We start from the raw sequence: 226711 nt of genomic DNA on the forward strand, positions 1-226711 counted from the left end.
GCATGACGGCGGCCGAAGCAGGTGCCTACGTTGGTATGAGCGGTGCCCACCTCGGACATGTCGAATCAGGGCGCACTCCCATCCCAGAGGACAAGCTCCGGACACTCCTGGCCACCTATGGGTGTGAATCAAAAACCTTCACCGAGGCTCTGGTCGCCTGGAGCGAGGCGCCTCGCGGCTGGTGGTACCAACACAAGCGTGACACCACGGCCTACGCACGAGATTTGGCCGAGATGGAGTCGATGGCCACTCACCTCAGCGAGTTCCAGCCCGTCCACCTGCCTGGCTTGCTTCAAACGCCCGAGTACGTGAAGGCCCTAATCCAGGCCACCTACCCCGACAGCTCCACGGCGTTCACGGAACGCGGCCTTGAGTTTCGGCTGAAGCGGCAGGAGCTTCTGACGCGGCACTCCGCTCCGACCTACCATGCGATTATCCATGAAGCCGCATTCCAGATGCACTTCGTCGACACGGCGATCATGCGTCGCCAAATCGTGCACATCATTGAGGTAGCTCGGCTCCCCCACATCACACTCCAGATCGTGCCTTTCCGTTCCGGCACACTCCCAGCAGTTGGAACCCCGTTCGCCATCTTCTGTGGTAGCGACCCCGCGCTCAGCACGATCTACCTGGAGCACGACGTTGGCTCAGTCTTCCTACACGACCATGAGCACATCACGCGATACGGCGAGATCTTCAACCGCCTCGCTACGTTGGCACTGCCTCCGGTGATCCCTGAGTCCGAACGGGTCTCCTACTCAACGCGGGATTCCTTTAGCCTCTTGCAGCATCTGCTGTACGTACTGTGAGAGGACCCCATGGATGAGCTCGGCTGGCAGAAGTCGTCCTTCAGTAGCGGTGACCCGAACACTAGCTGTGTGGAGGTTGCCACTGACCGAACCGCCGCCCTCCACTTGCGTGAGAGCGACTGTCCGGACGAGATACTTACCGCCACCCACCCGGCAATACGATCCCTCCTAGCCTGTATAAAAGCCGGAGACCTTGACCACCTTGCCCCGTAAGCGACCGCCTCCGCATCGGTGCGGATGCGGATCGCATGACATGTTGCCGACCTGCGAAGCCGTCGGTCGTTCCGGGTAGTACGAGCTGCCCCCGCTGAAAGTCCTAGGCCGTTTGGTTTGGATCATCTGCTCGTTGGTCTGGTGTGTCGTTGACCGATGTGCACTGGTGGCGAATTGAGCCGTTACTCCCGGATCGGACGCCGCGGCGGGGTGGCCGGTGGCGTGACCACCGCGAGGTGATCGACGCGATCGCCTACAAGTTCCAGACCGGAACGCAGTGGGTGCACCTGCCCGAGAAGTACGGGAACTGGCGAGGCGTCTGCAACCGGTTGCGGATGTGGGCCGTCGACGGGACCTGGGAGTGGGTGTTCACCGCGCTGATGGCCCAGGCCGATGCCGAGGAGGACCTGGACTGGGCCGTCTCGGTGGACTCCACGATCGTGCGGGCTCACCAGCACGCGGCCGGGGCCCGCAAAAGGGGCCCCGGCCGGAGAACCGCATGACCACGCGATCGGCCGGTCCCGTGGCTGAAACGCTGCCGCCCAGGTAAGACGCCCCGCCAGGCGCTCGAAGGCGAAGTGAACGGGTTCGCGGGTTCCTGACCTCAAGCGCCGGGGAAGTTGCGCATTGGACGCCCGTTTCGGGAGGTTCGAGGACGAGGTGAGTGGCTTGCGGCTTGTGGTCGGGTGCGGACTGGGAGGATGCCTACGGGCTGGATGCGGGTGGGCCCGGTCGCCGGGTTGTGGGGCGAGAGCTGGGCGGCCGGGCCCGTGTTCCAGCGCTCGGGCCCGGAGCCCACGGTGGCTGTAGCACGCCGAGTGGGAAGTTTGAAGACTTCGAAAATCACGGTTTGGGCTCAGAGTGGTGGGTTAGAAGAGGAACCACGTGCTTGGGAGGTACAGGCACATCCGCGGGAGAGCCGTATCGGCTGACCTGGGTGTGGGCCTGTGCCGCCCTCCTGCGGCTGTCCGCACAGCCAGAGCAATACGGGAGGAGCGAGAACCCTCATGAGCACCACAGTTGGCCGCACCGAACGCGCACGCCGCCGCCATGACGACGCCCCTGACACCACCGCCGACTTCGGGCGTCTGGCCGGCCTGCCCGCCGGCCCGGAGCGGGAGACCCTGCTCGAGAGCGTGGTGGAGGCGTGGCTGCCGATGGCTCACCGCCTGGCCCGCCGTTTCCGCAACCGCGGCGAGACGCTGGAGGACTTGGAGCAGGTCGCCGCGATGGGCCTGTTGAAGGCCGTGGGCCACTACGACCCGGAGCGCGGCGTCCCGTTCGAGCCGTACGCCATCCCCACCATCGTCGGGGAGATCAAGCGGCACTTCCGTGACCACACCTGGGACATCCACGTCCCCCGCCGTGTGCAGGAACTGCGGAACAAGGTGCGCACCGCCATCCGCGAATTGGCCGTCGCCGATCTCGACCGGTACCCCACCATCGGGGAGATCGCCGAGCACGCGCAGATGAGCAACGAGGATGTGCTGACCGGCATGGAGGCCATCGACAGCTTCCGCGCTCTGTCGCTGGACGCCCAGCTGGGCCGCCCCGGGCAGGACGACGACTACTCGCTGGCCGACATCCTCGGCCAGTCCGAGGGACGGTACGACGCCGTCATCGCCCGTGAATCGGTCAAGCCGGCCCTGGCCGGGCTGCCGGAGCGGGAGAAGCGCATCCTTCATCTGAGGTTCTTCCAGGACATGACCCAGTCCCGCATCGGCGAGGAACTCGGCATCTCCCAGATGCACGTCTCCCGCCTGGCCTCCCACGCCTGCAAGAAGGTGCGCGAGCAGGTCGAGGCCGAGGCCACTGAAGCCGCTGACGCTCCGGTGCCGGCCGCGGCCTGACCTGGGCGAGAGCCCGTCGCCGCGCACCGCCATCTGCTTGCCCGCTTGTGAAAGGAAACTCCTGCCATGCTCATGGCCCATCCCGCCGTTCTGTCCGATCTGATCGCCCAGTACGAGACGCTGAGCGCCCTGCACGCCGAAGAGGGCTCCGCCGAGGCGCGGCAGCGGCTGAACGATGTCTCCTACACGCTGTGCGTGGCCACCGGCACCTGCGACGTCGACGCGGCGCTGATCGCCGCCCGGCACCAGCTGCCCGGTGCCCGTACCGAGGACGACTCCCTCCTGGCCGCCTGAGCCCCAGGCCGGCACCGAAGGGCCCCGGCCTGACCGACCCCCTGGCACGCCGGGGCCCAGGCACGATCTGAGAAAGTGAGCAGTATCACCGTGATGACCACCACACCTGAGAGACCCGGCAACGCGCCGATCTTTGAGGTCCTCATACAGGAACACGGCGACGTCCTCGCCGAAGCACGCGAGGCCGCCCAGGCCACCGAAAGCGAAGCGGCTCGGGCGCTGGACTGGAGTGACCTGCACCCCGCCGCCGAAGACGAGGACGAGTGACCTCACTGTGGGGGCCGCAGACCCGGCGGGCTGCGGCCCCCACAGTGAGCACCGGCACTCTCGTGCCGCACCGCTCCCATCCGCGGTTTTAATGGGAGGACGCGACCAGTGGCGAGAGGGGAAGGACGTGACGGTGAGCAAGTTGGCGACGGTGTCCTCGGGGGCCTCCGAGGAGGCGCGACTGGCGGCGGTGCGGCGCTACGAAATCCTCGACACCCCGCCCGACGGGGCCTTCGACCGAGTGGCGGCGCTGGCGGCACGGTTCGTCGACACGCCGATGGCGACGGTGACGATCGTGGATGAGGACCGTATCTGGTTCAAAGCCGCCCATGGCCTCAGCGGCGCGAGCGAGATCGGCCGCGACCCGGGCCTGTGCGCGTCGGCGGTCCTGCAGGACGAGCCGTACCTGCTCCCGGACACTCTGAAGGACCCCGAGGCAGCGGCCAATCCGCTCGTGACTGGCGAACTGGGTCTGCGGTTCTACGCCGCCGCCCCGATCGTCACCGCCGACGGCTACCGGCTGGGCACCGTCAACGTTCTGGGCACCGAACCGCGCCCGATCGCCCCGCGTGAGGCGGACACGCTGCGCGACCTTGCCTCGGTCGTCACCGACGAACTGGAGCTGCGGCTGGCCAGTATGCACGCCGTCCAGCTGGAGCGGGAGCTGCGGGCCAGCCAGGAAGCCGAGATGCGCACCGCGATGGAGTCCCACGCTGCCATCGACCAGGCCATGGGCATCTTGATGAAGGCCCAGCGCTGCGACGCCGCCGCCGCATGGGACATCCTCAAGCGCATCTCTCAGAACACCAATACCAAAATCCGCGTGCTCGCCGAGGCCACCACCGGCCTGGCCACCGGCGTCAGCACCGTCCCTGTGGAGAGCACGGTGGAGGCCCCGCTGCGCCGCGCACTCAGGCCCCTGCCGCGAGGCCGCTCCTGATCATCTGGCCCACATCCCACGCCCGCTCGCGGGCATGCGGCTGGGAGCGGCACCGGGGGCTGCATTCCGAACCCTCCGGCGCCTACGCCCGCAACGTGCGCGCTGCGCTGCCTGGGCGCACCACCCAGAGTTACCGGCGGGAGGGGAGGCGAAACCGGGGGTCCGGCGAGAAACGGGAATGGCCGCTACGTGTTCGGCTGGGCTGCGAGGGCGTCGGCGGCGGTGGGGTAGGCGGGCATCAGCCGGTCGAGGCTCCGGCACCGGGACGGCTCAGCGCCCAGTCGGCGTCAACGCGGCAGCGCGATCCCGAACGCGTCCCCGTGGCTTCCGGTCGCGAGCCCGAAGTCGGCCTCGGCGTAGGCCGTCGCGGATTCCAGCGTCCCCGGACTGACCTTGAGCACGGTCACCGTCCCGGCCGCGTTGCCGGGCGCCCCGATCAGCGGCTCCACCCGGCCGTCCCCGTCGGTGTCCAGCGCGCCGACGGTCCAGCCGAAGTGGTCGTGCTTGGCGACGACGCCGGGCACGCCTTCGACGTCCTGGTCCACCCAGACCCGGCCCGTGGTGGAGATGCCGCCGGTGGCGTTGCCGAACAGCACCAGGGCGGCACCGGAGCCGGTGGCGGTGCCGATCGCCTCGCTGCGCATGCCGACGATGAGGTCGTCCACCCCGTCCCCGTCGAAGTCCCCGGCGGCCAGCGAACTCGCGAAGTAGTCCTCCGGCTCGGGACCGCCGGGGACGCCCGGCGTGCCCTGATCGAAGAGCTCCACGTTGTCGTGGGAGACGCCGTCTGCGCTGCCGTAGACGATGGCGAGGCGCCCGGCGGCACCGTCCTCGCCGACCTTCTGGTCGGCGACCCCGATGGCGATGTCGAGGTAGGGGTCCTCGTTGAACCGGCCCACCGCCAGGGCGCTGCCGGAGAACTCAGTGACGCCGTCGAGGTACTTCGAGGCGATGTAATCCCCGCTCGCCGGAGCGTCGTTGACGGGCCCGTACATCACCACGGTCGAACCGCGGTCCGAGCTGCCGGTGATCTGCTCGCCCAGGGTGGCCGCGACCAGATCGTCGGTGCCGTCACCGTTGATGTCCCCGATGGTGAGCTGCTCCCCGAAACGGTCGTCCGTCTCCGGGCCGCCGGGGACATTCGGGGTGCCTTGGTCGATCCAGATCGCGGAGGTGGCGGTGAGCCCGTCGGCGGAGCCGAACAGCAGGCGGAGTGAGCCCGCGTTGGGCTTGCCGTCGACCGCGTCCATCGGCTGGCCGATCGCCAGGTCGTCGTGGCCGTCCCCGTTGAGGTCACCGGCGGCCAGCGCGTAGGCGAAGAACTCGTCCTTGACCACGGTTCCGGGAATGCCGGTGGTGTCCTCGTGGAAGCTGTCGATGCGGGTGCTGGAGAGGCCGCTCGAGGTGCCGTAATGCACGGTCAGAAAGCCCGCACCCTCGGTGGTGCCGATGGCCTCCACCGGGGCACCCACGGCGAGATCGGCGTAGCCGTCGCCGTCGAAATCACCGCTGGCGAGTACCTGCCCGAAGGCGTCCTTCTCCTCGGCGGCTCCCGGTACTCCGGTGGAATCCTGGTTGAGCAGCGAGGCGCTGCTCGCCGGACCGGTAAGTGTGCCATCGGCTATCAGTACGGAACCCGCCTCAGCGCTCCCGCCGACGGTGTCGCCGGGAATGCCGACTGTGAAGTCCGGAATGCTGTCGCCGTTGAAGTCGTATGCCGCGGTCTGTGCCGCGCCTCCCGTGAGGGCGAGAAGAGCCACCGTCCCGGCACCGGCGAGCAGCCCGGCAGCCGCGAGCCACTTGCGGGAGCGGAGCAGGCTCGTTTTCTTCTCGGTCATGGCAGCCCTTCTTGACCATGCGGGAGCAATCGACGGCGCAGCGTACCCATACGCAGGTCTCGGCTTGATCACAGCGACTGGTTGTTCTAGCCGTCTCGAGCTTTGTCGGGGCGTCAGAAGTCGCCTCACGGACTGCGCGAACACTGCTGACTGCGTGCTGACGATGTGTCAGTGATCACAAATTGATACCGAAACCGGTTATTTATTTGTTGTTTGGTCATCTCGGAATCGCGTCTTCCGATCGTTTAATGTGTTCGCCGTTTGCTCATGCCGATCTCCGGGTCGGTGAACGTGCGCTCTGCACGCCATGGCCGACCGTCCTGCCGGGTGGTCGGCCTCGTTGTAAGGGAGAGTTGTGTCCATACCGCGCCATCGCGTGCTTCCGGGATTCCTTCGGCGGCGACCCGGGCGCGGACCGCGCGGAATGGGCCTGATGTCCGGCAGTGTGCTGCTGGCGCTGGGGGCCGGGCTGTTGTCCGTGCCCGCCTGGGCCGCCGCCCCGCAGACCGTCGTTGCCGCGACAACGGAGGATTCGCCGAAGCAGCGGACGGGAACGGCAGCCGGGCGCGACCACGAGGTGTCCGCCGAACGCACCGACGCCACCGGCAAGAACTCCAAGAAGCCCACGGAACTCCCCGCATCCGACGACGCGCTCCCCCTGCACAAGCCGGGGCCGGGCTTCGCTCCGGTGGAGCCGCAGCCGAAGACGGTGTCCCTGGGGAAGACGTCCCAGAAGCCTGGCTCCGACGTCACCGGCTACGACCCAAAGGGCAGCGAGGAGCTGCCGGGCAAGCGGACGGCCGGATCCAAGGAGTTCCGCAATCCGGACGGAACCCACACGACGCGGGTCTACGCCAAGCCCGTCCACTTCAAGAACAGTTCGGGTGACTGGCGGGACATCGACACCTCACTGGTTGCGGCCGAGCAGGCCACTGACGGCACGACCTCCCGGTACGCACCGGCAGCCGATGACAGCGGCCTGACCGTGGCCGCCGAGGGCGACGACCCCGCTCTGGCCGCCCTTGAGGTCGGCGCCTCCGATCACCGCGTGGCCTTCGGGCTCGACGGCGCCGCCGACGTCACCGCGCAGGTGAACGGCGACGTCGCCCGCTACACCGGCATCCGTCAGGACGCCGAGCTGACCCTGCGGGCGGGCCACGGGTCGATCAAGGAAACGATCGTCCTCAACGCCCCCACCGCACCCCGCACGTGGACCTTCCCGCTCACGCTGGACGGGCTCACCCCGGAGCTCGACACGAACGGTGCGGTGCTGCTGAAGGACGCCGCCGGGGACGTCCAGGCCGTGATCCCGACCGGCTGGATGGAGGACTCCGCCACCGACCCCGAGTCCGGCGGCCCCGCCGTTTCCGGAGGCGTGACCTACCAGCTGGCGCAGCGGGACGGTCAGTGGCTGCTGAAGGTGGTCCTCGACGACGCCTGGCTGGACGCACCGGAGCGTGAGTATCCGGTCCTGGTCGACCCCAGCGTGGACAACATCGAGACCTACGGCGACGCCTTCGTCCAGGACGACTGGCCGGACTCCAACTTCGGCGGGGACGACGAGCTGAAGGTCGGCAGCTACGACGGCGGCGGCAGCCGCGCCATCAGCTTCCTGCGCTTCGACAACGTCACCAGCCAGCTGAAGAATCGTTACATCCTCAACGCCGACCTGGGCCTGTTCAACCACTGGTCCTCCTCCTGCACGGCCCACGAGGTCCGCGTCCACCAGGTGAAGCAGGCATGGCAGGCCGGCACGGTCACCTGGAACAACCGGCCGTCCATCGACTCCACCCCGGTGGCCACCGACTCCTTCGCTCATGGGGAGAACTGCAGCGGGGCCAAGTGGGAGGTCATCGACCTTGGCCAGAAGGGCGTGGAGCTGACCCAGGGCTGGGTCGACGGCTCCACCGCCAACTACGGCCTCAGCCTGCGCGCTTCCTTCACCGACAGTGGTGCCTGGAAGCGCTTCGGGAGCAAGAACTCCGCCAACGAGCCCTACATGGCGATCACCCACAGCTCCTGGGGCGCCGAGTACACCGTCGGCTCCCAGACCGCCCCGCTCACCGGCCACCAGGGCGGCGAGGTCACGGTGACGGTCAAGAACCTCGGTGACCTCACCTGGGAAGCGTCCGGCTGGAACGAGTTCCGGCTCGGCACCCGGGTGCGGGACAATGACACCGGCGAACTGCTCGACGCCGTCGCCCTCAACCGACTCAACGAGCGGGTCACCCCAGGCGACTCGGCCACCGTGAGCGCCCGGGTACCCGCGCTGCCGCCGGGCGACTACACGATCAATTTTGATATGCAGCGGCTGAAGGACCAGCGCTGGTTCTCCAGTGAAGGTGTCCCGGCGGTCGCCTTCACGATCACCTCCCAGGACGTCGGTCCCAAGGTCACCGATGTCTACCCGCACCCCGGCGGCCGGGTCGGCAGCCTGACCCCGACCCTCTTTGCGGACGCCGTGTCCCTGGACAACTGGCCCGTCGGAGCGGACATCGACTACTGGTTCGAGATCTGCGAAGGCACGGCCGACGCCCCGGTCAACTGCGTCAACTCCACCTGGGTCGAGAACCGCACTTGGACCGTCCCGGCGAACACCCTGAACTGGGGAGAGCAGTACATCTGGCGGCTCAAGACCCGGGAGGCCACCACCGAGGGGCCGATGAGCCCCTACTACACCCTCACCACGGCGGTCGAGCAGCCCGCCATCACCTCCCACCTGGGCGGGCAGGGCGTCAGTGGTGCCGGACGCGAGGTCGATCCGCAGATCGGCAACTACACCACCACGGACACCGACGCCAAGGTGGCCACGGCAGGCCCCGCGCTCACGGTCAACCGCACCTACAACAGCCGTGACCCCCGCACCGACAACGCCTTCGGCGCCGGCTGGTCCACCCGGTACGACATGCGCGTCGAGCCGGACACCGACGGCACCGGAAATGTCGTCGTCACCTACCCCAGCGGCCGTCAGGTGCGGTTCGGCCAGAACCCCGACGGCAGCTACGCACCGCCGTTCGGCAGCTTCGCCACCCTCACCGCCCCCACCGGCGGCGGCTGGCAGCTGACCGACAAGAACCAGACCAGCTACGTCTTCGACGACCAGGGCCGGATCACCGAGGTCACCGACTTCCGCGGCCGTCAGCAGACGATGGCGTACAACGCAGCGGGCGAGCTCACCACCGTCACCGGTGTCGGCGGCCGCGCCCTGCAGCTGACCTGGTCCGGCAGCCATGTCGCCACCGTCACCACGGAAGCGCCCGACGCCAACACCGCCCCGCTCACCTGGAACTACACCTACTCCGGTGACCAGCTCACCGAGGTCTGCGGTCCCGAGGACGCGGCGGGCGCCTGCACCGCGTACACCTACGGCAACGGCTCGCACCACCGCACCGTCGTCCGGGACGCCGGACCGTTCTCCTACTGGCGGCTGGGCGAGCAGGCCGGCGCCGAGCAGGCGCACAGCGACCTGCTGCTGGACGGCGACGACCGCGCGGGCACCTACCGGGACGTCCAGCTCGGCACCGCGGGTGCCCTCGCGGGCAGCCCGGACACCGCGGCCACCTTCAACGGCACCTCGTCCTACGTCCAGCTGCCGGACCAGATGGTCACCGACACCCCCTACCTCACGGCGGAGCTGTGGTTCCGCACCACCGGCAGCGGTGTCCTCCTCAGCTACCAGGACCACACCCTCGAAGAGGCCACCACCGGCGCCTTCACCCCCGCCCTGTACGTCGGCACGGACGGCAAGCTGCGCGGGGAGTTCTGGAACGGCACCGTCGCGCCCATCACCTCCACCCAGACGGTGAACGACGGTGCCTGGCACCACGCGGCCCTCAGCGCCGCGGGCAACACCCAGACCCTCTACCTGGACGGCACCAAGGTCGGCTCTGCCAGCGGGGAGATCGTCCAGAACAACCAGCGCTACGTCTACCTGGGCGCCGGCTACTGGGACGGCTGGCCCGGCACCACCGGCACCATCGGCCACTTCGCCGGGGACATCGACGAGGCCGCGGTCTACACCCGCCCGCTGGGCACCCAGACCATCGCCGAGCACCACGCCTCCGGCACCACCGCCCAGCAGCTCACCAAGGTGACCCTGCCCAGCGGCCGGGTGCACGCCCAGGTCAGCTATGACGCGGTGCGCGACCGGGTGTCCTCCTACACCGACGCACACGGCGGCACCTACAAGCTGTCGGCCCACCAGCTCACCGGCACCGAAGGCCAGCCCGCCGGTGACGACGAGGCAGCGGTGCAGGAAGACCCCACGATCACCGTCACCATCACCGACCCCGACGAGCGCAAGTCCAGCTACACCTACGACCCGCTCCAGGGCAACCGGGCGATCTCCCAGACCGATGTGGCGGGCCACACCGCGACGTTCGACTACGACCAGGGCGGCTTCCTGGCCTCCACGACGGCCGCCGACGGCACCGTCACCCGGCTGGGCCACGACAGCCGCGGCAACAAGGTCTCGCAGACCACGTGCCGGAAGACCGACGACCCGGCCACCTGCCACACCACCTACTACGAATACTTCCTCAACGCGGACGACCCGCTGGACCCGCGTAACGACCAGCTCATCGCCGAGCGCGACGCCCGCTCCGCGGACGAGACCGACACCACCTACCGGACCTCGTACGGCTACAACACCTTCGGCGACCGCACCTCCACCACCACCCCGGCCACCCCGGACTTCCCCAACGGCCGGACCGTCACCCACACCTTCACCGACGGCACCGAAACCGCGGTCGGCGGCGGGAGCGTCCCGGCCGGCCTCCTGGCCGCCACCACCGACACCCGGGGCGGCGTCACCACCCGCGAGTACTACGCCACAGGCGACCTGGCCAAGGTGACCGACCCGGCTGGCCTGGTCACCGAATACCTCTACGACGCCCTGGGCCGGGAAACCACCCGCACCGTCATCTCCGACGCACACCCGGCAGGCGTCACCACCTCGACCAGCTACGACGGCGAGTCCCGCGTGGCGACGTCCACCGGCCCGCCGACCACCAACCAGATCACCGAAACGCAGCACCAGGCCGAAACCACCTACACCTACGACGCCGACGGCAACGTCCTCTCCGAATCCGTGGCCGACCTGGTGGGCGGTGACACCACCCGCACCACCACCCGGACCTACGAAGCCCACGGCCGCCTGGCCAGCCTCACCGACGCCGAGCAGCGCAAGGAGACCTACACCTACGACGTCTACGGCCACCAGACCAGCCGCACCCTGCCCGGCGGCCAGACCTTCCGCTACGCCTACACCCCGCGCGGCAACCTCGCCGAGGTGACGCTGGCGGACTACACCGGTGACCCGAACAACCCCAGCCTGGCCTCCGACGTCGTGCTCGACTCCTACGCGTACGACCCGCAGGGCCGTCTGGGCGAGCACACCGACGCGATGGGCCGCATCACCGAGTACACCTACTTCGATGACGGCCTGCTGGCGAAGGAGACCCTGCGCAACTACCAGGACCCGGACGGCACCACCCGCCCCCTGGACCTGACCAGCCGCTCGTACGACCCGGCCGGAAACCTGGTCAAGGAGGTCACCGGCAATGGCGAGGTGACCACCACCTACGAGGCGGACGCCGCCGACCGCACCACCGCCACCGTCCTCGACCCGGCCGGGCTTGCCCGCCGCACCGAGTACACCTACGACGCGGGCGGCGCCGTGCTCACCGAGACCCGCACCGGAGCGGGCGGAACGCGCACCGAGAAGATCACATACGAGCGGAACATCGTCGGCGAGATGACCCGCCGGACGGTGGAGAACGGCACCGAGGACCTGGTCACCACCCGCGTCCTCGACGATCGCGGTCTCGTCCTCTCCGAGACCGCCCCGCGCGGCAACGTCACCGGAGCCGACCCGGCCGCGTACACCACCGACTTCACCTACGACGCCCTCGGCCGTCTCACCCAGGCGCAGGCGCCGCCGGTGACCGTCGAGGTCCACCAGGTGACCCCGGCCGCCGAACGCCCCACCACCCGGCAGGGCTACAACACCTTTGGCGACCTGACCTCGACCGAAGACCCCAACGGCCAGGTCACCCGTTCCACGTACGACCGCCTCAGCCGCCCCGTCAAGACCACGCTGCCCGACTACACCCCGCCCGGCGGCACGACCCCGCTCACCCCCACCGTCACCCGCACCTACGACGCGGCGGGCAACCTGGCGAGCGAGACGGACCCCCTCGACAACACCACGTCCTACGAGTACGACCAGCTCGACAACCTCGCCAAGGTCACCGCGCCCGCACCCACAACAGGCGCGACCGCCCCGGTGTCCACCTTCACCTACGACCTGCTCGGCGAGCAGCTGTCGGCCACCGACCCGACCGGAGCCCGCACCGAGGCCACCTACGACGAGCTCGGCCGGCCCATCACCAGCACCGTGATCGAACGCCACCCCACCTCAGGGGCGTTCACCACCACCCTCGCCTACAACGACAGCGGCGACCTCACCTCCACCACCAGCCCCACCGGGCTGGAGACCGCCAAGGCGTACAACGCCGCAGGCCAGCCGACCTCGGTGACCAACCCGGCCGGGCAGTCCACCACCCTGGACTACGGCCCCACCGGTCTGCCCGCGTCTGTCACCGACCCGCTGGGCACCACCGCCCGGACCAGCTACGACCTGGCGGGCCGGGCCATCGAGGTGGCCGAGGAGGACTCCGCCGGCGCCGTGCTGCGCACCCGTAGCACCGCGTACGACGTCGACGGCAACCCGGTGTCCGCCACCAACCCGCTCGGCCACACCGTCCAGCGGACCTTCGACGCCCTGGGCCGCCTGACGGAGCTCACCGAACCGGTCGACGCGGAGTCGTCCATCACCACCACCTTCGGCTACGACGCCGCGGGCCACCGGACCCGCCTCACCGACGGCCGGTCCAACACCACCTGGTACACCTTCACCAGCCACGGCCTGCCCGAATCCACCGTCGAACCGGCCACCACCGCTCACCCGGACGCGGCGGACCGCACCTGGACCACCGTCTACGACGCCGCGGGCCAGCCGGTGAAGGAGCGGCTGCCCGGGGGCGTCACCCAGGAGCGCACCCACGACGCCCTGGGCCGCGTCACCGAGGCCACCGGCTCCGGTGCCGAGGCGACGACGACCCCCGACACCTTCGGCTACGACCTGGCCGGGCGCCTGACCTCGGTCAGCGCCCCGGGCGGCACCAACAGCTACACCTACGACGACCGCGGCAACCTGCTCAGCGCCGACGGCCCCTCGGGCACCGCCACATTCGCGTACAACGCGGACGGTCGCCTCACCCAGCGCACCGACGCCGCCGGCACGGCCACCTTCGGCTACGACGCGGCGGGCCGTCCCGCCTCAGCGGCCGACCCGCTGACCGGGACGACCCAGACCTACGGGTACGACGGTGCCTCCCGCCTCACCTCGGTCGGCTACGGCACGAGTGCGGCCACCCGCACCTTCGCTTACGACGACCTGAGCCGCCTCAGCTCCGACAAGCTGGCCGCCCCGGACGGCACCACCACCGCCTCCGTCGGCTACACCTACGACACCGCGGACCGCCTGACCGGCAAGTCCACGACCGGCACGGCAGGCTCCGGCGATCACACCTACACCTACGACCACGCCGACCGGCTCACGAGCTGGACGGCCACGGACGGCACGATCACCGACTACACCTGGGACGCGGCGGGCAACCGCACCGGCGTCGGCACGGACACCGCCACCTATGACGAAAGGAACCGCCTCCTCACCGCAGGCGCCAAGACCTACACCTGGACCGCCCGCGGCACCCTTACCTCCGTCACCGACGGCACCACCACCCAGTCCACGGCCTACGATGCCCTGGAACGCCTGATCACCAGCGACGGCACCACCTACGCCTACGACGGCCTGGGCCGCCTGGTGAAGCGGGGCACCGCCACCGTCCAGTACGCGGACCAGTCCAACAACCTGGTTTCCGGCGGCGGCCAGCTCGTCTTCCGCAGCCCGGTGGGCGAGCCCCTGGCCACGGCTGCCTCCGACGGCACGGGCGCCACCGCTGTCCTGTCCGACCAGCACGACGACGTCACCGGCAACTTCGACCCGGCCACCGGCACCCTGTCCGGCTCCTCGGCCTACTCCCCGTTCGGCAAGTCCACGGCGCAGCAGGGCTCTTCGGGCACGCTGGGCTACCAGGGCGAGTACACCGACCCGGACACGGGCCGGGTGAACATGCACTCCCGCTGGTACGACCCGGAGTCCGGTGGCTTCTCCTCCCGCGACACCTGGACCCTGACCCCCACCCCCTCCATCCAGGCCAACCGCTACACCTACGCAGGCGCCAGCCCCCTGCTGAACACAGACCCGAGCGGACACTGCTTCGGCCTGTGCGTTGCCGCGGGAGTGGGCGCTGCGGCCGCTGCGGAAGCTTTCGGCTGGTCCGTCTTCGGGGCGGTGGTGGTGCTGGGAACGGGTGCGGTCGTCACAGAGGGACTGAACTCCTCGGGCAGCTCCAGCAGCTCGTACACCTCCAGTTGGAGCAGTACTCATTCAGCGACTGAGGCAGCGGTCCGCGCGCAGGCGGAGGCCATGGAGATTGCTGCCATGCGTGCCGCGCTGAGGGCAGCCCAAGCAGCCGCTGCGGCCGCTGCCGCAGCGGCAGCCGCCAAGGCCGCCCAGAAAGCCCGAAACAACGGAGGCGGCGGAGGAGGCGGAGGAGGCGGAGGAGGCGCCGGGGGAGCTGGCGCAGCCACTGTAGGCGGAGGGCTGGGGACACTCGTAGCCCCGATCGTGCCCCGTACACCTCCGCCCCCACCCCCACCGAACTGGCCCAAGATCCTGAAGGATCTGCTCAAGAAGCGGACGCCCCGCCCACCTTCTGACGCCACGACCGACCCTGAACACGAGCAGTTCGTCGAAGACTCCGCTACCACCGTACGCGGAAGGTTCGAACCCACCGAAGAGGAACTGCGCGGCTACCTCCGACTGTTCCCAGATCTCGGGGAGAACGAAGACCTCAGGAACGAACTCGGCCTGGGCCCTATGCCCGAGGGCGCACCGGACAACGGCAACGACAGCGACTCGGACGACGATCCGTGCTCGCGCCCGCGGAGCGAGCGGTTCCACTATCAGCCCCTCGTCAACGGACGTCCGACAGGGGCCAGTGCACTGCTGTGCCCGCATGACCTGAAGAAGCCGAACCAGGGTCGTGATGACAACGGGACGCCCTATGTCGCAGGCTTCCCGGAGGAGAATCCTAAGGATGGACGTACCTATCGCTTCAACCGGACGCATATCATTGCGGACCGCTTCGGCGGTGAGTGGCGATCGGAGAACTTGTTCACCGGGTACAGAAAGATGAACAAGAGTGGCATGTTCCGATGCGAGAACAGGATCGCCGCTGAGCTGAATGCAGGAAATCCGGTACTCTACTCCGGGCAGCTAAGTTATTCGGATAAATCGACGCAAATGCCAGATGCCATCCATATGACGGCTATAACGAAGAGTGGAGTACTCGTCAACACCCCGGTAGCGAACCTGCAGAGGAATGGTCATTCATGTTGAGCACGGTCGACGAATTGGAGCGAGCCCTGCCGGGACTGCGCGCCCTGCGCGCCGCTCGGAGCCGGAAGATCAACTGGCCGGAGGTCGTACGTGCGCTGGGCACGGACCTGCCCAGTGACTACAAGGAGCTGTGCGAGGCGTACCCGAGCTTCTCCATCGGGGACTTCCTGCTCGTGGCGACTCCTCAGGGGAGTGAGTCCGAGTTCGCTGTGGAAATGATGGAAGCCCTGGATGTGCTGGAGGACCTGGCCGAGGCCGACATGTCTGGTGGATACGCTCCCTACCCCCGGCCCGGAGGGCTCCTGCACTGCGCCGAATCGAGCTCGGGTGACACCTTCTACTGGCGTACGGGCGGAGACGATCCGGATGCCTGGCCTGTGGTGGTGAGCACGCGGAATGATGATTGGTGGGAGTATGACGAGGGATTCGTCTCGCTCCTGGCGGGGCTGATCTCCGGGGAGGTAACGCCCTGGGGACTTCCGGAGCCGTTCCTTGGCAGTGATGCCGAGGTGAAGCTGGCGTAAGGAGTCGAGCCGCGGGGCGTGTGCCGCTGAGGTCAAGGTGCCGGGGTGGTGACGTCGTCGTTGCGGATGTCGGTCAGCTCATGCGGCTCCAGGGTGCCGTCCGCTGGTTCGGTGAGGAACATCCCCGAAGATCAGGTGACCTGTTGATGTTGCATCAGTTGGAGCAAGCGCTGCCAGCGCTGCTTGTTCATCGGAAGGGCGAGTCCCGGTCGATCAATTGGGAGATTATTTCTCGGGAAGTGGGAACAGGGTTCCCGTCTGACTTCGTAGAGTTCTCCAATTGGTACTCGTGTCTGACTCTTGACGACTTCCTTTCAATTCATATCCCGAGGCCAGGAGAGGAGAAATACTTCGTTTCGGGTATTCGTGGGGATATGCGAATCCTGGGTTCGCTGCGAGACTCCGAAATGTCGCACGGGTATGCACCGTTTCCGGAGCCTGGTGGTCTAATTCTCTGGGGTGATTCATGTGATGGTGATAGATTTTACTGGCGTACGACAGAGGAAGGTCCTGATAGTTGGACCATGGTCGTAAGTGGTCGTAACGATGACTGGTGTGAATTCCAGGGAAATCTGACCGAGTATTTGGTTGGACTGGTGACGGGGACGGTCCTTCCGGATGGTTTGCCTCCAGACTTTCCCGGTCGAACACCTAGTGTTGAGTCTGACTGATTGGAGTCAGAAGCGCAGACCCCTTACGGATACGCGATGACACGATCAACAGTTCCGCTGCCCAGGGGGCGGCGAGCACGTGTACCGGCTGGTGACAGTCGGCTCGTGGTCCGTTCCGAATGACCCCATCGCTATCTACAGCGACGCTGGCCCGGTGCCGGAGCCTTAGAGCGTGCAGATCAACAAGTTGAGTCCTTGAGCACTTGACACCACAGCTCAGGCAGGGCGTTCGAAGGCAAGTTGAATCTCTGCAGGCCCTAAGCGACGGTCTCAAAGGCACCGAGGCCCATCCGCGGCCGATCTTCGATGGTGGCGCTCACCGTGCCCTCCTCGTCCTCTGTCTCCGAGTGTGCCCAGGCCTATCGTACGAGGGGCCGGCGTGGGAGTGAGGTACCCCAGCCTCGGGGCACGGTCCCCGCCCGGCAAAGGAACCCGGCGATCTTGCCCTGCCGATTGGTAACCACATTCGTCAGGCATGAATCGGCGGCAGTCGGCTATGCCCGACCTACGCAAGTGCGCCGGTCCGAGCTGCCGCTCTGCGCAATAACTGGGAACGTGGCGCGCTCGGCGCGGCTCGGTTGCTGCTTCCGGTGGACAGCGACTGGGTCGGGGAGTCGTCATGGATGGCGGCTGCCACGGTCGTTGCCCCAGCGGCCGAGGCCAGTAAGGGTGGTGGCCGCGACGCATCGTGAGGCCGTCGACGCTGTCGCCCGGCTGACGCTCACCCCGGATGGTGTGCTGCTGGTTTGAACGGGCTGGCCTGGCACACCAAAACAAGAGTGAGCGACCGCCTCCGCACCGCATCGGTGCGGAGGCGATTGGAGGCCACGTTGCGAGGAGGCGGCGAAGCCGTCGACTACGCCAGGACGTTAGGCCAACCCCACATCGTCGGACCGACGTTGCTGTCAGCGGGTGTAGTTCTTGAGCACGTCCGTGTCCAGCGTGATGCCGAGGCCGGGGAGGTCGACAGTGTGGCCGTAGGCGAGGCTGACGACGCTCGCGTACCTTCCGTTGTCGGGCTCGCTGTGGATGGTGACGGCTCCGGCGTCGCGGTCGATCAGGAGGTACACGGGGATGCCCGTCTCCGCGTAGGCTCGGGGTTTTTCCACGCGGTCACGCCGGTCGGTGTCGTGATCGTAGGAGGTAACCTCGACGACGCCTAGGACGCCAGAGGCGTCGGCCCACTCCCCTTGCCCGGCGAAGTATTCGGCGGGAGCCAGTGAGCCGTCCGGCCGTGCGTCGCCGTTGCAGTACGTCTGGACCTTCAGTCCCTGCTCGGGGAACAGCCACAGGTCCGGCCGCTGCTGCATGCAGATCCGCTGAAGCCAGGCAATGATCTGTCCGTGGTCGCCGTCGGGCACCGGCTTGACTCCGATCTTTCCACTAATGAATTCGAGTCGGACGTCTTCGCGTGCGGCGGCCTCAGCGATGGCCTCGAAGGCGCCGAGGTCCATCTGCGGCCGATCTTCGGTGGTGGCGCTCACCGTGCCCTCCTCGTCCTCTGTCTCCGAGTGTGCCCAGGCCTATCGTACGAGGGGCCGACGTGGGAGTGAGGTATCCCAGCCTCGGGGCACGGTCCCCGCCCGGCGGCGGTCTTGCCCTGCCGACTGGTAACCACATTCGTCAGGGGACTGACCACCAAGCTCGGCTGTCAAGGTCGCAGGCCTCCTGTCCGTGCCGCTGCACGCGGCAGGCGGTGAGCGAATCGGGAGCTCGGGTGCGGGGCGGGTGGGTGAGGAACGGTCGGGCAGCGGCCCCTGCTGGCTGCTGCGCCAGGTCCCATCCTGCGGTGTGGCAGAACCCGGTCAGCGACCTGATAAGTGGAAGGCAACAAGAGGGTTCCGTCCTGACGCTACGCGCGTATACCTTGTCCGGACCTCAAGCTCCCTACAGGGGCAACACCCTTTCATGACAGGACAATTCATGGAACGACGGCATTTCCTGGCCGGAAGCACCGCCGTGGCGGCGGGAGCGGTCCTCGGCGGCCCCTTCCTCGGGGTCGCCAGCGCCTCGGCCAAGGGCGGTCCCAGGCCCGGCAGCGGCTACGGTGAACTACTGCCGGTGCCGGACCAGCGTGACGGTACGGTACGGCTGCATCTGCCCGAGGGGTTCTCGTACCGCTCCTTCAGCCCGGCGGGCGAGTCGCTCAGCGACGGTTCTCTCATACCCGGCAACCATGACGGCATGGCCGCCTTCCGGGGCAGCCGGGGCAGCCGGGGCACCACCGTGCTCGTCCGTAACCACGAACTGGGCGGGCCCGGCGAAGCCTTCGGCACGGAGAAGACCGTCTACGACCCAGCAGCCCGGGGCGGCACCACCACGCTGGTAGTGACCGGACAAGGCCGGGTTCTGCACAGCGCGGCCAGCCTCAGCGGCACCCAGATGAACTGCTCCGGTGGCCCCATGCCATGGGGCTCGTGGGTGAGCTGCGAGGAGACCGTCAACGGCCCGGATGTCGGCAATGACTTCACGGGCGGCGACAACAGCCTCCTGTACGAGAAGCACGGCTATCTCTTCGAGGTGCCCACCGACAAGGCAGCCTCCGCCCGGCCGGTACGGGCCGCCGGGCGCTTCCCGCATGAGTCCGTGGCCTTCGACCCGCACACGGGTGCGCTCTACGAGTGCGAGGACAACTTCAACTTCCCCTCCGGCTTCTACCGCTACCTGCCGCCGCGCGATCCGAGGACCACGGGCGCGCTCCTGGACGGCGGCAGGCTCCAGATGCTGGCGGTGCGTGGCGAGGAGAACGCCGACCTCTCGCTCGGCCAACGGCAGGGCGCCACCTACCAGGTGAGCTGGGTGGACATCGACGACCCCGACCCGCATTTCGCTCCCGGCACCAGTAATGACGCCGCGCTCCAGGCGGTTGGCGCACAGGGCCGGGCCAAGGGTGCGGCGATATTCTCCCGGCTGGAGGGCTGCATATACCACCAGGGCACGGTGTACTTCGTCTCCACTCAGGGCGGTGCGACCGCCGAGGGCGACGAGCCGCCCAGCGGCTTCGGCGACGGCCGTGGTCAGGTGTGGGCGTACGAGCCCCGCACGAGCATGCTCCGGCTGATGTACGAGTCGCCGGACTCGATGACGCTCGACCTGCCGGACAATGTCACGGCCAGTCCGCGCGGCACCCTCGTGCTGTGTGAGGACGGCGACGGCGACAACTATCTGCGCGGTCTCACCGCCAGCGGATCGATCTTTGACTTCGCACGGATGGAGCCCATCGCAGGAGACACGGGAGCCGAGTTCGCGGGCTCGGCCTTCGCCCCCGACGGGCGCACCCTCTTTGTGAACATCCAGTCGAAGGCCGGTGTGAGCATCGCCATCTGGGGCCCCTGGCACCGCGGCGGCTTCTGAGCGGCTACGCGCGGAAGGGGAAGCCACCCACCGAAAAGGCCGCGCCGCCGAAACCGCTCCTTTCGGCGGCGCGTTCTCCACCGGATGCCGTGGCGAGCTCGCCCAGGCCACCGCCTCAGCACCGCATGAGTACGGGGCGATTGCAAGCCCAGCGTCCCACCTCGTCGGGCGAGACGTCCCCTCCCATCCCCTCCCATCCCCTTCCGTGCCGCACTCAACGAGCAGCTCGATCACCGGTCCCATCACTGCGGCTGCAGTATTAACGGCAAAATTTCTGTGCGGGAAACACGAGGCCCCTCACGCCTGATTATTTCCGGCCAGCAGGACATGGGGCCAGACGGGTCGATGGTGCGTCTGGGGATGGCCGAACGGTCGGCATCATCACGGCCTTCCTGGAATGATCAGCCGGGCGAGGAGGGAGCAGTGGACCACACCCCGCGTGGCGGACTGGACCCGGATCAGTGGGTCCTTCAGTTCCAGCGAGCTGCGGAACCCGGCCTGCACAGGGAGCTTGCCTCGGAAGAGGATCGGGGCACCTTGCAGGAAATGACCCTCGATCACCGCGAGGATGGTGTCTGGGCGGCCGCTTCCTTCTCCATGGCCAGCCATCCTGGGGTCACCTTCGTGTGGAACCAGAAGATCATGCCGGATTTGAGCGCGGAGTGGGATCCGGACTTCGCTGCCATGCTCTTCAGCACCCATCTCATCGAATGGTTCCACACGGAGGCGAAGAGAAGGTCCCCTGACGCCGACGGCATCATCCAGAATTGACTGGGGATCCTGCGGAGCGAAGTCCAGGGCGCTCGAAAGGTGCCCTGGCGTGCCGCCCACTGCCGAAGCCTGCAGCCGCTGTGAGCCAAGCAGCGTCAGATCGACGGAGACGAAATAGGCGTTCTGCCATGTCCGTTCGGAGAAGCCAGCGTCACAAGGGTCCTCCTTGGCAGAATCAAGGCGGGTGCCTTCGACCGCTTCAGCCATGCTTGAGGTGTTGCATGTGATCACGTTCGGTTGGCAGGAGTCGTCCTTCATTAGCGGTGACGGCAATACCAACTGTGTCGAGCTTGCCACTGGCGTTGTGCGCGCCCTCCACCTGCGCGAGAGCTACCGTCCGGACGAGATACTTATCGCCACCCGCCCGGCAACGCGATCCCTCCTGCCCGCACAAAAGCCGGAGACCTTGACTACCTCGCCCGGTGAGTGACTGCCTCCGCACCGCACCGGTGCGGAGGCCATTGCATGACGTGTTGCGGGTCTGCGAAGCCGTCGGTCGTTCCGGATCGGCCCACCCTCCCCGCCGCGACGGTCTGCCAAGGGTCCTCGCTACCGTGGCGCCCTCGACGACTCTCCTCCCTCAAGGGAGGGAGATTCTCGCGGCTCGCGCCGTGATCTTTCCTGGTATCCACGGAGGTATTCGATGACTGACAACGACTTCTGGGACTGCCCGCCGGAGCAGGGCATCGCGCAGTACGGGGAGTTCAGGCTCACCCTCATCGAGCGGCCCTTCCCCGTCGGCGGAAGTGTTCTGCCCGCTCATGACCCGGCACGGGCACGGGAATTCGCCGCTGCTTTCGGCACCATCGACACGGTGGTGGAGGAGGTTGACCGGATCGAGGCGACCGAGCGGCCTCCCTTCGCCACCCGCGCGGACCTCGACCTGGTCAGTGTCGGATGCTGGGGAACGGTGACCGAGGTCAACGATCCCGCTCTGGTGTTCACCGGGGGAACGTTCCCCCTTGCGGAGCAGGCGGACGAGCTGGCGGAGCGTTTCCCCGGAGCGGTCATCATCGGCTCGGCGACGATCGACTACAGCGTGACCTACGGCACCCACGTGATCTACCACCCGGACGGGGCACGTCTGTTCGCCGCAGGGTGGAGCGGAGAGAGGGACTGGGACCGCGAGGGCACCCCGCAGGAGGTCATCAACGCCTTCGGTATCGGCCCCGATGCCCTGGAACGGGCAGACATCGACCTCGACGCCCACCCCGGGGCCTTCCCCTGGGAAGGCCTTACGCGGCTCGCCCTCCAGCGCGTCACCCCGCTGCTCCGCAAGGGCCGCACGCTGTCCGTGTTCCGTGTCCGGCACACCGAAGAGGCGACCGGTGACCTGGAAGACACCTGGATCGGCGAGTTCGACGAGTTCTGACCATAACGATCCGAAAACACAAGCGAGTTGGCGCGGGCATGCCGCCTTAATACCGTGAACCCCAACCGGCTCACTCCATAGAGTGGGCAACAGTCGGCGCAACAAGACCAATTGACCTCGGAGCCCACGGCGCCGCGTACCTCTCCTACCACCAAACGGGGTTCCCAGGGGGAGAAGCCAGTGAGCATTCAGATACACCAACCTGCGCGCCACCGGCGCGTGTGGGCGCGCATCGTGATCGCCCTCACCGCCGCGGCAGCCGTGACCCTGACCGGCCTGCCCGCCTTCGACGAGGCGGAGGCCGCGAAGGGGCCCAACGTCAAACCAGTGCGGTGCGACGAGAAGTTCCTGGGGAAGAAGTTTCCCTCCACCCCGGCCAACTCCGGGCCGCCGGACAGTCTTCCGTACGACGCGTGGCCGAACGACGAGAACTACACCTACGACAACCCCGCGAAGGCGTATGACGGGGTGCTGCCGCCGACCGACGCCCAGCGTAAGGCCGCGGGAACGAACTACCGCAAGTGGCAGCGCAAGTACAACAGGACGAAGAACCCGGCGGACAAGGTCATGGAGATCTACGCCCGCTACAACAAGCAGTACAACAGCCCGAAGGGCTACCAGGACTTCAAGCGCTTCCTCGACGTGCGCTACATCGGCGCCCACGGCAACCCGCTCCGGGGTGACGCGTTCGAGGCCCGCATGGTCAAGAAGTACAACATGATCGGCCCCGACTGGTGGTGCCAGGACCCGATCGAATACACCGACCCTGAGACCGGCGAGAAGCGCACCCGCGTCGTGGACGCACACAACCGGCGCACCGAGCGCAAGGTTGAGATGAAGTCCAACGGCAGGATCGACAGCGACCAGCTCAAGGCCGACCGGCAGATCGCCAAGGAGAAGCCGAAGTCGACGTTCCGGTACCTGACCGGCGCCAAGACCGAGGATTCGACGAAGAACAAGATCAAGCAGTTCGACGACGACCTCAAGCGGGACCGGAGCACCAACCGCACCCAGGCCGGGGTCAACGAACGCCGATCGAACGCCATCGAGCGCACCCAGAAGCCGAACGTCTACACCAACTACGACAAGCGGTTCAACGCCGACCCGCTCAAGGGCGGCCGGGGACCGATCATCGACCAGGCCCTGCGGTCCGGGAAGACGGCCGAGGAAGCGCGCCGACTTCAGGCGATGTACAACCAGAACAACCGCGGCGGCTACTTCGGCCGCGGGCCGGGCGGCATCGACTTCTCCACCCTGGAGATCAACTACGTCGGCACCCCCGTCAAGGGCAAGGGCCTCGATTATTCGATGAAGGCCGACTACGTCAAGAACCCGGACGAGAACCCCGGCTACGGCGGTGACGCCAAGCTCCAGCTCGCCTCGGACGCCTTCTTCACCTGGCTGGCCCTGACCCCGGACAAGTTCTGGGTCAACCTCAACCCGGTCCGCCCCGACGTCATCATGGACAAGGAGTTCGCCAAGACCGACGCCGGGCGCATCCTGCTGGAGGCCGACCTGACCCTCAAGCACGACTACGCGGATGCGATGAACCCCGACAAGTACGAGCGCGGGGAACGCTTCTGGCGCGCAGCCCCCCGCACACCGGAGGGCATGCCGTGCCTGCCCATCATCCGCCAGTGGATCACCCCGAAGCCTGCGAAGATCCGAGAGCAGGACGGCGGCATCTACATCCTGGACGCGCCGCTGAAGGTCAACATCGAGGTCCCCACCGGACCCGACGTACCGCCCAACACCTGCAAGCTCACCGAGGCGCAGACCAAGCAGGCCGAGACCCTGATCCGCACGATGATCCAGCCGGAGCTTGAGCGTCGCGTCAACGACGACAAGTCCTACGCCGACCTGCGCCGCGTCTACTCCTCGCGGGTGGCCGCCGAGTACATCCGCCGCCAGGACGCGGGCAGCCCCACCGACTTCCGCAAGATCATCAATAGCAACGACGTCAAGCGGTGGCCGCTCAGGGGCGAGAACAAGGACTGGGACAAGAAGACCGTCTACGACAAGTACGTCCACTCGTTCAAGAACGGCGACTACAAGTTCAAGCGCACCTACGACGGCAAGGTGTGGATCCTGTCCATGGGCGGGGTCGACTTCTCCAAGGCGCCGAAGCGGAACATCAGCCGCACCCAGTTCAACACGCAGCACCGGGGCTTGGACAAGACCACCAAGACATCCGTCCAGGCCGAGGTGACCTACCAGGACAGTGAGACCGTCTACCTTGGCGGGACCACCTCCGACCAGCCCACCAGCCCGGAGGACCCGACGCCGACGCCGACGCCGCCTCCGACCGGTCCGGACGACCCGAAGCCGACCGAAACCCCGTCGACCCCGGCACCCGACCCGTCCACGCCCGGCGGTGACAAGACGACTCCGTCGGCGAAGGACCCGGACGGTGACCTCGCCGACACCGGCAACAGCACCCCCGTCGGCCTGATCGCCGCTGTGGCTGCGGCGCTCGCCGTCGCAGGCGGCGCGCTGACGTGGTGGATGCGACGCCGCAGGGCCGCAGGCAGCTAGCCCGTCTGACGGCGTCCTCGCACGCAGGCGGTCCCCCGCACCCGTTGCCCAGGGTGCGGGGGACCGCCTTTTCCGCGCTCTGGCAGCACCTCGATCGCTCGGGCTGCGGCCTCAGCGATGGCCTCAAAGGTACCGAGGCCCATCTGCGCCGGGTTTCGATGGTGGCGCTCACCTTGCCGGTCTTCGTCCTCTTTCTCCGAGCGCACCCAGGAGACTTGCATAGTGCATGCACTGCCGCCATTATGCAAGCATGACTTCGATGACCATTCGGAACATCCCTGACGACATCCTCCAGTCCCTGAAGGTGCGTGCCACCCAGTCGGGAAAGTCGCTCCAGGCCTACGCGATCGAGCTCTTCGCCCGCGAGGTCTCCAAGCCGACACTCGCCGACATGGCCGCCCGTATGGAGCGCGAGGCCAGTGCCGAACTCAGCACCGAGGACGTGCTGAAGGCCATTGAGGACGGACGGGAACGCAGGTGATCGTCATTGACTGCTCATCTCTGGTGCACTTCCTCCTCGGCCGCAGTCCCGTCGCCACCAAGATCCGGGAACGGATTGCCCAGGAAGACATCCTGGCCGCTCCCGGTTTGATCGACTACGAGATCACCTCGGCCGTCTTCGGCCTCGCTCGCGGCAGGAACCCGAAGATCACTGCTCGGGAGGCGGTCAAGGCCATCGGGGACTTCAACAGCCTCGCGATCGACCGTCACGCCACCCTCGTCCTGTGGGAACGGGTACGGAAGCTCTCCGACAACCTCTCCACCTACGACGCTCACTACGTCGCCCTGGCCGAAACCCTCGGTGCCCCTCTGATCACCAGCGACGACAAGATCCGCAAGGCAGGAGCGGCACGCTGCGAGATCGAGGTGTTCGCGTCCGGTTCGTGACCGGTGGAAGCGTTGTCCCCGAAGTCTGTCAGCTCAGGTGTTGAGTGTGTGCCCGGTCGTTGCGTCCACGTGGTCGGGGATCTCGTCGTGGCGATCGCCCACGGTTGGCGTCCCGGCGGGTTCGAACATCAGAATGGCCGCGCCGGATGGAGCGTACGGCTTGTGTTCGGTGCCTCGGGGGACGGTGAAGACCGCACCCTGTGGGAGCAGGACCGTGCGCTCCCCGGCGGGCTCGCGCAAGGAGATGTGCAGTTCTCCGTCGAGGACGAGGAAGAACTCGTCGGTGTCGTCGTGGACGTGCCAGATGTGTTCGCCCTCGACCTTGGCGATGCGGACGTCATAGTCGTTGACGCGCGTGACGATGCGGGGGCTCCACAGGGCGTCGAAGGAGGACAGAGCCTGGCTGAGGGGGATGGGTTGGTTACTCATGGACTCATCCTTGGCCGTTTCATATGGCCAGCGTGAGTGCTAGGAATTGCACATGGCGAAAGAATCCTCGCACGCAGTTCACGCGGCAGGTGTACACCGGGTCGTCGTGATCGTGGACGAGAACTCAAACCCCTTCGAGCTTGGCTGCGCGACCGAGGTTTTCGGTCTGCGCAGGCCCGAGATCGGCCGTGATCTCTACGATTTCAGGCTCTGCTCTCCCCAGCCCCACACCCTGATGCGGGACGGATTCTTCACGCTCACGGGAGTCGCCGATTTGGAAGCGGCTGACACGGCGAATACCTTGATCGTCCCCAACCGCCCCGACGTTGAGGTGCCCCGCCGCCCGGCCGTGCTCGATGCCGTCCGACGGGCGCACGCGCGCGGTGCGCGCCTGGTGGGCTTCTGCAGCGGCGCGTTCACACTGGCCGAGGCCGGAGTCCTCGACGGGCGCCGGGCCACCGCACACTGGCAGTGGGCGGATTCCTTCCGGGCCCGCTTCCCTTCTGTACGGCTCGAATCGGACGTGCTGTTCGTCGACGACGGTGACATCCTCACCGCCGCGGGGAGCGCGGCTGCGCTCGACCTTGGACTGCATGTGGTCCGCCGCGACTACGGAGCGGAGACCGCCAACTGCGTGAGCCGACGACTTGTCTTCGCGGCGCACCGGGACGGTGGGCAGCGGCAGTTCGTGGAGCGCCCCATGCCCGCCCTGCCGGACGAGTCCCTGTCGCCTGTCCTGGCCTGGGCCCAGGAACGGTTGGAAGCACCGCTCACGGTGTCCGACCTTGCGACGCGTGCGGCGGTCAGTCCGGCAACGCTGCATCGCCGCTTCCAGGCGCAATTGGGCACGACGCCGCTGACGTGGCTCACAGGAGAACGGCTTGCCCTGGCATGCCGGTTGATCGAGCGGGGCGAGTCCCGCTTGGCGGTGGTCGCGCGGCGCAGTGGGCTTGGCACGACTGCCAATTTGCGCATGCTGATGCGTCGCGAAACGGGCATCACCCCGTCGGCGTACAAGCGTCGGTTCGGTCCTTGCGGTGCGTGACGAACAGCGCCCGCGCAGCACGAAGTCCTTGCGCATTTGGCCCCGGCGGCGGGCCCCTGAGGCTGGCCCTGTGAGTAGCCCCAACAAGCAGAAATGTGGAATTCCACGGCAGATGAGCAAGGTCGTGTAAGCCGTACATCGCTGGAGGCCAGCGTTCTTTCCGCCGGGCCGGGGTCAGTCGTCGGCGGATGGGGGGTGGCTGTGCAGGATGATGTGTTCCGCGTCGTGTGCTGCCTGCCATTCGCGGACCCTCGCTATGTCCGCCCGGGCTTCCCGGACATCCTGGACCAGCAGCTCGACTTCTCTGCTCAGCGTGGTCACCGCCTCCTCGGTCGGGACGGATCCTTTGCGATCAGGGCGGCGGAGCACGATCCAGGCAGGTCCAGCTGAGATGAGGGCGGCCATAAGGATCGCCCCGGCGGTAATCCATGCGGGCGATGACATGCTCCCCCTATCCGTCGGTCAGGCCGGACCGCCTTCCCCACAGGATATGGCGCGAAAGCAGTACGACGAGATTACAGAACTGGCGCCGCTCGACAGCATGAAAGTGCAGGTGCTTCCGCGGACGGTATGGGGTACCTGACCTGCACGATTTCAGCATCTGAACCTCGGCGACGCACTGCCGTCGACGTCCAGCGGGCAACGCGAGGGGTGTTTCGCCAGTCTCCGGCATGCCCTACGGGCCCGCAATGTTTTTCTGGGCGTTCAACGCGCGGGTGATGTTGTCTCTACTGCCGGAGGGCGCCTCGAAGTTTCTGCAACAATTATCGCGAAATCACCGAATTACCTCACGCTCACACCATTATGGCCTGTGGTATCAGCACGGCAATAACGGCGTGGAAAATACTGGCCTGACCTGCGTCGCACACAGCGAGATCAAGTCCTGCGGCGCCAAGGACCCCAATGCGCCAAACTGTTGGGCAGCACTGGGCGGTTGGGCGTCCGTTCACCGCCGAACAGAGAAAGGCGGGGGGAATACCCCGCCTCTCAAGGGTGTTCGGCTAGCCGTCGGGTGGGTCCAACTCACATGGCTGGCTGGCTTGCCGCCTGTCGACCATGTCACCGCTCATACGATGAAGCCCTCGCCTCCGGCTGTCGAAACCACCCAACAGTAGGTAAAGCACTCGGTGTTAGCCGTGCGGTAGATGGCCTCGGCCTCGTCTGGTCAGGCTAGTTGGGGCTGTTGGAGTCCCGTCTGGTCTCCGGTGTGCACCGGGTGGCGGTGCCCGGAAGACCGGACTGTGGCGCCAGCCGGGGGTGGTGCACGGCCCGGCAAGGGCCTGCTGCGGGGCGGCTTTCCTCGCCGTCCCCGGTGTCTCGCCTTCGCTGATGTCGTCGCACACGCCCCGGTGCGTCAGCCCGCGCGTCAGCCCGCGCCGCTCCCCTGTCGCCCCGGCCTGGCCCGCCGCCATGAGTGACCCGGTCGCGCCCGCGACCCCGATGGCCGCCGCCCTGGCCAAGAACTGCGCCCGGTTGATCCCCTTGCTGTGCACCGTGCCTCCCCGTGTGTCCGTCCAGTGGCCGCCCCGCAACGTTCTGTGACGCGGTCACCAGTGTGCTGAGCGGTGGCACGCCCGGTCATCAGCCGGTGGTCTACGGCACCGTTGACGGGCGTATGACCTCTCCGCCCCGTGGGGCGACTTGGGTCGTACGCGCGCCCGTAGTCCGGCCGGCTAGTCGGGGAGGCTGTCGCGCAGGAAGGCGTCGATGGCGTCGAGGAACTCGGTTCCGGAGAACAGCGCGCTGTCGTTGTGGTGGGCGCCCGCGATCTCGCGGTAGGTGTCGGCGTGTTTCTCCGCCAGCCGTCGGGACAGGCGCGTCGGGATGATCTCGTCGCGCTCTCCGGCGATTACCAGGGTGGGCCCGTCATAGCGCGCCAGGTGCTCCTCGGTGCGGAACCGGTCGTGCAGCAGCGGCCGTACCGGCAGGAACCAGTAGTGGGCCTGCCCGACATCGGCCAGCTCCGGGAAGGGGGAGCGCAGCACCAGGGCCGCCGGGGGACGCTCGGCCGCCAGGGCGGCGACGACCGCGGAGCCCAGCGACTCGCCGAAGTACACCAGCCGCTCCGGGTCCACTCCGTCCCGGCCGGCGGCGTACGAGGCGGCGGCGCGCAGATCGGCGAGGAGCCCGCGCTCGGTGGGGCGGCCGGGGTTGCCCCCGTACCCGCGGTAGTCGCTGAGCAGCACCGAGTAGCCCCGGGCGGCGAGCCCCTTGGCCAGTGGCAGCCGGTCGCCGCGGTTCCCGGCGTTGCCGTTGCTCACCACCACGGTGGCGTACGGCCGCGCCGCCTCCCCGGCGGCGGGCAGGAACCAGCCGGTGAGCTCATGACCGTCCGCCGTGGTGTAGCGGACCTCCGTCACGCCGGACCCTGGGGGCAGCGGCGGGTCGGAGCGGTCGGGCAGATAGATCAGCTGCCGCTGGAAGTACCAGGCGGCCAGCACGAGCAGCAGCCACAGCACGGCCAGCACGGCGAGCAGCCGCCAGGCCGCGGTGAGAAACTGCATGGCCATGCGGAGACCATAGTGGTCACTCCGGACGAAAGGGGATCAACGCAAGGCCGGTACCGCTGCCTGGTGACCGGCCGGGCCCCGCCTCCCGGAGGCAGGGCCTAGACTCCCGTGCGTACAGATCGCCGAACATTGAACGTGGACGCACACGGACGCACAGCACAGCAAGGGACAAGGGAAGGGTGGACGTGCCGGACTACTTCCACGGCTACTCGGTCGTCGGGCTGGTCGCGGTTGTCGGGGTGCTCTTCGTCGCCGTGGCCTTCGCGGCCGGGCGGCTGCTGCGGCCTGTGGTGCCGACGCGGGAGAAGATGCTGACGTATGAGTGCGGCGTCGACCCGGTGGGCGAGGACTGGGCGCACACCCAGGTCCGCTACTACATCTACGCCTTCCTCTACGTGATCTTCGCCGTCGACTCGATCTTCCTTTTCCCATGGGCGACGGTCTTCGCGGAGACTGGATATGGCATGACGACGCTGGTGGAGATGTTTATCTTCCTCGGCTTCCTCGCCGTAGGCCTGCTCTACGCATGGAAGAAGGGCGTCCTCACATGGACGTAACACCTGTTGAGCTTCCCGAGCCGCGTCGGCTGGGGGCGCTGGCACGGCTGGCACCCGAGCCGATGAAGGTCGTGCTGAACTGGGGGCGCCGCTACAGTCTGTGGGTCTTCAACTTCGGGCTCGCCTGCTGCGCGATTGAGTTCATCGCGGCGTCCATGGCCCGGCATGACTTCATCCGTCTCGGCGTGATCCCGTTCGCACCCGGCCCGCGCCAGGCCGACCTGATGGTCGTCTCCGGCACGGTCACCGACAAGATGGCACCGGCGGTGAAGCGGCTCTACGAGCAGATGCCCGAGCCGAAATACGTCATCTCCTTCGGCGCCTGCTCCAACTGCGGCGGGCCCTACTGGGACTCGTACTCCGTCACCAAGGGCGTCGACCAGATCATCCCGGTCGATGTCTATGTGCCGGGCTGCCCGCCCCGCCCGGAGGCGCTGCTTCAGGGCGTACTCAAGCTGCAGGAGAAGATCGCTGCGGAGTCGCTGGATGATCGTTACGCCTCGCGTCCGTCCGCTGCGGCCCTGACCAGCGGCCTGGTGAAGCCGCCAGCGGCTGGGGAGGGGGAGCGATGACCGGTTGGCTGCCCCGGGAGGCCGAAGAGCTCTTCGGCGAGGGCGCGAGCGCGGCGGAGGCGTACGAGCTGCTGACCGTCGATGTCCCGGCCGAACGCTGGATTCCCGCACTGACCGCTGCCCGCGACGAGCTGGGCTGCACATTCTTCGACTGGCTGAGCGCGGTCGACGAGCCCGGCACCGGCTTCCGTATCTGCGCGCACCTGGTCGCCCTGCCGAGCGCGGCCAGCGCGGCCAGCGCGGCCAGCGGCGTACGGCGGCTGGTCGTACGCACCACCGTGCCGCATGACGCCCCCGAGCTGCCGACCGCCACCGGCGTATACGCCGGGGCCGCTTGGCATGAGCGGGAGACGTTCGAGATGTTCGGTGTCACCTTCACCGGCCATCCGCACCTGGAGCCGCTGCTCCTCCCCGAGGGGTTTGAGGGGCACCCGCTCCGCAAGGACTTCGTCCTCGCCGCCCGTGTCGCCAAGGCCTGGCCGGGCGCGAAGGAGCCGGGCGAGTCCGAGCATGGCGGTCCCAAGCGCCGCCAGATGCTGCCGCCGGGCGTCCCCGACCCCAACGAATGGGGCCCCCTCAAGGGCCAGCTCCCGCCAGCTCCTTCCCGCCCGGCCCGCGCCCGGGGAGCCGCCGCCGACCGCCCGCCCCGCCGCACTCGGAGCGCGGCAGCGGGCTCGGCGAGCCAGGAGCCCGCAGCGGAGCCGGCGGAGGCAGCGGAGGCGGCTGAGCCCGCCGCCGAGCGCCCGCCCCGCCGCGCACGTACCGCGAGCGAGGGCTCGGCGAGCCAGCAGCCCACCACCGACGCGGAGCAGCCCGATGCGGCCACCACCCCGCGCCCGGCGCGGGAACGCGGCACGGACGCCCCCTGGCACAGCCCACGCCCGGCCTTCGGCGAGGACGCTGCGTCCTCCAATGGCTCCAATGGCTCCGATGACTCCGGTGACTCCGGTGAGAAGGAGACGGGGGGCGAGAGCTGATGGACTTCGTTGATGTCGCATGGCGGCTGCTCGCCGTGCTGGTCGCCTTCCTTACGCTGCCGCTGCTCGTCGGCCAGGCCGAACACAAGGTGATGGCCCATATGCAGGGCCGCGTCGGCCCCATGTACGCGGGCGGCTTCCACGGCTGGGCCCAGCTTGTCGCGGACGGCGTGAAGTTCGCGCAGAAGGAAGACGTCGTACCGGCCAACGCCGACCGGCGGATCTTCCAGTTCGCGCCCGCCATCGCGCTCATCCCGTATCTGCTGGTCCTGATCGCGATCCCTCTCGCCCCGAACGGCGTCGTCGGACAGGTCATCGATGCCGGGATCTTCTTCGTGCTCGCCGTCCTCGGCGTCGGCGTGCTCGGCCAGGTCATGGGCGGCTGGGCGTCGGCCAACAAGTACTCGCTGCTCGGCGGCCTGCGTACCGCCGCGCAGCTGCTGGCGTATGAGCTGCCGCTGCTGCTCTCCGCGGCCTCGGTCGCCATGGCCGCCAGTACGCTCTCGCTCCCCGGCATCCTCGATGCCTGGGAGTGGTGGTGGCTGCCCTGGCAGATCATCGGCGCGTTCGTCTTCTTCGTCGCCGGGGTCGCCGAGCTGCACCGGCCACCGTTCGACGCCCCGCTCGCGCCCGAGGAGATCATCTTCGGGCCGCTCACCGAGTACGGCGGCCTCCGCTTCGCGCTGTTCATGCTCTCCGAGTACGCGGGCATCGTGATCATCTCCGCACTGACCGCCGTACTCTTCCTCGGCGGCTGGCACGGCCCGTTCGCGGACCAGTTCGGCTGGCTGTGGATGCTGCTCAAGACCGCCGCACTCAGCTTCCTGGTGATCTGGATGCGGGTCGCCTGGCCCCGGATGCGGGCGGACCAGATCCAGAAGTTCGCCTGGACCTGCCTGGTCCCGCTCGCGCTGTTCCAGATCGCGCTCACCGGCGTCGTGAAGGTGGTGTTCTAAGTCATGGGCCTCCCCGGCTCCGGCCTGGCCAAGGGCCTGGCCGTCACCCTCCGGACGATGACCCGGCGTTCGCACACCGCGCACTACCCGGACGTCCAGCCCGAGCTGCCCGCCCGCAGCCGGGGCGTGATCGGGCTGTTCGAGGAGAACTGCACGGTCTGCATGCTCTGTGCCCGGGAGTGCCCGGACTGGTGCATCTACATCGACTCCCACAAGGAGACGGTGCCGCCCGCCGCCCCCGGCGGCCGGGAACGCAGCCGCAATGTGCTGGATCGGTTCGCCATCGACTTCTCGCTCTGCATGTACTGCGGTATCTGCATCGAGGTGTGCCCCTTCGACGCGCTGTTCTGGTCCCCGGAGTTCGAGTACGCCGAGACCGACATCCGCGATCTCACTCATGAGCGGGACACGCTCCGGGAATGGATGTGGACCGTGCCGGAGCCGCCGCCGCTCGACCCCGCCGCGGAAGAGCCCAAGGAGATCGGCGCGGCCCAGAAGGCCGCCGCCAAACTCGCCGCCCAGCAGGAAGCCGCCCCGGAGCAGCAGGAGCAGCAGGACCAGCAGGAGGGGGACGCGTGATCGCGCTTGCCGCCGAAGGCAACGGCTTCCTGTCGCCCACCGGGATCGAGATCGCCTTCCTGCTCGTCGGCCTGGTCACCCTCGGCGCGGCCGTCATCACCGTCACCAGCAGACAGCTGGTGCATGCCGCGCTCTGGCTGGTGGTGGCGCTCGGCGGAATCGCCGTCGAATACCTCCTGCTCACCGCGGAGCTCATCGCCTGGGTGCAGGTCCTCATCTACGTCGGCTCCGTCGTCGTCCTGCTCCTGTTCGGGCTGATGCTCACCAAGGCCCCCATCGGCCGCTCACCGGACGCCGACTCCGGCAACCGCACGGTGGCGCTCGCGGTGGCCCTCGCCGCCGCGGCCACCCTGGTCACGGTCGTCGTGGACGCCTTCCGCGCCGCCTGGATCAACCTCGACGAGCCGCAGGGCGACGCGACGACCATCGGCGCGGCCCTGTTCCGGCACTGGGTGCTGCCCTTCGAAGCGCTCTCCGTGCTGCTGCTCGCCGCACTCGTCGGCGCCATCGTGATTTCCCGGCGGAAGAAGGAGAAGGAAGCGCGCTGATGCACCTCGCCTATCCCGCCGTACTCGCGGTGCTCCTCTTCTGCGTCGGTCTTTACGGAGTACTCGCCCGCCGTAACGCGGTCCTCGTGCTGATCTCCATTGAGCTGATGCTCAACGCCGTCAACCTCAACCTCGTCGCCTTCGACGTCTGGCTCCGCGACACCCTGCACGCGGGCCAGTCGCTCACCCTCTTCACCATCGCCATCGCCGCCGCCGAGATCGGTATCGGCCTCGCGATCGTCCTGCTCGTCTACCGCAACCGGGGCAGCTCCAACATCGACCAGCTCCGCGACCTCGTCGAAGAGAGCGCCGAAGAGAGCGCCGATGACAGCCCCGAGGGCAAAACCACCCCGTCAGAGGAGAAGGCGGAGGCCACCGCGTGACCACCACGACCCTCGCCGTCCTCGTCCCCCTCCTGCCCTTCCTCGGCGCACTCGCCGGGTTTCTGCTGGGCCGCCGCGCCCCCGCCTTCGTCCGGCCACTGGCCGTACTGCCCACCCTCGCCGCCACCGCGCTCGCCATCATCATCGCCCTCCGGCAGGGCGGCGGGACCGGCGAGAACGCGCTGACCGCCGTCACCGGGCTCACCCCGACCGGCAACGCCGCCCTCCCGGTCGAACTCGCCTTCCACCTGGACGGCTTCGCCGTCCTCGTCGCGGTGCTCGTCGGCGTCGTAGCCTCCTGCGTTCAGCTCTACTCCACCGGCTACCTCCGCGACGACCCGCGCTACGCCTCCTACGCCGCCCTGGTCTCCCTCTTCACCGCCGCGATGCTGCTTGTCGTCTACAGCGATGACCTCATCGTGTTGCTGGTCGGCTGGGAGATCATGGGCATCTGCTCCTACTTCCTGGTCGGCCACTACTGGGAGACCACCGCGGCCCGCGCCGCCTCCCTCAAGGCCTTCCTCGTCACCAAGCTCGGCGACGTCCCTTTCCTGATCGGCATCCTGGCCCTGGCCTCCGAGGCCGGGACCTTCCGCATCAGCACCATCGTCACCCGGCTCACCTCCACGCTCTCCGACTTCCAGCTCAGCCACCCCACCCTGATCGCGCTGCTGCTGCTGGCCGGAGTCGCGGGCAAGTCCGCCCAGTTCCCGCTGCACACCTGGCTGCCCGACGCGATGGCGGGCCCCACCCCGGTCTCCGCACTGATCCACGCCGCCACCATGGTCGCCGCCGGTGTCTACTTCATCGCCCGGCTGCTGCCCGTCTTCACCGCCTCCACCGCCGCACTGCTGGTGCTCGCCGCCATGGCCGCCATCACCATGGTCGGCTCGGCGCTCGCCGCCCTCGCTCAGGACGACATCAAACGCGTCCTCGCCTACTCGACCGTCGGCCAGCTCGGCTATATGACCGGAGCCCTGGCCGTCGGCAACCGGGGCGCCGCCACCTTCCATCTCCTCTCCCACGGCGCGTTCAAGGCCCTGCTCTTCCTCGCCGCAGGCGTGATCATCCACGCGGCCGGTACCAACTCGCTGGCCGCCATGTCCCGGATGCGCGGGATCGCCAAGCGCGTACCGGACGCCTACTGGACCATGACGGTCGCGCTCCTCGCGCTCGCCGCCATCCCGCCCTTCGCGGGCTTCTTCTCCAAGGAAGCCGTCCTCGGCGCCGCCGAACACGCCGCGACCGACCCCGCCGCCGGTATCCCCGCCACCGCGGGCTGGATCGTCCTGGCCGCCGGACTGGCCACCGCCCTCCTCACCGCGGGCTACGCCGCCCGGCTGTGGCTGCTCGCCTTCCACGGCCAAGGCGCCGAGGCACCCGCCCACGGCCGCGAGCCGATCGCCATGAACGCCGTGCTCTGGGTGCTGGCCATCCCCTCCCTCGCGTTCGGCCTGCTCTACGGCCGCCTCCCCGGCTGGTTCGACGGCGGCAGCCTCGCCCCGACGCTGACCACCTCCGTGCTGGCCACCGGCGCCGCCCTCGTCGGCGGTCTGCTCACCTACGCCGCCTGGCGGCACAGCCTGGCGCTCGCCGCCCGAGCCCCGATGGGCGCTGTCGCCGCGCACCCCGAAGCCGAACCCGCCGTCTCCGAGGCCGAGGCCATCGCCAGCCATGAGCCCGCCTACGGCAGCATCGCCGCCGCGCCCGACCCCGCCGACCCCAGCCGACTGCTCCTCGGCCCACTGCACCGGCACGCCGCGGAGGGCTTCCGGCTGGACGCCGTCTACGACCGGCTGTTCGTCGCCCCCGTACGCGCCAGCGCCCAGCTCGTACGCTTCCTCGACCGCGAGGTCGTCGACGCCTACGTCAGCGGCGCGGGCACCACCGCCGGGTGGCTCGGCACCGCCGTACGCCGCGCCCAGACCGGCAATGTGCAGACGTATCTGAGCGCCCTGCTCGCCGGCTCCATCGTGCTGGCCATCACCGTCCTTGTCACCGGAGCGTGAGCCGTGCCTACCTTCGATGCCGCCCTGAACGAGACCGTGATGCAGCTCCTCCTCGTCGCCATCGTCGCGCTGCCCCTGCTCGGCGCCGCGGCCGCGCTGCTCCCCGCCCCGCCCGGGCTCAAGGGCAGCAGCCCGGAACAGGCCGTGCTCCGCCACGGTGTCACCGTCACCGGCGTCGTACTCCTGGCCGCGATCGTGCTCGCCGCCGGCTTCGATCACGACCGCTCGGGCACCATGCAGGCCGAGTCGAATATCAGCTGGATCCCGGCCCTGGGCATCCGGCTGCACTTCGGTATCGACGGCATCTCGCTCCCCCTCCTCGTACTGACCGCGCTGCTGACCTTCCTCTGCGCGCTTTACAGCTACGTCAAGCGCCCGGGCGGCGACGGCTCCGCAGGCGCCGCCGCGTCCCCCAGGGCCTTCATCGCCTTCCTCCTCGTCCTCGAGTCCGGCACCCTCGCCACCTTTGCCGTACTCGACCTGATGCTCTTCTTCCTGGCCTTCGAGATGGTCCTCATCCCGATGTACTTCCTCATCGCCCGCTGGGGCGGCGAGGGCCGTGAGAAGGCCGCCTGGAAGTTCATCCTCTTTACGCTGCTCGGCTCCGTCGTCATGCTGCTCGGCCTGCTCCTCGTCGGCCTGCAGGGCGGCACCTTCGACATGGTGGCACTCGCCACTGACAACGGAGCCGGACTGACCCGTACCACCCAGCTCATCGCCGTCCTCGCCATCGGTATCGGACTCGCCGTCAAGACCCCGATGTGGCCCCTGCACAGCTGGCTCCCCGACGCCCACACCGCCGCCCCCACCGTCGGCTCGGTGCTGCTGGCGGGCGTCCTGCTGAAGATGGGCACCTACGGGCTGGTCCGTATCGTGCTGCCCATCGCCCCCGAGGGCGCCCAGTACTTCGCGCCCTACCTCGCCGCGTTCGCGGCCGTCGGCATCATCTACGGCTCCCTCGCCTGCCTCGCCCTCGTACGGCAGGGCGGAGGCAGCGACCTCAAGCGGCTGATCGCCTACTCCTCGGTCGGCCATATGGGGTTCGTCCTCCTGGGCATCGCCACCCTCACCCACACCGGAGTCAATGGCGCCCTGTTCGCCAACATCGCCCACGGCCTCATCACCGGCCTGCTCTTCTTCCTGGTCGGCGCGCTCAAGGAGCGCACCGGCTCCACCGACCTCGACCAGCTCGCCGCCCACACCGACGGCGGCGCGGCCCTCTACGGCAGGGCGCCCCGGTTCGGCGGACTGCTGGCCTTCGGCGCCGTCGCCTCCCTCGGGCTGCCCGGCCTCGCGGGCTTCTGGGGCGAAATGCTCGCCCTGCTCGGCGCCTTCCACCCGGCCGACGGGCTGAGCCGTCCCGCGTATCTCACCTTTATGGCGATCGGCGGCCTGGGCACCCTGCTCACCGCCGCCTACCTGCTGCTCGTCGTACGCCGCGTCTGCATGGGCGACCGGCCCAAGGAGCCCATGGCGGCCACGGAGCAGGCCGCCGTGAGCCTCACCGACGTACGCCCGTACGAGTTCGCCGCCTGGACCCCGCTCGTTGTCCTCACCGTCCTCGCCGGACTCTGGCCCGCGCTCCTCCTCGGGCTCACCAACCCGGCCGTGCAGAACCTCCTGCCAGGAGTCAGCCGATGAGCCCTCTGATCCAGTCCGTCGACTGGCTCGCGATCGCCCCGCCCGTCATCACCGCCATGGCCGGGCTGCTCCTGCTGGTCGCCGATCTGTTCCTGGACGACCGCCGCAAGCCGCTGCTCGGCTGGTTCGCCATCGCGGGCCTGACCCTGGCCGGGCTGACCCTGCTGCCGCTGGCTGTTGGCGACGCGCGGTCGACCTTCTGCCTCACCACCAACCCCACCGTGTGCAGCTATACGGCCGACACCTTCGCGCTCGTCATCCAGCTCCTGGTCCTCGGCGGCGCCCTGCTGACCGCCCTGCTGTCCATCACCTCTGTCGAGGACGACCGGCTACCACCGGGCGAGTTCTGGTTTCTGCTGCTCGCCTCCGCCGCCGGTGCCACGCTGCTGCCCGCCGCCCGCGATCTGGCCACCCTCGTCGTCGCCCTGGAGGTCGCCTCGCTCCCGGCCTTCGCCCTGGTCGCGCTGCGCCGTGGCGACCGTAAGGGCTCCGAGGCAGCGCTGAAGTTCTTCCTCTCCTCGGTCGCCGCCACCGCCGTCACCCTGATGGGCGTCAGCTTCGTCTACGCGACCACCGGCAGCCTGCACCTCAGCCAGGTGGCCGGGGGGCTGCGCCAGGTCGACCCGGCCCTGTCCACGCTCGCCACCCTGGGCGTCACCCTCACCCTCGTCGGCTTCGCCTTCAAAACCGCCGTGGTGCCCTTCCACTTCTGGGTGCCCGACACCTACGTCGGCGCTCCGGTCCCCGTTGCCGCCTACCTCTCCGTCATCGGCAAGGCGGTCGGCTTCACCGGCCTCATCCTCGTCACCGTCTTCGCCTTCCCCTCCTACGCGTCCACCTGGGGCCCGGCCCTGGCCGTGCTGGCCGCGCTCACCATGACCGTCGGCAATGTCGCCGCCCTGCGGCAGCGCGCGGACGCCGAGCGCAGCGCCATCCGGCTGCTGGCCTGGTCCTCGGTCGGCCAGGCGGGATTCCTGATCGTCCCGATCGCGGCGGCGGCCTACACGGACGTCATGCTGAACGCCATCGGCGCGACGGTCGCCTACGCGCTGATGTACGCCGTGGTGAACCTCGGTGCCTTCGCCGTCGCCCTGCATGTCGGACGTACGGCGGCCGCCAACCGGATCACCGACTACCGCGGCTTCTACGCCACCCAGCCGCTGGCCGCCCTCGCCATGGGCTTCTTCCTGCTCTGCCTGGCGGGCCTGCCGCCGGGCATCATCGGCCTCTTCGCCAAGGTCACGGTCTTCTCCGCGGCCGTCAACGCGGGTCTGGGCTGGCTGGCCGTCGTCATGGCCGTCAATGTGGTGATCGCGCTCGTCTACTACCTCCAGTGGACGGCGGTCCTCTTCCGCGCCGCCCCCGCCCCGGCGGTCGCGGCGGCACCCGCCACCACGCTGACCCTCACCCTCACCCGCACCCGTATCTCCGCCCCCCTCGCCACGGCCATCGCCCTGACCGCCGCCGCGGCCATCGCCCTCTCCGCCGCCCCCCAAACAATCCTCCGCCTAGCCGCCGGCACCCTTTCTTAACGACGCCGGGGGCTTTCCCCTAACCCACCCCTTCCCGAAACTGTGGGCTGCCGCCCCCAGACCCCCACCCGTGTTGTGGGCACTCTCCCCCAGCTAACGCTGGGAGGTGCCCCCAGCCCCACGAGGGGCTGTGGGTGGGCACAACCCCCGGCCACCGGCCCGCACCGGGCCACCCCCGGGGCCCCGGGGCGAAGCCCCGGTTTCCGGGAAGGGGCGGGAATTGGGGAACCCCACCCACGGCACCCCCGCAGCCGGGCGCAAGCCCCGCCACGCGGCGGGGCCGCACACCGGCACAGCCGGGAAGGGGCGCCCCCGGGCGAAGCCCGCTAGGAGACGCAGAGGGGGAACCCACACCCGGCACCCGGGAGCCCCCCGCCCGGCGCACCGTGGGGAACCCGCACCACCCACGTCGCGTTGACCAAAGTGGGGGAGGGTTCCCCCGCTGCACCACCTGGAGGGCGCACCGTGCACCGCCGACACAACGGACTGAGGACAGCCCTGCTCCTGGGCACCATGTCGGCCCTCATCCTGATCGTCGGCAGCTTCTTCGGCCGTACGGGCCTGATCCTCGCCCTCTTCATCGCGGTCGGCACCAACGCCTACGCCTACTGGAACAGCGACAAGCTCGCCCTCCGCGCCATGCGCGCCCGCCCGGTCAGCGAATTCGAAGCACCCCAGCTCTACCGTCTCGTCCGCGAGCTCTCCACCGCCGCCCGCCAGCCCATGCCCCGCCTCTACATCTCCCCGACGCTGGCCCCCAACGCCTTCGCCACCGGACGCAACCCGCGCAATGCCGCCGTCTGCTGCACCGACGGCATCCTCCGCATCCTCAGCGAACGCGAGCTGCGCGGCGTCATCGGCCATGAGCTGAGCCATGTCTACAACCGCGACATCCTCATCGCCTCCATCGCGGGTGCCCTGGCGTCCGTGGTGATGTTCCTGGTCAACTTCGCCTGGCTGATTCCGTTCGGCCGGTCCGACGACGAGGAGGGGCCGGGCCTGCTCGGCATGCTGCTGATCCTGATCCTCGGCCCGCTGGCCGCCTCGCTGATCCAGCTCGCCGTCAGCCGTTCCCGCGAATACGAAGCCGATGCCTCCGGAGCCCAGCTCACCGGTGATCCGCTCGCACTGGCCTCCGCCCTGCGCAAGCTGGAAGCCGGTACGAACCAGCTTCCGCTGCCGCCCGAACCCCGGCTGGAGACGGCGAGCCATATGATGATCGCGAACCCGTTCGGCCGAGGGGAGGGCATGTCCAAGCTCTTCTCGACCCACCCGCCCATGGCGGAACGCATCGCCCGGCTGGAACACATGGCAGGCTGGCGACCGTGAAGACCATCCTTAACATCATCTGGCTTGTACTGAGCGGCCTCTGGCTGTTCCTCGGCTATCTGCTGGCCGGAGTGCTCCTGTGCATCACCATCATCGGTATCCCGTTCGGTCTGGCAGCGTTCCGCATCGGCGTATACGCCCTATGGCCCTTTGGCTATACGACCGTTGAGCGCCGGGACGCGGGCGCGCCATCCTGCGTCGGCAACGTCCTCTGGCTGGTGCTCGCCGGATGGTGGCTGGCGCTCAGTCACATCGTCACCGGCATCGCGCTCTGCGTGACGATCATCGGCATCCCCCTCGGTATCGCCAACTTCAAGATGATCCCGGTCTCCCTGATGCCCCTCGGCCGGGAGATCGTCCCGACCAGTTCCCCCGACGCGTACCGCTGGTAGCGCCCCGTCTTCACGAACGGAATCAACGTCACTGCACCGGATGGCCGGACAACCGTCCGCTGTTGGCCGACGAGATCCGGCCGTAAGGACCCCCAGGCGTTTACGGTGGCGAAAGCAAGGTAGCGTCCCCGCTGCACTTGATAATACGTATCGCCGGGCTGGCAGCGACGCCATCCGGATACCGTGGGAAAGGGCCGAGATGTCCCCGGACTCCATTGGCTTCGCGTTGCTCCTCCTGGGAGTGCTGCTGCTGGTGGCCAAGATCATCCGAGTGAAGTGGCGGCTGGCACAGAAGCTCTTCATCCCCAGCTCGATCATCGGTGGCGGCGTAGCGCTGCTGCTGGGCCCCGACATCCTCGGCCGGATCACCTCCGCCCTGGGCAGCGACCGGTTCGCCGAGGCCGGGCTCTTCAGCCCGGAGCTCCTTGACGTCTGGCGCACCCTGCCAGGCCTGCTGATCTCCATGGTCTTCGCCGGACTCTTCCTCGGCCACCGGCTCCCCAGCCTCCGGGAAGCGGGCCGGGTCGCCGGGCCGCAGCTCGCCTTCGGCATGACCCTGGCCAGCGGCCAGTACGTGGTCGGCATCCTGCTGGCGCTGCTGATCCTCGCCCCCGTCTTCGGGCTGCCGGTCTTCAGCGGCGCACTGATCGAGATCGGCTTTGAGGGCGGTCACGGCACCGCCGCCGGTATGGGCGACACCTTCGAGAAGTTCGGCTTCCCCGAAGGACAGGACCTCGCACTCGGCCTGGCCACCGTGGGCATCCTCTCCGGCATCATCGTCGGAATCGTCCTCATCAACTGGGGCGTACGCACCGGCAAGACCGCCGAGCTCAAGAAGAACGCCACCCCTTCCGTCTCGGAACAGGCGGGCTTGGTGGAGAAGGAACGCCGCCGCTCCGCCGGCACCCTCACCGTCCACCCCTCCTCCATCGAACCGCTGACGCTCCACTTCGGACTGCTCGCGGTCGCCGTCATCATCGGCTGGCTCATCCTGAGCTTCTTCAAGTGGCTCGAATCCGCCCTGTGGGCCGACAGCTTCGAACTCTTCGCCCATGTGCCGCTGTTCCCCATCGCCATGATCGGCGGCATCCTGGTGCAGTTCGCCATCCAGGCCTTCGACCGGCACGAGATCGTCGACCAGCAGATGATCGAACGCCTCCAGGGCTTCTCTCTCGACATCCTGATCATCGCCGCGCTCGGCACCCTGTCCCTGCAGGCCATCGCGGACAACCTCGGCCCGTTCCTGCTTCTCGCCATCACCGGCCTGCTCTGGTCCATCGGCGCCTTTGTCTTCCTGGCCCGCCGGATGATGCCCGACTACTGGTTCGAGCGCGGCATCGGTGACATGGGCCAGTCCATGGGCGTCACCGCCACCGGCCTCATCCTGCTCCGCATCGCCGACCCCGAACTACGCACCCCCGCGTACCCGGCCTTCGGCTACAAACAGCTCGCCCTGGAGCCCTTCTTCGGCGGCGGCCTCGTCACCGCCGCGGCCATACCCGTCATGGCCAACTTCGGCGCGGGCTGGCTGCTCGCCGGAATGCTCACCCTCCTCATCGGCTCCCTGGCCGTAGGCCTGCTCCACTTCGGCCGCAAACCCGGCCCCAAGGAACCCACCACCGCCCCAGTCCCAGCCGACTAACCCCACGGGCGGGGCCAGGCTCTTCCCCAGACCCCTGCCCCTGTGTTGTGGGCACTCTCCCCCAGCTAACGCTGGGAGGTGCCCCCAGCCCCGCGAGGGGCTGTGGGTGGGCACAACCCGGCCACCGGCCCGCACCGGGCCAACCCCGGGGCCCCGGGGCGCGAGCCCCGGTTTCCGGGAAGGGGCGGGATACGGGGAAGCCCACCCACGGCACCCCGCAGCCGGGGCGAAGCCCCGCCGCGCGGCGGAGCCGCATATCGGTACAGCGGGGAAGGTGGGGGCACCTCCTGGGGGCACCTCCCAGCGGTAGCTGGGGGAGGAAGGGGGCCGCCCGGCGGCCGAGGGACGGAGACATCGAGGGCGGCGGCCGGGGTCTCCCGGCCGCCGCCCTCGCTATCCCTGCCGGCGCAAGCCCAGCGCTTCCGTCAGCGGTAGTTCACAAACTGCAGGGCGAAGTCGAAGTCCTTCCCCTTCAGCAGTGCGATGACCTCCTGCAGGGCATCCCGGCTCTTGGCGCTGACCCGCAGTTCGTCGCCCTGCACCTGGGCCTTGACGCCCTTGGGGCCCTCATCGCGGATGATCTTTGCCACCTTCTTGGCGTCTTCCTGGGAGATGCCCTCCTTCAGCGAGGAGATGATCTTGTATTCCTTGCCGGAGGCCTGCGGCTCGCCGGAGTCCAGCGCCTTCAGCGAGATCCCGCGCTTCACCAGCTTGGACTGGAAGATGTCGAGGACCGCCTTGGCCCGCTCCTCCGCGTTGGCGCGGATCTCGATCTTCTCGCCCGACCAGGCGATGGAGGCACCCACGCCCTTGAAGTCGTAGCGCTGTGAGACCTCCTTGGCGGCCTGGTTGAGGGCGTTGTCGACCTCCTGCCGCTCGACCTTCGAGACAATGTCGAAACTGGAGTCGGCCATCGTGAGTTGGCTCCTCGTGCGTAGATGTGTCTGGGAAGACGGTCCGCCGCCCCTGGCGGTCCGCGCACGTCAGCCTAGTCGCGCGGCCATGGATTCACCCCCGATGAACCGAGTGGCGAAGCACCCCCTGTCATCGGGTATGGTTTACACCGTTGCCCGGAGCGCGGCTCCGCGCAGCAAACCCAGGCGGTGTGTCCGAGCGGCCAAAGGAAGCAGACTGTAAATCTGCCGGCTCAGCCTTCCCAGGTTCGAATCCTGGCGCCGCCACATTAAAACGACCTCTGACCAGCATGTTTGGTCGGGGGTCGTTCTCGTTTGTCCCCCTTCTTCGCACGCTTGCGCCTACCGATTCTGCCGGGCGTTCCGCCCTGAGCCAGCCGAGTCGGCTCCCGAAGGAGGCCGGTCGCGCTACTGGTCCAGCCGGGGCCGGTCCCCGCCGAACGGTGTCCTCGTCCCCGGTAGGCCGGGCGAGGGATGGGGCCGACCGGGCGGCCAGCGCCCGGCCTGATGGGTGGCTACCTGAGCATGCCGAACAGCGCACTGCCCGGCGCGTCCGGGTCCTCGCTGGTGAGCTGGGTCAGCCAGGCATCCCAGTACTCCTCGAAGTCGATGCGGCCGTCGCCGTCCTGGTCGAGCCGGTCGAATCCGCGCTGAGCCTCCTCGCGCGATGCTCCGAGCTGCTGGACCGTCTGCACCAGCTCGTCCCGGGTGATGGAGCCGTCCCCGTCCGCGTCGACAGCCGAGAACTCGGCCTGGATGGCCGGGCGGAAGGTACGCTCGATCAGCCGGTCGTCCTGGGCCCGGCTTTCCATGGCCCGGTGGAACTCCTCGCGGCTGATGCGCCCGTCACGGTCGGTGTCGACCTCGTCCGCCAGGGCGTCCCAGACCTTCCGGTACTCCCATTCGACGACGTCGGTGTCCCGCGCCGCCGCGGTGACGATGTTGCGGGCGAGTCTTTCCAGGTCGTTCCTTTCGATGACGCCATTGCCATCGGCATCGATAGTGTCGAACATCCTGTCGTATCTGCGCCCAAGGAGGCCAGAGGCCATAGCGGTGACCTTTCTCGTTGTAACGGGGATCGAGTCCCAGGCTTCCGCCCGGAACAGAAATACCAACAGGCTGAGGGCGTATTGCCGGACCAGGAGTGGAATCACCCGTCTGCCGCTGCCATTAACCTGCGGTCGGCATGCACAGGTCGGCGTGCCGTTCGGTCCAGCCCATGCCGTCCCGGGGCGACTACCGGGCGCGCACCCGCGTTCCAGGACCCGTGGCCCTGCGGAGGGCCGACCAGCTCCCTTCCGTACCCGCACGTGACCGCGAGGCCCGCCCCGAATAACCGCACCGTAGACGGAGTGGCCGTTGACCCTGGCGCGGCGTAGTCGCGGGTGGCGAAGCCTGGCGGTTGGGCTCACTCTCGGTGTGGTCTTCGTCACAGCATTCGAGAGGTTGCCTGTTCGAGGGCCTGTGATGGAGGGAGCGGTGCGTTCCTTTCGTAACTAAACGGCTACCTCTTAACTCCAGAGGGTGTTCGCTGCGGTGATACGGGTGGGACCGAGAGTTCCGCCCTCGTCCGCGACGGTGCGGTTGAGGTAAGAGATCACCCCCGAAAGGAGGGCCCGTGGGGCACTCATGGCCCTGGTACGCGCTGGCAATGGTCGGTGCGTACCAGCTGACCGCGGCTGTGCTCGGCGCTGTCGTACGGTGCGCCGTACGCGGCGCCGCACAGGCCGGAGCGGTATGTCGTTGCCGTTCCGCCGCCCGCACCAGCGCGGTTCTTGTCATGTATCACCCGCAGCCCGAAGCGGCTCCCAACGGCCCGTCCGGATCGAGGGAGATCCGGTGACCGAGCCGTCCGAACCAGAGCTGAGCAGGCCGGCTGAACTGCCTGCTGATTTCAGCGCGTTCTTTGAGCAGAAGCAGAAGACGTTTCTGGCCCAGGCCTGTTCACGGCTGCGCTCGTACCACGATGCGGAGGAGGCGGTACTGGAGGCCGGGCTCCGCATCTACTCCAAGTGGGAGCGCATCCTCGCCGCTGAGAACCCGGAGGCCTTGATGCAGAAGATTCTGCACGGAGTCATCGTCGACCACTGGCGGCGGATGGCGAAGCGCCGCATGCGGGAGTGTCCGCTCGACGGTGTGACGGGCAGCGTGCAGCTTCTGGAGCTGCGCAGTCACGACAAGCTGGACCGGGCACTGGAAGCGCTGGAAGTGGTGGCGCCCATGCAGGCCCAGTGCGTACGGCTGCACCACATAGTCGACCTTCCCTATGAGGAGGTCGCCAGGCGCTTGAACATAAGCCTCAGCGCCGCCAAGACCAATGCGCACTTGGGGCGACAGCGTCTGAAGGAAATCATGAGCCCGGCTGATGGGGGAGAGGGAGCGTGATGGTGGAAGACCTCTTGAAGGCGGAAGCCGCTGCGGTGCAACGGCAATTGGCCGACCACGACCCCGCCGCGTTTATGCGGAAGCTCGCGCGGCGCATCGCTGAGGCATCCGAGGCCTCTGACGCGTCTGACGCGTCTGGGGCATCCGAGAGGGCCGAGTCCGGTACGGGGGCGGGGGCCCCGGCCGCCGACCGGGCAGTACGTGGCAGCCGGGCGCCAGCTCCCGTACGTCCGCTGGCCCGGCGGCATACCCACCGGCGCAGGCCGGTCCCCATTGTGCGGGCCGATCCCTCCTGTGCCCCGGATGCCCTGACAGCCGAGCTCCGCCAGCTGTGTGACACCGTGCTGCGCTCCAACGAGATCCACACGCTGGCCGATTTCGCAGCTGACTACGACGCCGCGGGGGCTCGTACCTTCGGCTGTCTGCTGTACTCCCTCGGCAGGGACGAAAGCGCCCTGTACTGGTGGAGGTTCGCGGCCGGTGCCGAGGACGAACTGGCAGCGCACCTCTTGGCGGTGCACCATGCCGCGGTCGGCTTCCAGCCCGACGCCCGGCTGTGGCGCACGGTGGCGCGGATGCTGGGCTTCTCCGTTGACCGGCACCTGCCCCAGCCCGTCCGCAGCGCGGCGGAGTTGGCGCAGGGGTTCGCCCGTACGGTGACGCATGGATCGACGCTGGAGCGCTTCCTCAAGCTGCCCCATCTGCCGGGCGAGCTCGTCGCCGGGTGAGGAGAGGCGTTTTCAGGCGTCAGCCGATGGCTGATGCGACCGCTGCCGGGATGGGGTCGTCGCCGTTCACCAGCTCCAGGGTGCGATCCGCTGTGCGGGGCTCGTCGAGGAGGGCCACCAGGACCGCGGCGACATCGTCGCGGGTGACCTCGTGGTGGCCCGTCGACTCGCCGAGGCGGACCCGCCCGGTGCCGGGGGAGTCGGTCAGCCGTCCGGGGCGCAGGATCGTCCAGTCCAGGTCGGTACGGGCCCGAATGGCGGCGTCCGCGGCGCCCTTGGCGCGTAGATAGGCGGCGAAGACCGCGTCCATATCGGTGGGCGGCTCATCGTCGACGCGCATCGCGGAGACCACGATCAGCCGTCGTACCCCCGCCCGTGCGGTGGCTTCGGCGAAGAGCTCGGCCGCCGCGCGGTCCACGGTGTCCTTACGGGCCGCGCCGCTGCCCGGCCCCGCGCCCGCCGCGAAGACCGTCGCGTCCGCGCCCGTCAGCCGCTCCGCGACCTCCTCCACGGAGGCCGACTCCAGATCGCAGACGACCGGTTCGGCTCCCGTGGCGCGTACCTCAGCCGCCTTCTCCGGGCGTCGGATCAGCCCCGTGACCTCATCCCCGCGCCCGGCGAGCAACCGCTCCAGCCGCAGCGCGATCTTGCCGTTTCCACCAGCGATAACTGTGCGCATGGGCACGACCGTAACGAAGTACCTCCTACCCCTGCGCCTGCCGGGGCAGCCCCGGCCCCGTCACGCTCGAAGCATCCCTGCCGTCCCTCCCGTCCATGCCGCCCCCGCCCTCCCCACCCTCCCCGGTGTCGCAGAACTCCCGTACCGCGCTCGTCCGTGCCACCACCCGGCCACGGTGCAGCACCACCCGGCTGTACCCCAGCGACAGCACCCCCGGCACCGTCTGCCCGCGTACCGCCAGCAGCTCCGCCGGGAAACCGGCCTCCACCCGTACCTCCGGCAGCCCCATCGCCGCCCGGGCCCGGGTGCTCACCGCCTCATAGGCGGCCTGCGGAGCCGCCTCACCCAGCGACGCCAGCAGATACGCGGCCTCCAGCGGATCGCCCCGCCCGACCGGGTTCGCCACGTCCCGCAGCGCACCGCTGCCCGCCGCGACCTGCACACCCGCCGCACGCAGCAGCCGCACCGGTACCGTCCGTACGGGCACCCGTCGGCCCCCCAGGGAGCAGCCGCCCTGCGGCAGGGCGACCACGGTGACCCCGGCGGCCGCGAGCTGGTCCGCGGCCTGGGCGGCCGCCTCCCGGGGCAGCCGCCCCAGGCCGCCGCACGGTCCGATGGTGAGGCCGGGCCGCAGGCCGCGTGCCATGGCGGTGAGCCGGGCCAGCCGGGCCGGGTCGCCCCCGTCCGTATGCAGATCGACGGCGCAGCCGTGCTCCGCGGCGACCTCCAGGACGGCTTCCGTATAGGCGACCGGGTCGGGGTCCAGATCGGGGCAGCCGCCAACGGCGTTCGCGCCCATCTTCACCGCGTCGCGCAGCATCGCCAGCCCTTCGGCGCCGGCCGCGCCGGTCAGCAGCCGGGGTACCGCGACGGTGGTCAGCTCGATCAGGCCGCGCAGCGCGCGCCGCGCCTGGAGTACGGCCTCCAGGGACCGCAGTCCACTGGTACCGCCGATCCGGACGTGGCTGCGGGACGCGGTGGCGCCATGGCCGAGCTGGAGCAGGGCGGCCTCGGTGGTGCGCCGCTGGACATCGAGCTGCCCGCCCGGGGGCGCGCCCCCGGCGTCGCCGATCTCGTCGCCGGTCTCGTCGGTGAGCGCGGTGTCGTGGTGCCCGTGCGGCTCGGCGGGGGCGGGGAGCAGCAGATAGCCGGTCAGGTCGACGCGTGTGCCGTCGGGCCGTGGGGTGGTGGGGGCCAGGCTGCCCGCGGTGCCGACCGCCTCGATCCGGCCGTCCACGACCCGTACGTCCACGGTGCGGCCGTCCATGAGCCGGGCGCCGCACAGGATGAGCGTGCTGCCCCCGGCGGCCGCGGCCCCCGGCTGGTCCTGCTGGTCCGGGTGGTCCTGCTGGTCCGGGTGGTTCGGCTCCTGCGGTTGGCTGTCCGGCATCGGGCTCCCACGGTCCAGTGAATGGTCAAGATCACGGAGTGTGGGTCGAGCGTAGGACGCGGGCGTCCCGCCGTGGCGGAGGCGGGAAATAGTCGTACTGGTGTGGTGTGCGAGAGACGTGGGAAGGACGTCGGAAGGAGGTGAGATACGGATTTCACCTTCGGCGGTCGAGCGTGTAATGTCTTCATCGCTCGCCCCAATAGCTCAGTCGGCAGAGCGTCTCCATGGTAAGGAGAAGGTCAACGGTTCGATTCCGTTTTGGGGCTCTGGTGTGTGAGGTCGTCCACCCGGTGGGTGGAGGGCCGCTCACATCGTGGCGGCGTAGCTCAGTCGGTAGAGCAAACGGCTCATAATCGTTGTGTCACCGGTTCAAGTCCGGTCGCCGCTACTCACTTTCAGTAGCCGATTGTGGGGTCGGTCCTCCGATCGGCTACTCTTTCTGCGTTAAACCCCGACCATCGTCCGTCAAGGAGCACTCACGTGGCTGCCACAGACGTCCGCCCAAAGATCACGCTGGCCTGCGTGGAGTGCAAGGAGCGGAACTACATCACCAAGAAGAACCGGCGTAACAACCCGGATCGGATTGAGATGAAGAAGCACTGCCCGCGCTGCAACGCGCACACAGCGCACCGCGAGACGCGATAACACCAGGCTCGTCCCAGAGGCCGTACCCCACCCGGGGGCGGCCTCTTGGCGTTCCACAGCCTTCCTTACTGGCTCTAGAGCAGGAGGTAGCGGGCCCCATGGCGCTCGATCAGTCCTTCGTCGGGCGGAGCTATCCGCCCACCGCACCGTATGAGGTCGGCCGGGAGAAGATCCGGGAGTTCGCCGAGGCGATCGGTGACGCCAACCCGGCCTATACGGACCCCGACGCGGCCAAGGCGCTCGGTCACCCCGATGTGATCGCCCCGCCGACCTTTGTCTTCGCGATCACCTTCAAGGCCGCCGGGCAGGTCGTGCGGGACCCGCAGCTCGGGCTGGACTACAGCCGTGTGGTACACGGCGACCAGAAGTTCGGCTACAGCCGCCCGGTGCGCGCCGGCGACCGGCTCACCGTCACCTCCACCATTGAGTCGGTCAAGTCCCTCGCCGGGAACGACATCCTGGACATCCGTGGCGAGGTGCACGATGAGACCGGCGAGCATGTGGTGACCGCGTACACCAAGCTGGTGGCCCGCGCGGCGGAGGAGAGCTGAGATGACCGCCAAGATCGCCTACGCCGATGTGGAGCCGGGCACTGAGCTGCCCGCGCAGACCTTCCCGGTGACCCGGGCCACCCTCGTCCAGTACGCGGGCGCCTCGGGCGACTTCAACCCGATCCACTGGAACGAGAAGTTCGCCAGGGAGGTCGGCCTCCCGGATGTCATCGCCCACGGCATGTTCACCATGGCGGAGGCCATCCGGGTGGTGACCGACTGGACCGGCGACCCGGCCGCGGTCGTCGAATACGGGGTCCGCTTCACCAAGCCCGTCGTGGTCCCCAACGATGACGCGGGCGCGACCATCGAGGTCTCCGCGAAGGTCGCCGCCAAGCTGGACGACGAGGCCCGTACGGTCCGGGTCGACCTCACCGCGATGAGCGCGGGCCAGAAGGTGCTGGGCATGTCCCGCGCCGTGGTCCGGCTCGCATAAGGCCGCCCGTACGCCGCCCCGTACGCTGGTGCCCGTGCAGGAACTTCACGATGCCCCCCTCGCCCCGCTGACCACCTTCCGGCTGGGCGGGGCGGCGACGCGCCTGATCACCGCGACCACCGATGACGAGGTGGTCGCGGTGGTCCGCGAGGCCGACGACAGCGGCACCCCACTGCTGATCATCGGCGGCGGCAGCAACCTCGTCATCAGCGACGCGGGCTTTACGGGCACCGCCCTGCGCATCGCCACGAGCGGCTTCGGCCTGGACGGCACCCGGCTGGAGCTGGCCGCGGGCGAGAACTGGTCGGAGGCCGTCGCACGCACCGTTGAGGCGGGCCTCGCGGGCATTGAGTGCCTGGCTGGAATCCCGGGCTCCGCCGGTGCGACGCCGATCCAGAACGTCGGCGCGTACGGCCAGGAGGTGGCGACCACCATCACCGAGGTCGTCGCCTACGACCGCCGCACCCGGGAGACGGTCACCATCCCGGCCGCCGACTGCGGGTTCTCCTACCGGCACAGCCGCTTCAAGGCCGATCCGGCCCGTTACGTGGTGCTGCGGGTCCGCTTCCGGCTCGAGGACGCCGACGGGCTCTCGGCCCCGGTCAAATACGCCGAGACCGCCCGCGCCCTCGGCGTCGAGCCCGGCGACCGGGTCCCGGCCGCGGTGGTCCGGGAGACCGTGCTGAAGCTGCGCTCCGGGAAGGGCATGGTCCTCGACCCGGAGGACCATGACACCTGGTCGGCGGGGTCCTTCTTCACCAACCCGATCCTCACCGCTGCCCAGCACACGGCCTTCCTCGCCCGCGTCGCCGAGCGCCTCGGCCCGGACGCGGCTCCACCGGCCTTTGCGGCGGGGGAGGGCCTGGTGAAGACCTCCGCCGCCTGGCTGATCGACAAGGCGGGCTTCACCAAGGGCTATGGCGATGGCCCGGTCCGTATCTCCACCAAGCACACGCTCGCCCTCACCAACCGGGGCGCGGCCACCACGGCTGACCTGCTGAGGCTCGCCCGCGAGGTCCGGGACGGGGTCCACACGGCCTTCGGCGTGACCCTGGTCAACGAACCAGTGACCATCGGCTGCACGCTGTAACGAGGCCCTGCCTCCCCCCTACTCCCTACGCGGCCAGCCAGGCGTCAATGTCCGTGAGCATCGCGTCCCGCACCTCCCGCGGCGCCCGCGTGGCCCGTACGGACTGCCGGGCCAGCTCGGCCAGTTCCGTATCGGTGAAGTCGTGGTGCTCGCGTGCGATCTCGTACTGCGCGGCCAGCCGGGAGCCGAAGAGCAGCGGGTCATCGGCGCCCAGCGCCATCGGCACCCCGGCGTCCCACAGCTTCCGCAGCGGCACATCCTCCGGCTTCTCATACACCCCCAGCGCCACATTCGACGCCGGACACACCTCGCACGTCACCCCGGAGTCCGCCAGCCGCGCCAGCAGCGCCGGATCCTCGGCCGCCCGTACGCCATGGCCGACCCGCCCGGCCCGCAGATCATCCAGGCAGTCCCGCACGCTCGCCGGACCGGACAGCTCACCGCCGTGCGGCGCGGCCAGCAGCCCGCCGTTCCGGGCGATGGTGAAGGCGCGGTCGAAGTCCCGGGCGAATCCGCGCCGCTCATCGTTGGAGAGCCCGAAGCCAACGATGCCCCGGTCCTGGTACCGCACCGCCAGCCGCGCGAGCGTACGGGCGTCCAGCGGGTGCTTCATCCGGTTCGCGGCGACCAGCACCCGGATCTCCAGCCCGGTGTCCCGCCGGGCCCGGTCCACCGCGTCCAGGATGACCTCCAGCGCCGGGATCAGCCCGCCCAGCCGGGGCGCGTACGAGGTCGGGTCAACCTGGATCTCCAGCCAGCGGGAGCCATCGCGGAGATCCTCCTCGGCGGTCTCCCGCACCAGCCGCTGGATGTCCTCCGGCTTCCGCAGACAGGAGCGGGCCATGTCGTAGAGCCGCTGAAAGCGGAACCAGCCGCGCTCATCCGTCGCCCGCAGCTTGGGCGGCTCACCGCTGCTCAGCGCCTCCGGCAGGTGGACGCCGTACTTGTCGGCGAGCTCCAGCAGCGTGCTGGAACGCATCGACCCGGTGAAGTGCAGATGCAGATGGGCTTTGGGCAGCAGACGAAGGTCCCGGACACTCTCCATCCCAGGATCCTGCCGCAAACCCCACCCACCCGGAACCGCCTGTCCCCAAAACGAGTGGAACCCCCGAGGTGTTGTGGGCAGTCGCTCTTCCCACCCCCCCCGTTGTGGGCACTCGCAGCCCCGCGAGGGGCGTGGGCTCACCCTGCTACGCAACCATCCACCCGCACCAGCCACGACGCTCCGGCCAACCCCGGGGCGGAGCTCGCGACGCTTGGTGGGCACAACCCCCGACCACCGGCCCGCACCCGGCCACCTCCGGGGCCCGGGGCGAAGCCCCGGTTTCCGGGAAGGGGCGGGAATTGGGGACACCCACCCCCGGCGCCCCGCACCCCGGGGGGCGGAGCCCCGCCGCGCGGCCGAGCCGCATATCGGCACAGCCGGGAAGGTGGGGGCACCTCCTGGGGGCACCTCCCAGACGGAGTCTGGGGGAGGTAGCTGGGGGAGGGATGCGGGGAAACCCACCCCCGGCACCCCCGCACCCAGGGGCGGAGCCCCGCTATGCGGAGGAGCCGCCGACGCCCCCGGGGAGCCCGCCTAAGCGCGCTCCGCGCGCCTCACCCCCGCGCCTCAGCCAGCAGCTTCTGGATCCGCGAGACCCCCTCGACCAGATCCTCATCCCCCAGCGCGTAGGACAACCGCAGATAGCCCGGCGTGCCGAACGCCTCCCCCGGCACGACCGCGACCTCGGCCTCCTCCAGAATCACCTCGGCCAGCTCCACCGAGCTGGCCGGCCGCTTACCCCGGATCTCCTTGCCGAGCAGGCCCTTGACCGACGGGTAGGCGTAAAACGCGCCCTCCGGCTCAGGACACTCGACGCCATCGATCTCGTTGAGCATCCGCACGATGGTCTTACGGCGCCGGTCGAAGGCCTCCCGCATCTTCGCGACGGCCTCCAGATCACCGGAGACGGCGGCCAGCGCGGCGGCCTGCGCGACGTTGCTGACATTCGACGTGGCGTGCGACTGAAGGTTCGTCGCGGCCTTGACGACGTCCTTGGGGCCGACGACCCAGCCCACCCGCCAGCCGGTCATGGCGTAGGTCTTGGCGACACCGTTGACGACGATGCACTTGTCGGCCAGCTCGGGCACGACCACCGGCAGCGAACTGAACTCGGCGTCGCCGTAGACCAGGTGCTCATAGATCTCGTCGGTCATCACCCACAGACCGTGCTCGGCGGCCCAGCGGCCGATCTTCTCGACCTGCTCGCGGGGGTAGACCGCACCGGTCGGGTTCGACGGCGAGACGAAGAGCACGACCTTGGTCCGGTCCGTACGCACGGACTCCAGCTGCTCAACGGAGACCAGGTAGCCGGTGGTCTCGTCGGCGACGACCGGGACCGGGATACCTCCCGCGAGGCGGATCGACTCCGGGTAGGTGGTCCAGTACGGGGCGGGCACGATGACCTCGTCGCCGGGGTCCAGGATGGCGGCGAAGGCCTCGTAGATGGCCTGCTTGCCGCCGTTGGTGACCAGGACGTTCGCGGCCTCGATCCGGTAGCCGGAGTCCCGCAGGGTCTTCGCGGCGATCGCGGCCTTGAGCTCGGGCAGCCCGCCCGCGGGGGTGTAGCGGTGGAACTTCGGATTGCGGCAGGCCTCCACGGCGGCCTCGACGATGTAGTCGGGCGTCGGGAAGTCGGGCTCGCCCGCGCCGAAGCCGATGACCGGGCGCCCGGCGGCCTTGAGGGCCTTCGCCTTGGCGTCCACGGCGAGCGTGGCGGACTCGGAGATCGAACCGATCCGGGCCGACACCCGGCGCTCGGTGGGAGCGGATGTCGGGGAGGAGGGAGACTGTCCGGAGGGAGTTACGGCACTCATACGGGCATCGTCGCAGACTCCGGCGCGGCCCGGCACAGCGGATTCCGGGGGCGGCTGAGTGCTGGCCGGGCGGTATGTGTTCGACGACCGGCCGCCGAGCACGTACACTCTTCCCTCGTTGGCCTTCATCGACCGTGGCCGGGCGCGCACTCCATGCAGCGGTACGGATGCGGTAGGTTGAGGGAAACACAAAGGGTCGTAGCTCAATTGGTAGAGCACTGGTCTCCAAAACCAGCGGTTGGGGGTTCAAGTCCCTCCGGCCCTGCTCACGCATCTTCACCATGGTGCGTGCACGCGTACGTACTGAAATGCACCGCCGTGCGGCAGGGACCGGACGCTGCACGGCCACGACCCCGGATCAGGTGAGGACGAGTGGCGGAGATCACTGACACTGCCGAGGTCCCCGAGCCCGGACGGTCGTCGGACAAGCCCCGACGCGGGGGCAAGCGCGCGAAAAAGGGCCCGCTGGGGCGCCTCGCACTCTTCTACCGGCAGATTGTCGCGGAGCTGCGCAAGGTCGTCTGGCCTACTCGCCATCAGCTCGCGACCTACACGACCGTGGTGATCATTTTCGTGGTCATCATGATTGGTCTGGTATTCGTGATTGACTATGGATTTGGTGAAGCCGTCACATTCATCTTCGGCTGACCCGCCCGCGGAGGGCGCCTCAGCGGTGCCTTTCCGTATGTTCGACCCCTTGAAGCCAGGAAGAAGCAGCCACCGTGTCTGACCCGAACCTGAACGACGCCGTCGACCCTGTCGAGGGCGACGACACCGCACTCGACAAGGTCGAGGCAGCGGACAGCGTCGACCAGGCTGAAGCTGCCGACGCCGCGGCGAGTGAGCCGACGGAGCCCTCTGAGGGTGACACGGCGCGCGAAGCCGAGACCGCTGACGAAGCCGGAACCGCCGCCGAAGCCGAAGCAGCGGAAGCCGAAGAGGCCGCCGCTGAGCCGGAGCCCGCTGAGCCGGAGCCCGCTGAACCGGAGCCCACCGACCCGGTCGCCGAGCTCCGTGCGGAGCTGCGCACGCTGCCCGGCGAGTGGTACGTGATCCACACCTACGCGGGCTACGAGAACCGCGTCAAGACCAACCTTGAGCAGCGCGCTGTCTCGCTGAACGTCGAGGACTACATCTTCCAGGCCGAGGTGCCGCAGGAAGAGGTCGTCCAGATCAAGAACGGCGACCGCCGCACCGTCCGCCAGAACAAGCTCCCCAGCTACGTCCTGGTGCGGATGGACCTGACCAACGAGTCCTGGGGCGTCGTCCGCAACACCCCGGGCGTCACCGGCTTCGTCGGTAACGCGTACGACCCGTATCCGCTGACTCTGGACGAGGTCGTCAAGATGCTCGCCCCGGAGGCCGAGGAGAAGGCCGCCCGGGAGGCCGCCGAGGCCGAGGGCAAGCCCGCCCCCGCCCGCAAGGTCGAGGTGCAGGTGCTGGACTTCGAGGTCGGCGACTCGGTCACGGTCACCGACGGCCCGTTCGCGACCCTGCAGGCGACGATCAACGAGATCAATGCCGACTCGAAGAAGGTCAAGGGCCTTGTCGAGATCTTCGGCCGGGAAACCCCGGTCGAGCTGAGCTTCGACCAGATCCAGAAGAACTGAGCGTTCTTCGGACCCACCGCCTTCCGAGCAGGTCAGACAGGCTCTCGCAGCCTGTCTGACCTGCTCGGTTTCAGGCCTCGCCGCGATACCCGCTATCGTGGTGCGGTATGCCTCCATCCGGATGATGGATGGCTGGCGAATTACTCTCACTCAAGACCCGGAGAGAGCATGCCTCCCAAGAAGAAGAAGGTCACGGGGCTGATCAAGCTCCAGATCCAGGCCGGTGCCGCGAATCCGGCTCCGCCGGTCGGCCCCGCGCTGGGTCAGCACGGCGTCAACATCATGGAGTTCTGCAAGGCCTACAACGCCGCGACCGAGTCGCAGCGCGGTTGGGTCATTCCGGTGGAGATCACGGTCTACGAGGACCGTTCCTTCACCTTCATCACCAAGACTCCGCCGGCCGCCAAGATGATCCTCAAGGCCGCGGGTGTGGAGAAGGGCTCTGGCGAGCCGCACATCAACAAGGTCGCGAAGATCACCCGCGACCAGGTGCGTGAGATCGCCACCACCAAGATGCCCGACCTGAACGCCAACAACCTGGACGCCGCCGAGAAGATCATCGCCGGCACCGCCCGTTCCATGGGCGTCACGGTCGAAGGCTGATCCTCCCCGCCTCATCGGCACCACCGTGGGAGGGCCAAGCGCTGGCCCGCACCACGACTCCGTAATCTGCAGAAACAACTGGAGCAGAAGTGAAGCGCAGCAAGAATTTCCGCAGCGCGGACGCCAAGGTCGACCGGACGAAGCTCTACGCTCCGCTCGCGGCCGTGCGTCTCGCCAAGGACACCTCCTCGAGCAAGTTCGACGCGACTGTCGAGGTCGCCATGCGGCTGGGCGTTGACCCGCGCAAGGCCGACCAGATGGTCCGTGGCACCGTGAACCTCCCGCACGGCACCGGTAAGACCGCCCGGGTCCTGGTCTTCGCGACCGGTGACCGTGCTGCGGCCGCGGAGGCCGCGGGCGCCGACATCGTCGGCTCCGACGAACTGATCGACGAGGTCGCCAAGGGCCGCCTGGACTTCGACGCCGTCGTCGCCACCCCGGACCTGATGGGCAAGGTCGGCCGTCTGGGCCGGGTGCTCGGTCCGCGTGGTCTGATGCCGAACCCGAAGACCGGCACCGTCACCCCGGATGTCACCAAGGCTGTCAACGACATCAAGGGCGGCAAGATCGAGTTCCGCGTCGACAAGCACGCCAACCTGCACTTCATCATTGGCAAGGCGTCATTCGACGACGAGAAGCTGGTGGAGAACTACGCTGCGGCGCTGGAGGAGATCCTCCGTCTGAAGCCGTCCGCAGCGAAGGGCCGGTACGTCAAGAAGGCCACCATCACCACCACGATGGGCCCCGGCATCCCGGTCGACGCCAACCGCACCCGTAACCTCCTGGTCGAGGACGAGGCTGCCTGAGCCGCCTGACCAAGCCAGGCCGTCGGGCCCTGTCCCCTGCGGGGAACAGGGCCCGACGTGTTGCGGGTGTTGTGGGCAGTCGTTCCGCAGGGCGGAACGGGTGGGTACAACACCCGGCCACCGGCCCGCACCGGGCCAACCCCGGGGCCCGGGGCGCAAGCCCCGGTTCCGGGAAGGGGCGGGATACGGGGAAACCCACCCCGGCCCCGGCGAGCCCGGAGGGATTTGCTTGTGCGTGGGGCATCCGCGTAAGCTGCTCCGGTAGCCAAAGACCGCTGGTCGTTGCTGTGTGCCATACCGGTACGCAGCGGCCGAAGGATCCGCTTCCGCGGACGGCCCGTGCAGGTGAATGAGGTAGCCACTCCCGCAGGGCGCGAGCCCGTGCGGTCGAGTCACGCCCCGTGCACCTGCACTGGGGCGTTTCGCTTTGTGCAGCTCCTTTCCTTGTGTGCCCGATACGGGCGGTCCGGCTTGAGAAGGACCATCACCCGGAAGGAGGCCGAGGCTCATGGCGACGCCCGACAAGGTCGCAGCCGTTGAGGAGATGACGGACAAGTTCCGTAACTCCAACGCCGCTGTGGTCACCGCGTACACCGGACTTTCCGTGGCGCAGCTCAAGGATCTGCGCCGCTCGCTCGGTGACAACGCTCAGTACCGTGTGGTGAAGAACACGCTGACCAAGATCGCGGCCAAGGAGGCCGGGGTCACCACGCTCGACGAGTTCCTTCAGGGCTCGACGGCCGTTGCCTTTGTGACCGGTGACCCGGTCGAGGCAGCGAAGGGTCTGCGTGACTTCGCCAAGACCAACCCGGCTCTCGTCATCAAGGGCGGTGTCCTTGACGGCAAGGCGCTGTCCGCCGACGAGATCAAGAAGCTTGCGGACCTCGAGTCCCGCGAGGTGCTGCTCGCCAAGCTGGCCGGTGGCATGAAGGCGTCCATGGCCAAGGCCGCGGCGACTTTCCAGGCCCCGCTCACGAAGTTCGTCCGCACCGCGGACGCCCTTCGGGACAAGGTCGAGCAGGGCGGTGCCGGTACGCCGGCTCCCGCCGAGGCTGCGGAGTAACCCACTCCCCGCAGCCGCAGCGGGCCCGTCTTACGCCCGCCGAAATGTACATCCGGCACCAGCCGATTTAGTGGAAGGACCGCCACCATGGCGAAGCTCAGCCAGGAAGACCTGCTCGCGCAGTTCGAGGAGATGACCCTCCTGGAGCTCTCCGAGTTCGTGAAGAAGTTCGAGGAGAAGTTCGACGTCGAGGCCGCTGCCCCGGCCGCCGTCGTCGCTGCCGGCGTCCCGGGCGCCCCGGCCGCCGAGGCCGTTGAGGAGCAGGACGAGTTCGACGTCGTCCTCACCGGTGCGGGCGACAAGAAGATCCAGGTCATCAAGGTCGTGCGTGAGCTGACCTCGCTGGGTCTGAAGGAGGCCAAGGACCTCGTCGACGGCACCCCGAAGCCGGTTCTCGAGAAGGTCAACAAGGAGGCCGCGGAGAAGGCCAAGGAGTCCCTCGAGGGCGCCGGCGCCTCCGTCGAGGTCAAGTGACCTCAAGAGTCAGCTGACTCCTCACGAAGGGCGATCACCCATCCGGGTGGTCGCCCTTCGGCGTTGCCGTGACGGGTTCCTTGCCTCCACGGCCATGGCAGGTATGGTGATCTTCGTTGTCCTGCCAGGCACTCCGTGACAATCGCAACGGAGTGGGGGGCCTTGACGAACGGCACGCGGCGCGCGATTCTCGGAACGCCCCGCACCTTGGGGTCACACCGATTCAAGGTCCGAGGCATGGATCGATGACGATGTGGGAAGTACTTGCCGCAGACGTCGAAGAACAACGAGGGGACACCCCCTCCCGGAGGGAGAGAGAGGCCCTGCGCCTATCTCCGGAATTCCGCTCTGGACATCAGTGGGCCAAGTGGCTACACTGACCCTTTGCGCTGCCTATTAGATGCTCCCTGCCCGTCACCAGGGGCACCGGTATGCGCGTAGTGAGTCCGAGCCCTCGGAAGGACCCCCTCTTGGCCGCCTCGCGCAACGCCTCGACCGTCAATTCGAACAATGGCGCCAGCACCGCCCCGCTGCGTATCTCCTTTGCGAAGATCAAGGAGCCCCTCGGGGTTCCGAACCTTCTTGCGCTGCAGACCGAGAGCTTTGACTGGCTGCTCGGTAACGACGCCTGGAAGGCTCGCGTCGAGGCCGCGCTGGATCGTGGTGAAGACGTGCCCACGAAGTCCGGTCTGGAAGAGATCTTTGAGGAGATCTCTCCGATCGAGGACTTCTCTGGGTCAATGTCGCTGACTTTCCGCGACCACCGCTTCGAGCCGCCTAAAAACTCCATCGACGAGTGCAAGGAGCGGGACTTCACGTACGCTGCGCCACTCTTCGTCACCGCGGAGTTCACCAACAATGAGACCGGTGAGATCAAATCTCAGACGGTCTTCATGGGCGATTTCCCGCTCATGACCGACAAGGGCACCTTCTGCATCAACGGCACCGAGCGTGTCGTCGTCTCGCAGCTTGTCCGCTCGCCGGGTGTCTACTTCGACAGCTCCATCGACAAGACGTCCGACAAGGACATCTTCTCGGCCAAGATGATCCCCTCCCGGGGCGCCTGGCTGGAGATGGAGATCGACAAGCGCGACATGGTCGGTGTCCGTATCGACCGTAAGCGTAAGCAGTCCGTCACCGTGCTGCTCAAGGCGCTCGGCTGGACAACCGAGCAGATCCTGGAGGAGTTCGGCCAGTACGAGTCCATGCGCGCCACCCTGGAGAAGGACCACACCCAGGGCCAGGACGACGCGCTGCTCGACATCTACCGCAAGCTGCGTCCGGGCGAGCCGCCGACCAAGGAGGCCGCGCAGACCCTCCTGGAGAACCTGTACTTCAACCCCAAGCGCTACGACCTCGCCAAGGTCGGCCGGTACAAGATCAATAAGAAGCTCGGCGGCGATGAGCCGCTGAACTCCGGCGTGCTCACCAACGCCGACATCATCGCCACGATCAAGTACCTGGTGAAGCTGCACGCCGGTGAGACGGAGACGGTCAGCTCCGAGGGGGAGACGATCGTCGTCGAGACCGACGACATCGACCACTTCGGCAACCGCCGTCTGCGTAACGTCGGCGAGCTCATCCAGAACCAGGTCCGCACGGGTCTGGCCCGGATGGAGCGGGTCGTCCGCGAGCGGATGACCACTCAGGACGTCGAGGCGATCACGCCGCAGACCCTGATCAACATCCGGCCGGTCGTCGCCTCCATCAAGGAGTTCTTCGGCACCAGCCAGCTGTCCCAGTTCATGGACCAGACCAACCCGCTGTCGGGTCTGACCCACAAGCGCCGTCTGTCGGCGCTTGGCCCGGGTGGTCTGAGCCGTGAGCGGGCGGGCTTCGAAGTCCGTGACGTGCACCCCTCGCACTACGGCCGGATGTGCCCGATTGAGACCCCTGAGGGTCCGAACATCGGTCTGATCGGTTCGCTCGCCTCGTACGGCCGGGTCAACGCCTTCGGCTTCGTCGAGACCCCGTACCGCAAGGTCGTCGACGGCATCGTCACCGATGAGGTGAACTACCTCACCGCTGACGAGGAAGACCGCTTCGTTATCGCGCAGGCCAACGCGCCGCTCACCGATGACATGCACTTCGCCGAGAACCGGGTACTGGTCCGCCGCCGTGGCGGCGAGATCGACTACATTCCCGGCTCCGAGGTCGACTACATGGACGTCTCGCCGCGCCAGATGGTGTCGGTCGCGACCGCCATGATTCCGTTCCTGGAGCACGACGACGCCAACCGCGCGCTCATGGGTTCCAACATGATGCGCCAGGCGGTGCCGCTGATCAAGGCGGAGTCCCCGCTGGTCGGTACCGGTATGGAGTACCGCTGCGCGGTCGACGCCGGTGATGTCATCAAGGCCGAGAAGGACGGTGTGGTCCAGGAGGTCTCCGCGGACTACATCACCGTCGCCAACGACGACGGCACCTACACGACCTACCGGGTTTCCAAGTTCTACCGCTCCAACCAGGGCACCTCCTTCAACCAGAAGGTGCTCGTGGACGAGGGCGCCCGGGTCATCGAAGGCCAGGTCCTCGCTGACGGTCCGTCCACCGAAGACGGTGAGATGGCCCTCGGTAAGAACCTGCTCGTGGCCTTTATGCCCTGGGAGGGCTACAACTACGAGGACGCGATCATCCTGTCGCAGCGCCTCGTACAGGACGACGTCCTCTCCTCGATCCACATCGAGGAGCACGAGGTCGACGCCCGGGACACCAAGCTCGGCCCGGAGGAGATCACTCGGGACATCCCGAATGTCTCCGAGGAGGTCCTGGCCGACCTCGACGAGCGCGGCATCATCCGCATCGGCGCCGAGGTCGAGGCCGGCGACATCCTGGTCGGCAAGGTCACCCCGAAGGGTGAGACCGAGCTGACCCCGGAGGAGCGTCTGCTCCGTGCGATCTTCGGCGAGAAGGCCCGTGAGGTCCGTGACACCTCGCTGAAGGTGCCGCACGGCGAGACCGGCAAGGTCATCGGCGTTCGCGTCTTCGACCGCGAGGAGGGCGACGAGCTGCCTCCGGGCGTGAACCAGCTGGTCCGCGTCTACGTCGCCCAGAAGCGCAAGATCACCGACGGTGACAAGCTCGCCGGCCGACACGGCAACAAGGGTGTCATCTCCAAGATCCTGCCGGTCGAGGACATGCCGTTCCTTGAGGACGGCACCCCGGTCGACATCATCCTCAACCCGCTCGGTGTGCCGTCCCGGATGAACCCGGGACAGGTGCTCGAGATCCACCTTGGCTGGCTCGCCTCCCAGGGCTGGAAGGTCGAGGGTGAGTCGGAGTGGATGGAGCGGCTCAAGGCGATCGGCGCTGACGAGGTCGCTCCGCGTACCAACGTCGCGACCCCGGTCTTCGACGGTGCCCGTGAGGACGAGCTGGCTGGCCTCTTCGAGCACACCGTGCCGAACCGCGACGGTGACCGGTTGGTGCTTCCGTCCGGCAAGGCGCGGCTCTACGACGGCCGCTCCGGTGAGCCGTTCCCGGACCCGATCTCCGTCGGGTACATGTACATCCTGAAGCTGCACCACCTGGTCGACGACAAGCTGCACGCCCGCTCGACCGGTCCGTACAGCATGATCACCCAGCAGCCGCTGGGTGGTAAGGCCCAGTTCGGTGGCCAGCGCTTCGGTGAGATGGAGGTGTGGGCGCTGGAGGCATACGGCGCCGCGTACGCCCTCCAGGAGCTGCTGACCATCAAGTCCGATGACGTCACCGGCCGCGTGAAGGTCTACGAGGCCATCGTCAAGGGCGAGAACATCCCCGAGCCCGGCATCCCCGAGTCCTTCAAGGTGCTCATCAAGGAGATGCAGTCGCTCTGCCTGAATGTGGAGGTGCTGTCCTCAGACGGTATGTCCATCGAAATGCGAGACACCGACGAGGACGTCTTCCGCGCCGCGGAAGAGCTCGGTATCGACCTGTCCCGGCGCGAGCCGAGCAGCGTCGAAGAGGTCTGACGGGCAAGCCGGGGAGTCCCTGCACAAGAGAACAAAGGGGCTCCCCGGCTCTCCCCGGACCCCGTTCAGACCACCGATTGACACGACCCTGAGAGGGATTGACGAGAGTGCTCGACGTCAACTTCTTCGACGAACTGCGGATTGGCCTCGCCACCGCTGACGACATCCGTCAGTGGTCCCATGGTGAGGTCAAGAAGCCGGAGACCATCAACTACCGCACGCTCAAGCCGGAAAAGGACGGGCTCTTCTGCGAGAAGATCTTCGGTCCTACCCGGGATTGGGAGTGCTACTGCGGCAAGTACAAGCGCGTCCGCTTCAAGGGCATCATCTGTGAGCGCTGCGGCGTCGAGGTGACCCGCGCCAAGGTGCGCCGTGAGCGGATGGGCCACATTGAGCTGGCCGCACCCGTCACCCACATCTGGTACTTCAAGGGCGTCCCATCGCGCCTGGGCTATCTGCTCGACCTGGCCCCGAAGGACCTTGAGAAGGTCATCTACTTCGCCGCATACATGATCACGTATGTGGACGAGGAGCGCCGTACGCGCGATCTGCCCTCGCTGGAGGCCCATGTCTCCGTGGAGCGTCAGCAGATCGAGCAGCGCCGCGACGCCGACCTTGAGGCCCGCGCCAAGAAGCAGGAGGCCGACCTGGCCGAGCTTGAGGCCGAGGGCGCCAAGGCCGATGTCCGCCGTAAGGTGCGCGAGGGCGCGGAGCGCGAGATGAAGCAGCTCCGGGACCGCGCGCAGCGCGAGATCGACCGCCTCGACGAGGTGTGGAACCGCTTCAAGAACCTCAAGGTGCAGGACCTGGAGGGCGACGAGCTGCTCTACCGCGAGCTGCGCGACCGCTTCGGGACCTACTTCGACGGCTCCATGGGCGCCGCCGCGCTGCAGAAGCGTCTGGAGACCTTCGACCTCGAAGAAGAAGCGGAGAAGCTCCGGGAGATCATCCGTACTGGCAAGGGGCAGAAGAAGACCCGTGCGCTCAAGCGCCTCAAGGTCGTCTCCGCCTTCCTGCAGACCAGCAACAGCCCCAAGGGCATGGTGCTGGACTGCGTGCCGGTGATCCCGCCGGACCTGCGTCCGATGGTGCAGCTGGACGGTGGCCGCTTCGCGACCTCCGACCTGAACGACCTGTACCGCCGCGTCATCAACCGCAACAACCGCCTCAAGCGTCTCCTTGACCTCGGTGCGCCCGAGATCATCGTGAACAACGAGAAGCGGATGCTGCAGGAGGCCGTCGACGCCCTGTTCGACAACGGCCGCCGCGGCCGTCCGGTCACCGGCCCGGGCAACCGCCCGCTGAAGTCGCTGTCCGACATGCTCAAGGGCAAGCAGGGCCGCTTCCGGCAGAACCTGCTGGGTAAGCGCGTCGACTACTCGGCCCGTTCCGTCATCGTCGTCGGCCCGCAGCTCAAGCTGCACCAGTGCGGTCTGCCGAAGGCCATGGCGCTGGAGCTGTTCAAGCCGTTCGTGATGAAGCGCCTGGTCGATCTGAACCACGCGCAGAACATCAAGTCGGCCAAGCGCATGGTCGAGCGTCAGCGCACCGTGGTGTACGACGTCCTCGAAGAGGTCATCGCCGAGCACCCGGTCCTGCTGAACCGTGCGCCGACCCTGCACCGTCTGGGTATCCAGGCCTTCGAGCCGCAGCTGGTCGAGGGCAAGGCCATTCAGATTCACCCGCTCGTCTGCACCGCGTTCAACGCGGACTTCGACGGTGACCAGATGGCCGTGCACCTGCCGCTCTCCGCGGAGGCGCAGGCCGAGGCCCGCATCCTGATGCTGTCCTCGAACAACATCCTCAAGCCGGCCGACGGCCGTCCGGTGACCATGCCGACCCAGGACATGGTGCTGGGCCTGTTCTTCCTCACCACGGATGAGGAGGAGCGGGAGACCAAGGGCGATGGCCGGTCCTTCTCCTCCACCGCCGAGGCGATCATGGCCTTCGACGCGGGCGAGCTCTCGCTCCAGTCGAAGATCGACATCCGCTTCCCGGTCGGTTCGCTCCCGCCGCTCGGCTGGACTCCGCCGACTCCGGAGGAGGGTGAGCCCGAGTATCAGCCGGGCGACAGCTTCCGGCTGAAGACGACCCTGGGCCGTGCGCTCTTCAATGAGCTGCTGCCCGAGGAGTACCCGTTTGTCGACTACACGGTCGGCAAGAAGCAGCTCTCCCAGATCGTCAACGATCTGGCCGAGCGGTACCCCAAGGTCGTCGTCGCGGCCGCGCTGGACAACCTCAAGGCGGCTGGTTACTACTGGGCCACCCGGTCCGGTGTCACCGTCGCCATCTCCGATGTCGTCGTGCCCGAGGCCAAGAAGGCCATCATTGAGGGCTACGAGGCGCAGGACGAGAAGGTCCAGAAGCAGTACGAGCGCGGTCTGATCACCAAGGACGAGCGCACTCAGGAACTGATCGCGATCTGGACCAAGGCGACCAATGAGGTCTCCGAGGCCATGAACGTGAACTTCCCGAAGACGAACCCGATCTTCATGATGGTCGACTCGGGTGCGCGCGGAAACATGATGCAGATGCGTCAGATCGCCGGTATGCGTGGTCTGGTGTCCAACGCGAAGAACGAGACCATCCCGCGGCCCATTAAGGCGTCGTTCCGTGAGGGTCTGTCCGTGCTGGAGTACTTCATCTCCACCCACGGTGCCCGTAAGGGCCTCGCGGACACCGCGCTGCGTACCGCTGACTCGGGTTACCTGACCCGTCGTCTGGTGGATGTCTCGCAGGACGTGATCATCCGCGAGGAGGACTGCGGCACCGAGCGCGGCCTCAAGCTGGACATCGCGACCACGGGCGCCGACGGTGTGCTGCGTAAGACGGAGGACGTCGAGACCAGCGTGTACGCGCGCTGCCTCGCCGAGGACATCGTCGTCGACGGCAAGGTGCTGGCCCCGGCCGGTACCGACCTGGGCGATGTGCTCATCGACGAGCTGGTCAGGCATGGTGTCGCCACCGTCAAGACCCGCTCGGTCCTCACCTGTGAGTCCGCCGTCGGCACCTGCGCCATGTGCTACGGCCGCTCGCTGGCCACCGGCAAGCTGGTGGACATCGGTGAGGCCGTCGGCATCATCGCGGCCCAGTCGATCGGTGAGCCCGGCACCCAGCTGACGATGCGTACCTTCCACACCGGTGGTGTGGCCGGTGACGACATCACGCAGGGTCTGCCGCGTGTGGTCGAGCTCTTCGAGGCCCGTACGCCCAAGGGCGTCGCCCCCATCTCGGAGGCGGCCGGCCGGGTCCGTATCGAGGAGACCGAGAAGACCAAGAAGGTCGTCGTCACCCCGGACGACGGCTCGGACGAGACCGCCTACGGCGTCTCCAAGCGAGCCCGTCTGATGGTGAGCGACGGCGACCATGTCACGGTCGGCCAGCCGCTCACCGTGGGTGCCACCAACCCGCACGATGTGCTGCGCATCCTTGGCCAGCGTGCGGTCCAGGTGCACCTGGTGGGCGAGGTCCAGAAGGTCTACAACTCGCAGGGTGTGTCGATCCACGACAAGCACATCGAGATCATCATCCGGCAGATGCTGCGCCGTGTGACGATCATCGAGTCCGGCGACGCGGAGCTGCTGCCGGGCGAGCTGGTGGAGCGTTCGAAGTTCGAGGGTGAGAACCGTCGTGTGGTGGCGGAAGGCGGCCACCCGGCCTCCGGCCGTCCGCAGCTGATGGGTATCACCAAGGCCTCGCTGGCCACCGAGTCGTGGCTGTCGGCGGCGTCCTTCCAGGAGACGACCCGGGTGCTCACCGACGCGGCGATCAACGCCAAGTCGGACTCCCTGATCGGCCTCAAGGAGAACGTCATCATCGGTAAGCTCATCCCGGCTGGTACGGGCCTGTCCCGCTACCGGAACATCCGGGTCGAGCCGACCGAGGAGGCCAAGGCCGCGATGTACTCGGCTGTCGGCTACGACGACATCGACTACTCGCCGTTCGGCACGGGCTCCGGCCAGGCGGTCCCGCTGGAGGACTACGACTACGGTCCGTACAACCAGTAAGCAGTAACCCACCCCACAGGGCGGCCCCCCACCAGGGAGGCCGCCCTGCGGCATTCCCCCACCGAAGCGGGCTCCCCGAAACCGAGTGCTGCCGCCCCCAGACCCCCACCCCGTTGTGGGCACTCTCCCCCAGCTAACGCTGGGAGGTGCCCCCAGCCCCGCGAGGGGCGTGGGTCCACCCTGCTACGCAACCACCCACCCACCCCAGCCACGACGCTCCGACCAACTCCGCAACGGAGTTCGCGACGCTTGGTGGGCACAACACCAGGCCACCGGCCCGCGCCGGGCCAACCCCGGGGCCCGGGGCGAAGCCCCGGTTACGGGAAGGGGCGGGAATTGGGGAACCCACCCACGGCACCCCCACAACCGGGCGAAGCCCCGCCACGCGGCCGGAGCCGCACATCGCACAGCCGGGAAGGGGCGGGATACGGGGACACCCACCCACGGCACCCCCGCAGCCGGGCGGAGCCCCGCCACGCGGCGGAGCCGCATATCCGCATAGTTGGCCCCCGGAAGGCGTCGCAGGGAACTCCCCGTGCGGGCACGGCGTCAGGGAGTATGGGGGAGGGGACGGGGCGGACAGATGGTGAGGTGTTGGGGATGTCACTCCAGTGGCACGGACAGAGCCCGATGATGCGCGCCTCGGACGCAGACCGAGAACGCGCCGCAGACGTGCTCAAGGCCGGATACGCCGAAGGCCGCCTCAGCAAGGGCGAATACGACCAGCGACTGACCCGCGTCCACCAGGCCAGCACCTACGGCGAGCTGCACACCCTGCTGGCCGACCTACCGCAGGGCCCGGTCCCCCTGGAACGCCAACCCCAGCTACCCCAGCCCCAGCTACCCCAACCCCACCTGCCCCCGCAGCCCGTCTGGGCCACCCCGCCACTGCCTCCTACGAACGGCGCCGCCAGCGGCGCCATGGTCTGCGGCGTGCTCACCCCGTTCACCGGCGGCCTCACCGCCATCCCGGCGGTGGTGCTGGGGCACAAGGCCCGCGCGGAGATCCGCAGCACGGGTGAGCGCGGCGACGGCATGGCGGTCGCCGGGCTGGTGATGGGCTACCTGGCAATGGGCTTCTGGTTTATGGTCATCTTCTTCAGCATGCTTCTGATCACGGTCTAGCGGGCCCCGCCCGCTCCCCCCGCCTGCTCGGGGAAACGCGTGATCGCTGCCCGCGTGGGGGCTTGTTTTGACCAGGGCCGACGCGCTAGGTAGGCTCTGACCTTGTGCCTGGGGTATCCCCTGCGCTCCTGTATGCGTTCTGACCGCTCGGGAGCCGGAATGGGGAGAACCGAAGTCTGCACGCTTCTCATCGAGAGGGGCCCTCGCCCTTCAGAGGAGTCTGCGGTCTCCGACACACCCGACCGCGTGGGTCGGCCAATGTGGCTCAGGTTAGCTTTACCGAGACGGCACACAGAAACCGGAGAAACGGTGCCTACGATCCAGCAGCTGGTCCGAAAGGGCCGGCAGGACAAGATCGAGAAGAACAAGACGCCGGCGCTTGAGGGCTCCCCCCAGCGCCGTGGCGTCTGCACGCGTGTTTTCACGACCACCCCGAAGAAGCCGAACTCGGCCCTGCGTAAGGTCGCGCGTGTGCGTCTGACCAGCGGGATCGAGGTCACTGCCTACATTCCGGGTGAGGGCCACAACCTGCAGGAGCACTCCATTGTGCTCGTGCGTGGTGGCCGTGTGAAGGACCTGCCGGGTGTTCGCTACAAGATCATCCGCGGCTCCCTCGACACGCAGGGCGTCAAGAACCGCAAGCAGGCTCGCAGCCGCTACGGCGCCAAGAAGGAGAAGTAAGAATGCCTCGTAAGGGCCCTGCCCCGAAGCGCCCGGTCCACATCGACCCGGTCTACGGCTCTCCTCTGGTGACGTCCCTCATCAACAAGGTGCTGATGAACGGCAAGCGCTCCACCGCCGAGCGCATTGTCTACGGCGCCATGGAGGGCCTGCGGGAGAAGTCCGGTAACGACCCGGTCATCACCCTGAAGCGCGCGCTGGAGAATGTGAAGCCGACCCTTGAGGTCCGCTCCCGCCGAGTCGGTGGCGCCACCTACCAGGTCCCGGTCGAGGTCCGCCCCGGCCGCTCCTCCACCCTCGCACTGCGCTGGCTCGTGGGCTACTCCCGCGCCCGCCGCGAGAAGACCATGACCGAGCGTCTGATGAACGAGCTGCTCGATGCCTCCAACGGCCTCGGCGCCTCCGTCAAGAAGCGCGAGGACACCCACAAGATGGCCGAGTCCAACAAGGCCTTCGCGCACTACCGCTGGTAGTCGCTACCCACATCGAGACCGAGAGAAGACTGAGCCAAATGGCCACCACTTCACTTGACCTGGCCAAGGTCCGCAACATTGGGATCATGGCCCACATCGACGCGGGCAAGACGACCACCACCGAGCGGATCCTGTTCTACACCGGTGTCAGCTACAAGATCGGTGAGGTCCACGATGGCGCTGCCACCATGGACTGGATGGCGCAGGAGCAGGAGCGCGGCATCACCATCACGTCGGCCGCGACGACCTGTCACTGGCCGCTGAACGATGTCGACCACACCATCAACATCATCGACACCCCGGGTCACGTCGACTTCACCGTCGAGGTGGAGCGTTCGCTGCGCGTGCTCGACGGCGCGGTGACGGTGTTCGACGGCGTGGCCGGTGTGGAGCCGCAGTCCGAGACGGTGTGGCGTCAGGCGGACCGCTACGGCGTTCCGCGTATCTGCTTCGTCAACAAGCTGGACCGGACGGGTGCCGAGTTCCACCGCTGCGTCGACATGATCGTCGACCGCCTCGGTGCGGTGCCGCTGGTCATGCAGCTCCCGATCGGCACCGAGGCCGACTTCAAGGGCGTGGTTGACCTCGTCCACATGAAGGCGCTGGTCTGGTCCGCCGAGGCCAAGATGGGCGAGATGTACGACACCGTCGACATCCCGGAAACCCACAAGGAGGCTGCCGAGGAATGGCGCGGCAAGCTCCTTGAGTCCGTCGCCGAGAACGACGAGGAGATGATGGAGCTGTACCTCGAGGGCGAGGAGCCCACCGAGGAGCAGCTCATGGCGGCCATCCGCCGCGTCACCCTCGCCTCCACCGGCGCTGAGGGCACCACCACGGTCACCCCGGTGTTCTGTGGCACCGCGTTCAAGAACAAGGGCGTGCAGCCCCTGCTTGACGCGGTGGTGCGCTACCTCCCGTCCCCGCTCGACGTCGAGGCCGTTGAGGGCCAGTCGGTGAAGGACCCAGAGGAGATCCTCAAGCGCAAGCCGTCCGAGGACGAGCCGATGTCGGCGCTCGCTTTCAAGATCGCGAGCGACCCGCACCTCGGCAAGCTCACCTTCATCCGGATCTACTCCGGGCGTCTGGTGGCCGGCACTCAGGTGCTGAACTCGGTGAAGGGCAAGAAGGAGCGCATCGGCAAGATCTACCGGATGCACGCGAACAAGCGTGAGGAGATCGACGCGGTGGGTGCCGGTGACATTGTCGCCGTCATGGGTCTGAAGCAGACCACCACCGGTGAGACCCTCTGCGACGCGTCGAACCCGGTGATCCTCGAGTCCATGGAGTTCCCGGCTCCGGTGATCCAGGTCGCCATTGAGCCGAAGTCCAAGGGCGACCAGGAGAAGCTGGGTGTCGCCATCCAGCGCCTCGCCGAGGAGGACCCGTCCTTCCAGGTCCACACCGACGACGAGACCGGCCAGACCATCATCGCGGGTATGGGCGAGCTGCACCTCGATGTGCTTGTCGACCGTATGAAGCGTGAATTCAAGGTCGAGGCCAATGTCGGTAAGCCGCAGGTGGCTTACCGCGAGACGCTGCGCAAGCGGGTCGAGAAGGTCGACTACACGCACAAGAAGCAGACTGGTGGTTCCGGCCAGTTCGCGAAGGTGCAGATCGACGTCGAGCCCCTCGAAGGCGACGGCTACGAGTTCGAGAACAAGGTCACCGGTGGCCGTATCCCGCGGGAGTACATCCCGTCCGTGGACGCGGGCTGCCAGGAGGCCATGGAGTTCGGCGTGCTGGCGGGCTACCCGCTCACCGGTGTCAAGGTGACGCTGCTCGACGGCGCTTACCACGACGTCGACTCCTCCGAGCTCGCGTTCAAGATCGCCGGATCGATGGCGTTCAAGGACGCCGCGCGCAAGGCGAGCCCGGCACTGCTCGAGCCGATGATGGCCGTTGAGGTCACCACGCCCGAGGAGTACATGGGCGATGTGATCGGTGACATCAACTCCCGCCGTGGCCAGGTACAGGCCATGGAGGAGCGGGGTGGCGCCAAGCTCGTCAAGGGCCTGGTTCCGCTCTCGGAGATGTTCGGTTACGTCGGTGACCTGCGCAGCAAGACCTCCGGTCGCGCAAGCTACTCGATGCAGTTCGACTCCTACGCCGAGGTTCCCAAGAACGTCGCTGAGGAGATCATCGCGAAGGTCCGAGGCGAGTAAAGGCGGTTCGCCGCTTTAATCTCAGCCCTTAGGCTGTAGCAAAAGGCATTCGGGGCACCGGTTATCGAACCCACAGTGTTCGATGGCCGGTCCCCGGTCGCCAGCCCTTAAGAACGAACAGGTCAAGGGCGTCCCCCTCGGGGTCCTGGCCGGTTCGGTACGACCACCTGAACCCCTCGCAGAGTGCGGGGGCGTACAGCACCAGTCCACAGGAGGACCCCAGTGGCGAAGGCGAAGTTCGAGCGGACTAAGCCGCACGTCAACATCGGCACCATCGGTCACATTGACCACGGTAAGACCACCCTTACGGCGGCCATTACCAAGGTGCTGCACGACGCGTTTCCGGACCTGAACGAGGCCTCGGCCTTCGAGAACATCGACAAGGCCCCGGAGGAGCGCCAGCGCGGTATCACCATCTCCATCGCGCATGTTGAGTACCAGACCGAGTCGCGTCACTACGCGCACGTTGACTGCCCCGGTCACGCGGACTACATCAAGAACATGATCACCGGTGCCGCCCAGATGGACGGCGCGATCCTCGTGGTCGCCGCGACCGATGGTCCGATGCCGCAGACCAAGGAGCATGTGCTCCTGGCCCGCCAGGTCGGCGTGCCGTACATCGTGGTCGCCCTGAACAAGGCCGACATGGTGGACGACGAGGAGATCCTGGAGCTCGTTGAGCTCGAGGTCCGTGAGCTCCTCTCCGAGTACGAGTTCCCGGGCGACGACGTCCCGGTCGTCAAGGTCTCGGCGCTCAAGGCGCTCGAGGGCGACGAGGAGTGGGGCAAGTCCGTCCTCGACCTGATGAAGGCTGTCGACGAGTCGATCCCGGAGCCGGCGCGTGACACCGACAAGCCGTTCCTGATGCCGATTGAGGACGTCTTCACCATCACCGGTCGCGGTACGGTCGTCACCGGCCGCATCGAGCGTGGTGTCCTCAAGGTCAACGAGAACGTCGACATCATCGGTATCAAGGAGGAGAAGACCTCCACCACCGTTACCGGTATCGAGATGTTCCGTAAGCTGCTCGACGAGGGCCAGGCCGGTGAGAACGTCGGTCTGCTGCTCCGCGGCATCAAGCGCGAGGACGTCGAGCGCGGCCAGGTCATCATCAAGCCGGGCTCGGTCACCCCGCACACGGAGTTCGAGGCGCAGGCGTACATCCTGTCGAAGGACGAGGGCGGCCGCCACACCCCGTTCTTCAACAACTACCGCCCGCAGTTCTACTTCCGTACCACCGACGTGACCGGCGTGGTGACCCTCCCCGAGGGCACCGAGATGGTCATGCCGGGCGACAACACTGAGATGAAGGTTGAGCTCATCCAGCCGGTCGCCATGGAGGAGGGCCTGAAGTTCGCCATCCGTGAGGGCGGCCGGACCGTGGGCGCCGGCCAGGTCACCAAGATCGTTAAGTGACCCGCCGCGCCTAGGGCGCAACCGTCGAAGGGCTCGCACGCTTACCCGTGCGAGCCCTTCCGCGTTGTACACGACCCCCGGGGCTGGTCGGTGGGTCGGTGCCGGGGCGGGATACCTCCTCGGCGCTCGCGCGTCATCCAGCTCCGTCCCTTGACCGGCTCTTGCGCTCGTCGCCTGCGGGGGCACCCCACCCCGTCCCCTCCGGTCGTCTCCGCCGCAGTCGCCGAACCGGCCGGAGGGGGTGGGCGCCGGGCGTGCCCCCGCAGCGGACGAGCGCTGCCGCCGGGTGCCGCTACGGAGCGGGATGCCGCGCGAGCCGCGAGGAGGTACCCCGGCACCCACCCCCGACCCACCCACCCACAGCGCGTCCGGCTGCGGGCGCCAACCGGGCATACTGCCCCGATTGGCGTGAGCTGATGGGGATGTGGCACACTAACCAGGTTGCTCGGTTGAGTGCCGATGCTGTGCGCCTCCCGCCGGGAGGACTGGAAGCGAGTCCTGAGGTATTCGTCGTCCCTTATCAGGGGCGGAAATACGGGAATCTTCCGGGAAGCGCAGGAGGGGCTTCCAGCCAGGCACCCGGTGGATTTCTTCCCCGGACCCCCTTCGGCAGGGAAAATCTCCGGTGGAGTTTTCTGAGAAGGGGTGCGACACGCCCGACCGCGTGGGTCGGAGCGAGTCGCCGGGTGAAGAACAAGATCCACGGGTTCCAGAGCGTTACGAGAGACAGGACTACGAAGTAGCCATGGCGGGACAGAAGATCCGCATCCGGCTCAAGGCCTACGACCACGAGGTCATCGACACCTCGGCGAAGAAGATCGTCGAGACGGTGACGCGCACTGGTGCGTCGGTCGCGGGCCCGGTGCCGCTGCCCACTGAGAAGAACGTGTACTGCGTCATCAAGTCGCCGCACAAGTACAAGGACTCGCGCGAGCACTTCGAGATGCGCACTCACAAGCGCCTGATCGACATCCTCGACCCGACTCCCAAGACCGTTGACTCGCTGATGCGCCTGGACCTTCCGGCCGGCGTTGACATCGAGATCAAGCTCTGAGAGGCGCGGTAGAGATGGCTAAGCAGATCAAGGGCGTCCTGGGCGAGAAGCTCGGCATGACCCAGGTCTGGGACGAGAACAACCGTGTCGTCCCGGTAACCGTTGTCAAGGCCGGCCCCTGCGTCGTGACCCAGGTGCGCACCGCAGACAAGGACGGCTACGAAGCCGTTCAGATCGCCTTCGGCGAGATCGACCCGCGCAAGGTGAACAAGCCCCTCAAGGGCCACTTCGCCAACGCCGATGTCACCCCCCGTCGCCACCTCGTGGAGCTCCGCACCGCGGACGCCAGCGAGTACACCCTGGGCCAGGAGATCACCGCTGAGGTGTTCGAGTCCGGTGTGAAGGTCGACGTGACCGGTAAGAGCAAGGGCAAGGGCACCGCCGGTGTCATGAAGCGTCATGGCTTCCACGGCGGCAAGGCCTCCCACGGCGCGCACCGTGTGCACCGCAAGCCGGGCTCCATCGGTGGCTGCGCCACCCCGGGCCGCGTGTTCAAGGGCATGCGGATGGCCGGTCGCATGGGCAACGAGCGGGTCACCACCCAGAACCTGACCGTCCATGCCGTTGACGCGGAGAAGGGACTGCTGCTCATCAAGGGCGCCGTCCCCGGTCCGAATGGCGGCCTCGTCCTGGTCCGTACCGCGGCCAAGGGGGCCTGAGGTAAGCGATGAGTACCCCTACAAGCATTGACATCCTTTCGCCGGCAGGCGACAAGGCCGGGACCGTCGAGCTCCCCGCGGAGATCTTCGACGCGCAGGTCAGCGTTCCGCTGATCCACCAGGTCGTTGTCGCACAGCTGGCCGCTGCCCGTCAGGGCACGCACAAGACCAAGACCCGTGGCGAGGTCCGCGGCGGTGGCCGTAAGCCGTACCGCCAGAAGGGCACCGGCCGCGCCCGTCAGGGTTCGACCCGAGCGCCGCAGTTCGCCGGTGGTGGCGTTGTGCACGGTCCCGTGCCGCGTGACTACTCGCAGCGGACCCCGAAGAAGATGAAGGCCGCCGCCCTGCGCGGTGCCCTCTCCGACCGGGCGCGCCACAACCGTGTCCACGTCGTCTCCGGCGTGGTCGAGGGCGAGGTCTCCACCAAGGCCGCCAAGACGCTGTTCGGCAAGCTCAGCGAGCGTAAGAACCTGCTCCTGGTCGCCGACCGGTCCGACGAGGCCGCGTGGCTGTCCGCCCGCAACCTGCCCCAGGTGCACATCCTGGAGCCGGGTCAGCTGAACACGTACGACGTGCTCGTCTCCGACGACGTGGTCTTCACGAAGGCCGCCTTTGAGTCCTTCGTCGCCGGGCCGGTTAAGGCCGGCAAGGCCGTCGCGACCGAGGCCGAGCTCGAAGGGAGCGACGCCTGATGAGCGAGGCACCTGTCACCACCGCAGCCGAGGTCACCAGCAAGACGTTCACGGACCCCCGTGACATCCTGCTCAAGCCGGTGGTCTCCGAGAAGAGCTACGCGCTGCTGGACGAGAACAAGTACACGTTCATCGTCGACCCGCGTGCCAACAAGACCCAGATCAAGCAGGCCGTCGAGGCGGTCTTCACGGTCAAGGTCACCAGCGTCAACACGATCAACCGGCAGGGCAAGCGCAAGCGCACCCGTACCGGTTACGGCAAGCGCGCCGACACCAAGCGCGCCATCGTGACCCTCGCCGAGGGCGACCGTATCGACATCTTCGGCGGCCCGGTCTCCTAGCGGAGGTCGAGCCGTCCGATATCGGACGAGGACTGAGAAATGGGTATCCGCAAGTACAAGCCGACGACTCCGGGCCGTCGTGGCTCCAGCGTCGCCGACTTCGTCGAGATCACGCGGTCCACGCCGGAGAAGTCGCTGGTCCGCCCGCTGCACAGCAAGGGCGGCCGTAACAACGCCGGTCGTGTGACCGTTCGCCACCAGGGCGGTGGCCACAAGCGCGCCTACCGAGTGATCGACTTCCGTCGTCACGACAAGGACGGCGTGCCGGCCAAGGTCGCGCACATCGAGTACGACCCGAACCGCACCGCACGCATCGCACTGCTGCACTACGCAGACGGCGAGAAGCGCTACATCCTCGCTCCGGCCGGCCTCAAGCAGGGCGACCGGATCGAGAACGGCGCCGGCGCCGACATCAAGCCGGGCAACAACCTCCCGCTGCGCAACATCCCGGTGGGTACGGTTCTGCACGCCATCGAGCTGCGGCCCGGCGGCGGCGCGAAGTTCGCCCGCTCCGCGGGTGCCTCCGTGCAGCTGCTGGCGCGGGAGGGCTCCATGGCCCACCTGCGTATGCCGTCCGGGGAGATCCGGCTGGTCGACGTCCGCTGCCGCGCCACTGTTGGCGAGGTCGGCAACGCCGAGCAGTCGAACATCAACTGGGGCAAGGCCGGCCGTATGCGCTGGAAGGGCGTTCGCCCGACCGTCCGCGGTGTGGTGATGAACCCGATCGACCACCCGCACGGTGGTGGTGAGGGTCGTACCTCCGGTGGTCGCCACCCGGTGTCCCCGTGGGGCAAGAAGGAAGGACGTACTCGCTCGCCGAAGAAGGCCAGCAACAAGTACATCGTCCGCCGCCGCAAGACGAACAAGAAGCGCTAGGAGCGGGTTTAGATGCCGCGCAGTCTCAAGAAGGGGCCCTTCGTCGACGACCACCTGATCAAGAAGGTGGACGTACAGAACGAATCCGGTTCCAAGAACGTCATCAAGACCTGGTCCCGCCGCTCGATGATCGTCCCGGCCATGCTCGGCCACACGATCGCGGTGCACGATGGCCGCAAGCACGTCCCGGTGTTCGTCACCGAGTCGATGGTCGGCCACAAGCTCGGCGAGTTTGCGCCGACCCGCACCTTCCGCGGCCACGTGAAGGACGACCGCAAGTCGCGGCGTCGCTGATCGGCTGGGTGCGAAGACTATGACTGACACCGAAGGGACAACCATGGAAGCCAGGGCCCAGGCGCGCTATGTGCGCGTCACGCCCATGAAGGCCCGCCGCGTGGTGGACCTCATCCGTGGCATGGATGCCACGGAGGCTCAGGCGGTCCTGCGTTTCGCCCCGCAGGCCGCGAGCGTGCCGGTAGGCAAGGTGCTCGACAGCGCCATTGCCAATGCCGCGCATAACTACGACCACACCGACGCCGACAGCCTCGTTATCTCCGAGGCCTATGTCGACGAGGGCCCGACCCTGAAGCGGTTCCGTCCGCGTGCTCAGGGCCGTGCCTACCGGATCCGTAAGCGGACCAGCCACATCACGGTGGTCGTCAGCAGCAAGGAAGGAACCCGGTAATGGGCCAGAAGGTTAACCCGCACGGGTTCCGGCTCGGCATCACCACGGACTTCAAGTCCCGGTGGTACGCCGACAAGCTGTACAAGGACTACGTCAAGGAAGATGTCGAGATCCGCCGCCTGCTGACGCAGGGCATGGAGCGGGCCGGTATCTCCAAGGTTGAGATCGAGCGCACTCGCGACCGCGTCCGCGTCGACGTTCACACCGCCCGTCCGGGCATCGTGATCGGCCGTCGTGGTGCCGAGGCCGAGCGGATCCGCGGTCAGCTGGAGAAGCTGACCGGCAAGCAGATCCAGTTCAACATCCTCGAGGTCAAGAACCCGGAGACAGACGCTCAGCTGGTGGCTCAGGCCGTCGCCGAGCAGCTGTCCTCCCGTGTCTCCTTCCGTCGCGCCATGCGTAAGAGCATGCAGTCGACCATGAAGGCCGGGGCCAAGGGCATCAAGATCCAGTGCGGTGGCCGTCTCGGCGGCGCCGAGATGTCCCGCTCGGAGTTCTACCGCGAGGGCCGGGTGCCGCTGCACACGCTCCGCGCGAATGTGGACTACGGCTTCTTCGAGGCCAAGACCACCTTCGGCCGGATCGGCGTGAAGGTGTGGATCTACAAAGGTGATGTCAAGAACATCGCCGAGGTCCGCGCCGAGAACGCCGCCGCTCGCGCGGGCAACCGCCCGTCGCGTGGTGGCGGCAGCGACCGCCCGCGTCGCGGTGGCGAGCGTGGCGGCCGTGGCCGTAAGCCGCAGCAGCAGCAGGCGCAGCCCGAGGCTCCCAAGGCCGAGGCGACCGCCGCTGCCGCTCCGGCTGCTGAAACCGGCTCTGCCGGAAGGGAGGCCTGACCAATGCTGATCCCTCGCAGGGTCAAGCACCGCAAGCAGCACCACCCGAAGCGCAAGGGTATGGCCAAGGGCGGTACTGAGCTGGCTTTCGGTGAGTTCGGTATCCAGGCCGTCACTCCCGCGTATGTGACGAACCGGCAGATCGAGGCAGCTCGTATCTCCATGACCCGTCACATCAAGCGTGGCGGCAAGGTCTGGATCAACATCTACCCGGACCGCCCGCTGACCAAGAAGCCCGCTGAGACCCGCATGGGTTCCGGTAAGGGTTCGCCGGAGTGGTGGGTCGCGAACGTCAAGCCCGGTCGGGTGATGTTCGAGCTGTCCTACCCGAACGAGAAGATTGCTCGTGAGGCGCTCATTCGCGCTGCTCACAAGCTTCCGATGAAGTGCCGGATCGTGCGGCGCGAGGCAGGTGAGTCGTGATGGCGGCTGGTACCAAGGCGACCGAGCTGCGCGAGCTGAGCAACGAGGAGCTCGTTGCGAAGCTGCGTGAGGCCAAGGAGGAGCTGTTCAAGCTCCGTTTCCAGGCGGCGACCGGACAGCTGGAGAACAACGGTCGGCTGAAGGCCGTCCGCAAGGACATCGCCCGGATCTACACCCTGATGCGTGAGCGCGAGCTCGGTATCGAGACGGTGGAGAGCGCCTAATGAGCGAGAACAATGTGACTGAGAAGCAGACCAGCGAGCGCGGTTTCCGCAAGACCCGTGAGGGTCTGGTCGTCAGCGACAAGATGGACAAGACCGTCGTCGTCGCCGTCGAGGACCGCGTCAAGCACGCCCTGTACGGCAAGGTCATCCGCCGTACCAACAAGCTCAAGGCGCACGACGAGCAGAACGCCGCGGGTACCGGCGACCGTGTCCTCCTGATGGAGACCCGGCCGCTGTCCGCGACCAAGCGCTGGCGCGTCGTCGAGATCCTCGAGAAGGCCAAGTAGGCAATTTCCGCAAGGAAATTCCCATCAATTGCAGCCTGAGTTCTCTCAGGACTAGTTCCGCCAGGCTCGGCAGGGGTCGAACCTCGCAAGGTCCAACCCCTGCCGGGAACCGGCAGACGATCAGGAGATAGACGTGATCCAGCAGGAGTCGCGACTGCGTGTCGCCGACAACACTGGTGCAAAGGAGATCCTTTGTATCCGTGTTCTCGGTGGCTCGGGTCGCCGCTACGCGGGTATTGGCGACGTCATCGTCGCCACCGTGAAGGATGCGATCCCCGGTGGCAACGTGAAGAAGGGCGACATCGTCAAGGCCGTCATCGTGCGCACCGTCAAGGAGCGCCGTCGGCCCGACGGTTCGTACATCCGCTTCGACGAGAACGCTGCCGTCATCCTTAAGAACGACGGTGACCCCCGCGGCACCCGTATTTTCGGCCCCGTGGGCCGTGAGCTGCGCGAGAAGAAGTTTATGAAGATCATCTCGCTCGCGCCGGAGGTGCTGTGAGCATGAAGATCAAGAAGGGCGACCTGGTTCAGGTCATCACCGGTAAGGACAAGGGCAAGCAGGGCAAGGTCATCGTGGCCTTCCCCCGCGAGAACCGCGTCCTCGTCGAGGGTGTCAACCGGGTCAAGAAGCACACCAAGGCCGGCCAGACCGCTCGTGGCTCAAAGACCGGCGGCATTGTGACGACCGAGGCCCCGATCCACGTGAGCAATGTTCAGCTCGTGGTGGAGAAGGACGGCAAGAAGGTCGTCACCCGCGTCGGGTACCGCTTCGACGAGGACGGCAACAAGATCCGCGTTGCCAAGCGGACCGGTGAGGACATCTGATGACTGCCACCTCAGACACTGCCAGGGCCAATCCGCGCCTCAAGCAGCGCTACCGCGACGAGATCCAGACCAAGCTGCGTGACGAGTTCAAGTACGAGAACGTCATGCAGATCCCCGGCCTCACCAAGATCGTGGTCAACATGGGTGTGGGCGACGCCGCCCGCGACTCCAAGCTGATCGAGGGCGCCATCCGCGACCTCGCCACGATCACCGGCCAGAAGCCGGCCGTGACCAAGGCCCGTAAGTCCATCGCGCAGTTCAAGCTGCGTGAGGGCCAGCCGATCGGTGCCCACGTGACCCTGCGTGGCGACCGGATGTGGGAGTTCCTGGACCGCCTGCTGTCGCTCGCGCTGCCGCGCATCCGCGACTTCCGCGGTCTGTCGCCGAAGCAGTTCGACGGCCGGGGCAACTACACCTTCGGTCTCACGGAGCAGGTCATGTTCCACGAGATCGACCAGGACAAGATCGACCGGGTCCGGGGCATGGACATCACCGTGGTCACCACGGCGACCAATGACGATGAGGGCCGCGCCCTGCTGCGTCACCTCGGCTTCCCGTTCAAGGAGAACTGATCATGGCGAAGAAGGCTCTGATCGCTAAGGCCGCTCGCAAGCCCAAGTTCGCTGTGCGTGCGTACACCCGCTGCCAGCGTTGTGGCCGGCCGCACTCCGTCTACCGTAAGTTCGGCCTGTGCCGCGTGTGCCTTCGTGAGATGGCTCACCGTGGCGAGCTGCCGGGCGTGACCAAGAGCTCCTGGTAGTCCAGCGCCAGCTGGATAAGCCAGGGCTCTCGGTAAGCATTCTGGACGACGGGAGCCCAGTCCCCATGCCGTAGGCTTGTGGGGTTGGGCGCCCGCCGCCCGTGACCGCACGCGGGCAGTCAAGAACACTGTCCGCCAAAAGTCGCTTACTACGCCGTAGGTCCCCGCACCGCACCCGTCCCGCCACTGAGTGGGGAGAGGGATGGCGCAGATAGGAAACCCCGGCGAGAGAGGCCGAAGGCCATCACATGACCATGACCGATCCGATCGCAGACATGTTGACGCGTCTGCGGAACGCGAACTCGGCGTACCACGACTCCGTCGAGATGCCGCACAGCAAGATCAAGTCGCACATCGCGGAGATCCTCCAGCAGGAGGGCTACATCACCGGCTGGAAGGTCGAGGACGCCCAGGTGGGCAAGAACCTCGTCCTGGAGCTGAAGTTCGGCCCCAACCGCGAGCGCTCGATCGCCGGCATCAAGCGGATTTCGAAGCCGGGCCTGCGGGTCTACGCAAAGTCCACCAACCTGCCGAAGGTGCTCGGCGGCCTGGGCGTGGCGATCATCTCCACCTCCCACGGGCTCCTCACCGACAAGCAGGCCAGCAAGAAGGGCGTGGGTGGGGAAGTCCTCGCCTACGTCTGGTAACGGAAGGGAACGGAGGAAAAGCCATGTCGCGAATCGGCAAGCTCCCCATCCAGGTTCCCGCCGGTGTGGACGTCACCATCGATGGCCGTACGGTCGCAGTGAAGGGCCCCAAGGGTTCTCTCTCGCACACCGTCGTCGCGCCCATCGAGGTCGCCAAGGGTGAGGACGGCGCCATTGTCGTCGCCCGCCCGAACGACGAGAGCAGGAACAAGGCCCTGCACGGCCTGTCCCGCACGCTGGTGGCGAACATGATCACTGGCGTGACCCAGGGATACAGCAAGAAGCTTGAGATCAGTGGTGTCGGTTACCGCGTCCAGGCGAAGGGCTCCAACCTGGAGTTCTCGCTGGGCTACAGCCACCCGATCCTGATCGAGGCCCCCGAGGGCATCTCCTTCAAGGTCGAGTCCCCGACCAAGCTGAGTGTCGAAGGCATCGACAAGCAGAAGGTCGGCGAGGTCGCCGCGAACATCCGCAAACTGCGGAAGCCCGACCCGTACAAGGCCAAGGGCGTCAAGTACGAGGGCGAAGTCATCCGCCGCAAGGTCGGAAAGGCTGGTAAGTAAGCCATGGCATACGGCGTGAAGATCGCCAAGGGCGATGCCTACAAGCGCGCTGCCGCCAAGCGCCGTCACGTTCGCATCCGCAAGAGGATCTCGGGTACGCCCGAGCGTCCGCGGCTGGTTGTGACGCGTTCCAACCGTCACATGGTGGCGCAGGTCATCGACGACATCGCGGGCCACACGCTGGCCTCCGCGTCGTCGCTGGACGCGTCCATCCGTGGCGGCGAGGGTGACAAGAGCGCCCAGGCCAAGCAGGTCGGCGCACTGGTCGCCGAGCGTGCGAAGGCCGCGGGTATCGAGGCCGTCGTGTTCGACCGCGGTGGCAACAAGTACGCAGGGCGGATTGCCGCTCTGGCTGACGCCGCCCGCGAGGCAGGGCTCAAGTTCTGAGCCGCCCGTCGCGGCAGCGACTGAATGTTGCTGTAGCTAGCGGACGTAAACGAGAGAGGTAATTCCAATGGCTGGACCCCAGCGCCGCGGTGGCGGCGCCGGTGGCGGCGAGCGGCGGGACCGTAAGGACCGGCGGGATGGTGGCGCTGCCGCCGAGAAAACCGCGTACGTCGAGCGGGTCGTCGCGATCAACCGCGTCGCCAAGGTTGTGAAGGGTGGTCGTCGCTTCAGCTTCACCGCGCTGGTCGTGGTGGGCGACGGTGACGGCACCGTGGGTGTCGGATACGGCAAGGCCAAGGAGGTGCCGGCCGCCATCGCCAAGGGTGTTGAGGAGGCCAAGAAGCACTTCTTCAAGGTCCCCCGGATCCAGGGCACCATCCCGCACCCGATTCAGGGCGAGAAGGCCGCAGGCGTCGTCCTGCTCAAGCCGGCTTCCCCCGGTACCGGTGTGATCGCCGGTGGCCCGGTGCGCGCCGTGCTGGAGTGTGCGGGCATCCATGACGTGCTCAGCAAGTCGCTTGGCTCGTCCAACCCGATCAACATCGTGCACGCCACGGTGACGGCTCTCCAGGGGCTGCAGCGCCCCGAGGAGATCGCCGCCCGCCGTGGTCTGCCGCTTGAGGACGTCGCTCCCGCCGCTCTGCTGCGGGCGCGGGCTGGGGTGAGCGCGTAATGGCTCAGCTCAAGATCACCCAGGCCAAGTCCGTGATCGGTACGAAGCAGAACCACCGTGACACGCTGCGGACCCTCGGTCTCAAGCGCGTCAGCGACGTGGTCGTCAAGGAGGACCGTCCCGAGGTCCGCGGCATGGTGCACGCCGTGCGGCACCTCGTCACGGTTGAGGAGGTCTGATCATGGCGGAAGACAAGCCGCTGAAGGTCCACAACCTCCGTCCGGCCCCGGGCGCCAAGACCGCCAAGACCCGTGTCGGTCGTGGTGAGGCGTCCAAGGGTAAGACGGCCGGTCGTGGCACCAAGGGCACCAAGGCCCGTTACCAGGTTCCGGAGCGCTTCGAGGGTGGGCAGATGCCGCTGCACATGCGGCTGCCCAAGCTCAAGGGCTTCAAGAACCCCGCCCACAAGCAGTTCCAGGTCGTGAACCTGGAGAAGCTGGCCGCGCTCTACCCGCAGGGTGGCGAGGTTACGGTGGCCGACCTGGTCGCCAAGGGCGCTGTGCGCAAGAACGAGCTCGTCAAGGTGCTCGGCGCCGGCGAGATCACCGTGGCGCTGCAGGTGTCGGTTGACGCCGTCTCCGGCTCCGCCAAGGAGAAGATCACCGCCGCCGGCGGTACCGTCACCGAACTCATCTGAGTCCCGGCTGGCTCTTACGGCCTGGGTTACTTTCTCCTCATGGGGGAGAGGAACCCAGGCCGTCGGCATTTCCGCGCTGATATATGGCTGCACTGCTGTATATCAGCGCAGCTATATACCGGCCGCGTTATATATCAGCGCTGCTATATAGACCAGCCGATATATAGCTGCCTTGATATGTGATGCGCTCCACCGCTCTTATGCGGGCATAAGAGCTTGACCGGTATCGATGGCGCTGAAAGGCTGGCACCTGCGTTCGGCCTTCCTGTTACGGGGGGAGGCGCTCGTTGAAAGACCTTCAATGGGAAAGGTTGCACGATGCGCAAGATGTCAAAGAAGGTCACCGGGGTGGCCGCGAGCACCGTGATGTGTCTGACCGCCATCGCTGGTGCGACAGGGGCGGCGGCAGCGCCCGGTGGGGGAAGTGAGCGGGCGGCTCAGGAGTCCCGCGTCGCCACACAGGCCAGCTCGGCCGTCGGGGCGAAGGCGCTCTGTACGCTCAAGCTCGGCAAGCCGTACAAGAAGAACTCCACGACCACGGCGAAGGTGTCGACCGTCAACAATTGCAGCGGCTACCAGCTGAAGGCCGGCCTTCAGTACCACCGCTGGTACGGCTGGTCGGGGCTGAACGGCAAGTGGGCTCACAAATCCTGGTCCGGCAACAAGTCGTTCTATCTCGGCTGGAACTGCAAGGGCGAGGGCAATCACAATTACCGTACCTACGGTATCGTCAAGCTGGGTAAGCAGATCGGCCGCGGAAACAGCCCGCACAAGCGGTTCACCTGTTAATTCCGGAAGCTGAGGCCTGAGCGACGCCTGCCTGCGTTTATTGCAGGCAGGCGATCGCGTTTTGTACGTCCGCGCCGTCCCCTGGATTCCCTGATGACCAGACGAGCATGGGTTATTTCGGCCATCGCAGCGGTTATCTCCCTCGCGGTGGCCTTCATCGTTGTGCAGCAGCGTGATGGGCGGCAGCGTGATCAGCCGCCGGGTGAGGTCGCGTTGATCAGTTTCACCGAGACCGTGCAGGCCGATGCCGCACCGGAACAGGACCGTCGTATTGACCGGAAGGTCAGCATTCATGTCTCACACCGCGATGGCCGGATAGCCGCCATGCGGTTCATCACCCGCAGCAACGGCGGGATCTCCGAGGAACGCCGCTGGGAAGCCACTGATCCCAGGACGGTCACGATTCGTACCTGGGACGACTGCCGACAGCTGGATGACGAGATGCCGCCGCCCGCGCCGGAGACCCTGGAAATCGTGCTGGCAGAGCTCTTCGGGCCGCGCGCCATTCCGGCCGATGCCCGCACCACGGGTGAGGGAAAATCCCACTGGAAGGTGGAGCAAGGGCTGGTGACCTCGGAGTTCACCGATGGTGGTGGCACCTACCCGGACCGGAAGGTCACCATTAGGGGTCCCGAGGGAGACGTCGGTAGCATCATCACCGGCGGTTCGGTAGAAGCAGCGACTGAACTGCCCGGCTGGGCCCCGGGGTGGGAGTCGTGTGCGGCGGGCCGGTGAGGTCAACGGTGGTGGGCACAACGGACTCAGGGGAAGTCCGCTGCACTGCTAGAGTTCCCAAGGGTCATTGTTAGAGTTCCTAGGATCAGCTGTGGCTATGCTGGCCCCGCTGTGTCCGCTGCCGTGCGTGGCGGGCCGCTGCTCAACGGCCAGAGCCGTGGCCCTGTATACGACGAGCCCTTCCACATAAGAAGTGGGAGGGGCAGGAGGTACCGTGCTCAGCGCGTTCACCCGGGCATTCCAAACGCCCGACCTGCGCAAGAAGCTGCTGTTCACGCTGGGCATCATCGTGCTCTTCCGGCTGGGAGCGCACATCCCGACCCCGGGCGTCAGTTACCAGAACGTCCAGATCTGCATGGAAGAGGCTTCGCGGGGACAGCAGCAGGGCCTGTTCGATCTGGCGAACATGTTCAGCGGTGGCGCGCTGATGCAGATCACCATTTTCGCGCTCGGGATCATGCCGTACATCACGGCGAGCATCATCCTGCAGCTGCTGGTGGTGGTGATTCCGCGGCTTGAAGCCCTGAAGAAGGAGGGGCAGTCGGGCCAGGCGAAGATCATGCAGTACACGCGCTATCTGACGGTGGCGCTCGCGGTGCTGCAGGCCACCGGTCTGGTGGCGACCGCGCGCACCGGCACCCTCTTCTCGGGCTGCTCCGTCGCGGGTGAGGTCGTCCCGGACGACTCCATCTTCGCCACCATCACCATGGTGATCACGATGACCGCGGGCACCGCGCTCATCATGTGGCTCGGTGAGCTCATCACCGAGCGCGGGATCGGCAACGGCATGTCGATGCTGATGTTCATCTCGATCGCCTCCGGGTTCCCGAGCGCTCTGTGGGCCATCCAGAAGCAGGGCACCCTGGCAGGCGGCTGGATCGAGTTCGGCACGGTCATTGTCGCCGGGCTGGGGATGGTCGCCCTGGTGGTCTTTGTCGAGCAGGCCCAGCGCCGTATTCCGGTGCAGTACGCGAAGCGCATGATCGGCCGTCGCTCCTACGGCGGCACGTCGACCTACATCCCGTTGAAGGTCAACCAGGCGGGTGTGATTCCGGTCATCTTCGCCTCGTCGCTGCTCTACATCCCGGCACTCATCGTTTCCTTCAGCGGCTCCCAGGCGGGCTGGGCTGACTGGATCTCGAGCAACTTCCAGAGCCAGGATGCCCCGATCTATGTCGTTACGTACTTCCTGCTGATTGTCTTCTTCGCCTTCTTCTATGTGGCCATCTCCTTCAACCCCGAAGAAGTCGCCGACAACATGAAGAAGTATGGTGGCTTCATCCCGGGTATCCGGGCGGGCCGTCCCACGGCGGAGTATCTGAGCTACGTGCTGAACCGCATCACGTGGCCCGGGTCGATCTACCTCGGTCTGATCGCCCTGGTACCCACCGTCGCGCTGATCGCGTTTAACGCACAGGGTGAGTTCCCGTTCGGCGGGACCAGCATCCTCATCATCGTGGGTGTGGGGCTGGAGACCGTGAAGCAGATCGAGAGCCAGCTTCAGCAGCGCAACTACGAAGGGTTCCTCCGCTGATGCGTATTGTCCTCGTTGGGCCGCCCGGCGCGGGCAAGGGCACGCAGGCCGCGTACCTTGCCGAGAACCTGTCGATCCCGCATATCTCCACCGGCGACCTGTTTCGCGCCAACATCAGCCAGGGCACGGAGCTCGGGCAGAAGGCGCAGGAGTACATGCGCTCCGGCCAGCTGGTGCCGGACGAGGTGACGATCGGGATGGCCAAGGACCGCATGGAGCAGCCGGACGCGGAGGTCGGCTTTCTGCTGGACGGCTTCCCGCGCAACCTCGCCCAGGCGGAGGCGCTGGACGCCATCCTCAAGGACGCCGGGCTGAAGCTGGACGCGGTGCTGGACCTGGAGGTCCCCGAGGACGAGGTAGTCAAGCGGATCGCCGGCCGCCGGATGTGTCGCAATGACAGCAGCCATATCTTCCATGTCGAGTACACCCCCTCCAAGGTTGAGGGCGTCTGTGATCTGTGCGGCGGCGAGCTGTACCAGCGCGAGGACGACAGCGAGGAAACGGTCCGCAAGCGGCTCGCTGTCTACCACAGCGAGACCGAGCCGATCATCGACTACTACCGGGCCCAGAGCCTGGTGACGACGATCTCAGCGCTCGGTCAGGTCAGCGAGGTAACCACCCGCGCGATGGCTGCGCTGGGAAGCGGCGAATAGCCGGATGGCGCTTTTATGTGGCCGCGGTGCCCTATGGGGCCACCGCGGCCGCTGCGCGTACGGGGCCGCCCCCTCCGGGGAGGATGGCCCAACGCGGCCTCGGATGCGGGGCCGCACAGGCCGTATCGTTGAGGTCGGGCGTGTCTGGATGACGCGGCCCGGCGGCGGTGCCGCGTAATCGTTGATGTAGTCGGATGTGGAAGGCGTCAGCCGCATGGTGGAGATCAAGACCCCCGAGCAGATCGCGAAGATGCGCGCAGCGGGGCTTGTCGTCGCCGCGATGCACAAGGCGTGCAGGGAAGCGGCAGTCCCCGGAGCCACGACCAAAGACCTCGATGAGGTGGCCGCCAAGGTGCTGGCCGACCACGGCGCCAAACCGAACTTCCTCGGGTACGGCGGCTTCCCCGGCAATATCTGCACATCGGTCAACGATGTTGTCGTCCATGGCATCCCGGACCGGGAGACCGTCCTGCGGTCCGGCGACATCATCTCCATCGACGCCGGGGCGATCATCGACGGCTGGCACGGCGACGCCGCTCTCACGGTCTTCGTGGGAGAAGGCCACTCCGCTGAGCTGATCGAGCTGAGCCGGGTCACCGAGGAGTCCCTGTGGGCCGGGATCGCGGCCATGCGGAAGGGCAACCGGCTCGTTGATATCTCCAAGGCGGTCGAGGGCTATATCCGCCGCCAGCCCCGTCCCGCTTCCGGTAAGTACGGGATCATCGAGGACTACGGCGGCCATGGCATCGGCAGCCAGATGCACATGGATCCGCACCTGCTGAACTACGTCGACCGCAAGCGCGGCCGCGGTCCCAAGCTGGTGCCCGGCATGTGTCTGGCGATCGAGCCGATGGTCAGCCTCGGCACCCCGAAGACGCATACCCTCGCCGACGAGTGGACCGTCAAGACGAATGACGGTACGTGGTCGAGTCACTGGGAGCACTCGGTGGCCCTGACCGAGCAGGGTCCTCTGGTGCTGACTGCCCCCGATGGGGGCAGGGCGAAGCTGGCCGAGTACGGCATCGAGGCCGCCCCGGATCCGCTGGGCTGAGCGTGGCGGGGCCGCTGCCCCGGATTCAGCGCGGGCTCACCGGCCTGCCCCGGTGCTGGGCGAGGCCCGCGCAATCACCCGTGCCGGGTGGAGGGGCTCCCCGATTCCCGCCCCTTCCCGTAACCGGGGCTTCGCCCCGGGCCCCGGGGTTTGCCGGGTGCGGCCGGTGGGCCGGTGTTGTGCCCACCCGTTCCGCCCCTGGCGGAACGACTGCCCACAACGCTTGGGGCGGGATAGGGGAAACCCACCCGGCGACCGGTGCCCGGTTTGGGGGTAAGGATCTTGGAATCCGGGGATGCTCCCTGGATTCGTCTTTCCCCGGAGCGTAACGTAGACTGGCTCGTCGGTCCTGGTATATCCCTATGCCTGCGACCGATCCAGGTAGCCGATCCCGGAAGGTGAAGCGCTCAAGCATGGCCAAAAAACAAGGGGCCATCGAGATCGAGGGCACCGTCGTCGAGTCTCTCCCGAACGCGATGTTCAAGGTGGAGCTCCAGAACGGGCACCAGGTCCTCGCGCACATCAGCGGCAAGATGCGGATGCACTACATCCGTATCCTTCCCGACGACCGTGTCGTGGTGGAGCTGTCTCCCTACGACCTGACGCGTGGACGGATCGTCTACCGCTACAAGTAGATCTTGCCTGCGCCCCGCTCCCGTGGGGTGACGGCACTGACCCGGAGAACCTCAATCCCATGAAGGTCAAGCCGAGCGTCAAGAAGATCTGTGACAAGTGCAAGGTGATCCGCCGCCACGGTCGGGTCATGGTCATCTGCGACAACCTGCGCCATAAGCAGCGCCAGGGCTGACGCACGACCTGCGCCTCGTACCTCGCAAATCTTCACGCGACGCAAGCGATAAGTACATACGCAGTCACCCGACCCCCCATGTCATGTGTGGGGACGACACCCCCGGTCGGAGGCCGGGGACCCGGCTCGTAATACTCAAGAGTCTTACGGGAACGGTGCTGCGGAAGACCTCCGAATAGCAATCAGGAGCCACATCCATGGCACGCCTCTCAGGCGTTGATCTCCCGCGTGAAAAGCGCGTTGAGGTCGCCCTCACCTACGTCTTCGGCATCGGTCGCACCCGTGCCCAGGAGACCCTGAAGAACACTGGTGTGAACCCGGACACCCGCGTCCGTGATCTGGGCGAAGAGGAACTGCTCAAGATCCGCGACTATGTCGAGGCCAACCTCAAGACCGAGGGCGACCTCCGTCGTGAGATCCAGGCCGACATCCGTCGCAAGGTCGAGATCGGTAACTACGAGGGTCTGCGTCACCGTCGCGGCCTCCCGGTCCGTGGTCAGCGCACCAAGACCAACGCTCGCACCCGCAAGGGCCCGCGTCGCGCGATCGCCGGCAAGAAGAAGCCGGGCAAGAAGTAGTCCACAACCGGACGCTCATAAGCGGTCCGAGTTGTAGGACCGATCACCTCCACGGGAGATAAAGAAGCTTATGCCTCCAAAGGGCCGTACGGCCGGCGCCAAGAAGGTGCGCCGCAAGGAGAAGAAGAACGTCGCCCACGGGCACGCTCACATCAAGAGCACGTTCAACAACACCATCGTTTCGATCACTGACCCCACCGGCAACGTGATCTCTTGGGCTTCGGCCGGTCACGTGGGCTTCAAGGGCTCGCGTAAGTCGACGCCGTTCGCTGCGCAGATGGCCGCCGAGTCGGCTGCCCGCCGCGCGCAGGAGCACGGCATGCGCAAGGTCGATGTGTTCGTCAAGGGTCCCGGCTCCGGCCGTGAGACCGCGATCCGCTCCCTCCAGGCCACCGGCCTTGAGGTCGGCTCGATCCAGGACGTCACCCCGACACCGCACAACGGCTGCCGCCCGCCGAAGCGCCGCCGCGTCTGACCAGCTGAAGTAGGAGAACTAAGACAATGGCGCGTTACACCGGGGCCGACTGCAAGCGTTGCCGTCGGGAGAAGCAGAAGCTCTTCCTCAAGGGGAGCAAGTGCGAGAGCGCAAAGTGCCCGATTGAGATCCGTCCTTACCCCCCGGGTGAGCACGGTCGCGGGCGCACCAAGGACAGCGAGTACCTGCTGCAGAAGCGTGAGAAGCAGAAGGCCGCTCGTATCTACGGTGTCCTTGAGAAGCAGTTCCGTGGGTACTTCAACGAGGCCAACAGGAAGTCCGGCAAGACCGGTGAGAACCTGCTGCGCATCCTGGAGACCCGGCTGGACAACGTGGTGTACCGGGCTGGCTTCGCCAAGTCCCGTGACCACGCCCGCCAGCTGGTCCGGCACGGCCACATCATGGTGAACGGTCGCAAGACCGACATCCCGTCGGCCCGTGTCGTTCCCAACGACATCATCGAGGTCCGCGAGTCCTCCCGTAACATGACCCCCTTCCAGGTGGCTCAGGCGGAGGCCGGCGAGAAGACCGTTCCGGCGTGGCTGGAGGCCATCCCGTCGCAGCTGCGGATCCTCGTGCACTCGCTGCCCGAGCGCCAGGTGATCGACACCCAGGTGCAGGAGCAGTTGATCGTTGAGCTCTACTCGAAGTAACGGGTAGCGCTTGGCCGCTTCGGCGTCCGGCCCGGGGTTCGCACCGTGTGTGCGGCTTGGGGTCTGGGGATTACTCCCCAGGGTGTTGCAGCATTGACACCTAGGTGCAGGAGCAGCTGATTGTTGAGCTCTACTCGAAGTAAGTAGAGATCGACTTGTACGGGCGGCCCGGCATTCCGCCGGACCGCCCGTATCCTTGCAGTATTGACCTCGGGCCGCCGCCCGGGGCTGTCGGCATCAAATAGCGGTTGCCGAAGACTGGAGGCAATTTCCCATGCTGATCGCTCAGCGTCCTTCCCTGACCGAAGAGGTCGTCGACGAGTTCCGCTCCCGGTTCGTGATCGAGCCGCTGGAGCCGGGTTTCGGCTACACCCTCGGTAACTCCCTGCGTCGTACGCTCCTCTCCTCGATCCCCGGCGCTGCTGTCACCAGCATCCGGATCGACGGTGTCCTGCACGAGTTCTCCACCGTGCCGGGCGTCAAGGAGGACGTCACCGACCTCATCCTCAACATCAAGAGCCTGGTCGTCTCCTCGGAGCACGACGAGCCGGTCGTGATGTACCTGCGTAAGCAGGGCCCCGGCCTGGTCACCGCCGCGGACATCGCCCCGCCGGCCGGTGTCGAGGTCCACAACCCCGACCTGGTCCTCGCCACCCTCAACGGCAAGGGCAAGCTGGAGATGGAGCTGACCGTCGAGCGCGGTCGCGGCTATGTCTCCGCGGTACAGAACAAGCAGGTGGGCCAGGAGATCGGCCGTATCCCGGTGGACTCCATCTACAGCCCGGTGCTCAAGGTCACCTACAAGGTCGAGGCGACCCGTGTCGAGCAGCGCACCGACTTCGACAAGCTGATCGTCGACGTCGAGACCAAGGAGGCCATGCGGCCGCGTGACGCCATGGCGTCCGCCGGTAAGACCCTGGTCGAGCTGTTCGGTCTGGCCCGCGAGCTCAACGTCGACGCCGAGGGCATCGACATGGGCCCGTCCCCGACCGACGCTGCGCTCGCCGCCGATCTGGCGCTGCCGATCGAGGAGCTGGAGCTCACCGTCCGCTCCTACAACTGCCTCAAGCGCGAGGGCATCCACTCCGTGGGTGAGCTCGTGGCGCGTTCCGAGGCCGACCTGCTCGACATCCGTAACTTCGGTGCGAAGTCGATCGACGAGGTCAAGGCGAAGCTGGCCGGCATGGGCCTGGCCCTCAAGGACAGCCCGCCCGGATTCGACCCGACCGCCGCCGCCGACGCCTTCGGCGCGGAGGACGACACGGACCAGGGCTTCGTGGAGACCGAGCAGTACTGAAGCCTGTACGGCTGATCGCCGTTGCGGCGGGGTCTCGGGGCTTTGCCCCGAGACCCCGGCGCTCAAGTTTCGGCTGGGCGACCGCTCAGCCGACCTGACACCGGTACCTGATACGGCCGGTGCAGAGCTCAAGGAGAAACAACATGCCGAAGCCCACCAAGGGTGCCCGTCTGGGCGGCAGCGCCGCGCACCAGAAGGCCATGCTGGCGAACCTCGCCACCAGCCTTTTCGAGTACGGCCGCATCACCACCACCGAGGCGAAGGCCCGCCGCCTGCGCCCGTACGCGGAGCGTCTGATCACCAAGGCGAAGAAGGGCGACCTTCACAACCGCCGCCAGGTGATGCAGAAGATCACGGACAAGAGCGTCGTGCACACGCTCTTCACCGAGATCGGCCCGCGGTACGAGAACCGTCCGGGTGGCTACACCCGCATCACCAAGATCGGTAACCGCCGTGGCGACAACGCGCCCATGGCTGTCATCGAGCTGGTGGAAGCCCTGACCGTGCAGCAGAAGGCTGTCGGTGAGGCCGAGGCCGCCACCAAGCGCTCCGCGAAGGACGCCGCTGGTGACGAGGTTCTGGCGGACCTGAATAAGGACGAGACCCCGGCTGAGGCCGAGGTCGAGGCTGAGACTGAGGCCAAGTCCGACGAGGTCGCCGACGAGGCTCCGGCCGAGGAGAAGAAGGACGCCTGAGCGTTCTTCTCCCCGAAGCGGCGACGGGCCCGCTCCCCTGGGGGAGCGGGCCCGCTCGTGTCTCAGGAACAGTTTGAGAGGATCGACGGCGTGAGTGATGCGGTGGAGCCCGGCTTCGTACGGGTACGGCTGGACCTGTCGTATGACGGGAAGGGCTTCTCGGGCTGGGCCGCGCAGCGTGGGCGGCGGACCGTGCAGGGTGAGCTGGAGGATGCTCTGCGGGTCGTGATGCGGCAGCCGGAGCCCTTCGAGCTGACGGTCGCGGGCCGTACGGACGCGGGCGTGCATGCCCGGGGGCAGGTCGCCCATTTTGATCTTCCCGGGGAGCTGTGGGCCCAGCACGGTGAGCAGCTGCTGCGCAGGCTCGCCGGGCGGCTGCCGATGGACATCCGGGTGTGGCGCGTCTCCGAGGCACCGGCGCACTTCAACGCCCGCTTCTCCGCGATCTGGCGGCGTTATGCCTACCGGGTGACCGACCACCCGGGCGGCGTGGACCCGCTGCTGCGCGGGCACGTCCTGTGGCACAACTGGCCGCTCGACCTCGACGCCATGAACGCCGCCGCCGCGAAGCTGGTGGGCGAGCATGACTTCGCCGCTTACTGCAAGAAGCGTGATGGCGCCACCACCATCCGCACGCTCCAGACGCTGCACTGGGTCCGGACCTCGGAAGGCATCCTGGAGGCCACGGTCAAGGCCGACGCCTTCTGCCACAACATGGTGCGTTCGCTGGTTGGCGCGATGCTGTTCGTCGGCGACGGTCACCGCCCGCCCGAGTGGCCCGCCAAGGTGCTCGCGGCGGGCGTACGGGACTCGGCCGTCCATGTCGTCCGGCCGCATGGCCTGACCCTGGAGGAGGTCGGCTACCCGGCCGACGAGCAGCTGGCGGCCCGTAACCACACAGCGCGCAACAAGCGGTCGCTACCGTCGCTACCGGGGGCTGGCTGCTGCTGAGGCCGCGGCCTCGGCGAGGGTGAGGTCGAAGCGTTCCTGGCGGATGCGCAGGTCCGTGTAGAGCAGCGTGGCCACCAGGTACGGGAATGGTGTGGTCAGGGCGGAGCTGACGGCCAGGGCGAACAGGATCACCAGCAGCAGGATGATGAACGTGGCTGGTTCCGGGGCTCCCCCGCTGAAGGTGGCCGCCGACACGCTGAAGCCGCCGATGAGCATCAGCACGGTCTGAATGATCTGGTTGACGACCCCGACGAGGATCACGACCAGCAGCATGATGCCCAGAACCCGCCACCATGAGCCCTGGACGAGCTGCCAGGACCGGCGCAGTGCGGCGACCGGCGGTTGCCCTTCCAGCGCGGCGGCGGTCGGCGCCATGCCGAAGCGGATGTAGAAGAACGCCGCGCAGGCGCCGCCGCCCAGGAACAGCAGGATGCCCAGCAGCGCGAGTGCCACGCCAGCGCCGGATCCGGCTGTGACGCCCGCAACAACGGCGCCGATCAGCAGGGCGTAGCCGAGGATGACCGGAACGCCGACGAGCAGACCGGTGAGCACTTGGACGCCGAGTACGGACAGCACCCGGGGGTGGGCCTGTCGCCAGAGTTCGCCGAGGGTCAGCGGCTTGCCGAGAACGGCGTGTGAGGTGGCCACGGCGTATCCGGCCTGGAGGGCGGCCATGCCGTACAGGCCGGTCAGGACGGCTACGAGGCCGACGGTGACGCCTGCGACGACCAGCTGGGCGACCTGGCCACCGGTCGGGCTGCTGTCGAAGGCGGCGTGCACGGCGGAGTGGACCAGCAGGTACGCCAGGCCGACGGCAATGCCGAGGGCGAGGAACGTGATCCCCAGGATCGCGAAGGTGAAGCCGTAGATCTGCCGCCCATAGCGGCCTATGACGCTGAAGGCACCGCTGAGGATGTCGCCGACGGCCAGTGGGCGCAAGGGTATTGCCCCGGGCTTGGGTGGCGGTGGCGGCGGTGCGTACCAGCCGCCGTAACCGTTGCCATATCCGCCGTCCCATCCCGCGTAACCGGACATGGCTCATCCCCCCGTTGTGCTCTGCCGTACAAGAGTGCGACGCGCACTCTATCCGTTGCCTATCCGTTGCGTGCCGGGTCGGTAGCCGCTGCCTGGGCCTGCGCCTCGCCGCGCTGGCGGATCTTGAGGAAGGCGTACTTGGCGACATCGAGGCCGGCGGTGCGGGCCTTGGTCTCCTCCTCGGTGACGTCCGTGCCGTTCAGATAGCCGGAAACGGTGAAGTAGGCATAGCGGCCAAGGGCGTTGGCGCTGGCCCGGCAGGCCGAGGCCCGGCAGAACTCCGGGGTGCCGCCACCGGGGAGCGGGGCAACATTGGGCTCGGCGTCGTCCCTGGCCTTCTTGGCCGCGGCCTCGGAGTCAAAGACCGCGATGCCGACGGTGATCGCGATGCCGTCGCGGGTGAAGGTCGCGCGGTGCATCTCACGGCACTTGTTCGCGGTGAGGATGGGGCCGAGCTTTCCCCGGGCGAGGGAGGCGCAGTTCTTGGTGGAGTCGGTGGCCGTCCGCGTGAAGGTGCGGCCGTTGACCTTGATCTTCTTGACCGGGAACAGCGTCTTCGTGCTGAGCGGGGCCGTGTCCTTCTTCGGGTCGGAGATGTAGTCGTGCGGGTTCGGCGGGGGCGGCGGCGCCTCGGTGTTGAAGGTCGGCTCGGGCTGCGCGGGGCTGGAAGGCAGATCCTCGGGGGTGGGCAGCGCGGAGGACGGTGTGTCGGAGGGGCTGCCGTTGCCCTCGGAGATGACCGCGACGGCGACGATCGCGGCGACGGCCACGGTGGCGAGCGCTCCGCCGCCGAGCAACAGCCAGCGCCGTTTGCGTGCGCGGGTCGCTTCCGCGTCCTCGGCGAGTGCGTTCCAGTCCGGGGTATTCGGTCCCCCGGGGCCCCAGCCGGGTCCCCCTTGCCCAAAGCTCATGGGGGAATCTTACGGAAAGTGGATGGGCGCCTAGCGCGGTGGACGGTCACAATCCGGCGTCGTGGAGTGGGGGTTGCTGTGCGGGGTGGGGTTCCCCGGTGGGTTCCCCAATCCCGCCCCTTCCCGAAACTGTGGGCTCCGCCCCCAGGCCCCCGCCGCTGTCGCCTACTCGTCGCCGGATTCCTCCGGTTTCCGTTCAGCCACGTACGTTCCGCGCTGCGGCACCACGAAGAGCCTGCCTTCCTGCACGAGCAGGGCGATGGCGCGGCGGACCGTAGGCCGGGAGAGACCGAACTCGTCGACCAGGCGAGCTTCTGAGGCGATCGGGCGGTTGACCTTCCAGTCACCTCGATCGATGCGCGCCTTCAGGATGCCCGCGAGCTGCCGGTACGGCGGTTCGGGAGCTTCGTGCTCGATCTCGTCATCAGGCCCGTAGTCCATAACAGATAACCCTGGCTAGCTGTATTGATCATGAGCGTTGTTGACACTCGTGGGTCTTGATCATGGCGAAGACCTCCGGTGTGGTGGAGCTGTCTAGGACTGCACCGCACGGAGGTCTTCGTGTCCCACCGTAATGCCCGACTGACTGTTCATGGCAGGCGGCTGCTGGTCGAACGTGTGTGTTCGGGCCGTCCGGTCGCGCATGTCGCGGCGGAGATGGGCGTCTCCCGCATGACAGCCCACAAGTGGGTGCGCCGCTGGCGGAACGAGGGGGAGCCAGGCCTGCATGACCGTTCCAGCCGCCCGCACACCACCCCGCACCGCACAGCACCAGCCATGGAAGCGCGGGTGCGTGAGCTGCGCACGACCCGCAAGCTCGGCCCGGCCCGCATCGGCCCGATCCTTGGCCTGCCCGCCTCCACCGTGCATCGCGTCCTCGCCCGCCACGGCCTGCACCGGCTGTCCTTCCTGGACCGGCCCACCGGGCAGGTCATCCGCCGCTACGAACGCGACCGGCCCGGCGAACTGATCCACGTGGACGTCAAGAAACTCGGCCGGATCCCCGACGGCGGCGGCTGGCGGATCCACGGCCGTAAAGACAGCCGACTGACCAAGACCGGCGCCGGCTACGACTACATCCACTCCGCCGTCGACGACCACACCCGCCTGGCCTACAGCGAGGTCCACACCGACGAGAAAGCCGCTACCTGCGCAGAGTTCCTCCGGCGAGCCGCCGCCCATTTCGCCGGGATGGGCATCCGCCGCATCGAACGGGTCCTTACCGACAACGCCTGGTCCTACCGCAAGAGCAGCCTGTGGAAGCAGGCCCTGACCGACCTCGGCGCAGTCGGCAAGCTCACCCGCGCCTACCGGCCACAGACCAACGGCAAGGTCGAACGCTTCAACCGCACCCTGCTCGACGAGTGGGCCTACCTACGGCCCTACACCAGCAACGCCGATCGAACAGCGAGCCTCGAAGGCTTCCTGCACACCTACAACTACCATCGCTGCCACACCGCACTGGCAGGCCAGCCACCCATCAGCCGCGTCAACAACCCTGCGGGTCAATACAGCTAGCGGCTAGATCTCGCTGGACTCTTCGGGCTCCTGCTTCACCACGAAGGTGCCCTTCGCGGGCACTGTGATGACGAGCCCCCGTTCGCGTGGTTCTGTGAGCGCGCGGCGGACCGTCAGCAGCGCCACCCCGTACTGCTCCGCCAGCTCCCGCTCACCTGAGAGCCGGGCTCCCATGGGGAGCCTGCCGGACGCGATCTGTCCGGCGATGTGGTCTGCCACCTGCACGTACACATACACGTGGCTCGCTGGGTCCGGTCGCCAACTCTGGTCATCCGCCATGTAGTGGACGCTATGTCTGGCTCCGGCGTCACGCACCTCATGGAAGCGTCATGCCGCGTTTATCTGACACGTGACGCTCTATATAGCAGTATGGTCTCGCGAGACCCCGGCGAGGTTGTGGGACCTCCCGGGGCATGGCCGATCTTTGAAGGAGACCAACAATGCAGAACACTATCCACTGGGCCCGTGAATGGGTGAGGACGGTCCTGGCCGCCCTGGCGACGACTACCGGCAGGCGGCGTGCCCAGTGCGCCGACCTGCCCGCCGTGGCCGTGGCGCTGCCCGGACCGCCTCCCCTGGTGTCCCTTGCGCCGCTGCCGCGCCATCGGTCGCCGTACGGGGTGCACGGGCTGCTGGATGGCGAGGACACCGTCCTCGTGCGGCCCTACGTTGCCGCGTATGAACACCGTGCCGCCTCATGAGCACCGGCCGACCCTGCGCCCGCTGCCAGCAGCTCACCGACCGGCCGGTGAGGGTGCGGGAGATCCACTCCGCCACTGGGCCCGGCTACAACCTGTGGGCCTGCCCAGGCTGTGCGCCGCACTATCCACCGGGGCCTGACGCGCTGGTCGATGTCCGGTGGAAGGAGTATCTGGACCACGTCGCGCTGTGCCGCCGCTGCCTCGGCAACGGTGACCACTGCCCGCGCGCGGTCGCCCGGCATGCGGCCTGGAAGGCCGCCCGCGTCGCGACGAGGGAAGGGAGCCGGTAGCGCCGGGGCGGCCCCGGGGTGCTCCCCCGACGGGGCAGCCCGGGGCCGCTTTGACCTGGGTGGGGGCGGGCCGGTATTCTGCCAGTTCGTTATGTGTATTGGCTTGCTCATTCTCACGTGAGGGGCCCTTACACCGGCCCACCGGCCGATGACCAGCGATCAGCACTCGGTTTGCGTCACCGACGTGTGGTCAAGGCTGTCGTATCTGCCTGGTGGCCTTGTCAGGACCAACTCACTGAAGAAGCGAAGGCTACGACCGTGCGTACGTACAGCCCCAAGCCCGGCGACGTCCAGCGCCAGTGGCACATCATCGACGCCGAGGACGTCGTCCTCGGGCGTCTGGCCACTCAGGCCGCCACCCTTCTCCGGGGCAAGCACAAGCCGGTGTACGCGCCGCACGTTGACGCTGGTGACTTCGTCATCATCATCAACGCTGACAAGGTGCACCTCTCCGGAAACAAGCGGACCCAGAAGCTGGCCTACCGCCACTCCGGGTACCCGGGTGGTCTGCGGTCCGTCCGCTACGACGAGCTCCTGGAGAAGAACCCGGAGAAAGCCGTTGAGAAGGCGATCAAGGGCATGCTCCCCAAGAACACCCTGGGCCGTCAGATGCTCTCGAAGCTGAAGGTCTACGCGGGCTCCGAGCACCCGCACGCTGCCCAGCAGCCGGTCCCGTTCGAGATCACCCAGGTCGCGCAGTAAGTCCGGCCACCACTGAGACGAAGAGAAGCTGAGGAGAACCGTGGCCGAGACCACCGCTGAGACCCCCGCCATCGACGAGGCCGTCGAGGAGTACACCACCGAGACCCCCGAGGGCGCGGAGGAGTACACCACCGAGTCGCTCGCGTCCCGTTTCGGCGAGCCGCAGCCGGCCGCCGGCACCGGCCGCCGTAAGAACGCCGTGGCCCGTGTCCGCATTGTGCCGGGCAGTGGCCAGTGGAAGATCAATGGTCGCTCCCTTGAGGGTTACTTCCCCAACAAGGTGCACCAGCAGGAAGTCAACGAGCCTTTCAAGGTACTTGAGCTGGATGACCGTTACGACGTTATCGCCCGTATCTCGGGCGGCGGCATCTCCGGTCAGGCCGGTGCGCTGCGCCTGGGCGTTGCCCGTGCGCTCAACGAGGCGGACGTGGACAACAACCGCGGCCCGCTGAAGAAGGCCGGCTTCCTGACCCGCGACGCTCGCGCCGTCGAGCGTAAGAAGGCCGGTCTGAAGAAGGCGCGTAAGGGTACGCAGTACAGCAAGCGCTAATCGCTGGCACTGCTCCAAACGAAAGCCCCGATGGCACGCTCAGTGTCATCGGGGCGTTCGCTTTATATCGTCTTATTCCCATGCCTGAATAGGCTCACAGGCTCGACTTCGGAGGACACCAGTGGGACGACTCTTCGGTACGGACGGCGTGCGCGGCGTCGCCAACGCTGATTTGACAGCCGAGATGGCGCTCGGTCTGTCAGTCGCGGCGGCGCATGTGCTGGCCGAGGCGGGTACGTTCGAGGGCCACCGCCCAGTGGCGGTCGTCGGACGGGATCCGCGCGCGTCCGGAGAGTTTCTCGAGGCCGCCGTGGTGGCCGGGCTGGCGAGCGCCGGTGTCGATGTGCTGCGGGTGGGCGTACTGCCCACACCCGCCGTCGCGTATCTCACCGGGTCGCTCGGCGCCGACCTCGGAGTGATGCTCTCCGCGAGCCACAACCCGATGCCGGACAACGGCATCAAGTTCTTCGTGCGGGGCGGCCACAAGCTCGCCGATGAACTGGAGGACCGGATCGAGACCCGCTACCGGGAGCATGCCTCCGGCGAGGCCTGGAACCGTCCGACGGGCGCGGGCGTCGGACGCGTGAAGACGTACGACGAGGGCTTCGACAACTATGTCGAGCACCTCACCAGCATCCTGCCGAACCGGCTCGACGGTCTCAAGGTCGTCATCGACGGCGCCCATGGCGCTGCCGCCCGGGTCTCCCCGGAGGCCTTCGCCCGAGCGGGCGCCGAGGTGGTGACGATCGGCGCCGCTCCGGATGGCCTGAACATCAACGACGACTGCGGCTCCACGCATCTGGCGGGGCTGCGCGCCGCCGTCGTGGAGCATGGCGCGGATCTCGGTATCGCGCACGACGGCGACGCCGACCGCTGTCTTGCCGTGGACGCGGCAGGAGAAGAGGTCGACGGGGACCAGATCCTGGCGGTGCTGGCCCTGGGGATGAAGGAGGCCGGGGAGCTGCGGCAGAACACCGTGGTGGCCACCGTGATGTCCAACCTCGGCTTCAAACTCGCCATGCGGCGCGAGGGCATCGAGCTGCTGCAGACCGCGGTCGGCGACCGCTATGTCCTTGAGGAGATGAAGCGCGGCGGCCACTCGCTGGGCGGTGAGCAGTCCGGTCATGTCATCGTGCTGGACCATGCGACGACCGGGGACGGCACGCTGACCGGGCTGCTGCTGGCCGCGCGGGTCGCCGCCACCCGTAAGCCGCTCGCTGACCTGGCCTCGGTGATGGAGCGGCTGCCGCAGGTGCTGATCAACGTCCCGGATGTGGACAAGTCCCGGGTGGCGACCTCCGCCGACCTCGCGACGGCGGTGGCTGACGCGGAGCGGGAGCTGGGGGAGACCGGCCGGGTGCTGCTGCGGCCGTCGGGTACGGAGCCGCTCGTACGGGTGATGGTTGAGGCTGCGGATATTGAGCAGGCGCGGGCGGTGGCTGAGCAGTTGGCTGACGCGGTGAAGAGCGCGCTGGGGTGACGCCGGGGGGTTCCCCGTATCCCACCCCTTCCCGGAACCGGGGCTTGCGCCCCGGGCCCCGGGGTTGGGCGGGTGCGGGGCGGTGGCCGTGTGTTGTGCCCACCCGTGCCGCCCCTCGGGCGGCCCGAGTGCCCACAACACACGGCGGCGCGAGTGCCCACAACTATTACAGCTTGCGTAGGGAGAGGCGTTGGACTTTGTGGTCGGGGCCCTTGCGCAGGACCAGGTTCGCGCGGCTTCGGGTTGTGGTGATGTTTTCCCGGAGATTGGGCTGATTGATGGTGCGCCAGGTGTTCCGGGCGTAGTCCAGCGCCTCTTCCTCCGAGACCTGGGTGTACTTCCGGAAGTATGAGAAAGGGTTCTGAAAAGCCGTCTCCCGCAGTTTGCGGAAGCGGTGCAGATACCAGCGTTCGATGTCCTCCATCCGGGCGTCGACATAGACGGAGAAATCGAAACAGTCGGCGACGCCCATCCGCGTACGCCCGTCCTTGCCCGGCTGCGCGGGCTGAAGCACATTCAGCCCTTCGACGATCAGAATGTCCGGCCGGTGCACCGTCAGCCGCTCGCCCGGCACGATGTCGTAGATGAGATGTGAGTAGACGGGCGCGGTGACCTCCTCCTTGCCCGCCTTGACGTCCGCCACAAAACGGGTCAGCGCCCGTCGGTCGTAGGACTCCGGGAAGCCTTTCCGGGACATCAGCCCGCGCCGGTGCAGCTCCGCGTTGGGGAGCAGGAAGCCATCCGTCGTCACCAGCTCCACCCGTGGGTGCTCCGGCCAGCGTGCCAGCAGTGCCTGCAGCAGCCGGGCCACCGTGGACTTGCCGACCGCGACGCTGCCCGCGACTCCGATGATGAACGGCGTGCCGGGCTGTGCGCCCTCGCCGAGGAACGTATTGAGCGCGCCGCGCAGCCCGTGCGTCGCCCCGACATAGAGATTGAGCAGCCGGGACAGCGGCAGATAGATGTCCCGCACCTCATCCAGGTCTATGACATCACCAAGCCCGCGCAGCCGCTCCACCTCCCCGGCGGTCAGCGGCAGCGGCGTCCGTTCCCGCAGCTCACTCCACTCGGCTCGGCTGAGGTCGACATACGGGGTCGCGGCAGCTATGCGGGGCACGCGCCCATTGTGCGGGTGCCCGCGCACCGGCTCACGCCCGGGTGGTCCTCGCGCGCCCCTGTACCTACCCGGCGGTTACCGCTAGCTTCCCCTCACCACTTCGCTGCCCCAGGGGGCCGTATGTCTTCCCAGCTCGACAGACTCATCGAGGACCTGCCCGACGAGGACATCGCCGCCGACCCGCAGGAAGCGCTCGACCTGTATGTGATGGGCAGCAAGCCGCGCTGCGAGGAGGCCGAGTATCTGGCCCTGCTCAACGATGCCGTGGACCGGATCGGCTGGGAGGCGTCGTAGGCTGCCCGCATGTGCGGGATCGTCGGATACGTAGGAGGGCAGTCCGCCCTCGATGTGGTCATCGCCGGGCTGCGGCGGCTGGAGTACCGGGGCTATGACTCGGCCGGAGTGGCGGTGCTCGCCGATGGCGGGCTGGCCGCGGCGAAGAAAGCGGGCAAGCTGTGCAATCTGAGCAAACTGCTCGATGAACGCCCACTGCCCGCCGGTACCAACGGTATCGGGCACACCCGCTGGGCCACCCATGGCGGGCCCACCGACGCCAACGCCCACCCCCATCTCGACAACGCGGGCCGGGTCGCGGTCGTGCACAACGGCATTATCGAGAACTTCGCCACGCTACGTACCGAGTTGACCGACCGTGGCCATGAACTGGCCTCCGAGACCGACACCGAGGTCGTCGCCCATCTCCTCGCCGAGTCCTTCTCCTCCTGCGGTGATCTCGCGGAGGCCATGCGCCAGGTGTGCCGCCAGCTGGAGGGTGCCTTCACGCTGGTGGCCGTGCACGCCGATGAGCCCGATACGGTCGTCGGGGCCCGGCGTAACTCGCCGCTGGTGGTCGGGGTCGGGGACGGGGAGTCCTTCCTCGCCTCGGATGTCGCCGCGTTCATCGAGTACACCCGGGAAGCGATTGAGCTCGGCCAGGACCAGGTTGTCGAGCTGACCCGGGACGGTGTGACGGTCACCGACTTCGACGGTGCACCGGCCGATGTCCGCCGCTACCACGTGGACTGGGACGCCTCGGCCGCCGAGAAGGGCGGCTACGACTACTTCATGCTCAAGGAGATCGCCGAGCAGCCGAAGGCGGTCGCCGACACACTGCTCGGCCGGATCGACGAGTCGGGCGCGATGCGGCTCGATGAGATCCGTATCCCTGACTCGGTGCTGCGCGAGGTCAGCAAGGTCGTAGTAGTGGCCTGCGGCACGGCCTTCCACGCCGGGATGATCGCCAAGTACGCGATTGAGCACTGGACCCGGATCCCGTGTGAGACGGAGCTGGCGAGTGAGTTCCGCTACCGGGACCCGATTCTGGATCCGCGGACACTGGTGATCGCCATCTCGCAGTCCGGCGAGACGATGGACACCCTGATGGCGGTACGGCACGCGCGCGAGCAGGGTGCGAAGGTGCTGGCGATCTGCAATACGAACGGCTCGACGATCCCGCGTGAGTCGGATGCGGTGCTCTATACGCACGCCGGGCCGGAGGTCGCCGTCGCCTCGACGAAGGCCTTCTTGACGCAGCTGGTGGCCTGCTATCTGGTCGCGCTCTATCTGGGTCAGGTGCGCGGCACTCAGTGGGGCGACGAGATCAACTCGGTGATCCGTGAGTTGGCGGAGATCGGCACCGGGGTCGATGAGGTGCTGGGCACGATGGAGCCGGTACGGGAGCTGGCGCGCACCCTCGCCGCCAAGAACACGGTGCTGTTCCTCGGCCGCCATGTCGGCTATCCGGTCGCGCTCGAGGGCGCCTTGAAGCTCAAGGAGCTCGCCTATATGCATGCGGAGGGTTTCGCGGCGGGTGAGCTGAAGCACGGGCCGATCGCACTGATCGAGGACGATGTGCCGGTCGTCGTGATCGTCCCCTCGCCGCGTGGCCGCTCGGTCCTGCACGACAAGATCGTCTCCAATATCCAGGAGATCCGGGCCCGTGGCGCCCGGACGATCGTCATCGCCGAGGACGGCGACGAGGCGGTTGTGCCGTACGCCGACCATCTGATCCGGATCCCGGTCACCCCCACCCTGCTGCAGCCGCTGGTGGCCACCGTCCCGCTGCAGGTCTTCGCCTGCGAGCTGGCGACGGCCCGGGGCAACGAGGTTGACCAGCCGCGCAACCTCGCCAAGTCGGTGACCGTCGAATGATCATCGGTGTCGGTATCGACGTCGCCGAGATCGATCGTTTCGCGCAGTCCATGGAACGTACGCCGGGCATGGCGGCCCGGCTCTTCCTGGACGCGGAGCTCTTCTTGCCGAGCGGCGACCGACGCGGCATCGCCTCCCTCGCCGCGCGCTTCGCGGCGAAGGAGGCCCTGGCGAAGTCGCTGGGGGCCCCGGGCGGGCTGCACTGGACGGACGCGGAGGTCTTGACGGCCGATACGGGGCAGCCGTGGCTCGTCGTCCGGGGGACCGTGGCGGCGCGGGCGGCGCAGTTGGGGGTGCGGCGGTGGCATGTTTCGCTCTCGCACGATGCGGGGGTTGCTTCGGCGGTGGTGATCGCTGAGGGGTAGCGGGGGTTCCCCCGCGGCGCCCCCGTGCTGGGGGTGGGCACCCCAATCCCCGCCCCTTCCCGGCTGTGCCGGTATGCGGCTCCGCCGCGTGGTGGGGCTTGCGCCCGGTTGTGGGGGTGCCGTGGGTGGGTTTCCCCGTATCCCGCCCCTTCCCGTAACCGGGGCTCGCGCCCCGGGGCCCGGGGGTGGCCGGTGCGGGCCGGTGACCGGGTGTTGTGCCCACCCGTGCCGCCCCTCTGGGGGTCCCCCCGGACGAAGTCTGGGGGAGGCCCGACTGCCCACAACACTGGTGTGGGCCGAGTGCCCACAACGGCGTGAGGGGGTGGGGAGGGGTGGGTTGTTCCGGACGCTTGCCCGTGATTTGTGGGCCGACAGGGGCTTAACGGGTCGGCCCAACGCTACCGGGTGTCGGGCCGTAAATCATGGGTCCGGAACGTTCCACCCCGGACCGCCCCCGACCCACCCACCGGCCTCGTCCGTCAAACTGGGGCGCATGAGGAACGCGTACAGCGTCGAGACCGTACGGAGCGCCGAACGGGAGCTCATGGGCCGCCTCCCCGAGGGCACGCTGATGCGGCGGGCCGCGGCCGGGCTGGCCGCTGCGGCCGCCGATCTGCTGGGCCGCACCTACGGCACCCGGATCGCCCTCCTCGTCGGCAGCGGCGACAACGGCGGGGATGCCCTCTACGCGGGCGCCCGCCTCGCCCGCCGCGGCGCCGCCGTGACCGCCGTACTGCTCAGCCCGGACCGGGCCCACCGCGCCGGGCTCGCCGCCCTGCGGGCCACCGGCAGCCGGGCCGTCGCTGCGGACCGGAGTCACGGGGCCCTCCAGCGAGCCGACCTCGTCATCGACGGGATCACCGGCATCGGCGGCAAGGGCGGCCTGCGCCCCGAGGCCGCCGAGCTGGTACGGGCCGCACAGGCACCCATCCTCGCCGTCGACCTCCCCAGCGGCGTCGACGCCGATACCGGCGAAGTGCGAGGGGAGGCCGTCCGCGCGCTCGCCACCGTGACCTTCGGCGCGTACAAGCCCGGCCTGCTCATCGACCCCGCCCGCACCCATGCCGGAGCCCTGCGCCTGGTCGATATCGGGCTCGGCCCGTATCTGCCGGCAGAGCCCGGTATCGAGGCGCCGCAGCACACCGACGTGGCCCGCCTGCTGCCGTGCCCCAACCCCGACACCGACAAGTACCGCCGTGGCGTCATCGGCGTCGCCGCGGGCTCGGCCCAGTACCCGGGCGCGGCCGTACTCGCCGTCGCGGGGGCGCTGCGCGGCGGCGCCGGGGCCGTCCGCTATGCCGGCGCCGCCGCCGACCAGGTCATCGCGCGTTACCCGGAGACGCTGGTCTCCACGGGCTCCCCCGCCAAGGCGGGCCGGGTGCAGGCGTGGGCCATCGGCCCCGGTCTGGGTGCCACCGCTGAGTCGGAGCGGGCCGTGCAGGAGGTGCTGGCTGCCGACGTTCCCGTGCTCATTGACGCCGATGGGCTACGGCTCCTCGCCCCGGCGCAGGTCCGGGCCCGCACCGCGCCCACCCTGCTCACCCCGCACGCCGGGGAGGCCGCCGTGCTGCTCGGCACCTCCCGTTCCGAGGTGGAGTCGGGGCGCCTCACCGCCGTACGCGCCCTCGCCGAGCGGTACGCGGCGACCGTACTGCTCAAGGGCTCGACCACGCTTGTCGCGGACAGCGGGGGAGGGCCCGTACGGGCCAACCCCACCGGCACCTCTCAGCTGGCCACCGCTGGGAGCGGCGATGTGCTCACCGGGCTCATCGGCTCGCTGCTCGCCGCCGGGCTTGCGGCCCGGGACGCCGCGTTTGTCGGTGCGTATCTGCATGGGATCGCGGGGCGTATCGCGGATGAGCCGGTCGCCGCCTCCGATGTGGCGGCGGCGCTGACCGCCGCCTGGCAGGAGGTGCGTGGCGCTTAACGCGCGCGCCCGGGTGTGCCGTGGGTGGGTTCCCCGTATCCCGCCCCTTCCCGGAACCGGGGCTCGCGCCCCGGGGCCCCGGGGTTTTCCGGGTGCGGGCCGGTGGCCGGTGTTGTGCCCACCCTCCGCCCATGGCGGAGACTGCCCACAACGCCTCGGGGGTCTGGGGGCGTCAGCCCACAGTTTCGGGAAGGTGGGGGCACCTCCCAGCGGTAGCTGGGGGAGGGTTAGGGGAACCCACCACCGACGGACGGAGCCCGGCGCAGGCGGCCCGAAGCCGGGAGGCCCCCAGGAGGTGCGGGGGCGGCGAAAAAATTGGGACACTGGGCCCGTGACGACCGCACCGGAGCCCAAGCCGCTACGCGCCCGCGCCGAGATCAACCTCGACGCGTTGCGCGCCAATGTGCGCGCGCTGCGCGCCCACGCACCCAGCGCGGAACTGATGGCCGTAGTGAAGTCCAACGCTTACGGACACGGCGCGCTGCCCTGCGCGAGGGCTGCCCGGCAGGCCGGTGCGGGGTGGCTGGGCACCGCCACCCCGGAGGAGGCGCTGGCCCTGCGCGCGGCGGGGGACCGGGGCCGCATTCTGTGCTGGCTGTGGACCCCCGGTGGCCCCTGGGCGCAGGCCATCGACGCCGACATCGACGTATCCGCGAGCGCCCTGTGGGCCCTGAACGAGATTATCGCGGCGGCCCGCACCACCGGCCGTACCGCCCGGGTGCACCTCAAGGCGGACACCGGCCTTGGCCGCAATGGCTGCCAGCCCGCCGACTGGCCCGAGCTGCTGGCCGCTGCCCGTGCCGCCGAGGCAGAGGGCACCGTCAAGGTCACCGGCATCTGGTCGCACTTCGCCTGCGCCGATGAGCCCGGCCACCCCTCGATAGCCGCCCAGCTCACCTGCTACCGGGAGGCCCTGGCCAGCGCCGAGCGGGCCGGGCTGAAGCCAGAGGTGCGGCATATGGCGAACTCGCCCGCGACCCTTACCCTCCCCGAGGCGCACTTCGACCTGGTACGCCCAGGGGTGTCGGTCTACGGTCTGTCGCCCTCGCCCGAGGTAGGCGTACCGGAAGACTTCGGGCTGCGCCCGGTGATGAGGCTCAGCGCGGACCTGGCCAACGTCAAGCGGGTGTCCGGTGGACATGGCGTCTCCTACGGCCACACCTATACGACGCCCGGTGAGACGACCCTCGCCCTCATTCCGGTCGGTTACGCGGACGGTATTCCCCGGCACGCCTCCGGCACCGGACCGGTGCTGGTCGCGGGCAAGTGGCGGACCGTCGCGGGCCGGGTGGCGATGGACCAGTTCGTGGTGGATCTCGGTGGCGACTGGGCCGAGCCCGGGGATGAGGCGGTGCTCTTCGGCCCCGGCGACCAGGGTGAGCCGACCGCGGAGGACTGGGCGCACGCGGTGGGCACCATCGGCTACGAGATCGTTACCCGGATCAGCCACCGGGTGCCGCGGGTGTATGTGGGGGAGCGGGGGAGCAAGGAGTGACGGAGTCCGGCTGGGCGCGCCGTGCGGGTATCGCGGGGGCCGCGATAGGCGTGGTGGCGGCCGGCGTGGCCGTGGAACGGCTGACCGTGCACCGTGGCGTCCGCAGGAAGGCCCGGCTGGCGCTGGACGCCACGGGACCGTACGGCACCCTGCGTGGCACCCCGGGCACAGCGGTCGCCGACGACGGCACGGAGCTGTACTACGAGATCGACGAACCGCAGGAGCCGCCACCCGGCCGGAACTCCAAGTTCAGGCTCTTCCGCCGCCCCGAGTCGCCGCTGACCGTGGTGTTCAGCCATGGCTACTGCCTGACCCAGGACTCCTGGCACTTCCAGCGCGCCGCCCTGCGCGAGCTGGGTACGGTCCGGGCCGTCTACTGGGATCAGCGCAGCCATGGCCGTTCCGAGCGTGGCCGGGCGCAGTCGGTGGGCTCGACAGGCGATGTCCCGGTGACCATCGAGCGGCTGGGCCGCGACCTCAAGGCCGTACTGGACACGGCCGCCCCGGCGGGGCCGGTGCTGCTGGTCGGTCACTCCATGGGCGGTATGACGATGATGGCGCTCGCCGCGCAGTACCCGGAGTGGGTGTCCGAGCGGGTAGTCGGCGCTGCCTTCGTCGGTACGTCGGCCGGGGGACTGGCCGAGGTCACCTATGGGCTGCCCGCCCGGGGCATCAAGGCGATCCGCCGGGTGGTGCCCGGCGTGCTGAAGGCACTGGCCTCGCAGACCGCGCTCGTGGAGCGCGGCCGGGCCGCCACCGCCGATCTGATGGCGGGTCTGATCAAGTACTACTCCTTCGGCGCGCCCCGGCAGGTTGATCCGGCCATCGGCCGGTTCGCCGAGCGGATGCTTGAGTCCACGCCGATCGATGTGGTCGCGGAGTTCTATCCGGCCTTTCACGGTCATGAGAAGACCGAGGCGCTGGCCGCCTTCGGTGGGTGCGCCGCGCTGGTTATCGCCGGTGACAGGGACCAGCTCACGCCGTATGGCCACAGCGAGGCCATTGCCGCTGTGCTGCCGGAGGCGAAGCTCGAAATTGTTCCGGAGACGGGGCATTTGCTGATGCTGGAGCGGCCGGGGGTGCTGAACGATCGCCTCCACGACCTGCTGACCCGAGCCACCACCCCCTCCGGGTGACCCCACCGGGGCTCCGCCCCCGGCGCCCCTACCTACGGTGCCCGGCTGCGGGGGTGCTGTGGGTGGGTTCCCCAATTCCCGCCCCTTCCCGTAACCGGGGCTTGCGCCCCGGGGCCCCGGGGTTGGGCGGGTGCGCGGGCCGGTGGCCGGTGTTGTGCCCACCCACAGCCCCTCGCGGGGCTGCGAGTGCCCACAACAGGGTGGGGGCGGAGCCCCCGGTTTCGGGAAGGGGTTGGGTTAGGGGATTCCCTCTTGGCGGTGGCGCTCAGTCGCTGCTGTGGGCCGGGAGGGGTCCCGGGGCCTTAGCATCGGAATCATGCAGACCCAGATTACGGTGAGTACGCCTGAGCAGATGCAGGAGCTGGGGCGCAGACTGGCCAAGCTGCTGCGCGCCGGAGACCTGGTGCTGCTCACCGGGGAGCTGGGCGCGGGCAAGACCACCCTGGCCCGGGGGCTGGGGGAGGGGCTGGGGGTGCGGGGCGCGGTGACCTCGCCGACCTTCGTGATCGCCCGGGTCCACCCCTCCCTCATCGACGGCCCCCCACTGGTGCACGTGGACGCCTACCGGCTGGGCGGCGGCCTGGACGAGATGGAGGACCTGGACCTCGATGTGTCGCTGCCCGAGTCGGTGGTGACCGTGGAGTGGGGCGAGGGGAAGGTCGAGGAGCTGTCCGAGGACCGGCTCCATGTGGTCATCGAGCGGGCGATGGGCGCAGGCCCGCGGCATGGGGATGAGCTGGCCGACGTACGGACCGTCACGGTCACCGGGGTAGGCGCCCGGTGGAGCGGTGCGGAGCTGTCCGCGCTCATCTGAATGCCGACATGCTGTCGGTAAAATGTTGCGTGGCGGGTCTACGCCGTGGTCCTATGGGGCCAGAGAGGCGGTTAGGTACGCCTAACTCGACGGCCTGAGGAGGGACCCATGCCGGACCAGGAGCCCGAGCAGCGCTCGTTCGGCGAGCTGCTGGCATCCTGCGCCGCCGCGGACGCCGTATCGCGGCCGCCCGAGCCGCCCTCCCTCCCGGCGCGGGGCGAGGGGTCCGCGGACCCCTCGGAAGAGGAGCCGGACGCGGCCTGAGGCCGAAGTCTCAGGGGACTACGACGACCTTGGTGTTGATCGTGGCGAACTGCCACAGCGCCTCGCCGTCCTCGCGGCTCTCCCGGATGCCACCGGTCTGCTTCGCCGGATCCAGCTTCGGCTTCTTGCCGTCCAGCGCCGCGCTGAAGCCGATGACCGTCTCACCGACCTGGGTGAACCGCACGACGTTCTCGACCGGCACCCCGTCCGATCCGGTGATGTGCGCGGAGCGTGAGGTCACCGTGTACGTGCCGGGCAGCGGGCTCACCGTGCTGGGCGTGACCTTGTACGTCCGGATCACCTTCGCCTTGCCGTTGACGTCGTCGACCAGCCACACCCGCTGCGCCGCCAGGGCGTAGACGACGCGCTGCCCGGTGCCCGAGCCGGCCGGGAGCGCGGTCGCTGACTTCGGGGGTTTGCCGGAAGCGCCCGGTGCGGGGGAGGAGGCGGGGGCGCTGGGCTTCTTCTTCGTCGTCGCCTCAGCGGCCCGGTCCTGAGCGGCCGACGCCTGGTAGGCCAGCACTCCGACCACGCCCAGTGCCACCGCGGTCAGTCCGGCCACGAATGCCCCAGCGCTGCTCCGTGCCACCGTGGGTCACCTCTCGTACTGCTGACGGTCGTATGAGCGACCGTAGCAGCCGGATACGGTCAGCGGCCGCACCGCTGGCCGCGCCGTAGGCTTGCCCCGTGCTGTTGCTCGCTCTAGACACCGCGACCCCCGCTGTCACCGTCGCCCTGCACGACGGTGACCGGGTGCTCGCCTCTTCCGATCAGTTCGACGCCCGCCGCCACGGCGAGCTGTTGCTCCCGGCCGTCGACCGCACTCTGGCCGAGGCCGGGTGCGCGCTGGGCGCCGTCACCGGCATCGTCGTCGGGGTCGGCCCCGGCCCGTACACCGGGCTGCGGGTCGGCCTGGCCACGGCGACCAGCTTTGGGGCCGCCCTGGAGATCCCCGTGCACGGGCTGTGCACCCTCGACGGCATCGCCTACGCGGCCGGGCTGGACGAGCCGTTCCTGGTCGCCACCGACGCCCGCCGTAAGGAGGTCTACTGGGCGCGGTACGCGGACGCCCGTACCCGTACGAGCGATCCCGCTGTCGACCGCCCAGCCGATATCGCCGAGCGGGTGGCGGGTGTGCCGGCCGTCGGCGCCGGGGCCGTGCTCTACGCCGACACCTTCACCGGCGTACGCACCGACCTCCCCGAGCACCAGTCGGCGGCGGCGCTGGCGGCGCTCGCCGCTGAGAAGCTGGCCGCAGCCGACGAAGAGGGTTTCCTGCCCCCGCTGCCGCTCTATCTCCGCCGCCCGGACGCCCAGGTGCCCGCCAACTACAAGGTGGTCACCCCCAAGTGACCCCGGTGACTCCAGTGACCCCTGTGACCCCAGTGACCGAAGCGGCCGCAGCGGCCGAAGTGAACCTGCGTGAGATGCGCTGGTGGGACATTGAGCCGGTGCTGGCCCTGGAACAGCAGCTCTTTCCGGAGGACGCCTGGTCGCCCGGGATGTTCTGGTCCGAGCTCGCACACGCCCGGGGTCCGCATGCCTCTCGCCGCTACCTTGTCGCCGTAGCGGAAAGTGGCCGTATTGTGGGATATGGAGGCCTCGCCGCCATTGACGGCACCGGCGATATCCAGACCATCGCCACCGCCCCCGACCACCAGGGCACCGGGCTCGGCGCTCGGCTCCTTACCGAGCTGCTCGGCGCGGCCACCGCGTTCGAGTGCAGCCAGGTGCTTCTCGAGGTCCGCGTTGACAATATGCGTGCCCAGCGTCTCTACGAGCGCTTCGGCTTTGAACCGATCGGCTTCCGCCGGGGCTATTACCAGCCCGGCAACGTCGACGCCCTGGTGATGCGCCGCGTACACACATCCTCATCAGAGACCGATCAAGGAACGACCATCCATGGCTGACGAGCCACTTGTCCTCGGTATCGAGACCTCCTGCGATGAGACGGGTGTCGGCATCGTCCGCGGCCATACGCTCCTCGCCGACGCGGTCGCCTCCAGCGTGGATGACCATGCGCGCTTCGGCGGCGTCGTCCCCGAGATCGCCAGCCGTGCCCATCTGGAGGCGATGGTCCCCACCATCCAGCGGGCCCTGAAGGAGGCCGGGATCACCGCCGCCGATCTGGACGGCATCGCGGTCACCGCCGGGCCCGGCCTCGCGGGCGCCCTGCTCGTCGGCGTCTCCGCCGCCAAGGCCTACGCCTACGCGCTCGGCAAGCCGCTCTACGGGGTCAACCACCTCGCCTCGCATATCTGCGTCGACCAGCTGGAACACGGCGCTCTCCCCGAGCCCACCATGGCCCTGCTGGTGAGCGGCGGCCACTCCTCCCTTCTCCTCGCGCCCGACATCACCGCCGATGTGCGTCCGCTCGGCGCCACCATCGACGACGCCGCGGGGGAGGCGTTCGACAAGGTCGCCCGCATCCTCCACCTCGGCTTCCCCGGCGGCCCGGTCATTGACCGCTACGCCCGTGACGGGGACCCCACGGCGATCAACTTCCCCCGTGGCCTCACCGGCCCGCGCGATGCCCCGTATGACTTCTCCTTCTCGGGTCTGAAGACCGCCGTCGCCCGCTGGATCGAGGCGAAGCGCAGTGCGGGCGAGGACGTCCCGGTAGCGGATGTCTCCGCCTCCTTCCAGGAAGCGGTCACCGATGTGCTCACCCGCAAGGCGATCCGTGCCTGCAAGGACGAGGGCGTCGACCATCTGATGATCGGCGGCGGTGTGGCCGCCAACTCCCGGCTGCGCGCCATGGCCGGGGAGCGCTGCGCCGACGCGGGTATCACGCTGCGCGTGCCGCGTCCCAAGCTGTGCACCGACAATGGCGCGATGGTCGCCGCGCTGGGCGCCGAGATGGTCGCCCGGGGGCGGGCGGCCTCCGCCTGGGACCTGCCCGCCGACTCCTCGCTGCCGGTGACGGACCCTCATGTGCCGGGCCCCGCACATGACCACGATCATGACCATGTACACGAACTCAGCCGAAAGAACCTCTACCCATGACCGCTGCCCTGATGTGGGAGGCCCGCGCCGTCGAGGGGCGCGGACATGAGCTGCTGGAGTGGACCAGGACGCAGCACCTCGTCCCGGCCCCGATCCGGCGTGAGACCTTCACCGGTCCCGATGACCGGGTACTGGTCGTCACGCTGTGGCATGCCTCCAACGATGCTGACCTCCCCGAAATCCCCGACCCGCCCCCCGACTTGCTGCACCGCCCGGTCCACCGCTGGCGCTTCGAGAAGGTTTAGCGAGTACGGCTGGCCGGACCCAGTCGACAACAGGGCCCGGCCAGTTCATCTCAAGGCGCGTAGCGGAGGACGTCAGTCCTCCAGCTTCCGCTGGATCTGCTCTTCGGTGACCCGCTCCTGCTTCTGGGTCCTGTCGTTCTCCACGACGTAGCGCATCTGCTGCCCGCTGCTTTGGGCCTCCTGGATCAGGCCCGCCTGCGTCTTGTTCTGCTTGTCCCGGTACTCCACGTGGTCACCTTCGCGGTGCGGCATGGATATCTCCCATCTGATGTAGGCCGATGAGGCCGATAAGGCCGGTAAGGCTGCCCCGGCTGTATGGAAATAGGGGCGCCCTCCGGTGCGTCCGCGACCGTCGCGGGCGCTAGATCCAGCAGACGGCCATTTCGGCATCGCGGCCACCGGCGTGGTCCGAACAGGGGATCGCCCTGGCTCGCTGGTGGGCCCGGCCCACTACGCGGGCCGCCCGATCAGCATGCTCGGCGCCCCGGCGACGCGGGTGAGGAAGACCGTGGCGGCGTTCGGCCCCCGCGGCTTGACCTTCCTGCGCAGCTCCTCCGGCTCAACCGCCGACCCGCGCTTCTTCACGGTCAGCACCCCGACCTCCCGCTCCCGCAGCAGCGCCTTGAGCCGCTTGAGGTTGAAGGGCAGCACATCGGTGATCTCGTACGCGCTCGCATACCGCGTCGGGCGCAGCTCATCGGCCGTCACATAGGCGATCGTCGGGTCGATCAGCCGCCCGCTGATCTGCCCGGCCACCTCGGCGACCAGATGCGCACGGATCACGGCCCCGTCTGGCTCGTACAGATAGCGCCCCACCGGCCCGGGCTCAGGGTCGGGGAGCCCGGTGCCGATCAGGGACGCGCAGCCGGGCAGCAGCGTGGCGCGCACCCCCGGCTGGCCGCCGAACCACAGCACGGCCTCCTTCACCTCCCCGCCGACCGAGATCCACTCCGCCTCGGCCTCCTCGGGGATCGCCTCGTGCGGCACCCCGGGAGCGATCTTCAGCGCGGCGTGCGACATCCGCCCGGCGACCTCGACGGCCCAGGACAGCGGCGGTGAGTACGCCTCCGGGTCGAAGATCCGGCCACGGCCGCCGCGCCGGGCCGGGTCGATGAAGACGGCGTCGTAGCCGGAGATATCGACGTCGCCGACCTCCGCGCAGCGCACCTCGATACGGTCCGCCAGCCCCAGCACCGCCGCGTTGGCCCGTACGACCGCGCAGGTGAGCGGATCACGGTCCACGGCCAGCACCGTCACCCCGGCCCGGGCCAGCGCGATCGCGTCGCCGCCGATGCCACAGCACAGGTCGGCCAGCCGCCGCACCCCCCGTGTGGTGAATCGCGCGGCACGGTACTCGGCCACACTCGTTCGGGTGGCTTGCTCAACACCGTTCGATGTGAAGTACATCCGCGCCGCGTCCTCGGCACCGAACTTCGCCACCGCCCGCTGCCGCAGCCGCGCTTGCCCAAGCGCGGCCGACACCAGTTGGGCCGGGTGCTCGCGGCGTAGCCGGGTGGCGATGGCCAGCTCCTGCGCGGGGTCGTAGTCCCGCAGCGCCTTCAGCAGCCGTTGCCCCTCCTCGGTCCGCAGGGCCTCGAAAGCGGCTACGGCATCGGCTGCGGTGCCGGTTGCGGTGTCGGTTGGTCGGTCAGCGGATTCAGGTTCAGCCACACGGGCCATTTTCCCCCTCCGGTGTCGCCCGGGCGCCGGAGGCCGCCTGCGTGGCAGGGGGCTGACTGGCAAGATCCGGCACTATGTCGCTCATCACACAAGTCGTACAAAAACATCAAATGGGGAGAAAGCGGTCTTATGCATGGCGCAATGTGCGGCGGACCGGCGGCGCTTCACTGGCCGCCCTGCTGGCCGTATCCTGCGCGGCCGGCAGCGGGCCGTCGCATCCCGGGGATCCGGACCTGTCCGGCCTCGACGAGCCGCTGTCGGCCTCCGGGCCGCCCTTCGCCGAACATGGCCGGCACCTGCTGGCCGGACCCGGTGGGCCAGCCGCGGGCCCGGACCTCGCCCTGGGCGCCCCACGCCGTATGCAGGCCCAGCTTGCGGCAGCGTCGCTCGGTGCGTACGCGGACCGGCTGCGTCGCGCTGAGGCGCGCCGGATCGCCGCCGTCAAGCGCTGGAAGGTGCGTAAGACCCCGCTGCGGCCGCCCGCGCCGCCGGAGCGGAAGCCCGAGCTCCGTAGCGACCCGGGGCATATCTCGGAACGGGGGCTGCCGCCCGTCATCACCCGGGTACCGACCGATGACAAGGTCGTCTTCCTCACCATCGACGACGGGCACGAGAAGGACCCCGAGTTGCTGCGGATGCTGCGTGAGCTGGATGTGCCGTACAGCGCCTTCCTCGCCGACTATGTGGCGAACGACAACTACGCGTACTTCCGTGAGATGAGTCGCGACGGCGTCGCGATCAACAATCACACCCTCCATCACCGGGAGATGAACAAGCTCTCCTATGAGCAGCAGCGGCGTGAGATCTGCGGGCAGCAGGAGGTCCTGGCCAAGGAGATCGGCAGGACCCCGGGGCTCTTCCGCCCGCCGTACGGCGTGTACAACCGCGACACCCTGCGCGCGGCGGCCTCCTGCGGTATCCGCGCTGTCCCGCTCTGGGCGGAAGAGGCCTGGGCCAAGCGCTTTGACTGGAGCCGCGCCGACCGCAGGCTTCACCCGGGCGACATCATCCTGACCCACTTCCGTGGGCCGGAGCACTGGGGCGGCACTATGACCGATATGGTCCGCCGCACGCTGCGCACGGTCACCGACCAGGGTTTCGCGCTCGCGCGACTGGAGGACTACATCTGAGCGTGCGGCGGCGCGGGTGCCCGGGGTGGGTCTCCCCAATACCCGCCCCTTCCCGAAACTGGGGGCTGCCGCCCCCAGACCCCCACCCGTGTTGTGGGCAGTCGTTCCTCCCCCAGCTAACTCCCCCAGACTTCGTCTGGGAGGTGCCCCCAGGGAGGTGCCCCCAGGGCGGAACGGGTGGGCACAACACCCGGCCACCCGGACCGCACCGGTAAACCCCGGGGCCCCGGGGCGAAGCCCCGGTTTCCGGGAAGGGGCGGGATTCGGGGAGCCCCACCCACGGCAGCCCCGCAGCCGGGCGAAGCCCCGCCACGCGGCGGAGCCGCATATCGGCACAGCCGGGAAGGGGCGGGATACGGGGAACACCCACCCACGGCAGCCCCGCCGCCGGGGGCGAAGCCCCGCCGCGCGGCGGAGCCGCACACCGGCACAGCCGGGCAGGTGGGGGCACCTCCTGGGGGAGGCCCGAGTGCCCACAACGCCTCGGGGGCCGGGGCTGCGCTCACCCCTCTACGCAACCCACCACCCACCCCAGCCCCGACGCTCCGGACCACCCCGCAGCAGGGCACCCCGCCGGTTTTGGCACTCGGCTTGACCGAGTGCTAAGCGCGGCATAGTCTCATGGCTAGCACTCTCCACCAGGGAGTGCCAGATATGCGACGGGCAGATCCGGCACCCGCGACGACGGATCTACCAGGTCGCCACCCCAGACATAAGACCCCGTGAGATCTCCGAAGGGGGAGGTCGGATCGTGACGACCGCCAGCTCCAAGGTTGCCATCAAGCCGCTCGAGGACCGCATTGTGGTCCAGCCGCTCGACGCTGAGCAGACCACGGCCTCAGGCCTGGTCATTCCGGACACTGCCAAGGAGAAGCCCCAGGAGGGGACTGTCCTTGCCGTTGGCCCGGGCCGCTTCGAGGACGGCAACCGTCTTCCGCTCGACGTCAAGGTCGGCGACATCGTGCTGTACAGCAAGTACGGCGGCACCGAGGTGAAGTACCACGGCGAGGAGTACCTCGTCCTCTCGGCTCGCGACGTGCTCGCCATCGTCGAGAAGTAAGTCACCGAAGTTTTCTGATCCGCGCCCTGGTTCCCGTGTCTAAGACAGCCGGGGCCAGGGCGCGGTTCATTTGAGAAGGAATAGGGATACGCACCCATGGCGAAGATCCTGAAGTTCGACGAGGACGCCCGTCGCGCCCTCGAGCGTGGCGTCAACAAGCTCGCCGACACCGTGAAGGTGACCATCGGCCCCAAGGGCCGCAACGTCGTCATCGACAAGAAGTTCGGCGCTCCGACCATCACCAACGACGGTGTCACCATCGCCCGCGAGGTCGAGGCCGAGGACCCGTACGAGAACCTTGGTACCCAGCTGGTGAAGGAGGTGGCCACCAAGACCAACGACATCGCTGGTGACGGCACCACCACCGCCACCGTGCTGGCCCAGGCGCTGGTCCGCGAGGGCCTGCGCAACGTCGCCGCCGGTGCCTCTCCGGCCGCTCTGAAGAAGGGCATCGACGCCGCGGTCAAGGCCGTCTCGGACGAGCTGCTGGCCACCGCCCGGCCGATCGACTCCAAGGAGGACATCGCCGCGGTCGCCGCGCTGTCCGCCCAGGACAAGCAGGTCGGCGAGCTGATCGCCGAGGCGATGGACAAGGTCGGCAAGGACGGTGTCATCACCGTCGAGGAGTCCCAGACCTTCGGTCTGGAGCTCGACTTCACCGAGGGCATGGCCTTCGACAAGGGCTACCTGTCGCCGTACATGGTGAGCGACCAGGAGCGTATGGAGGCCGTCCTCGACGACCCGTACATCCTGATCCACCAGGGCAAGATCAGCTCCATCCAGGACCTGCTGCCGCTGCTGGAGAAGATCATGCAGGCGGGCTCCTCCAAGCCGCTGCTGATCATCGCCGAGGATGTCGAGGGTGAGGCGCTGTCCACCCTGGTCGTCAACAAGATCCGCGGCACCTTCAACGCGGTCGCGGTGAAGGCCCCCGGCTTCGGCGACCGCCGCAAGGCAATGCTCGGCGACATGGCGACCCTGACCGGCGCCACCGTCATCGCCGAGGAGGTCGGCCTCAAGCTGGACCAGGCCGGTCTGGATGTGCTGGGCACCGCCCGCCGCGTCACCGTCACCAAGGACGACACCACCGTCGTCGACGGTGCTGGCAAGGCCGAGGATGTGCAGGGCCGCATCGCTCAGATCAAGGGCGAGATCGAGGCCACGGACTCCGACTGGGACCGCGAGAAGCTCCAGGAGCGCCTGGCCAAGCTGGCCGGTGGCGTGTGTGTCATCCGGGTCGGCGCCGCGACCGAGGTTGAGCTCAAGGAGAAGAAGCACCGTCTGGAGGACGCCATCTCCGCGACCCGCGCCGCGGTCGAGGAGGGCATCGTCTCCGGTGGTGGCTCCGCGCTCGTGCACGCCGCGAAGGTGCTTGAGGGCGGCCTCGGCAAGGCCGACGACGAGGCCACCGGTGTCGCCGTCGTCCGCCGTGCGGTCGTCGAGCCACTGCGCTGGATCGCCGAGAACGCCGGTCTCGAGGGCTACGTCATCACCTCGAAGGTCGCCGAGCTCGGCAACGGCGAGGGCTTCAACGCCGCCACCGGTGAGTACGGCGACCTGGTGAAGGCCGGCGTCATCGACCCGGTCAAGGTCACCCGCTCCGCACTGGAGAACGCCGCGTCCATCGCCTCGCTGCTCCTCACGACCGAGACGCTGGTCGTGGAGAAGCCCGCCGAGGAGGACGAGGCCGGTCACGGCCACGGTCACGCGCACTGACGCACGGCACCGCCGCACCACGGCACAAAGGCCCCGAACCCGCCATCCGGCGGGGCCGGGGCCTTTCGCCTGTCACGGCTCCACGGCCAACGGCCCGGCCCGGCCACGGCTTCCGCCGCGCTACTGCTCGAGGATGCCGAGCTGGGCGAACAGCCCGAACTGGTCCCAGTTGAGCCACGCCTCCACAATCTTGCTGTCCTGGAACCGGTGGGTGGTGTGGCCGGTGACCGTCACGGAGTTATCAGTGGGCTCTACGCCCAGGAACTCTCCGGTGTGCCGTCCGTGGACCGTCCACCGGGTGGTCACCAGGTCGCCATCGGCCACCTGGTCCTCAATGGTGAACTGGGGATGGAAGGCCTCGATATAGCCCCTGAGCTCGTCCTTGGACTCCTCCAGTCCGATGGGGTCCGTACGGCTGGCGGGGTCGTGCTTCTGGTAGTCGTCGGCGATCAGCTCGTGGAGCGCGTCCAGAGTGCCCAGGCTGATCAAACCGAAGACCCGGCGCGCCGTCTCCTTGTTCAGCTGTTCGTCCCGGACCACATCGAGATCGGTGAACGTCGGCAGCTCATCGCAGAGTGCCACCAGCTCCTGGAAGATCCGGTCGGTCTCCGGCAGCTGCGAGTTGTGCATCGCCTCCGCATAGGAGGGGAACTCCACGATCTCGACGACATGCGTGGAGTCGGAGCGGTCCCGGCCGACGATCGCATGAGTCGCCGTCCGCTTTCCCTGAGTCGCCTGAATCCACCGGTCCATGAGTCGGTTCATCTCGTCGACTCTGCTGGTCTTGCAGTCGATCATTTGCACGAATGTCATGGCGCCTCCCGCGTCCCCGAGGGTGCTATGCCCGATAAATCAAGCCTAGTGAAATATGCCCGATACGCAGATGTCGGGGAGCGGGTTCACGCGATGCGTGCGCCGGATTACTTCGGGCCGTACTTACGCCCCGAGCCGGACGACAGCTTCCCCAGCATCCCCCGCGGGATCAGCTTGCTTGCGCCCATCATCGCCTTGTAGCGCGGATCCGGAATGGACAGCGTCTTGCCCCGGGCCAGGTCCTTCAGCGCCGCGTCGACCAGTTTGTCCGCGTCCAGCCACATCCATCCCGGCACCTCGCTCACGCCCATCCCCGCGCGCTCGTGGAACTCGGTCCGTACGAAGCCCGGGCACAGCGCCATCAGCCGCACCCCCGAACCCGCGAGGTCCTGCGCGGCCCCCTGGGTGAACTGCACGACCCATGACTTGCTGGCGCCATACGTCCCACGCGGGACGAAGGCCGCCACCGAGGCGACGTTCACCACCCCGCCGCGGCCCCGCTCCCGCATCTGCTCCACCCCGGCCGAGGTCAGCCGCAGCACCGCCTCGCAGTGCACCTTCAGCATCATCAGCTCGTCCGCCATCGGCACTTCCAGATAGCGGCCCTTGAGCCCGAAACCGGCGTTGTTCACCAGCAGATCAACCGGGTGCTTACCATCTCCCAGCCGCTTCTCGACTGCTCCGATGCCCTCCTCCGTGGCGAGGTCGGCGGTCAGCACGGACGCCTCGACGCCATGCCGGTCGTGCAGCTCGGTGGCCTGGTCGCTCAGCCGTTTCGTGTCCCGGGCTACCAGCACCACATCGTGTCCGTCCCGGGCCAGTCGCCGCGCGAAGGCGGCGCCGATCCCGGCTGTCGCTCCCGTAATCAGTGCAGTCGTCATACAGGGAACGTTAGTCGCATCGGCCAGCTGCCGACTCAGCGACGGTCATGTCCAGCCCCGGGCGTGTTCCCAGCCCCTCGGCCCGGTTCAACGACCACGAACTGTCCTACGAGGCCTTGGTCTTCGGGGTAGAGCAGATAAGGAGCCATCCCCCATCGCCCACGCCTCCGGCGTAACCACGCAGCACGGTCGGCTCGCGCGGCAGCACCAACGTTCGGCGCGGCGCCAGCGGCGGTACGGCCAGCGCTCGTTGAAGTTCACCGCACCGACCGTGCTGCGGCGCGTCTACCCGATGCGCTTGAGCGCCTTCTGCCGCGCCTCCGGGTCCAGCGCGTCGCCAGCGGCCAGAATGCGCGGCAGCAGCTCCGGCTCGGTGGTGTACGCACGGAACAGGAAAGAAACGCTCACCTCGTGCTCGGGGCGGTACAGGAGCTCGATGGAGTCGCCAGCCCTCACCTCGCCCGGCTCGATCACCCGTAGATACGCCCCGGGCCTGCCCCACTGGGTGAAACGCTTCACCCAGCCACGCTCCCCGAGCCAGCCCGCGAAGGTCCGGCAGGGGATACGGGCCGAGGAGACCTCCAGCACCACATCCGCGCCGATCCGCCAACGCTCCCCGATCAGCGCGCTGTTGACATCCAGCCCGGAGGTAGTGAGGTTCTCGCCGAAGACCCCATGGGGCAGTTCACGCCCGAGCTCCTTCTCCCACTTGTCGAGATCCTCCCGGGCGAAGGCGTACACGGCCTGGTCATCGCCTCCGTGATGGCGCAGATCACCCACCACGTCCCCGGCCAGCCCGCTGCCGCCGGTGCCCCTCGGCCCGGGCGCGGTGATGGCCACCGGACCGTCGGCCGGTCGTTTGTCGATGCCGGTGACCCCGGCGTCGGCGGCCGTGTAGTCGGCGGAGTGCGGGATGCCAAGATTCACTGAAAGGAGACGCATAGCGGTAAGGCTAAAGCCTGGCCCTCAAAGCTTAGACCGGATACTTCGCGACCACCCCAAGCCTCGCTTATGGTTGCGACATGATCGAAGCCCGCCATCTGAGGGTGCTGCGCGCCGTGGCATCGACGGGATCCTTCTCCGCCGCCGCCCGGGAGCTGGGCTGCACCCAGCCCGCCGTCAGCCAGCAGATGAAGTCCCTGGAGCAGTCAGCAGGCACTCCGCTGCTCATCCGTGCGGGCCGGGAGACGCGGCTGACCGAGGCGGGTGAGGCGCTGATCCGGCACGCCGCCGGAATCCTGGCCGGGCTGACCGCCGCCGAGGAGGAGGTGGCGGCCATCGCGGGACTCCGTGCCGGCCGGGTGCGCCTGGTCTCCTTTCCCAGCGGCAGCTCCACCCTGGTGCCCGCCGCGGTCGCCGCCATGCGTGCCGAGCATCCCGGCACCCGGGTCTCCCTGGTGGAGGCCGAGCCACCGCGTTCGGTGGAGATGCTGCGCGCGGGCGACTGCGAAATCGCGCTCGCGTTCCGCTATCCGGGTGGGGGCCCCGCCGACCCCGAGTGGGACGACCTGGTCGTACGCCCGCTGCTCACCGACCGTCTCGTCGGGCTGGTTCCGGAGGGGCACCGTTTTGCCGCGGCCGAGCGCGTTGGCATCGGGGAGCTGGCCGAGGAGCCCTGGATCGCGGGGTGTCCGCGCTGCCGTCGCCATCTGGTCGAGGTGTGCGAGGCGGCTGGCTTCACACCCCGGATCGACTTCGCCACCGATGACTATCCGGCCGTGGTCGGTCTGGTCGGTGCGGGGCTGGGCGTGGCGGTGCTGCCTGAGCTGGCGGTGGAGTCCGTACGGGCCAAGGGGGCCCGTACGGTGCGGGTCGTGCCGGAGGTGCGGCGGGAGGTGGTCGCGCTGACGTTGCCGGATCTTGCGCGGGTTCCGGCGGTCGGCGCGATGCTGGGGCGGCTGGGGGCTGCGGGGGCGGGGCGGGGTACGTCTTCCTGAGGGCGCGCTTGCGTGTCCCCGGGTGCGGGGTGGGGTTTCCCCAATTCCCGCCCCTTCCCGGAAACCGGGGTTTCGCCCCGGGCCCCGGGGTTGGCCGGGTGCGGGCCGGTGGGCGGGTTGTGCCCACCCACAGCCCCTCGCGGGGCTGCGAGTGCCCACAACGGGGTGGGGGGCCTGGGAGGCGTTCGCCCGCAGTTTCGGGAAGGGGCTGGGCTAGGGGACTTCCACCGGTGGGCGGCTTGGGGTCGTTACCAGGCGGTTGCGGGCCCGGCCCATCAGCTCCTCGCGTTCGTCCTCGGTCAACCCGCCCCAGACGCCGTACGGTTCCCGCACGGCGAGGGCGTGGGCCGCGCACTCGGCACGGACCGGGCAGCGCATGCAGACCTCTTTCGCGGATGCCTCACGCGCGCTGCGAGCCGCCCCGCGCTCCCCCTCAGGGTGGAAGAAGAGCGAGCTGTCGACCCCACGGCAGGCGGCGAGGAGTTGCCAGTCCCATAGGTCGGCGTTGGGGCCCGGAAGGCGGGAGAAATCTGCCATTGCTCGTCCTCTCGGAGCGTTGCTGTGGCTGCTGAGCCGATCAGAGCGGATCAAGACATCTCCGACCGTACATCCATGTTGTTAGTAGATGTAAATATGACTCTTTGCGAATTTAGCCACGGACACCACAAAGCGGAAGCAAAAGCGACCAAATAGGGCACAGTGGGGGTGCGCGTGTTGAACCGACGGCAGGCGCCCTGATGCGTATCCACGCACTCACGTAGAGTGCTGAACGTGGGCGTCCGAGCCCGTAACTCTTTCGGGTGACCGTCGTTGAGAGTGCGGAAGCGGTTGGCGGAATGGTGCTCGGGCAGGCGTCCGAGTCCGTCAAGCGCACAGGTGACGATTCTTAAGCAGCCTGGAGGCTCAAGGTGATGCGCATCAGCAGCGGAGGGCGGCCATGACTTCCGTCCTCGTTTGCGACGACTCCCCGCTTGCCCGAGAGGCGCTGCGCCGTGCGGTAGCGACCGTGCCCGGCGTTGAGCGCGTGACGACGGCGGCCAACGGCGAGGAAGTCCTCCGCCGCTGGGGCGCCGACCGTTCAGACCTCATCCTGATGGATGTCCGGATGCCCGGTCTGGGCGGAGTGGAAACCGTGCGGCGGCTGCTGTCTGCGGACCCGGGCGCCCGTATCATCATGCTGACCGTGGCGGAGGACCTCGACGGGGTGGCGCTGGCCGTCGCCGCCGGTGCCCGCGGCTATCTGCACAAGGACGCCTCGCGCGCCGAGCTGCGGGCCACCGTGACCCAGGCGCTGGCCGACCCGACCTGGCGGCTCGCTCCCCGGCGGCTGCGCTCCGCCGAGATGGGCGCCGCCCCGACGCTGACCGCTCGTGAGATCCAGGTGCTGGAGGGCATGAGCCACGGTCGGTCGAACGCCGAGATCGGCCGGGAGCTCTTCCTGTCCGAGGACACGGTGAAGACACACGCCCGCCGGCTCTTCAAGAAGCTCGGCGCCTCGGACCGGGCACACGCCGTCGCGCTGGGATTCCGCTGGGGTCTGGTCCGCTAGAGCCCTGTCCGCGAGGGGCTCCCGCCCACCCCTGGGTGGGCGGGGCGGTGTGTTCGGGGTACGGCCAGGTGTCGCAATCTCGCGCGTGCCGCATGCTTGATGTATGGAGTTCCTCGGGGACCGGTCGGTCAGGCGTGAGGGGAGAGCGCAGGACATGACAGCCAGTGCGCCCACTCATAACGCTTCGGTGCACAACCAAGGCCACGGTGCGGCGGATCCTGCGGTGCCGGTGCACCATGGACCGATGCGCGAAGACGAGACCACTGCCATCTCGGCTATCGGCGCACTCGTCCACCGGGCGGTTGAAGGGGACGAGCAGGCCACCCACGATCTGCTCGCGCATGTGCACCCGCTCGCACTGCGGTACTGCCGTACGCGGCTGAGCCGACTGCCGGGTGATGCCCGTCACTTTGTGGACGACCTCGCGCAGGAGGTCTGTCTGGCGGTGCTGTGCGCACTGCCGCGCTACCGCGACACCGGCAAGCCCTTCGAGGCCTTCGTTGTCGCCATCGCCCAGCACAAGGTCGCCGATCTGCAGCGGGCCGCGATGCGGCATCCCGGCTCCACCGCGGTGCCCTCCGATGAGATGCCGGAGCAGCCCGACAACTCCCTCGGCCCGGAGGAGCGCGCGCTCCTCAGCAGCGATACGGAGTGGGCCAAGAAGCTGCTCGCCAATCTCCCGGAGCACCAGCGGGAGCTGATCCTGCTGCGGGTCGCCGTGGGCCTCACGGCCGAGGAGACCGGCCAGATGCTGGGCATGTCCCCAGGCGCGGTGCGGGTGGCACAGCACCGGGCGCTGAGCCGACTGCGGGCACTGGCCGAGCAGTAGTTTTCTACGAGTACGGGACACCCCGTTAGGCCGTTAGCATGGACGCACGTGCCGCGGCAAGACCATTGGGGAAGGTGTCATGACTGACTACGTCGACGGAGTGCCTGAGAAGTTCGCGATGCTCGGGCTGACCTACGACGACGTGCTGCTGCTGCCGGGTGAGTCGGATATGGCCCCGCAGTCCATCGACACCTCCTCGTATGTCTCACGCAACGTCAAGCTCAATATCCCGCTGCTCTCCGCGGCCATGGACAAGGTCACCGAGGCGCGGATGGCGATCGCCATGGCCCGTCAGGGCGGCGTCGGCGTGCTGCACCGCAATCTCTCCATCGAGGACCAGGCCGCCCAGGTCGACCGGGTCAAGCGCTCCGAGTCCGGCATGGTCACCGATCCCATCACGATCCGCCCCGACGCCACACTGCGCGAGGCCGACGAGCTGTGCGGCCGCTTCCGGATCAGCGGTGTCCCGGTCACCGACGCGACGGGCAAGCTGCTCGGCATCGTCACCAACCGCGATATGGCCTTTGAGACGGACCGCACCCGCCAGGTCCGCGAGATCATGACGCCGATGCCGCTGGTCACCGGGAAGGTCGGCATCGCTCGTAACGCCGCGATGGAGCTGCTGCGCCGCCACAAGATCGAGAAGCTGCCGCTCGTTGATGACGAGGGCCGCATCAAGGGCCTCATCACGGTCAAGGACTTCGTCAAGGCCGAGAAGTACCCGAACGCCGCCAAGGACTCCGAAGGCCGACTCCTGGTCGGTGCGGCGGTCGGTGTCGCCGGGGACGCCTACGAGCGGGCACAGGCGCTGATTGAGGCAGGCGTCGACTTCGTCGTCGTGGATACCGCGCATGGCCACTCGAAGCTGGTCGGCGACATGGTGGCGAAGATCAAGTCGAACTATCCCGTCGATGTCATCGGTGGCAATGTCGCCACCCGGGACGGCGCCAAGGCGCTGGTCGACGCGGGGGCGGACGCAATCAAGGTGGGCGTCGGCCCCGGCTCCATCTGCACCACCCGCGTGGTCGCCGGTATCGGAGTCCCACAGGTCACCGCGATCTACGAGGCATCGCTGGCCGCCAGGGAGGCCGGGGTCCCGGTCATCGGCGACGGCGGTCTGCAGTACAGCGGCGACATCGCCAAGGCGCTGGTCGCGGGCGCGGACACGGTGATGCTGGGCAGTCTGCTGGCGGGCTGCGAGGAGTCGCCGGGTGAGCTGCTGTTCATCAACGGCAAGCAGTTCAAGTCGTACCGCGGCATGGGCTCGCTCGGCGCGATGCAGTCCCGTGGGGAGAGCCGGTCGTTCTCCAAGGACCGCTACTTCCAGGAGGAGGTCAGCGGCGACGACAAGCTCATCCCCGAGGGCGTCGAGGGGCAGGTCGCCTACCGTGGCCCGCTCTCCGCGGTGGTGCACCAGCTGACCGGCGGTCTGCGCCAGTCGATGTTCTACGTGGGTGGCCGGACCGTCCCGGAGATGAAGGACCGTGGCCGGTTCGTCAGGATCACTTCGGCCGGGCTCAAGGAGAGCCACCCGCATGACATCCAGATGACGACCGAAGCGCCGAACTACTCGCGCCGCTGAACCCCGAGCCCCCGTTCCCGGGTTTACCCCGGGTGGGTGGCCCCCGGTATCCCTCCCAGCTACCTCCCCCAGCTACCGCTGGGGGTGCCCCCAGGAGGTGCCCCACGCCTCTCTGGGGGGATGCCCGAGTGCCCACAACACTGTGGGGGTCTGGGGGCGGAGCCCCCAGTTTCGGGAAGGGGCGGGGCTGGGGAATCGCTCCGGGGTGCTGGGGTCGGGGTGGGGCTTCCCCAATTCCCGCCCCTTCCCGGAAACCGGGGCTTCGCCCCGGGCCCCGGGGGTCGCCGGGTGCGGGACGGTGGCCGGGGGTTGTGCCCACCAAGCGTCGCGAGCTCCGCCCCGGGGTGGGCCGGAGCGTCGTGGCTGGTGCGGGTGGATGGTTGCGTAGCAGGGTGAGCCCATGCCCGTCGCGAGGCTGCGAGTGCCCACGACACCTCGGGTCTGGGGGCGGTAGCCCCCGGTTTTGGGGAGGGGTGGGGCAGGGGACAATCCTCCGGCGGCTCAAGAGGGATACTGGGGTACCGCAGACCGTATGGAAAGGCTCTAGTAGTGACTGAGATCGAGATCGGGCGCGGCAAGCGCGGGCGTCAGGCGTACGCCTTTGACGACATCGCCGTGGTGCCCAGTCGGCGCACCCGGGACCCGAAGGAGGTCTCGATCGCCTGGCAGATCGACGCCTACCGCTTTGAGCTGCCGTTCCTGGCCGCCCCCATGGACTCGGTCGTCTCACCGCGGACCGCGATCCGGATCGGCGAGCTGGGCGGCCTCGGCGTGCTGAACCTTGAGGGGCTGTGGACCCGGTACGAGGACCCGGAACCGCTGCTCGCCGAGATCGCCGGGCTGAGCGAGGAGGACGCCAACCGGCGGCTTCAGGAGATCTACGCGGAGCCGATCAAGGAAGAGCTGATCGGCCAGCGGATCAAGGAGGTGCGGGACTCCGGTGTGGTCACCGCCGCCGCGCTCTCCCCGCAGCGCACGGCGCAGTTCTCCAAGGCCGTGGTGGACGCGGGGGTGGACATCTTCGTCATCCGCGGGACCACGGTCTCGGCCGAGCATGTGTCGTCGGCCGCGGAACCGCTGAACCTCAAGCAGTTCATCTACGAGCTCGATGTCCCGGTCATTGTCGGCGGCTGCGCCACCTACACCGCCGCGCTGCATCTGATGCGTACCGGCGCGGCCGGTGTGCTGGTCGGCTTCGGCGGCGGCGCGGCCCACACCACCCGTAATGTGCTGGGGATCCAGGTCCCCATGGCCACCGCTGTCGCGGATGTCGCGGCGGCCCGCCGGGACTACCTCGATGAGTCCGGCGGCCGGTATGTCCATGTCATCGCCGACGGCGGTGTGGGCTGGTCCGGCGACCTGTCCAAGGCCATCGCCTGTGGCTCGGACGCGGTGATGATGGGCTCCCCACTGGCCCGCGCCACGGACGCGCCCGGGCGCGGTCACCACTGGGGTATGGAGGCCGTCCATGAGGATGTGCCGCGCGGCAAGAAGGTGAACCTGGGCAGCGTCGGCTCGACCGAGGAGATCCTCACCGGTCCCTCGCACACCCCCGATGGCTCCATGAACTTCTTCGGCGCACTGCGCCGGGCGATGGCGACGACGGGCTACTCGGACCTCAAGGAGTTCCAGCGCGTCGAGGTCACGGTGGCCCCCTCGCGCTGACCGTCATCAAGGGGCCGGGCCCGGTGAGTCCTTCGCCGGGCCCGGCGCCTTCGTGCTGCTCGCGGCCGGCCCCCCGCGTCCCCATGTTCCCAGGCGTCCCATGAAACCTGCGGCCCACGCTGCGTCCGAGCAGGTCAGAGGCGGGACGTCTCTGTCTAGAGCCGGTAGGCCGCGCCGGCGGGGCTCGCGCCGCGGGTGTCCAGCAGGAGCTGGGCCTTCGCGGCGAGGCCTTGCAGGTCATAGGTGCGGTGGTGCTGGAGCAGCAGCGTCAGATCCGCGGCCGCCGCGGCCTCGTACAGGGAGTCCGCGCGCGGTACCGGCTGACCGGCGACGCGCCACTGCGGCACATAGGGGTCGTGGTAGCTCAGCTGTGCTCCCAGCTCCATCAGCCGGGTCGCGATCTCGCGTGCCGGAGCGCCCTCCTGGTCGGGCAGGTCGGGCTTGTATGTCACCCCGAGCAGCAGCACCCGCGCGCCGCGCGCGGACTTGCCGTGCTCGTTCAGCAGGGTCGTGGCCCGCTGGGTGACATAGCGGGGCATACGGTCGTTCACCTCGCGGGCGAGTTCCACCAGGCGCAGCGGATGGCCCAGGGTCCGGCTGCGGTACGAGAGATAGTTGGGGTCGATCGGTACCCCATGTCCCCCCACCCCGGGGCCCGGGCGGAAGGCCTGGAAGCCAAACGGTTTGGTCTCCGCACAGCGGATGACGTCCCACAGGTCGACGCCGAGGTCATGGCAGAGGATCGCCATCTCATTGGCGAGGGCGATATTGACATGGCGGAAGTTGGTTTCCAGGAGCTTGCTGGTCTCGGCCTCCCGCACGCCCCGGGCGCGGACGACCTTGTCGGTGAGCCGGCCGTAGAACGCGGCGGCCGCCTCCGTACAAGCCGGGGTCAGACCGCCGATCACCCGGGGCGTATTCGGATAGCCGAAGGTCCGGCTGCCGGGGTCGAGCCGCCCTGGGGAGTAGGCCAGATGGAAGTCGCGGCCCGCCCGCAGGCCGGAGCCCTCTTCCAGGATCGGGCGGAGGAATTCCTCCGTACTGCCCGGGTACACCGCCGACTCCAGGACCACCGTCGTGCGCGGGCGCAGCCGTCCCGCCAGGGCGGTGGCCGCCTCCCGGACCGCGGACAGATCGAGCGCGCCATCACCGCCGAGCGGGGTGGGGGCGCAGATCAGGGCCGTACGGACCCGGCCGAGGACCGCGCTGTCGCTGGTCGCCCGGAAGCCAGCGGAGATCATCCGGCGCATGTCGGACGCGGCCAGCGCACCGTCCACCGGCGGGCGTCCGGCGGCCAGCTCCGCCACGGTGCGCTCGTCCGGATCGAAACCGATGGTGGCGATACCGGCGGCGGTGGCGGCCTGTACGGCGGGGAGACCGAGGTGACCGAGGCCGAGAACAGCGAGATCGGCGGGCATGGCAGCGGACATCCTTCCCGGACTGGGGGCACCCCCGGACGGAGGGGAGGGTGGCCTGCGACAGCTCAAAGGGGGCGCTGCGTCAGGTTAAGCGCATATATGGAAGATATGGTGGATTCTGCGAGCCGTGCCAGCCCCGGGTCAAAGCCCTGGATTTGGGGGACCATCGGCTAACGAGGGCCTGACGACGGTCGACCACTATGGGAGGCAGCGGTGAGGACAGCGACACTGGGACCGGCCGAGCGGACGGAAGCACTCGCCCGAATGGCCGAACGAGAGCTGGATGTACTGGTCGTCGGCGGGGGAGTGGTCGGCGCGGGCACGGTGCTGGACGCCGCGACCCGCGGTCTGTCAACCGGCATCGTGGAGGCGCGCGACTGGGCCTCGGGCACCTCCAGCCGCTCCAGCAAGCTGATCCACGGTGGGTTGCGCTACCTGGAGATGCTGGACTTCGCCCTCGTACGCGAGGCGCTCAAGGAACGCGGGCTGCTGTTGCAGCGGCTCGCGCCCCATCTGGTCAAACCGGTCCCCTTCCTCTACCCGTTGCAGCACAAGGGCTGGGAGCGCTGGTACGCGGGCTCGGGTGTGGCACTCTACGACGCCATGTCGATCTCCTCCGGGCATGGCCGGGGGCTGCCCGTACACCGGCATCTGTCCAGGCGCCGTGCGCTGCGTGTCGCCCCCGCGCTGAAGCGGGAGGCGCTGGTCGGTGCGTTGCAGTATTACGACGCGCGGGTGGATGACGCCCGCTATGTGGCCACCTTGGTGCGGACGGCGGCGGCGTACGGGGCGTATGCCGCCAACCGGGCCCGGGTTGTTGGCTTCCTCCGCGAGGGTGAGCGTGTCGTCGGTGCCCGGATCCAGGATCTGGAGCTGGGCGGCGAGTTCGAGGTCCGGGCGAAGCAGGTCGTCAACGCCACCGGAGTGTGGACGGATGACACCCAGTCACTGATCGCGGAGCGTGGGCAGTTCCATGTACGGGCGTCCAAGGGCATCCATCTGGTGGTGCCGAAGGACCGGATCAACTCCAGCAGCGGGCTGATTCTGCGGACTGAGAAGAGCGTGCTGTTCGTCATCCCCTGGGGGCGGCACTGGATCATCGGTACGACGGACACCGACTGGGATCTGGACAAGGCGCATCCAGCGGCGTCCAGCGCGGATATCGACTATCTGCTCGAACATGTCAACACCGTGCTGTCAACGCCGTTGACCAGGAATGATGTCCAGGGCGTCTACGCCGGGCTGCGGCCGCTGCTGGCCGGGGAGTCGGACGCCACAAGCAAGCTGTCCCGCGAGCACACCGTCGCCCACCCGGTACCGGGGCTGGTTGTGATCGCGGGCGGCAAGTACACGACGTACCGGGTGATGGCCAAGGACGCGGTGGACGAGGCGGTGCACGGCCTTGACCACCGGGTGGCGGAGTGCTGCACGGAGGAGGTGCCGCTGGCCGGGGCGGAGGGGTACCACGCGCTGTGGAACGCCCGGGCCCGGATCGCCACCCGTACGGGCCTGCATGTCGCCCGCGTCGAGCATCTGCTGAACCGTTATGGCTCGCTCACCGATGAGCTGCTGGAGCTGATCGGTGCGGATCCCTCGCTCGGTGAGCCGCTGCCGTGCGCCGATGACTATCTGCGGGCCGAGGTCGTCTACGCCTGCTCGCATGAGGGCGCGCGGCACCTGGACGATGTGCTCACCCGGCGTACCCGGATCTCCATCGAGACCTTCGACCGGGGGGCGCGCAGTGCGCGGGAGTGCGCGGAGTTGATGGCGACGGTGCTGGGGTGGGACGAGGATCAGATCAAGCGGGAGGTCGAGCATTACGAGAAGCGGGTTGAGGCGGAGCGGGAGTCGCAGCTTCAGCCCGATGACCAGACGGCTGATGCGGCGCGCCTGGGTGCGCCCGACATCGTCCCGCTCTAACGGGGCTGGCCAGCCCCGTTGCCCTGCGCGGGTTCGCGGGTCGCGGTCCGCGCAGCCTCCCCGCTACGGGGTGCCGTGGGTGGGGTTCCCCAATTCCCGCCCCTTCCCGGCTGTGCCGATGTGCGGCTCCGCCGCGCGGCGGGGCTCCACCCCGGCTGTGGGTGCCGTGGGTGGGTTTCCCCAATTCCCGCCCCTTCCCGGAAACCGGAGCTTCGCCCCGGGGCCCCCGGGGTGGCCGGTGCGGGCCGGTGGCCGGGGGTTGTGCCCACCAAGCGTCGCGAGCTCCGCCCCGGTGTTGGCCGGAGCATCGTGGCTGGTGTGGGTGGGTGGTTGCGTAGCAGGGCGGGCCCACGCCCCTCGCGGGGCTGCGAGTGCCCACAACCTGCGAGTGCCCACAACGCTTGCACTTGCCGCTCTACGCAATTCACCGGCCACATCGGCCACGACGCTTCGGTCAACCCCTTAGCGGGGCACCCCGCGTGGAGGGTTGTCCCATGGGGGACAATGGGGCATCTGCTGGGGCGGGCTTATCTCGAGGGGAAGCATGGGCGAGAACGCCGAAGGCGCTGCCGGGGGCAAGGAGACTGGGCGGCTGCTCAACGGGCGCTACCGGCTCGGAGACGTGCTCGGTCGTGGCGGCATGGGCACGGTGTGGCGGGCGCGGGATGAAGTCCTGGGCCGTACGGTCGCCGTGAAGGAGCTGCGTTTCCCCTCGGATATCGACGAGGAGGAGAAGCGACGGCTCGTCACACGGACGCTGCGTGAGGCCAAGGCGATCGCCCGGATCCGCAGCGGCAGTGCCATTACCGTCTTCGATGTGGTCGATGAGGATGGCCGCCCGTGGATCGTCATGGAGCTCGTCGAGGGCCGTTCACTCGCCGATGACATCCGCGAGGACGGCCCCCTGACACCGCGTCGGGCCGCCGAGGTGGGGCTTGCGATCCTCAACGTTCTGCGCGCCGCGCACCGCGAGGGGATCGTCCACCGCGATGTCAAGCCGTCCAATGTGCTGATAGAGGAGGAGACCGGCCGGGTCGTCCTCACCGACTTCGGCATCGCCAAGGTCGAGGGCGACCCCTCGGTCACCTCGACCGGAATGCTGGTGGGCGCGCCCTCGTACATCTCGCCGGAGCGGGCACGCGGTCAGCTCCCGGGCCCGCCCGCCGATATGTGGTCGCTGGGTGCCCTGCTCTACGCGTCCGTCGAGGGACATCCGCCGTACGACAAGGGGTCGGCGATCGCCACGCTGACCGCGGTGATGACCGATCCCCTGGAGCCGCCGACCCGCGCCGGTGCGCTGGAGGAGGCCATCTACGGGCTGCTGCTCAAGGACCCGGAGAAGCGGCTGGACGACGCCGGGGCGAGGGTGCTTCTGGAGTCCGTACTGGACGTCCCGGAGGAGTCGGAAAAGGTCGAGGTGCCCGCGGCGACCGCGACGGTTGTGCTGCCGGAGGAGTCCCCCGGGGGTGATGAGACCGGCGTCGCGGCGTCCTCGGGTAACGGCACCCGTCGGCCGCCGCTCGGGGTCATCATCGCGGCGGTCGTGGTCGTGCTGCTCGGAGTTCTCGGGGCGGTGCTCGCCTTCGCGATGGGCGACGGCGACAACGGTGGCTCGTCCGGCAAGGATGACAACGCGGCGGTTACCGACGGGAGTCGCGGGGACGGCGGGGGCGACGCCAAGGAGGAGAAGGGGGAGAAGGGGGCCAAGGAAGAGAAGGAGAAGAAGGAGGCAAAGGAGGGCGAGAGCGGGGGTGAGGGGGGTGACAAGGGCGCGGACTCCCGCGGTAAGGCTGGGCTGCCCGAGGGGTATCGGTCCCTCACCGATGACCAGTTCCGTTTCTCCATGGCCATGCCGGACGGCTGGAAACGCATTGGAACAGCGGGCTTGAACTCCGGCGGTAAGTACTCCGCCGGCAAGGGCTCACTGCCCCAGCTTCAGGTGGACTTCAGCGACAGTCCGAAGGATGACGCGCTGCGCGCCTGGCAGCTTCTCGAAAGTGCGGTCCGGGGCGCCAGCACCGACTACAAGCAACTCAGCATGAAGTCCGTTGAGTGGCGTGACTACCCGACCGTCGCTGACTGGCACTTCGAACGCAAGGAGCACGGCGAGCGGGTGCACGTCCTCAACCGTGGCTTCAAGGTGGACGACAAGCACGGCTACGCCATCGTCGTCACCTGCGAAGTGGACGAATGGGACGGTGAGCAGTGCCGCACCCTGCGGGAGACGGCCTTCGAAACGTTCCAGCCCGCCGACTGACGCGACCTGCCGCGCGGCGCTGAGTTGCCACGTATCGTGTGGGGAGACCCTGCTGTCGGGTGGGCCGGAGCGTTTCGCACGCTGTGGGGAGGCGTCGTGGACGATTACGCGGGTCGGCTGCTGGCCGAGCGATACCGCTTGCCGCGGCCTCCCTCCGAAGAGTACGAGCTGCGGGAGTCGCGCGCGTACGACACCGCCAGCGGGCAGGAAGTCCTCGTACGCCAGGTGCCGTTGCCCGAAATCGTGGACGCGGAGATGCCCGGCGAGCACCATGAGCCCGGTGCCGCGCGGCGGCCGCTCGGACGGGCGACCCGGCGGCCCGCCGATCCGGCCGTGCGGCGTGCGGTGGAGGCGGCGCTGGCCGCTTCCCGTATACCGGACCATCCACGGCTCGACCAGGTCTTCGATGTCTTCGTCGAGGACGACGGCCTGTGGATCGTCAGTGAGCTGGTCGCGGCCCGGCCGCTCGCCGCGGTCCTCGCCGAGCGGCCGCTGAGCCCGCACCGGGCCGCTGAGATCGCCGCCGATCTGCTGGCCGCGCTGAGCGCCGTGCACACCTTCGGCTGGACGCACCGCAACATCACCGCCCGCTCCGTGCTGATCTGCGACGACGGACGCGCCCTCCTCACCGGGCTGGCCTCCGGCGCCGCGGAGGAGGCGCTGTGCGGCTACGACCCGTTGCCCACCGAGGGCCCGATGGCCCCCGGCCCCCTCCCGCCGGAGGACCGGGAGGCCAGGGAGGCCAACGGCGAGCCCGTCCCGCACAGAGCCGCTTCGTCCCGGGCCACCATCGCCCACCGGGCCGCCCGCAGCGGGGCCATCGCCGCGTACCGGGCGGGCGCCGCGGCGGCCAGGGTGGCCGAGGAGGAGCGCGCCGTGCACGCGCCCTGGGGCGGTGACAAGCCGGGCCCGGCCACCACGGTCCCAGCGCAGCCCGAACGGGCCATACCGGACCCGCAGCCCCAGCAGACCCCCGCCGAGTGGGGCACCCCGGAGCCGGGTGAGGACGGCCGCTATCGGGGTCCCGCCACCGCGCTCGCCGCCGAGCGGGCCCGGCAGGCCCGGATGACCATGGTGGGCCCGGTCACCGAGCGGTGGGCGCCCGAGCAGGCCGGCCCGGTGTACGAGAACTGGCGGCTGGCGCCGCCGGTGGGACCGGCCGCCGATCTGTGGGCCGTGGGGGCGCTGCTCTTCCGGGCCGTACAGGGCCATGCGCCCTACCCCGAGGAGAGCGTCACCGATCTGGCCCAGCTTGTCTGTGCCGAGCCGCCCGCCTTCGCCGAGGAGTGCGGCCCGCTGCGCCCGGTCATCGAGTCGCTGCTACGCCAGGACCCCACCGAGCGCCCGGAGTTCGAGGAGCTGAGCGGCTGGCTGCGCTCGCTGGTCCGCTCCGCGCCCGAGCCGGAGGTGGGACGGCGCACCGTCACCGCGCAGCTTCCCCCGGAGTCCGGTGGGCGCGACTCCCGGCGGCTGCCGATCGTACGGCGGCGGGGCGAGCTCGTACGGCGGCGGCGTAACGAGAAGCGGCCGGTGCGGGTGGCGGGGAGCCGGCACCGGCGGGGCCGGGAGCGATCACGGCAACGGCCGCGGAGCCCGCGCAGGCTGGGGCGGCTGTTGGTCAGCCTGGTGCTGGTCGGTCTGGTGGCGGCGATCGTCTACGCGATGGTCTTTATGCCGAAAGCGGAGAGCAGCGACAGCGGCGCCAACCGGCGGGGCTCCGTGGGCGGCGGGCCGAGCGAAGGGGCGCCACCGCCCTCACCGCCTGCCGAGCCCTCCCCGCCGCAGGAGCCCGGCAGCCAGACGCCGCAGTCCACACGGCCCGCACCGGCGCCGCAGGGCTACACCCTGCAGAAGGACCCGGCGGGCTTCCAGATCGCCGTACCGAAGGGCTGGGCGCGCGGGCAGACCAGCGGCGGCCAAGTGCGCTACAGCAAGGGCGGCTTGCAGATGCTCGTGGTCCCGGGCCGGGACAGCACCGCCAAGTACGGCACGGATCCCCGTGAGTATCAGCTCTCCGATGAACCGGAGCTGTCCGAGTACCGCGACTCCAACGGCTGGAAGACCGTCAGCGGGGTGCGCAGCATCACCGTCGGCGAGACCGCGATGGCCGAGGGCGAGTTCTCCTGGAAGGGCAGCGGCGGCAAGACGCTGCTGCGCAACCGGGCGATGATCCTCGGCGGTAAGTACCACGTGGTGCTGGTCAGGGGACCGGAGAGCCAGCGGACGGCGATTGATGAGCACTTCTCCCAGGTCGTGGACACCTACCGGGCGACCGGCTAGCAATCCATGCCAGCGTCTGCTGGCGGATTACGTGAAAACTGGTTACCGACGGGTACCCATCGCTCGCCGTCCGGGCTTACGCTCCCCGTATGACGGACTCGAAGGACAGCAACCCGGTCGCTCCCACCCCCGCCGGTGCCCGTACGGCGGCCGATGTGGTCACCCCCGAGCTGGCCGCCCGGCTCAGTCGGGGCGTGGTCGGCAGTGGCAGTACCGCGTGCCATACGCCCTTCACCGGGGAGAAGCTGGCCGACCTCCCGGAGTCCACCCCCGAGGACGTCGCCACTGCCTTCGACCGCGCCCGTGCCGCACAGCGGGAGTGGGCCGACCGGTCCGTACGGCAGCGGGCGGCCGTCCTGCTGCGCTTCCACGATCTTGTACTCACCCGGCAGGCCGAGGTGCTGGACCTGATCCAGCTGGAGACCGGCAAGACCCGGCTGCACGCGCATGAGGAGGTGCAGGCGGTCGTCGTGGCCGCCCGGCACTACGGCCGCAAGGCGCCCGCGTATCTGCGCCCCAAGCGCCACCAGGGCGCCATCCCCACCCTCACCCAGGTGCGCGAACTGCGCCAGCCGCGCGGGGTGATCGGTCAGATCGCCCCCTGGAACTACCCCTTTGAGCTCTCCATCGGTGACGCCCTGCCCGCCTTCGCCGCGGGCAACGCGGTCGTGATGAAACCCGACACCGAGACCGCGCTGACCGCGCTGTGGGCGCGCGAGCTGCTGATCGAGGCCGGGCTGCCGGCGGACGTCTGGCAGATCGTCCTCGGCGAGGGGCCGGTCATCGGCCCCGAAGTCGTTCAGCGCGGTGACTACATCTCCTTCACCGGCTCCACCCGTACCGGCCGTGAGGTTGCCCAGAGCGCGGCGGCCCGCCTGGTCGGCTGTTCCCTTGAGCTCGGCGGCAAGAACGCCATGCTGGTCCTGGACGACGCCGACCTGGACAAGGCGGCAGCGGGCGCGGTCCGCGGCTGCTTCTCCTCCGCGGGCCAGCTCTGCATCTCCATTGAACGCCTCTATGTCCATGAAGCGGTCGCCGACGCCTTTCTGGACCGCTTTGTGGCCCGTACGAAGGCGATGCGGCTCGGCTCCGCGCTGGCCTATGGCGCCGATATGGGCTCCCTCGTCTCGGCGAACCAGCTGCAGAACGTCACCCGCCATGTCGACGAGGCCGTAGCCAAGGGCGCCACCGTCCTCGCGGGCGGAAAGGCCAGGCCCGATATCGGCCCGCTCTTCTATGAGCCCACCATCCTCGACGGCGTTGAGTCCCCGATGGCCATATGCGGCGAGGAGACCTTCGGCCCGGTCGTCTCCATCTACCGCTTCACCGACGCGGAGGATGCGGTCTCGCTGGCCAACGCCACGCCGTACGGCCTCAACTCCAGCGTCTGGTCCACCTCCGCCCGGCGCGCCCGCGCCGTCGCCACCCGGCTGCGCACCGGCACGGTCAACATCAACGAGGGGTACGCCTCCGCCTACGGCAGCGTCAAGGCACCAATGGGCGGTATGGGCGACTCGGGTGTGGGCCGCCGCCATGGCTCCGAGGGCATCCTGAAGTACACCGAGGCGCAGACGGTGGCGCACCAGCGTCTGCTGCCGATGGCTCCCTCGCTGGGTATGAGCCATGAGCAGTACGCGGCCTTTATGACGCGCTCCCTGAAGGCGCTCAAGACGCTCCGCTTCCGCTGATGCGCGTGCCCGGTACCGATACGCGGCCCCGCCGCGCGGCGGAGCTTCGCCCCGCGGGGCGGGGCGCCGTGGATGGGTTTCCCCTATGCCCGCCCCTTCCCGGAAACCGGGGCTTGCGCCCCGGGCCCCGGGGTTGGGCGGGTGCGGGCCGGTGTGCGGTGTTGTGCCCACCCGTTCCGCCCCAGCGGAACGACTGCCCCCAACTTGTTCGTACCTTTTCCCGGAGGTTCCCGTGTCACAGGACAAGTCGGCCTACGACTACGACGTGCTCGTCATCGGCTCCGGCTTCGGCGGGTCCGTGTCCGCCCTGCGGCTGACCGAGAAGGGCTACCGCGTCGGCGTCCTGGAGGCGGGCCGCCGTTTCACCGCGGAGACGCTGCCCAAGAACTCCTGGGATCTGAAGAACTATCTCTGGGCTCCTGCCCTCGGCCTCTATGGGCTCCAGCGCATCCATCTCCTCAACAATGTGATGATTCTGGCTGGTGCGGGGGTGGGCGGCGGCTCGCTCAACTACGCCAACACCCTGTATGTGCCCCCGAAGCCATTCTTCGAGGACCGCCAGTGGGGCCACATCACCGACTGGCAGGATGAGCTGAAGCCCTACTACGACCAGGCGCGGCGCATGCTCGGGGTCCGTCTCAATCCGACCATGACGCCCTCAGATGTCCATCTCAAGGCCGCCGCCGAGAAGATGGGCGTGGGTGACAGCTTCCACTTCGCGCCCGTAGGGGTCTTCTTCGGAGATGGCGAGGACGCCGACGGCACGGTGAAAGCGGCGCCCGGGGAAGAGGTCTCCGATCCTTACTTCGGTGGTGCCGGGCCGTCCCGTAAGGCCTGCACCGAGTGCGGCGAGTGCATGACGGGCTGCCGTCATGGCGCCAAGAACACCCTCAACGAGAACTATCTCTACCTCGCCGAGCAGGCAGGCGCGGAGGTACACGAACTGACCACGGTCACAGCGGTGACCGAAGACGCCGCAGACGCCGAAGGCGCCGGGGGCGGTTTCCGGGTGACAACGGTCCGTACGGACAAGCGCCGTAAGGGGAAGCCCCGCGTCTTCCGCGCCGCGAAGGTGATCATCGCCGCGGGTACCTATGGCACCCAGACCCTGCTCCACCGGATGCGTGACGAGGGCCAACTGCCGCGCATATCCTCGCGGCTCGGCGTCCTCACCCGCACCAACTCGGAGGCTCTGGTGGGAGCCCAGACCGTCGAACGGCGCTACCGCAAGAAGTACGGGCGGGACGCGGAGCTGGACTTCACCAAGGGCGTGGCGATCACCTCGTCCATTCACCCCGATGAGCACACCCATATCGAGCCCGTCCGCTACGGCAAGGGCTCCAATGCCATGGGCGCGCTGACGACCCTCCAGGTACGTCACAACACCCGGCTGCCGCGCGTACTGGCCCACATCGGGACCTGTGCCCGGCACCCGGTCCTCTTCCTGCGCTCGCTGTCCAACCGCAAGTGGTCCGAGCGGATCATCATCGGCCTGGTGATGCAGACCCTCGACAACTCCCTGACGACTTACCGGAAGCCAAAGGGACTCGGTAAGGGCCTGCTCACCGCCAAGCAGGGCCATGGCGCTCCCAATCCGCTGCATATCCCGGAGGGCGCGGCGGCGGCCCAGCATCTCGCCGAGGAGATCAACGGCTTCCCCGGCACCAATGTCGGCGAGGTGATGGGCACCCCGCTGACCGCGCACTTCCTGGGGGGCTGCCCGATCGGCGCGGACGCGGAACACGGTGTCATCGACCCGTATCACCGGCTCTACGGTCACCCCGGGATCTCGGTCGTCGACGGCGCCGCCGTCTCGGCGAATCTGGGGGTGAACCCGTCCCTCACCATTACGGCCCAGGCCGAACGCGCCATGTCCCTGTGGCCCAACAAGGGTGAGGAGGACCCCCGCCCGCCCCAGGGCTCGCCGTACGTCCGCCTCCCGGCGGTGGAGCCCCGCTCCCCGGCCGTCCCGGCGGACGCCTTCGCCGCCCTGCGCCTGCCCGTCCTCCCGGTTCCGGTGGTGCCGCCCAAGCAGGCTGACTGATCGGCCGCGAGCACCGAACAGGGCCCGGCCTCTGGAGGAGGCCGGGCCCTGCTGTATCAGGCTGGGAAGTCCTTACGCGGCGGCGGTGGCGTCCGAGTCGTCGCCAGCCTTGCGGCGGCGCACGATGAACATCGCACCGGCGCCGACGGCAATGGCAGCCGCACCGGCGAGCGCGAACATCGGCATGTTGGAGTCCGCACCGGTCGCGGCGAGCTGACCCTGGACCTTGTTCAGGCTTTCCTTCTTCGGCTTCTCGGCCGGGATGGGGGTCTTGCCACCGGTCTTCGGCTTGGTGCCCTCGGTCTTGGTGCCGGGCGCGACAATCTCGATGACGATGCCGGTGTGGCCGTCGCCGACACAGTCCTCGTCCTCGTCCAGGTAGGCACCGCCACCGATGGTCAGACCGGCGCCGATCGGGGCGTTCTTCTTGGCGTTCACACGCAGCTCGATGTCGCTGTACTCGTCGCCCTCGAGCTCAGTCCACCCGACAAAGCCGACGGAGTGGCCCTGCCCATCGGTGACGGACTCCCAGGTGCCGGTCTCGGGGTCCTTCACCTCCAGGACGACCTGCTTGGCGGAGAACGCCTCCTCGGCCTGCTCATCGGCCGGGCCGACACCGGCGAACAGGAAGATGTGGTTCAGGCGGCTCTCGGAGGGGTTGGTCACCCGGAGCTTGAAGTTGTGCCAGCCGCTGCCCGCGACGATCTTGCCGGGCAGGCCGATGATCTCCGGCTTCAGCTTGGACTCGTACGCCGCGTTCTGGTCCTCGCAGAAGGCCAGCTCGTCGTCGTCCTCGCCCTGGTCCTCGTCGTCGTCCTCGCCCTCGTCCTCACCGGGAGTCTCGTCCTCGCCCGGCTCGGAGGACTTGTCGTCCTCGTCCTTGTTGTCCTCGCCCTTGTCGCCTCCCTGGTCTTCCTCGTCTTCCTTGTTTCCCTTCTTCTCCTCGTCACCGTCATCGGACGACTCGCCGTTCTCGTCCGGTGTGGTGCTCCCCGCATCATCCGAGGCGGCCTTGTCCTCGTCCTGAGTCGCGGAGTCGTCGTCGCCCGACGCGTCCTTCTCCTCGGCACCCGGGGTGGTCTCGTCGGCCTTGCTGGCCTCGTCCTGCTCCGCGGGGGCGCTGGTGGATGATTCCTGGGACGGGTCGGTGGTGGTGGTTGCGTGCGCCGCCGAGGCAGCCATCAGGCTGGCGGGGGCGATAACGGCCGCAGCGGCGGCAGCCGCGACTGCACGGCGAAGCTTCATGGATATAGCCTCTTCAGGATCCGTAACGACAGGTATGTAGGTGAGCCGTTGCGGCGGTGGGGGCGCGGCTCGACAGGGTCGAACAGTAAGGCCGAAATAAACGCCCTGTCAGGGGTGTTGCAGTGCCCCTTGGTCCGGAAGTGGCGGGTGAGGAGCCGACTAATGCGGACAACTTTGGACAGTTGCCCGCACTGGAGTCGTTTCTTCTGTGTTGTATCTCACGTCAACAGGTGTCAGAAGCGTTGTCATTCCGTGACGGGCTTCCGTACAACCTTCAGTTGCCTAGCGCGTCAACGCCCGTGCCCTTCAGCGTGCTGGTGCCGGTGCCCACCAAGTCCGAGACGTTTCCGAGCAGTCGGCCGACGGGCAGCTGCGACTCACCGGCCTTGTCGACGATATCGAGCCCTGCCTTCCGTTCGCCGTACAGCGAGGGGGTGGTGACGGTGGCGTTGGGCACGGTGAGTTTGGGCATGCCGGACTCCTCGGTCCCCGGGTTGGTGATCGGAAGGTCGACCTCGACGGAGGGCGTGACGGCTCGCAGCGGAGTGCTGCGGTTCATCAGCTGGGCCGAGGCGGCGTTCGGGTTCTCATCCGTGGCCGGCAACGGGACTTCCACGAGAGCCGATGGGGCATCCAGGATCGTCCCGAACGACGGTACGAGCGGCACCGTCACGTTCTCATCGGTCATGACCTCCGGCACGGACGGCGGGGTCAGCGGCTGGGACGGCACGGTGGCGCTGATGGTGGGTGCGTCGACCGGCAGGTAGGGGGTCACCCCGTCCAGCGGTACATCCACCGGTACCTGGGTGCCCGAATCATCCGCCGCCGCAGCGGTGGGGGTCAGCGCGGCTGCCGCACAGATCGCCAGTGCCGTGAACTTGCCCTGCTTGGAGATGCTCATACCGGTCTCCGCCTCTCTCCGTTTGCCCTTTCACACCCCTGCGTGCTGCAAGAACGAGACTGTCCGGGCCGGGAGTGCGGTCTTCCACCCGGTCGGCGCAGTCGTGCGACGAACGTGGCGATGGACGTGACTATGGGCGCGGCGATGGACGCGGGCGTGCGAAGGGCCCTGGGGCGCCGGCGGGGGGTGGCGGCATCCCAGGGCCCTTGGCGGTTCAGCGCGGCGTCAGGGCAGCGCCAGCGCTGAAAAGCGGCGCCGGGGGATTGCGCCGCAGGATTGGTTCAACCAATGGCAGCTACCTGCCACGGCTCACCATATGGCGGTAGGCACGTGGAACTTGTCCATGCATCGTGGTGGATGCGCCGCTCCCTGCGCAACCGTTTCGACTGACTCGGACAGGAGCCGTCTGGAAGCGTCTGGAACGGACTGGAACCGTCTGCAACCGTGGAGCGGCCGGTCCCCGGGCGCCCCCGGGGACCGGCCGCATGTCCCCCCGCCAAGGGCAGGGGTGGGTCGTGACCGGGCTGCTGTCCCCTGCTGTCCGGTCACCGCACCGGAGCGAGGTCCCACGGACGCGCGGTCCTCACCTCATCGGGAGGGCAGACGTCTCATCGCTCTGGTGGTGCCGCCCCACTGCCGCCGGGCGCCCAGCGGACATCGGGGACATCAGGACCAACGAAGCCTGTGCGCGGCAGTCACGGGACCGTACGGGTGACTCAGATACGGCCCCGGGAGAGCTCCAGCAGCGTCATGGCCAGCGCCGTGCCGGGCGTGCCCAGCTCGGCTCGGAAGCGCGCGAGAATCTCCATTTCCCGGGAGAGATGCACCCGGCGGCCGCCCGTGCTGATCCGGGTCTGCTGGATCCGGGCTGAGACGGCCATCCGTTCCTGGACGAGTTCGATGATCCGGCGATCGAGATCATCGATCTGGGTACGGGCGTCGCTGATCAGTTCCTCGGGGGCAGTGGGGGCAGCGGGTCCAGTGGCGGTCACGGTGGTTTCTCCTCGGGGCGTATGGGCCCCGGGGCGGTCGCGGCCCGGGAGATACGACAGGCGCCCCGGGCCTTGATCGGCCCGGGGCGCCTGTGGAAGTGCTTGTCAGTGGCTCAAGCAGCACTACCCACCACATGGCAGCCGGACGGGCCGGTGCCATAGGTAAACCAGAAGGTCGTCTGGGTGGGCTGTGTGGGCTGCTTGAACACAGCGCCCAGTATGCCCGCCAGCACGGGCCGTGGCCACTTCCGGGGCCGTTAGAATCGAAACACCACCCTTCTCCACCGCCGAAAGGCAGCTTCGTGGCATCAGCGCCCAACGCCGCGCCCAATGCGACCCAAGGACCGGGCGACCACTCCCCGGACGTGGTCCTCGTAGTTGACTTCGGCGCGCAGTACGCCCAGCTCATCGCCCGCCGGGTCCGCGAGGCCCGGGTCTACAGCGAGATCGTGCCGTCCACCATGCCGGTGGCCGAGATCCTCGCCAAGAACCCGAAGGCGATCATCCTCTCCGGCGGTCCCTCGTCCGTATACGCCGAGGAAGCGCCGAGCCTGGACCGTGCGCTGTTCGAGGCCGGTATCCCGGTATTCGGCATGTGCTACGGCTTCCAGCTCATGGCCCAGCTCCTCGGCGGCACCGTCGACAACACCGGCGCCCGGGAGTACGGCCGTACACCGCTGACCGTGACCAAGCCCGGCTCGACCCTCTTCGAGGGCACCCCCGCCGAGCAGCCGGTGTGGATGTCGCACGGCGACGCCTGCTCGGCGGCTCCCAAGGGCTTCACCGTCACCGCCGCCACGGATGTGGTGCCGGTCGCGGCCTTCGAGAACGACGAGCTGAAGCTCTACGGTGTGCAGTACCACCCCGAGGTCATGCACTCCACATACGGCCAGCAGGTGCTGGAGCACTTCCTCTACCGTGGCGCGGGCCTCACCCCGAGCTGGACCACCGGCAATATCGTCGAGGAGCAGGTCGAGGCCATCCGTGCCCAGGTCGGCAGCAAGCGGGCGATCTGCGGGCTGTCCGGCGGCGTGGACTCGGCCGTCGCCGCCGCCCTGGTGCACAAGGCCATCGGTACTCAGCTGACCTGCGTGTATGTCGACCATGGGCTGATGCGCAAGGGCGAGACCGAGCAGGTCGAGAAGGACTTCGTGGCCGCCACCGGGGTCCAGCTCAAGGTCGTCGACGCGGAGAAGCGCTTCCTGGACGCGCTCGCGGGAGCCTCCGACCCCGAGCAGAAGCGGAAGATCATCGGCCGGGAGTTCATCCGGGTCTTCGAGCAGGCCCAGGCCGAGCTGGTCGCTGAGGCGGGCGCGGATGGCGAGGAGGTCGCCTTCCTGGTCCAGGGCACGCTCTACCCGGACGTCGTCGAGTCCGGCGGCGGAACGGGCACCGCGAACATCAAGTCCCACCACAATGTCGGTGGGCTGCCGGAGGATCTGGAGTTCGAGCTCGTCGAGCCGCTTCGCCAGCTCTTCAAGGATGAGGTCCGGATGGTCGGCCAGGAGCTGGGTCTCCCGGACGAGATCGTCCAGCGCCAGCCCTTCCCGGGGCCGGGGCTCGGTATCCGTATCGTCGGCGAGGTCACAAAGGACCGGCTCGACCTGCTCCGCGAGGCCGACGCCATCGCCCGCGAGGAGCTGACCGCGGCCGGGCTCGACCGTGAGATCTGGCAGTGCCCGGTGGTGCTCCTGGCGGACGTACGCTCGGTCGGCGTCCAGGGCGATGGCCGTACGTACGGCCATCCGGTCGTGCTGCGCCCGGTGTCGTCCGAGGACGCGATGACGGCGGACTGGTCGCGGCTGCCGTATGACGTGCTGTCGAAGATCTCCACTCGCATCACGAATGAGGTCGCGGGGGTCAACCGCGTCGTGCTCGACGTCACGAGCAAGCCCCCGGGCACCATTGAGTGGGAGTGACCTCCCTCCTGGTCAACGGCTGCGCCGCCGCTCATCAGTTTGAGCGGCGGTGTTGTTGTTGACCAGCGGCTTCACCCGGCGGTCGCCATGATCGCCGTATGGAGGACACCCCCTTCCCCGAGTGGCTGCGCCCGCCATACGAGGGCTTCAGCGTTGACGACCTGTTCCGGCTGAAGGATCTGCCACCGCATACGCAGCTGATCGACGGAAGCCTGATTCCCCGCGCCCGGCAGAGCTGCTTCCACACCAGGCTGCGGAAGTCCTGCCCGGACCGCTGGGTGGTGGCCCGCGAGATGGTCGTTGTCATCGACCGCCGACAGGTGCTTGAGCCGGATGTCTCCGTGATCCACAGGGAGGCACGCCGGGGACCCGACAGCGACCCGTTTCCAGGCTGAGGACGCGCTGCTGGTGATCGAGACCGCCATGCCCGACTCGGAGCTCCGAGACCGAGAGCGTAAGCCGCAGCTCTACGGCCGGGCGGGCATCCCGCACTTCTGGCTGGTGGAGATGGCTGGTGAGCAGGACACCCCCGTGGTGCACACCTATGTGCTGAACCCGGTCACGAAGGCGTACGACTCCACGGGCACTCATATCAAGCAGCTCACCGTCGATGTGCCCTACGCCATCGACATCGACCTCACCGAGGTCGACCGGCTGTAGGGGGTCTGTCCGGTGGCTTTCCCCTAACCCTCCCCTTCCCGAAACTGTGGGCTGACGCCCCCAGACCCCCACCCTGTTGTGGGCACTCGCAGCCCCGCGAGGGGCTGTGGGTGGGCACAACACCCGGCCACCGGCCCGCACCCGGAAAACCCCGGGGCCCCGGGGCGAAGCCCCGGTTACGGGAAGGTGGGGGCACCTCCCAGCGGTAGCTGGGGGAGGGATACGGGGAACCCCACCCACAGCACGCCCGCAACCGGGCGGGGCCCGTCAGGGGGTCGGGCCGCCGAGCTTGCGTTGTTCGAGGAGGCGGTTCAGGTCGTGGGCGGTGATGAACCCCACCAACCGCTCACCGTCCATGACGAGGATCCACGTCCCGGCCCCCGGCCGGGCATCTTCGAGGATGTCCAGCAGCAGATCGTCCGGCGCGGCGGTGGTGCACCGCGACAGCGGGGTCGCCACCTCCCGGACGCGTACGTTCTCCCGCTGCGGGTCCGGGACCCGAGCGAGCTGCGGTAGCTCGACGATGCCGCTGGGGCGGCCCTCGATGTCGAGCAGCGGCAGCGCCGAGTGGCGGGTTTGCGCAGCCACGCTGTCGATGAAGTGGTCCACGGTCAGCCAGTCCGGCCCGGTCGCCACCGGGCTGGACATCGCGTCGGCCACCCGTATACCCCGCAGGGCTGTCGAGAGCCTGGCGCGCTGCCACTCCGCACTGGCGACGACCACCATGAAGAGGCCGATGAGCGCCAGCCACAGGCCACTCAGTGCCCCGTTGAAGGCCCAGAACCAGCCGCCCGCGATCAGCAGCGCGCCCATGACCTGCCCGCTGCGTCCGGCCGCTCGCTCGCCCTGTTCCCGGTCCCCGGTCCGCCACCACGTCAGCGCCTGCACCACGCGCCCGCCGTCCAGCGGCGCGGCGGGCAGCAGATTGAACACCGCGAGCAGCAGATTGGCCCAGCCGACCCACACCACGACAGCCGCGGCCACCGCCCAGCCGGTAGCGGCGTACAGCCCGAAACCCGCGCCCATCGCCGCTGCGCCGACAGCCACGCTGGTCAGCGGCCCGTTGATGGCCACCAGCAGGGCCACTGCAGCGGTTTGCGGCTTCCCCATCCGGGTCATTCCGCCCAGCGCCCAGATGGTGACGTCCTCGACGGCGACGCCCTTGCGCAGGGCGGTGACGGCGTGGGCCGCCTCGTGGGCCAGCAGGCTCGCCATGAGCAGGACCGCTCCGGCCGCACCCCCGGCGGCGTATACGGCCGTGGGCTCCCCGGGGAACCAGAGGGGCAGCCCCTGGCTGCCCAGAACGTACCCGAGCAGGATGACCAGCAGGGGCGCGCTCCAGTGCATCCGCAGCGGCACCCCGAATACTCGTCCGATCTGCACCGAGCTGTTCATCACCGTCTCCTGCCGGTGGCGGGGCACCAGGGGTACCGCAGGCGCCCTCACCCACAGTGTCGCTCGCTCGGGCTGCCCGCTGCTGTTGGCCGGTTCGGGGAGCTGGATCCTTGATTCTGGATCCTTGATTCTGGGGTCTTGACTCTGGGCAAAAATGGTGGAAACTAGAACATAAGCCAGGTAACCAGAGGATTGCACCGTCAATGGAGACGTCCATTGGCAAGAGGTTCTCGTGGATCTGGTGAGGCCCCCGGCACGTCTGTCGATACCGGAACCTCAGCGACGACTGAGGCGCCGATGGATCGACGGGACTACCGGGGACTGTTTTGTGTTGGGGGTCTGTTGGGGGGTGTCCGGCTCAGACCAGGCGGCGGGCTGTTGCCCAGCGGGTCAGCTCATGGCGGTTGGAGAGCTGGAGCTTGCGGAGGACCGCGGAGACGTGGGATTCGACCGTCTTCACCGAGATGAAGAGCTGCTTGGCGATCTCCTTGTACGCATAGCCGCGGGCGATCAGGCGCAGCACCTCACGCTCCCGCTGCGTGAGGCGGTCCAGGTCCTCATCCACCGGCGGCGCGTCCGTGGAGGCGAAGGCGTCCAGGACGAAGCCCGCGAGGCGCGGGGAGAAGACCGCGTCGCCGTCCGCGACCCGGAAGACGGCGTTGACCAGGTCCGTACCCGTGATGGTCTTGGTGACATAGCCGCGGGCGCCGCCGCGGATGACGCCGATGACGTCCTCGGCCGCGTCCGAGACGGACAGCGCGAGAAAGCGGACCGGCTGTTCCGGGCCGGCCATGAGCGCCGCGCTGCGGCGCAGTACCTCCACTCCGCCGCCCCCCGGGAGATGGACGTCGAGGAGCACGACATCGGGGCGGGTGGCGGTGATGACCGTAACGGCCTGATCGACGTCCCCGGCCTCGCCGACCACCTCGATGCCCGTGGTCGCGGTCTGGCCGATCTCGGCCTGAACCCCCGCGCGGAACATCCGGTGGTCGTCGACCAGGACCACTCGGGCCCGGCGTTCCTGCTCGTCGCTCATGATTGCGCCCTCTCCATCTCCAGCACTACCTCTGTCCCCTCACCCGGCGCCGAGCGCACCTCCGCCTTGCCGCCGTTGCGCACCATCCGGCCGATGATGGACTCGCGGACACCCATCCGGTCGGCCGGTACGGACGCCGGGTCGAAGCCGGGGCCCCGGTCGCGTACGGAGACAAAGACCGTGAGCCCCTCAACCTCGGCAAAGACCTGGACCGCGCCGCCCTCGCCACCGTACTTGGCGGCGTTGACCATCGCCTCGCGTGCGGACTGGACCTGGGCTGTCGTTTTCTCGTCCAGTGGGCAGTCACCCACACAGACCACCTCGACCGGCACCCCGTGGTGGTCCTCCACCTCGGCGGCTGTCGCCTTCACCGCTTCGGCGAGAGTCTGCGGCGCCTCCTCCTCGTCCTTGCTGGTGCCCTTGGCCCCCTTGTAGAGCCACGCCCGCAGCTCGCGTTCCTGGGCGCGGGCGAGCCGGGCGACCTCACGGGGATTCTCGGAGCTCCGCTGGATCAGGGTCAGGGTGTGCAGCACCGAGTCATGGACATGAGCGGCGACTTCGGCCCGCTCCTGGGCCCGGATACGCATCAGCCGCTCCTCGGAGAGATCCTGAGTCATCCGTACCAGATACGGTCCCGCCAGCAGGCCGATGCCCACCAGGACGGCGAGGGAGGCCTGGAGGACCGAGCCGAGTTGCCGTCCTGATCCCTGGATGACCACAAAGCCGGTGACCCCGGCGCCGACCAGGATGGCTCCGGCGGCGCTGCGGGCGAGGGGGAGCAGCCTTTTACGGCGGCTGACCTCGGTCCAGTGGGCGCGGCGGGCGTTGTCGGCCTGCCGCCAGACGACGGCGACGCCGATGCCCATCAGCAGCAGCGGCCACACATAGGCGTTGGCGGAGCCGAACTGCAGATTCTCGCTGAGCGCCACGAGGGCGGCGATCACCACGACCACCGCGAAGATCTTCCCCTTGTCCGGCCTGCGGGACGTTTTGCCGGACTTCGCGGTCTTCGCTGCCCTGGGTGCGGAGTCGACGCCGCCCGCGCCGAGTGGCACCACGAACCAGAAGACGGCGTAGAGCAGCGCCCCCAGCCCGCTGGTGAAGAAGAGGACGAGGAAGACGAGCCGGACCCAGGAGACCGGGAGGCCGAGATGACCGGCGAGCCCGCGCGCCACTCCGCCGAGCCAGCGTCCCTCAGAGCTGCGGTACAACTTACGCAGAGGGCGGACCTCGGCAGACGAGGGCGCGGCGGCGGTGGTCATGCCCCGATCGTCACACGCCCCCGGGCCCAGGGCATCAGGGTTGTCCCCTGAGCCAACCCGGAATGGGAGAGTCAGGGACACTTCCGGGACCGACCCGGATGCCTGAGTGACGGTCGAGTCGACAGTATGGACGCATGACAGAGGATCAGCGGGTCGATGCCGCGGACGCCGACGGCGCCGCCGCCGACACCGCTGCCGACACCGCCGCTTCCGGCCCCGCGGAAGCCCCAGCGCGGCTGGAGCGCAGTCGGCAGCACAAGGTGATCGGTGGTGTGTGCGGCGGACTCGGCCGCCACTTCGATGTCGATCCGGTGATCTTCCGGGTGCCGCTGGCCATTCTCGCCGTCATCGGCGGGCTGGGGCTGGTCGCCTATGGGTTCGCCTGGCTGCTGATCCCGTTGGAGGGCGAGGAGGAGAACGAGGGCAGGCGGCTGCTCTCCGGCCGCGTCGAGGCCTCCTCGCTCGCCGCGCTGCTGTGTGCTCTGGCCGGCTCCGGTCTGGTCCTCGCCTCGCTCGGCAGCGGCCGCAGTATGACGTTCTCGCTGCTGGTGCTGGTGGCCGTCGGGGCCGCCGTGCACTGGTCGCGGCAGCGGCGTAAGGCGGCGGCGGAGGAGGAGATCACGGAGCCGCTGCCCGACGCGCCTCCGGAGGCACAGGCGCCACCGGTCCCGGCCACACCGTCCTGGTGGCAGGAGCCGCTGACCAAGCACACCGGCCATCCGGACACCGGCTATCTCTGGGGGCCGGACGACGGCCCGTACGGCGGTCCGTACGATCCGGAGCCGTGCAGCGGACCGGCCGTGCCCCATGAGTGGGCCACGATTGAGGTGCAGGAACGGGAGCAGGGGCGTTCCATCGGCGGGCTGGTCTTCCTGGGCGCGCTGTCCGCCGCCGTCATCGGCACCGCTGCCGCCTGGCCCACGCAGCCGCTCGGTATCGCGCTGGTGATCGGGCTGAGCTGTGCGCTGGCGGTCTTCGGGCTCGGTCTGGTGATCAGCGCCTTCGCCGGGCGGACGGGCGGCGGCACCATCACGGCGGTGGTGCTTACCGCGGTGCTGCTGGCGGGGGCGGCGGCGCTGCCCAGGAACATCACCACGTCCTGGGCGGACACCACCTGGTCACCGGCCGCGGTGGCCGATGTCCGCAGCAGCTATGAGCTGGGCAGCGGCCGGGGTGTGCTCGATCTGTCCGGCCTTGAGGTCGGGGACGACCAGACGGTCCGTACGGCCATGAACGTGGGTGCCGGCGAGCTGCGGGTGATCGTGCCGGAGAACGTGACCGTCCAGGTCGACCTCAAGATCGGGCTGGGCGGCTATCGGCTGCCCGGCGAGGTGAACGGCGGCGGCGCCGGGCTGGCCGACACCTACTCCGTCGCTCCGCGCGGTGGCGGCGATCCCCAGGGCACGGTGAAGCTGAAGCTTGAGGTGGGGATGGGCGAGGCGGTTGTCGAGCAGAGGGGGACTGCGCGGTGAACCGGCACCGTTTTGAGCCTGCGCGGCTTGTGCTGGGGCTGGCGTTGCTGATGATCGCGGCGGGGTTTCTGCTGCGGGCCGGGGGGCGGGTGGCGGTGTCGTATCACGTACTGGTGCTGCTGCTTCCTGTTGCGCTGCTGCTGGGTGGGGTGACGGCCGGTACGGCGTATCTTGTGCGGCGGCGCCGCGGGTTGCCCTAGGGGGTGGGTTTTCCCCTAACCCGCCCCTTCCCGTAACCGGGGCTTGCGCCCCGGGCCCCGGGGTTGGTCGGTGCGGCCCCGGTGGCCGGGTGTTGTGCCCACCCGTTCCGCCCTGCGGAACGACTGCCCACAACACAGGGTGGTGCGGTCAGCCGAAGATTTGTTGGCCTTTGCGGCGTTTGCGTTGGGATATCACCGCATCCAGCGAGTACACCGGGGCCCCGGCCATGATCAGCGGTACCCAGGCCATCAGATACGGCAGGTCCTGGCTGTAGTAGTACGCCTCCACATCCCAGCTGATGGTGAGCCAGAAGGAGAGCGAGATCAGCGCACCGCCGAACGCCGCGAGCCGCGCCCACAGCCCGAGGAGTGTGCCGAGCCCGACGGCTATCTCACCGAAGGCGATGGCGTAGCCGAAGCGCTCCGGGTTGGTCATTGCGAGGTCGAGCAGCCAGGGCGCGGCGGCGCCCGGAATGGACTCCAACAGGCCTGCCATGGAGGCGGGATAGTCGGCGTCGGTGAGCTTGTCGAGCCCGGCGTAGACGAAGGTGAAACCAAGGAAGAGGCGCAGTGGCAGCAGCGCATAGCGGGCAGCGGTGGCCCTGACCCCTCCACCACGACCGCCCGGATCAAGTTGTGGGCCACCCAGACGGTCCGTGGGTACCATGGCGCGTCCCTTCCGCAAGTGCGTTCGGCTTCCGGAAGGGATTCTTTCCTGTCACTCCCCCCACAGGGCAATACGTGTGCGAACGCGGTGCGTTCGGTGCGGAAATCAGTCCACTACGTCGATCGCGTACCGGTTTGTCTCCACTCCCGCAGCCGTGATCACCTGGACCTCGACCCGGCCCGGCTCCACATCCACCGGCACCGGGACGGTCAGCACCGAGTCGGTCGGATTGGTGAAGCCGCCGATGACCGGCACCAGCGGCACATGGACATGCACGGTGCCGATGCGGACCACCATCCGGGCCAGCCGGTCGGCCGGGCCGCCGCCCGGCGGTACGAAACCGGCGCCCCGGATCTCGATGTCGTCGCCGGTACGGATGGGGGCGTCCAAGTCGCCGATCTCCCGGGCCCGTACGACCGAGAGGACCACCGGACGGCCGCCCTCCGCGTACTTCCCCGCCAGATAGGTCACCGCCGAGACGGCCACCAGCAGCGTCAGTCCCCACGGCAGGTCCGGCAGCGCATCCGGCTGCCGGGCCAGCCGTACCGCCGCGAACACCACGGTGACCGCGCACACCAGCGCGTACTGCACATCCGCGAAGCTGCCCCGGCCCGCGTCATCGGTGAGCAGATCGGCGGCGCGCGGCTGGTCCGCGCGCACCTTCTGCAACCGCTGGCCCAGCACCCGTACCGCCACCGTGCGACGGACGAAGACGGCCACCGCGCAGGTCAGCGCGAGTACCGTCAGCAGCCCGGCGCCGCGCTCCAGCGCCAGCCCCGCCAGCAGCTCCCGGCGCCGCGCCGCGTCCGAGGCGGCGGCCAGTTGGGCGGCCAGCGTCAGTACCGCGTACAGCACCAGCAGCACCCAGGCGGCGGCGACCGTACGGGAGGTGGAGAGCCGGTTGTCCTCACCGATGACCGGGGCCAGCACCCCGCCGCGCGACCGGTGCTGGTGTGCGGCGAGGGTCAGCAGCGTGGCGGTGACCAGAGCCGCGAGCAGCGCGGCGGAGCGAGTGGTGGACCAGCCGGTGCCGATGGCGGTGAGCGCCTGCACGATCAGCAGCACACCGGCCGCGATCCAGACGGCGAGCGTGGTGTGCTGCCACAGCTGGGTCAGCCGGGCCTGGCCCTCCTCCCGGGCGCGGTCGGCGATCGCCCGGGCTGCCTCGGTCAACTCATCGGAGACCCACTGCCGGGACGCGCTGGGTGAGTGCGCGAGCGCGGCGGGCACACCACTGCCCCGCGCCAGCTCATCGCGCCGTTGCCGGAAGGAGGCTATGGCCCGGCGGTGCCCCTCGCGGGCACCATGCGGACAGTCGGGGCAGGCGCAGTACGTATGGTGCGCGCTGCCGCCAACATCTCTCGCGCTCTCCCGTGCCGTCTCCACGGCCACGTGGCACCGCCACCTCTCCCCGCCTCTCGGCGCGTGCAACTTCCCAGCAATGCGTGGGAATTCTGCCCTACAAAGCGGCGGGTCAGCTCAACAGGTCGGGCTCATCCCGGGTGATTTGTGCGTAGAGAGGTTGATAGTTGATCCATGCGACGAGATCGTTACCCAGCTGATCGCGGGTCGCGGTGGCGTTTTTGCGGTCGATCAGGAGGGGTCTGCCCGCCGCCTTCGCGGTGAGCTGTACCTCGCAGGCGCGCTCCATGGAGATGAACCACCAGGCCGCCGCGTCAACCGAGTCGCCCACCGTCAGCAGACCGCGATTACGCAGGATGACGGCCTTGTGGGGGCCGAGCGCAGCAGCCACCTGACGCCCCTCGTCCGGGTCCACGGCCACGCCCGTATAGGCGTCGAGGAGGGCGTGATCCTCGTAGAAGGCACATGCCTCCTGGGTGATCGGATCGAGCGGTTCGCCGAGTACGGAGAGTGCCCGGCCGTGCGGGGAGCGGCTGTGCGCGACGGCGATGACGCCGGGGCGGGCCCGGTGCACCTGAGAGTGAATGGCGAACGCGGCCTGGTTGACATGGTGGTGGCCCTCGACGACCTGGCCGTCCGGATTCACCAGGACGAGGTCACTGACCGTGATGTGCCGCAGCGGCGCGCCGAAGGGGTTTACCCAGCAGCAGTCGGTGTGTTCCGGATCGCGCGCGGTGATGTGCCCCGCGACCCCCTCCTCGAAGCCCAGCCGCCCGAAGATCCGCAGCGCCGCCGCCAGCCGCTCCTTGCGGTAGCGCCGCTGCTCGTCCACGGAGGTGTGTTCGGGCGGCAGGGCGAAGTGCAGTTGGTCGGGGGGTATCGGGGTCAGAGGCGGGCGGTGCTGCATGGGGCCTCTCCTCTTGCTGTTCCTGCTGCGGCATACGGGGGTCTACGGGGTCTACGGGCCGGAAGGTAACCCCAAAGGTCACAAGTGAACAGAGCTGATCAGCCAACGGTTCATCCAGGCCGGGTGGCCGTGTTGAAGGGCATCTCGTCGATCGAGGCCACCCGGACCGGGGCGCCGGGCCGCGGAGCGTGGATCATCTGGCCATTTCCTGTATAGAGGCCGACATGGCTCAGCCCGGAGTAGAAGAACACCAGGTCGCCGGGGGCCAGTTGGCTGCGGGGAATGCGCTGGCCGACGTTGACCTGGGTGTAGGTGGTGCGGGGGAGCGAGACGCCGGCGGACTTCCAGGCGGCCTGGGTCAGCCCGGAGCAGTCATAGCCGTTCGGGCCGGTCGCGCCCCAGACGTAGGGCTTGCCGAGAGCGGACCGCGCGTAGGCGATGGCCTGAGCGGCACGCTGACTGGTCGGCGCGGTGACCTTGGGGAGGTCAGCCCTTCGGGTGGTCCGGTCGCCGCGGTCGGCGCGAGCGTTCCCGTGGCCATGGCCGTCCTGGGCGAGCACCCGGCCGCGCTGGGCGGGGGTTAGCTCGGCCAGCAGCTTGCTGGCCCGCTTCAGCTTGGACTGGATGGTGCGCTTGTGCCGATGGGCGGCGCGCTGAGCGGACTCGAGGGTCCTGGCCTCGGCGGTGGCCTCCGTACGCAGCTGCTCCGTACCGCGGAGCTGGCTGCGGAGTCTGCCCAGGGCGCTGGACTGCCGGGCTCCCGCCCGGTCGGCGGTCGCTGCGCGCCGCAGGAACCGCTCGGGTGCGGCGGAGAGCGCGAGCTGGACGCTGGGGTCGATGGCGCCCTGCCGGTACTGCGCCGTGGCGTAGGAGCCGAGCGCGTTGCGTACGGCATTCATCTCGGCGGTCCTGCGGGACGCCTGGTCGCGGAGTGCCTCGAGCCGCCGCTCGGCCTTCTCGGCCCGCTCGGTGGCGCCGTTGTACCGCTCAGTCGCCTCCTCGGCCTCATGGTGCAGTTTGTCGACCTCCGTCTTGACCTGGGACAGTGTCGGCGACGGGTCGGCGTGTGCCCCGCCGCCGTAGACAGTGGCGGTCGCGGTGGCGGCGCCTGCGAAGACAAACGTCGCCCAAGTCGTGGAGCGGGACTTGGCTCTGGGGGGCTTTGGCTTTCGGTGCGCTGCCATGCACCGGGAGGCTAGAGCTGGACACCGCCAGCCGGGGGGCCGTTGACCGGCACTGGTCACTTTCGATCGTACGGAGCGTGGAAGGTCCCTCACCCGGAGAGACAGCACGCCGCGTTCCGTATATCCGTGACCGAAGTGCTGAATGAGGCATACCTGACCACAGGGGTGTGCTAGAGCCCCGGATACGCTCCGGCCCTATGGACGTACTCATCAACATCTTCGTCGCCCTGCACATCATCGGTATCGCCGCGCTGCTGGGCGGATTCTTCGCACAGATGAAGGTGATGGGCACGGGTCAGGCCCGGATAACTCCGGGAATGCTGCACGGTGCCTTCACCATGCTCGCCACCGGCCTGATCCTGGTCGGCCTGAACCAGGCCGCCGGCCATGAGGTGAACAACCTCAAAATCGCGATCAAGCTCGCGCTGCTGGTGGTGATCCTCGGGCTCGTCTATGTCAAACGCGACGAGGAGAAGGTGCCGGCGGCCGTCATGGGCAGCGTCGGCCTGCTGACGACCGCGAACATCTTCATCGCCACGGTCTGGACCTGAGCGGTTCGCCGGACGGGCCCCACGCGACCCGTCCGGCGATTGACTGTCCTAAGCGGGCCGCACCGCGCTGTGGAAGGGCATGTAGTCGATCGACTCGTACTTCACATCGTCGCCCGGCTTGGACGCGTGGATCATCTGCCCGCCGCCGACATAGATGCCGACATGGCTGATGTCGTCGTAGAAGAAGATCAAGTCGCCTGGTTTCATCTCGGACTTGGCCACCTTGGTGCCAACGTTCACCTGGTCATAGGTGACCCGCGGCAGCTCGACACCGGCGGCCCGCCAGGCGGCCTGGGTGAAGCCGGAGCAGTCGTAGGAGTTGGGGCCGGTGGCGCCCCAGACATACGGCTTGCCCAGCTCCCCCTTGGCGAAGCTGATGACCTTCTCGGCCTTGGCCGCGTATGAGTCGGTGGGCTGCTGATCACTCGGCGGGGCCGACGGCTCCTCGGTCTCCTTCGCCGCCTCCTCGCGCCGCTTCCGCTCAGCCTCCGCCTTCGCCTCAGCTTCAGCCTTCGCCTCGGCCTTGCGCTGCCGCTCCGCCTCGGCCGCCTTGCGTTGGGCCTCCTCCTGCTTCTTCTTCTCGATCGCCGCCAGCCGTGCCTTCTCCTCGGCGGTCAGCTCGGACAGCAACTGCCGCGCCTGAGTGAGCTTCGCCTGTACGGCCCGCTTGTCCTTGGCGAGCGTCTGCTGTGCCTCGGTGAGCTCAGCCAGGCTCGCGGCCGCTTCGGCCCGCTTCTCCCCAGCGGCGCGGTGCTGTTTCTGGTACTCGCCAACGGCCGCCTTCTGCCTGGCCGACAGCCGGTCCATCACATGCGTCTGGCGGAAGAAGCCCTGTGGATCGCTGGAGAGCAGCAGGGTCGCGGTCTCGGATATCCCGCCGGTGCGGTACTGCGCGGCGGCATAGCTGCCGAGTGTGCGGCGGGCGTCATTGAGCTGGTCGGTGCGCTTGGCGACATCGTCCAGCATCCGGTCGACCCGCTTGCGCTGTGTGTCGGTTTTCTCCTTGGCCGCGTTGTACTTCTGGGTGGCGGCACCCGCCTGCCGATACAGCTCGTCGACCTTCTTCTGGGTCTCCTCAAGCGTGGGCTTCCCATCCTCGGGCGCGGCGTTCGCGCTCTGCGAGAGCAGGGTGACGGATGCCAGGGCCGCCGCGGTGGCACCGACGGCACTACGGCGGGCGGTGGCGGACTGCAGCGTTCCGGTGCGCGGCTTGCGATGCGACGCCAAGACCGGCGACTCCTTCCGTGGACCGCCTACCGGGTTAGCTGTCGGGTTCGGGCGGGAAGGCTGCCCTACGGGTCGTATGCCGCCGTATGCGGTGCGTATGGCCCGATTCACCCCGGTGGTACGTAAGTTGGGTCCCCGGCTCCGGCGCAGGCCGGACTCGGCGGAGGCTGCCCGTGCCGGCACTTTCGCCGACGGGGGGCGGGCCGCCTTGACCGAGCACCGTAGTAAGTCTGTGGGGCTCTTGGGAAGGCCGATGTTCGATACGCCCGAAATCATTCCACTCCCCGACCTACCGCTGGGACTAAGCCCCGCTACTCCCAGCGGGAAGTAGCGGGGCCCAGAACGCATAAGCGGGTCAGGCCGCCTGTACGCGTACCGTCTTCCCCGGTGACGGCACCCCGGAGCTGTCCACTACCACCAGCAAATAGTCGCCCGGCGGCGCGGCCGCTGGATTGGCCGGTGGTGTCGCGACAATGCTCCAGCGGGCCTCAATCCGCTCACGCTTCGCCACCGCCAGCCATACATAGCGCTGGTCCATGTTGCTGCCGTGGGTGGTAGAGCCCAGGCGGATCAGCGCGACCCGGGCATTCTCGTCCAGACCGAGCCCCTCGGTGATGAAGGTGAACTTCTTGCCGTAGTGGAGAGTTGGCGTCGCGGGTCCCGGGATGTCGGGGGTGCAGGGCCGAGGTCCGCGCCAGAGATAAGGCGGGTAGTACCGTTCGGCGTCCGTGTGTACGGACATCCAGTCATGGCCCTTGAAGGTGTCGTAGCCACCGGTGCTGCCCGCCTTCAGGACGGTGCCATCAGGCTGAAGCAGAGCTGTCGCGTGGTAACGCCGGTCGGTAGCGGCGGTCGCGGCGGCGGTGAATGTCTCCCCGTCGGGGTCGAAGAGTTCGGCCTGGAGGACCGGGTCGTGGTTCTGGTTGCCCCAGCCGATCCCCGCACCGCCGCTGACCAGGACCTTCCCATCAGCGAGCAAGGTGGCGTCGGGCAGCACCCGGGCCTGGTGCATCGACTGCGCCTTCTGCCAGCCTGGCTGCGCTGTCAGGCTCTTGGCCGTGTCGACGTAAAGGATCTCCGCTGTGGCGGTGGAGGGCTGCCGGTCCGAGAAGTCGCGGTGGTCCTCGTGCTCTTCATGCTGGCCGCCCACGGCGAGGACCCGCATAAGGGAATTGCCCGGTTCGAGGGGGAGCAGGACCATCGAGCCGTACGTTGGGTAACTGCGTGAGCCGTGGGTGTGCATCGGATACAACCTGGGTGCCAGAAGCAGCGGCTGCTCCTCGCTGGGGTCATAGGTATACAGCCAGGCCCGGTTGGTTTCCGCGAGGGCGATGACCGTGCCGCTGGTGTCCGCTGTCGGCAGCACGAACACCGCCGGGTAAGTGGCCAGCCTGTCGACTTCCCGGGGCAGCATCTTGGTGTCGATTAGCCGCTCACCCCTCTTCACCACCTCCTCCTTTCCCGGATGGAAGATGTCGTAATTGTTATTGATGCTGTTCCAGTAGCCGGTCGGGGAATCATCCTGCTTCTTGTCGAGCACCGGGATGTCCCGACTCCCGCCGGTGATGAGCATCATGCCGTCCGGCAGCGCGGTCACCCCGGGATACCACCGGGCCGGTGCGGCGGTATCTTCTTTGAGCTGCCGCCAGCCCGACGAAGCGTTGGGGTCGTAAATGTGCATGTGCTTCGCTACATGCTGGTCCGGCTTTCCCCCAACCTTGTTGGAGATATGACCGCCTACGACGAGCAGCTTTCCATTCGGAAGATGGGCGCTTCCAGCACAGAAGATCTGCATTTTGTGGGGCTGCATCGGACGGTCATGCGTCCGAAGATGCGCGATGTCGAGCACCCGCGATTCGAGTTCCTCCAGGTTGTAGATGTCCCACACCCACTGCCCCGGTCGCGTCGGGTGCTTCATCGGAGTCCCGTCCGGATTGCGCTTCCGTGGCGGCGACCACATCACCACCTCCATGCCGTTGTCCTTGCGCATGAGGGCGGCATGGACGGCGACGATTTCGAGGTCGAGAGCGGACCCGTTGCGGCCGGCCGGACGCCATTGGCCCGCCACGGGCTCGATCCAGACATCCATCGTGGTGATCCCATGAGGCGTTGTCACTGTGAGCCGGTCCCCCGGCGTCAGCGGCGGACCGACCTGGCGGGGAACGACCCACACGGCGCCGGGCTCATCCTTGGCGACGCGGAGAGAGACCTTCCCCTGCTGGGCGGAGTCACGGGGGTCGGTGATGATTCCGGTGCGGCCGGTGGTGCTGGAAACGCTGATGTCGATCGTCTCGTCCCGCGACGTGCCGAGAGGAATCCGCACGGCCCGCGGCTTGCGGGTGGGATCGAGAGAGAGGTGCAGCCGGTGGCTTTTCGCGAGCACCTCCGCCTTCGAGATATCGAAATACTCGGGTGCCCGTGTCGAGCTGATGGGCGCATTGCCAAGAAGTGCGGCGCTCGCAGCGGTCATCGCCGCCGTTGTCAGTACGGTACGACGTGCGAGGGGTTTGCTTCGGGTACCCGCGTCCGGTGAACCGGCGGGCTGCCGTGCCTCGGCCATGTCAGTCATCAGCGTCTCCATGTGGTGATGGAAGGTGCGTATTTCTGCCATGCTTCGGCGCGGTAAGGCGAGAAAAAGTCCTCTCCGGTCGTATTTACGGACTGCGTCGAAGTTGGGTGGTCGCACACACCTCGAGAGAGTGACATGGCTCCGTTCGGGTTAATCCCTACGGGAAATCTAAACCACCTCTTCGGGTTAATGCGGAGTTAATGACGCCTCGTCAGTCCCTCCAGCCAGGGGATTTGGGCTCGTTGGTTCGGGGTATGCCCCAATGGGTAGGGTCAACCCGTGGGGGCGGGCTCTGGGTCGTAGAACGTGCCGTCGCGGAGTATCGCGAAGAGCATGTCGGCTCGGCATCTCACGAGGCAGGGGAGGCTTGGGTGGGGCGCTTGCCCTGGCTGATCTTCTTGTTGTAGTAGGCCCTGGAGACCGGGTCGGTCAGGGCCCGCGAACGCGGACAGGAAGAACGCCCGTTTAAGCTGCTTGTTTCTTTGGCGGGATGGCTGTTCGCCGCAGACCGAGGAGCCCGAGCTGCGGCTTGCCGGGGCGAGGCCCGCGCAGGCCGCGGGTGTGTTCCGTTGCGACACTGCGGGGCATTCAGGGTGCCCTAATGCGGCCCGGTGAAAACTCACGGAGGGACGCTGGTCGGCTTGCTCCTATGAGCTGGGTCCTGCCGGAACTCCGTTCAGTTCTCCTGGACCCGGATTACGGGTGTGTGGGTGATGGGGAAGTTCACCGAGCGGGCGATGAAGCACACTGCGGGTACGTCGCTGTGCAGCGAGCGGGCCTTCTCCACCATCGACGCGTCGGCGACTGTCACCTCGGGGCGCAGGACAACCCCGGTGATCTGGCCTCCTCCGCCGCTCTCGTCCATGGTCATGACTCCATGGGCGTGGTCCTCGTAGTCGGTGACGGTGACCCCGCCGACAGCGCAGAGGTGGAGGTACCAGAGCATGTGGCACTGAGCCACGGAGGCTACGAGCAACTCCTCGGGGTTCCAGCGCGCGGGATCGCCGCGGAACGCGGGATCTGACGAGGCGGCGATCCCGGCCTTGCCGTCCGCCAATACCTCATGATCTCGGCTGAAGGACCGGTAGCTGTCCGTGCCTGATCCGAGGTTGCCCGTCCACTCGACCGTGACGTCGTAGGTATGCGTGGTCGTCATGGGGTCAGAGCTTAGAAGGCGCTGGAGGCGGAGCTGTCGGGGCGGGGCTGGAGGCTCCGGACGGTAGCGGCGTCCCGGTCGGGAGCCGGTTGGAATGGGTGAACATGCGCTTCCTCCTTCGTTCGCTTGCGGATCCCTGCCGGGGCTCAGCATTGCGTGAACGAGCTCGGCCCCGGCAGGGCGCCTGTCAGCCGGGACGTCTGCGACGGGGACTGGTGCCCCGTTCCATGCCCCGATGGCGGTGGGCTGGCCGACGGGCCTGCGAGGAGATTGGGGCTCACCCGCACGCCCACCGGGGGCCGGGGGTGACACGTTGGCCGCAGTGGCACGCGCGGACCTGGGAGCCGTGCTCCTAAGGCGACCGCGCCAACCCCGAGAGCGTTTGCCGCGATAAGAGTCAGCCCGGTCAGCAGGCCGTCAGCAGTGGGGCGCGGTGACGGCCGCTCACCGGCCCTCACCTCCCAACGCGGCCAGAGGAGCCCCTAGGCCACCGTCCCGCCGCTTTCTCTTAGCTCCGTGATCGCTTTGTACCGGTACTCGTGATCCGGGCTGATCGCGTGCGGCCAGCGGACGATGACCACCTCCGCCAGTCCCTCGGTGGCCAGCTCCACGACTTCTCGCCATCCTGGCCGCCTCCTCGGGACTGATTCGCCGAAGAAGTCGGTCACTTCACGTACCAGTCGAAGCCGATGTTTTTCGGCGAAGGCCTGCCCTTCTTCGCGGGCCTTGGCCTCCGGGATGCCGGAGTCCCAGGCGCGGCGGCGGGCGCAGATGTAGAGCACAGCCGGTGTAGTGGGGTCCTTCTCTTGGATGGTGCTGGTCCTTGTCATCGTGAGCCTCGTGGTCGGGGGCGGCGCCTCATTCGCCCGCTTCGGCGGAAACGCGCAGACGAGGCCCTGACGCCGCCAGGTGGCCCGGTTGGGGATCGGGGTTCTGGGCGGCGTAGCCATTCGACCGCCACGGGTAGCTCCGGAGGACTCCAAGAGGTGACCTCAACTTGGAGTCATAGTTAGGCATTGGCCGTAGCATCGACAACGGACACCGCTCGGGGGAGGGCTATGACCACTAAGTCCCAAGATCCGCGCACTGTCATTGCTGCCTTACTCAATGACAACCGTCTGCGTCACGCATGTGCCCAGCGCGACATGGGCGCCCTGTTCCGAATGCTGAACGGCCGGGGTGTGAGCACGCGCCGGTTGGCCGCAGCCGTGGACATCACCCAAGGGCGGCTCTACGACTACATGAACGGCCGGACCCGCGTGGAAAAGCTCGCGATGTTCGAGCAGATCGCGGATGCCTTCCACATCCCGGGGCACATGCTTGGCCTGGCTCGCCGGTCCTGGGAACCGACCGCCAGCGCGGAGCCGCAGCACCAGCACGCAGACCATCCGCCGCCGGATGGTGACGACCTCGCGGCCATGGGTCACTTCCGCGCCGCCGACCGCGAGACCGGCGGAGGCCGCCTCTACGGCGCGGTCGTGCGGCACCTCGGCGATCAGGTGGCCCCCCGTCTGGTGGACGCAGGCAGCAGTCCGCAGGTGTTCGCGGCAGCGGCAGCGTTGACGGAGATGGCGGGGTGGATGGCCCATGACTCCGGCCACGATGAACGCGCCGCGCGGCACTTCGCCCGCGCGCTCCCTCTCGCGCGCATCTCCGGTGACCTACCGCTGGGCGCGCACATCGCCGCCAGCAGCAGTCACCTCGCTCTCCAGGCCGGAGACGCTGCCAGGGCAGCACGTTGGGCATGGACGGGGCTCGACCTCGCCGCAGAGGGCCCGCGGATTCGGCCTTGGCCGCGCGGCTGCACGCGATGCAGGCCGGCGCCCTGGCAGCAGGATCCCAGCATGTGCCAGCCGCTCGCGCCTTGGACCAGGCCCAACAGGGCCTCGACGCTTCGCTGAACGCCACGCACCCGTGGCTCAGTCCTTTCGACGCCGCAGCACTCGCGAGCGAGTCGGCACTGGCGATGCGCGACCTTGAACGGTTCGAGGAGGCACTGACGCACGCGGAGCGAGCGGTGACCCTCCGGCAGGCGGACCGTGCCCGATCCCTGGCCCTGGGTCGGATCACCCTGGTGGACATCCACCTACGCCGTGGCGACCTCGACGCCGCCGTGGGTATCGGTCACGACCTGCTCAGCACAAGCCCCACCCTGGGCTCCATCCGCGTTGTCCACCAGCTCGACGAGCTCCGCCGGGTGCTGGAACCCCATAAGACCTACGGGCCGGTGCGTGAGTACCTGGTGCGCTTCGACGACGCACGCCGAGCCAGGATGCTGCTCCTGGCCGACATCATCCCGTCAGGAGGCATCCCCGCATGAGGCCCACCACTCACACCCCCACGCCCGCTGATCCGGAAGCCTGGAACGCCTACCTCGCCGAAGGCAACGCCGCCCAGGCCCGCAAACGCGTAGCCGCCGATGTGCTGCTCCGCGACCCAGCCGGGCGCGTACTGCTGGTGAACCCGACATATAAGCCCGGATGGGACCTGCCTGGTGGTATGGCGGAGGAGAACGAGCCCCCGGAGAGGACGGTGGCCCGGGAGCTGGGCGAAGAACTCGCACTAGAGGTCACATTGCGGGGGCTGTTGGTGGTGGACTGGGTAGCCCCGCACGGGCCATGGGACGACCAGATCGCATTCATCTTCGACGGTGGCATGGTCACCAGTGCCCAAGCCGCAGAACTGCGGCCCCAAGACGCCGAGCTGTCCGAGATCGCGTTCGTCACCCAGAACGAGGCCCGCAATCGGCTCCGGCACCGCATCGGCCGCCGCTTCGATGCCGCTATGCGCGCTCTCGACAGCGGGCGCCCCCTGTATCTCCGAGACGGCGTGCCCCTGGTGTGACCGCCGACCGCACCCCCCATTGGCAGGGTCTTGATGAGCGGCACCCTCATAGCAACCGGATCACCGCTACCACGTGCGTAGAGCCGGTCGGACGAGGCTCGGCACGGTCATGAATATTGCCGTGCTGGCCGCTGTCGTACGGGAGTTGACCGGTTTTGACTGAGTCGCGCGGGATGCCGTTGATGTGGTTAGAGTGAGCGGGTCAGCACGCTTCGTATGCAGTGAAGCGGCCCTCAACGGCGCTAGCAACACCGAAGAGGGCCTTCACCGCCAAGGTCGACTAGAGGAGACCCTGGGATGCTTCGGCATGTTATCGCGCCTGCGCGCTTCTTTACTCAAGTTCCGAATGAGATCATCCGTCATCCGAGGCTGAACGGTACGGCTGTGCGGATGTTGCAGTGGGCGCTGTCGTTGCCGGAGGGGTCGCGGGAGACGTTCACGAGTATCGGGGAGCAGATGCCGGAGGGGCGGATCGCGATCCGTAAGGCCCGTCAGCAGCTGGTGGATGAGGGCTTCGTTCATACGCGGCAGTGGCAGTGTCCGGAGACCGGGCGGTGGGAGACCCGGGTGCTGGTCTCCAATGTGGCGCTGACGAGTGACGAGGAGATCGCCGCCGCTTTCGCAGGGCAGCCGGGTGGCAGGATCCTGCCTGCCGGTAAGCCAGTGGATCGGGCTGTCGGCGACTCACCCAAGGGTGTAAACACCCGGGAGAACACTCCCCACCCTCCCGAGGTCGGTCCTGAACTGGGGCGGGCCGCTCGCGTGTTGGCCAGCATTGGAGCAGTTGAGCCCCGGTTGCGGCTGGGGGCCGCCGAGGCCGTACGGCTGGCCCCGCTGGCTGAGGAGTGGTTCGCACGCGGTGCTGGGGAGGCCGAGATCCGGGATGCGCTGACGGTCGGGTTGCCCCGGCGCGTACACGCCCCCGGAGCGATTGCCGCCTACCGCTTGCGGGCCAAGCTGCCAGCGAAGCCCACGCCCCCGGCACCCCCGCCCGCCGAGTGCGGGGAATGCCGTGATCCGCTCCCACGGGGGCAGGAGTCGGGGATCTGCGCACGCTGCGCCGGGGTAGTGCCACCGGACCCGGAACCCGTTCCCGAGGCGCAGCCCGGTCCGGCCCTGGTACGGGCTGCCTTCCAGGCCGCACGCGGCCAGGCGCGGACTGTGTCTGCGTGAGGGGGTGGGGAGGGGTGGGTTGTTCCGGACGCTTGCCCGTCATTTGTGGCCCGACACAGACCTCACCGGCCCACTCAACGCCGCCGCGTGTCGGCCCGTAAATCATGGGTCCGGAACGTTCCACCCCGGACCGCCCCCGACCCCCCACCGCCGGACGGAGTCCGGCGCAGACGGCCGAAGCGTGTGAGGCCCCCCGGGCCGAACACTGCGAGGGCGGCCGAAAAAGGATTCAGCCCGCCCCCGACCCACAACGGACCGGCAGGGCGAAAGAGGTCAGCCCCGCTTGCGCGTCTCCCAGCGGTTGGGGTAGCGGATCTTTACGTCGCCCATCCCGGCGCGGCCGGTGATCTCCAGGGTGGGGGCGCCGGGGTGCGGCGGGTCGGTGGCCTTGTTGCGGACCTCGCCGATGGTCAGCCGTAGACCGTGGGGACGGACCGCCCAGCCGTGCGGGACGACGATGGTCACATCGCCCATCCCCGAGTTGATCTCCAGGGTCACCTCACGCTGGTGGCACTCGGCCTGCGAAAAGTCGATCTTGATGTTGCCCATCCGGCAGATCGCACTGATCCGCCGGGGCACCACCCAGTAGCCGTTCTGTGCGATGTCGCCCGCACCCGACTTCAGGACCAGCGGTTCCTCGGTACGGGGATCGATCACGTCGGCCCGCTCGGGCAGGTCCGCGGTGAGCGGCTCCAGCTCGCCATAGGTCTTGGCGGCGAAGGCCCGCTCCAGCCGTTCCTCCAGCTCTTCGAGGTCGATACGGCCGTCTCCCGCCGCCTCGCGCAGCCGCTCGGCCACTGCCTCCCGGTCCGCATGCGACGCCCGCAGCTCCGGGTTCCGGCGGGGGCGGGGTGCGGGCGCTCGGGAGGAGTCGGTCATACCGATAAGTTTAGGAGCCGTGATGGAAGTCGGTAGGGCCGCCTAGACTCGGGTAACGATGAGCAGCCTCTTCGACGACAGCTTCCTGGCAGATCTTGATCCTCCGAAGGCCGAGGACCCGCCGCCTCCGCCCGAGGCCGAGGCCGAGGCCGTTTCGGCCGTGCCCGAGGACGAGATCCCGGACGACCTCTTCGCGGGCACCTTCGCCGGTGACGGCGGCCGGGACGCGTACCGGGACGCGTACTACCGCGATGGCGCACCGCGCCCGGTGATCGATCCGGCTGCCCTGCTGGAGGGGCTGAATGAGCAGCAGCGGGCCGCGGTGGTGCACAGCGGTTCGCCGCTGCTGATCGTCGCGGGCGCCGGATCCGGTAAGACCCGGGTGCTGACCCATCGCATCGCGTATCTGCTGGGCACCCGGCGGGTGCATCCGGGGCAGGTCCTCGCCATCACCTTCACCAACAAGGCCGCGGGTGAGATGAAGGAGCGGGTGGCGGAGCTGGTCGGCCCGCGTGCTCAGTCGATGTGGGTGTCGACCTTCCACAGCGCGTGTGTGCGCATTCTGCGGCGGGAGAGCAAGAAGCTCGGCTTTACGTCATCGTTCTCGATTTACGATGCCGCCGATTCCAAGCGGCTGATGGCGCTGGTGTGCCGGGATCTCGATCTCGACCCGAAGCGTTTCCCGCCGAAGGCCTTCAGTGCAAAAGTCTCGAATCTGAAGAACGAGCTGGTGGATGAGGAGGACTTCTCAGCGCGGGCGGCTGGGGGCACCTCCCAGACGGAGTCTGGGGGAGGCTTCGAGAAGAGCCTCGCCGAGGCTTACACGATGTACCAGGCGCGGCTGCGCGAGGCCAACGCGCTGGACTTCGACGACATCATCATGACGACCGTGCATCTGCTGCAGGCGTTCCCGGATGTCGCCGAGCACTACCGCAGGCGTTTCCAGCATGTGCTCGTGGATGAGTATCAGGACACCAACCATGCGCAGTACAGCCTGGTCAGGGAGTTGGTCGGGGCGGGGGAGGAGCGCGCTGAGCTGTGTGTGGTGGGGGACGCGGACCAGAGTATCTATGCCTTCCGGGGCGCCACCATCCGTAACATCCTCCAGTTCGAGGAGGATTACCCGGACGCCACGACCATTCTGCTGGAGCAGAATTACCGCTCGACCCAGACCATTCTGAGTGCGGCCAACGCCGTCATTGAGCGCAATGAGAACCGGCGGCCGAAGAATCTGTGGACGCAGGCCGGTTCCGGGGCCCGTATCACCGGCTATGTGGCCGATACGGAGCATGACGAGGCACAGTTTGTCGCGGACGAGATCGACCGGCTGACGGACGCGGGCGAGGCGAAATCCGGGGATGTCGCGGTCTTTTACCGGACCAACGCGCAGTCCCGTGTCTTTGAAGAGGTTTTCATCCGGGTCGGGCTGCCGTACAAGGTCGTGGGCGGTGTGCGCTTCTATGAGCGCAAGGAGGTCCGGGACGTACTGGCGTATCTGCGGGTGCTCGCCAACCCCGAGGACGCGGTGCCGCTGCGGCGCATTCTCAATGTGCCCAAGCGTGGGATCGGCGACCGAGCGGAGGCGATGATCGAGGCGCTGGCACTGCGGGAGAAGACCACCTTCCCGCAGGCGCTGCGGCGGGTTGATGAGGCGTATGGGATGGCGGCCCGTTCGGTGAACGCCGTCAAGCGTTTCAATACGCTGATGGAGGAGCTGCGGACCGTCGTCGAGTCCGGCGCCGGGCCCGCGACCGTGCTGGAGGCGGTGCTGGAGCGTACGGGCTATCTGGCCGAACTGCAGGCCTCGACCGATCCGCAGGATGAGACCCGGGTGGAGAACCTGCAGGAACTCGCCGCGGTGGCACTTGAGTTCGAGCAGGAGCGCGGCGAGGACAATCCCGGGACGCTCGCGGAGTTTCTGGAGCAGGTGGCGCTGGTCGCGGACTCGGATCAGATCCCGGACGAGGGCGAGGGGGACGATGCCGGTGTCATCACCCTGATGACGCTGCACACGGCCAAGGGCCTGGAGTTCCCGGTCGTCTTTCTGACCGGTATGGAGGACGGCGTCTTTCCGCATATGCGGGCGCTGGGCCAGACCAAGGAGCTGGAGGAGGAGCGGCGGCTGGCGTATGTCGGTATCACCCGGGCGCGCGAGCGACTGTATGTCAGCCGGTCGACGATGCGCAGCGCGTGGGGGCAGCCCTCGTACAACCCGGCGTCGCGCTTCCTGGAGGAGATTCCGCCGGAGTATCTGGAGTGGAAGCGCACGGGTGGCGTCGTGGGCGGGGGCGCCGGGATGGTGCCGACTGCCGGAATCCCGGGAGTCGCTGCCTCGCTGTCGTCGACCGCGCGCCGGGGCGCGTCCGGCTTCGCGACCCGTAGGGCGAAGGACCGGCAGGTCGTAGCGCTGGCGGTGGGGGACCGGGTGACGCATGACAGCTTCGGGCTGGGGACCGTCGTCGGGGTGAAGGGCAGCGGGGACAACGCCGAGGCGACGGTCGACTTCGGGGACACCAAGCCGAAGCGGCTGCTGTTGCGGTACGCCCCGGTGGAGAAGCTGTAGCGGCTGCTGTAGCGGGGGCGCGCTTACGTCGGGTCGAGGCCCTTGGCGCGGAACCAGGCCAGCGGATCGATGGCGGAGCCACCGCCCGGCCGTACCTCGAAGTGAAGGTGCGGCCCGGTGGAGTTACCGGAGTTGCCGGAGTACGCGATGGTGTCCCCGGCCTTGACGTGGCCTGACCGGATCTTGGTGCTGCTGAGATGGCAGTACCACGTCTCGGTCCCGTCGGGGGCGGTCACTATCGCCATGTTGCCGTAGGACAGGTCCCACTTGGTGGTCACGGTGCCATCCGTGGCGGCCATCACCGGGGTGCCATAGCTGACCGGGAAGTCGATGCCGGTGTGCACCGACATCCAGTTGAGCCCGGCCTGGCCGTAGTAGGCGCTGAGCCCCTGCTGTGCCACCGGCAGGGCGAACTTGGGGCGCATGGCCTCTTTACGGGCGGCCTCGGCCTCTTTGCGTTTGCGTTCCGCCTCCTGCCGTTCCTTGAGGTCGATGCGCTCCTGGACACGGCTGGCGCGGCGGCCGAAGTCACCCGCTTCGGCGGAGAGCCCGGCGAGCTGGGTGTCCAGCTTGCTGTTGGCCACGGACGGCTTGACCTGCGTGGGGTCCGGGGATGCCTGGGCGGGTGTGTCGTCGCCGTCTCCGCCGACCCCGCCCACGGAGGCGGCGGCGATGCCGGCCACACCCATGACGGCGACGGATGGCACGGCTACGGTCAGCAGGGCGGACCGCTTCGGCTTCGCGGCGCGGCGCCGGCCGCGTCCATTGGCAGCCGGGGCAGCCGGGGGAGTGACGTCCGGCGGCGGGCCGGCCGGTGACTCGGCGATCGGCTCCGGCTCCCCCTCCGGCCCGGGCTCGGGGCGGAGTTCGGATTCATGGGGGTGCTCGGAGCCTGGCTCTGCTTCGGGTGCTGGCTGTTCCGGATGTTCCGGGAGGGTGGCGTAGGCGCCGGAGTCCCAGGTGGTGGTGTCGTAACCGCCCGTATTGCCCATACCGCCTGAGTCATAGCCGACGGTGGCGTACGTGCCAGTGCCAGTGCCCGTGCCCGTGCCGTATGACGTGGTGTGCCACTGGCCCGTGGAGTCGGCCACCCAGCCATAGTCGCCCTGTGCGGGGATATGCGCGCCGGTCTGGTATCCATCGCCCGACCACATCGCGCTGGTGTCATAGCCGCCAGCGTCATAGCCGCTGGTGTCGTAACCGCTGGTGTCGTAACCGCCGGAGTCGTAAGCGCCCGTGTCGTACGCGGCCGTGGCCATGCTGGCCGTCTGGCCCTGCTGGCCGGGCAGTGCGCCGAAGAGCGGGTCCTCGACGGGGTAGTCGGTGCCGGTGACGTAGCCGTACTGGACACCCTGCCCATATGACTGCTCGTAGCCCGCGTCATAGGCGGCGTAGGAGGAGTCGGAAGCGGTGCCGGTCGGAGCCGAGACTCCCGACGGGGGACGGTCGTTCACCACCAACTTCTCTTTCGCCTCGGAGACAGGGGCTGCCAGAGCAGTGCCGCGACTGTACCCGGCGGTATGCGATGGCGACAATCTTCAGCGGGTATTGAGTGTGCCAAGACGGGACAATCAGCCGCCTTTCGGCGGACTACGGACCGGTAATTGGCCCGGCGTTCGAGCCCTGTTCGGTCTGGGGAGATCGCTAGGCTGCTCCAGCCGAGGTCTCGCCCGCCGGTCGCGTCAGGCCCGATTCCGTCAACTCCTGCCGAATTCGGGCCGTAACGGCCCAGTGCACCGGCATGGCCAGATGTCCGACACCGTGCACCCGCACACTGCGGGTCAGGAGATCCGGGTGGTCGAGCCGGGCCGTCTCAGCTGGCGACATCAGCTCGTCAAGGTCGCTCCAGAAGCTCACGAACCGGGTCCGGCAGCCGGGCGCGGGTCCGGCGAGTTCCCTGACAACATCGGAGTCCGGCCTCATCTGCCGCACGATCGGATGCGCCGACATCGGGGGCACCACGCGGGTGCCGGAGTGGGGAGTGCCGAGCGTGATGAGCGTATGGACCCGGGTGCCGGTGCCGGTGCCCGTGCCGTCGTTCAGCCGCTGTGCGTAGTAGCGGGCGATCAGACCGCCCAGGCTGTGGCCGACGATATCCACCTGGCTGTGCCCGGTCCGCTCGCAGATCTCCTCGATCCGCTGGCCGAGCTGCTCGGCTGCGGCGCGGATGTCGCAGGTCAGCGGGGAGTAATTGAGCCCAATGAGCTGCTGCCAGCCGTGCCGGGCCAGGGAGCGGCGCAGCAGCGTGAAGACGGAGCGGTTGTCGACGAAGCCATGGATCAGCAGCACGGGCCGGGGCCCGCAAATGTCGGTGGGCGACTCCGGGCCGGTGAGGGGGCGCTCCTGGCGGAGCCCGGTGGGGTAGAGCAGCAGATGGCCGACGAGGACGGTGGCTTCGAGAGTGGTTGAGCGCAGGGCGCTGAGAAATGACGACAGCTGGTTCATGGCTGACCCCCGTGAACCGCACCACCGTGCCGCGCGGCTGACGGCACGGTGGTACGGAGACCTTGCTGCGACTCCGCGCACGGGCCGCCCGGATCACGCGTTCCGGGCGCGACGCCAGCGCGGCACGTGGTCAGTGTTAACGAGTTGTCCCATCGTGTGATTTCCCCCTCGCTTGGCGCCATCAAACGGCGAGGTGCGGGATGCTGGTAGAGATAACGTTCGTTCACACCGGCGCCCTCCGGCGGAGCCGGGCCGCGGTCAATGACGATGGAGGCAGTGATGGGTGTGTCGGGTCCGATCCGCGTAGTAGTCGCCAAACCTGGGCTGGACGGCCATGACCGCGGTGCCAAGGTGATCGCACGGGCACTGCGTGACGCCGGTATGGAGGTCATTTACACCGGGTTGCACCAAACCCCTGAGCAAATCGTGGACACCGCGATTCAGGAGGACGCCGACGCCATTGGGCTGTCGATCCTCTCCGGCGCGCACAACACGCTGTTCGCCAAGGTGCTGGAGCTGCTGCGTGAGCGTGACGCGGAGGACATCAAGGTCTTCGGCGGCGGGATCATCCCCGAGGACGACATCGCGCCCCTGAAGAATCTGGGTGTGGCCGAGATCTTCACCCCCGGTGCTCCGACCACCGCTGTCGTCGAGTGGGTGCGCACCCATGTCCGGTCCGTGGCGGCCTGACGGGCGGCTGGTCAGCCTCCTCCCGCAAGCTCGTCCAGCATCGCCGCACGCATCCGCAGCGTTGCAACAAGGCGCTGGAACGCCTCCGCCCAGTACTCACCCGCGCCCGGAGCGCCGCCTTCCGGCTCGTCGGGGAGCGTGGCCAGAGGGGTGAGGCGGTCCGCCTGGGCCGGATCCAGGCAGCGCTCGGCCAGGCCCATCACACCGCTGAAACTCCATGGATAGCTGCCCGCGTCGCGGGCGATCTCCAGCGCGTCGACCACCGCCCGGACCAGCGGCTCGGACCAGGGCACCGCACAGGTGCCGAGGATCCGGAAGGCCTCGGACAGGCCGTGCGCCGCGATGAACTCCGCTGCCCACGCCGCCCGGTCACCCGGACGGAGCACGGTCAGCAGCCGCGCCGGATCACCGGGCCCCTCCGCCATCGGTATGGACGGCTTGCCGATAAGGGCCCGCGCCCACTCCGCGTCCCGCTGTCGCACCGCCGCCCGCGCCCAGGCGGCGTGCAGATCCGCCTGCCAGTCGTCGGCCACCGGCAGCGCCACGATCTCAGCCGGGGAGCGACCACCCAGCTGCCGGGACCAGTCGGCCAGCGGCGCCGCCTCCACTACCTGGCTCAGCCACCAGGACCGCTCGCCGCGCCCCGAAGGCGGCTTCGGGACGACGCCGTCGCGCTGCATCCCGTTGTCGCACTCATAGGGTGCCTCCACTACGAGCTGGGGACCCGGGTGCGGGGTGTGCGGGCCCGTACGGTCCAGGCTGACGCACGCCCGGGCCCGTACGGACATCCGTGCGGCCAGTGCGGAGCCCGGCAGGGCGGACAGCAGCTCAGCGGCGGTGGCCCGCACCGTGCGGCTGCGGTCCGTCAGCGCCTGCTCCAGAAGGGGCTCATCCCCGGCCGAGAGCCCTTGGCGCAGTGAGTCGAGGAACATCAGCCGGTCCTCTGCCCGCTCCGAGGACCAGGTGCCGGACAGCAGCTCCCGGGCCTTGGCCGGGTCACGGCGGCGGATCGCCGTGAGCAGGGCTACCCGCTCGGCGAACAGCCCCTCGTCCCAGAGCCGCCGTACGGCATCGGCGTCCTGGGGCTCCGGACCGGGGTGACCTGCCGCGCCGCGCAGGGCGAACTTCCACTCCGGATTGAGCCGGGCCAGCCACAGCGCACGCGGCCCGGCGAAGGCCAGGGTCTCGGCCCGCAGGTCGGTACGGGAACGGGCCGCGTCAAGCAGCGCCGGAAGCTGCGCGGCCGGGGCGCGGTAACCGCGGGCGTTGGCGGCGGCGAGCCACTGGGGCAGCAGCTCGGCGAGGTCCGGTGCGCTGCCGCGCCGTCCGCCGCCGCCCTCGGCGCGGCCCGTGAGAAGCAGCGCGAGCCGTCGTGCCGCCGCCGCGGGCAGCGCCGGCCGGGTGTCCCGCGGCGCGGGCTCCGGCCGTGCCGCCGCGGCGGCCGGTCGCAGCCCGGCCCTGCGCCGCACGGCCGCTGTCGCGGCGAGGTCCAGCAGCGCGGCCGGTGAGCCGCCCGGCGGTGTCCGCCGCTCGGCCCCGAGGAGCGCGGCGGACACGAGATCGTTCCAGGTCGTTCCGGCTGTCACAGCGGTACCGCCTCTCCCTCGGACCAGACCGTATGCGGGGTGAAACCACGGTGTCCGCACTCGCCGAATACGGTCACCGGGCCACCGCCCGATATCGCGGCCAGCCGCCACCGGCTCGTACGGGCCCCGGGGACAAGCGGGAGCGCCGCGTCCCCCTCCTGGTCGGCGATCTGCCAGAACTCGCCGTCGGGAATGGGCGTTACCCCGCGGAGCACGGTCGGCCAGCCGTCCAGCCAGGGGTCGTCACACAGCGCGGCGCCGTATGCCGCCAGGGCCTCGCCCACCCGCACTCCTGCCGGGACCCCGCCGGGTACGGGCGGCGTATGCCGTTCGCCGAGCGTGGCGCGCAGCGGGCGGGCCGCCGGATAGTAGGCCAGCTCCGCGTCGAGCACGGAGCCGACCGGAAGCGTCAGCTCGGGGGCTCTTCCGGCCGCGCCGAAGGAGAGCAGCAGCGCCAGCCGGCCGCGCCGCTGGCCAAGCAGCCAGATGCGGCGCACGGCCAGCCGCCCCTCGTCCGTGTCCCGTTGCCCGAGGACCAGCCAGCCGTCCCGTATCCCCTCCCCGTCCAGCAGGGTCGCCGCATCGGTCGTGAGCCCCACATGGCTGCGGACGGTGGCGGCCAGCGGCCCGGGGAGCCGGTCGAGGCCCAGATAGCCCTGATTGAGCAGGTGCAGCAGCGCGCACTCCTCCAGCAGCCGGGCGGGCCAGCCCGCTCCGGTGCCGGGGATCGCCGACAACTCCCTGATGCGCGCGGCCAGTCCGGGGGCCTGCGCGTCCACCATCCGGGCGGCCATCTCATCCCACCTGGCATAGCCCGCCTGGTCGGCACTCGCGATGCCGCCGCGCAGCAGATCCGCCAGCCGCTGCTCCAGCTCCGTGGCACCGGCGGCGATCCGCTGTGCCCGCCGCTCGGCGCGGCGGCGCGCCGCCACCGGGTCGGCGGGCTGCTTACGCTCAGCACCGTCGCCACCCGGGCGCCGCCCTCGCGCCCGGCGCCCGGCCAGCCACTGCCCGGCCCACTCGGGCGGCTCCCGCGTCGCCGCGCCGACCGTGCCCTCGTCAGCCGCCCACAGCAGAAGCAGCCCGAGCGCGTGCTTGCACGGGAACTTCCGGCTGGGGCAACTGCACTGGTATCCCGGCCCCTCGATGTCCACGACCGTCTGATACGGCTTGCTGCCGCTGCCCTTGCACAGCCCCCAGAGCGCGCCATCGGCCGCGGCCGCCTCGGACCACGGCCCTGGTGCGGCGAGCTTGCCCCCCGCTTTGCGTGACGCGGCGTCAGGAGCCAGCGCCAACACCTGTTCCGCTGTCCAGCGGACAACCCCCTGTCCAGTCATGTCTCCGACCGTACGACCCACCACTGACAATCCCGCCCGGCCACTGCCCAGCCAACGCCCAGCCGCCGCGCAGTTCCCGTTCTGCGGTGCGTATGCGCAGGTCAGGGGCGATTGTCAGTGGTGGGATGCAAGGTAGTTGGCAGCTGGATCAGCCGGATCAGCCGGACAGTCCGACCACGAGGGGGAGTTGTGAGCGCCAGTCACACGGAGCCGGTCGCGCTGCGGCCACACGCGGAGGACGCCTTCGCGGCGGAGCTGAAAGCCCTCGCGGCGGCCGATGACCGGCCACGCCCGGAGCGATGGCGGCTGTCACCCTGGGCCGTCGCCACCTATCTGCTCGGCGGCGCACTGCCGGACGGCACCGTGATCTCGCCCAAGTACGTCGGGCCCCGGCGGATCGTCGAGGTCGCGGTGACGACGCTCGCCACCGACCGCGCGCTGCTGCTGCTCGGGGTGCCCGGCACTGCCAAGACCTGGGTCTCCGAGCATCTCGCCGCCGCCGTGAGCGGTGACTCCACGCTGCTGGTGCAGGGCACGGCGGGCACCCCGGAAGAGGCCATCCGCTACGGCTGGAACTACGCCCAGCTGCTGGCCAACGGGCCCAGCCGGGACGCCCTGGTGCCCAGCCCGGTGATGCGTGCGATGGCCGAGGGCATGACCGCCCGGGTGGAGGAGCTGACCCGCATTCCGGCGGACGTCCAGGACACGTTGATCACGGTCCTGTCCGAGAAGACCCTGCCCATCCCGGAGCTGGGGGAGGAGGTCCAGGCAGTCCGCGGCTTCAACCTGATCGCCACGGCCAATGACCGGGACAGGGGCGTCAACGAGCTCTCCAGCGCGCTGCGCAGACGCTTCAACACGGTGGTGCTGCCGCTGCCCGCGACCCCAGAGGCAGAGGTCGACATCGTCGCGCGCCGAGTGGACCAGCTCGGCCGCTCGCTCGACCTGCCGGCCGCCCCGGACGGCCTCGACGAGATCCGCCGGGTCGTGACCGTCTTCCGTGAGCTGCGCGACGGGGTGACGGCGGATGGCCGCACCAAGCTGAAGTCCCCTTCCGGAACGCTCTCGACGGCCGAGGCGATCTCCGTGGTCACCGGTGGTCTGGCACTGGCCACCCACTTCGGAGACGGCGTCCTGAGGGCGAGCGATGTCGCTGCGGGCATCCTCGGCGCGGTGGTCCGCGACCCGGCGGCGGACCGCGTGGTGTGGCAGGAGTATCTGGAGGCGGTCGTCCGTGAGCGTGACGGCTGGAAGGACTTCTACCGCGCCTGCCGCGAGGTGAGCGTATGACGGTGGAGCCACTGCTGCTGGGTGTGCGTCACCATGGGCCCGGCTCGGCCCGGGCTGTCCATGCGGCGCTGGTGGCCCATGAGCCGAAGGTCCTGCTCATTGAGGGCCCTCCGGAGGCGGACGCGGTCATCGGGCTCGCCGCGGACGAGGCGATGCGGCCACCGGTCGCGCTGCTGGCCCATGCCGTGGAGGAGCCCAGCAAGGCGGCGTTCTGGCCGCTGGCCGAGTTCTCCCCGGAGTGGGTCGCTGTTCGCTGGGCGCTCGGCCGGGATGTCCCGGTGCGCTTTATCGACCTGCCGGCGGCGCAGACGCTCGCGCTGAGCGGGGCCGGTGGCGACACGCCCCCCGGCGACGCCGTACGGATCGACCCACTGGCGGTCCTCGCCGAAACCGCCGGGTACGACGACCCGGAACGCTGGTGGGAAGACGTCATCGAACACCGGGGGGCTTCGCCGCGGGGGCCCGAGGGCGGGGGTGGGGCTGCCGCCCCGGGACCCCCGCCATGCTGGGGGGTCGCGGCACCCCCCGACCACCACGGGACGGTGGCGGGTGATCCGTACGCCACCTTCGCCGCGCTGGGGGAGGCCATGGCCGCCCTGCGGGAGGTGCACGGGGACGGGGGCCACCGGCGGGACAGCGTGCGGGAAGCGCATATGCGGCTGCGGTTGCGGGAGGCGCGGCGGGAGTTCGGGGACGGTGGGGTGGCCGTCGTATGCGGGGCCTGGCATGTGCCCGCGTTGCGGGAGAAGCGGACGGTGGCTGCGGACCGGCAGGCGCTCAGGGGGCTGCCCCGGGTGCGGGCCGAGGTCACCTGGGTGCCATGGACCCACCGTCGGCTTGGGCGGCACAGCGGCTATGGGGCCGGAATCGCCTCGCCGGGGTGGTACGGGCATCTGTTCTCCGCGCCCGACCGGCCCATTGAGCGCTGGATGACCAAGGTGGCCGGGCTGCTGCGGGAGGAGGACTATGGCGTTTCCTCCGCGCATGTCATCGAGGCGGTGCGGCTCGCCGGGACGCTGGCCGCGATGCGGGGGCGGCCACTGGCCGGGCTGGGCGAGACCGTGGACGCCGTACGGGCCGTGATGTGCGAGGGATCCGAGGTGCCGCTCGCGCTCATCCGGGACCGGCTGATCGTCGGGGATGTGCTCGGTGAGGTGCCCGCTGGCGCGCCCGCCGTGCCGTTGCAGCGCGATCTCGCCCGGGCACAGCGCTCGTTGCGGCTCAAGCCGGAGGCGCGGGAGCGCGATCTGGAGCTGGATCTGCGGACGGCGAACGACGCCGCCCGCAGCAGGCTGCTGCATCGGCTGCGGCTGCTCGGTATCGGCTGGGGCGAGCCCGTGCGGAGCCGGACCGGCAGCACCGGCACCTTCCGGGAGAGCTGGCGGCTGTGCTGGGAGCCGGAGCTGTCGGTGCGGGTGGCCGAGGCCGGGATCTGGGGGACCACCGTGCTGGGGGCCGCGACCGCCAAGGCTGGGTCGGCGGCGCGCGAGGCCACCACGCTGGCCGAGGTCACGGAGCTGGCCGAGCGCTGTCTGCTGGCCGGGCTCGCCGACGCGCTGCCGGGTGTGATGCGGGTTCTCGCGGACCGGGCCGCGCTGGACGCGGACGTCGGCCATCTTGCCCAGGCGCTCCCCGCACTGGTGCGCTCGGTGCGCTATGGCGATGTGCGCGGTACGGACGCGGAGGCGCTCCGCGAGGTCGCCGAAGGGCTCGCCGAGCGGGTCTGTGTGGGGATGCCGCCCGCCTGCGTAGGGCTGGACGGCGACGGGGCAGCCGAGATGCGGGGCCATATCGACGCGGCTCACCAGGCGATAGCGCTGCTGGACCGGGCGGGGACACAGGGACGCTGGCGCGCCCTGCTGCGCACGCTCACTGAGCGGGAGCGGATACCGGGGCTGCTCCGTGGGCGCTGTGGCCGACTGCTGCTGGACGACGGCGAGCTGGCGCAGGAGGAGGCCGAGCGGCTGATGGCGCTCGCGCTCTCCCCGGGCACCCCGCCCACCGACGCGGCGGCCTGGGTCGAGGGCTTCCTCGCCGGCGGCGGCATGCTGCTGGTGCACGACGAACGGCTGCTGGCCCTGGTCGACGGCTGGCTTTCGGGCGTCCCGCAGGAGGCGTTCACGGGCGTACTGCCGCTGCTGCGGCGGACGTTCGCCGCATACGAGCCGGGGGTGCGCCGCACCGTCGGCGAGTTGGTCCGCCGCGGTACGGGGGGCCGCGGCGTATCAGCGACAGGCGCTGAGGAGGCGCCCGCCGGCTTCGGCCCGGCCCTTGACCAAGGCCGGGCCGAAGCCGTGCTGCCGACGGTACGACTGCTGCTGGGGGTGGACTGATGGGTACGGCTTTGATGGGCACGGACCCGATGGGTACGGGCTTGGTGGGTACAGACTTGGCGGATGTCACGAGCGCGGAGGAGCGGCTGCGGCGCTGGCGGTTGGTGCTCGGGGGCGGTGATGGCGCCGAGGGCACCGGCTGTGCGCTGGGGGAGCGGGACGCCGCCATGGACCGGACGCTGGCAGCGGTGTACGGGCAGGAGCGGCAGGCCGGGCTGGGCGGCTCGGCGCCGCGCGTGGCCCGCTGGCTCGGGGACATCCGCGGCTACTTCCCCAGCTCCGTGGTGCGGGTGATGCAGCGGGACGCCATCGACCGACTCGGGCTCGCCACCATGCTGGCGGAGCCGGAGATGCTGGAGGCGGTCGAGGCGGATGTACATCTGGTCGGGACGCTGCTCTCGCTGGGCAAGGCGTTGCCCGAGACCAGCAGGGAGACCGCGCGCGCCGTCGTCCGGAAGGTCGTCCAGGAGCTGGAGAAGCGGCTCGCCGGCCGCACCCGCGCCACCCTGACCGGGGCACTGGACCGCTCGGCCAAGGTGCACCGCCCCCGGCACCGGGACATCGACTGGAACCGTACGATCCGCGCCAACCTCAAGAACTACCTGCCCGAGCAGCGGACGATCGTCCCCGAGCGGCTTATTGGGTATGGCCGCGCGGCACAGGCCGCGAAGAAGGATGTGATCCTCTGTATCGACCAGTCGGGGTCGATGGCGGCCTCTGTCGTCTACGCCTCGGTGTTCGGCGCGGTGCTCGCCTCCATGCGGTCGATCGACACCCGGCTTGTTGTCTTTGACACCTCTGTCGTGGATCTCACCGAACAGCTCGACGACCCGGTCGATGTCCTCTTCGGCACCCAGCTCGGCGGCGGCACCGATATCAACCGGGCGCTGGCCTACTGCCAGTCACAGATCACCCGGCCCGCCGAGACCGTCGTCGTGCTCATCAGTGATCTCTACGAAGGGGGCATCCGGGACGAGATGCTGAAGCGGGTCGCGGCGATGCAGAGCGCGGGCGTGCGGTTCGTCACGCTGCTCGCACTCTCCGATGAGGGAGCGCCCGCGTATGACCGGGAGCACGCGGCGGCGCTCGCCGCGCTCGGCGCGCCCGCCTTCGCCTGTACACCGGACCACTTCCCGGAGGTGATGGCGGCGGCAATTGAGAGACGGCCACTACCGATACCTGAAAACTGAGCGGCAGAGAGCGAACCATGTGGCCTGCCCGTCCCCGGCCCAGCGACGACGGGATGGGCGTCGCCGTATCCTGGCTCTGTGTGACCGGTCTCACCGCGCCGGTGTGACGTGGGATTTATGCAGCGCACACGGGCGGGGCTAATCTGCAAGGCGGACATGCCGCGTACACCGCAGACGCGGCCACGCGGCACGCCCACGCTGACAACGACCGCGATAACTGATGAGGGACGGACGCGCGTGGACCTGTTCGAGTACCAGGCGAGGGATCTCTTCGCCAAGCATGACGTACCGGTGCTGGCCGGTGAAGTCATCGACACGCCTGAAGCAGCCCGCGAGGTGGCTGAGCGACTCGGCGGTCGCGCGGTCGTCAAGGCACAGGTGAAAACCGGTGGCCGTGGCAAGGCCGGTGGCGTCAAGCTCGCCGCCGACCCGGCGGACGCTGTCGAGAAGGCCGGCCAGATCCTGGGCATGGACATCAAGGGCCACACGGTCCACAAGGTGATGCTGGCCCAGACCGCGGACATCAAGGAGGAGTACTACGTCTCCTTCCTGCTGGACCGCACCAACCGCACCTTCCTGGCCATGGCCTCCGTTGAGGGCGGTGTGGAGATCGAGGAGGTCGCGGCGACCAAGCCCGAGGCCCTTGCCAAGATCCCCGTCGACGCCCTTGAGGGTGTGACCGAGGCCAAGGCCCGCGAGATCGCCGAGGCCGCGAAGTTCCCGGCCGAGCTCGTTGACCAGGTGGTCAACACCCTGCAGAAGCTGTGGGACGTCTTCATCAAGGAGGACGCCCTCCTCGTTGAGATCAACCCCCTCGCCAAGGTCGGTGACGGCAAGGTCATCGCGCTGGACGGCAAGGTGTCCCTGGACGAGAACGCCGCGTTCCGCCAGCCGGAGCACGAGGCCCTTGAGGACAAGGCGGCGGCCAACCCGCTCGAGGCCGCAGCCAAGGCCAAGGGCCTTAACTATGTGAAGCTCGATGGCCAGGTCGGCATCATCGGCAACGGCGCGGGCCTTGTGATGAGCACCCTGGACGTTGTCGCCTACGCCGGCGAGAAGCACGCGGGCGTCAAGCCCGCCAACTTCCTCGACATCGGTGGCGGCGCCTCCGCCGAGATCATGGCGGACGGCCTGGAGATCATCCTCGGCGACCCGGACGTCAAGTCCGTCTTCGTCAATGTCTTCGGTGGCATCACCGCCTGTGACGCGGTCGCCAACGGCATTGTGCAGGCCCTGGAGCTGCTGAAGTCCAAGGGCGAGGACGTCACCAAGCCGCTGGTCGTCCGGCTGGACGGCAACAACGCCGAGCTGGGCCGCAAGATCCTGACCGACGCCAACCACCCGCTGGTCAAGCAGGTGGACACCATGGACGGTGCGGCTGACCGCGCCGCCGAGCTGGCCGCCAAGTAAGAGGGAAGAGGACACCTACAACCATGGCTATCTTCCTCACCAAGGAAAGCAAGGTCATCGTCCAGGGGATGACCGGCTCCGAGGGCCAGAAGCACACCAAGCGCATGCTGGCCTCCGGTACCAACATCGTCGGCGGCGTGAACCCCCGTAAGGCGGGCACCAAGGTCGACTTCGACGGGCAGGAGATCCCGGTCTTCGGCGGCGTCAAGGAGGCCATGGAGGCCACCGGCGCCGATGTCACCGTCATCTTCGTCCCGGAGAAGTTCACCAAGGACGCGGTCATCGAGGCGATCGACGCCGAGATCCCGCTCGCCGTGGTGATCACCGAGGGCATCGCAGTGCACGACACGGCCGCGTTCTGGGCGCACGCCGGTGCGAAGGGCAACAAGACCCGCATCATCGGCCCCAACTGCCCCGGTCTTATCACCCCGGGCCAGTCCAACGCGGGCATCATTCCGGCCGACATCACCAAGCCGGGCCGGATCGGTCTGGTGTCGAAGTCCGGCACGCTGACCTACCAGATGATGTACGAGCTCCGTGACATCGGCTTCAGCTCCTGCGTCGGCATCGGCGGTGACCCGATCATCGGCACCACCCACATCGACGCCCTGGCGGCCTTCGAGGCCGACCCGGACACCGACCTGATCGTGATGATCGGTGAGATCGGCGGTGACGCCGAGGAGCGTGCGGCCGACTTCGTCAAGGCCAACGTCACCAAGCCGGTCGTCGGCTATGTCGCGGGCTTCACCGCCCCCGAGGGCAAGACCATGGGCCACGCCGGTGCCATTGTCTCCGGCTCCTCCGGCACTGCCCAGGCGAAGCAGGAGGCCCTTGAGGCCGCCGGTGTGAAGGTCGGCAAGACGCCGTCCGAGACCGCGCGTCTTGCGCGCGAGATCCTCGGCGGCTGAGCCTGCGCCAAGCGCACGGTACGGTCCCGCCCCTGACAGCAGGGGCGGGACCGTCCTTGTTTGTGCGGGAGGTGCGGGAGGTGCGGGAGCGATGGGTGGGGTGTTTCTCGTGTTCTGACCGAAGTCGCTGGATTGTTATGCTTCTTCTACCGGTCAGTAGCGCTGTAATAGGGGTGGATCGGGCATATCCTTCTTGACCTGATGTACAAGAGCGCAAGAAGCTTTCCCAGCCTCCCCCCAGTTCCCTTCCATCTCTGAGAAGTTGGACTGCCTTCTATGCGCATCCCTAACCTTTCCGCGGCAGTAGCCGCCTCGGCGGCGACTTCGATGCTGCTCCTCGCGGGCGCCGCTCCCGCCTTCGCGACCAACGAGGCCACCTTTTCCGTGAAGCTGCGCCAGTCGCTGCCCCGTACCGCCACCGACGCCAAGGACGGAGTGCCGCAGAAGCCGCCCGCCCAGTGCCCCGGCATACCCGAGGATCAGGACGGCTGGCACTTTGTGCTGCCCACCAACAAGGCCGAGTTCGTCAAGCTCACCGTGACCTTCAAGGACGGCGGCACGGAGACCCTGACCGACTTCGGGCCGCCGTCCGCCAAGCACGCCTACGTGGGCTCCGCGCCCGGAGACACCCTCATCAAGGTCGAGGCCGAGGTGAAGCTCAACTCCCCCAAGGAGAAGCTCGACACCGGACTCCCGTTCGAGAAGTTCAACCTGTCCCACACCTGCCCCGCGGTTGAAGAGGCGGCTGACGACAACGCGGTCGACGGCGCCGTCGACGATGCCACGGGCAAGGTGCCGGAGGAGGTCGACGTCGACGTCGAGGTCTCCGTCGGCGGCGACAAGGGCGAGGAAGGCGCGACCGGCGCGCCGGAGGGCGACGAGAAGACGTCGGAGGACTCGGAGTCCGGGGCCAAGGCCCAGGATGACGCGGAGGCCAAGTCGGCCAAGGCGGCGGAGGGCGACCTTGCCGAGACCGGCAACAGCGCGCCGGTCGCGGCGCTGGGTGCGGCGGCTGCGGCGCTGGTTGGGGCCGGCGGGTATCTGGTGCTGCGGCGCCGTAAGGCGGCGGCTGTGGGGCAGCAGGACTGACGTTCTCTTCCCCTCCTGTGTGTGAGGGCGGTGCCGGGCCTCGGCGGGGGCCCGGCACCGCCCTTTTGGGTTCCCGGAGAGTTCCCCTTGCCGGGGCGGGGGCGCCGGGGGTGGGTGTCCCCGTATCCCGCCCCTTCCCGGAAACCGGGGCTTCGCCCCGGGGCCCCGGGGTTGAGCGGGTGCGGGACGGTGGCCGGTGTTGTGCCCACCCGTTCCGCCCTGCGGAACGACTGCCCACAACACCTGCGGTTATTTCGGCAGTTGCTGACAGTTATTCGTGGACGCAGCTTTCCAATTGCTTTAAGTGTGGGTATGTCCTTTCTTAATCAACTCCCGAGCAGGGTAGGAGGATTGACCAGGCGTCATGTGAAGAAGTTGTTACCGTTCGGTAGGCAGGGGTGCACATTGGTGCGAGTTGTGATGTCGAAGTGTTCACCGAACCATCAGATAGGCGCATTGCGTTGTAGTGGGTTGACGTGATTGGATCTTGCCGGTGCGGGAGTCGTCATCAGCGGTTGACCGATGAATCGGTCGTGTCCGCTTTGTCACCGACCCGGCCGTCCCCATTTCCGGATGCCCACACAGTTATTGAAGGGAATAGCAAGTCATGCGTAACGACTTCACCCAGGTTGAGACCCGCGAGATCGCCGACAGTGAGCTTGACAACATTTCCGGTGGCGTCGGCGTCACCGCCGCCGCCACCGCCGGTGACTACGGTGTCGCCACGGGCGTTGACGGTGCCGCGGTCGTCGGTGCTGCCGAGACCACCGTTGCCGCGGTGCCGGTTGACCAGATCACCCAGCTGGTCAATGTGCAGACCACCGGCATCTGACAGCAGAGTTCACGACGAAACTCACAGTCAGAAGCGTTACCCGACCTACCGGTATATCTGAATACCAGCAGGGTCAGCCAGGCCCCCGGAACTCCATTCCGGGGGCCTTAGGTGCCATTGCCCACCGGTGGTCATCTGCGCGGCTCGGTGTCTGTGTTACGGTCATGCACCGCTAAGCCTGACCGAGATAAACGCAGTTGAAGGAATAGTCCCGTGGAGTTCCGGCAAAAGGCGCTTTCCAAGCTGCAGTCGCCTGAGGAGCTCGACATACCGGTGCGCTTCGCCCGGCCGCAGGGCTGGCTCGTACTGGCTGTTACGGCAGGCGTCATGGCCGTCGCGGCCTTCTGGGCCGTGACCGGTGATGTGACGTCCAAGCTGAGCGCACCGGGAATCCTGACCCGTGCGGGGGGCAGTTACATCCTGCAGAGCCCCGTCTCGGGGCAAGTCACCGCGGCCCTCGCCGAAGAGGGCGACATGCTTCCCGAGGGCGCACCGGTGCTCAGTGTACGTACGGATGAGGGGGTCCAGGCCGTACGCACCGTGGCCGCGGGCCGGGTGACCTCGCTGGTGGCCAAGATAGGCACGGTGGTCACCACCGGAGCGGATGTGGCGACCGTGGAGCGCGTCGACAGCGCCGATGACCCACTGGTGGCGATGCTGTACATGCCGGGCGGCAGCGGATCGACGGTCCCGGTGGGCGCCCGGGTGGACCTGTCCATTCAGTCCGTGCCGACGCAGCAGTTCGGTGTGTTGAGAGGCCGCGTCAAGGCGGTCGGCCGGATTCCCCAGACGCGACAGCAGATCACCAGTTTCCTCGGCGACAGCCAGTTGGGCGAGCAGTTCTCGAAGCAGGGCCACCCGGTAGCGGTGATGGTCCAACTGGAACGGTCGACGGGCACCAAGTCCGGCTACAGATGGTCATCGACGGACGGACCACCCTATGCGATCGAGTCCATGACGATGGTCAGTGGCGCCATCCACCTGGCCGCGCAGCGTCCGGTCGATTGGCTGCTGCCATGAGCGCCCCCCAGGAGCCCGCAGCCGCACAGTCGCCACCGCGGGCGGAGCGCGGACGGCGCCGTGCGACCCCGAACAGCGGGCGACGCCGTCCACCCGCGAACGGCGGACGGCGCCGGTCCAACCAGGCGCCCAGGACAGGGCCCAAGCCGGCACCGAAGGGGAAGAAGGGGAAGAAGGGGAAGAAGCAGCGGACCGTCCGCAGTCCCACCGTGCTTCAGATGGAAGCCGTGGAGTGCGGTGCCGCGGCGCTGGCCATGGTGCTCAGCCACCACGGCAAGCATGTGCCGCTGGAAGAACTGCGGATCGCCTGCGGTGTGTCCCGTGACGGTTCCAGAGCCAGCAACCTGCTCAAGGCGGCACGCGGATACGGCCTCACGGCCAAGGGCATGCAGATGGAGCCGGCCGCTCTGGCGGAGGTGCGGGCGCCGGCCATCCTGTTCTGGGAGTTCAACCACTACGTCGTCTACGACGGGATGGGGCGGCGTTTCGGCCGACGGGGCGTGTACATCAACGATCCCAGCCGGGGCCGCCGTTTCATCCCGATGGAGGACTTCGACACCAGTTTCACCGGCGTCGTGCTGACCTTCGAACCCGGCAGCGGGTTTCGCCGGGGCGGCCGGAAGCCGGGGGTCATGAGCGCCATGCCGACCCGGCTGCGCCGTATGACGGGCACCATGCTGGCCGCTGTGCTCGCCAGCTTTCTGCTGGTCGTCGTCGGCGCGTCGGTGCCGGCCATGACCCGTACGTACATCGACATGTTCATGTTCGGTAATCAGACGTCGATACTGGGGGTGCTCTTCGCGTCGATGGCCACCGCGGTGGCGCTCATCGCCGTGCTGACCGCCGCGCAGCAGGCGAATCTGCTGCGCGGACGCATCATCTCCTCGACGCTGGGCAGCGCCCGCTTCCTGCGCCATCTGCTCAGGCTGCCGGTCACGTTCTTCGCCCAGCGCAGCCCGGCCGACCTCGTCCAGCGCCTGCAGTCCAACGACACGGTGGCCGAGACCCTGGCACGGGACCTCGCCGCCGCGGGGGTGGACGCGGTGGTGGTCATCCTCTACGCGGTGCTGCTGTGGACCTACGATCCGCAACTCACCGTCATCGGGGTCCTGATCGCACTGCTCAACATCGTGGCGATGCGGGTGGTCCTCCGTCTGAGGGCCACCGGTACCCAGAAGCTGCGCGCGGACAACGCCCGGCTGACCAACACCTCGTACAGCGGCCTCCAGCTGATCGAAACCATGAAGGCGACCGGCGGCGAGAACGGGTACTTCCGCCGCTGGGCCGGTCAGCACGCGACCACGCTGGACACCCAGCAGCGACTGGGCGTGCCGACCGCGGCGCTGGCCGTCGTCGCCCCCACGCTCGCGGCGCTCAACAGCGCGCTGATCCTTCTGATCGGCGGGCAACGGGCGGTGGAGGGTCATATCTCGATCGGTCTGCTCGTCGCCTTCCAGGCGCTGGTGACCAGCTTCACCGCGCCGATCACCCGGCTGAACGGGGTGGTCGGCCGGCTTCAGGACTTCGCGGCCGATGTGGCCCGGCTCAAGGATGTCGAGAGCTTCCCCGTGGACGCGCTGTACTCACGGCGCGAGCCGGCCGCGAGTACCCGCAGGCTCAAGGGGCATGTGACGCTGGATAACGTCACGTTCGGGTACAACCCGCTCGACAAACCCCTGCTCTCCGACTTCTCGCTGTCCGTCGGACCCGGACGGCAGGTCGCGCTCGTCGGCGGATCCGGCAGCGGTAAATCCACCGTGTCCCGGCTGATATCGGGTCTCTACGCTCCATGGGAGGGCGTGATCCGCATCGACGGGCAGCCGCTGGACGAGATTTCCCGTAGTGCGCTGTCCGCTTCGGTCTCATTCGTCGATCAGGATGTCTTCCTCTTCGAGGGCACCGTCCGCGACAACGTGGCGCTCTGGGATCCATCGATATCGGATGAGGCCGTCGTCGCCGCCCTCGAGGACGCCGCCGTTCATGATGTGGTCGCCCGGCGGCCCGGCGGGCTTCACAGCCGGGTGGAGCAGGACGGCCGCAACTTCTCCGGCGGTCAGCGGCAGCGGCTGGAGATCGCCCGCGCGCTGGTGCGACGGCCCAGCATTCTGGTCCTGGACGAGGTGACCAGTGCCCTGGACGCGGAGACCGAGCAGGTGATCATCGACAATCTGCGGCGGCGTGGCTGTGCCTGTGTGGTGATCGCGCACCGGTTGAGCACGGTGCGCGACAGCGACGAGATCGTCGTGCTGGACGGGGGAACGGTCGTGGAGCGCGGGCGGCACGAGCAACTGGTCGCCGCAGGTGGGCCGTACGCCGAGCTGGTCAGGGAGCACTGACGTGTCGTCCGCTCACTACCCTGTCAACCCCGTCAGCACCGCCACCGGTGGGGATACCGGCGATGTGGTGGTCCCCGCCCTCGGCGGCCTGGGCGTACCGGTCGACTGCACCGGCATGCGCAGCCTGTCGTTGGAGGGGCCGCATGTGCTGTGGCTGGTCGTGGCCGGAGCGATGGACCTGTTCGCCGTCGATGTCTCTCAGCAGGGGCACTGGCACTTCCTCGGCCGGCTCACCACGGGGACCCTGCTGCTCGGACCGGTCGAGGGCCCGCAGCACACGCTCGTCGGCAGGCCCCTGCAGGGGTGCGTACTGCGCCGGATCCAGCTCCGGGAGCTGTTCCGCCCCGAGTACGGGTACGACCAGGGCTACGGCCAGGGCTACGAGCAGGGCTACGCGCCGGGCTATGAACAGGGCTACGGGCAGGGGTACGAGCAGGGCTACGGCTACGCCCTCAGCCCGCTGGAGGACGCGTTCGCCCGTGGGGTGGGACGCAGCCTGCGCATCCTGTTCGAAGCCCCCATGAGCGGTGAGCCCGTGCAGGGCTCATCACAGGAGACCGCACCGGAAGCGGGGGACTGGGCCGCCGCAGGCTACGACACGACCGACGACAACATCCTGTGGATGCCGGTGGAGCCCGGCAGCGTGCAGTACGGCGCCGCGTACGGTCCCGAGATGCCCGTCGACCTGTTCATCGACGGCGCCCTGTGGCAGAACATGGTCAACCAGCAGTCCCGGCTCCTGTTCGCGCTGGATCGCTGGATCGAACAGCTGGAGCGTGCTCACGAGGACCGGACGGCGGCCGGTATCAAGGCCGGTGAAGCCGTTCGCGCGCAGGCGGATCAGGCGTTGCTGGCCTCCATCGGCAAGCCGGGGAAGTCCGCGGCCGGTACGGGCGGGGCCACCGACGACGCCACCCTCGCCGTCTGCCGCATGGTCGCCGACGCGGCCGGAATCCCGGTGACGGCGCCCGCGGAGGGCGGCTCGTGGAACGGCAGGCTGAATCCGGTCGAGCGCACCGCGCTGAGCTCGGGATTCCGTACCCGCGTGGTCAAGCTCGGCGGTCGCTGGTGGCGGGAGAACAGCGGTCCCCTGGTGGGCTACCGGGCCGGGACGGGAGCCCCGGTCGCGCTGCTGTGGCGGCGCGGCGGATACGAGGCGGTGGAGCCCGGCACGGGCAAGCGGACGCGGATCGGCACGGCCAACGCCGAGCGGTACGAGCCCCGCGCCGTCATGTTCTACCGGCCGCTGCCGGAGCAGCCGGTCAGCGTATGGGGGCTGCTGCGCTTCAGCATCGGCGGCACCCGGATGGACGTGCGCAACCTGGTCCTTGGCGGGCTGGTCGCGGCCGGTCTCGGTGCGCTCGTGCCGATCGCGACCGGACAGGTGCTCGGTGTCTACGTACCGCAGGCCGAGACCAGCCTCATTGTCCTGGCGTCCCTGGCGATCGTGGCCACCGCCCTCGTCTCCGCCGTCTTCATGCTGCTGCAGAACATCTCGATCCTGCGGATGGAAGGGCGCATCGAAGGGACGCTGCAGCCCGCCATCTGGGACCGGCTGCTGCGCCTGCCGACGAAGTTCTTCACCGAGCGCTCCACCGGAGAGCTGGCCAGCGCGGCCATGGGCATCAGCGCCATCCGGCGCGTGCTGTCCGGCATCAGCTCGGTTGCCGTACAGGCCGGCACGGTCAGCGTGGTGAACCTTCTTCTGCTGCTGTTCTACAGCGTCCCGCTGGCGCTGACGGCGATCGGCATGCTGACCGTCATCGCCTCGGTCTTCCTCGGCATGGGCCTGTGGCAGCTGCGCTGGCAGCGCGAGTTGATCGAGCTCAGCCACAAGCTCAACAACCAGGCCTTCCAGACCCTGCGCGGGCTGCCCAAACTGCGCGTCGCGGCGGCGGAGAGCTTCGCCTACGCGGCCTGGGCGCGCGAGTTCGCCCGCAGCCGCGAGCTGCAACAGCGGGTGGGCCGGATCAAGAACCTGACCACGGTCTTCAACGCGGTCTATCTGCCGCTCTCCATGCTCATCATGTTTATGCTGCTCGCCGGTCCGGCCCGCGGCAGCCTGTCGGCGAGCGGCTTCCTCACCTTCAGCACTGCCTTGACGATCCTGCTGACCTCGATGACGCAGCTCACCGGTGCGCTCATCTCGGCCGCCGCTGTCCTGCCGATGTTCGAGCGGATCAAGCCGGTGCTCGACGAGCTGCCGGAGGTGCGCGGAGGGACCACACAGCCCGGCACCCTGTCCGGCGAGATCGAGGTCAGGCAGCTGTCCTTCCGATACGCCGAGGACGGGCCGCTGGTGCTCGACCATGTGTCGTTCCAGGTGCTGCCGGGCGAGTTTGTCGCGATCGTCGGGGCCAGCGGCAGCGGCAAGTCGACCCTGCTCCGGCTGCTCATCGGCTTCGACAAACCGGCGTCGGGCAGCGTGCTCTACGACGGCCAGGACCTGGCCGCCCTCGACCAGGCAGCGGTGCGCCGTCAGTGCGGAGTCGTCCTCCAGAACGCACAGCCGTTCAACGGCTCGATTCTGGACTCCATCTGCGGCGCCGAGATGTTCTCGCTGGAAGAGGCGTGGGAGGCCGCCGAGATGGCAGGCGTGGCCGAGGACATCAAGCGCATGCCGATGGGCATGCACACCGTGCTCTCCGATGGTGGTGGCACCGTCTCCGGCGGGCAGCGGCAACGCCTCATGATCGCCCAGGCCCTCATCCGCCGCCCGCGCATCCTGTTCTTCGACGAAGCCACCAGCGCGCTGGACAACGAGACCCAGCGCGTCGTGATCGAGAGCACGCGCACCCTGCGCTCCACCCGCGTCGTGATCGCCCACCGGTTGTCCACCGTCATGGACGCCGACCGGGTGATTGTCATGGCGGACGGCCGTGTCGTTCAGCAGGGCCCGCCGGCCGAACTGCTGGCCGATACGGGTGGCCTCTTCCATGAGCTGGTCCACCGTCAGATCGGATGAACCGACCGCACAACGCCGTGCTGCCGTGCTGCCGTACCGCCGTGCTGCCGGTGGTCAGCGGGACAGCTGCTGGATCGTCGTGGGCACCTCCGGCAGCAGCGTGCCGCGCTCAGTCGTGGCGATGGTGAACGACACCGCCACCACCATCCCCACCGTCAGCCCCACCGCCGCCCGCGTCCAGCTCCGCGACAGCCGCTCACTTCCGGTCCGGACGACCCACGCCGGTGCGCTCCGTACGGGCTGGGCCGCCGCGACCCGGTTCAGCAGCGTGCCGATCACCTCGCCGCGCTCCTCCGGCGGTGTGTCCCGGACCTCGGACAGCAGCCCGGCCACCGCCTCACGGGCATGCATCAGCCGTCCGGCGGCTGCCGGGGTGCTTGCCTCCGTCTCCGCGGCGGTCTCCGCCAGACCGAGCCCTATACCGTCGTGCAGCACCAGGGTGCGGCGGTACGAGGGCGGCAGGCTCAGCACGGCGTCGAGGACCGCCTTGTCCTCGGGCGGCCCCGCGTGCGCCTCGGGCGTGTGACCGGGGCGCAGCCGGTTCCAGGGGGAGAGCGCGTACTCATACGCCACCGCCCGTACCCACCCGGCCGGATCCCGGTCTGTGGCGACCTCCGGCCAGCGCTCCCACGCGGTGTGGAAGGCCCGCTCCACCGCCGACTCGGCGGCCCCCCGGCTCCCGGTGAGCAGGAAGGTCTGCCGGGTCAGAAAGCGGACATGCTGGGTGTACAGCTGGTCGAAGGCGGCGGCGGCCGTATCAGCCACGGCGCCCTCGCTCTGACTGCCGTCCCGGCCGTCGTCCCGCCCGTCGTCCCGTCCGTCATCCCGAGCCTGGCTCTCGTTCCGGCTCTCGTCCCGGCTCTCGTCCCTGCCGTCGTCCGGGCCGTCGTCCCGAGCGTCGTCCCGAGCGTCGTCCCGAGCGTCGTTCGTGCCATCGGTCTGGGGCTCGCTCGCGGTTTCGCTTGTGGCCGCCGTGGCCACGCCGCTGGCGAACTCCTCGGCCGCCGGCTCACTGAGCGCCCACTTGGGACCCGTCGAGGTCGCCCGGTCGGTCGTGGCCTCCTGCGGCGGCCCGCCGCCAGCCTTGCGTTCCTTGGCTTTGCGCTTTCTGGCCTTGCGCTTCTTGGGCCGCTTCCGGGCGGGTTTGGTGAGCTCGGTCATGCCTGTCTCTCGGCACAGTTCGCCCAGTCCGTGCTGGTGCTCCGCGTGAAAAGGTACATAAGCATATGTTGGGCGACACAGCGAGCTTTCGCCTGCTACTAGGGCAAAACGGGTGTTGTTGGCAGCATGGCGCCGTGAGCCAATCGACGCATCGCAGCCACCGTCGCCGAATCCCCGTGGGGGACATCGCGAACTGGCTGGTGGAGGGCGCGCTCGCGGCGGTCCTTGGGCTGGCGGCGTTCGCCATGCTCGTCCTGCTGCTGTGGATCACTTCGCCCTACCCGGACAGTGGCCCCCGCGGCGCCCTGAGTATCGCCGCCGAGCTGTGGCTCCTCGCCCACGGCGCGGAGCTCGTACGCACCGACACGCTCAGCGGCGTACCCGCGCCGGTGGGAGTGACCCCGCTGCTGCTGACCGTCCTGCCGGTGTTCCTTCTCTACCGGGTCGGGCGGGCCTCCGAAGGGGCCGGCTGGCGGTCCATTGGCTGGCTGAACACGGGCTACCTCCTTATCGGGGCCCTGGTCGCCTGGTACTCGCTGGGCGGACCGATCCAGGTCTCCCCGCTCAGCGCCGCGCTCCAGCTGCCGCCGCTCACCGTGGGCATCACCGTCATCGGGGCCTGGGTGGCCCGGGGCCGGCCCGCGCTGCGGCGGTCCGCCGTGCCGCTGCCCAAGTCATTGCCGGTCTGGGGGCGCTGGCCACGGGCTATGACGGCGCTTCATGGCGCGGGGGTGGCGACCGGGGCGCTCCTCTGTGGTGGCGCACTGCTCGCGGCGGGTGCGCTCGTCTGGCATGTGAGCGTCGCCCAAGCGGCGTTTCCGCAGCTCACGACCGCCTGGTGGGGGCGGATCGCGGTGCTGCTGCTCTGCCTGGCGCTCATCCCCAACACCGCCGTCTGGGGCGCGGCATACGGGCTCGGTCCGGGCTTCAGTGTTGGTGGGGGCAGTTCGGTGGGGCCGCTCACGGCGGTCGGCGGCTATCCGCAGCTGCCGCACTTTCCCCTGCTCGCGGCGCTTCCCGCGGAGGGGGCCGGGGGTCCGCTGGTATGGGCCGTCGCCGGAGCGGTGCCGGTGGTGGCGGGGCTGGTCGGGGGGTGGCACATCGCCAAGGTGAGTGTGCCGGTGCGCGGCAGTACGCATGGGGCGGCGAGCTGGCGCGGCACGGTGGCGACGGTGGGCCTGGCGGCGATCGGCTGTGGCGCTGCGATGGCGGTGCTGGCGACCTTCGCGGGTGGCCCGCTGGGCAGCGATGCCCTCTCCCACATGGGGCCCAGCTGGTGGCTGACGGGGGCGGCGGCGCTGGGCTGGACGGCGACTGTCGGTACCCCGACGGCCCTGCTGGTGCGGCTCTGGCGGCTGCGGGAGCCGGATCTGATGCTGGCCGCCGGTATTCGGTGGCGCCGCTGCACGGCCTGGTTCGGCAGGCTGCGGGTCCGGCGTAGGCGGCCGGAGGAGGAGTGGCACGCGGCCAGGCGAAGCCGCTGGGCCGCGCTCAAGGAGTCCTCGGGTGGGCTGATGCCGGACCTCGAGTCCGGCCACCGCCGGGACCCAGAACCAGAACGCGAGCCCACACCCCGCTAGGGGGTGCTTCCCCTAACCCACCCCTCCCCGAAACTGGGGGCTGACGCCCCCAGACCCCCGAGGTGTTGTGGGCACCCGAGCGCCACCATGTTGTGGGCACTCGGGCTGCCCGAGGGGCGGCACGGGTAGGCACAACACCGGCCCACCGGCCTGCACCGGCCAACCCCGGGCCCGGGGCGCAGCCCCGGTTACGGGAAGGGGCGGGATACGGGGAACCCCACCCCAGCACCCCGGAGCCGCGCATCGGGGAAACCCCCGCTGGTCGTTCAGTCGCGGTCGCCCAGGATGGGCCGCAGACGCTCGGGGAGGTGCTGCTCGCAGGCCTGCCGGGAGGCCGTGGTCAGGGCGTCATCCACACAGTCGTAGTACTCCTTGTAAATGAGCTGGAAGGAGAAGGTCGTCGCGACGACCAGCAGCGCGAGGAAGCCGGTGACCAGGCCGCTCACCGCCGCCGTGGTCTGCGGCTTCCCCTGCCGCCCCTGACCCGGCGCCGGGGCCGGCGCGGGTGCCTCGCCGTCGACATCCGCCGCCGTAGCGTGAGCGGACTTCTCCGCGGCGCCCCCGCCCGCGCCCGGCGCGCCCCGCAACGAGCTGATCGCCCAGTAGATGGCGAGCGCGCCCAGCAGCAGGGCGATCGGCGGAATGTTGAAGAGCGCGAAGAAGAAGCCCCACATACCGGCGAGCAGCGCGTACCGCGCCTGCCGCTGTGCGGGGTCCCGGGGATCCCAGCGCAGACGGCCGTTCGGCTCGCCGTTCGGCCCGCCGGGGCCGTCCGGCTTGCCGCCGTTGCCGAAGCCACCGCTCTGCCGTCCCGGCTGGCGCTTGCTCCACTGGCTGCCCCACTTCCGGCGGGCGGACTGCTCGTTCTCGCCGTTGCCAGCGTCCCCCTTGCCGGAATCCCCGGAGCCGGAGTCCCCCGAGCCGGAATCGCCGGGGTCCGGGTCGGCGGGACGCCGGGGCTGCCACGGCTGGTCGGGGCGGTCCTCGGGCGGGGCTGCGAAGGGGTTGTCCTGCTGGCCGGACTGTCCAGAGGCGCGGCGTCGGTCCGTCATGTGGTCTGTGTCTTCCCCTTCTCATGCCCGTGATGCCGTACAGCGTACGGACGCTACGGATCCGTATCCCTGACGCTACCTTCCGGGCCTCCCCCCGTCCCGTGGGGGCCGTCTGGAGTGCCGGTATCGTTGCTGACGGTCGGCCGCTTCGTAGGGTCCCCCGGATTCACCCGCCTCCGTCGTTTGTCTGATCACACTAAGCCGTACATCACCCCGAGAAAGAGCCTCGTCGTGGCTGCTACCGCGTCTTCGCATCCCGCCCGGCTCGTCGTGCTCGTATCGGGCTCCGGTACGAATCTGCAGGCCCTCATCGATGCCATCGCCATGGCCGGTCCGGCCGCCTACGGTGCCCAGATCGTGGCCGTCGGCGCTGACCGGGACGGCATCACCGGGCTGGAGCGTGCTGCGCGCGCCGGGCTGCCGACCTTCGTATGCCGGGTGCGGGACCACCCCACCCGGGAGGCGTGGGACCGGGCGCTGGCCGAGGCCACGGCCGCGTATGAGCCGGACCTGGTGGTGTCGGCGGGCTTTATGAGGGTCGTGGGCAAGGAGTTCCTTGCCCGTTTCGGCGGCCGGTTCGTCAATACGCACCCGGCCCTGCTGCCCAGCTTTCCCGGCGCCCATGGAGTACGCGACGCGCTCGCGTACGGCGTGAAGGTGACCGGGTGCACCGTTCACTTCGTCGACGACGGCGTCGACACCGGTCCGATCATCGCCCAGGGCGTGGTCGAGGTCCGGGGTGAGGACGATGAATCCGCGCTGCATGAGCGGATCAAGGAAGTCGAGCGACGGCTGCTCGTCGATGTCGTGGGTCGCCTCGCCCGCGACGGCTACCGCATTGAGGGACGAAAGGTTCAGATCCTGTGACCGCCGAAGGTACGAAGCGGCCGATCCGCCGCGCGCTGGTCAGCGTCTACGACAAGACCGGCCTGGAGGAGCTGGCGCGGGGGCTGCACACGGCCGGTGTGCAGCTCGTCTCGACCGGCTCGACAGCGGCGAAGATCGCCGAGGCCGGTGTCCCGGTCACCAAGGTCGAGGAGCTGACCGGCTTCCCGGAGTGCCTGGACGGCCGGGTGAAGACCCTGCACCCGCGGGTGCACGCGGGCATCCTCGCTGATCAGCGGCTGGCGGACCACCGCTCGCAGCTGGCCGGGCTCGGGGTCGAGCCCTTCGAGCTCGTCATCGTGAACCTCTACCCGTTCCAGGAGACCGTCGCCTCCGGCGCGGGCCCTGACGACTGCGTTGAGAAGATCGACATCGGCGGTCCGTCGATGGTCCGTGCCGCCGCCAAGAATCACCCGTCCGTGGCGGTCGTCGTCAACCCGTCGCGTTACACGGACGTTCTGAAGGCCGTCGCTGACGGCGGCTTCGACCTCGACGCCCGTAAGCGGCTCGCCGCCGAGGCGTTCCAGCACACGGCCACTTACGACGTGGCGGTGGCGAGCTGGTTCGCCGCCGACTACGCCGCCGTGGACACCAGTGCCTTCCCGGACTTCCTGGGCGTCACATACCAGCGCAAGAACGTGCTGCGCTATGGCGAGAACCCACACCAGCCCGCCGCCCTCTACAGCGGCGGCTGCGGTGGTCTCGCCGAGGCCGAGCAGCTGCACGGCAAGGAGATGTCCTACAACAACTATGTGGACACCGAGGCCGCACGCCGGGCCGCGTACGACCACTCCGACCCCTGTGTCGCGATCATCAAGCACGCCAACCCGTGCGGCATCGCGATCGGCACGGATGTGGCCGAGGCGCACCGCAAGGCGCACGCCTGCGACTCGCTCTCCGCCTTCGGCGGCGTGATCGCCGTCAATCGCCCGGTGTCCAAGGAGATGGCCGAGCAGGTGGCCGAGATCTTCACCGAGGTCATCATCGCCCCGGAGTACGAGGACGGCGCGGTCGATGCCCTGGCCCGTAAGAAGAACATCCGCGTGCTGCGCTGTCCCGAAGCCCCCCAGCCCCCGGCGGAGTTCAAGCCGATCGACGGCGGTGGCCTGGCCCAGGTGAAGGATGTCTTCCAGGCCGAGGGTGACGACCCGGCCAACTGGACGCTGGCCACCGGGAAGGCGCTGACCGAGGGCGAACTCGCCGAGCTGGCCGTCGCCTGGCGCGCCTGCCGCGCGGTGAAGTCCAATGCGATCCTGCTCGCCAAGGAGGGCGCCACGGTCGGCGTCGGCATGGGCCAGGTCAACCGGGTCGACTCGGCCAAGCTCGCCGTCCAGCGCGCGGGCGAGGAGCGGGCGAAGGGCTCCTACGCCGCCTCTGACGCCTTCTTCCCCTTCCCCGATGGGCTGGAGGTGCTGACCGCGGCGGGCGTCAAGGCCGTGGTCCAGCCGGGCGGTTCGGTCCGCGACGAGCAGGTCATCGAGGCGGCGAAGGCCGCAGGCGTGACCATGTATCTCACGGGCACCCGGCACTTCTTCCACTGAGCAGAATGTACGAGGTCCGCGCCTCCCCTCATACGGAGGCGCGGACTTCGGCCGAAGGCGCCAACCCCCGGTTTCTGCGGGCCCGGCCTTCGCCGTGGTGGTGGATCATGCTCAACCCACCGAGGACGGCGGGTGGTTGAACCAGTGACCGGCGTCCTGCTTGGAGCAGAAAACGATCACAAGAATGCCACAGGTCACAAAGACCAGTCCGATCAGTGGGACACCGACGAGGAAGAGCAGTCCGAGCAGGATGACCAGCGCGCCGGTGATGATCGAGCTGATGCGCACCCCGCCCCGGCCGCGCCCGAAGAGCGCTGCGGTGATGATCTGCAGGGCCGCCAGGGCCCCGAGTATGACGGCCACGACGACGATCGCGACCCGCGCGGTAGCCAGGTCGTCCAGGCCATTCAAATCCTTGAGGTCTTCGGTGGTGATCGCGGCAGCGGTGATGAGCAGGAGAACGGCGAGCAGTGCGGAAATGCCGCCCAGGACGAACAGGAGCGTCCGTGCCGCTTTGAGCGTGCCCGGCATCTCCGGGGCTGTCCCGGGCGCCCCGGGATAACCGCCGTACTGTTCCTGCGGATAGGCGGGATAACCGCCTTGCGGCGGCTGCTGGCTTGTGTGCGGGGGACCGTAGGGGCTGTTATGCGGGTCCGGGCTGCTCATGGCGTCTCCAACGGTGCGACACGGATCTCTCAGGACAGAGTGCTCACTATCGGGGCCGGTTGAACCAGGTAGCGGCGGCGGGCTGCGGCACTGCTGGCGCCGTGACGCCGAAGGGCGGCCCTGCCGGTGTGGCAGGGCCGCCCTTCGGCGTCGCATCACAGCGCATCACTGGGTGCGTCACTGGGACTTGATGACGACCGACCCCACGATCTTGTCGGCGAAGGTCTGCTTCTTCGCGTCCCACGCGGGCCACAGAAAGCCGAGGTAACAGGGGAGGGCGTCCAGGAAGTGCGCGAGGTAGCGGACGAACGCCATACCGAAGCCCAGCACCTGGCCGTCGGCCTCCCGCACCATGCGGATGCCGACCATCTTCTGGCCGACGGACTGCCCGCGCGTGCCCTTCAGATAGAGCATGTACAGGCCGATGCCGAAGGACGCCACATAGCCGAGTATCACCAGGACAATCCCGAACCCACCGCCCTCCGGGCTGCACTGCCCGTACTGGTCACACTCGGTGCTGCCCGCCAGGATCGCGCTGCCGATGAGACCGAGGACGAGTGCGGGCACGAAGGCGATCAGCCCGTCCATGAACGCGGCCGCGAACCGTCCCCACCAGCCCGCGTAGGCGGGCTGGTGGCCGTACGGGGCGCCGGGGTAGCCCTGCTGCGGGGGCACGCCCTGCTGCGGGTACCCATAGCCCGGCTGCTGCTGGGGATACCCGTAACCGGGCGGCTGCTGGGGCGGCTGCTGCTGGGGGTACCCGTAACCCGGCTGCTGCTGGGGGGCGCCGCCGTAGGGCTGCTGCGGCGGCTGCTGGCCGTAGGGGTTGTTCGGGTTCGGGTAGCTCACTGTCTGTTTCCTCCGAGCGGTCTTTACGGGACTGCCGTGCCGTTCTGCCGGAGGAAGAAGGGAGGGAGAGTCAGTGCCGGTGTCCCCCCACAGCCGTCCCCGTCGGCCGCAGCACTGCCGGCCATCATCATCGCCTACCGTGAACGCTGTCCACTCGGGGCCCGTAACCGTGGCGAAGCTGCAATGCACTCGCCCCGGATCGGAGACCTGGATTGGAGACCTCGGCACCCGATCCGGGAGGATGGGACTATGAGCGCGCAGATTCTCGACGGCAAGGCCACCGCGGCCGCGATCAAATCCGAGCTCGTCACTCGGGTAGCGGCCCTCAAGGCCCGTGGCAGCACGCCTGGACTGGGCACCGTGCTGGTCGGTGAGGACGTCGGCAGCCAGAAGTACGTGGCGGGCAAGCACCGTGACTGTGCCCAGGTGGGCATCGCATCCATCCAGCGTGAGCTGCCGGAGACCGCTGCCCAGGAGGAGATCGAGGAGGTCGTACGGGAGCTGAACGCGAACCCGGAGTGCACCGGGTACATCGTGCAGCTGCCGCTGCCCCGGGGCATCGACACCAACCGGGTGCTGGAGCTGATGGACCCGGGCAAGGACGCCGACGGGCTGCACCCCATGAACCTGGGCCGTCTGGTGCTGGGTGAGGCGGCGCCGCTGCCCTGCACCCCGAACGGCATCATCGAGCTGCTGCGCCGCCACCAGGTGGAGATCAAGGGCGCGGATGTCGTGGTGGTCGGCCGTGGGGTGACCGTGGGCCGTTCGCTGCCGCTGCTGCTGACCCGCCGCTCGGAGAACGCCACCGTGACCCAGTGCCACACCGGGACCCGCGAGTTGTCCGCGCATCTGCGCCGGGCCGACATCGTGGTGGCCGCTGCCGGGGTGCCGCATCTGATCAAGCCGGAGGACATCAGGCCCGGTGCGGCCGTGCTGGATGTCGGTGTCAGCCGGGATGAGAGCGGCAAGATCGTCGGCGATGTGCACCCGGGCGTGGCGGACGTCGCGGGCTGGCTCTCGCCGAACCCGGGCGGCGTCGGCCCGATGACCCGGGCGATGCTGCTCGCCAATGTCGTCGAGGCCGCCGAACGGAACGCGGGCTGAGCCATGGGCACAGACTCCACGGGCGCCCCCCGGGGCCGTAAGTCCGGTGCGGCCGGTGTGAACGGTGCGAACGGCGTAAACGGTGTGAACGGCGCCGCAGCCCCGGACGCCTCGGCGCCGCGTAAGGGATCCCGCCGCTTCCCGTCGCTGACCCGGGACACCGCCCGGCCGGAGGGCGGGGAGCGGGCCGCGGCGGGGCACGCCCCGGCGCCGTACCGGCAGTGGCCGCTGCTCACGGTGCTGGCCGGGGCCGCGGCGGGCCTGCTGGTCACCCTCGTCGAGGCCCGGATCGGCGCGCTGGTCATAGGTGCGGCCCTGCTCACGGGGGCTGTACTGCGCTGGCTGCTGCCCTCGGTCGGGATGCTGGCGGTCCGCTCCCGGTTCACGGATGTGCTGACCTACGGGGCGCTCGGCACCGGAATCGTGCTCCTGGCGCTGATGGCTCCACCGGAGCCCTGGCTGACGATTCCCTTCCTGGAGGACATCGTGGGATTCTCCGTCCGCTGACGGGCCGGGTTGCGGGCAGTCTTGGGATGGCCGAGTATCTTGATGGCGAGATACTTCGACTGGAGGCGCGCGAGAGGGACGTACCGTACTCATGGTCAAGATCAAGGTTGCAGCCCCCGTCGTCGAACTCGACGGCGATGAGATGACCCACGTCATCTGGCAATTCATCAAGGACAAGCTGATCCTGCCGTACCTCGATGTCGACCTGAAGTACTTCGACCTCGGGATCGAGCACCGCGACGCCACGGACGACCAGGTCACGGTCGACGCGGCACATGCGATCAAGGAGTATGGCGTCGGCGTCAAGTGCGCCACCATCACCCCGGACGAGGCCCGGGTCGAGGAGTTCGGCCTCAGAAGGATGTACCGGTCGCCGAACGGCACGATCCGTAACATCCTCGGTGGTGTGGTCTTCCGCGAGCCGATCATTATGAGCAATGTGCCCCGGCTCGTCCCGGGCTGGACCAAGCCGATCATCATCGGCCGTCACGCCTTTGGCGACCAGTACCGCGCGACCGACCTCAAGGTCCCGGGCGAGGGCACGCTGACCATGACCTTCACCCCGAAGGACGGCTCCGAGCCCATGGAGCTGGAGGTCTTTGAGTTCCCGGGCTCCGGCGTCGCGATGTCCATGTACAACCTGGACGAGTCCATCCGCGACTTCGCCCGCGCGTCCTTCCGCTACGGCCTGGCCCGTCACTACCCCGTCTACATGTCCACCAAGAACACGATCCTGAAGGCCTACGACGGCCGCTTCAAGGACCTGTTCCAGGAGGTCTTCGACGCGGAGTTCAAGGACGAGTTCGACAAGGCCGGGCTCACCTATGAGCACCGTCTGATCGACGACATGGTGGCCGCCGCCATGAAGTGGGCGGGCGGCTACGTCTGGGCCTGCAAGAACTACGACGGTGACGTCCAGTCCGACACCGTCGCGCAGGGCTTCGGCTCCCTCGGTCTGATGACCTCCGTGCTGATGTCCCCCGACGGCCGTACGGTCGAGGCCGAGGCCGCGCACGGCACGGTCACCCGCCACTACCGCCAGCACCAGCAGGGCAAGGCCACCTCGACCAACCCGATCGCGTCGATCTTCGCCTGGACCCGTGGTCTGGCCCACCGGGGCAAGCTGGACGGCACCCCCGAGGTCACCACGTTCGCCGAGACTCTGGAGCAGGTCTGCGTCGACACCGTCGAGGGCGGCCAGATGACCAAGGATCTGGCCCGGCTGATCGGTCCCGAGACCCCGTGGCTGACCACGGAGGAGTTCCTGGACGCGCTCGACGAGGGCCTGAAGAAGAAGATGGCCGAGGTGTAAGCCGGACCGCATACAGGCCGTTGGCCCGTCCTCTCCCCCGTGAGGACGGGCCAACGCCGTATGTGCTCCGTACGTGACGTGCTCCTGCGTGACGTGCTGTACGTGATGTGGCTCAGTACGCGCGGAACATCGCCCAGGTGTTCTTCCCCACCTTGCCGTCGGCAGCCAGGCCGTGGTCACGCTGGAACTTCTTGACCCACCGCTCGGTCTCGGGCCCGAAGATGCTGTCGACCTTCAGCGGGTTACCGCCCTGCCACAGCTTGTTGATCAGGCACTGCACCTCCTTCACCCGCTTTCCGGTGTGCCCCCGCATGGTCAGTGCCTTCCCGCCGTAGTAGCCACAGGACGCGGTGATGGAGACATCGCCGGACTGCTGAGTGGCGGGCTGGGCGGTGGTGCCGGCCTGGGCGGCCGGAGCCAGCGCGCCCGCGCCGCCGAGGATGGCGGCGGTCATCGCACCGGCGACGATGCTCCTACGGATGTTCATGATGAGTTCCTCCCGTTTGGCGTTCCCCAGTTGTTGTTGGGGACCCTGTCGATGGGGCGGCGCGGGGTGGACCACGCCGCCCGTTGTGCGTAACCGAGATTGCTCGCCAATCGCATCCGCCGCCACAACAGACGGCTGGAGTGGGCCAAACTGGGATGTCCCAGGCCCTGACCTGCTGGGATGACTGCCGCGCGGATACCGTGCTGGGATGTGGGACAGCCATGAACGATGGCTGGAACGGATGGCCGATGGGGGCGGTACCCGCGCCGGGCGGTAGTTTTCGGGCATCGTTCCGAAAAAACCCGGACTTGACCGTGCCGGGTGCGGACGCGAATGGGGTGGAGCATGTCGCGTTGGAAGGAGCTGCCGGATTCGCTGGACCAGCGAGTCCGTCAACTCGTCGTACAGATGCGGAGAATGAAGGATCACAGTGGGCTGAGCCTGGCCGCGCTGGCAGGACGGACCGCGTACAGCCGTTCGTCCTGGGAGCGTTATCTCAACGGCAAGCAACTGCCCTCACGTCAGGCTGTGGAGGAACTGGCCCGCGCCTGTGGCACCGAGCCGTCCCGGCTGCTGGTGCTGCACGAAGTGGCGGAGCAGTCCTGGAACGGGGGGATGGAGACGACCGAGGAGACGACCGAGGAGACGACCGAGGAGACGACCGAGGAGACGACCGAGGAGACGACCGGGGAGACGGCCGGGGAGCCTGCCGCCGAGCCGGTGGCCGCGCCCGTGCCACATCGCCGTGGGCTGTGGGTGGCGCTGGCCGTGGTAGCGGTGTTCATCGTCGCGGGCGCCGGGCTGCTGGCCGCCCGGCCGTGGCAGCGGGAGGACACCCAACCGCCAGCCGAGGCAGCGGTGTTCGAGCACAAGCCGGGGCGTACCTACAGCTGCGATGTGACCCGCGAGAACGGCAAGCTCCACGCGGGCCGCAGCGATACGGACACGGCGTTGCTGGTGCAGGGCAGCGCCGGCTGGGAGGTTGTCGAGGCCCAGTGCCTGCTGGTCCACCACGGGTTTGAGCTCGGCGGTGTCGACGGCGTGTACGGGAACAAGTCCGAGCGCGCGGTCAAGCGCTTTCAGCGCGAGAACCGCGAGGAACATGGGCTGGTGGTCGACGGCAAGATCGGCCCGCATACCTGGAAGGTCCTCCGCGACTGATGCCCGAGAAGCTGGTGGAGTGCGAGCGGCTGGCGGAGGCGATGCGGGAGCTGCGCGCGGACAGCGGGCTGAGTCTGGCCGCGCTCGCCGAGCGCACCTCGTACAGCAAGTCCTCCTGGGAGCGCTATCTGAACGGCAAGAAGCTCCCGTCCCGGCAGGCCGTCGAGGAGCTGGTCCGGGTGTGCCGGGCCGAGCGGGAGGCTGTCCGGCGCTTGGGCGCCCTCTGGGAGCTGGCCGATGCCGCCTGGTCCGGACGGGGCGGCTGGGCCTCACCGCCACCGCAGCCGCAGCCGTCCGGCGCTACGGAACCTTCGGCGTCAGCGGCGTCAGCGGCATCGGGGCAGTCCGGGCAGTCTGGGCAGTCCGGGGAGTCTGCCCGGCGGGGTGGCTGGCGGGTGGCTGTACGGGGCCGCCGGGGGGCCGTCACCACGGTGCTGGCCGGGACGGGGGCGCTCACTGCGGTCGGGGCGGCCTTCGCGTTCGGCTTCCTCGGCAGCGCGTCGGGCGATGCTTCGCCATCGCCGTCACCGGCCCTGACCACCGGCTGCCGTGGGGCGGAGTGCACCGGCAAGGACCCCGAGCAGAACGCGTGCGGCGCCGCGCATGCTGACCCTGTGACGGTCGCCGAGTACCGGTCCGCCAGCGGGGCGCGGCTGGAGATCCGCTACAGCACGGTGTGCTCGGCGGGTTGGGGCCGTATCTGGAACGCGGATATCGGCGACCGTGTGCTGGTCACCTCTTCGGCTGATAAGAATGGTGCCTCTCAAGTCGCCCGGGTCGACGATGAATATGACGCGGACGGCTATGTGTACACCCGTATGACGTGGGCTTCTGACCGTTCGGAGCTGCGGGCTTGTCTGCTGCCGAAGGACGGCGGGGAGCGCGAGTGCTTTCCTCCCTAGTGGCACACTGGCACATGGGGGATTCACCACAGCACGTACAGCACATACAGCACGTACAGGGGGAGGAGGGGGAGGCAATGCCTCGTTGGAGGGCGCTGCCGGAGGAGCTGGATCCAGAGATCCGTGAGTTCGCGGGCCAGATGCGACGTCTTGTGGACCGCAGCGGACTGAGCATCGCCGCGGTCGCGGACCGTACCGGCTACAGCAAGACGTCCTGGGAGCGCTATCTCAATGGACGGCTGCTCCCGCCGCAGGGGGCGATCTCCGCGCTGGCCGAGGTGACCGGCACAGACGTACGGCATCTGGCGACCATGTGGGAGCTGGCCGAACGGGCCTGGAGCCGGGCCGAGATGCGGCACGACATGACGATGGAGGCCATACGGATCTCCCAGGCCCGGGAGGCGCTGGGGGCGTTCGAACCGGACGCCCCGGCGGCGAAGAAGAAGGCCAGGGGACGGGACAGGACGAAGCCGGTCAATGCCGCCACCCCGCTGCCGCCAGGCCCGGAGGAGACCGACTCAACCACGGTGCTCCGCCGTCAGTCCCGGGCTCCGGCGCAGCCGGTCGCGCCGCGGGACCGGCGGTACCACGCGCCGCAGCCGCCCGGCCCTGCCGGTCCTGCCACGCCGCCGCTCCAGGGCGGGGGCGGCCATCCCTCCGGCTCGCGCCGGGCGGGGATGTTCCTGGCGGGAGTGGTGGGCGCGCTGGCGGTCATAGGGGCCGCGGTGTTCCTCTTCGATCTGGGCGGCGGCGAGGACCAGGCCGCCGCGGAGCCGACGACGGCCCCCACGAAGCCCGCCCCGAAACTCCCGGCCGGGGTCAAGTGCTCGGGCGAGGACTGTGCCGGTGAGGATCCGGAGCTGATGGGCTGTGGCGGTCAGTACGCCGAGACCACCTCCGACGCCATCTTCAGCGGCGCCTATATCGAGGTGCGGTACAGCGAGGTGTGCAAGGCGGCCTGGGCCCGGGTCACCGACGCCGCGCCGGGCGCCACGGTGCGTATAACGGCCGACCAGAAGACAGAGGACAGCAAGGTCGGCGAGGACACGGACGGTTACACCAAGATGGTCGCCGCCAAGAACGCCGAGGCGGCTCGGGTCTGTCTGGAGACGGCCGTCGGCGCCGAGGGCTGCACCACGTCGTAAGGGCCGGCCCGAATAGGGGGCATGCGCGCCACGATCCGGGGCAGATGCTTTCACAACCCCCCACGGGTGCGGCACCGCGCGCCCGGCAGCCGCCCACGCTCCCCCCTCCTTGAGTGGGCGGCTGCCCTGCGTGTCCGCGCGGGGGGATGCACGATAGCCTGACGCCGGGTCTCTTGATGTAGAGAGATTCAAGGGATCCAAGAGATCCAGCCACCGACTGTCAGGTTCAACGGAGACCGCCATGACCCGCACTCCCGTCAATGTCACCGTCACCGGAGCCGCCGGCCAGATCGGCTACGCGCTGCTCTTCCGTATCGCCTCTGGCCAACTGCTCGGCCCGGATGTGCCGGTCAAGCTCCGTCTGCTGGAGATCACTCCGGCGCTGGGCGCCGCCGAGGGCACCGCGATGGAGCTCGAGGACTGCGCCTTCCCGCTGCTTCAGGGCATCGAGATCACCGACGACCCGAACGTCGCCTTCGACGGCGCCAACGTCGGCCTGCTGGTCGGTGCCCGGCCGCGGACGAAGGGCATGGAGCGCGGCGATCTGCTCGAGGCCAACGGCGGCATCTTCAAGCCGCAGGGTAAGGCCATCAACGATCACGCCGCGGACGACATCAAGGTGCTGGTCGTGGGCAACCCGGCCAACACGAATGCGCTGATCGCGCAGGCCGCGGCGCCGGACGTACCGGCCGAGCGGTTCACGGCGATGACTCGCCTGGACCACAACCGTGCGCTGTCGCAGCTCGCGAAGAAGACCGGTGTGCCGGTCTCCGAGATCAGGAAGCTCACGATCTGGGGCAACCACTCCGCGACTCAGTACCCGGACATCTTCCACGCGGAGGTCGCGGGCAAGAACGCGGCTGAGACCGTGAACGATGAGAAGTGGCTCGCCGACGAGTTCATCCCGACCGTCGCCAAGCGCGGTGCGGCGATCATCGAGGCCCGGGGCGCGTCCTCGGCGGCCTCGGCCGCCAATGCCGCCATTGACCACGTCCACACCTGGGTCAATGGCACTCCGGCTGGGGACTGGACCTCCATGGGTATCCCCTCGGACGGCTCTTACGGGGTCCCGGAGGGCCTGATCTCCTCCTTCCCCGTCACCTGCTCGGGCGGCTCGTACGAGATCGTCCAGGGTCTGGAGATCAACGACTTCTCGCGGGCTCGTATTGATGTCTCCGTTCAGGAGCTTACGGAGGAGCGCGAAGCGGTCCGCGGCCTTGGCCTGATCTGAGGTTCCCTCCCCCCAGCCCCCTGTGCGCGGCTCCCCGCCACGCCGGGGGGGCTTCGCCCCGTTGCGGGGTGCTGTGGGTGGGTTTCCCCGTATCCCGCCCCTTCCCGCTGTGTCGATATGCGGCTCCGCCGCGTGGCGGGGCTTTGCCCCGGGCCCCGGGGGTTTGCCGGGTGCGGGCCGGTGGCCGGGTGTTGTGCCCACCCACAGCCCCTCGCGGGGCTGCGAGTGCCCACAACAAGGTGGAGCCCTACCCGCGGTCAGTTGCCGATGCGTATGTCGATGCAGGCGTAGAACGCGTTGGGGGTGTCGGCTATGTTCCAGACCGCGAGCACCTTCTGGTGGCCGCTGATGCCACCGAAGTTGACCTGGTGCGTGACGGTCTCGCCCGGCCGGGCGCCGCCGTCGTTGAACTCCGCGACCTTGGTGCCGCCCACGAAGTACTGCCAGGTGCTGGTGGCGTGCCGGGCGGTCAGCCGCCACTGGAATGACTGGCTGCTGCTGACGGGGGTGACGGGCCAGCCCTTGCTGTCGTCGTCCAGCTCGGCGAACCGTCCGTTGCCACCGCTGCAGCTCCGCAGGCCCTTTGGCCCTTCGACGCTCTGCGGCTCGTACTTTATGTCGCCGCAGGAGACCGTTCCGGCTGCGCACTGGGCCTGGCGGGAGGGGGGTGAGTTCACATATCCGTGCGCGCTCGCCGGGCTGGCGGGCAGCGTGATGACGAGGAGAGGGGCGACTGCCGCGCCGATCGCGACGGCCAGCTTCCTGTTCTTGTGCATGCCAACTCCCTGATGGAGGCCGCCGCTCAAATGGGGGTTGAGGGCTTCGGCGGCCTCGTTGACTGTGGGGGGAGGCGAGTGGGTTCTTCACATCGCCAATTGGTCTAGACTTAACGATTGTCAGACCACCGTCAAGAGACCAGGGAGGGCTGGTTAGAGCTGGTCGGTCGGACGGATCATCAGCTCGCAGATGGACACATGGCGTGGCCGGGTGACGATAAAGCCGATGGATTCCGCGATATCGCGGGCTTCGAGCCGTTCGATGGCCTTGGCGTCCAGCTCCCGCTGGATCTCCGGCCGGTTGTGGGTGCGCAGCTCCGTGACCGTGCTGCCGGGCTCGATCACCGATACCCGGACGTGTCGTGCGGTCAGCTCCTGGCGCAGGCCCTCGCTGAAGGCACCCACGCCGAACTTCGTAGCGCTGTAGACCGCGCGGCCGCTCTTCGTGCGGCGGCCCAGTGTGGAGCCGACGTTGACGAGGTCCGCCACCCGGCGGTCGCCGTCGGTGGCGGCGCGGAGCAGATGGGGGATGGCGGCGTGGCTGGTGTACATCAGTCCGAGCAGGTTCACCTCGACCATCCGCTGCCACTCGTCCAGCTTGGCTTCCTCCGCGGGGCCGAGCAGCATCAGTCCCGCGTTGTTGACCACCGTGTCGAGCCGCCCGAGCTCGCTGACGGTCTGCTCCACGGCGTCGCGCGCCTGGTCCTCATCGGTGATGTCGGCCTGCCGTACCAGCGTGGCGTCGCCGCCGTCGCGCTGGATCCGGTCGGCCAGCCGGTCCAGACGATCGCGGCGCCGCCCCACCACAGCGACCGCCGCTCCCTCAGCGGCCAGGGCGAGGGCTGTCGCCTCACCTATTCCGCTGGTCGCTCCGGTCACCAGTGCCACGGTCCCGGACAGCCGCCGTGCTGTTTCTCCCATAGGCCCTCCCCTGTGGAGTCGGTTTGCACCCCGAGGCCTACCCAGCCGCTACCGGTGGCGACCGTCCGTATGACCGGATCCAGACAGACCGGTGCCTCGTGCACATATGCGATAACTCATGCGGCAGAGAGGTTCATTGGTGAGAGCCCCACTGCGCTCTACACTTCCGGGCTATACAGGCCAGCCGCTGGGCATCCCCGATATTGTGGGCATCCAATACCTCTGGCGACGACGGCGGACCGAGGCGGCCGCGAACCGTGGCGGTTGTGGCGGCTATGGCGGTTATGGCGGCTGGGACGAATCTGACACGCCGACTGGGTACACCTATTGGCCTAAGCTGTTCACCCGAGGAGCCCTGGTGGATGTCCCCATTAGGGGAGTAAAGCTGTACGTTCACAGCGTGCCAAAGACTTTTCATACCGCCGTCCGAATAACGGCAACTGCCGCGGCGCTGCTGCCCGCCCTGCTCGCCGGTGCCGTCCCCGCGTACGCGAAGGACACCGACGAGGCCAAACCGCCCGCCAAGATGTCCACGGTAGGGGGTGAACGGCTAGGCCGTCCCGGCACCCAGATAGAGCCGATCGACGGAGCCAAGGCGCCCAAGGTGCCAAAAGGGCTGACCGCACGGTCATGGATCGTGGCGGACGCGGAGAGCGGAGAGGTACTGGCCGCGCGCAACGCGCACTGGCGGCTGCCGCCCGCCTCCACGATCAAGATGCTGTTCGCTGACACCCTGCTGCCCAAGCTCAGCAAGGACATGGAGCACACCATCCTGCCCGAGGACTTGGCGGGGCTGGGCGAAGGCAGCAGCTCGGTGGGCGTCAAGGAGGACTACACCTACAAGGTCGACGACCTATGGAACGGGGTGTTCCTCAGGTCCGGCAATGACGCGGTGTTCGCGCTGGCCGCGCTGAACGGTGGCGTGACGAAGACCGTGCGGGAGATGAACGCGCGCGCCAAGGAGCTGGGCGCCGGGGACACCCATGTGGTCAGCCCGGACGGCTACGACGCCAAGGGGCAGCACTCGTCCGCGTACGACCTGACGCTGATCGCCCGCTCCGGAATGCAGAACCCCGACTTCCGCAGGTACGCCTCGACCGTACGGGCGAAGTTCCCGGGCGGGTACAAGGACGAGGAGGAGAAGAAGAAGCGGGAGTACTTCGAACTCCAGACCACCAACCGGCTGCTCATCGGGGACTACGGCCTGGAGCCCTATGAGGGCTTGGCCGGAATCAAGAACGGCTACACCAGCAAGGCGGGCTTCACCTTCACCGGTGTCGCCCAACGCGGCGACCGGAAGCTGCTGGTGACGGTCATGCACCCGGACAGCGGGCGCAACAGGGTCTACCAGGAGACGGCCAAGCTGCTGGACTGGGGCTTCAAGGCGGCCGGGAAGGTGCAGCCGGTCGGGGAACTGGTGCCGCCGGTGACCGAGCAGGAGGCCGTGAAGGCGGGTAACGGCAAGAACAGCGACGGTGACAAGGACGCGGTCGACAACACCGCCGTCGGCGGCGAGCAGGGGTCCGGCGGTTTTGGGATAGCCCTCGGCATCGCGGGCGCCACGCTGGTCGTGCTCGGAGCGGCGGCGTTCGCGGTGAACCGGCGCTGGCCCCTGCCCATCGCGATCACCCGGGGAGCGCCTCAGCGATCTCGTCCTCCGGAGGAGCGGGGTTAGGCCCCTCTCCCTCGCCTTCACCGCTGCTGTTCTCCGTCGCCGTCCAGGCGGCGCAGAACAGCAGCAGTTTCGTCATCAGGCTGATCCAGACGAGCAGCGCGACCGGCACGCCGAAGGCGCCATACATGTTCTTCGCCGCGACGCCCCTGAGATAGCCGCCGAGCAGCAGCTTCAGCAGCTCGAAACCGACCGCGCCCAGCAGCCCGGCCTCGATGACCACCCGCCGTGAAGGGCGTACCCCGGGCACCCGGGTCAGTACATACCAGAGCAGCAGGAAGTCAACGGCGACGGCCGCCACGACCGGGGCGGTCCGCAGCAGCCAGCCACCGGGCCCGGTCTGATCGACGCCGAGCTGATCGGCAGCCCAGTCCACGGCCCCGACGGCGAAGGCCGAACCGCCCAGGGAGAGGATGCCCACCGTGCCGAGCCCGGCCAGCAGGGCCAGATCCTTGAGCTTGCCGAGGACGAGGTTGGCCCTCTCCTCCGGCAGCAGCCACACCTCGCGCAGACACTCCCGCAGCGAGCGGATCCAGCCCAGACCCGTGAACAGCAGCAGCACACCCGCGATCAGGCCGACCGTACGAGCGTTGTCGACCAGGGACTGAAGGGGGAGCTGATCGGAGATGCCCGGCACCTGATCGGCAAGCCACTCCTCCATCTGCGCGACCCGCCCCGGGGTGAGCATCGCGGCACCGATCGCGGCGGCGAGGGCGAGCATCGGGAAGAGCGCGAGAAAGCTGATGAAGGTGATGGCGGCGGCCAGCCGGGACCAGTGCGTGTGGTCGAGGCGCACATAGGTACGCCATAGATGCGACCGCATCAGACGAACGACCAGAGGTCCGATAACGGGCTGCCGCGTCAACCAGTCCATGGGCGCGTTTCTACCCCCACGCCCCGCCCTGCACCTGTTCCGACAGGCAGGATGCCAGGCTTACGGCGCCGGGGCCGCCGGGCGGCGGCCCAGATCAACTTGGTGCGGCACGGTCGTCAGCGGCGGGGGCTGACCCGGCTGGCCCCCGAAACGGAACTCCCGCTGAAGCCGCCAGACGCCGTCCTCGCCCTGCTCGTAGAGGGCGAAGCCGGTCGTGGTCCAGGCCGCCTCGAAGTCCGCCAGCTCCGCGTATGCCGTATCCATGGCCTCCTCGGCGATGCCGTGGGCGATGGTCACATGGGGGTGATACGGGAACTGCAGCTCCCGGGCGAGCGGGCCGTCGGCCGCCCGCACCCGTTCCTGCAGCCAGCGGCAGGCCGAGCCGCCCTCGACGACCTGGACGAAGACCACCGGGGAGAGCGGGCGGAAGGTGTCCGTGCCGGACAGCCGCATCGGGAAGGCGCGCCCGGCCGCGGCGACCGCGGCCAGGTGCTCCTCAATGACGGGCCGGGCCGCCGGGTCGACCTCGGTGGGCGGCAGCAGGGTGACATGTGTGGGGATGCCATGGGCCGCGGGGTCGCCGAAGCCCGCGCGCCGCTCCTGTAGCAGGCTGCCGTACGGCTCCGGGACCGCGATCGATACGCCGAGCGTGACGGTCCCCGCTGTCCCCACGGTGTCTCCCTTCCCCAGCTCCAGTCAGTGCTTGGCGGGCAGGAAGCCCACCCGGTCGTAGGCCTGGGCGAGGGTTTCGGCGGCGACAGTGCGCGCCTTCTCCGCTCCCTTGGCCAGGATGGAGTCCAGCGTCTCCGGGTCATCCAGATATTCCTGGGTGCGCGCCCGGAAGGGCCCGACCCAGTCGGTGACGACCTCGGCGAGGTCGGTCTTGAGGGCACCGTAGCCCTTGCCCTCGTATCGGCGCTCCAACTCCGCGATGGTGGTGTCGGTGAGTGTGGAGTAGATGGTCAGCAGATTGCTGATGCCCGGCTTCTTCTCCACGTCGTAACGGATCTCCGTCTCCGTGTCGGTCACCGCGCTCTTGATCTTCTTCGCGGTGGTCTTGGGCTCGTCGAGGAGATTGACGATGCCCTTCGGCGTGGACGCCGACTTGCTCATCTTGATCGACGGGTCCTGGAGGTCGTAGATCTTCGCCGTCTCCTTGAGGATGTACGGCTGCGGGATGGTGAACGTCTGGCCGAACCGGGCGTTGAAGCGCTCAGCGACATCCCGGGTGATCTCGATGTGCTGCCGCTGGTCCTCACCGACCGGCACCTGATTGGCGTGGTACAGCAGGATGTCGGCGATCTGCAGGATCGGATAGGTGAACAGACCGACGGTCGTGCCCTCCGCGCCCTGCTTGGCGGACTTGTCCTTGAACTGGGTCATGCGGGAGGCCTCGCCAAAGCCGGTGAGACAGTTCATCACCCAGCCGAGCTGGGCATGCTCGGGGACATGGCTCTGGACGAAGAGAGTGCAGCGCTCGGGGTCGAGACCGGCGGCCAGCAGCTGGGCGGCGGAAAGCCGGGTAGCGGCCCGCAGCTCCCCCGGGTCCTGCGGGATCGTGATCGCGTGCAGGTCGACGACCGCGTAGAAGGCATCGTGGCTCTCTTGCAGTGCTACCCACTGGCGGACAGCGCCGAGGTAATTGCCGAGGTGGAAAGAGCCCGAGGTGGGCTGGATACCGGACAGCACACGGGGACGATCGTTAGCCATACGCGCCATTCTCGCAGAGAGGGAACCTTTCCCGGGCGCGTGGTGTGACGGAGGGTGTGCGGGCGCCGGGGTGCGCACCAGGCCCGCACCGGTCTGGCCCGGTTCCGGCCCTAGAGACCGCCGAGTGACAGACGATAGAAAGAGGCACCGCCTTCAGCATGCAAGATGAACGGAGCGCCGCGATGTCCAGCGTTTCACCAGGCAAAGCAGCAGAGTTGATCACTACCGCTGACGCCCACACCGCGCACACCTACCATCCGCTGCCGGTCGTTGTCGCCTCCGCGGAGGGGGCCTGGATGACCGATGTCGAGGGTCGCCGCTACCTCGACATGCTCGCCGGGTATTCGGCGCTCAACTTCGGCCATGGCCACCCACGGCTGATCGCCGCCGCCAAGGCCCAGCTGGAGCGGCTCACGCTCACCTCACGGGCCTTCCACCATGACCGCTTCGCGGCCTTCTGCACCGAGCTGGCCGAGCTGTGCGGCATGGAGTCCGTACTGCCGATGAACACCGGCGCCGAGGCGGTGGAGACAGCGGTCAAAACGGCCCGTAAGTGGGGCTACAAGGTCAAGGGCGTACCGGATGGCCAGGCGAAGATCATCGTCGCCGCCAACAACTTCCACGGCCGGACGACCACGATCATCAGCTTCTCCACGGATCAGGAAGCACGGGCGGACTACGGCCCGTACACCCCCGGCTTCGAGATCGTCCCCTATGGCGATCTGGCCGCGCTGGAAGCAGCTCTCGACAAGCACGGTGACCACACGGTCGCCGTCCTGCTGGAGCCGATCCAGGGCGAGGCGGGCGTCCTCGTACCGCCGCCCGGCTATCTGCCCGGGGTACGGGAGCTGACCCGCTCCCGGCAGGTGCTGTTCATCGCCGACGAGATCCAGTCCGGTCTGGGCCGTACGGGCAAGACCTTCGCCTGCGAGCACGAGGGCGTCGTGCCGGACATCTACGTACTGGGCAAGGCGCTCGGCGGCGGTGTGGTGCCGGTCTCGGCGATTGTGTCGTCCAACGAGATCCTGGGCATCTACCGGCCCGGTGAGCACGGCTCGACCTTCGGCGGCAATCCGCTGGCCTGCGCGGTGGCGCTGGAGGTCATCGCCATGCTGCGCAGCGGCGAGTTCCAGCAGCGGGCCACGGAGCTGGGCGACCATCTCCACCGTGAGCTGGGGCTGCTGGTCGGCACCGGCGCGGTCGAGGAGCTGCGCGGGCGCGGTCTGTGGGCGGGCGTGGACATCGCGCCCGCGCACGGCACGGGGCGGGAGATCTCCGAGCGGCTGATGGCCAAGGGGGTGCTGGTGAAGGACACCCACGGGTCGACGATCCGGATCGCCCCACCGCTGGTGATCAGCAAGGAGGACCTGGACTGGGCCCTGACCCAACTACGCGAAGTCCTGGCCGAGTAAGCCGAGAGCAGGGCTCCGCCCCCAGACCCCGAGGTGTTGTGGGCAGTCGTTCCGCAGGGCGTGGGGGCACCTCCCAGACGGAGTCTGGGGGAGGGTGGGCACAACACCGGCCACCGGCCCGCACCGGGCCAACCTCGGGGTCCGGGGCGAAGCCCCGGTTTCCGGGAAGGTGGGGGCACCTCCTGGGGGCACCTCCCAGACGGAGTCTGGGGGAGGTAGCTGGGGGAGGGACAGGGGAACCCACCCCGGAAACGGGGCCACCCCGCACCGTGCCCGCCCCTGCGCGGCACGCATACCGATCAGTCGTCCACGCCCCAGAGCCACTTCTTCCAGATGCCCTCATTCTCCTTGGCCCACTTCTCCGCCGCACCCTCCGGCGACATCCCATCCCCGGCGATCATCTTCGCGACCGCGTTCTGCTCATCCTCGCCCCACTCGAAGTTCTTGAGGAACTCCGCCGCGTTGCCGCCCTTCTTGGCGAAGTGGGCATTGAGGTACTTCTGGAGCTCGGTCTCCTGATAGCCACAGGCCGTCTTCTCGGCCTTGGCGTCACACCCCGGGTAGTACTCGGGCAACCGGACCTCGGCGAGCCCGACCTCGGCCTCCACCCAGTGCGGTGTCCACCAGTAGGTGAGGAACGGCTTCTCCTTCTCGGCCCGCGTGCGGATCTTCTCCAGCTGAGCTTCCTCGGAACCGAGGTGTACCAGCTTGTAGTTGAGGTCCAGATTCTTTATGAGCGCCGCGTCCTGGGACTTGAACGAGGGGTCTCCCTGGAACAGGACACCCTTTCCGTCGCTCTCCTGAGTACGGAACAGCTCCACGTACTTGTTGAGGTTCTCCCAGCGGGTGATTTCCCGGTTCTCATCCGCCAGGTAGCGCGGAACAAACCACCCTATTCGGCCCGTAACACCCAGCGGCCCGCCGGGTACGACCGTCTTCTCCTTCTCCACATACCGCTCGACCTGTTCGGGAAGGCCCCAGTCCTCAAGCACGGCGTCGGCCTTGCCCTCGCCAAGCGCCTTCCAGCCGTCCGCCTCCGTCATCTCCTCGACGGTGACCTCATAGCCCAGCTCTTTCTCCAGGATGTACTTGGCCACAGCCGTATTGGCCTGCCCACCGGTCCACAGCGGGGCGACCAGCGAGACGGGCTCCTTCTTGGCTGCGGAGTCGGTCCCACAAGCGCTCAGGGCGAGCAGAGCGAATGCTCCGGTCCCGGCGACGAGGGCCCTGCGGGAGCACTTACCGGCGCGTATAGCAAACATGTGCGTGTTTTCTTCAACCAATGGCAGGGGTGGGGGAAATACGCAAACTCTAACAGGGTCCGAACTGGCGTCTCCCCATGATTTTTAGGGTGATTTGCCCGCTTACCCACTACGGCAGCAACCGACACAGAGCATCCAGCGCCCCGCCGAAGGCGTGCTCAACCGGGGAAAATTGACATGTCCCTGGACCAGTACGGCCGTAGGGTCACCATCATGACCACACACGACCACACGCCCCGCATGGACTTCTTCAAGAACGCCCCAGAGGTCTACAAGGCCATGATCGCCCTCGACGCGGCCGCCCGTAAGGGCGTTGACCCTACCCTGGCCGAGCTGATCAAGATCCGCGCCTCTCAGCTCAACCACTGCGCGTTCTGTCTGAACATGCACATCAAGGATGCCCGCAAGCAGGGTGAGACCGAGGAGCGGATCTACCTGCTGAGCGCCTGGGAAGAGGCGGGCGCGTGCTACACCGAGAAGGAGCGGGCCGCCCTCGCCCTCACCGAGGCCATCACCGTACTGACCGACGGCTTCGTGCCGGACGAGGCCTACGAGCGGGCCGCCAAGCACTTCGAGGAGCCGGAGCTGGCCCAGATCATCGCCATGATCTTCACCATCAACTCCTGGAACCGGATCGCCGTCACCACCCGGATGCCGCCAGAACTCGGCTGATATCCGACGCGCCCTACGCGTCAGACAACCCTGCCGACTTTGATGACATGTACGGTGGCAGCTTTACCCGGAACTCCCAGCGCGGACGCGGCTGCGCGCTTCCACGAGTGGATAGGTCTTCATCGCACAAAATGTACACACCTGCGGGTCCGTGCACACTGTCCTGCGCGGGAACTCAGCTCTTGGGGAGCCACTTGCGCCATACGTCGGTGTTGGCCGCTGTCCACTTGGCTGCTGCTTCCGCCGGAGGCAGCCCGTCGCCCTCGATCATCTTGGCGACCTCGTTCTGCTGCTGTGTGGACCAGCGGAAGTTCTTCAGAAACTCTGCCGCGTCGCCGCCGTTCTCCTCGAAGTCGGCGTTGAAATACTTCTGCAGCGGGGTGTTGGCATAGGCGCAGTCCGTGAACTTCTTCGGCTTGTTACAACCCTCCGCGTAATCCGGGAGCTTGACCTCCACCAGGTCCAGGTCCAGGTTCTTCCAGTGCGGCTCCCACCAGTAGGTGAGGAAGGGCTCCCGGGCCGCGTACTTCGCCTCGATCTCCTTGAGCAGACCCGCTTCGCCCTTGGTGGGCTTGATCGTGAGGTTCAGTTCCAGGTTCTTGATGAGGTGCGTGTCGTTTGAGGTGAAGGACTTGTCCGGGCCAAGGAATTCGCTCTTGAAGTCCTTCGCGTGCTTGTTGAGGTTCTTCCAGTCGGTGATTTCCGGGTTCTCGTCCGCGTAGTACCTCGGCACGAACCAGCCGATGTGCCCGGTGACTCCCAGGTCGCCGCCCTCGACAACGGTCTTCTTGTCGTCGATGTACTTCTTTTCCCGCTCACGCTCGCCCCGCCAGTCCTCCAGAACCGCGTGCACCGTACCGTCGTTCATCCCGTCCCAGGAGTCTCCCGCGTTCATCTCCTCAGTCCTGACGCGGACGTTCAGCTCCTTCTCCAGGAGGTGCTGGGCCACGGCGGCATTGGCCTGGGCCCCGGCCCAGCTCGGCACCGCGATGGTGATCTCCTCGTATCCGGCGCCGTTCTTGTCGTCCCCGTCCCCGCCGGAGACGCACGCGCTCAGCACAAGCAGGCCGAGTGCGGCGGTTCCGGCGCCGATGGTGGTCCGTATCCGCTTGCTGTCACGCATCTGGGAACTTCTCTCCTCTGGACAGACGGTCGGCAGCATCCCCCCACAACGGGTGGGCCCCGGAACGCACGGCGTTCCGGGGCCCTCTCAGTGTGCGGCACTCAGCCGCGACGGCGCATCAGGCAGAAAAGCGGGTCACTTCTTCGGGAGCCACTTCTTCCAGGTGTCCTCGTTGTCCTTGATCCACTTGGCCGCCGCGTTCTTCGGGGACATGCCGTCGCCCTTAATCATCTTGGCGACCTCGTTCTGGTCCTCGGTCTCCCACTCGAAGTTCTTCAGGAACTCCGCCGCGTCGCCGCCGTCCTTGGCGAAGTCGGCGTTGAAGTACTTCTGCAGCATGAGGGTGTCGTAGCCGCACTCGGTCTTCTCCTTGGGCTCATTGCAGCCCTCGGTGTACTCCGGCAGCTTGACCTCGACCATGTCGATCTCGGAGTTCATCCACTGCGGGTCCCACCAGTAGGTGAGGAACGGCTTCTCAGCCTTGTAGAGCCGCTGGATCTCCTTGAGCTGGGCCGCCTCGCTGCCGGTCGGCAGGATCTTGTAGTCCAGCTTGTGGTTCTTGATGAGGTACTTGTCGTAGGAGGTGTACGACGGGGCCGCACCGATGAACTGGCCCTTGCCACCGGACTCGGACGTCTTGAAGTCGTCCTTGAAGTCGTTGAGGTTCTTGTAGTCCAGGACCTCGGGGTTCTTGTCCGCGTAGTACTTGGGGACAAACCAGCCGATGTGCCCGGTGACGCCGAGGCCGCCGCCCTTGACGACGGTCTTCTTGTCGTCGACGTACCGCTTGACCTTCTCCGGAGCGCCGCCCCAGTCCTCCAGGATCGCGTCGGCCTTGCCGCTGTTCAGGGCGTTGAACGCGACCGACTCGTCCATCTGCTCCTGCTTGACCCGGACGCCCAGCTCGTCCTCGAGGAGCTGGGCCGCCACCGCGGCGTTGGCCTGCGCGCCGACCCAGGACGGGACGGCGATGGTGACCTTCTTGGCACCCTTGCCATCGCCCCCCGCGCCGGTGTCGGCGGCGCCGCAGGCGCTGAGGGCGATCATGCCGAGCACGCCGGTACCGGCGATGAGGGACGTACGTATCAGTTTGCTGTTCATGATGAGTCGTGCTCTTTCCTGTGGTGTGGTGGCAAAAATCCTGGAATGTATCGGTTCGTTCATCGGTGGTCCGGTGTACGGGCACCTGGTTGGGTGATCCGGTCGAGCATCAAGCCGAGGCAGACGATGGCGATACCGGCGGGCAGGCCGAGGGCCAGATCGCCCCTGGACAGCCCCTCGATCACATCGATGCCCAGGGCGCCGCCGCCCACCATGCCGGCGATGACCACCATGGACAGCACCAGCACCACGCCCTGGTTCACGGCGACCAGCAAGGCCTTACGGGCCAGCGGCAACTGCACCTGGCGCAGCTGCTGCCAGCTGGTGGCGCCCATCGAGCGGGCGGCCTCCACCGCTGCCGGATCGACCTGCTTGATGCCCTGGGCGGTGATACGGACCACGGCGGGCAGGACGAAGACCACCGCCGCGGCGATGCCCGCGGTGCGGCCCACGCCGAACAGGGCGATCACCGGGATCAGATAGACGAACTGCGGCATGGTCTGCATGGTGTCGAGCACCGGCCGCAGCAGCCGCTCCACCCGCTCGACACGGGCGGCCACAATGCCGATCAGGAAGCCGAGCAGCAGCGTCAGCAGCAGACCCGCCAGCACCTGGGAGAGGGTGTCCAGCGACTTGGTCCACAGGCCCAGCGCACCGGCCACCGCCATGGCGGCGGTGGCGGTGAGCGCGGCCCGCCAGCGGCCCGCCACCCAGGCCAGCACGGCGACCAGCAGCAGCAGTGCCCACCACGGTGTGGCGTTCAGCCCGCTGCGCAGCGGGTTGAGGACCCAGACGGTGAAGTTCTCCGCCCAGACGAGGGTGCCGCCGACCACCGGGATGCCCTCGCCGAGGTGCTCTTCGAACCACGCGATGGAGCTGTTCACGGGGTCGGCGATGTTCACGATCCACGCCGAGGGCCACTCCCGTTCCGCCAGCCTTGAGCCGACCGCGGCGAGCACGCCGCCAACCGCCGCGAGCCCGAGCCAGGACGGCCAGCCACGCAGCCGTGCGGCCCAGCCGGAACCGCCGCTGTGCTCGGTGGTCTCGGCCAGCTGCTCACCCGCGGCCGCGGTCGTACGGTCCAGCAGCACGGCGAGCAGCACGATAGCGATACCGGCGGCGAGCGCCAAGCCGACGTCCACCTGGCCGAGCGCGGTGTAGATCTCGTTACCGAGACCACCGGCACCGACCACGGAGGCGAGAACGACCATCGACAGACACATCATGATGGTCTGGTTGAGGCCGAGCATCATCTCCTTGCGCGCCAGCGGCAGCCGGGCGGTCCACAGCCGCTGCAGCGGGCTCGCTCCGAGCGAGGCGGAGGCCTCCAGTGCGGCCGGGTCGGCGCCGCGCAGCCCCAGCGAGGTGAGCCGGGCCATCGGCGGAGCCGCGTAAATGACGGTCGCGATCAGAGCCGACGGCACTCCGATGTCAAAGAGGAGCACAAACGGCAGCAGATACGCGAACGCGGGCATCACCTGCATGGTGTCGAACACCGGCCGCAGCATGCGGTCGCAGATGTCGGAGAGCCCAGCGGCGAGTCCCAGGAGCAGACCGAGGGCACCGGCGGCGGCGACGGCCACCGTCATCAGTGCCAGGGTCTCCATGGTCCGGTCCCACACGCCCAGCATTCCGCAGGCCGCGAAGACACCGAGTGCGGTACCGGCCGTACGCAGCGCACGCTTGCGCAGCCCGGCGCCGCCCGCGTACCAGGCGATCAGCGTGCCCATCACGGTGACGCCGATCCAGCTGAGCGACTCGAAGAGCTCAACCAGGCTGTACACCGAAGTTTCGGCGGCGTTGCTGATGTGCAGCAGGAAGTAAAGGAAGATCCAGTGCGTGGTGCGGTTGTCGATCAGCCAGTTGTTCAGGTCTTCCAGCGGGGCGCGCACATCGTAGGTGAGCCCGCCCGGCCAGCCGCCGGAGCCGGTCACCACGGCGCTGACCACGACGAACAGGAACGTCACGGTGAGCAGCAGCCCCCGGGGGCTGTTCAGCAGCCGCGCCAGCGGTCCCGGGCCGGTCGCGGACACCGGCTGCGGTGCCGCGGCAGGCGGGGACTCGGGCTTGGTGAGGGTCTCAGCGGCGCTCATACAACCGCCACCTCTCGGTCCTCCCCGTCCTCGGCCTCCCCGCCGTCGGCGTCCCGGTCCTCGGCTTCCTGGTCCACGTTCGCGACCACGGCGAGCAGCCGCTCATGGTCGACGATGCCGAGGGTGCGGCCGTTCTCGACGACACGGACGTGCTCGCCGCTGCGGGCCACGGCCTCGATCGCGTCGACGACCAGGGTGCCCGGTGCGACGGCCACGCCCGAGTCGGTCTCGGTGCTGCCGGCCGGGCGCATGGCGCGGCGTACGGTGATGACCTGCTCGCGCGGGACATCGCGGACGAAGTCCCGTACGTATTCATCGGCCGGGTTGGCGACGATCTCCTCGGGGGTGCCGAGCTGCACGATCTCGCCGTCACGCATGAGCGCGATACGGTCGCCCAGACGCAGCGCCTCGGAGAGGTCGTGGGTGATGAAGACCATCGTGCGGCCCTCTTCGCGGTGCAGCCGGATGACCTCTTCCTGCATATCGCGGCGGATCAGCGGGTCAAGCGCGCTGAACGGCTCGTCGAAGAGCAGGACCTCGGGGTCGGAGGCGAGGGCGCGGGCCAGGCCGACGCGCTGCTGCTGGCCGCCGGAGAGCTGGCCGGGGCGGCGGTCGGCGAGTCCGTCCAGTCCGACCTTCGCCACCATCTCGGCGGCGCGCCGGCGGCGCTCGGCCTTGCCCATGCCCTGGATCTCCAGGCCGTAGGCGACGTTGTCGATGACGGTGCGGTGCGGCAGCAGACCGAAGTGCTGGAAGACCATGGCGGCACGGTGCCGGCGCAGCTCGCGCAGCCGGTTCTTGTCCATGGCGAGGACATCCTCGCCGTCGATCTCGAGCGTGCCGCTAGTCGGCTCGATGAGCCGGGTCAGACAGCGCACCAGCGTGGACTTGCCGGAGCCGGAGAGGCCCATCACGACAAAGACCTCGCCCTTGTGGACGTCGAAGGAGACATCGCGGACGGCCGCCGTGCAGCGGGTCTTCTCGCTCAGTTCGCCGGCGCTCAGCCCGGCGAGTTCCTTGTTGCCGGGTATCCGGCCGGCCTTGGGACCGAAGACCTTCCACAGATTGCGGACGGAGAACACCGGCTCGGTGGCTGCGGCTTCAGACACAGACATTACGCAACACCTCCCGGTGTCAAGGACGAACTTTTCAACAGGTCAGCCGCCTTCTCACCGACCATGAGCACACCGATCATCGGGTTGACCGCGGTCATCGTCGGGAAGACGGAGGCATCCGCGATACGGATACCGGCCAGCCCCCGGATCTTCAACTCAGGGTCCACAACGGCGAGTTCATCGTCGGCCGCGCCCATCCGGCAGGTGCCCGCCGGGTGGTAGACGGTGTGCGCGACCTTGCGGGCGTACTCGCTGATCTCCTCGTCCGAGGTGACCTCCGGTCCGGGGCAGACCTCGCGCCCCAGCCAGGTGGCGAACGGCTCGGTCCTGGCGATCTCACGGGCGAGCTTGATGCCGTCGACCAGGGTCTGGGCGTCGTAGCCCGCCTCGTCCGTGAAGTAGCCGAAGTCAAGCGCGGGCTTGACCTCGGGGTCGGCGCTGGTGAGGTAGAGACGGCCACGGCTGCGCGGCTTGGGGATGTTGGGCGTCATCGACACCCCGTGCTCGGGCTTCTCATAGCCCAGCCGCTCGGGGTTGTCGGTGAACGGGATCTGGTAGAAGTGGAACATCAGATCCGGGCCCTTGAACTCCGGGTCCCGGCGGACGAACAGACCCGCGTCGGAGTCCATCGCGGAGTTCTCGGGGATCGGTCCGTCGGTCTCCCAGACGATGACCGACTCGGGGTGGTCGAGCAGGTTCTCGCCGACGCCCGGCAGATCGTGGGTCACCGGGATGCCCAGGGCCTCCAGGTCCTTCTTCGGCCCGATGCCGGAGTGCATCAGCAGCCGCGGGGTGTCCACCGCGCCGGCACAGACCAGCACCTCGCGGGCGGCCTCCACCAGGATCTCCTCGCCGTCCTTGGTACGGACGTGGACACCGGTGGCGCGGTCGCCGTCCAGCTCCAGCTTGTACGCCCAGGTCTCCAGGAGCAGATGAAGATTGGGGCGGTCACCGGCCTCGATATGCGGGTGGAGGTAGGCGACGGAGGCCGAGGAGCGCTTGTTGGTCTCCGGGTGGTACGAGAGGTCGAAGAAGCCCGCACCCTCATCGAAGGGCTGCTTGTTGAAGCCCTCAACCCGGGGAACACCGAGGGCCGAGACGGCCGCCTCGACCCAGTCGCGGGCGATGGCGTTCCGGTCCTTCTCGTCCACGGGAACGATGTTGTTGCGCAGCTTGCCGAAGTACGGGTCCATCGCCTTGGCGTTCCAGCCTGCGGCGCCCGCCTCCTCCCACTCATCCCAGTCGGACGGCAGCGGCTTGAAGGATATGAGGGTGTTGTGCGAGGAGCACCCGCCCAGGACCTTGGCCCGGCTGTGCCGGATGTGGGAGTTGCCGTTCGGCTGCGGCGTGGTGGGGTAGTCGTAGTCGAGCTCGCCACCGAGCAGGCCGAGCCAGCGGCGCAGGGTCAGCACCTCCGGCTTGTCGATATCGGAGGGGCCGCCCTCGATGACGGCCACTGTGACGTTCGGATCCTCGGTGAGGCGGGAAGCGATGACAGAACCCGCCGTGCCGCCGCCGATGACGACGTAGTCGTAGCTGATCATGGGTGGGTGTTGCTCTCCTTGAGGGGTGAAGCGCGGGGATGCCTCGGGTTGTGCTGAGCGTCGTCGGTCAGCCGGCGAACCAGCGAACGGGGGAGGGACGCAGGTTCTCGTACACGTGCTTGGTCTCGCGGTACTCATCGAGGCCGGCCGGGCCGAGCTCACGCCCGACACCGGACTTGCCAAAGCCACCCCACTCCGCCTGCGGCAGATACGGGTGGAAGTCGTTGATCCAGATGGTGCCGTGACGCAGCCGTGCGGCCACCCGGCGCGCGCGGGCGGTGTCGCCGGAGAAGACCGCACCCGCGAGACCGTACTCGGTGTCGTTTGCCAGTTCTACCGCTTCGTCCTCGTTGGTGAAGGTCTCCACGGTGAGGATGGGCCCGAAGGTTTCCTCACGGATCACCTTCATGGCGCGGTGGCAGTGGTCGAGCACGGTCGGCGAGTAGAAGTAGCCGCTGGCCGGGCGGGCCTCGCTGGGCTTCGGGCGCTCACCGCCACAGCGCAGCGTCGCACCCTCGGCCAGTGCGGAGGCGACATACGCCTCGGTCTTGTCCAGCTGCTGCTGGGATACGAGCGGTCCGCACTCAACGCCGTCCTCGGTACCCCGGCCGAGCTTGATGAGCTGAGCGCGGCGGGCGAGCTCGGTGACGAACCGGTCGCGGACCGACTCCTCGATGATGAGGCGGCTGCCGGCGGAGCAGACCTGGCCGCTGTGGATGAAGGCGGCGTTGAGCGCCTGGTCGACGGCGGTGTCGAAGCCTTCCTCGGTGGCGCAGGCGTCGGCGAAGACCACATTGGGGTTCTTGCCGCCCAGCTCCAGGGCGACCTTCTTGACGGTGGGGGCGGCGGCCTGGGCGACCTTGACACCGCTGATGAGTCCACCGGTGAAGGAGACGAGGTCGACATCGGGGTGCTCGGCGAGCCGGGCGCCGACCGGGTTGCCCGCGCCGGTGACCACATTGCCGACTCCGGCCGGGAGTCCGGCCTCCACCAGGAGCTTCATCAGGTGGACGGTGGAGAGGGGGGTGACCTCGCTGGGCTTGATCACAAAAGTATTGCCCGCGGCCAGTGCCGGGGCGATCTTCCAGCTGGCCTGGAGCAGTGGATAGTTCCAGGGCGTGATCATCGCGCAGACGCCGACCGGCTCGTGCACGACGACGCTGTGAACGTCCGCGCTACCCGCGTCGACCACCCGTCCGCCGGACTCGTTCATGACGAGGTCGGCGAAGTATCGGAAGGCGTTGGTGACGTCATCGACGTCGACCCGGCCCTCTTCGAGGGTCTTACCGGTGTCGCGGGACTCGATGAGCGCGATCTCCGCCCGGTCGCGCTGCAGCAGATCGGCGACGCGGCGCAGCAGGGCGGCGCGCTCGGCGGTAGGGGTCTGCGGCCAGTCACCGGCGTCGAAGGCACGGCGGGCAGCGGCGATGGCGTCGTCGGTGTCCTCGGTGCCGCCCTCGGCCACGGTCGCGAGGATGCTGGCGTCCGCGGGGTCCAGGACGTCCCGGGTGTTACCGGCTGTGGCGGTTCGCCACACTCCGTCTACGTGAATGGTCTCGATTCCCGACACGTCTGCTTGCTGCCTTTCCTGACCGATTTGTTACATGCCAGTCGCACTGGCAACTGGCACCCCTGCCCCGTCCTCTTCCTCTCATGTCAATAAAGCCGCCCTAAGTGGCCTTCCTCACGGTGGGGGTGCGCCATCAGTGGACGGAAAGTACGGTGAAAGGGTTATTTATCCCGGTATGAGCACCGGAGGGCTGAGACATGCCGAAGCGTTACGGTGCGTTTACGGGCGGTGTATGCGCCATAGCCCTGCTCGGCGCCACCCCCGCCGGGGCTGCCGTGGCGGACCTGGAGGACCTCTCGGGCCAGGAAATCGCCGACCGGTCGAAGAAGGCACTGGATTCCGCGGAATCCCTGCGCCTCACCCTGGAGCAAGGAGGGGATTTTCCCTTCACCATGAAGCTGGCGCTGGATGAGGACGACAACTGCGCCGGTTCCATCGACCGTGGGGAGAACGGCTCCGTAGAGCTGCTGAAACGCGGCCAAGTGGTCTGGATGAAGCCCGACTCGGCCTTCTGGAAGCATGAGATCGGCGGCGAACAGGGCGATCTCATCGCCCGGCTCTTCAAGAACCGCTATATCAGGGGCACTACCGATGACCCGATACTGGCGGCCGTGGCCGCCCCGTGCGATATGGCGGGCTTCCGCGCGGCGAGCGAGGACTCCGAGGATTCCCCGTGGAGCAAGGGGAAACAGACCACGGTCAATGGCCAGAAAGCGATGTCGATCAGCCGTCAACGGGACGGCACCCGCATCACCTTGTTTGTGGCCGCCAAGGGCAAGCCCTATCCGCTGAAGGTCGAACGGCAGGACGCGGTCCAGCGGGGCAGCCTGACGATCTCCGACTACGACAAGCCGGTCCCCGACCGGAGGCCCTCATCGAAGGAATCGGTAGACGTCTCCCAACTCCAGGACCACCTGCAACAACCCAAAGAGGCCGGAGAGTTCCTCCCCTGACCCAGCGGAGCGGCTGACCACCCCGGTCGCCGGAGGGTTTCCCCTAACCCACCCCTTCCCGAAACTGGGGGCTGCCGCCCCCAGACCCCAGCGTTGTGGGCAGTCGTTCCGCAGGGCGGAACGGGTGGGCACAACACCCGCCCACCGTCCCGCACCCGGCAAACCCCGGGGGCCCGGGGCGAAGCCCCGGTTACGGGAAGGGGCGGGATACGGGGACACCCACCTGCGGCACCCCCGCAACGGGGCTAAGCCCCGCCACGCGGCGGAGCCGCATTGGGGGAGCCCCACCCAACCCCGACATGCGGGCCGGGCCGTTTCGGCGGATTCTGACGGTATGGCTGCGCCTATCATCGTGCACCCACCCTCCCCGTCCGGCGGCCGCCGGGTCACGACCCGGGCCGGGGAGATCCTGGGTCTGGCTCACAGCCAGCACGACCTGCTGGAATTCCTCCGGCGGGCCGGGCTGAGCGAGGACGACGCCGCTCTGGACGATCCAGAGCTGGTGGAGTGGCGCGGCGGTGGCCCGCTCAGTGGGTGGGGGACGTAGCCGCCCAGCCGGACCAGCGCGTCACGGCGATCTCGATCACCGGGCCTTCCGGCGGCCGTTCCGCGTACTGCGGGTACTTCTCCGTGAGCAGGCGGACGGGCTCGGTGCGGGCGGAGCCCTGCAGGATCTGGGCCGTGCCGTCCGCGCGGACCCACCACAGCTCCGACCAGTCGTCGCTGTACAGATCCGCGAGCACGCATACGGCGCTGTTGGTACGGATGTTGCTCAGCCGCCGGAGGTGGAGATGCCTCTTGGGCTTGTCGTCGATCGCCGTGACCACCACATCGCCGCGCACCGCGAAGAGGATGGGGACTTGGTGCGGACGCCCCTCCTGATCCACGGTCGCCAGCCGCAGAACGCGCATCCTTTCCAGCCGTTTCCGTGCCTCTGCCTCTGGAAGCCGCATAGGCACGACCGTATCCCCGCGTCGTCCCCACGTCGGCGCGGCGGCACGGCGTGGCGGGCCTGGCCGCGCGCCGGCCGGTCAGGCCTGCTTGGCTGCGAGCTCCACCACGGTGATGTCGGCCTCGGCGCCCACCCGGACCGGCGGTCCCCAGGTGCCCGCGCCCCGTGTGACATAGAGCTGGGTGTCGCCGTAGCGCTCCAGCCCGGCGAGCGTGGGGTTGGCCAGGTCGGCGAGGATATTGCCGGGCCACATCTGGCCGCCGTGGGTGTGGCCGGAAAGTTGCAGGTCGACGCCCCGCCGGACCGCGTCATGGATCTGCACCGGCTGGTGGGCGAGGAGAACGGAGGCCCGGGAGATATCCCGGTCGCCCAGCGCCTTGTCGAAGTCCGGGCCGTCACCGTAGTTCTCGCCCGCGACATCATTGACCCCGGCGAGATCGAAGTGCCGCAGCTCCTCGCGCTCGTTGCGCAGGGGCCGGATGCCCAGCTCACGTACGTGGTCGACCCACTCCCCGGCGCCGGAGAAGTACTCATGGTTTCCGGTGACGAAATACGCTCCGTCGCGCGCCGTGAGCTGGGCGAGCGGCTCGGCGGCCGGGCCGAGGTTCGCCACGGAGCCATCGACCAGATCGCCGACGATCGCGATCAGATCGGGGCTGGTCTTGTTGATGATGTCGACGATGCGCTGGGTGTGCGCACGGCCGAGAATCGGCCCGAGGTGGATATCGCTGACCACGGCGATCCGGTAGCCATGGGCACCCCGTGGCAGCTTGGCCAGCGGAATCCGTACCCGCTTCAGCTTGGGCCCGGCGCCCACCACGCTGTACGCCCCGTATCCCACCGTCGTGGCGGCCACGGTGCCCGCCGTAACGGCGGCGGCTCGTGCGATGAACAGCCGCCGGGACGGCTGCGGCTGCATATCGCGCGAGCCGGCCGGGGCGGCGACCGCTGTCCTGCGCCGCAGGTCGACGCCGCCGCCCGCGGTACCGGCCGCGGTACCAGTTGCGGCGATGCTGCTCTGCCCCAGCGGCCCGAGCGACTCGGTCTCCCCGGTGACCGGCCGCCTCGCGTCGCGCCGCTCCAGCGCTCTGCGGACCAGTGGCCGCACCGGCTCCAGTACCAGCAGGGCCAGCAGCAGATAGACCAGCAGTGCGAACCAGAGGAAGCCCGGCCAGGCGAGTATCTGCTGGACGGGGAAGGGCATCCCCAGCCGCTCGGCCAGCTGGGCGCAGACGGCCAGCACCGGGAGGGCGAAGGCGAGGGCCGTGCCGATGCGGCGGTAGCCGCTGCCGGGGGCCGAGACATCGCGGACCAGCCGCCGCCAGAGGTACCAGTGCACGGTGCTGAAGACACAGAGGACCGACAGCGCGATCACGATGAAGATGGCCATGCCCGGCTCCCCGCCCTACGGTTGATCGGCTGATTTCCGCAGCGCCCGGAGCCCCCGCAGGCCGATGATCCCGATCGCCGTGCCCAGCGCGAGGGAGGTGATCGCGAGCAGCAGATGCACCCAAAAGTACCCGGTGGGATTGCCCGCATCATCAAAAGCGAGCCCGCTGGTGTCTTTCCACAGGTTTTTCACGAACGTGATCCAGATGAACCAGGACCACACACCGAAAGCCAGGAGGAACCAGGACACGGGGCGACTGAGCTTCATGCCGCTCAGTATGCGCGAGGCTTCGCCGGACCATGAACCGGAAACCCGGCGTGGTCCGGCGAAGCCGGCCGTGCGTGGTGGTGGTCGGCGGCCGGGCTGTCAGCTTGACTGCGCTTCCTGGTAGAGCTTCTGGGCGTCATCGCCGAAGTACGGGCCGTACATCGTGTTCGGCC

The 226711-nt window shown here is 68.5% G+C and carries 217 protein-coding genes, 4 tRNA genes, 1 pseudogene and 1 riboswitch (2 of these 223 running past the window's edge); of the genes and pseudogenes, 157 read left to right on the forward strand and 65 right to left on the reverse strand.

From position 1 onward, the window contains the following. The 7 genes from test1122_RS15880 to test1122_RS15910 all read left to right on the forward strand — a co-directional run. Window positions 1-809: the 3' portion of a helix-turn-helix domain-containing protein gene (locus test1122_RS15880; RefSeq protein ID WP_232269825.1), read on the forward strand. The gene continues 37 nt to the left of window position 1, outside the view; 809 of the gene's 846 nt are visible here — the last part of the coding sequence; the start codon falls outside the window, past its left edge; it ends in the stop codon at window positions 807-809. Between the two features lie 9 nt (window positions 810-818). Further along, on the forward strand, window positions 819-1022 hold the full coding sequence (locus test1122_RS15885) for a DUF397 domain-containing protein (RefSeq protein ID WP_232269826.1): 204 nt from the start codon (window positions 819-821) through the stop codon (window positions 1020-1022). 158 nt (window positions 1023-1180) lie between these two features. Beyond that, a complete protein-coding gene (locus tag test1122_RS15890; protein WP_232271928.1) occupies window positions 1181-1525 on the forward strand; it encodes a transposase in 345 nt (114 codons plus the stop codon). A 504-nt stretch (window positions 1526-2029) separates the two neighbouring features. Next, window positions 2030-2872, forward strand: a complete 843-nt coding sequence (locus test1122_RS15895) for a SigB/SigF/SigG family RNA polymerase sigma factor (protein WP_232269827.1) — start codon at window positions 2030-2032, stop codon at window positions 2870-2872. Window positions 2873-2938: 66 nt separating this feature from the next. Further along, complete coding sequence (locus test1122_RS15900; protein WP_232269828.1) at window positions 2939-3166, forward strand: DUF5133 domain-containing protein; 228 nt, start codon at window positions 2939-2941, stop codon at window positions 3164-3166. A gap of 75 nt (window positions 3167-3241) precedes the next feature. Beyond that, window positions 3242-3433 carry a hypothetical protein gene (locus test1122_RS15905; protein WP_232272089.1) on the forward strand — a complete coding sequence of 64 codons (192 nt, stop codon included), beginning with the start codon at window positions 3242-3244 and terminating at the stop codon, window positions 3431-3433. Window positions 3434-3566: 133 nt separating this feature from the next. Beyond that, window positions 3567-4373: a GAF and ANTAR domain-containing protein gene (locus test1122_RS15910; RefSeq protein WP_232269829.1), complete on the forward strand. Its 807-nt coding sequence runs from the start codon at window positions 3567-3569 to the stop codon at window positions 4371-4373. 287 nt (window positions 4374-4660) lie between these two features. On the opposite strand, the gene test1122_RS15915 is transcribed toward test1122_RS15910, so the two are convergent. Next, the gene (locus test1122_RS15915) at window positions 4661-6211 is read right to left on the reverse strand and encodes an FG-GAP-like repeat-containing protein (RefSeq protein WP_232269830.1); all 1551 of its coding nucleotides are present in this window, start codon (window positions 6209-6211) and stop codon (window positions 4661-4663) included. 433 nt (window positions 6212-6644) lie between these two features. On the opposite strand from test1122_RS15915, the gene test1122_RS15920 reads away from it, so the two are divergent. Both test1122_RS15920 and test1122_RS15925 read left to right on the forward strand, forming a co-directional pair. After that, window positions 6645-15740: a DNRLRE domain-containing protein gene (locus test1122_RS15920; protein WP_232269831.1), complete on the forward strand. Its 9096-nt coding sequence runs from the start codon at window positions 6645-6647 to the stop codon at window positions 15738-15740. Then, window positions 15734-16264, forward strand: coding sequence for an SMI1/KNR4 family protein (locus test1122_RS15925; protein ID WP_232269832.1), 531 nt, complete (start codon window positions 15734-15736; stop codon window positions 16262-16264). Before test1122_RS15920 ends, test1122_RS15925 begins: the two co-directional genes overlap by 7 nt. Before the next feature lie 1576 nt (window positions 16265-17840). Here test1122_RS15925 and test1122_RS15930 read toward each other — a convergent pair. Next, window positions 17841-18389 carry a Uma2 family endonuclease gene (locus test1122_RS15930; protein WP_232271929.1) on the reverse strand — a complete coding sequence of 183 codons (549 nt, stop codon included), beginning with the start codon at window positions 18387-18389 and terminating at the stop codon, window positions 17841-17843. 469 nt (window positions 18390-18858) lie between these two features. Here test1122_RS15930 and test1122_RS15935 point away from each other — a divergent pair, with 469 nt between their 5' ends. The 7 genes from test1122_RS15935 (at window position 18859) to test1122_RS15965 (ending at window position 25855) form a co-directional block, all read left to right on the forward strand. Continuing rightward, on the forward strand, window positions 18859-20289 hold the full coding sequence (locus tag test1122_RS15935; protein WP_232269833.1) for an alkaline phosphatase PhoX: 1431 nt from the start codon (window positions 18859-18861) through the stop codon (window positions 20287-20289). Between the two features lie 546 nt (window positions 20290-20835). Beyond that, window positions 20836-21060, forward strand: a complete 225-nt coding sequence (locus test1122_RS15940; protein ID WP_232269834.1) for a hypothetical protein — start codon at window positions 20836-20838, stop codon at window positions 21058-21060. A 184-nt stretch (window positions 21061-21244) separates the two neighbouring features. Continuing rightward, entirely contained in the window at window positions 21245-21490 is a 246-nt protein-coding gene (locus test1122_RS15945; RefSeq protein WP_232269835.1) for a DUF397 domain-containing protein, read from the forward strand. A gap of 213 nt (window positions 21491-21703) precedes the next feature. Further along, complete coding sequence (locus test1122_RS15950) at window positions 21704-22432, forward strand: DUF6333 family protein (RefSeq protein ID WP_232269836.1); 729 nt, start codon at window positions 21704-21706, stop codon at window positions 22430-22432. 180 nt (window positions 22433-22612) lie between these two features. Beyond that, a complete protein-coding gene (locus test1122_RS15955; protein ID WP_232269837.1) occupies window positions 22613-24967 on the forward strand; it encodes a hypothetical protein in 2355 nt (784 codons plus the stop codon). A gap of 250 nt (window positions 24968-25217) precedes the next feature. Then, the gene (locus tag test1122_RS15960; protein ID WP_232269838.1) at window positions 25218-25448 is read left to right on the forward strand and encodes a FitA-like ribbon-helix-helix domain-containing protein; all 231 of its coding nucleotides are present in this window, start codon (window positions 25218-25220) and stop codon (window positions 25446-25448) included. Beyond that, on the forward strand, window positions 25445-25855 hold the full coding sequence (locus tag test1122_RS15965; RefSeq protein WP_232269839.1) for a type II toxin-antitoxin system VapC family toxin: 411 nt from the start codon (window positions 25445-25447) through the stop codon (window positions 25853-25855). The genes test1122_RS15960 and test1122_RS15965 overlap by 4 nt, the downstream gene beginning before the upstream one ends. A 33-nt stretch (window positions 25856-25888) precedes the next feature. Here test1122_RS15965 and test1122_RS15970 read toward each other — a convergent pair whose 3' ends face one another. Beyond that, window positions 25889-26284: a cupin domain-containing protein gene (locus tag test1122_RS15970; protein ID WP_232269840.1), complete on the reverse strand. Its 396-nt coding sequence runs from the start codon at window positions 26282-26284 to the stop codon at window positions 25889-25891. A 52-nt stretch (window positions 26285-26336) separates the two neighbouring features. Here test1122_RS15970 and test1122_RS15975 point away from each other — a divergent pair, with 52 nt between their 5' ends. After that, window positions 26337-27329 carry a GlxA family transcriptional regulator gene (locus test1122_RS15975; protein ID WP_232269841.1) on the forward strand — a complete coding sequence of 331 codons (993 nt, stop codon included), beginning with the start codon at window positions 26337-26339 and terminating at the stop codon, window positions 27327-27329. Window positions 27330-27503: 174 nt separating this feature from the next. Here the strand turns inward: test1122_RS15975 and test1122_RS15980 are convergent, their stop codons facing one another. Continuing rightward, window positions 27504-27773, reverse strand: a complete 270-nt coding sequence (locus test1122_RS15980; RefSeq protein ID WP_232269842.1) for a hypothetical protein — start codon at window positions 27771-27773, stop codon at window positions 27504-27506. An 885-nt stretch (window positions 27774-28658) separates the two neighbouring features. On the opposite strand from test1122_RS15980, the gene test1122_RS15985 reads away from it, so the two are divergent. After that, window positions 28659-28871 carry a hypothetical protein gene (locus test1122_RS15985; RefSeq protein ID WP_232269843.1) on the forward strand — a complete coding sequence of 71 codons (213 nt, stop codon included), beginning with the start codon at window positions 28659-28661 and terminating at the stop codon, window positions 28869-28871. 131 nt (window positions 28872-29002) lie between these two features. Here the strand turns inward: test1122_RS15985 and test1122_RS15990 are convergent, their stop codons facing one another. After that, on the reverse strand, window positions 29003-29839 hold the full coding sequence (locus tag test1122_RS15990) for an alpha/beta hydrolase (protein WP_232269844.1): 837 nt from the start codon (window positions 29837-29839) through the stop codon (window positions 29003-29005). Window positions 29840-30024: 185 nt separating this feature from the next. Here test1122_RS15990 and test1122_RS15995 point away from each other — a divergent pair, with 185 nt between their 5' ends. The 13 genes from test1122_RS15995 (at window position 30025) to test1122_RS16055 (ending at window position 42956) form a co-directional block, all read left to right on the forward strand. Further along, on the forward strand, window positions 30025-30396 hold the full coding sequence (locus tag test1122_RS15995; protein ID WP_232269845.1) for an NADH-quinone oxidoreductase subunit A: 372 nt from the start codon (window positions 30025-30027) through the stop codon (window positions 30394-30396). After that, entirely contained in the window at window positions 30387-30968 is a 582-nt protein-coding gene (locus test1122_RS16000; RefSeq protein WP_232269846.1) for an NADH-quinone oxidoreductase subunit B, read from the forward strand. The genes test1122_RS15995 and test1122_RS16000 overlap by 10 nt, the downstream gene beginning before the upstream one ends. Continuing rightward, window positions 30965-31945: an NADH-quinone oxidoreductase subunit C gene (locus test1122_RS16005; protein WP_422396991.1), complete on the forward strand. Its 981-nt coding sequence runs from the start codon at window positions 30965-30967 to the stop codon at window positions 31943-31945. The genes test1122_RS16000 and test1122_RS16005 overlap by 4 nt, the downstream gene beginning before the upstream one ends. Continuing rightward, window positions 31945-32901, forward strand: a complete 957-nt coding sequence (locus test1122_RS16010) for a complex I subunit 1/NuoH family protein (RefSeq protein WP_422396992.1) — start codon at window positions 31945-31947, stop codon at window positions 32899-32901. Before test1122_RS16005 ends, test1122_RS16010 begins: the two co-directional genes overlap by 1 nt. A 3-nt stretch (window positions 32902-32904) precedes the next feature. After that, window positions 32905-33480 carry a NuoI/complex I 23 kDa subunit family protein gene (locus tag test1122_RS16015; RefSeq protein ID WP_232269847.1) on the forward strand — a complete coding sequence of 192 codons (576 nt, stop codon included), beginning with the start codon at window positions 32905-32907 and terminating at the stop codon, window positions 33478-33480. Beyond that, on the forward strand, window positions 33480-34028 hold the full coding sequence (locus test1122_RS16020; protein WP_232271931.1) for an NADH-quinone oxidoreductase subunit J family protein: 549 nt from the start codon (window positions 33480-33482) through the stop codon (window positions 34026-34028). The genes test1122_RS16015 and test1122_RS16020 overlap by 1 nt, the downstream gene beginning before the upstream one ends. Continuing rightward, the gene (gene nuoK, locus test1122_RS16025) at window positions 34028-34411 is read left to right on the forward strand and encodes an NADH-quinone oxidoreductase subunit NuoK (RefSeq protein WP_232269848.1); all 384 of its coding nucleotides are present in this window, start codon (window positions 34028-34030) and stop codon (window positions 34409-34411) included. The genes test1122_RS16020 and nuoK overlap by 1 nt, the downstream gene beginning before the upstream one ends. Further along, entirely contained in the window at window positions 34408-36420 is a 2013-nt protein-coding gene (locus tag test1122_RS16030) for an NADH-quinone oxidoreductase subunit 5 family protein (protein ID WP_232269849.1), read from the forward strand. Before nuoK ends, test1122_RS16030 begins: the two co-directional genes overlap by 4 nt. Window positions 36421-36459: 39 nt before the next feature. Then, complete coding sequence (locus tag test1122_RS16035; protein ID WP_232271932.1) at window positions 36460-38061, forward strand: complex I subunit 4 family protein; 1602 nt, start codon at window positions 36460-36462, stop codon at window positions 38059-38061. Next, entirely contained in the window at window positions 38058-39593 is a 1536-nt protein-coding gene (locus test1122_RS16040) for an NADH-quinone oxidoreductase subunit N (RefSeq protein ID WP_232269850.1), read from the forward strand. Before test1122_RS16035 ends, test1122_RS16040 begins: the two co-directional genes overlap by 4 nt. A gap of 465 nt (window positions 39594-40058) precedes the next feature. Beyond that, the gene (gene htpX, locus test1122_RS16045) at window positions 40059-40922 is read left to right on the forward strand and encodes a zinc metalloprotease HtpX (RefSeq protein WP_232269851.1); all 864 of its coding nucleotides are present in this window, start codon (window positions 40059-40061) and stop codon (window positions 40920-40922) included. Then, complete coding sequence (locus test1122_RS16050; RefSeq protein ID WP_232269852.1) at window positions 40919-41314, forward strand: YccF domain-containing protein; 396 nt, start codon at window positions 40919-40921, stop codon at window positions 41312-41314. Before htpX ends, test1122_RS16050 begins: the two co-directional genes overlap by 4 nt. 199 nt (window positions 41315-41513) lie before the next feature. Beyond that, on the forward strand, window positions 41514-42956 hold the full coding sequence (locus tag test1122_RS16055) for a sodium/glutamate symporter (RefSeq protein ID WP_232269853.1): 1443 nt from the start codon (window positions 41514-41516) through the stop codon (window positions 42954-42956). Window positions 42957-43381: 425 nt separating this feature from the next. On the opposite strand, the gene test1122_RS16060 is transcribed toward test1122_RS16055, so the two are convergent. After that, complete coding sequence (locus tag test1122_RS16060) at window positions 43382-43870, reverse strand: YajQ family cyclic di-GMP-binding protein (protein ID WP_232269854.1); 489 nt, start codon at window positions 43868-43870, stop codon at window positions 43382-43384. A gap of 185 nt (window positions 43871-44055) precedes the next feature. On the opposite strand from test1122_RS16060, the gene test1122_RS16065 reads away from it, so the two are divergent. Continuing rightward, window positions 44056-44137 (forward strand) — tRNA-Tyr (locus test1122_RS16065). Window positions 44138-44385: 248 nt separating this feature from the next. On the opposite strand, the gene test1122_RS16070 is transcribed toward test1122_RS16065, so the two are convergent. Continuing rightward, window positions 44386-44883 (reverse strand): EF-hand domain-containing protein, encoded by a 498-nt coding sequence (locus test1122_RS16070; RefSeq protein WP_232269855.1) that lies wholly within the window; start codon window positions 44881-44883, stop codon window positions 44386-44388. A 605-nt stretch (window positions 44884-45488) separates the two neighbouring features. Between test1122_RS16070 and test1122_RS16075 the strand changes: the two genes are divergently transcribed. From test1122_RS16075 to test1122_RS16085, 3 genes are read left to right on the forward strand one after another with little or no spacing between them, the layout of a single operon-like run. Further along, window positions 45489-45713 (forward strand): hypothetical protein, encoded by a 225-nt coding sequence (locus test1122_RS16075; RefSeq protein WP_232269856.1) that lies wholly within the window; start codon window positions 45489-45491, stop codon window positions 45711-45713. Further along, entirely contained in the window at window positions 45710-46255 is a 546-nt protein-coding gene (locus test1122_RS16080; protein WP_232269857.1) for an RNA polymerase sigma factor, read from the forward strand. Before test1122_RS16075 ends, test1122_RS16080 begins: the two co-directional genes overlap by 4 nt. Beyond that, window positions 46255-46983, forward strand: a complete 729-nt coding sequence (locus tag test1122_RS16085) for a hypothetical protein (protein WP_232269858.1) — start codon at window positions 46255-46257, stop codon at window positions 46981-46983. The genes test1122_RS16080 and test1122_RS16085 overlap by 1 nt, the downstream gene beginning before the upstream one ends. Before the next feature lie 19 nt (window positions 46984-47002). On the opposite strand, the gene test1122_RS16090 is transcribed toward test1122_RS16085, so the two are convergent. Together test1122_RS16090 and test1122_RS16095 are read right to left on the reverse strand one after the other, a co-directional pair. After that, window positions 47003-47662, reverse strand: a complete 660-nt coding sequence (locus test1122_RS16090; protein ID WP_232269859.1) for an SDR family oxidoreductase — start codon at window positions 47660-47662, stop codon at window positions 47003-47005. 25 nt (window positions 47663-47687) lie between these two features. Beyond that, the gene (locus test1122_RS16095; RefSeq protein ID WP_232269860.1) at window positions 47688-49052 is read right to left on the reverse strand and encodes an amidohydrolase family protein; all 1365 of its coding nucleotides are present in this window, start codon (window positions 49050-49052) and stop codon (window positions 47688-47690) included. Window positions 49053-49245: 193 nt separating this feature from the next. Here test1122_RS16095 and test1122_RS16100 point away from each other — a divergent pair. From test1122_RS16100 to test1122_RS16125, 6 genes are all read left to right on the forward strand, one after another. Next, a tRNA-Thr gene (locus tag test1122_RS16100) sits at window positions 49246-49318 on the forward strand. Between the two features lie 49 nt (window positions 49319-49367). Continuing rightward, a tRNA-Met gene (locus tag test1122_RS16105) sits at window positions 49368-49440 on the forward strand. A gap of 92 nt (window positions 49441-49532) precedes the next feature. Then, the gene (gene rpmG, locus test1122_RS16110) at window positions 49533-49697 is read left to right on the forward strand and encodes a 50S ribosomal protein L33 (RefSeq protein ID WP_184775556.1); all 165 of its coding nucleotides are present in this window, start codon (window positions 49533-49535) and stop codon (window positions 49695-49697) included. A gap of 98 nt (window positions 49698-49795) precedes the next feature. Next, window positions 49796-50248: a MaoC family dehydratase N-terminal domain-containing protein gene (locus test1122_RS16115; RefSeq protein ID WP_232269861.1), complete on the forward strand. Its 453-nt coding sequence runs from the start codon at window positions 49796-49798 to the stop codon at window positions 50246-50248. Between the two features lies 1 nt (window position 50249). Continuing rightward, window positions 50250-50684: a MaoC family dehydratase gene (locus test1122_RS16120; protein ID WP_232269862.1), complete on the forward strand. Its 435-nt coding sequence runs from the start codon at window positions 50250-50252 to the stop codon at window positions 50682-50684. A 34-nt stretch (window positions 50685-50718) separates the two neighbouring features. Further along, window positions 50719-51774, forward strand: a complete 1056-nt coding sequence (locus tag test1122_RS16125; RefSeq protein WP_232269863.1) for a UDP-N-acetylmuramate dehydrogenase — start codon at window positions 50719-50721, stop codon at window positions 51772-51774. 25 nt (window positions 51775-51799) lie between these two features. Here test1122_RS16125 and test1122_RS16130 read toward each other — a convergent pair whose 3' ends face one another. Together test1122_RS16130 and test1122_RS16135 are read right to left on the reverse strand one after the other, a co-directional pair. Continuing rightward, on the reverse strand, window positions 51800-52819 hold the full coding sequence (locus test1122_RS16130; RefSeq protein WP_232269864.1) for an adenosine deaminase: 1020 nt from the start codon (window positions 52817-52819) through the stop codon (window positions 51800-51802). Between the two features lie 554 nt (window positions 52820-53373). Further along, window positions 53374-54633, reverse strand: a complete 1260-nt coding sequence (locus test1122_RS16135; protein WP_232269865.1) for a pyridoxal phosphate-dependent aminotransferase — start codon at window positions 54631-54633, stop codon at window positions 53374-53376. A gap of 192 nt (window positions 54634-54825) precedes the next feature. Between test1122_RS16135 and test1122_RS16140 the strand changes: the two genes are divergently transcribed. From test1122_RS16140 to truA, 48 genes are all read left to right on the forward strand, one after another. After that, window positions 54826-54898, forward strand: a tRNA-Trp gene (locus test1122_RS16140). A gap of 107 nt (window positions 54899-55005) precedes the next feature. Next, window positions 55006-55281 carry a preprotein translocase subunit SecE gene (secE, locus tag test1122_RS16145; protein ID WP_232269866.1) on the forward strand — a complete coding sequence of 92 codons (276 nt, stop codon included), beginning with the start codon at window positions 55006-55008 and terminating at the stop codon, window positions 55279-55281. A gap of 74 nt (window positions 55282-55355) precedes the next feature. Continuing rightward, a complete protein-coding gene (gene nusG / locus test1122_RS16150) occupies window positions 55356-56243 on the forward strand; it encodes a transcription termination/antitermination protein NusG (protein ID WP_232269867.1) in 888 nt (295 codons plus the stop codon). Window positions 56244-56411: 168 nt separating this feature from the next. Further along, window positions 56412-56846: a 50S ribosomal protein L11 gene (gene rplK, locus test1122_RS16155; protein ID WP_232269868.1), complete on the forward strand. Its 435-nt coding sequence runs from the start codon at window positions 56412-56414 to the stop codon at window positions 56844-56846. A gap of 89 nt (window positions 56847-56935) precedes the next feature. Then, window positions 56936-57652, forward strand: a complete 717-nt coding sequence (rplA, locus tag test1122_RS16160) for a 50S ribosomal protein L1 (RefSeq protein WP_232269869.1) — start codon at window positions 56936-56938, stop codon at window positions 57650-57652. Window positions 57653-58160: 508 nt separating this feature from the next. Next, window positions 58161-58715 carry a 50S ribosomal protein L10 gene (gene rplJ / locus test1122_RS16165; RefSeq protein WP_232269870.1) on the forward strand — a complete coding sequence of 185 codons (555 nt, stop codon included), beginning with the start codon at window positions 58161-58163 and terminating at the stop codon, window positions 58713-58715. An 87-nt stretch (window positions 58716-58802) separates the two neighbouring features. Further along, window positions 58803-59189 (forward strand): 50S ribosomal protein L7/L12, encoded by a 387-nt coding sequence (gene rplL / locus test1122_RS16170; RefSeq protein WP_232269871.1) that lies wholly within the window; start codon window positions 58803-58805, stop codon window positions 59187-59189. 470 nt (window positions 59190-59659) lie between these two features. Continuing rightward, window positions 59660-63142, forward strand: coding sequence for a DNA-directed RNA polymerase subunit beta (gene rpoB / locus test1122_RS16175; RefSeq protein WP_232269872.1), 3483 nt, complete (start codon window positions 59660-59662; stop codon window positions 63140-63142). A 107-nt stretch (window positions 63143-63249) separates the two neighbouring features. Continuing rightward, window positions 63250-67149 carry a DNA-directed RNA polymerase subunit beta' gene (locus test1122_RS16180; protein ID WP_232269873.1) on the forward strand — a complete coding sequence of 1300 codons (3900 nt, stop codon included), beginning with the start codon at window positions 63250-63252 and terminating at the stop codon, window positions 67147-67149. A gap of 633 nt (window positions 67150-67782) precedes the next feature. Beyond that, window positions 67783-68274: a DUF1707 and DUF4190 domain-containing protein gene (locus tag test1122_RS16185; protein WP_232271933.1), complete on the forward strand. Its 492-nt coding sequence runs from the start codon at window positions 67783-67785 to the stop codon at window positions 68272-68274. A gap of 309 nt (window positions 68275-68583) precedes the next feature. Then, on the forward strand, window positions 68584-68955 hold the full coding sequence (gene rpsL / locus test1122_RS16190) for a 30S ribosomal protein S12 (RefSeq protein ID WP_232269874.1): 372 nt from the start codon (window positions 68584-68586) through the stop codon (window positions 68953-68955). Between the two features lie 2 nt (window positions 68956-68957). Further along, window positions 68958-69428: a 30S ribosomal protein S7 gene (gene rpsG, locus test1122_RS16195; RefSeq protein WP_232269875.1), complete on the forward strand. Its 471-nt coding sequence runs from the start codon at window positions 68958-68960 to the stop codon at window positions 69426-69428. A 38-nt stretch (window positions 69429-69466) separates the two neighbouring features. Then, window positions 69467-71590: an elongation factor G gene (fusA, locus tag test1122_RS16200; protein ID WP_232269876.1), complete on the forward strand. Its 2124-nt coding sequence runs from the start codon at window positions 69467-69469 to the stop codon at window positions 71588-71590. A gap of 222 nt (window positions 71591-71812) precedes the next feature. Beyond that, complete coding sequence (tuf, locus tag test1122_RS16205) at window positions 71813-73006, forward strand: elongation factor Tu (RefSeq protein WP_232269877.1); 1194 nt, start codon at window positions 71813-71815, stop codon at window positions 73004-73006. Between the two features lie 745 nt (window positions 73007-73751). Next, window positions 73752-74060, forward strand: coding sequence for a 30S ribosomal protein S10 (rpsJ, locus tag test1122_RS16210; RefSeq protein WP_004571821.1), 309 nt, complete (start codon window positions 73752-73754; stop codon window positions 74058-74060). A 14-nt stretch (window positions 74061-74074) separates the two neighbouring features. Beyond that, the gene (rplC, locus tag test1122_RS16215) at window positions 74075-74719 is read left to right on the forward strand and encodes a 50S ribosomal protein L3 (RefSeq protein ID WP_232269878.1); all 645 of its coding nucleotides are present in this window, start codon (window positions 74075-74077) and stop codon (window positions 74717-74719) included. A gap of 8 nt (window positions 74720-74727) precedes the next feature. Further along, complete coding sequence (rplD, locus tag test1122_RS16220) at window positions 74728-75411, forward strand: 50S ribosomal protein L4 (protein ID WP_232269879.1); 684 nt, start codon at window positions 74728-74730, stop codon at window positions 75409-75411. Next, window positions 75411-75752 carry a 50S ribosomal protein L23 gene (gene rplW, locus test1122_RS16225; protein WP_232269880.1) on the forward strand — a complete coding sequence of 114 codons (342 nt, stop codon included), beginning with the start codon at window positions 75411-75413 and terminating at the stop codon, window positions 75750-75752. Before rplD ends, rplW begins: the two co-directional genes overlap by 1 nt. Before the next feature lie 39 nt (window positions 75753-75791). Next, window positions 75792-76628, forward strand: a complete 837-nt coding sequence (gene rplB / locus test1122_RS16230; RefSeq protein WP_232269881.1) for a 50S ribosomal protein L2 — start codon at window positions 75792-75794, stop codon at window positions 76626-76628. A 12-nt stretch (window positions 76629-76640) separates the two neighbouring features. Then, a complete protein-coding gene (rpsS, locus tag test1122_RS16235; protein ID WP_232269882.1) occupies window positions 76641-76922 on the forward strand; it encodes a 30S ribosomal protein S19 in 282 nt (93 codons plus the stop codon). Window positions 76923-76965: 43 nt separating this feature from the next. Then, a complete protein-coding gene (gene rplV, locus test1122_RS16240; RefSeq protein WP_232271934.1) occupies window positions 76966-77313 on the forward strand; it encodes a 50S ribosomal protein L22 in 348 nt (115 codons plus the stop codon). Next, complete coding sequence (gene rpsC, locus test1122_RS16245) at window positions 77313-78149, forward strand: 30S ribosomal protein S3 (protein ID WP_232269883.1); 837 nt, start codon at window positions 77313-77315, stop codon at window positions 78147-78149. Before rplV ends, rpsC begins: the two co-directional genes overlap by 1 nt. Before the next feature lie 3 nt (window positions 78150-78152). Beyond that, on the forward strand, window positions 78153-78572 hold the full coding sequence (rplP, locus tag test1122_RS16250) for a 50S ribosomal protein L16 (RefSeq protein WP_232269884.1): 420 nt from the start codon (window positions 78153-78155) through the stop codon (window positions 78570-78572). Beyond that, on the forward strand, window positions 78572-78796 hold the full coding sequence (gene rpmC, locus test1122_RS16255) for a 50S ribosomal protein L29 (RefSeq protein ID WP_232269885.1): 225 nt from the start codon (window positions 78572-78574) through the stop codon (window positions 78794-78796). The genes rplP and rpmC overlap by 1 nt, the downstream gene beginning before the upstream one ends. Continuing rightward, window positions 78796-79083, forward strand: a complete 288-nt coding sequence (rpsQ, locus tag test1122_RS16260; RefSeq protein ID WP_232269886.1) for a 30S ribosomal protein S17 — start codon at window positions 78796-78798, stop codon at window positions 79081-79083. Before rpmC ends, rpsQ begins: the two co-directional genes overlap by 1 nt. Window positions 79084-79216: 133 nt before the next feature. Further along, window positions 79217-79585 (forward strand): 50S ribosomal protein L14, encoded by a 369-nt coding sequence (gene rplN / locus test1122_RS16265; RefSeq protein ID WP_031510588.1) that lies wholly within the window; start codon window positions 79217-79219, stop codon window positions 79583-79585. Window positions 79586-79587: 2 nt separating this feature from the next. Next, window positions 79588-79911: a 50S ribosomal protein L24 gene (gene rplX / locus test1122_RS16270; protein WP_232269887.1), complete on the forward strand. Its 324-nt coding sequence runs from the start codon at window positions 79588-79590 to the stop codon at window positions 79909-79911. Then, window positions 79911-80483 carry a 50S ribosomal protein L5 gene (rplE, locus tag test1122_RS16275; protein ID WP_232269888.1) on the forward strand — a complete coding sequence of 191 codons (573 nt, stop codon included), beginning with the start codon at window positions 79911-79913 and terminating at the stop codon, window positions 80481-80483. The genes rplX and rplE overlap by 1 nt, the downstream gene beginning before the upstream one ends. A 2-nt stretch (window positions 80484-80485) precedes the next feature. Continuing rightward, complete coding sequence (locus tag test1122_RS16280) at window positions 80486-80671, forward strand: type Z 30S ribosomal protein S14 (protein ID WP_004571834.1); 186 nt, start codon at window positions 80486-80488, stop codon at window positions 80669-80671. 248 nt (window positions 80672-80919) lie between these two features. Beyond that, window positions 80920-81318, forward strand: coding sequence for a 30S ribosomal protein S8 (rpsH, locus tag test1122_RS16285; RefSeq protein WP_232269889.1), 399 nt, complete (start codon window positions 80920-80922; stop codon window positions 81316-81318). Window positions 81319-81341: 23 nt separating this feature from the next. After that, window positions 81342-81881 (forward strand): 50S ribosomal protein L6, encoded by a 540-nt coding sequence (gene rplF / locus test1122_RS16290; RefSeq protein WP_232269890.1) that lies wholly within the window; start codon window positions 81342-81344, stop codon window positions 81879-81881. Between the two features lie 3 nt (window positions 81882-81884). Beyond that, window positions 81885-82268, forward strand: a complete 384-nt coding sequence (rplR, locus tag test1122_RS16295) for a 50S ribosomal protein L18 (protein ID WP_232269891.1) — start codon at window positions 81885-81887, stop codon at window positions 82266-82268. Between the two features lie 67 nt (window positions 82269-82335). Beyond that, a complete protein-coding gene (rpsE, locus tag test1122_RS16300; RefSeq protein ID WP_232269892.1) occupies window positions 82336-82941 on the forward strand; it encodes a 30S ribosomal protein S5 in 606 nt (201 codons plus the stop codon). After that, entirely contained in the window at window positions 82941-83120 is a 180-nt protein-coding gene (gene rpmD, locus test1122_RS16305) for a 50S ribosomal protein L30 (protein WP_232269893.1), read from the forward strand. Before rpsE ends, rpmD begins: the two co-directional genes overlap by 1 nt. A gap of 2 nt (window positions 83121-83122) precedes the next feature. Then, window positions 83123-83578, forward strand: a complete 456-nt coding sequence (gene rplO, locus test1122_RS16310) for a 50S ribosomal protein L15 (RefSeq protein WP_232269894.1) — start codon at window positions 83123-83125, stop codon at window positions 83576-83578. Between the two features lie 318 nt (window positions 83579-83896). Further along, complete coding sequence (locus test1122_RS16315; protein ID WP_232269895.1) at window positions 83897-84367, forward strand: hypothetical protein; 471 nt, start codon at window positions 83897-83899, stop codon at window positions 84365-84367. A gap of 93 nt (window positions 84368-84460) precedes the next feature. Next, window positions 84461-85102 carry a hypothetical protein gene (locus tag test1122_RS16320; RefSeq protein ID WP_232269896.1) on the forward strand — a complete coding sequence of 214 codons (642 nt, stop codon included), beginning with the start codon at window positions 84461-84463 and terminating at the stop codon, window positions 85100-85102. 214 nt (window positions 85103-85316) lie between these two features. Then, window positions 85317-86636 carry a preprotein translocase subunit SecY gene (gene secY / locus test1122_RS16325; RefSeq protein ID WP_232269897.1) on the forward strand — a complete coding sequence of 440 codons (1320 nt, stop codon included), beginning with the start codon at window positions 85317-85319 and terminating at the stop codon, window positions 86634-86636. After that, entirely contained in the window at window positions 86636-87289 is a 654-nt protein-coding gene (locus test1122_RS16330; protein WP_232269898.1) for an adenylate kinase, read from the forward strand. Before secY ends, test1122_RS16330 begins: the two co-directional genes overlap by 1 nt. Window positions 87290-87503: 214 nt before the next feature. Further along, window positions 87504-88340: a type I methionyl aminopeptidase gene (map, locus tag test1122_RS16335; protein ID WP_232269899.1), complete on the forward strand. Its 837-nt coding sequence runs from the start codon at window positions 87504-87506 to the stop codon at window positions 88338-88340. A 413-nt stretch (window positions 88341-88753) separates the two neighbouring features. Next, window positions 88754-88975, forward strand: a complete 222-nt coding sequence (gene infA, locus test1122_RS16340; RefSeq protein WP_003948620.1) for a translation initiation factor IF-1 — start codon at window positions 88754-88756, stop codon at window positions 88973-88975. 59 nt (window positions 88976-89034) lie between these two features. Then, entirely contained in the window at window positions 89035-89148 is a 114-nt protein-coding gene (rpmJ, locus tag test1122_RS16345; protein ID WP_003956441.1) for a 50S ribosomal protein L36, read from the forward strand. A 197-nt stretch (window positions 89149-89345) separates the two neighbouring features. After that, window positions 89346-89726 (forward strand): 30S ribosomal protein S13, encoded by a 381-nt coding sequence (gene rpsM / locus test1122_RS16350; RefSeq protein WP_232269900.1) that lies wholly within the window; start codon window positions 89346-89348, stop codon window positions 89724-89726. Between the two features lie 70 nt (window positions 89727-89796). Next, window positions 89797-90201 (forward strand): 30S ribosomal protein S11, encoded by a 405-nt coding sequence (rpsK, locus tag test1122_RS16355; protein WP_004571845.1) that lies wholly within the window; start codon window positions 89797-89799, stop codon window positions 90199-90201. A 26-nt stretch (window positions 90202-90227) separates the two neighbouring features. Further along, a complete protein-coding gene (rpsD, locus tag test1122_RS16360; protein ID WP_232269901.1) occupies window positions 90228-90854 on the forward strand; it encodes a 30S ribosomal protein S4 in 627 nt (208 codons plus the stop codon). A 274-nt stretch (window positions 90855-91128) separates the two neighbouring features. Further along, the gene (locus tag test1122_RS16365) at window positions 91129-92151 is read left to right on the forward strand and encodes a DNA-directed RNA polymerase subunit alpha (RefSeq protein WP_232269902.1); all 1023 of its coding nucleotides are present in this window, start codon (window positions 91129-91131) and stop codon (window positions 92149-92151) included. 143 nt (window positions 92152-92294) lie between these two features. Continuing rightward, the gene (gene rplQ, locus test1122_RS16370) at window positions 92295-92846 is read left to right on the forward strand and encodes a 50S ribosomal protein L17 (RefSeq protein WP_232269903.1); all 552 of its coding nucleotides are present in this window, start codon (window positions 92295-92297) and stop codon (window positions 92844-92846) included. Between the two features lie 90 nt (window positions 92847-92936). Further along, window positions 92937-93797 carry a tRNA pseudouridine(38-40) synthase TruA gene (gene truA, locus test1122_RS16375; RefSeq protein WP_232269904.1) on the forward strand — a complete coding sequence of 287 codons (861 nt, stop codon included), beginning with the start codon at window positions 92937-92939 and terminating at the stop codon, window positions 93795-93797. On the opposite strand, the gene test1122_RS16380 is transcribed toward truA, so the two are convergent. From test1122_RS16380 to test1122_RS16390, 3 genes are all read right to left on the reverse strand, one after another. Beyond that, window positions 93774-94832, reverse strand: a complete 1059-nt coding sequence (locus tag test1122_RS16380) for a DUF7847 domain-containing protein (RefSeq protein WP_232269905.1) — start codon at window positions 94830-94832, stop codon at window positions 93774-93776. The genes truA and test1122_RS16380 overlap by 24 nt on opposite strands. A 59-nt stretch (window positions 94833-94891) precedes the next feature. Continuing rightward, window positions 94892-95743: a hypothetical protein gene (locus test1122_RS16385; protein ID WP_232269906.1), complete on the reverse strand. Its 852-nt coding sequence runs from the start codon at window positions 95741-95743 to the stop codon at window positions 94892-94894. Window positions 95744-95908: 165 nt separating this feature from the next. After that, window positions 95909-96184 (reverse strand): GntR family transcriptional regulator, encoded by a 276-nt coding sequence (locus test1122_RS16390; RefSeq protein ID WP_232269907.1) that lies wholly within the window; start codon window positions 96182-96184, stop codon window positions 95909-95911. A 120-nt stretch (window positions 96185-96304) separates the two neighbouring features. On the opposite strand from test1122_RS16390, the gene test1122_RS16395 reads away from it, so the two are divergent. Continuing rightward, complete coding sequence (locus test1122_RS16395; protein ID WP_232269908.1) at window positions 96305-97261, forward strand: IS481 family transposase; 957 nt, start codon at window positions 96305-96307, stop codon at window positions 97259-97261. A gap of 3 nt (window positions 97262-97264) precedes the next feature. Here test1122_RS16395 and test1122_RS16400 read toward each other — a convergent pair whose 3' ends face one another. Next, window positions 97265-97540 carry a GntR family transcriptional regulator gene (locus test1122_RS16400; RefSeq protein ID WP_232269909.1) on the reverse strand — a complete coding sequence of 92 codons (276 nt, stop codon included), beginning with the start codon at window positions 97538-97540 and terminating at the stop codon, window positions 97265-97267. Window positions 97541-97701: 161 nt separating this feature from the next. On the opposite strand from test1122_RS16400, the gene test1122_RS16405 reads away from it, so the two are divergent. The 5 genes from test1122_RS16405 (at window position 97702) to glmM (ending at window position 100984) form a co-directional block, all read left to right on the forward strand. Next, on the forward strand, window positions 97702-97962 hold the full coding sequence (locus test1122_RS16405; RefSeq protein ID WP_232269910.1) for a hypothetical protein: 261 nt from the start codon (window positions 97702-97704) through the stop codon (window positions 97960-97962). Then, window positions 97959-98252 carry a hypothetical protein gene (locus tag test1122_RS16410; protein ID WP_232269911.1) on the forward strand — a complete coding sequence of 98 codons (294 nt, stop codon included), beginning with the start codon at window positions 97959-97961 and terminating at the stop codon, window positions 98250-98252. Before test1122_RS16405 ends, test1122_RS16410 begins: the two co-directional genes overlap by 4 nt. A 258-nt stretch (window positions 98253-98510) precedes the next feature. Further along, the gene (rplM, locus tag test1122_RS16415; RefSeq protein WP_232269912.1) at window positions 98511-98954 is read left to right on the forward strand and encodes a 50S ribosomal protein L13; all 444 of its coding nucleotides are present in this window, start codon (window positions 98511-98513) and stop codon (window positions 98952-98954) included. Window positions 98955-98994: 40 nt separating this feature from the next. Then, on the forward strand, window positions 98995-99504 hold the full coding sequence (gene rpsI, locus test1122_RS16420; RefSeq protein WP_232269913.1) for a 30S ribosomal protein S9: 510 nt from the start codon (window positions 98995-98997) through the stop codon (window positions 99502-99504). Between the two features lie 121 nt (window positions 99505-99625). After that, window positions 99626-100984 carry a phosphoglucosamine mutase gene (gene glmM / locus test1122_RS16425; protein ID WP_232269914.1) on the forward strand — a complete coding sequence of 453 codons (1359 nt, stop codon included), beginning with the start codon at window positions 99626-99628 and terminating at the stop codon, window positions 100982-100984. 166 nt (window positions 100985-101150) lie between these two features. On the opposite strand, the gene coaA is transcribed toward glmM, so the two are convergent. Further along, entirely contained in the window at window positions 101151-102128 is a 978-nt protein-coding gene (coaA, locus tag test1122_RS16430; RefSeq protein WP_422396993.1) for a type I pantothenate kinase, read from the reverse strand. Between the two features lie 93 nt (window positions 102129-102221). Here coaA and test1122_RS16435 point away from each other — a divergent pair, with 93 nt between their 5' ends. The 8 genes from test1122_RS16435 to test1122_RS16470 all read left to right on the forward strand — a co-directional run bounded on the left by test1122_RS16435 (window position 102222) and on the right by test1122_RS16470 (window position 110253). Next, entirely contained in the window at window positions 102222-102395 is a 174-nt protein-coding gene (locus test1122_RS16435) for a hypothetical protein (protein ID WP_232269916.1), read from the forward strand. A 9-nt stretch (window positions 102396-102404) separates the two neighbouring features. Next, window positions 102405-104252, forward strand: coding sequence for a glutamine--fructose-6-phosphate transaminase (isomerizing) (gene glmS, locus test1122_RS16440; protein ID WP_232269917.1), 1848 nt, complete (start codon window positions 102405-102407; stop codon window positions 104250-104252). Further along, a complete protein-coding gene (locus test1122_RS16445) occupies window positions 104249-104617 on the forward strand; it encodes a holo-ACP synthase (protein ID WP_232269918.1) in 369 nt (122 codons plus the stop codon). Before glmS ends, test1122_RS16445 begins: the two co-directional genes overlap by 4 nt. 493 nt (window positions 104618-105110) lie before the next feature. Continuing rightward, window positions 105111-106544 (forward strand): NAD(P)H-hydrate dehydratase, encoded by a 1434-nt coding sequence (locus test1122_RS16450; protein WP_232269919.1) that lies wholly within the window; start codon window positions 105111-105113, stop codon window positions 106542-106544. A gap of 331 nt (window positions 106545-106875) precedes the next feature. Continuing rightward, complete coding sequence (gene alr / locus test1122_RS16455) at window positions 106876-108039, forward strand: alanine racemase (RefSeq protein ID WP_232269920.1); 1164 nt, start codon at window positions 106876-106878, stop codon at window positions 108037-108039. Further along, window positions 108036-109175 (forward strand): alpha/beta fold hydrolase, encoded by a 1140-nt coding sequence (locus test1122_RS16460; RefSeq protein WP_232269921.1) that lies wholly within the window; start codon window positions 108036-108038, stop codon window positions 109173-109175. Before alr ends, test1122_RS16460 begins: the two co-directional genes overlap by 4 nt. A 316-nt stretch (window positions 109176-109491) precedes the next feature. Then, window positions 109492-109989 (forward strand): tRNA (adenosine(37)-N6)-threonylcarbamoyltransferase complex ATPase subunit type 1 TsaE, encoded by a 498-nt coding sequence (tsaE, locus tag test1122_RS16465; protein WP_232269922.1) that lies wholly within the window; start codon window positions 109492-109494, stop codon window positions 109987-109989. Window positions 109990-110097: 108 nt separating this feature from the next. Continuing rightward, window positions 110098-110253, forward strand: coding sequence for a hypothetical protein (locus tag test1122_RS16470; RefSeq protein WP_232269923.1), 156 nt, complete (start codon window positions 110098-110100; stop codon window positions 110251-110253). 10 nt (window positions 110254-110263) lie between these two features. Here test1122_RS16470 and test1122_RS16475 read toward each other — a convergent pair whose 3' ends face one another. Further along, window positions 110264-110842 carry a hypothetical protein gene (locus test1122_RS16475; RefSeq protein ID WP_232269924.1) on the reverse strand — a complete coding sequence of 193 codons (579 nt, stop codon included), beginning with the start codon at window positions 110840-110842 and terminating at the stop codon, window positions 110264-110266. Window positions 110843-110940: 98 nt separating this feature from the next. Between test1122_RS16475 and tsaB the strand changes: the two genes are divergently transcribed. From tsaB to test1122_RS16495, 4 genes are all read left to right on the forward strand, one after another. Next, the gene (tsaB, locus tag test1122_RS16480) at window positions 110941-111606 is read left to right on the forward strand and encodes a tRNA (adenosine(37)-N6)-threonylcarbamoyltransferase complex dimerization subunit type 1 TsaB (RefSeq protein ID WP_232269925.1); all 666 of its coding nucleotides are present in this window, start codon (window positions 110941-110943) and stop codon (window positions 111604-111606) included. A gap of 74 nt (window positions 111607-111680) precedes the next feature. After that, window positions 111681-112163: a ribosomal protein S18-alanine N-acetyltransferase gene (rimI, locus tag test1122_RS16485; protein ID WP_232271935.1), complete on the forward strand. Its 483-nt coding sequence runs from the start codon at window positions 111681-111683 to the stop codon at window positions 112161-112163. After that, complete coding sequence (tsaD, locus tag test1122_RS16490; RefSeq protein WP_232269926.1) at window positions 112156-113259, forward strand: tRNA (adenosine(37)-N6)-threonylcarbamoyltransferase complex transferase subunit TsaD; 1104 nt, start codon at window positions 112156-112158, stop codon at window positions 113257-113259. The genes rimI and tsaD overlap by 8 nt, the downstream gene beginning before the upstream one ends. Next, a complete protein-coding gene (locus test1122_RS16495; RefSeq protein WP_232269927.1) occupies window positions 113256-113504 on the forward strand; it encodes a hypothetical protein in 249 nt (82 codons plus the stop codon). Before tsaD ends, test1122_RS16495 begins: the two co-directional genes overlap by 4 nt. Window positions 113505-113576: 72 nt before the next feature. Here the strand turns inward: test1122_RS16495 and test1122_RS16500 are convergent, their stop codons facing one another. Next, entirely contained in the window at window positions 113577-113756 is a 180-nt protein-coding gene (locus test1122_RS16500; RefSeq protein ID WP_232269928.1) for a hypothetical protein, read from the reverse strand. Between the two features lie 198 nt (window positions 113757-113954). Further along, a complete protein-coding gene (locus test1122_RS16505; RefSeq protein ID WP_232271936.1) occupies window positions 113955-115094 on the reverse strand; it encodes a class I SAM-dependent methyltransferase in 1140 nt (379 codons plus the stop codon). 200 nt (window positions 115095-115294) lie between these two features. Here test1122_RS16505 and test1122_RS16510 point away from each other — a divergent pair, with 200 nt between their 5' ends. The 3 genes from test1122_RS16510 (at window position 115295) to groL (ending at window position 119090) form a co-directional block, all read left to right on the forward strand. Then, the gene (locus test1122_RS16510; RefSeq protein ID WP_232269929.1) at window positions 115295-116314 is read left to right on the forward strand and encodes a polysaccharide deacetylase family protein; all 1020 of its coding nucleotides are present in this window, start codon (window positions 115295-115297) and stop codon (window positions 116312-116314) included. A gap of 751 nt (window positions 116315-117065) precedes the next feature. Further along, on the forward strand, window positions 117066-117374 hold the full coding sequence (groES, locus tag test1122_RS16515) for a co-chaperone GroES (protein ID WP_232269930.1): 309 nt from the start codon (window positions 117066-117068) through the stop codon (window positions 117372-117374). Window positions 117375-117470: 96 nt separating this feature from the next. Beyond that, entirely contained in the window at window positions 117471-119090 is a 1620-nt protein-coding gene (gene groL / locus test1122_RS16520) for a chaperonin GroEL (RefSeq protein ID WP_232269931.1), read from the forward strand. A 120-nt stretch (window positions 119091-119210) separates the two neighbouring features. Here groL and test1122_RS16525 read toward each other — a convergent pair whose 3' ends face one another. The 3 genes from test1122_RS16525 to test1122_RS16535 all read right to left on the reverse strand — a co-directional run bounded on the left by test1122_RS16525 (window position 119211) and on the right by test1122_RS16535 (window position 121726). Next, window positions 119211-119903 carry an ester cyclase gene (locus test1122_RS16525; protein ID WP_232269932.1) on the reverse strand — a complete coding sequence of 231 codons (693 nt, stop codon included), beginning with the start codon at window positions 119901-119903 and terminating at the stop codon, window positions 119211-119213. A 107-nt stretch (window positions 119904-120010) separates the two neighbouring features. Next, entirely contained in the window at window positions 120011-120784 is a 774-nt protein-coding gene (locus test1122_RS16530) for an SDR family NAD(P)-dependent oxidoreductase (RefSeq protein WP_232269933.1), read from the reverse strand. 285 nt (window positions 120785-121069) lie between these two features. Next, window positions 121070-121726, reverse strand: coding sequence for an MOSC domain-containing protein (locus tag test1122_RS16535; RefSeq protein ID WP_232269934.1), 657 nt, complete (start codon window positions 121724-121726; stop codon window positions 121070-121072). A gap of 80 nt (window positions 121727-121806) precedes the next feature. Between test1122_RS16535 and test1122_RS16540 the strand changes: the two genes are divergently transcribed. Then, complete coding sequence (locus test1122_RS16540) at window positions 121807-122721, forward strand: LysR family transcriptional regulator (RefSeq protein WP_232269935.1); 915 nt, start codon at window positions 121807-121809, stop codon at window positions 122719-122721. A gap of 213 nt (window positions 122722-122934) precedes the next feature. Here test1122_RS16540 and test1122_RS16545 read toward each other — a convergent pair whose 3' ends face one another. Continuing rightward, window positions 122935-123258, reverse strand: a complete 324-nt coding sequence (locus test1122_RS16545) for a WhiB family transcriptional regulator (protein ID WP_232269936.1) — start codon at window positions 123256-123258, stop codon at window positions 122935-122937. A gap of 400 nt (window positions 123259-123658) precedes the next feature. Between test1122_RS16545 and test1122_RS16550 the strand changes: the two genes are divergently transcribed. From test1122_RS16550 to test1122_RS16565, 4 genes are all read left to right on the forward strand, one after another. Beyond that, window positions 123659-124270, forward strand: coding sequence for a response regulator transcription factor (locus tag test1122_RS16550; RefSeq protein ID WP_003948568.1), 612 nt, complete (start codon window positions 123659-123661; stop codon window positions 124268-124270). Between the two features lie 244 nt (window positions 124271-124514). Further along, window positions 124515-125099 carry a sigma-70 family RNA polymerase sigma factor gene (locus tag test1122_RS16555; RefSeq protein WP_277879839.1) on the forward strand — a complete coding sequence of 195 codons (585 nt, stop codon included), beginning with the start codon at window positions 124515-124517 and terminating at the stop codon, window positions 125097-125099. A gap of 79 nt (window positions 125100-125178) precedes the next feature. Next, entirely contained in the window at window positions 125179-126681 is a 1503-nt protein-coding gene (gene guaB / locus test1122_RS16560) for an IMP dehydrogenase (RefSeq protein WP_232269938.1), read from the forward strand. A 549-nt stretch (window positions 126682-127230) separates the two neighbouring features. Continuing rightward, complete coding sequence (locus test1122_RS16565; RefSeq protein WP_232269939.1) at window positions 127231-128346, forward strand: GuaB3 family IMP dehydrogenase-related protein; 1116 nt, start codon at window positions 127231-127233, stop codon at window positions 128344-128346. Window positions 128347-128501: 155 nt separating this feature from the next. Here test1122_RS16565 and test1122_RS16570 read toward each other — a convergent pair whose 3' ends face one another. Continuing rightward, window positions 128502-129764 (reverse strand): nucleotide sugar dehydrogenase, encoded by a 1263-nt coding sequence (locus test1122_RS16570; protein WP_232269940.1) that lies wholly within the window; start codon window positions 129762-129764, stop codon window positions 128502-128504. Between the two features lie 213 nt (window positions 129765-129977). Here test1122_RS16570 and test1122_RS16575 point away from each other — a divergent pair, with 213 nt between their 5' ends. The 5 genes from test1122_RS16575 to test1122_RS16595 all read left to right on the forward strand — a co-directional run bounded on the left by test1122_RS16575 (window position 129978) and on the right by test1122_RS16595 (window position 139953). After that, window positions 129978-131684, forward strand: coding sequence for a glycerol-3-phosphate dehydrogenase/oxidase (locus test1122_RS16575; RefSeq protein WP_232269941.1), 1707 nt, complete (start codon window positions 129978-129980; stop codon window positions 131682-131684). A gap of 544 nt (window positions 131685-132228) precedes the next feature. Further along, window positions 132229-133941, forward strand: coding sequence for a serine/threonine-protein kinase (locus test1122_RS16580; protein ID WP_232269942.1), 1713 nt, complete (start codon window positions 132229-132231; stop codon window positions 133939-133941). A gap of 96 nt (window positions 133942-134037) precedes the next feature. After that, on the forward strand, window positions 134038-136221 hold the full coding sequence (locus tag test1122_RS16585; protein WP_232269943.1) for a protein kinase family protein: 2184 nt from the start codon (window positions 134038-134040) through the stop codon (window positions 136219-136221). A gap of 89 nt (window positions 136222-136310) precedes the next feature. Beyond that, window positions 136311-137909, forward strand: coding sequence for a succinic semialdehyde dehydrogenase (locus tag test1122_RS16590; RefSeq protein ID WP_232269944.1), 1599 nt, complete (start codon window positions 136311-136313; stop codon window positions 137907-137909). A gap of 193 nt (window positions 137910-138102) precedes the next feature. After that, a complete protein-coding gene (locus test1122_RS16595) occupies window positions 138103-139953 on the forward strand; it encodes a GMC family oxidoreductase N-terminal domain-containing protein (RefSeq protein WP_422397078.1) in 1851 nt (616 codons plus the stop codon). Window positions 139954-140025: 72 nt separating this feature from the next. Here the strand turns inward: test1122_RS16595 and test1122_RS16600 are convergent, their stop codons facing one another. From test1122_RS16600 to test1122_RS16610, 3 genes are all read right to left on the reverse strand, one after another. Further along, a complete protein-coding gene (locus tag test1122_RS16600) occupies window positions 140026-141198 on the reverse strand; it encodes an LAETG motif-containing sortase-dependent surface protein (RefSeq protein WP_232269946.1) in 1173 nt (390 codons plus the stop codon). 274 nt (window positions 141199-141472) lie between these two features. Then, window positions 141473-142099, reverse strand: a complete 627-nt coding sequence (locus test1122_RS16605) for a hypothetical protein (RefSeq protein ID WP_232269947.1) — start codon at window positions 142097-142099, stop codon at window positions 141473-141475. Between the two features lie 716 nt (window positions 142100-142815). Then, window positions 142816-143091: a chorismate mutase gene (locus test1122_RS16610; protein WP_232269948.1), complete on the reverse strand. Its 276-nt coding sequence runs from the start codon at window positions 143089-143091 to the stop codon at window positions 142816-142818. 302 nt (window positions 143092-143393) lie between these two features. Here test1122_RS16610 and guaA point away from each other — a divergent pair, with 302 nt between their 5' ends. The 3 genes from guaA (at window position 143394) to test1122_RS26710 (ending at window position 145670) form a co-directional block, all read left to right on the forward strand. After that, entirely contained in the window at window positions 143394-145010 is a 1617-nt protein-coding gene (gene guaA, locus test1122_RS16615; RefSeq protein WP_232269949.1) for a glutamine-hydrolyzing GMP synthase, read from the forward strand. A gap of 98 nt (window positions 145011-145108) precedes the next feature. Then, window positions 145109-145405: a hypothetical protein gene (locus test1122_RS26705; protein ID WP_338423546.1), complete on the forward strand. Its 297-nt coding sequence runs from the start codon at window positions 145109-145111 to the stop codon at window positions 145403-145405. Window positions 145406-145418: 13 nt separating this feature from the next. Then, window positions 145419-145670, forward strand: coding sequence for a hypothetical protein (locus test1122_RS26710; protein ID WP_338423547.1), 252 nt, complete (start codon window positions 145419-145421; stop codon window positions 145668-145670). A gap of 267 nt (window positions 145671-145937) precedes the next feature. On the opposite strand, the gene test1122_RS16625 is transcribed toward test1122_RS26710, so the two are convergent. From test1122_RS16625 to test1122_RS16635, 3 genes are all read right to left on the reverse strand, one after another. Then, window positions 145938-147065: a site-2 protease family protein gene (locus test1122_RS16625; protein WP_232269950.1), complete on the reverse strand. Its 1128-nt coding sequence runs from the start codon at window positions 147063-147065 to the stop codon at window positions 145938-145940. A 358-nt stretch (window positions 147066-147423) separates the two neighbouring features. Next, the gene (locus tag test1122_RS16630; protein WP_232269951.1) at window positions 147424-148101 is read right to left on the reverse strand and encodes a LuxR C-terminal-related transcriptional regulator; all 678 of its coding nucleotides are present in this window, start codon (window positions 148099-148101) and stop codon (window positions 147424-147426) included. Next, on the reverse strand, window positions 148098-149363 hold the full coding sequence (locus tag test1122_RS16635) for an ATP-binding protein (protein WP_232269952.1): 1266 nt from the start codon (window positions 149361-149363) through the stop codon (window positions 148098-148100). The genes test1122_RS16630 and test1122_RS16635 overlap by 4 nt, the downstream gene beginning before the upstream one ends. 134 nt (window positions 149364-149497) lie before the next feature. Between test1122_RS16635 and test1122_RS16640 the strand changes: the two genes are divergently transcribed. Both test1122_RS16640 and test1122_RS16645 read left to right on the forward strand, forming a co-directional pair. Further along, window positions 149498-150835, forward strand: coding sequence for a PspC domain-containing protein (locus test1122_RS16640; protein ID WP_232269953.1), 1338 nt, complete (start codon window positions 149498-149500; stop codon window positions 150833-150835). Continuing rightward, a complete protein-coding gene (locus test1122_RS16645) occupies window positions 150832-151035 on the forward strand; it encodes a hypothetical protein (protein ID WP_232269954.1) in 204 nt (67 codons plus the stop codon). The genes test1122_RS16640 and test1122_RS16645 overlap by 4 nt, the downstream gene beginning before the upstream one ends. Before the next feature lie 148 nt (window positions 151036-151183). On the opposite strand, the gene test1122_RS16650 is transcribed toward test1122_RS16645, so the two are convergent. The 4 genes from test1122_RS16650 to test1122_RS16665 form a co-directional block, all read right to left on the reverse strand. Continuing rightward, on the reverse strand, window positions 151184-151702 hold the full coding sequence (locus tag test1122_RS16650; protein ID WP_232269955.1) for a DoxX family protein: 519 nt from the start codon (window positions 151700-151702) through the stop codon (window positions 151184-151186). Between the two features lie 105 nt (window positions 151703-151807). Beyond that, window positions 151808-153094 (reverse strand): hypothetical protein, encoded by a 1287-nt coding sequence (locus test1122_RS16655; protein ID WP_422396994.1) that lies wholly within the window; start codon window positions 153092-153094, stop codon window positions 151808-151810. An 82-nt stretch (window positions 153095-153176) separates the two neighbouring features. Beyond that, window positions 153177-153971, reverse strand: coding sequence for a class II aldolase/adducin family protein (locus test1122_RS16660; protein WP_232269956.1), 795 nt, complete (start codon window positions 153969-153971; stop codon window positions 153177-153179). Between the two features lie 110 nt (window positions 153972-154081). Further along, window positions 154082-155155 carry a C40 family peptidase gene (locus test1122_RS16665; RefSeq protein ID WP_232269957.1) on the reverse strand — a complete coding sequence of 358 codons (1074 nt, stop codon included), beginning with the start codon at window positions 155153-155155 and terminating at the stop codon, window positions 154082-154084. A 197-nt stretch (window positions 155156-155352) separates the two neighbouring features. Here test1122_RS16665 and test1122_RS16670 point away from each other — a divergent pair, with 197 nt between their 5' ends. After that, entirely contained in the window at window positions 155353-155706 is a 354-nt protein-coding gene (locus tag test1122_RS16670; RefSeq protein WP_232269958.1) for a hypothetical protein, read from the forward strand. A gap of 48 nt (window positions 155707-155754) precedes the next feature. Here the strand turns inward: test1122_RS16670 and test1122_RS16675 are convergent, their stop codons facing one another. From test1122_RS16675 to test1122_RS16695, 5 genes and pseudogenes are all read right to left on the reverse strand, one after another. Continuing rightward, window positions 155755-156933 (reverse strand): C40 family peptidase, encoded by a 1179-nt coding sequence (locus test1122_RS16675; RefSeq protein WP_232269959.1) that lies wholly within the window; start codon window positions 156931-156933, stop codon window positions 155755-155757. Window positions 156934-156941: 8 nt separating this feature from the next. Further along, a riboswitch (cyclic di-AMP (ydaO/yuaA leader) is annotated at window positions 156942-157106 on the reverse strand. 182 nt (window positions 157107-157288) lie between these two features. Next, on the reverse strand, window positions 157289-159544 hold the full coding sequence (locus test1122_RS16680; RefSeq protein ID WP_232269960.1) for a galactose oxidase-like domain-containing protein: 2256 nt from the start codon (window positions 159542-159544) through the stop codon (window positions 157289-157291). Between the two features lie 230 nt (window positions 159545-159774). Next, window positions 159775-160059: pseudogene (locus test1122_RS16685) on the reverse strand (transposase); the annotation flags it as partial. 119 nt (window positions 160060-160178) lie between these two features. Next, window positions 160179-160658: an OsmC family protein gene (locus test1122_RS16690; RefSeq protein ID WP_232269961.1), complete on the reverse strand. Its 480-nt coding sequence runs from the start codon at window positions 160656-160658 to the stop codon at window positions 160179-160181. Between the two features lie 482 nt (window positions 160659-161140). After that, a complete protein-coding gene (locus tag test1122_RS16695) occupies window positions 161141-161488 on the reverse strand; it encodes a hypothetical protein (RefSeq protein WP_232269962.1) in 348 nt (115 codons plus the stop codon). 228 nt (window positions 161489-161716) lie between these two features. Between test1122_RS16695 and test1122_RS16700 the strand changes: the two genes are divergently transcribed. The 4 genes from test1122_RS16700 (at window position 161717) to test1122_RS16715 (ending at window position 164675) form a co-directional block, all read left to right on the forward strand. After that, on the forward strand, window positions 161717-162559 hold the full coding sequence (locus test1122_RS16700) for a helix-turn-helix domain-containing protein (protein ID WP_232269963.1): 843 nt from the start codon (window positions 161717-161719) through the stop codon (window positions 162557-162559). After that, on the forward strand, window positions 162523-162978 hold the full coding sequence (locus test1122_RS16705) for an NsdA family TPR-like regulatory protein (protein ID WP_232269964.1): 456 nt from the start codon (window positions 162523-162525) through the stop codon (window positions 162976-162978). The genes test1122_RS16700 and test1122_RS16705 overlap by 37 nt, the downstream gene beginning before the upstream one ends. Next, complete coding sequence (locus tag test1122_RS16710; RefSeq protein ID WP_232269965.1) at window positions 162975-163502, forward strand: NUDIX domain-containing protein; 528 nt, start codon at window positions 162975-162977, stop codon at window positions 163500-163502. Before test1122_RS16705 ends, test1122_RS16710 begins: the two co-directional genes overlap by 4 nt. A 390-nt stretch (window positions 163503-163892) precedes the next feature. After that, the gene (locus test1122_RS16715; protein WP_232271938.1) at window positions 163893-164675 is read left to right on the forward strand and encodes a hypothetical protein; all 783 of its coding nucleotides are present in this window, start codon (window positions 163893-163895) and stop codon (window positions 164673-164675) included. A 273-nt stretch (window positions 164676-164948) separates the two neighbouring features. Here test1122_RS16715 and test1122_RS16720 read toward each other — a convergent pair whose 3' ends face one another. Beyond that, on the reverse strand, window positions 164949-165554 hold the full coding sequence (locus tag test1122_RS16720; RefSeq protein WP_232269966.1) for a DUF1707 SHOCT-like domain-containing protein: 606 nt from the start codon (window positions 165552-165554) through the stop codon (window positions 164949-164951). Window positions 165555-165612: 58 nt separating this feature from the next. Between test1122_RS16720 and pcrA the strand changes: the two genes are divergently transcribed. Continuing rightward, complete coding sequence (gene pcrA, locus test1122_RS16725) at window positions 165613-168117, forward strand: DNA helicase PcrA (protein WP_232269967.1); 2505 nt, start codon at window positions 165613-165615, stop codon at window positions 168115-168117. Between the two features lie 23 nt (window positions 168118-168140). Here the strand turns inward: pcrA and test1122_RS16730 are convergent, their stop codons facing one another. Further along, window positions 168141-169571: a M23 family metallopeptidase gene (locus test1122_RS16730; protein WP_232269968.1), complete on the reverse strand. Its 1431-nt coding sequence runs from the start codon at window positions 169569-169571 to the stop codon at window positions 168141-168143. 190 nt (window positions 169572-169761) lie between these two features. Then, a complete protein-coding gene (locus test1122_RS16735; RefSeq protein ID WP_232269969.1) occupies window positions 169762-170562 on the reverse strand; it encodes an esterase/lipase family protein in 801 nt (266 codons plus the stop codon). Between the two features lie 279 nt (window positions 170563-170841). Between test1122_RS16735 and test1122_RS16740 the strand changes: the two genes are divergently transcribed. After that, window positions 170842-171252: a coenzyme B12-dependent isobutyryl CoA mutase small subunit gene (locus test1122_RS16740; RefSeq protein WP_232269970.1), complete on the forward strand. Its 411-nt coding sequence runs from the start codon at window positions 170842-170844 to the stop codon at window positions 171250-171252. An 11-nt stretch (window positions 171253-171263) separates the two neighbouring features. Here test1122_RS16740 and test1122_RS16745 read toward each other — a convergent pair whose 3' ends face one another. After that, a complete protein-coding gene (locus test1122_RS16745) occupies window positions 171264-172865 on the reverse strand; it encodes a DUF5691 domain-containing protein (RefSeq protein WP_422397079.1) in 1602 nt (533 codons plus the stop codon). Continuing rightward, window positions 172835-174175, reverse strand: a complete 1341-nt coding sequence (locus tag test1122_RS16750) for an SWIM zinc finger family protein (protein ID WP_232269972.1) — start codon at window positions 174173-174175, stop codon at window positions 172835-172837. The genes test1122_RS16745 and test1122_RS16750 overlap by 31 nt, the downstream gene beginning before the upstream one ends. A gap of 189 nt (window positions 174176-174364) precedes the next feature. On the opposite strand from test1122_RS16750, the gene test1122_RS16755 reads away from it, so the two are divergent. From test1122_RS16755 to test1122_RS16800, 10 genes are all read left to right on the forward strand, one after another. Beyond that, window positions 174365-175465, forward strand: a complete 1101-nt coding sequence (locus test1122_RS16755; protein ID WP_232269973.1) for an ATP-binding protein — start codon at window positions 174365-174367, stop codon at window positions 175463-175465. After that, a complete protein-coding gene (locus test1122_RS16760; protein ID WP_232269974.1) occupies window positions 175462-177798 on the forward strand; it encodes a DUF5682 family protein in 2337 nt (778 codons plus the stop codon). The genes test1122_RS16755 and test1122_RS16760 overlap by 4 nt, the downstream gene beginning before the upstream one ends. Before the next feature lie 29 nt (window positions 177799-177827). Next, entirely contained in the window at window positions 177828-178988 is a 1161-nt protein-coding gene (locus test1122_RS16765) for a VWA domain-containing protein (protein ID WP_232271939.1), read from the forward strand. Between the two features lie 237 nt (window positions 178989-179225). Continuing rightward, window positions 179226-180398: an ADP-forming succinate--CoA ligase subunit beta gene (gene sucC, locus test1122_RS16770; RefSeq protein WP_232269975.1), complete on the forward strand. Its 1173-nt coding sequence runs from the start codon at window positions 179226-179228 to the stop codon at window positions 180396-180398. Window positions 180399-180421: 23 nt separating this feature from the next. Further along, window positions 180422-181306 carry a succinate--CoA ligase subunit alpha gene (sucD, locus tag test1122_RS16775; protein WP_232269976.1) on the forward strand — a complete coding sequence of 295 codons (885 nt, stop codon included), beginning with the start codon at window positions 180422-180424 and terminating at the stop codon, window positions 181304-181306. 276 nt (window positions 181307-181582) lie between these two features. After that, the gene (locus tag test1122_RS16780; protein WP_232269977.1) at window positions 181583-182395 is read left to right on the forward strand and encodes an LPXTG cell wall anchor domain-containing protein; all 813 of its coding nucleotides are present in this window, start codon (window positions 181583-181585) and stop codon (window positions 182393-182395) included. Between the two features lie 607 nt (window positions 182396-183002). Further along, entirely contained in the window at window positions 183003-183227 is a 225-nt protein-coding gene (locus test1122_RS16785) for a hypothetical protein (protein ID WP_232269978.1), read from the forward strand. Window positions 183228-183440: 213 nt separating this feature from the next. Beyond that, complete coding sequence (locus test1122_RS16790) at window positions 183441-184247, forward strand: HlyD family efflux transporter periplasmic adaptor subunit (protein WP_232269979.1); 807 nt, start codon at window positions 183441-183443, stop codon at window positions 184245-184247. Beyond that, window positions 184244-186583, forward strand: a complete 2340-nt coding sequence (locus test1122_RS16795; RefSeq protein WP_232269980.1) for an NHLP family bacteriocin export ABC transporter peptidase/permease/ATPase subunit — start codon at window positions 184244-184246, stop codon at window positions 186581-186583. Before test1122_RS16790 ends, test1122_RS16795 begins: the two co-directional genes overlap by 4 nt. 1 nt (window position 186584) lies before the next feature. After that, entirely contained in the window at window positions 186585-189548 is a 2964-nt protein-coding gene (locus test1122_RS16800) for an NHLP bacteriocin export ABC transporter permease/ATPase subunit (RefSeq protein ID WP_232269981.1), read from the forward strand. A 54-nt stretch (window positions 189549-189602) separates the two neighbouring features. Here test1122_RS16800 and test1122_RS16805 read toward each other — a convergent pair whose 3' ends face one another. Then, window positions 189603-190709, reverse strand: a complete 1107-nt coding sequence (locus test1122_RS16805) for a SigE family RNA polymerase sigma factor (RefSeq protein WP_232269982.1) — start codon at window positions 190707-190709, stop codon at window positions 189603-189605. Window positions 190710-190843: 134 nt separating this feature from the next. Here test1122_RS16805 and test1122_RS16810 point away from each other — a divergent pair, with 134 nt between their 5' ends. After that, window positions 190844-192289, forward strand: a complete 1446-nt coding sequence (locus test1122_RS16810) for a cell division protein PerM (protein WP_232269983.1) — start codon at window positions 190844-190846, stop codon at window positions 192287-192289. A 266-nt stretch (window positions 192290-192555) separates the two neighbouring features. Here test1122_RS16810 and test1122_RS16815 read toward each other — a convergent pair whose 3' ends face one another. Further along, on the reverse strand, window positions 192556-193341 hold the full coding sequence (locus test1122_RS16815) for a hypothetical protein (RefSeq protein ID WP_232269984.1): 786 nt from the start codon (window positions 193339-193341) through the stop codon (window positions 192556-192558). A gap of 231 nt (window positions 193342-193572) precedes the next feature. On the opposite strand from test1122_RS16815, the gene purN reads away from it, so the two are divergent. Continuing rightward, on the forward strand, window positions 193573-194208 hold the full coding sequence (gene purN / locus test1122_RS16820; protein ID WP_232269985.1) for a phosphoribosylglycinamide formyltransferase: 636 nt from the start codon (window positions 193573-193575) through the stop codon (window positions 194206-194208). Further along, the gene (gene purH, locus test1122_RS16825; protein WP_232269986.1) at window positions 194205-195767 is read left to right on the forward strand and encodes a bifunctional phosphoribosylaminoimidazolecarboxamide formyltransferase/IMP cyclohydrolase; all 1563 of its coding nucleotides are present in this window, start codon (window positions 194205-194207) and stop codon (window positions 195765-195767) included. Before purN ends, purH begins: the two co-directional genes overlap by 4 nt. 111 nt (window positions 195768-195878) lie before the next feature. On the opposite strand, the gene test1122_RS16830 is transcribed toward purH, so the two are convergent. Further along, window positions 195879-196433, reverse strand: a complete 555-nt coding sequence (locus tag test1122_RS16830) for a hypothetical protein (protein ID WP_232269987.1) — start codon at window positions 196431-196433, stop codon at window positions 195879-195881. A 177-nt stretch (window positions 196434-196610) separates the two neighbouring features. Further along, window positions 196611-197282, reverse strand: a complete 672-nt coding sequence (locus test1122_RS16835; protein ID WP_232269988.1) for an RDD family protein — start codon at window positions 197280-197282, stop codon at window positions 196611-196613. 249 nt (window positions 197283-197531) lie between these two features. Here test1122_RS16835 and test1122_RS16840 point away from each other — a divergent pair, with 249 nt between their 5' ends. The 3 genes from test1122_RS16840 to test1122_RS16850 all read left to right on the forward strand — a co-directional run bounded on the left by test1122_RS16840 (window position 197532) and on the right by test1122_RS16850 (window position 200205). Continuing rightward, window positions 197532-198386, forward strand: a complete 855-nt coding sequence (locus test1122_RS16840) for a bifunctional methylenetetrahydrofolate dehydrogenase/methenyltetrahydrofolate cyclohydrolase (protein ID WP_232269989.1) — start codon at window positions 197532-197534, stop codon at window positions 198384-198386. A gap of 3 nt (window positions 198387-198389) precedes the next feature. Further along, window positions 198390-198893 (forward strand): DUF3017 domain-containing protein, encoded by a 504-nt coding sequence (locus tag test1122_RS16845; RefSeq protein ID WP_232269990.1) that lies wholly within the window; start codon window positions 198390-198392, stop codon window positions 198891-198893. A 91-nt stretch (window positions 198894-198984) separates the two neighbouring features. Next, window positions 198985-200205 (forward strand): NADP-dependent isocitrate dehydrogenase, encoded by a 1221-nt coding sequence (locus test1122_RS16850; RefSeq protein WP_232269991.1) that lies wholly within the window; start codon window positions 198985-198987, stop codon window positions 200203-200205. Window positions 200206-200317: 112 nt separating this feature from the next. On the opposite strand, the gene test1122_RS16855 is transcribed toward test1122_RS16850, so the two are convergent. Further along, window positions 200318-200692, reverse strand: a complete 375-nt coding sequence (locus test1122_RS16855; RefSeq protein ID WP_232269992.1) for a peptidoglycan-binding domain-containing protein — start codon at window positions 200690-200692, stop codon at window positions 200318-200320. A 345-nt stretch (window positions 200693-201037) separates the two neighbouring features. Between test1122_RS16855 and test1122_RS16860 the strand changes: the two genes are divergently transcribed. The 4 genes from test1122_RS16860 (at window position 201038) to test1122_RS16875 (ending at window position 205131) form a co-directional block, all read left to right on the forward strand. Continuing rightward, window positions 201038-201853, forward strand: a complete 816-nt coding sequence (locus tag test1122_RS16860; protein WP_232269993.1) for a helix-turn-helix domain-containing protein — start codon at window positions 201038-201040, stop codon at window positions 201851-201853. After that, window positions 201853-202755 (forward strand): helix-turn-helix domain-containing protein, encoded by a 903-nt coding sequence (locus test1122_RS16865; RefSeq protein ID WP_232269994.1) that lies wholly within the window; start codon window positions 201853-201855, stop codon window positions 202753-202755. Before test1122_RS16860 ends, test1122_RS16865 begins: the two co-directional genes overlap by 1 nt. A 77-nt stretch (window positions 202756-202832) precedes the next feature. After that, window positions 202833-203900: a helix-turn-helix domain-containing protein gene (locus test1122_RS16870; RefSeq protein WP_232269995.1), complete on the forward strand. Its 1068-nt coding sequence runs from the start codon at window positions 202833-202835 to the stop codon at window positions 203898-203900. Between the two features lie 241 nt (window positions 203901-204141). Continuing rightward, a complete protein-coding gene (locus test1122_RS16875; RefSeq protein ID WP_232269996.1) occupies window positions 204142-205131 on the forward strand; it encodes a malate dehydrogenase in 990 nt (329 codons plus the stop codon). A 257-nt stretch (window positions 205132-205388) separates the two neighbouring features. Here the strand turns inward: test1122_RS16875 and test1122_RS16880 are convergent, their stop codons facing one another. Together test1122_RS16880 and test1122_RS16885 are read right to left on the reverse strand one after the other, a co-directional pair. Continuing rightward, window positions 205389-205907 (reverse strand): lytic polysaccharide monooxygenase auxiliary activity family 9 protein, encoded by a 519-nt coding sequence (locus tag test1122_RS16880; protein WP_232269997.1) that lies wholly within the window; start codon window positions 205905-205907, stop codon window positions 205389-205391. Window positions 205908-206060: 153 nt separating this feature from the next. After that, window positions 206061-206828, reverse strand: a complete 768-nt coding sequence (locus test1122_RS16885) for an SDR family NAD(P)-dependent oxidoreductase (RefSeq protein ID WP_232269998.1) — start codon at window positions 206826-206828, stop codon at window positions 206061-206063. Window positions 206829-207228: 400 nt separating this feature from the next. On the opposite strand from test1122_RS16885, the gene test1122_RS16890 reads away from it, so the two are divergent. Next, window positions 207229-208503: a D-alanyl-D-alanine carboxypeptidase family protein gene (locus test1122_RS16890; protein WP_422396995.1), complete on the forward strand. Its 1275-nt coding sequence runs from the start codon at window positions 207229-207231 to the stop codon at window positions 208501-208503. On the opposite strand, the gene test1122_RS16895 is transcribed toward test1122_RS16890, so the two are convergent. From test1122_RS16895 to trpS, 3 genes are read right to left on the reverse strand one after another with little or no spacing between them, the layout of a single operon-like run. Then, on the reverse strand, window positions 208454-209374 hold the full coding sequence (locus test1122_RS16895) for a YihY/virulence factor BrkB family protein (RefSeq protein ID WP_232269999.1): 921 nt from the start codon (window positions 209372-209374) through the stop codon (window positions 208454-208456). The genes test1122_RS16890 and test1122_RS16895 overlap by 50 nt on opposite strands. 60 nt (window positions 209375-209434) lie before the next feature. Then, window positions 209435-210046 (reverse strand): 2'-5' RNA ligase family protein, encoded by a 612-nt coding sequence (locus test1122_RS16900; RefSeq protein WP_232270000.1) that lies wholly within the window; start codon window positions 210044-210046, stop codon window positions 209435-209437. A gap of 24 nt (window positions 210047-210070) precedes the next feature. Beyond that, entirely contained in the window at window positions 210071-211084 is a 1014-nt protein-coding gene (gene trpS, locus test1122_RS16905; RefSeq protein ID WP_232270001.1) for a tryptophan--tRNA ligase, read from the reverse strand. A gap of 182 nt (window positions 211085-211266) precedes the next feature. On the opposite strand from trpS, the gene rocD reads away from it, so the two are divergent. Further along, window positions 211267-212496, forward strand: a complete 1230-nt coding sequence (gene rocD / locus test1122_RS16910) for an ornithine--oxo-acid transaminase (RefSeq protein ID WP_232270002.1) — start codon at window positions 211267-211269, stop codon at window positions 212494-212496. 299 nt (window positions 212497-212795) lie between these two features. Here rocD and test1122_RS16915 read toward each other — a convergent pair whose 3' ends face one another. Next, window positions 212796-213758, reverse strand: a complete 963-nt coding sequence (locus test1122_RS16915) for a glycine betaine ABC transporter substrate-binding protein (RefSeq protein WP_232270003.1) — start codon at window positions 213756-213758, stop codon at window positions 212796-212798. 213 nt (window positions 213759-213971) lie between these two features. On the opposite strand from test1122_RS16915, the gene test1122_RS16920 reads away from it, so the two are divergent. Next, the gene (locus test1122_RS16920; RefSeq protein ID WP_232270004.1) at window positions 213972-214430 is read left to right on the forward strand and encodes a carboxymuconolactone decarboxylase family protein; all 459 of its coding nucleotides are present in this window, start codon (window positions 213972-213974) and stop codon (window positions 214428-214430) included. A 175-nt stretch (window positions 214431-214605) separates the two neighbouring features. Here test1122_RS16920 and test1122_RS16925 read toward each other — a convergent pair whose 3' ends face one another. From test1122_RS16925 to test1122_RS16950, 6 genes are all read right to left on the reverse strand, one after another. Next, window positions 214606-215553: a glycine betaine ABC transporter substrate-binding protein gene (locus test1122_RS16925; RefSeq protein WP_232270005.1), complete on the reverse strand. Its 948-nt coding sequence runs from the start codon at window positions 215551-215553 to the stop codon at window positions 214606-214608. A 135-nt stretch (window positions 215554-215688) separates the two neighbouring features. Continuing rightward, a complete protein-coding gene (locus tag test1122_RS16930; RefSeq protein ID WP_232270006.1) occupies window positions 215689-216654 on the reverse strand; it encodes a glycine betaine ABC transporter substrate-binding protein in 966 nt (321 codons plus the stop codon). A gap of 59 nt (window positions 216655-216713) precedes the next feature. Next, a complete protein-coding gene (locus test1122_RS16935) occupies window positions 216714-218747 on the reverse strand; it encodes an ABC transporter permease (protein WP_232270007.1) in 2034 nt (677 codons plus the stop codon). After that, a complete protein-coding gene (locus test1122_RS16940; protein WP_232270008.1) occupies window positions 218744-219862 on the reverse strand; it encodes a quaternary amine ABC transporter ATP-binding protein in 1119 nt (372 codons plus the stop codon). Before test1122_RS16940 ends, test1122_RS16935 begins: the two co-directional genes overlap by 4 nt. Next, entirely contained in the window at window positions 219862-221406 is a 1545-nt protein-coding gene (locus test1122_RS16945; protein ID WP_232270009.1) for a GMC family oxidoreductase, read from the reverse strand. The genes test1122_RS16940 and test1122_RS16945 overlap by 1 nt, the downstream gene beginning before the upstream one ends. 67 nt (window positions 221407-221473) lie before the next feature. Next, complete coding sequence (locus tag test1122_RS16950; RefSeq protein WP_232270010.1) at window positions 221474-222976, reverse strand: aldehyde dehydrogenase family protein; 1503 nt, start codon at window positions 222974-222976, stop codon at window positions 221474-221476. Window positions 222977-223173: 197 nt separating this feature from the next. Between test1122_RS16950 and test1122_RS16955 the strand changes: the two genes are divergently transcribed. Then, window positions 223174-223929: a hypothetical protein gene (locus test1122_RS16955; protein ID WP_232270011.1), complete on the forward strand. Its 756-nt coding sequence runs from the start codon at window positions 223174-223176 to the stop codon at window positions 223927-223929. A 334-nt stretch (window positions 223930-224263) separates the two neighbouring features. Further along, the gene (locus tag test1122_RS16960; protein ID WP_232270012.1) at window positions 224264-224476 is read left to right on the forward strand and encodes a hypothetical protein; all 213 of its coding nucleotides are present in this window, start codon (window positions 224264-224266) and stop codon (window positions 224474-224476) included. Here test1122_RS16960 and test1122_RS16965 read toward each other — a convergent pair. From test1122_RS16965 to test1122_RS16980, 4 genes are all read right to left on the reverse strand, one after another. Continuing rightward, complete coding sequence (locus tag test1122_RS16965) at window positions 224457-224882, reverse strand: TIGR03668 family PPOX class F420-dependent oxidoreductase (protein WP_232270013.1); 426 nt, start codon at window positions 224880-224882, stop codon at window positions 224457-224459. The two genes, test1122_RS16960 and test1122_RS16965, sit on opposite strands and share 20 nt — an antisense overlap. A 78-nt stretch (window positions 224883-224960) precedes the next feature. Continuing rightward, window positions 224961-226271 carry a metallophosphoesterase gene (locus tag test1122_RS16970; RefSeq protein WP_232270014.1) on the reverse strand — a complete coding sequence of 437 codons (1311 nt, stop codon included), beginning with the start codon at window positions 226269-226271 and terminating at the stop codon, window positions 224961-224963. Between the two features lie 15 nt (window positions 226272-226286). Continuing rightward, the gene (locus test1122_RS16975; RefSeq protein ID WP_232270015.1) at window positions 226287-226538 is read right to left on the reverse strand and encodes an SCO4848 family membrane protein; all 252 of its coding nucleotides are present in this window, start codon (window positions 226536-226538) and stop codon (window positions 226287-226289) included. A 99-nt stretch (window positions 226539-226637) separates the two neighbouring features. Beyond that, window positions 226638-226711: the end of a trypsin-like serine peptidase gene (locus test1122_RS16980; RefSeq protein ID WP_232270016.1), read on the reverse strand. The gene runs 940 nt beyond the window's last position; the window shows 74 of its 1014 coding nt (coding positions 941-1014); the start codon falls outside the window, past its right edge — the gene reads right to left on this strand; it ends in the stop codon at window positions 226638-226640.

The sequence above is a fragment of the Streptomyces gobiensis genome (assembly GCF_021216675.1).
GTDB classification, from domain to species: domain Bacteria; phylum Actinomycetota; class Actinomycetes; order Streptomycetales; family Streptomycetaceae; genus Streptomyces; species Streptomyces gobiensis.

What these genes read in the sequence shown, in the direction of transcription:
- test1122_RS15885 (WP_232269826.1), top strand. Translation starts at nt 819, where the DNA reads ATGGATGAGCTCGGCTGGCAGAAGTCGTCCTTCAGTAGCGGTGACCCG.
- test1122_RS15895 (WP_232269827.1), top strand. Translation starts at nt 2,030, where the DNA reads ATGAGCACCACAGTTGGCCGCACCGAACGCGCACGCCGCCGCCATGAC.
- test1122_RS15900 (WP_232269828.1), top strand. Translation starts at nt 2,939, where the DNA reads ATGCTCATGGCCCATCCCGCCGTTCTGTCCGATCTGATCGCCCAGTAC.
- test1122_RS15915 (WP_232269830.1), bottom strand. Translation starts at nt 6,211, where the DNA reads ATGACCGAGAAGAAAACGAGCCTGCTCCGCTCCCGCAAGTGGCTCGCG.
- test1122_RS15920 (WP_232269831.1), top strand. Translation starts at nt 6,645, where the DNA reads ATGTCCGGCAGTGTGCTGCTGGCGCTGGGGGCCGGGCTGTTGTCCGTG.
- test1122_RS15925 (WP_232269832.1), top strand. Translation starts at nt 15,734, where the DNA reads ATGTTGAGCACGGTCGACGAATTGGAGCGAGCCCTGCCGGGACTGCGC.
- test1122_RS15930 (WP_232271929.1), bottom strand. Translation starts at nt 18,389, where the DNA reads ATGGACCTCGGCGCCTTCGAGGCCATCGCTGAGGCCGCCGCACGCGAA.
- test1122_RS15935 (WP_232269833.1), top strand. Translation starts at nt 18,859, where the DNA reads ATGGAACGACGGCATTTCCTGGCCGGAAGCACCGCCGTGGCGGCGGGA.
- test1122_RS15940 (WP_232269834.1), top strand. Translation starts at nt 20,836, where the DNA reads ATGACCCTCGATCACCGCGAGGATGGTGTCTGGGCGGCCGCTTCCTTC.
- test1122_RS15950 (WP_232269836.1), top strand. Translation starts at nt 21,704, where the DNA reads ATGACTGACAACGACTTCTGGGACTGCCCGCCGGAGCAGGGCATCGCG.
- test1122_RS15960 (WP_232269838.1), top strand. Translation starts at nt 25,218, where the DNA reads ATGACTTCGATGACCATTCGGAACATCCCTGACGACATCCTCCAGTCC.
- test1122_RS15970 (WP_232269840.1), bottom strand. Translation starts at nt 26,284, where the DNA reads ATGAGTAACCAACCCATCCCCCTCAGCCAGGCTCTGTCCTCCTTCGAC.
- test1122_RS15975 (WP_232269841.1), top strand. Translation starts at nt 26,337, where the DNA reads ATGGCGAAAGAATCCTCGCACGCAGTTCACGCGGCAGGTGTACACCGG.
- test1122_RS15980 (WP_232269842.1), bottom strand. Translation starts at nt 27,773, where the DNA reads ATGTCATCGCCCGCATGGATTACCGCCGGGGCGATCCTTATGGCCGCC.
- test1122_RS15985 (WP_232269843.1), top strand. Translation starts at nt 28,659, where the DNA reads ATGTCGTCGCACACGCCCCGGTGCGTCAGCCCGCGCGTCAGCCCGCGC.
- test1122_RS15990 (WP_232269844.1), bottom strand. Translation starts at nt 29,839, where the DNA reads ATGGCCATGCAGTTTCTCACCGCGGCCTGGCGGCTGCTCGCCGTGCTG.
- test1122_RS16000 (WP_232269846.1), top strand. Translation starts at nt 30,387, where the DNA reads ATGGACGTAACACCTGTTGAGCTTCCCGAGCCGCGTCGGCTGGGGGCG.
- test1122_RS16005 (WP_422396991.1), top strand. Translation starts at nt 30,965, where the DNA reads ATGACCGGTTGGCTGCCCCGGGAGGCCGAAGAGCTCTTCGGCGAGGGC.
- test1122_RS16010 (WP_422396992.1), top strand. Translation starts at nt 31,945, where the DNA reads ATGGACTTCGTTGATGTCGCATGGCGGCTGCTCGCCGTGCTGGTCGCC.
- test1122_RS16015 (WP_232269847.1), top strand. Translation starts at nt 32,905, where the DNA reads ATGGGCCTCCCCGGCTCCGGCCTGGCCAAGGGCCTGGCCGTCACCCTC.
- nuoK (WP_232269848.1), top strand. Translation starts at nt 34,028, where the DNA reads ATGCACCTCGCCTATCCCGCCGTACTCGCGGTGCTCCTCTTCTGCGTC.
- test1122_RS16035 (WP_232271932.1), top strand. Translation starts at nt 36,460, where the DNA reads ATGCAGCTCCTCCTCGTCGCCATCGTCGCGCTGCCCCTGCTCGGCGCC.
- test1122_RS16040 (WP_232269850.1), top strand. Translation starts at nt 38,058, where the DNA reads ATGAGCCCTCTGATCCAGTCCGTCGACTGGCTCGCGATCGCCCCGCCC.
- test1122_RS16055 (WP_232269853.1), top strand. Translation starts at nt 41,514, where the DNA reads ATGTCCCCGGACTCCATTGGCTTCGCGTTGCTCCTCCTGGGAGTGCTG.
- test1122_RS16060 (WP_232269854.1), bottom strand. Translation starts at nt 43,870, where the DNA reads ATGGCCGACTCCAGTTTCGACATTGTCTCGAAGGTCGAGCGGCAGGAG.
- test1122_RS16070 (WP_232269855.1), bottom strand. Translation starts at nt 44,883, where the DNA reads ATGTTCGACACTATCGATGCCGATGGCAATGGCGTCATCGAAAGGAAC.
- test1122_RS16085 (WP_232269858.1), top strand. Translation starts at nt 46,255, where the DNA reads ATGGTGGAAGACCTCTTGAAGGCGGAAGCCGCTGCGGTGCAACGGCAA.
- test1122_RS16090 (WP_232269859.1), bottom strand. Translation starts at nt 47,662, where the DNA reads ATGCGCACAGTTATCGCTGGTGGAAACGGCAAGATCGCGCTGCGGCTG.
- test1122_RS16095 (WP_232269860.1), bottom strand. Translation starts at nt 49,052, where the DNA reads ATGCCGGACAGCCAACCGCAGGAGCCGAACCACCCGGACCAGCAGGAC.
- test1122_RS16115 (WP_232269861.1), top strand. Translation starts at nt 49,796, where the DNA reads ATGGCGCTCGATCAGTCCTTCGTCGGGCGGAGCTATCCGCCCACCGCA.
- test1122_RS16120 (WP_232269862.1), top strand. Translation starts at nt 50,250, where the DNA reads ATGACCGCCAAGATCGCCTACGCCGATGTGGAGCCGGGCACTGAGCTG.
- test1122_RS16130 (WP_232269864.1), bottom strand. Translation starts at nt 52,819, where the DNA reads ATGGAGAGTGTCCGGGACCTTCGTCTGCTGCCCAAAGCCCATCTGCAT.
- test1122_RS16135 (WP_232269865.1), bottom strand. Translation starts at nt 54,633, where the DNA reads ATGAGTGCCGTAACTCCCTCCGGACAGTCTCCCTCCTCCCCGACATCC.
- rplK (WP_232269868.1), top strand. Translation starts at nt 56,412, where the DNA reads ATGCCTCCCAAGAAGAAGAAGGTCACGGGGCTGATCAAGCTCCAGATC.
- rplJ (WP_232269870.1), top strand. Translation starts at nt 58,161, where the DNA reads ATGGCGACGCCCGACAAGGTCGCAGCCGTTGAGGAGATGACGGACAAG.
- rplL (WP_232269871.1), top strand. Translation starts at nt 58,803, where the DNA reads ATGGCGAAGCTCAGCCAGGAAGACCTGCTCGCGCAGTTCGAGGAGATG.
- test1122_RS16185 (WP_232271933.1), top strand. Translation starts at nt 67,783, where the DNA reads ATGCGCGCCTCGGACGCAGACCGAGAACGCGCCGCAGACGTGCTCAAG.
- rpsG (WP_232269875.1), top strand. Translation starts at nt 68,958, where the DNA reads ATGCCTCGTAAGGGCCCTGCCCCGAAGCGCCCGGTCCACATCGACCCG.
- fusA (WP_232269876.1), top strand. Translation starts at nt 69,467, where the DNA reads ATGGCCACCACTTCACTTGACCTGGCCAAGGTCCGCAACATTGGGATC.
- rpsJ (WP_004571821.1), top strand. Translation starts at nt 73,752, where the DNA reads ATGGCGGGACAGAAGATCCGCATCCGGCTCAAGGCCTACGACCACGAG.
- rplC (WP_232269878.1), top strand. Translation starts at nt 74,075, where the DNA reads ATGGCTAAGCAGATCAAGGGCGTCCTGGGCGAGAAGCTCGGCATGACC.
- rplD (WP_232269879.1), top strand. Translation starts at nt 74,728, where the DNA reads ATGAGTACCCCTACAAGCATTGACATCCTTTCGCCGGCAGGCGACAAG.
- rplW (WP_232269880.1), top strand. Translation starts at nt 75,411, where the DNA reads ATGAGCGAGGCACCTGTCACCACCGCAGCCGAGGTCACCAGCAAGACG.
- rplB (WP_232269881.1), top strand. Translation starts at nt 75,792, where the DNA reads ATGGGTATCCGCAAGTACAAGCCGACGACTCCGGGCCGTCGTGGCTCC.
- rpsS (WP_232269882.1), top strand. Translation starts at nt 76,641, where the DNA reads ATGCCGCGCAGTCTCAAGAAGGGGCCCTTCGTCGACGACCACCTGATC.
- rplV (WP_232271934.1), top strand. Translation starts at nt 76,966, where the DNA reads ATGGAAGCCAGGGCCCAGGCGCGCTATGTGCGCGTCACGCCCATGAAG.
- rpsC (WP_232269883.1), top strand. Translation starts at nt 77,313, where the DNA reads ATGGGCCAGAAGGTTAACCCGCACGGGTTCCGGCTCGGCATCACCACG.
- rplP (WP_232269884.1), top strand. Translation starts at nt 78,153, where the DNA reads ATGCTGATCCCTCGCAGGGTCAAGCACCGCAAGCAGCACCACCCGAAG.
- rpmC (WP_232269885.1), top strand. Translation starts at nt 78,572, where the DNA reads ATGGCGGCTGGTACCAAGGCGACCGAGCTGCGCGAGCTGAGCAACGAG.
- rpsQ (WP_232269886.1), top strand. Translation starts at nt 78,796, where the DNA reads ATGAGCGAGAACAATGTGACTGAGAAGCAGACCAGCGAGCGCGGTTTC.
- rplX (WP_232269887.1), top strand. Translation starts at nt 79,588, where the DNA reads ATGAAGATCAAGAAGGGCGACCTGGTTCAGGTCATCACCGGTAAGGAC.
- rplE (WP_232269888.1), top strand. Translation starts at nt 79,911, where the DNA reads ATGACTGCCACCTCAGACACTGCCAGGGCCAATCCGCGCCTCAAGCAG.
- test1122_RS16280 (WP_004571834.1), top strand. Translation starts at nt 80,486, where the DNA reads ATGGCGAAGAAGGCTCTGATCGCTAAGGCCGCTCGCAAGCCCAAGTTC.
- rpsH (WP_232269889.1), top strand. Translation starts at nt 80,920, where the DNA reads ATGACCATGACCGATCCGATCGCAGACATGTTGACGCGTCTGCGGAAC.
- rplF (WP_232269890.1), top strand. Translation starts at nt 81,342, where the DNA reads ATGTCGCGAATCGGCAAGCTCCCCATCCAGGTTCCCGCCGGTGTGGAC.
- rplR (WP_232269891.1), top strand. Translation starts at nt 81,885, where the DNA reads ATGGCATACGGCGTGAAGATCGCCAAGGGCGATGCCTACAAGCGCGCT.
- rpsE (WP_232269892.1), top strand. Translation starts at nt 82,336, where the DNA reads ATGGCTGGACCCCAGCGCCGCGGTGGCGGCGCCGGTGGCGGCGAGCGG.
- rpmD (WP_232269893.1), top strand. Translation starts at nt 82,941, where the DNA reads ATGGCTCAGCTCAAGATCACCCAGGCCAAGTCCGTGATCGGTACGAAG.
- rplO (WP_232269894.1), top strand. Translation starts at nt 83,123, where the DNA reads ATGGCGGAAGACAAGCCGCTGAAGGTCCACAACCTCCGTCCGGCCCCG.
- test1122_RS16315 (WP_232269895.1), top strand. Translation starts at nt 83,897, where the DNA reads ATGCGCAAGATGTCAAAGAAGGTCACCGGGGTGGCCGCGAGCACCGTG.
- test1122_RS16320 (WP_232269896.1), top strand. Translation starts at nt 84,461, where the DNA reads ATGACCAGACGAGCATGGGTTATTTCGGCCATCGCAGCGGTTATCTCC.
- test1122_RS16330 (WP_232269898.1), top strand. Translation starts at nt 86,636, where the DNA reads ATGCGTATTGTCCTCGTTGGGCCGCCCGGCGCGGGCAAGGGCACGCAG.
- map (WP_232269899.1), top strand. Translation starts at nt 87,504, where the DNA reads ATGGTGGAGATCAAGACCCCCGAGCAGATCGCGAAGATGCGCGCAGCG.
- infA (WP_003948620.1), top strand. Translation starts at nt 88,754, where the DNA reads ATGGCCAAAAAACAAGGGGCCATCGAGATCGAGGGCACCGTCGTCGAG.
- rpmJ (WP_003956441.1), top strand. Translation starts at nt 89,035, where the DNA reads ATGAAGGTCAAGCCGAGCGTCAAGAAGATCTGTGACAAGTGCAAGGTG.
- rpsM (WP_232269900.1), top strand. Translation starts at nt 89,346, where the DNA reads ATGGCACGCCTCTCAGGCGTTGATCTCCCGCGTGAAAAGCGCGTTGAG.
- rpsK (WP_004571845.1), top strand. Translation starts at nt 89,797, where the DNA reads ATGCCTCCAAAGGGCCGTACGGCCGGCGCCAAGAAGGTGCGCCGCAAG.
- rpsD (WP_232269901.1), top strand. Translation starts at nt 90,228, where the DNA reads ATGGCGCGTTACACCGGGGCCGACTGCAAGCGTTGCCGTCGGGAGAAG.
- test1122_RS16365 (WP_232269902.1), top strand. Translation starts at nt 91,129, where the DNA reads ATGCTGATCGCTCAGCGTCCTTCCCTGACCGAAGAGGTCGTCGACGAG.
- rplQ (WP_232269903.1), top strand. Translation starts at nt 92,295, where the DNA reads ATGCCGAAGCCCACCAAGGGTGCCCGTCTGGGCGGCAGCGCCGCGCAC.
- test1122_RS16380 (WP_232269905.1), bottom strand. Translation starts at nt 94,832, where the DNA reads ATGTCCGGTTACGCGGGATGGGACGGCGGATATGGCAACGGTTACGGC.
- test1122_RS16385 (WP_232269906.1), bottom strand. Translation starts at nt 95,743, where the DNA reads ATGAGCTTTGGGCAAGGGGGACCCGGCTGGGGCCCCGGGGGACCGAAT.
- test1122_RS16390 (WP_232269907.1), bottom strand. Translation starts at nt 96,184, where the DNA reads ATGGACTACGGGCCTGATGACGAGATCGAGCACGAAGCTCCCGAACCG.
- test1122_RS16400 (WP_232269909.1), bottom strand. Translation starts at nt 97,540, where the DNA reads ATGGCGGATGACCAGAGTTGGCGACCGGACCCAGCGAGCCACGTGTAT.
- test1122_RS16405 (WP_232269910.1), top strand. Translation starts at nt 97,702, where the DNA reads ATGCAGAACACTATCCACTGGGCCCGTGAATGGGTGAGGACGGTCCTG.
- test1122_RS16410 (WP_232269911.1), top strand. Translation starts at nt 97,959, where the DNA reads ATGAGCACCGGCCGACCCTGCGCCCGCTGCCAGCAGCTCACCGACCGG.
- test1122_RS16435 (WP_232269916.1), top strand. Translation starts at nt 102,222, where the DNA reads ATGTCTTCCCAGCTCGACAGACTCATCGAGGACCTGCCCGACGAGGAC.
- glmS (WP_232269917.1), top strand. Translation starts at nt 102,405, where the DNA reads ATGTGCGGGATCGTCGGATACGTAGGAGGGCAGTCCGCCCTCGATGTG.
- test1122_RS16445 (WP_232269918.1), top strand. Translation starts at nt 104,249, where the DNA reads ATGATCATCGGTGTCGGTATCGACGTCGCCGAGATCGATCGTTTCGCG.
- test1122_RS16450 (WP_232269919.1), top strand. Translation starts at nt 105,111, where the DNA reads ATGAGGAACGCGTACAGCGTCGAGACCGTACGGAGCGCCGAACGGGAG.
- tsaE (WP_232269922.1), top strand. Translation starts at nt 109,492, where the DNA reads ATGCAGACCCAGATTACGGTGAGTACGCCTGAGCAGATGCAGGAGCTG.
- test1122_RS16470 (WP_232269923.1), top strand. Translation starts at nt 110,098, where the DNA reads ATGCCGGACCAGGAGCCCGAGCAGCGCTCGTTCGGCGAGCTGCTGGCA.
- rimI (WP_232271935.1), top strand. Translation starts at nt 111,681, where the DNA reads ATGCGCTGGTGGGACATTGAGCCGGTGCTGGCCCTGGAACAGCAGCTC.
- tsaD (WP_232269926.1), top strand. Translation starts at nt 112,156, where the DNA reads ATGGCTGACGAGCCACTTGTCCTCGGTATCGAGACCTCCTGCGATGAG.
- test1122_RS16495 (WP_232269927.1), top strand. Translation starts at nt 113,256, where the DNA reads ATGACCGCTGCCCTGATGTGGGAGGCCCGCGCCGTCGAGGGGCGCGGA.
- test1122_RS16500 (WP_232269928.1), bottom strand. Translation starts at nt 113,756, where the DNA reads ATGCCGCACCGCGAAGGTGACCACGTGGAGTACCGGGACAAGCAGAAC.
- test1122_RS16510 (WP_232269929.1), top strand. Translation starts at nt 115,295, where the DNA reads ATGGGGAGAAAGCGGTCTTATGCATGGCGCAATGTGCGGCGGACCGGC.
- groL (WP_232269931.1), top strand. Translation starts at nt 117,471, where the DNA reads ATGGCGAAGATCCTGAAGTTCGACGAGGACGCCCGTCGCGCCCTCGAG.
- test1122_RS16525 (WP_232269932.1), bottom strand. Translation starts at nt 119,903, where the DNA reads ATGACATTCGTGCAAATGATCGACTGCAAGACCAGCAGAGTCGACGAG.
- test1122_RS16530 (WP_232269933.1), bottom strand. Translation starts at nt 120,784, where the DNA reads ATGACGACTGCACTGATTACGGGAGCGACAGCCGGGATCGGCGCCGCC.
- test1122_RS16535 (WP_232269934.1), bottom strand. Translation starts at nt 121,726, where the DNA reads ATGCGTCTCCTTTCAGTGAATCTTGGCATCCCGCACTCCGCCGACTAC.
- test1122_RS16540 (WP_232269935.1), top strand. Translation starts at nt 121,807, where the DNA reads ATGATCGAAGCCCGCCATCTGAGGGTGCTGCGCGCCGTGGCATCGACG.
- test1122_RS16545 (WP_232269936.1), bottom strand. Translation starts at nt 123,258, where the DNA reads ATGGCAGATTTCTCCCGCCTTCCGGGCCCCAACGCCGACCTATGGGAC.
- test1122_RS16550 (WP_003948568.1), top strand. Translation starts at nt 123,659, where the DNA reads ATGACTTCCGTCCTCGTTTGCGACGACTCCCCGCTTGCCCGAGAGGCG.
- test1122_RS16555 (WP_277879839.1), top strand. Translation starts at nt 124,515, where the DNA reads ATGCGCGAAGACGAGACCACTGCCATCTCGGCTATCGGCGCACTCGTC.
- guaB (WP_232269938.1), top strand. Translation starts at nt 125,179, where the DNA reads ATGACTGACTACGTCGACGGAGTGCCTGAGAAGTTCGCGATGCTCGGG.
- test1122_RS16570 (WP_232269940.1), bottom strand. Translation starts at nt 129,764, where the DNA reads ATGCCCGCCGATCTCGCTGTTCTCGGCCTCGGTCACCTCGGTCTCCCC.
- test1122_RS16580 (WP_232269942.1), top strand. Translation starts at nt 132,229, where the DNA reads ATGGGCGAGAACGCCGAAGGCGCTGCCGGGGGCAAGGAGACTGGGCGG.
- test1122_RS16590 (WP_232269944.1), top strand. Translation starts at nt 136,311, where the DNA reads ATGACGGACTCGAAGGACAGCAACCCGGTCGCTCCCACCCCCGCCGGT.
- test1122_RS16600 (WP_232269946.1), bottom strand. Translation starts at nt 141,198, where the DNA reads ATGAAGCTTCGCCGTGCAGTCGCGGCTGCCGCCGCTGCGGCCGTTATC.
- test1122_RS16605 (WP_232269947.1), bottom strand. Translation starts at nt 142,099, where the DNA reads ATGAGCATCTCCAAGCAGGGCAAGTTCACGGCACTGGCGATCTGTGCG.
- test1122_RS26705 (WP_338423546.1), top strand. Translation starts at nt 145,109, where the DNA reads ATGGAGGACACCCCCTTCCCCGAGTGGCTGCGCCCGCCATACGAGGGC.
- test1122_RS16625 (WP_232269950.1), bottom strand. Translation starts at nt 147,065, where the DNA reads ATGAACAGCTCGGTGCAGATCGGACGAGTATTCGGGGTGCCGCTGCGG.
- test1122_RS16630 (WP_232269951.1), bottom strand. Translation starts at nt 148,101, where the DNA reads ATGAGCGACGAGCAGGAACGCCGGGCCCGAGTGGTCCTGGTCGACGAC.
- test1122_RS16635 (WP_232269952.1), bottom strand. Translation starts at nt 149,363, where the DNA reads ATGACCACCGCCGCCGCGCCCTCGTCTGCCGAGGTCCGCCCTCTGCGT.
- test1122_RS16640 (WP_232269953.1), top strand. Translation starts at nt 149,498, where the DNA reads ATGACAGAGGATCAGCGGGTCGATGCCGCGGACGCCGACGGCGCCGCC.
- test1122_RS16650 (WP_232269955.1), bottom strand. Translation starts at nt 151,702, where the DNA reads ATGGTACCCACGGACCGTCTGGGTGGCCCACAACTTGATCCGGGCGGT.
- test1122_RS16660 (WP_232269956.1), bottom strand. Translation starts at nt 153,971, where the DNA reads ATGCAGCACCGCCCGCCTCTGACCCCGATACCCCCCGACCAACTGCAC.
- test1122_RS16665 (WP_232269957.1), bottom strand. Translation starts at nt 155,155, where the DNA reads ATGGCAGCGCACCGAAAGCCAAAGCCCCCCAGAGCCAAGTCCCGCTCC.
- test1122_RS16670 (WP_232269958.1), top strand. Translation starts at nt 155,353, where the DNA reads ATGGACGTACTCATCAACATCTTCGTCGCCCTGCACATCATCGGTATC.
- test1122_RS16680 (WP_232269960.1), bottom strand. Translation starts at nt 159,544, where the DNA reads ATGGCAGAAATACGCACCTTCCATCACCACATGGAGACGCTGATGACT.
- test1122_RS16690 (WP_232269961.1), bottom strand. Translation starts at nt 160,658, where the DNA reads ATGACGACCACGCATACCTACGACGTCACGGTCGAGTGGACGGGCAAC.
- test1122_RS16695 (WP_232269962.1), bottom strand. Translation starts at nt 161,488, where the DNA reads ATGACAAGGACCAGCACCATCCAAGAGAAGGACCCCACTACACCGGCT.
- test1122_RS16700 (WP_232269963.1), top strand. Translation starts at nt 161,717, where the DNA reads ATGACCACTAAGTCCCAAGATCCGCGCACTGTCATTGCTGCCTTACTC.
- test1122_RS16710 (WP_232269965.1), top strand. Translation starts at nt 162,975, where the DNA reads ATGAGGCCCACCACTCACACCCCCACGCCCGCTGATCCGGAAGCCTGG.
- test1122_RS16715 (WP_232271938.1), top strand. Translation starts at nt 163,893, where the DNA reads ATGTTGCAGTGGGCGCTGTCGTTGCCGGAGGGGTCGCGGGAGACGTTC.
- test1122_RS16720 (WP_232269966.1), bottom strand. Translation starts at nt 165,554, where the DNA reads ATGACCGACTCCTCCCGAGCGCCCGCACCCCGCCCCCGCCGGAACCCG.
- pcrA (WP_232269967.1), top strand. Translation starts at nt 165,613, where the DNA reads ATGAGCAGCCTCTTCGACGACAGCTTCCTGGCAGATCTTGATCCTCCG.
- test1122_RS16735 (WP_232269969.1), bottom strand. Translation starts at nt 170,562, where the DNA reads ATGAACCAGCTGTCGTCATTTCTCAGCGCCCTGCGCTCAACCACTCTC.
- test1122_RS16740 (WP_232269970.1), top strand. Translation starts at nt 170,842, where the DNA reads ATGGGTGTGTCGGGTCCGATCCGCGTAGTAGTCGCCAAACCTGGGCTG.
- test1122_RS16750 (WP_232269972.1), bottom strand. Translation starts at nt 174,175, where the DNA reads ATGACTGGACAGGGGGTTGTCCGCTGGACAGCGGAACAGGTGTTGGCG.
- test1122_RS16760 (WP_232269974.1), top strand. Translation starts at nt 175,462, where the DNA reads ATGACGGTGGAGCCACTGCTGCTGGGTGTGCGTCACCATGGGCCCGGC.
- test1122_RS16765 (WP_232271939.1), top strand. Translation starts at nt 177,828, where the DNA reads ATGGGTACGGGCTTGGTGGGTACAGACTTGGCGGATGTCACGAGCGCG.
- sucD (WP_232269976.1), top strand. Translation starts at nt 180,422, where the DNA reads ATGGCTATCTTCCTCACCAAGGAAAGCAAGGTCATCGTCCAGGGGATG.
- test1122_RS16780 (WP_232269977.1), top strand. Translation starts at nt 181,583, where the DNA reads ATGCGCATCCCTAACCTTTCCGCGGCAGTAGCCGCCTCGGCGGCGACT.
- test1122_RS16785 (WP_232269978.1), top strand. Translation starts at nt 183,003, where the DNA reads ATGCGTAACGACTTCACCCAGGTTGAGACCCGCGAGATCGCCGACAGT.
- test1122_RS16795 (WP_232269980.1), top strand. Translation starts at nt 184,244, where the DNA reads ATGAGCGCCCCCCAGGAGCCCGCAGCCGCACAGTCGCCACCGCGGGCG.
- test1122_RS16805 (WP_232269982.1), bottom strand. Translation starts at nt 190,709, where the DNA reads ATGACCGAGCTCACCAAACCCGCCCGGAAGCGGCCCAAGAAGCGCAAG.
- test1122_RS16815 (WP_232269984.1), bottom strand. Translation starts at nt 193,341, where the DNA reads ATGACGGACCGACGCCGCGCCTCTGGACAGTCCGGCCAGCAGGACAAC.
- test1122_RS16830 (WP_232269987.1), bottom strand. Translation starts at nt 196,433, where the DNA reads ATGAGCAGCCCGGACCCGCATAACAGCCCCTACGGTCCCCCGCACACA.
- test1122_RS16840 (WP_232269989.1), top strand. Translation starts at nt 197,532, where the DNA reads ATGAGCGCGCAGATTCTCGACGGCAAGGCCACCGCGGCCGCGATCAAA.
- test1122_RS16845 (WP_232269990.1), top strand. Translation starts at nt 198,390, where the DNA reads ATGGGCACAGACTCCACGGGCGCCCCCCGGGGCCGTAAGTCCGGTGCG.
- test1122_RS16850 (WP_232269991.1), top strand. Translation starts at nt 198,985, where the DNA reads ATGGTCAAGATCAAGGTTGCAGCCCCCGTCGTCGAACTCGACGGCGAT.
- test1122_RS16855 (WP_232269992.1), bottom strand. Translation starts at nt 200,692, where the DNA reads ATGAACATCCGTAGGAGCATCGTCGCCGGTGCGATGACCGCCGCCATC.
- test1122_RS16860 (WP_232269993.1), top strand. Translation starts at nt 201,038, where the DNA reads ATGTCGCGTTGGAAGGAGCTGCCGGATTCGCTGGACCAGCGAGTCCGT.
- test1122_RS16865 (WP_232269994.1), top strand. Translation starts at nt 201,853, where the DNA reads ATGCCCGAGAAGCTGGTGGAGTGCGAGCGGCTGGCGGAGGCGATGCGG.
- test1122_RS16870 (WP_232269995.1), top strand. Translation starts at nt 202,833, where the DNA reads ATGCCTCGTTGGAGGGCGCTGCCGGAGGAGCTGGATCCAGAGATCCGT.
- test1122_RS16875 (WP_232269996.1), top strand. Translation starts at nt 204,142, where the DNA reads ATGACCCGCACTCCCGTCAATGTCACCGTCACCGGAGCCGCCGGCCAG.
- test1122_RS16880 (WP_232269997.1), bottom strand. Translation starts at nt 205,907, where the DNA reads ATGCACAAGAACAGGAAGCTGGCCGTCGCGATCGGCGCGGCAGTCGCC.
- test1122_RS16885 (WP_232269998.1), bottom strand. Translation starts at nt 206,828, where the DNA reads ATGGGAGAAACAGCACGGCGGCTGTCCGGGACCGTGGCACTGGTGACC.
- test1122_RS16895 (WP_232269999.1), bottom strand. Translation starts at nt 209,374, where the DNA reads ATGGACTGGTTGACGCGGCAGCCCGTTATCGGACCTCTGGTCGTTCGT.
- trpS (WP_232270001.1), bottom strand. Translation starts at nt 211,084, where the DNA reads ATGGCTAACGATCGTCCCCGTGTGCTGTCCGGTATCCAGCCCACCTCG.
- rocD (WP_232270002.1), top strand. Translation starts at nt 211,267, where the DNA reads ATGTCCAGCGTTTCACCAGGCAAAGCAGCAGAGTTGATCACTACCGCT.
- test1122_RS16915 (WP_232270003.1), bottom strand. Translation starts at nt 213,758, where the DNA reads ATGTTTGCTATACGCGCCGGTAAGTGCTCCCGCAGGGCCCTCGTCGCC.
- test1122_RS16920 (WP_232270004.1), top strand. Translation starts at nt 213,972, where the DNA reads ATGACCACACACGACCACACGCCCCGCATGGACTTCTTCAAGAACGCC.
- test1122_RS16925 (WP_232270005.1), bottom strand. Translation starts at nt 215,553, where the DNA reads ATGCGTGACAGCAAGCGGATACGGACCACCATCGGCGCCGGAACCGCC.
- test1122_RS16930 (WP_232270006.1), bottom strand. Translation starts at nt 216,654, where the DNA reads ATGAACAGCAAACTGATACGTACGTCCCTCATCGCCGGTACCGGCGTG.
- test1122_RS16935 (WP_232270007.1), bottom strand. Translation starts at nt 218,747, where the DNA reads ATGAGCGCCGCTGAGACCCTCACCAAGCCCGAGTCCCCGCCTGCCGCG.
- test1122_RS16940 (WP_232270008.1), bottom strand. Translation starts at nt 219,862, where the DNA reads ATGTCTGTGTCTGAAGCCGCAGCCACCGAGCCGGTGTTCTCCGTCCGC.
- test1122_RS16945 (WP_232270009.1), bottom strand. Translation starts at nt 221,406, where the DNA reads ATGATCAGCTACGACTACGTCGTCATCGGCGGCGGCACGGCGGGTTCT.
- test1122_RS16955 (WP_232270011.1), top strand. Translation starts at nt 223,174, where the DNA reads ATGCCGAAGCGTTACGGTGCGTTTACGGGCGGTGTATGCGCCATAGCC.
- test1122_RS16960 (WP_232270012.1), top strand. Translation starts at nt 224,264, where the DNA reads ATGGCTGCGCCTATCATCGTGCACCCACCCTCCCCGTCCGGCGGCCGC.
- test1122_RS16965 (WP_232270013.1), bottom strand. Translation starts at nt 224,882, where the DNA reads ATGCGGCTTCCAGAGGCAGAGGCACGGAAACGGCTGGAAAGGATGCGC.
- test1122_RS16970 (WP_232270014.1), bottom strand. Translation starts at nt 226,271, where the DNA reads ATGGCCATCTTCATCGTGATCGCGCTGTCGGTCCTCTGTGTCTTCAGC.
- test1122_RS16975 (WP_232270015.1), bottom strand. Translation starts at nt 226,538, where the DNA reads ATGAAGCTCAGTCGCCCCGTGTCCTGGTTCCTCCTGGCTTTCGGTGTG.